Annotated in this window: 204 protein-coding genes, 4 tRNA genes and 2 pseudogenes (1 of these 210 cut by a window edge); 50 read left to right on the top strand and 160 right to left on the bottom strand. The window is 59.0% G+C overall.

From position 1 onward, the window contains the following. The 3 genes in view from aroA to HMPREF3042_RS01830 are tightly spaced (at most 2 nt apart) and all read left to right on the top strand, a layout consistent with a single transcriptional unit that may run on beyond the window. Positions 1-984: the 3' portion of a 3-phosphoshikimate 1-carboxyvinyltransferase gene (gene aroA, locus HMPREF3042_RS01840; RefSeq protein WP_083327397.1), read on the top strand. The gene continues 495 nt to the left of window position 1, outside the view; the window shows 984 of its 1479 coding nt (coding positions 496-1479); the start codon falls outside the window, past its left edge; its stop codon occupies positions 982-984. 2 nt (positions 985-986) lie between these two features. Further along, entirely contained in the window at positions 987-2033 is a 1047-nt protein-coding gene (gene rsgA / locus HMPREF3042_RS01835) for a ribosome small subunit-dependent GTPase A (RefSeq protein WP_049191126.1), read from the top strand. Further along, positions 2020-3405, top strand: coding sequence for a chloride channel protein (locus HMPREF3042_RS01830; RefSeq protein ID WP_049191129.1), 1386 nt, complete (start codon positions 2020-2022; stop codon positions 3403-3405). Before rsgA ends, HMPREF3042_RS01830 begins: the two co-directional genes overlap by 14 nt. Here the strand turns inward: HMPREF3042_RS01830 and HMPREF3042_RS01825 are convergent. From HMPREF3042_RS01825 to HMPREF3042_RS01810, 4 genes are all read right to left on the bottom strand, one after another. Continuing rightward, positions 3402-4742, bottom strand: coding sequence for a fatty acid desaturase family protein (locus tag HMPREF3042_RS01825; RefSeq protein WP_070855899.1), 1341 nt, complete (start codon positions 4740-4742; stop codon positions 3402-3404). The two genes, HMPREF3042_RS01830 and HMPREF3042_RS01825, sit on opposite strands and share 4 nt — an antisense overlap. A gap of 70 nt (positions 4743-4812) precedes the next feature. Beyond that, positions 4813-5877 carry a flavin reductase family protein gene (locus HMPREF3042_RS01820; protein ID WP_070855898.1) on the bottom strand — a complete coding sequence of 355 codons (1065 nt, stop codon included), beginning with the start codon at positions 5875-5877 and terminating at the stop codon, positions 4813-4815. A 327-nt stretch (positions 5878-6204) separates the two neighbouring features. After that, positions 6205-6696: a DUF6912 family protein gene (locus HMPREF3042_RS01815; RefSeq protein ID WP_038627920.1), complete on the bottom strand. Its 492-nt coding sequence runs from the start codon at positions 6694-6696 to the stop codon at positions 6205-6207. Beyond that, the gene (locus tag HMPREF3042_RS01810; RefSeq protein ID WP_038627918.1) at positions 6696-7106 is read right to left on the bottom strand and encodes an HAD-IA family hydrolase; all 411 of its coding nucleotides are present in this window, start codon (positions 7104-7106) and stop codon (positions 6696-6698) included. The genes HMPREF3042_RS01815 and HMPREF3042_RS01810 overlap by 1 nt, the downstream gene beginning before the upstream one ends. 284 nt (positions 7107-7390) lie before the next feature. Between HMPREF3042_RS01810 and HMPREF3042_RS01805 the strand changes: the two genes are divergently transcribed. Further along, on the top strand, positions 7391-8014 hold the full coding sequence (locus tag HMPREF3042_RS01805) for a hypothetical protein (protein ID WP_070855897.1): 624 nt from the start codon (positions 7391-7393) through the stop codon (positions 8012-8014). Positions 8015-8017: 3 nt separating this feature from the next. Here the strand turns inward: HMPREF3042_RS01805 and secA are convergent, their stop codons facing one another. The 8 genes from secA to HMPREF3042_RS01760 all read right to left on the bottom strand — a co-directional run bounded on the left by secA (position 8018) and on the right by HMPREF3042_RS01760 (position 19348). Beyond that, positions 8018-10720 (bottom strand): preprotein translocase subunit SecA, encoded by a 2703-nt coding sequence (secA, locus tag HMPREF3042_RS01800; protein ID WP_048731675.1) that lies wholly within the window; start codon positions 10718-10720, stop codon positions 8018-8020. Positions 10721-10881: 161 nt separating this feature from the next. Beyond that, positions 10882-11541: a ribosome hibernation-promoting factor, HPF/YfiA family gene (gene hpf, locus HMPREF3042_RS01795; RefSeq protein WP_038627911.1), complete on the bottom strand. Its 660-nt coding sequence runs from the start codon at positions 11539-11541 to the stop codon at positions 10882-10884. A gap of 912 nt (positions 11542-12453) precedes the next feature. After that, positions 12454-14295 (bottom strand): LpqB family beta-propeller domain-containing protein, encoded by a 1842-nt coding sequence (locus tag HMPREF3042_RS01785; RefSeq protein WP_070855896.1) that lies wholly within the window; start codon positions 14293-14295, stop codon positions 12454-12456. Continuing rightward, on the bottom strand, positions 14296-15969 hold the full coding sequence (gene mtrB, locus HMPREF3042_RS01780) for an MtrAB system histidine kinase MtrB (protein WP_070855895.1): 1674 nt from the start codon (positions 15967-15969) through the stop codon (positions 14296-14298). Between the two features lie 78 nt (positions 15970-16047). Next, a complete protein-coding gene (gene mtrA, locus HMPREF3042_RS01775; RefSeq protein WP_048731669.1) occupies positions 16048-16722 on the bottom strand; it encodes an MtrAB system response regulator MtrA in 675 nt (224 codons plus the stop codon). A 54-nt stretch (positions 16723-16776) separates the two neighbouring features. Continuing rightward, entirely contained in the window at positions 16777-17406 is a 630-nt protein-coding gene (locus tag HMPREF3042_RS01770; RefSeq protein ID WP_070855894.1) for a dTMP kinase, read from the bottom strand. Positions 17407-17451: 45 nt separating this feature from the next. Then, the gene (gene ahcY, locus HMPREF3042_RS01765; protein WP_070767619.1) at positions 17452-18906 is read right to left on the bottom strand and encodes an adenosylhomocysteinase; all 1455 of its coding nucleotides are present in this window, start codon (positions 18904-18906) and stop codon (positions 17452-17454) included. Positions 18907-18973: 67 nt separating this feature from the next. Then, positions 18974-19348: a DUF4259 domain-containing protein gene (locus tag HMPREF3042_RS01760; RefSeq protein WP_070855893.1), complete on the bottom strand. Its 375-nt coding sequence runs from the start codon at positions 19346-19348 to the stop codon at positions 18974-18976. A 350-nt stretch (positions 19349-19698) separates the two neighbouring features. Here HMPREF3042_RS01760 and HMPREF3042_RS01755 point away from each other — a divergent pair, with 350 nt between their 5' ends. Beyond that, positions 19699-20457 (top strand): hypothetical protein, encoded by a 759-nt coding sequence (locus tag HMPREF3042_RS01755; protein ID WP_070855892.1) that lies wholly within the window; start codon positions 19699-19701, stop codon positions 20455-20457. On the opposite strand, the gene manA is transcribed toward HMPREF3042_RS01755, so the two are convergent. From manA to HMPREF3042_RS01735, 4 genes are all read right to left on the bottom strand, one after another. Beyond that, on the bottom strand, positions 20454-21656 hold the full coding sequence (gene manA, locus HMPREF3042_RS01750; RefSeq protein WP_049172794.1) for a mannose-6-phosphate isomerase, class I: 1203 nt from the start codon (positions 21654-21656) through the stop codon (positions 20454-20456). The two genes, HMPREF3042_RS01755 and manA, sit on opposite strands and share 4 nt — an antisense overlap. 86 nt (positions 21657-21742) lie before the next feature. After that, entirely contained in the window at positions 21743-22759 is a 1017-nt protein-coding gene (locus HMPREF3042_RS01745; protein WP_070855891.1) for a hypothetical protein, read from the bottom strand. Between the two features lie 38 nt (positions 22760-22797). Beyond that, the gene (locus HMPREF3042_RS01740; protein WP_083327394.1) at positions 22798-24177 is read right to left on the bottom strand and encodes a phosphomannomutase/phosphoglucomutase; all 1380 of its coding nucleotides are present in this window, start codon (positions 24175-24177) and stop codon (positions 22798-22800) included. A 116-nt stretch (positions 24178-24293) separates the two neighbouring features. Then, the gene (locus HMPREF3042_RS01735) at positions 24294-24701 is read right to left on the bottom strand and encodes a DUF3499 domain-containing protein (protein WP_005509890.1); all 408 of its coding nucleotides are present in this window, start codon (positions 24699-24701) and stop codon (positions 24294-24296) included. Positions 24702-24874: 173 nt separating this feature from the next. On the opposite strand from HMPREF3042_RS01735, the gene HMPREF3042_RS01730 reads away from it, so the two are divergent. Continuing rightward, complete coding sequence (locus HMPREF3042_RS01730; protein WP_070851144.1) at positions 24875-25357, top strand: metallopeptidase family protein; 483 nt, start codon at positions 24875-24877, stop codon at positions 25355-25357. Between the two features lie 123 nt (positions 25358-25480). Here the strand turns inward: HMPREF3042_RS01730 and HMPREF3042_RS01725 are convergent, their stop codons facing one another. The 4 genes from HMPREF3042_RS01725 to rfbD all read right to left on the bottom strand — a co-directional run bounded on the left by HMPREF3042_RS01725 (position 25481) and on the right by rfbD (position 29278). Then, positions 25481-25849 carry a WhiB family transcriptional regulator gene (locus HMPREF3042_RS01725; RefSeq protein WP_005510060.1) on the bottom strand — a complete coding sequence of 123 codons (369 nt, stop codon included), beginning with the start codon at positions 25847-25849 and terminating at the stop codon, positions 25481-25483. 320 nt (positions 25850-26169) lie between these two features. Continuing rightward, positions 26170-27327: a mannose-1-phosphate guanylyltransferase gene (locus HMPREF3042_RS01720; protein ID WP_048731655.1), complete on the bottom strand. Its 1158-nt coding sequence runs from the start codon at positions 27325-27327 to the stop codon at positions 26170-26172. 41 nt (positions 27328-27368) lie between these two features. Further along, positions 27369-28292 (bottom strand): glycosyltransferase family 2 protein, encoded by a 924-nt coding sequence (locus HMPREF3042_RS01715; protein ID WP_070855890.1) that lies wholly within the window; start codon positions 28290-28292, stop codon positions 27369-27371. An 11-nt stretch (positions 28293-28303) separates the two neighbouring features. Continuing rightward, complete coding sequence (gene rfbD, locus HMPREF3042_RS01710) at positions 28304-29278, bottom strand: dTDP-4-dehydrorhamnose reductase (protein WP_070855889.1); 975 nt, start codon at positions 29276-29278, stop codon at positions 28304-28306. A gap of 168 nt (positions 29279-29446) precedes the next feature. On the opposite strand from rfbD, the gene HMPREF3042_RS01705 reads away from it, so the two are divergent. Further along, positions 29447-31081 carry an LCP family protein gene (locus tag HMPREF3042_RS01705; RefSeq protein WP_370449382.1) on the top strand — a complete coding sequence of 545 codons (1635 nt, stop codon included), beginning with the start codon at positions 29447-29449 and terminating at the stop codon, positions 31079-31081. Here HMPREF3042_RS01705 and HMPREF3042_RS01700 read toward each other — a convergent pair. Together HMPREF3042_RS01700 and HMPREF3042_RS01695 are read right to left on the bottom strand one after the other, a co-directional pair. Then, positions 31078-31338 (bottom strand): HypC/HybG/HupF family hydrogenase formation chaperone, encoded by a 261-nt coding sequence (locus HMPREF3042_RS01700; protein ID WP_070855888.1) that lies wholly within the window; start codon positions 31336-31338, stop codon positions 31078-31080. The genes HMPREF3042_RS01705 and HMPREF3042_RS01700 overlap by 4 nt on opposite strands. A gap of 4 nt (positions 31339-31342) precedes the next feature. Beyond that, positions 31343-32698: a nickel-dependent hydrogenase large subunit gene (locus tag HMPREF3042_RS01695; protein ID WP_070855887.1), complete on the bottom strand. Its 1356-nt coding sequence runs from the start codon at positions 32696-32698 to the stop codon at positions 31343-31345. A gap of 40 nt (positions 32699-32738) precedes the next feature. On the opposite strand from HMPREF3042_RS01695, the gene HMPREF3042_RS01690 reads away from it, so the two are divergent. Further along, on the top strand, positions 32739-33098 hold the full coding sequence (locus tag HMPREF3042_RS01690; protein ID WP_172954599.1) for a hydrogenase maturation nickel metallochaperone HypA/HybF: 360 nt from the start codon (positions 32739-32741) through the stop codon (positions 33096-33098). On the opposite strand, the gene HMPREF3042_RS01685 is transcribed toward HMPREF3042_RS01690, so the two are convergent. From HMPREF3042_RS01685 to HMPREF3042_RS01660, 6 genes are all read right to left on the bottom strand, one after another. Further along, positions 33095-33679 carry a hydrogenase maturation protease gene (locus HMPREF3042_RS01685; protein WP_049191165.1) on the bottom strand — a complete coding sequence of 195 codons (585 nt, stop codon included), beginning with the start codon at positions 33677-33679 and terminating at the stop codon, positions 33095-33097. The two genes, HMPREF3042_RS01690 and HMPREF3042_RS01685, sit on opposite strands and share 4 nt — an antisense overlap. Before the next feature lie 61 nt (positions 33680-33740). Beyond that, the gene (cybH, locus tag HMPREF3042_RS01680) at positions 33741-35009 is read right to left on the bottom strand and encodes a Ni/Fe-hydrogenase, b-type cytochrome subunit (RefSeq protein ID WP_016422187.1); all 1269 of its coding nucleotides are present in this window, start codon (positions 35007-35009) and stop codon (positions 33741-33743) included. Then, positions 35006-36754, bottom strand: a complete 1749-nt coding sequence (locus HMPREF3042_RS01675) for a nickel-dependent hydrogenase large subunit (protein ID WP_016422186.1) — start codon at positions 36752-36754, stop codon at positions 35006-35008. Before HMPREF3042_RS01675 ends, cybH begins: the two co-directional genes overlap by 4 nt. A gap of 13 nt (positions 36755-36767) precedes the next feature. After that, positions 36768-38006 carry a hydrogenase small subunit gene (locus HMPREF3042_RS01670; protein ID WP_016422185.1) on the bottom strand — a complete coding sequence of 413 codons (1239 nt, stop codon included), beginning with the start codon at positions 38004-38006 and terminating at the stop codon, positions 36768-36770. A 338-nt stretch (positions 38007-38344) separates the two neighbouring features. Beyond that, positions 38345-39163, bottom strand: a complete 819-nt coding sequence (gene hypB / locus HMPREF3042_RS01665) for a hydrogenase nickel incorporation protein HypB (protein ID WP_049193294.1) — start codon at positions 39161-39163, stop codon at positions 38345-38347. 16 nt (positions 39164-39179) lie between these two features. After that, positions 39180-39497 carry a hydrogenase maturation nickel metallochaperone HypA gene (locus tag HMPREF3042_RS01660; protein WP_081636710.1) on the bottom strand — a complete coding sequence of 106 codons (318 nt, stop codon included), beginning with the start codon at positions 39495-39497 and terminating at the stop codon, positions 39180-39182. A 76-nt stretch (positions 39498-39573) separates the two neighbouring features. Between HMPREF3042_RS01660 and hypF the strand changes: the two genes are divergently transcribed. Then, complete coding sequence (hypF, locus tag HMPREF3042_RS01655; RefSeq protein ID WP_083327393.1) at positions 39574-41964, top strand: carbamoyltransferase HypF; 2391 nt, start codon at positions 39574-39576, stop codon at positions 41962-41964. Here the strand turns inward: hypF and hypE are convergent. Continuing rightward, on the bottom strand, positions 41961-43103 hold the full coding sequence (gene hypE, locus HMPREF3042_RS01650) for a hydrogenase expression/formation protein HypE (RefSeq protein WP_070855885.1): 1143 nt from the start codon (positions 43101-43103) through the stop codon (positions 41961-41963). The two genes, hypF and hypE, sit on opposite strands and share 4 nt — an antisense overlap. Before the next feature lie 123 nt (positions 43104-43226). On the opposite strand from hypE, the gene HMPREF3042_RS01645 reads away from it, so the two are divergent. Together HMPREF3042_RS01645 and hypD are read left to right on the top strand one after the other, a co-directional pair. Next, positions 43227-43496: a HypC/HybG/HupF family hydrogenase formation chaperone gene (locus HMPREF3042_RS01645; RefSeq protein WP_016422179.1), complete on the top strand. Its 270-nt coding sequence runs from the start codon at positions 43227-43229 to the stop codon at positions 43494-43496. Positions 43497-43512: 16 nt separating this feature from the next. Then, the gene (gene hypD / locus HMPREF3042_RS01640; RefSeq protein ID WP_070855884.1) at positions 43513-44664 is read left to right on the top strand and encodes a hydrogenase formation protein HypD; all 1152 of its coding nucleotides are present in this window, start codon (positions 43513-43515) and stop codon (positions 44662-44664) included. Here hypD and HMPREF3042_RS01635 read toward each other — a convergent pair whose 3' ends face one another. From HMPREF3042_RS01635 to HMPREF3042_RS01570, 14 genes are all read right to left on the bottom strand, one after another. Then, positions 44665-45528: an HpcH/HpaI aldolase/citrate lyase family protein gene (locus HMPREF3042_RS01635; RefSeq protein ID WP_070642930.1), complete on the bottom strand. Its 864-nt coding sequence runs from the start codon at positions 45526-45528 to the stop codon at positions 44665-44667. It abuts the gene before it with no gap. Between the two features lie 129 nt (positions 45529-45657). Beyond that, entirely contained in the window at positions 45658-46866 is a 1209-nt protein-coding gene (locus HMPREF3042_RS01630) for an acetyl-CoA C-acetyltransferase (RefSeq protein ID WP_038627863.1), read from the bottom strand. Between the two features lie 58 nt (positions 46867-46924). Next, positions 46925-47593, bottom strand: a complete 669-nt coding sequence (locus HMPREF3042_RS01625; RefSeq protein WP_070429809.1) for a CoA transferase subunit B — start codon at positions 47591-47593, stop codon at positions 46925-46927. Beyond that, a complete protein-coding gene (locus HMPREF3042_RS01620) occupies positions 47594-48346 on the bottom strand; it encodes a CoA transferase subunit A (protein WP_048731622.1) in 753 nt (250 codons plus the stop codon). 4 nt (positions 48347-48350) lie between these two features. Then, positions 48351-50105: an AMP-binding protein gene (locus tag HMPREF3042_RS01615; protein WP_048731620.1), complete on the bottom strand. Its 1755-nt coding sequence runs from the start codon at positions 50103-50105 to the stop codon at positions 48351-48353. Positions 50106-50208: 103 nt separating this feature from the next. After that, entirely contained in the window at positions 50209-51087 is an 879-nt protein-coding gene (locus HMPREF3042_RS01610) for an HpcH/HpaI aldolase/citrate lyase family protein (RefSeq protein WP_070855883.1), read from the bottom strand. Between the two features lie 7 nt (positions 51088-51094). Further along, positions 51095-51637 carry a MaoC family dehydratase gene (locus tag HMPREF3042_RS01605; protein ID WP_049172760.1) on the bottom strand — a complete coding sequence of 181 codons (543 nt, stop codon included), beginning with the start codon at positions 51635-51637 and terminating at the stop codon, positions 51095-51097. Between the two features lie 2 nt (positions 51638-51639). Next, entirely contained in the window at positions 51640-52809 is a 1170-nt protein-coding gene (locus HMPREF3042_RS01600) for an acyl-CoA dehydrogenase family protein (RefSeq protein ID WP_070855882.1), read from the bottom strand. A gap of 78 nt (positions 52810-52887) precedes the next feature. Beyond that, a complete protein-coding gene (locus tag HMPREF3042_RS01595) occupies positions 52888-54981 on the bottom strand; it encodes an acetyl-CoA carboxylase biotin carboxylase subunit (RefSeq protein ID WP_070855881.1) in 2094 nt (697 codons plus the stop codon). A gap of 54 nt (positions 54982-55035) precedes the next feature. Beyond that, positions 55036-56616, bottom strand: a complete 1581-nt coding sequence (locus HMPREF3042_RS01590; protein ID WP_070855880.1) for a carboxyl transferase domain-containing protein — start codon at positions 56614-56616, stop codon at positions 55036-55038. Positions 56617-56923: 307 nt separating this feature from the next. Then, entirely contained in the window at positions 56924-57517 is a 594-nt protein-coding gene (locus HMPREF3042_RS01585) for a TetR/AcrR family transcriptional regulator (RefSeq protein WP_070566195.1), read from the bottom strand. 199 nt (positions 57518-57716) lie between these two features. Continuing rightward, complete coding sequence (gene purH, locus HMPREF3042_RS01580) at positions 57717-59264, bottom strand: bifunctional phosphoribosylaminoimidazolecarboxamide formyltransferase/IMP cyclohydrolase (protein ID WP_070855879.1); 1548 nt, start codon at positions 59262-59264, stop codon at positions 57717-57719. After that, entirely contained in the window at positions 59261-59914 is a 654-nt protein-coding gene (gene purN, locus HMPREF3042_RS01575) for a phosphoribosylglycinamide formyltransferase (RefSeq protein WP_070855878.1), read from the bottom strand. Before purN ends, purH begins: the two co-directional genes overlap by 4 nt. Before the next feature lie 57 nt (positions 59915-59971). Continuing rightward, positions 59972-61810: a cell division protein PerM gene (locus tag HMPREF3042_RS01570; protein ID WP_070855877.1), complete on the bottom strand. Its 1839-nt coding sequence runs from the start codon at positions 61808-61810 to the stop codon at positions 59972-59974. A 529-nt stretch (positions 61811-62339) separates the two neighbouring features. Between HMPREF3042_RS01570 and HMPREF3042_RS01565 the strand changes: the two genes are divergently transcribed. After that, on the top strand, positions 62340-63047 hold the full coding sequence (locus HMPREF3042_RS01565) for a M23 family metallopeptidase (protein ID WP_070851171.1): 708 nt from the start codon (positions 62340-62342) through the stop codon (positions 63045-63047). Positions 63048-63198: 151 nt separating this feature from the next. Further along, positions 63199-63690: a hotdog fold domain-containing protein gene (locus HMPREF3042_RS01560; protein WP_070855876.1), complete on the top strand. Its 492-nt coding sequence runs from the start codon at positions 63199-63201 to the stop codon at positions 63688-63690. 66 nt (positions 63691-63756) lie between these two features. Here HMPREF3042_RS01560 and HMPREF3042_RS01555 read toward each other — a convergent pair whose 3' ends face one another. Then, positions 63757-66456: a UvrD-helicase domain-containing protein gene (locus tag HMPREF3042_RS01555; protein ID WP_070855875.1), complete on the bottom strand. Its 2700-nt coding sequence runs from the start codon at positions 66454-66456 to the stop codon at positions 63757-63759. Between the two features lie 65 nt (positions 66457-66521). Here HMPREF3042_RS01555 and HMPREF3042_RS01550 point away from each other — a divergent pair, with 65 nt between their 5' ends. Further along, positions 66522-66896 (top strand): chorismate mutase, encoded by a 375-nt coding sequence (locus HMPREF3042_RS01550; protein ID WP_005509925.1) that lies wholly within the window; start codon positions 66522-66524, stop codon positions 66894-66896. 22 nt (positions 66897-66918) lie between these two features. Here the strand turns inward: HMPREF3042_RS01550 and HMPREF3042_RS01545 are convergent, their stop codons facing one another. After that, positions 66919-68400: an NAD-dependent succinate-semialdehyde dehydrogenase gene (locus HMPREF3042_RS01545; protein WP_070855874.1), complete on the bottom strand. Its 1482-nt coding sequence runs from the start codon at positions 68398-68400 to the stop codon at positions 66919-66921. A gap of 224 nt (positions 68401-68624) precedes the next feature. Between HMPREF3042_RS01545 and pgi the strand changes: the two genes are divergently transcribed. Further along, the gene (gene pgi, locus HMPREF3042_RS01540; protein ID WP_070855873.1) at positions 68625-70262 is read left to right on the top strand and encodes a glucose-6-phosphate isomerase; all 1638 of its coding nucleotides are present in this window, start codon (positions 68625-68627) and stop codon (positions 70260-70262) included. 92 nt (positions 70263-70354) lie between these two features. Here the strand turns inward: pgi and HMPREF3042_RS01535 are convergent, their stop codons facing one another. After that, complete coding sequence (locus HMPREF3042_RS01535) at positions 70355-70768, bottom strand: YccF domain-containing protein (RefSeq protein ID WP_070855872.1); 414 nt, start codon at positions 70766-70768, stop codon at positions 70355-70357. Positions 70769-70938: 170 nt separating this feature from the next. Here HMPREF3042_RS01535 and HMPREF3042_RS01530 point away from each other — a divergent pair, with 170 nt between their 5' ends. From HMPREF3042_RS01530 to HMPREF3042_RS01515, 4 genes are all read left to right on the top strand, one after another. Next, positions 70939-71694 (top strand): 3'(2'),5'-bisphosphate nucleotidase CysQ, encoded by a 756-nt coding sequence (locus HMPREF3042_RS01530; protein WP_038627816.1) that lies wholly within the window; start codon positions 70939-70941, stop codon positions 71692-71694. A 16-nt stretch (positions 71695-71710) separates the two neighbouring features. Further along, positions 71711-72547 (top strand): thymidylate synthase, encoded by an 837-nt coding sequence (locus HMPREF3042_RS01525; RefSeq protein ID WP_070855871.1) that lies wholly within the window; start codon positions 71711-71713, stop codon positions 72545-72547. 23 nt (positions 72548-72570) lie between these two features. Continuing rightward, complete coding sequence (locus tag HMPREF3042_RS01520) at positions 72571-73101, top strand: dihydrofolate reductase (protein ID WP_070545717.1); 531 nt, start codon at positions 72571-72573, stop codon at positions 73099-73101. Between the two features lie 139 nt (positions 73102-73240). Further along, complete coding sequence (locus tag HMPREF3042_RS01515) at positions 73241-73519, top strand: mycoredoxin (RefSeq protein WP_038627805.1); 279 nt, start codon at positions 73241-73243, stop codon at positions 73517-73519. Between the two features lie 122 nt (positions 73520-73641). Here HMPREF3042_RS01515 and HMPREF3042_RS01510 read toward each other — a convergent pair whose 3' ends face one another. Together HMPREF3042_RS01510 and HMPREF3042_RS01505 are read right to left on the bottom strand one after the other, a co-directional pair. Beyond that, positions 73642-75051 carry an NAD(P)H-quinone dehydrogenase gene (locus HMPREF3042_RS01510; protein WP_038627803.1) on the bottom strand — a complete coding sequence of 470 codons (1410 nt, stop codon included), beginning with the start codon at positions 75049-75051 and terminating at the stop codon, positions 73642-73644. 75 nt (positions 75052-75126) lie between these two features. After that, positions 75127-76353 (bottom strand): M20 family metallopeptidase, encoded by a 1227-nt coding sequence (locus HMPREF3042_RS01505; protein ID WP_070439059.1) that lies wholly within the window; start codon positions 76351-76353, stop codon positions 75127-75129. 196 nt (positions 76354-76549) lie between these two features. Between HMPREF3042_RS01505 and HMPREF3042_RS10745 the strand changes: the two genes are divergently transcribed. Continuing rightward, positions 76550-77233, top strand: coding sequence for a hypothetical protein (locus HMPREF3042_RS10745; RefSeq protein ID WP_141764773.1), 684 nt, complete (start codon positions 76550-76552; stop codon positions 77231-77233). A gap of 9 nt (positions 77234-77242) precedes the next feature. Here the strand turns inward: HMPREF3042_RS10745 and upp are convergent, their stop codons facing one another. Further along, complete coding sequence (gene upp, locus HMPREF3042_RS01490) at positions 77243-77878, bottom strand: uracil phosphoribosyltransferase (RefSeq protein WP_049171962.1); 636 nt, start codon at positions 77876-77878, stop codon at positions 77243-77245. A 347-nt stretch (positions 77879-78225) separates the two neighbouring features. On the opposite strand from upp, the gene HMPREF3042_RS01485 reads away from it, so the two are divergent. The 3 genes from HMPREF3042_RS01485 to HMPREF3042_RS01475 all read left to right on the top strand — a co-directional run bounded on the left by HMPREF3042_RS01485 (position 78226) and on the right by HMPREF3042_RS01475 (position 80963). Next, a complete protein-coding gene (locus HMPREF3042_RS01485) occupies positions 78226-78546 on the top strand; it encodes a hypothetical protein (RefSeq protein WP_070855869.1) in 321 nt (106 codons plus the stop codon). Continuing rightward, positions 78546-79589, top strand: a complete 1044-nt coding sequence (locus HMPREF3042_RS01480) for a C40 family peptidase (protein WP_070855868.1) — start codon at positions 78546-78548, stop codon at positions 79587-79589. Before HMPREF3042_RS01485 ends, HMPREF3042_RS01480 begins: the two co-directional genes overlap by 1 nt. 132 nt (positions 79590-79721) lie before the next feature. Beyond that, the gene (locus HMPREF3042_RS01475; RefSeq protein ID WP_070855867.1) at positions 79722-80963 is read left to right on the top strand and encodes a hypothetical protein; all 1242 of its coding nucleotides are present in this window, start codon (positions 79722-79724) and stop codon (positions 80961-80963) included. A gap of 30 nt (positions 80964-80993) precedes the next feature. On the opposite strand, the gene HMPREF3042_RS01470 is transcribed toward HMPREF3042_RS01475, so the two are convergent. Continuing rightward, the gene (locus tag HMPREF3042_RS01470; protein ID WP_070855866.1) at positions 80994-82223 is read right to left on the bottom strand and encodes an adenosine deaminase; all 1230 of its coding nucleotides are present in this window, start codon (positions 82221-82223) and stop codon (positions 80994-80996) included. Between the two features lie 155 nt (positions 82224-82378). Here HMPREF3042_RS01470 and HMPREF3042_RS01465 point away from each other — a divergent pair, with 155 nt between their 5' ends. After that, complete coding sequence (locus tag HMPREF3042_RS01465) at positions 82379-83629, top strand: D-alanyl-D-alanine carboxypeptidase family protein (RefSeq protein ID WP_210403422.1); 1251 nt, start codon at positions 82379-82381, stop codon at positions 83627-83629. Here the strand turns inward: HMPREF3042_RS01465 and HMPREF3042_RS01460 are convergent, their stop codons facing one another. From HMPREF3042_RS01460 to HMPREF3042_RS01450, 3 genes are all read right to left on the bottom strand, one after another. Beyond that, positions 83630-84655 carry a YhjD/YihY/BrkB family envelope integrity protein gene (locus HMPREF3042_RS01460; RefSeq protein ID WP_070855864.1) on the bottom strand — a complete coding sequence of 342 codons (1026 nt, stop codon included), beginning with the start codon at positions 84653-84655 and terminating at the stop codon, positions 83630-83632. Between the two features lie 62 nt (positions 84656-84717). Further along, positions 84718-85773: a tryptophan--tRNA ligase gene (trpS, locus tag HMPREF3042_RS01455; protein ID WP_049171954.1), complete on the bottom strand. Its 1056-nt coding sequence runs from the start codon at positions 85771-85773 to the stop codon at positions 84718-84720. A 143-nt stretch (positions 85774-85916) separates the two neighbouring features. Continuing rightward, positions 85917-86348 carry a cytochrome c-type biogenesis protein CcmH gene (locus HMPREF3042_RS01450; RefSeq protein WP_141764772.1) on the bottom strand — a complete coding sequence of 144 codons (432 nt, stop codon included), beginning with the start codon at positions 86346-86348 and terminating at the stop codon, positions 85917-85919. A 190-nt stretch (positions 86349-86538) separates the two neighbouring features. Between HMPREF3042_RS01450 and HMPREF3042_RS01445 the strand changes: the two genes are divergently transcribed. Then, positions 86539-89226 carry a DUF6541 family protein gene (locus tag HMPREF3042_RS01445; protein ID WP_070855863.1) on the top strand — a complete coding sequence of 896 codons (2688 nt, stop codon included), beginning with the start codon at positions 86539-86541 and terminating at the stop codon, positions 89224-89226. Between the two features lie 25 nt (positions 89227-89251). Here the strand turns inward: HMPREF3042_RS01445 and HMPREF3042_RS01440 are convergent, their stop codons facing one another. Both HMPREF3042_RS01440 and HMPREF3042_RS01435 read right to left on the bottom strand, forming a co-directional pair. Beyond that, on the bottom strand, positions 89252-90208 hold the full coding sequence (locus HMPREF3042_RS01440) for an exodeoxyribonuclease III (RefSeq protein WP_070855862.1): 957 nt from the start codon (positions 90206-90208) through the stop codon (positions 89252-89254). A gap of 43 nt (positions 90209-90251) precedes the next feature. Further along, positions 90252-91562, bottom strand: a complete 1311-nt coding sequence (locus HMPREF3042_RS01435; RefSeq protein WP_070855861.1) for an MFS transporter — start codon at positions 91560-91562, stop codon at positions 90252-90254. A gap of 395 nt (positions 91563-91957) precedes the next feature. On the opposite strand from HMPREF3042_RS01435, the gene HMPREF3042_RS01430 reads away from it, so the two are divergent. The 4 genes from HMPREF3042_RS01430 (at position 91958) to HMPREF3042_RS01415 (ending at position 98438) form a co-directional block, all read left to right on the top strand. Next, a complete protein-coding gene (locus HMPREF3042_RS01430; RefSeq protein ID WP_070855860.1) occupies positions 91958-92986 on the top strand; it encodes a molecular chaperone DnaJ in 1029 nt (342 codons plus the stop codon). A gap of 264 nt (positions 92987-93250) precedes the next feature. Continuing rightward, positions 93251-95473 carry an NADP-dependent isocitrate dehydrogenase gene (locus HMPREF3042_RS01425; protein WP_070855859.1) on the top strand — a complete coding sequence of 741 codons (2223 nt, stop codon included), beginning with the start codon at positions 93251-93253 and terminating at the stop codon, positions 95471-95473. 460 nt (positions 95474-95933) lie between these two features. Beyond that, positions 95934-97256 (top strand): O-acetylhomoserine/O-acetylserine sulfhydrylase, encoded by a 1323-nt coding sequence (locus tag HMPREF3042_RS01420; protein ID WP_070855858.1) that lies wholly within the window; start codon positions 95934-95936, stop codon positions 97254-97256. Positions 97257-97301: 45 nt separating this feature from the next. Beyond that, positions 97302-98438: a homoserine O-acetyltransferase MetX gene (locus HMPREF3042_RS01415; RefSeq protein WP_070855857.1), complete on the top strand. Its 1137-nt coding sequence runs from the start codon at positions 97302-97304 to the stop codon at positions 98436-98438. 6 nt (positions 98439-98444) lie between these two features. Here the strand turns inward: HMPREF3042_RS01415 and HMPREF3042_RS01410 are convergent, their stop codons facing one another. The 5 genes from HMPREF3042_RS01410 to HMPREF3042_RS01390 all read right to left on the bottom strand — a co-directional run bounded on the left by HMPREF3042_RS01410 (position 98445) and on the right by HMPREF3042_RS01390 (position 105553). After that, a complete protein-coding gene (locus tag HMPREF3042_RS01410) occupies positions 98445-98813 on the bottom strand; it encodes a DUF3017 domain-containing protein (protein WP_070851183.1) in 369 nt (122 codons plus the stop codon). A 20-nt stretch (positions 98814-98833) separates the two neighbouring features. Beyond that, positions 98834-99691 (bottom strand): bifunctional methylenetetrahydrofolate dehydrogenase/methenyltetrahydrofolate cyclohydrolase, encoded by an 858-nt coding sequence (locus HMPREF3042_RS01405; protein ID WP_070855856.1) that lies wholly within the window; start codon positions 99689-99691, stop codon positions 98834-98836. Positions 99692-99759: 68 nt separating this feature from the next. Next, complete coding sequence (locus tag HMPREF3042_RS01400) at positions 99760-100299, bottom strand: tRNA (cytidine(34)-2'-O)-methyltransferase (RefSeq protein ID WP_038627766.1); 540 nt, start codon at positions 100297-100299, stop codon at positions 99760-99762. A gap of 31 nt (positions 100300-100330) precedes the next feature. Continuing rightward, positions 100331-102295 (bottom strand): alpha/beta hydrolase family protein, encoded by a 1965-nt coding sequence (locus tag HMPREF3042_RS01395; RefSeq protein WP_070855855.1) that lies wholly within the window; start codon positions 102293-102295, stop codon positions 100331-100333. 18 nt (positions 102296-102313) lie between these two features. Beyond that, on the bottom strand, positions 102314-105553 hold the full coding sequence (locus tag HMPREF3042_RS01390) for an error-prone DNA polymerase (protein WP_070855854.1): 3240 nt from the start codon (positions 105551-105553) through the stop codon (positions 102314-102316). Between the two features lie 247 nt (positions 105554-105800). Between HMPREF3042_RS01390 and HMPREF3042_RS01385 the strand changes: the two genes are divergently transcribed. The 3 genes from HMPREF3042_RS01385 (at position 105801) to HMPREF3042_RS01375 (ending at position 108479) form a co-directional block, all read left to right on the top strand. After that, positions 105801-106667 (top strand): MetQ/NlpA family ABC transporter substrate-binding protein, encoded by an 867-nt coding sequence (locus HMPREF3042_RS01385; RefSeq protein WP_070855853.1) that lies wholly within the window; start codon positions 105801-105803, stop codon positions 106665-106667. A 64-nt stretch (positions 106668-106731) separates the two neighbouring features. After that, positions 106732-107781 carry a methionine ABC transporter ATP-binding protein gene (locus HMPREF3042_RS01380; protein WP_070855852.1) on the top strand — a complete coding sequence of 350 codons (1050 nt, stop codon included), beginning with the start codon at positions 106732-106734 and terminating at the stop codon, positions 107779-107781. Positions 107782-107846: 65 nt separating this feature from the next. Continuing rightward, a complete protein-coding gene (locus HMPREF3042_RS01375; protein ID WP_224433327.1) occupies positions 107847-108479 on the top strand; it encodes a methionine ABC transporter permease in 633 nt (210 codons plus the stop codon). A gap of 24 nt (positions 108480-108503) precedes the next feature. Here the strand turns inward: HMPREF3042_RS01375 and HMPREF3042_RS01370 are convergent, their stop codons facing one another. Next, complete coding sequence (locus HMPREF3042_RS01370; protein ID WP_070851187.1) at positions 108504-109415, bottom strand: sucrase ferredoxin; 912 nt, start codon at positions 109413-109415, stop codon at positions 108504-108506. Positions 109416-109578: 163 nt separating this feature from the next. On the opposite strand from HMPREF3042_RS01370, the gene HMPREF3042_RS01365 reads away from it, so the two are divergent. Beyond that, the gene (locus tag HMPREF3042_RS01365) at positions 109579-110259 is read left to right on the top strand and encodes an AMIN-like domain-containing (lipo)protein (RefSeq protein WP_070855851.1); all 681 of its coding nucleotides are present in this window, start codon (positions 109579-109581) and stop codon (positions 110257-110259) included. A 42-nt stretch (positions 110260-110301) separates the two neighbouring features. On the opposite strand, the gene HMPREF3042_RS01360 is transcribed toward HMPREF3042_RS01365, so the two are convergent. From HMPREF3042_RS01360 to HMPREF3042_RS01350, 3 genes are all read right to left on the bottom strand, one after another. After that, positions 110302-111966: a Y-family DNA polymerase gene (locus HMPREF3042_RS01360; protein WP_070855850.1), complete on the bottom strand. Its 1665-nt coding sequence runs from the start codon at positions 111964-111966 to the stop codon at positions 110302-110304. Further along, on the bottom strand, positions 111966-112661 hold the full coding sequence (locus HMPREF3042_RS01355; protein ID WP_070595978.1) for a hypothetical protein: 696 nt from the start codon (positions 112659-112661) through the stop codon (positions 111966-111968). Before HMPREF3042_RS01355 ends, HMPREF3042_RS01360 begins: the two co-directional genes overlap by 1 nt. Before the next feature lie 182 nt (positions 112662-112843). After that, positions 112844-113149 carry an antibiotic biosynthesis monooxygenase family protein gene (locus HMPREF3042_RS01350; RefSeq protein ID WP_038629377.1) on the bottom strand — a complete coding sequence of 102 codons (306 nt, stop codon included), beginning with the start codon at positions 113147-113149 and terminating at the stop codon, positions 112844-112846. A 65-nt stretch (positions 113150-113214) separates the two neighbouring features. Between HMPREF3042_RS01350 and HMPREF3042_RS01345 the strand changes: the two genes are divergently transcribed. Continuing rightward, positions 113215-113976 (top strand): hypothetical protein, encoded by a 762-nt coding sequence (locus tag HMPREF3042_RS01345; protein WP_070855849.1) that lies wholly within the window; start codon positions 113215-113217, stop codon positions 113974-113976. Positions 113977-113980: 4 nt separating this feature from the next. Here HMPREF3042_RS01345 and guaA read toward each other — a convergent pair whose 3' ends face one another. The 4 genes and pseudogenes from guaA to guaB all read right to left on the bottom strand — a co-directional run bounded on the left by guaA (position 113981) and on the right by guaB (position 120166). Further along, the gene (gene guaA / locus HMPREF3042_RS01340; RefSeq protein ID WP_070855848.1) at positions 113981-115555 is read right to left on the bottom strand and encodes a glutamine-hydrolyzing GMP synthase; all 1575 of its coding nucleotides are present in this window, start codon (positions 115553-115555) and stop codon (positions 113981-113983) included. 13 nt (positions 115556-115568) lie between these two features. After that, positions 115569-117318 (bottom strand): annotated as a pseudogene (locus HMPREF3042_RS01335) (FAD-dependent oxidoreductase). Positions 117319-117437: 119 nt separating this feature from the next. Next, on the bottom strand, positions 117438-118586 hold the full coding sequence (locus HMPREF3042_RS01330; protein WP_070855847.1) for a GuaB3 family IMP dehydrogenase-related protein: 1149 nt from the start codon (positions 118584-118586) through the stop codon (positions 117438-117440). Positions 118587-118636: 50 nt separating this feature from the next. After that, complete coding sequence (gene guaB, locus HMPREF3042_RS01325) at positions 118637-120166, bottom strand: IMP dehydrogenase (RefSeq protein WP_070601284.1); 1530 nt, start codon at positions 120164-120166, stop codon at positions 118637-118639. A gap of 263 nt (positions 120167-120429) precedes the next feature. On the opposite strand from guaB, the gene HMPREF3042_RS01320 reads away from it, so the two are divergent. Beyond that, positions 120430-120798 carry a DUF5319 domain-containing protein gene (locus HMPREF3042_RS01320; RefSeq protein ID WP_038629374.1) on the top strand — a complete coding sequence of 123 codons (369 nt, stop codon included), beginning with the start codon at positions 120430-120432 and terminating at the stop codon, positions 120796-120798. Between the two features lie 137 nt (positions 120799-120935). Next, positions 120936-121259, top strand: coding sequence for a WhiB family transcriptional regulator (locus HMPREF3042_RS01315; protein WP_083327403.1), 324 nt, complete (start codon positions 120936-120938; stop codon positions 121257-121259). A 125-nt stretch (positions 121260-121384) separates the two neighbouring features. Here the strand turns inward: HMPREF3042_RS01315 and groL are convergent, their stop codons facing one another. From groL to HMPREF3042_RS01270, 9 genes are all read right to left on the bottom strand, one after another. Further along, positions 121385-122989 (bottom strand): chaperonin GroEL, encoded by a 1605-nt coding sequence (groL, locus tag HMPREF3042_RS01310; RefSeq protein ID WP_049190355.1) that lies wholly within the window; start codon positions 122987-122989, stop codon positions 121385-121387. A 19-nt stretch (positions 122990-123008) separates the two neighbouring features. Continuing rightward, positions 123009-123308 (bottom strand): co-chaperone GroES, encoded by a 300-nt coding sequence (groES, locus tag HMPREF3042_RS01305; RefSeq protein ID WP_005510054.1) that lies wholly within the window; start codon positions 123306-123308, stop codon positions 123009-123011. Positions 123309-123766: 458 nt separating this feature from the next. After that, positions 123767-124846, bottom strand: a complete 1080-nt coding sequence (tsaD, locus tag HMPREF3042_RS01300; RefSeq protein ID WP_070855924.1) for a tRNA (adenosine(37)-N6)-threonylcarbamoyltransferase complex transferase subunit TsaD — start codon at positions 124844-124846, stop codon at positions 123767-123769. Positions 124847-124904: 58 nt separating this feature from the next. Beyond that, a complete protein-coding gene (locus tag HMPREF3042_RS01295) occupies positions 124905-125333 on the bottom strand; it encodes a hypothetical protein (protein WP_038627743.1) in 429 nt (142 codons plus the stop codon). Positions 125334-125388: 55 nt separating this feature from the next. After that, the gene (locus HMPREF3042_RS01290; RefSeq protein WP_070855845.1) at positions 125389-127125 is read right to left on the bottom strand and encodes a pyruvate dehydrogenase; all 1737 of its coding nucleotides are present in this window, start codon (positions 127123-127125) and stop codon (positions 125389-125391) included. A gap of 38 nt (positions 127126-127163) precedes the next feature. Further along, the gene (gene rimI / locus HMPREF3042_RS01285) at positions 127164-127643 is read right to left on the bottom strand and encodes a ribosomal protein S18-alanine N-acetyltransferase (protein ID WP_070855844.1); all 480 of its coding nucleotides are present in this window, start codon (positions 127641-127643) and stop codon (positions 127164-127166) included. Continuing rightward, entirely contained in the window at positions 127640-128290 is a 651-nt protein-coding gene (tsaB, locus tag HMPREF3042_RS01280; RefSeq protein ID WP_070855843.1) for a tRNA (adenosine(37)-N6)-threonylcarbamoyltransferase complex dimerization subunit type 1 TsaB, read from the bottom strand. The genes rimI and tsaB overlap by 4 nt, the downstream gene beginning before the upstream one ends. A gap of 30 nt (positions 128291-128320) precedes the next feature. Next, complete coding sequence (alr, locus tag HMPREF3042_RS01275) at positions 128321-129934, bottom strand: alanine racemase (RefSeq protein ID WP_070855842.1); 1614 nt, start codon at positions 129932-129934, stop codon at positions 128321-128323. Then, the gene (locus HMPREF3042_RS01270; protein WP_070855841.1) at positions 129931-131601 is read right to left on the bottom strand and encodes an NAD(P)H-hydrate dehydratase; all 1671 of its coding nucleotides are present in this window, start codon (positions 131599-131601) and stop codon (positions 129931-129933) included. Before HMPREF3042_RS01270 ends, alr begins: the two co-directional genes overlap by 4 nt. A 24-nt stretch (positions 131602-131625) precedes the next feature. Between HMPREF3042_RS01270 and HMPREF3042_RS01265 the strand changes: the two genes are divergently transcribed. Continuing rightward, on the top strand, positions 131626-132729 hold the full coding sequence (locus HMPREF3042_RS01265) for an esterase/lipase family protein (RefSeq protein WP_070855840.1): 1104 nt from the start codon (positions 131626-131628) through the stop codon (positions 132727-132729). 219 nt (positions 132730-132948) lie between these two features. Further along, positions 132949-134301: an HNH endonuclease signature motif containing protein gene (locus HMPREF3042_RS01260; protein ID WP_070855839.1), complete on the top strand. Its 1353-nt coding sequence runs from the start codon at positions 132949-132951 to the stop codon at positions 134299-134301. Here HMPREF3042_RS01260 and glmS read toward each other — a convergent pair. Then, complete coding sequence (gene glmS, locus HMPREF3042_RS01255; protein WP_005509815.1) at positions 134284-136158, bottom strand: glutamine--fructose-6-phosphate transaminase (isomerizing); 1875 nt, start codon at positions 136156-136158, stop codon at positions 134284-134286. The genes HMPREF3042_RS01260 and glmS overlap by 18 nt on opposite strands. A 111-nt stretch (positions 136159-136269) precedes the next feature. Between glmS and HMPREF3042_RS01250 the strand changes: the two genes are divergently transcribed. Beyond that, a complete protein-coding gene (locus tag HMPREF3042_RS01250) occupies positions 136270-137121 on the top strand; it encodes a dienelactone hydrolase family protein (RefSeq protein ID WP_246821883.1) in 852 nt (283 codons plus the stop codon). 300 nt (positions 137122-137421) lie between these two features. Here the strand turns inward: HMPREF3042_RS01250 and HMPREF3042_RS01245 are convergent, their stop codons facing one another. The 16 genes from HMPREF3042_RS01245 to HMPREF3042_RS01170 all read right to left on the bottom strand — a co-directional run bounded on the left by HMPREF3042_RS01245 (position 137422) and on the right by HMPREF3042_RS01170 (position 153913). Then, complete coding sequence (locus HMPREF3042_RS01245) at positions 137422-138726, bottom strand: hypothetical protein (protein WP_070855838.1); 1305 nt, start codon at positions 138724-138726, stop codon at positions 137422-137424. Further along, entirely contained in the window at positions 138726-139061 is a 336-nt protein-coding gene (locus HMPREF3042_RS01240; protein WP_070827268.1) for a hypothetical protein, read from the bottom strand. The genes HMPREF3042_RS01245 and HMPREF3042_RS01240 overlap by 1 nt, the downstream gene beginning before the upstream one ends. Before the next feature lie 98 nt (positions 139062-139159). Further along, complete coding sequence (locus HMPREF3042_RS01235; RefSeq protein WP_070855837.1) at positions 139160-140350, bottom strand: hydroxymethylglutaryl-CoA synthase; 1191 nt, start codon at positions 140348-140350, stop codon at positions 139160-139162. A gap of 194 nt (positions 140351-140544) precedes the next feature. Beyond that, entirely contained in the window at positions 140545-141600 is a 1056-nt protein-coding gene (locus tag HMPREF3042_RS01230; protein WP_070601251.1) for a hydroxymethylglutaryl-CoA reductase, read from the bottom strand. A gap of 93 nt (positions 141601-141693) precedes the next feature. Continuing rightward, complete coding sequence (locus HMPREF3042_RS01225; RefSeq protein WP_070855836.1) at positions 141694-142791, bottom strand: phosphomevalonate kinase; 1098 nt, start codon at positions 142789-142791, stop codon at positions 141694-141696. A 12-nt stretch (positions 142792-142803) separates the two neighbouring features. Further along, complete coding sequence (mvaD, locus tag HMPREF3042_RS01220; RefSeq protein ID WP_070855835.1) at positions 142804-143781, bottom strand: diphosphomevalonate decarboxylase; 978 nt, start codon at positions 143779-143781, stop codon at positions 142804-142806. After that, positions 143778-144803 (bottom strand): mevalonate kinase, encoded by a 1026-nt coding sequence (mvk, locus tag HMPREF3042_RS01215; protein WP_246822282.1) that lies wholly within the window; start codon positions 144801-144803, stop codon positions 143778-143780. The genes mvaD and mvk overlap by 4 nt, the downstream gene beginning before the upstream one ends. Positions 144804-144807: 4 nt before the next feature. Beyond that, positions 144808-145464 carry an isopentenyl-diphosphate Delta-isomerase gene (gene idi / locus HMPREF3042_RS01210; RefSeq protein ID WP_049182338.1) on the bottom strand — a complete coding sequence of 219 codons (657 nt, stop codon included), beginning with the start codon at positions 145462-145464 and terminating at the stop codon, positions 144808-144810. 16 nt (positions 145465-145480) lie between these two features. Continuing rightward, entirely contained in the window at positions 145481-146824 is a 1344-nt protein-coding gene (gene glmM / locus HMPREF3042_RS01205; protein ID WP_070855833.1) for a phosphoglucosamine mutase, read from the bottom strand. Positions 146825-146925: 101 nt separating this feature from the next. Next, entirely contained in the window at positions 146926-148614 is a 1689-nt protein-coding gene (locus HMPREF3042_RS01200; protein ID WP_070855923.1) for a VanW family protein, read from the bottom strand. 43 nt (positions 148615-148657) lie between these two features. After that, positions 148658-150580, bottom strand: a complete 1923-nt coding sequence (locus tag HMPREF3042_RS01195) for an acyltransferase family protein (RefSeq protein ID WP_070855832.1) — start codon at positions 150578-150580, stop codon at positions 148658-148660. Positions 150581-150801: 221 nt separating this feature from the next. Then, positions 150802-151362 carry a 30S ribosomal protein S9 gene (rpsI, locus tag HMPREF3042_RS01190; protein ID WP_070851210.1) on the bottom strand — a complete coding sequence of 187 codons (561 nt, stop codon included), beginning with the start codon at positions 151360-151362 and terminating at the stop codon, positions 150802-150804. Further along, positions 151359-151802 (bottom strand): 50S ribosomal protein L13, encoded by a 444-nt coding sequence (rplM, locus tag HMPREF3042_RS01185; protein ID WP_005509852.1) that lies wholly within the window; start codon positions 151800-151802, stop codon positions 151359-151361. Before rplM ends, rpsI begins: the two co-directional genes overlap by 4 nt. Before the next feature lie 319 nt (positions 151803-152121). Then, positions 152122-152409: a WXG100 family type VII secretion target gene (locus HMPREF3042_RS01180; RefSeq protein WP_005509924.1), complete on the bottom strand. Its 288-nt coding sequence runs from the start codon at positions 152407-152409 to the stop codon at positions 152122-152124. Between the two features lie 73 nt (positions 152410-152482). After that, the gene (locus HMPREF3042_RS01175; RefSeq protein WP_005510029.1) at positions 152483-152809 is read right to left on the bottom strand and encodes a WXG100 family type VII secretion target; all 327 of its coding nucleotides are present in this window, start codon (positions 152807-152809) and stop codon (positions 152483-152485) included. Between the two features lie 393 nt (positions 152810-153202). Further along, on the bottom strand, positions 153203-153913 hold the full coding sequence (locus HMPREF3042_RS01170) for an ASCH domain-containing protein (protein ID WP_070642864.1): 711 nt from the start codon (positions 153911-153913) through the stop codon (positions 153203-153205). 47 nt (positions 153914-153960) lie between these two features. Here HMPREF3042_RS01170 and HMPREF3042_RS01165 point away from each other — a divergent pair, with 47 nt between their 5' ends. Continuing rightward, the gene (locus HMPREF3042_RS01165; RefSeq protein ID WP_070628670.1) at positions 153961-154554 is read left to right on the top strand and encodes a Type 1 glutamine amidotransferase-like domain-containing protein; all 594 of its coding nucleotides are present in this window, start codon (positions 153961-153963) and stop codon (positions 154552-154554) included. Positions 154555-154572: 18 nt separating this feature from the next. Here HMPREF3042_RS01165 and HMPREF3042_RS01160 read toward each other — a convergent pair whose 3' ends face one another. After that, positions 154573-155961 carry a type VII secretion-associated protein gene (locus tag HMPREF3042_RS01160; protein ID WP_070855831.1) on the bottom strand — a complete coding sequence of 463 codons (1389 nt, stop codon included), beginning with the start codon at positions 155959-155961 and terminating at the stop codon, positions 154573-154575. Further along, entirely contained in the window at positions 155961-158447 is a 2487-nt protein-coding gene (eccCb, locus tag HMPREF3042_RS01155; RefSeq protein ID WP_210403421.1) for a type VII secretion protein EccCb, read from the bottom strand. Before eccCb ends, HMPREF3042_RS01160 begins: the two co-directional genes overlap by 1 nt. Before the next feature lie 1645 nt (positions 158448-160092). On the opposite strand from eccCb, the gene HMPREF3042_RS10930 reads away from it, so the two are divergent. Next, positions 160093-160446: a type IIL restriction-modification enzyme MmeI gene (locus HMPREF3042_RS10930; protein WP_016423158.1), complete on the top strand. Its 354-nt coding sequence runs from the start codon at positions 160093-160095 to the stop codon at positions 160444-160446. A gap of 70 nt (positions 160447-160516) precedes the next feature. Here the strand turns inward: HMPREF3042_RS10930 and erm are convergent, their stop codons facing one another. Next, the gene (erm, locus tag HMPREF3042_RS01145) at positions 160517-161371 is read right to left on the bottom strand and encodes a 23S ribosomal RNA methyltransferase Erm (protein ID WP_016456425.1); all 855 of its coding nucleotides are present in this window, start codon (positions 161369-161371) and stop codon (positions 160517-160519) included. Positions 161372-161472: 101 nt separating this feature from the next. Further along, positions 161473-162957, bottom strand: coding sequence for a hypothetical protein (locus tag HMPREF3042_RS01140; RefSeq protein ID WP_070855829.1), 1485 nt, complete (start codon positions 162955-162957; stop codon positions 161473-161475). A gap of 247 nt (positions 162958-163204) precedes the next feature. On the opposite strand from HMPREF3042_RS01140, the gene eccD reads away from it, so the two are divergent. Together eccD and mycP are read left to right on the top strand one after the other, a co-directional pair. After that, a complete protein-coding gene (eccD, locus tag HMPREF3042_RS01135) occupies positions 163205-164620 on the top strand; it encodes a type VII secretion integral membrane protein EccD (protein ID WP_246822281.1) in 1416 nt (471 codons plus the stop codon). Between the two features lie 14 nt (positions 164621-164634). Further along, on the top strand, positions 164635-165873 hold the full coding sequence (gene mycP, locus HMPREF3042_RS01130) for a type VII secretion-associated serine protease mycosin (RefSeq protein ID WP_246822280.1): 1239 nt from the start codon (positions 164635-164637) through the stop codon (positions 165871-165873). Here mycP and eccB read toward each other — a convergent pair. The 12 genes from eccB to map form a co-directional block, all read right to left on the bottom strand. After that, a complete protein-coding gene (gene eccB, locus HMPREF3042_RS01125) occupies positions 165832-167274 on the bottom strand; it encodes a type VII secretion protein EccB (protein ID WP_070855826.1) in 1443 nt (480 codons plus the stop codon). The two genes, mycP and eccB, sit on opposite strands and share 42 nt — an antisense overlap. Positions 167275-167904: 630 nt before the next feature. Next, positions 167905-168105, bottom strand: coding sequence for a hypothetical protein (locus HMPREF3042_RS10820; protein WP_168168117.1), 201 nt, complete (start codon positions 168103-168105; stop codon positions 167905-167907). A 265-nt stretch (positions 168106-168370) separates the two neighbouring features. After that, positions 168371-169108 (bottom strand): hypothetical protein, encoded by a 738-nt coding sequence (locus HMPREF3042_RS10815; protein WP_070855825.1) that lies wholly within the window; start codon positions 169106-169108, stop codon positions 168371-168373. 24 nt (positions 169109-169132) lie between these two features. Beyond that, positions 169133-171274: a DUF6541 family protein gene (locus HMPREF3042_RS01115; RefSeq protein ID WP_070855824.1), complete on the bottom strand. Its 2142-nt coding sequence runs from the start codon at positions 171272-171274 to the stop codon at positions 169133-169135. Positions 171275-171333: 59 nt separating this feature from the next. Then, complete coding sequence (locus HMPREF3042_RS01110; protein WP_070855922.1) at positions 171334-172203, bottom strand: tRNA pseudouridine synthase A; 870 nt, start codon at positions 172201-172203, stop codon at positions 171334-171336. A 314-nt stretch (positions 172204-172517) separates the two neighbouring features. Beyond that, positions 172518-172973: a 50S ribosomal protein L17 gene (gene rplQ / locus HMPREF3042_RS01105; RefSeq protein ID WP_070855823.1), complete on the bottom strand. Its 456-nt coding sequence runs from the start codon at positions 172971-172973 to the stop codon at positions 172518-172520. 37 nt (positions 172974-173010) lie between these two features. Further along, positions 173011-174036, bottom strand: a complete 1026-nt coding sequence (locus HMPREF3042_RS01100; RefSeq protein ID WP_005509919.1) for a DNA-directed RNA polymerase subunit alpha — start codon at positions 174034-174036, stop codon at positions 173011-173013. Between the two features lie 73 nt (positions 174037-174109). Continuing rightward, positions 174110-174715, bottom strand: coding sequence for a 30S ribosomal protein S4 (gene rpsD / locus HMPREF3042_RS01095; RefSeq protein ID WP_005509964.1), 606 nt, complete (start codon positions 174713-174715; stop codon positions 174110-174112). Positions 174716-174739: 24 nt separating this feature from the next. Then, the gene (gene rpsK / locus HMPREF3042_RS01090) at positions 174740-175144 is read right to left on the bottom strand and encodes a 30S ribosomal protein S11 (protein WP_016422078.1); all 405 of its coding nucleotides are present in this window, start codon (positions 175142-175144) and stop codon (positions 174740-174742) included. A 3-nt stretch (positions 175145-175147) separates the two neighbouring features. Further along, positions 175148-175516 (bottom strand): 30S ribosomal protein S13, encoded by a 369-nt coding sequence (gene rpsM, locus HMPREF3042_RS01085; RefSeq protein WP_005509836.1) that lies wholly within the window; start codon positions 175514-175516, stop codon positions 175148-175150. 296 nt (positions 175517-175812) lie between these two features. Further along, entirely contained in the window at positions 175813-176034 is a 222-nt protein-coding gene (gene infA / locus HMPREF3042_RS01080) for a translation initiation factor IF-1 (RefSeq protein WP_016422077.1), read from the bottom strand. Positions 176035-176319: 285 nt separating this feature from the next. Continuing rightward, entirely contained in the window at positions 176320-177120 is an 801-nt protein-coding gene (gene map / locus HMPREF3042_RS01075) for a type I methionyl aminopeptidase (RefSeq protein WP_016422076.1), read from the bottom strand. 226 nt (positions 177121-177346) lie between these two features. On the opposite strand from map, the gene HMPREF3042_RS01070 reads away from it, so the two are divergent. Further along, a complete protein-coding gene (locus HMPREF3042_RS01070; RefSeq protein ID WP_070855822.1) occupies positions 177347-177928 on the top strand; it encodes a hypothetical protein in 582 nt (193 codons plus the stop codon). Between the two features lie 149 nt (positions 177929-178077). Here HMPREF3042_RS01070 and HMPREF3042_RS01065 read toward each other — a convergent pair whose 3' ends face one another. The 3 genes from HMPREF3042_RS01065 to secY all read right to left on the bottom strand — a co-directional run bounded on the left by HMPREF3042_RS01065 (position 178078) and on the right by secY (position 181845). Next, positions 178078-179502 carry an HNH endonuclease signature motif containing protein gene (locus HMPREF3042_RS01065; RefSeq protein ID WP_246822279.1) on the bottom strand — a complete coding sequence of 475 codons (1425 nt, stop codon included), beginning with the start codon at positions 179500-179502 and terminating at the stop codon, positions 178078-178080. Between the two features lie 454 nt (positions 179503-179956). Continuing rightward, on the bottom strand, positions 179957-180508 hold the full coding sequence (locus HMPREF3042_RS01060) for an adenylate kinase (RefSeq protein ID WP_005509947.1): 552 nt from the start codon (positions 180506-180508) through the stop codon (positions 179957-179959). Continuing rightward, entirely contained in the window at positions 180508-181845 is a 1338-nt protein-coding gene (secY, locus tag HMPREF3042_RS01055) for a preprotein translocase subunit SecY (protein ID WP_040360915.1), read from the bottom strand. Before secY ends, HMPREF3042_RS01060 begins: the two co-directional genes overlap by 1 nt. Positions 181846-182193: 348 nt before the next feature. On the opposite strand from secY, the pseudogene HMPREF3042_RS11090 reads away from it, so the two are divergent. After that, positions 182194-182856, top strand: a pseudogene (locus HMPREF3042_RS11090) (6-carboxyhexanoate--CoA ligase); the annotation flags it as partial. Between the two features lie 9 nt (positions 182857-182865). After that, on the top strand, positions 182866-184053 hold the full coding sequence (locus HMPREF3042_RS11085) for an aminotransferase class I/II-fold pyridoxal phosphate-dependent enzyme (RefSeq protein WP_371440716.1): 1188 nt from the start codon (positions 182866-182868) through the stop codon (positions 184051-184053). A 97-nt stretch (positions 184054-184150) separates the two neighbouring features. On the opposite strand, the gene rplO is transcribed toward HMPREF3042_RS11085, so the two are convergent. The 10 genes from rplO to rplN form a co-directional block, all read right to left on the bottom strand. After that, complete coding sequence (gene rplO / locus HMPREF3042_RS01045) at positions 184151-184597, bottom strand: 50S ribosomal protein L15 (protein WP_005509936.1); 447 nt, start codon at positions 184595-184597, stop codon at positions 184151-184153. A 7-nt stretch (positions 184598-184604) separates the two neighbouring features. After that, a complete protein-coding gene (rpmD, locus tag HMPREF3042_RS01040; protein ID WP_005509843.1) occupies positions 184605-184790 on the bottom strand; it encodes a 50S ribosomal protein L30 in 186 nt (61 codons plus the stop codon). 5 nt (positions 184791-184795) lie between these two features. After that, the gene (gene rpsE / locus HMPREF3042_RS01035) at positions 184796-185413 is read right to left on the bottom strand and encodes a 30S ribosomal protein S5 (RefSeq protein WP_005510059.1); all 618 of its coding nucleotides are present in this window, start codon (positions 185411-185413) and stop codon (positions 184796-184798) included. 34 nt (positions 185414-185447) lie between these two features. After that, positions 185448-185846 carry a 50S ribosomal protein L18 gene (gene rplR / locus HMPREF3042_RS01030; RefSeq protein WP_005510009.1) on the bottom strand — a complete coding sequence of 133 codons (399 nt, stop codon included), beginning with the start codon at positions 185844-185846 and terminating at the stop codon, positions 185448-185450. Beyond that, entirely contained in the window at positions 185846-186382 is a 537-nt protein-coding gene (gene rplF, locus HMPREF3042_RS01025; RefSeq protein ID WP_005509895.1) for a 50S ribosomal protein L6, read from the bottom strand. Before rplF ends, rplR begins: the two co-directional genes overlap by 1 nt. Before the next feature lie 15 nt (positions 186383-186397). Then, positions 186398-186796 carry a 30S ribosomal protein S8 gene (rpsH, locus tag HMPREF3042_RS01020; protein ID WP_005509822.1) on the bottom strand — a complete coding sequence of 133 codons (399 nt, stop codon included), beginning with the start codon at positions 186794-186796 and terminating at the stop codon, positions 186398-186400. Between the two features lie 403 nt (positions 186797-187199). Next, positions 187200-188096: a GDSL-type esterase/lipase family protein gene (locus HMPREF3042_RS01015; protein WP_005510051.1), complete on the bottom strand. Its 897-nt coding sequence runs from the start codon at positions 188094-188096 to the stop codon at positions 187200-187202. 382 nt (positions 188097-188478) lie between these two features. Continuing rightward, positions 188479-189033, bottom strand: coding sequence for a 50S ribosomal protein L5 (gene rplE, locus HMPREF3042_RS01010; protein ID WP_005509901.1), 555 nt, complete (start codon positions 189031-189033; stop codon positions 188479-188481). Between the two features lie 2 nt (positions 189034-189035). Then, a complete protein-coding gene (gene rplX, locus HMPREF3042_RS01005) occupies positions 189036-189350 on the bottom strand; it encodes a 50S ribosomal protein L24 (RefSeq protein WP_005509963.1) in 315 nt (104 codons plus the stop codon). Next, positions 189351-189719 (bottom strand): 50S ribosomal protein L14, encoded by a 369-nt coding sequence (gene rplN, locus HMPREF3042_RS01000; protein WP_038627660.1) that lies wholly within the window; start codon positions 189717-189719, stop codon positions 189351-189353. A gap of 297 nt (positions 189720-190016) precedes the next feature. Between rplN and HMPREF3042_RS00995 the strand changes: the two genes are divergently transcribed. Further along, positions 190017-191258 carry a multidrug effflux MFS transporter gene (locus tag HMPREF3042_RS00995; protein WP_224784309.1) on the top strand — a complete coding sequence of 414 codons (1242 nt, stop codon included), beginning with the start codon at positions 190017-190019 and terminating at the stop codon, positions 191256-191258. Between the two features lie 129 nt (positions 191259-191387). After that, a complete protein-coding gene (locus tag HMPREF3042_RS00990) occupies positions 191388-192104 on the top strand; it encodes a VIT1/CCC1 transporter family protein (protein ID WP_070855820.1) in 717 nt (238 codons plus the stop codon). 44 nt (positions 192105-192148) lie between these two features. On the opposite strand, the gene HMPREF3042_RS00985 is transcribed toward HMPREF3042_RS00990, so the two are convergent. From HMPREF3042_RS00985 to rpsL, 18 genes are all read right to left on the bottom strand, one after another. Continuing rightward, positions 192149-192931, bottom strand: coding sequence for a formate/nitrite transporter family protein (locus tag HMPREF3042_RS00985; protein ID WP_070855819.1), 783 nt, complete (start codon positions 192929-192931; stop codon positions 192149-192151). A 103-nt stretch (positions 192932-193034) separates the two neighbouring features. Beyond that, the gene (locus tag HMPREF3042_RS00980) at positions 193035-193691 is read right to left on the bottom strand and encodes a class I SAM-dependent methyltransferase (protein WP_070653453.1); all 657 of its coding nucleotides are present in this window, start codon (positions 193689-193691) and stop codon (positions 193035-193037) included. Between the two features lie 53 nt (positions 193692-193744). Beyond that, entirely contained in the window at positions 193745-195094 is a 1350-nt protein-coding gene (gene mgtE, locus HMPREF3042_RS00975) for a magnesium transporter (RefSeq protein WP_070855818.1), read from the bottom strand. 200 nt (positions 195095-195294) lie between these two features. After that, on the bottom strand, positions 195295-195573 hold the full coding sequence (gene rpsQ / locus HMPREF3042_RS00970; RefSeq protein ID WP_048760623.1) for a 30S ribosomal protein S17: 279 nt from the start codon (positions 195571-195573) through the stop codon (positions 195295-195297). Further along, entirely contained in the window at positions 195570-195806 is a 237-nt protein-coding gene (gene rpmC / locus HMPREF3042_RS00965) for a 50S ribosomal protein L29 (protein WP_005509851.1), read from the bottom strand. The genes rpsQ and rpmC overlap by 4 nt, the downstream gene beginning before the upstream one ends. Next, complete coding sequence (rplP, locus tag HMPREF3042_RS00960; RefSeq protein WP_049170015.1) at positions 195806-196222, bottom strand: 50S ribosomal protein L16; 417 nt, start codon at positions 196220-196222, stop codon at positions 195806-195808. Before rplP ends, rpmC begins: the two co-directional genes overlap by 1 nt. 3 nt (positions 196223-196225) lie before the next feature. Further along, the gene (gene rpsC / locus HMPREF3042_RS00955; RefSeq protein WP_005509954.1) at positions 196226-196966 is read right to left on the bottom strand and encodes a 30S ribosomal protein S3; all 741 of its coding nucleotides are present in this window, start codon (positions 196964-196966) and stop codon (positions 196226-196228) included. Further along, positions 196966-197328: a 50S ribosomal protein L22 gene (gene rplV / locus HMPREF3042_RS00950; RefSeq protein ID WP_005509775.1), complete on the bottom strand. Its 363-nt coding sequence runs from the start codon at positions 197326-197328 to the stop codon at positions 196966-196968. Before rplV ends, rpsC begins: the two co-directional genes overlap by 1 nt. A 3-nt stretch (positions 197329-197331) precedes the next feature. Next, positions 197332-197610: a 30S ribosomal protein S19 gene (gene rpsS, locus HMPREF3042_RS00945; protein ID WP_005509882.1), complete on the bottom strand. Its 279-nt coding sequence runs from the start codon at positions 197608-197610 to the stop codon at positions 197332-197334. 14 nt (positions 197611-197624) lie between these two features. Further along, positions 197625-198467: a 50S ribosomal protein L2 gene (gene rplB, locus HMPREF3042_RS00940; RefSeq protein WP_005509800.1), complete on the bottom strand. Its 843-nt coding sequence runs from the start codon at positions 198465-198467 to the stop codon at positions 197625-197627. 37 nt (positions 198468-198504) lie between these two features. Next, on the bottom strand, positions 198505-198810 hold the full coding sequence (gene rplW / locus HMPREF3042_RS00935) for a 50S ribosomal protein L23 (RefSeq protein WP_005509869.1): 306 nt from the start codon (positions 198808-198810) through the stop codon (positions 198505-198507). Then, positions 198810-199457 carry a 50S ribosomal protein L4 gene (rplD, locus tag HMPREF3042_RS00930; RefSeq protein WP_038627645.1) on the bottom strand — a complete coding sequence of 216 codons (648 nt, stop codon included), beginning with the start codon at positions 199455-199457 and terminating at the stop codon, positions 198810-198812. The genes rplW and rplD overlap by 1 nt, the downstream gene beginning before the upstream one ends. Continuing rightward, entirely contained in the window at positions 199454-200110 is a 657-nt protein-coding gene (gene rplC, locus HMPREF3042_RS00925) for a 50S ribosomal protein L3 (protein ID WP_070767579.1), read from the bottom strand. Before rplC ends, rplD begins: the two co-directional genes overlap by 4 nt. Positions 200111-200141: 31 nt before the next feature. Continuing rightward, positions 200142-200447 (bottom strand): 30S ribosomal protein S10, encoded by a 306-nt coding sequence (gene rpsJ, locus HMPREF3042_RS00920; RefSeq protein ID WP_003938093.1) that lies wholly within the window; start codon positions 200445-200447, stop codon positions 200142-200144. A gap of 670 nt (positions 200448-201117) precedes the next feature. After that, the gene (gene tuf / locus HMPREF3042_RS00915) at positions 201118-202308 is read right to left on the bottom strand and encodes an elongation factor Tu (RefSeq protein ID WP_005509995.1); all 1191 of its coding nucleotides are present in this window, start codon (positions 202306-202308) and stop codon (positions 201118-201120) included. A gap of 504 nt (positions 202309-202812) precedes the next feature. Next, positions 202813-204945 carry an elongation factor G gene (fusA, locus tag HMPREF3042_RS00910; protein WP_038627639.1) on the bottom strand — a complete coding sequence of 711 codons (2133 nt, stop codon included), beginning with the start codon at positions 204943-204945 and terminating at the stop codon, positions 202813-202815. 299 nt (positions 204946-205244) lie between these two features. Further along, positions 205245-205715, bottom strand: coding sequence for a 30S ribosomal protein S7 (gene rpsG, locus HMPREF3042_RS00905; protein ID WP_016422052.1), 471 nt, complete (start codon positions 205713-205715; stop codon positions 205245-205247). 3 nt (positions 205716-205718) lie between these two features. Beyond that, positions 205719-206090: a 30S ribosomal protein S12 gene (gene rpsL / locus HMPREF3042_RS00900; RefSeq protein WP_005509887.1), complete on the bottom strand. Its 372-nt coding sequence runs from the start codon at positions 206088-206090 to the stop codon at positions 205719-205721. Positions 206091-206631: 541 nt separating this feature from the next. Between rpsL and HMPREF3042_RS00895 the strand changes: the two genes are divergently transcribed. Further along, positions 206632-207279 carry an SDR family oxidoreductase gene (locus HMPREF3042_RS00895; RefSeq protein WP_070855817.1) on the top strand — a complete coding sequence of 216 codons (648 nt, stop codon included), beginning with the start codon at positions 206632-206634 and terminating at the stop codon, positions 207277-207279. A 300-nt stretch (positions 207280-207579) separates the two neighbouring features. Here HMPREF3042_RS00895 and HMPREF3042_RS00890 read toward each other — a convergent pair whose 3' ends face one another. The 15 genes from HMPREF3042_RS00890 to HMPREF3042_RS00820 all read right to left on the bottom strand — a co-directional run bounded on the left by HMPREF3042_RS00890 (position 207580) and on the right by HMPREF3042_RS00820 (position 224663). After that, entirely contained in the window at positions 207580-211551 is a 3972-nt protein-coding gene (locus tag HMPREF3042_RS00890; RefSeq protein WP_005509745.1) for a DNA-directed RNA polymerase subunit beta', read from the bottom strand. A 148-nt stretch (positions 211552-211699) separates the two neighbouring features. After that, positions 211700-215188, bottom strand: a complete 3489-nt coding sequence (locus HMPREF3042_RS00885; RefSeq protein WP_070855816.1) for a DNA-directed RNA polymerase subunit beta — start codon at positions 215186-215188, stop codon at positions 211700-211702. A gap of 435 nt (positions 215189-215623) precedes the next feature. After that, the gene (locus HMPREF3042_RS00880; RefSeq protein WP_049190601.1) at positions 215624-216589 is read right to left on the bottom strand and encodes a cell envelope lipid trafficking protein PgfA; all 966 of its coding nucleotides are present in this window, start codon (positions 216587-216589) and stop codon (positions 215624-215626) included. A 224-nt stretch (positions 216590-216813) separates the two neighbouring features. Beyond that, positions 216814-217197 carry a 50S ribosomal protein L7/L12 gene (gene rplL / locus HMPREF3042_RS00875; RefSeq protein WP_038627619.1) on the bottom strand — a complete coding sequence of 128 codons (384 nt, stop codon included), beginning with the start codon at positions 217195-217197 and terminating at the stop codon, positions 216814-216816. Between the two features lie 124 nt (positions 217198-217321). After that, on the bottom strand, positions 217322-217834 hold the full coding sequence (gene rplJ / locus HMPREF3042_RS00870) for a 50S ribosomal protein L10 (RefSeq protein WP_070855815.1): 513 nt from the start codon (positions 217832-217834) through the stop codon (positions 217322-217324). A 387-nt stretch (positions 217835-218221) separates the two neighbouring features. Beyond that, positions 218222-218854 (bottom strand): hypothetical protein, encoded by a 633-nt coding sequence (locus tag HMPREF3042_RS00865; protein WP_049190599.1) that lies wholly within the window; start codon positions 218852-218854, stop codon positions 218222-218224. Positions 218855-219106: 252 nt separating this feature from the next. Then, on the bottom strand, positions 219107-219811 hold the full coding sequence (gene rplA, locus HMPREF3042_RS00860) for a 50S ribosomal protein L1 (protein ID WP_070855814.1): 705 nt from the start codon (positions 219809-219811) through the stop codon (positions 219107-219109). A gap of 102 nt (positions 219812-219913) precedes the next feature. Continuing rightward, positions 219914-220351, bottom strand: a complete 438-nt coding sequence (gene rplK / locus HMPREF3042_RS00855) for a 50S ribosomal protein L11 (protein WP_016422043.1) — start codon at positions 220349-220351, stop codon at positions 219914-219916. A gap of 333 nt (positions 220352-220684) precedes the next feature. Continuing rightward, positions 220685-221548 carry a transcription termination/antitermination protein NusG gene (gene nusG, locus HMPREF3042_RS00850; protein WP_049190597.1) on the bottom strand — a complete coding sequence of 288 codons (864 nt, stop codon included), beginning with the start codon at positions 221546-221548 and terminating at the stop codon, positions 220685-220687. Between the two features lie 191 nt (positions 221549-221739). Next, a complete protein-coding gene (gene secE, locus HMPREF3042_RS00845) occupies positions 221740-222048 on the bottom strand; it encodes a preprotein translocase subunit SecE (protein WP_016422041.1) in 309 nt (102 codons plus the stop codon). 544 nt (positions 222049-222592) lie between these two features. Beyond that, a tRNA-Trp gene (locus HMPREF3042_RS00840) sits at positions 222593-222665 on the bottom strand. Positions 222666-222768: 103 nt separating this feature from the next. Beyond that, positions 222769-222842 (bottom strand) — tRNA-Met (locus HMPREF3042_RS00835). A 39-nt stretch (positions 222843-222881) separates the two neighbouring features. Beyond that, a tRNA-Thr gene (locus tag HMPREF3042_RS00830) sits at positions 222882-222954 on the bottom strand. Between the two features lie 374 nt (positions 222955-223328). Next, positions 223329-223410 (bottom strand) — tRNA-Tyr (locus HMPREF3042_RS00825). Between the two features lie 197 nt (positions 223411-223607). Continuing rightward, the gene (locus tag HMPREF3042_RS00820) at positions 223608-224663 is read right to left on the bottom strand and encodes a polyprenyl synthetase family protein (RefSeq protein ID WP_070855813.1); all 1056 of its coding nucleotides are present in this window, start codon (positions 224661-224663) and stop codon (positions 223608-223610) included. Between the two features lie 118 nt (positions 224664-224781). Here HMPREF3042_RS00820 and HMPREF3042_RS00815 point away from each other — a divergent pair, with 118 nt between their 5' ends. Then, positions 224782-226134, top strand: a complete 1353-nt coding sequence (locus HMPREF3042_RS00815; protein WP_246822277.1) for a geranylgeranyl reductase family protein — start codon at positions 224782-224784, stop codon at positions 226132-226134. A gap of 51 nt (positions 226135-226185) precedes the next feature. Here HMPREF3042_RS00815 and HMPREF3042_RS00810 read toward each other — a convergent pair whose 3' ends face one another. The 4 genes from HMPREF3042_RS00810 to menD form a co-directional block, all read right to left on the bottom strand. Further along, entirely contained in the window at positions 226186-226878 is a 693-nt protein-coding gene (locus HMPREF3042_RS00810) for a demethylmenaquinone methyltransferase (protein WP_070855812.1), read from the bottom strand. Positions 226879-226888: 10 nt separating this feature from the next. Then, positions 226889-228097 (bottom strand): glycosyltransferase family 4 protein, encoded by a 1209-nt coding sequence (locus HMPREF3042_RS00805; RefSeq protein WP_070855811.1) that lies wholly within the window; start codon positions 228095-228097, stop codon positions 226889-226891. 4 nt (positions 228098-228101) lie between these two features. Further along, entirely contained in the window at positions 228102-228593 is a 492-nt protein-coding gene (locus tag HMPREF3042_RS00800) for a DUF3592 domain-containing protein (protein WP_070855810.1), read from the bottom strand. Between the two features lie 97 nt (positions 228594-228690). Then, positions 228691-230430, bottom strand: coding sequence for a 2-succinyl-5-enolpyruvyl-6-hydroxy-3-cyclohexene-1-carboxylic-acid synthase (gene menD / locus HMPREF3042_RS00795; protein WP_168168118.1), 1740 nt, complete (start codon positions 230428-230430; stop codon positions 228691-228693). Between the last annotated feature and the right edge of the window lie 256 nt (positions 230431-230686).

Here is a 230686-nt window from a genome sequence, read left to right as displayed (position 1 = left end):
GGTCCGAACCAGGGCAACCGCCTCGGTGACTCGGTCCAAGAGCAAGATCTGCCGGACATCGGCGGCGAAGTGGAAATTGACGCTTCGGCCTCAAGCCAGTTCGTCTCCGGCCTGTTGCTGTCAGCGCCGCGCTATGGCCGTGGCCTCGTACTTCGCCCGACGGGCGAGATTCCCTCCCGCCCCCACATTGACATGACCCTGGACATGCTCCGTGAGGCCGGTGTGCAGGTCGACGAGACCACGGCCGACGCACCTGAGGGATCACGCACAACGTTCACCATTCACCCCACCGAAATGATGGGTCGTACTTGGCAGATCGAGCCCGACCTGTCCAACGCTGCCGCCTTCCTGGCCGCTGCAGCTGTCACTGGTGGCAGCGTCACCGTGCCCGACTGGTCAGAGCACACCACGCAGCCGGGCGACCGCATCCGCGAGATCCTCACCGCAATGGGCGCTACCGTGACGTTCAACCGTCACGAGGGTGGCCGCACCAGCCTCACCGTCGTGGGCCCAAAGCCGTCAGAGCTGCGCGGAATCACGATGGACATGTCCGAGATTGGCGAGCTGACCCCAACGGTCGCTGCCATCGCCGCCCTGGCCACCACCCGCACCGAGCTGACGGGTATTGCACACTTGCGCGGTCACGAAACCAACCGTCTTGCCGCGCTCACCACGGAAATCAACCGCCTCGGTGGTCGCGCTACGGAGCTTGACGACGGCATTGCGATTGACCCCGTTCCGCTCCAGGGTGGCCTCTGGCACAGCTACGCCGACCATCGAATGGCCACCGCTGGTGCCATTGTTGGCCTGCGCACGGAGGGCGTGGAAGTCGAAAACATCGGTACCACCGCTAAGACCATGCCTGGATTCGACCTGCGCTGGCTGGAGATGCTCGGACTGGCCTCCCCCAGCCCTAGTTCGTTGGAAAAGTCGGTCGACACTCGACTTGATGGCATGGAGGACGGAACCGAGGCAGGGAAATAACAGTGGCGGCACGCAGGCGTGGACGGCAATGGGACGAGTCCGATGTACGCATCCGCCCCGGTAGAGGGTCTCGGCCACGGACGAAGGATCGCCCTAGCCACGCAGATGCCCACTGGGGCATGGTGGTGACCAAGGATCGTGGTCGTTGGGGTGTAGTCCTCGATAACAACGCTGATGTTGCAGTGACATGCATGCGTGCCCGCGAGCTCGGCCGCACCAATATCGTTGTCGGTGACCGTGTCGGTGTCGTCGGCGATGTCAGCGGCCGTGAGGGCACACTGGCCCGCATCGTCAAGCTGGCAGAGCGCAGCACGGTTTTGCGTCGCACCGCCGATGACAATGACCCGTATGAGCGCATTGTCGTGGCCAATGCCAGCCTGCTACTCATTGTGTGTGCAGTCGCCGATCCTGAACCCCGCACCGGTTTTGTCGAACGCGCGCTGGTCGCGGCCTACGCCGGCGGTGTCCGTCCCGTGCTCTGTCTGACTAAGTCTGATCTGGCTGACCCAGAGGAATTTGCCGGGGAGTTTTCCGCACTCGGAGTGGATGTCGTTGTCTGCGGTATTAACGATGACTTGGCTCCTTTGTCAGAGCTCATCGATGTTCCAGAACGAGTGACAGCTTTGGTTGGGCATTCCGGTGTTGGGAAATCAACCCTCGTCAACCGGATTGTTCCCGAAGCCAACCGTGAGACCGGCGAAGTCAGTGGTGTGGGTAAGGGCCGCCATACCTCCACGCAGTCGGTGGCACTGATGTTGCCGTCGGAAAGCGAAAACAGCGCGCCCTCGTGGATCATTGATACCCCGGGCATTCGTTCCTTTGGCCTGGCTCATGTGACACCGGAGACGCTACTGGCAGCGTTTCCAGATATCCAGGCGGCAACAGATGGATGCCCACGTGGTTGCACCCATTTGGGACCACCCGCGGATCCAGAGTGCGCCCTGGACAAGTTGGAGGGAGTTCAGCACCGTCGAGCGATGGCAGTGCGTCGTCTATTGATCGCTATCAGCGACAACGAGGACTGGGAGCTGGACATTGAAAGAGACTAGCCACACCAATTCTGCGGAGACGCCCTCTGAAGCCTCGGCAAGTGCTGAGTCGAACAAAGAGGACTCCGGTCTCTACCCCGCTCCCGGCAGCTGGATTCGACTGTGCATCTACACGCTTATCGTCGGTCTTGCGACGGGGCTCGGAGCAGCCGGGCTCGCGCTGATTATGCACGGGATCGAGTACGCGGTCTACGGGCAGCACGAGGGTGACGTAGCGGTCGTGACCGATGGCACCACCGGCCTACAGCGCTTTGTCGGGATCGTGTTGGCGGGGCTGATTGCAGGACCAATGTGGGCCGCTTTGCGCACAAAGGCGAAGCCCATTGAAAGCGTTGAGGCGGGCATGCACGGCCGTCTCATGCCTGTGTGGTCGACTCTTGTCAATGTGTTTTTGCAGATGGCGACCGTAGCCGCAGGTGCATCCATGGGACGCGAGAATGCCCCGCGTGAGCTAGGTGCAATGGTGGCCTCACAGATGTCGCATCGACTACGCATCGATCCGCTACACCGCCGTATTCTGGTCGCAGCAGCGGCCGGTGCCGGCCTGGGGGCGATCTATCACATCCCGCTGGCTGGAGCGGTTTTCTCGTTGGAGATTCTGCTGGGCTCACTGAGCATTACCGCGGTGATGGTGGTGCTGGCGTGTTCGGCCATTGCGACGGTGACGTCGGGCATTGTGGTCGGAAGTAGCCCGCTCTACAGCCCAATCAATCTCTCAGACGGATGGGGCAACCTCGGTGCGGCACTGCTCCTCGGTGTTATCTGCGGCGCCATTGGCTACGCATTTCGCATTCTCAGCTCGCGGGTGTTAGACAAGGCACCGACTGGCTGGCATTCTGCCTGGGCCATCCCCCTCGCGTTCACGCTAGTTGGTGTGATTTCACTGTGGGTTCCAGAAGTCTTGGGCAATGGCCGTATCGCTGCGACCACAGTTCTCATGGACCGCCCGCTGCTGGGTTTTGCTGTCATCCTGCTGATTGCGAAAGCTATCGCGGTTCTCGTTACTTTCCGTTCGGGGGCCGTCGGTGGTCTCTTGACTCCCGGCTTTGCCCTTGGCGCGCTCAGCGGTTTCATCGTCGGCTGCTTCGTACAGCCATTGATGCCCTCAGTTCCGCTGAGCGACTTTGCGATTCTCGGCGCGGCGGCCTTCCTGTCGGCGTCCATGGCAGCTCCACTGTTCGCACTGATCGTGACCGTGGAGTTTACCGGCCAGAATTCCTCGGCTTACTTAGCGCTCTTCCTCGCTGGTGCAACTGCGACACTAACTGTGACCATAATTCGCGCCTGGCTACGGCTCCCCCACAAGCAATCAATGCCATGGAACCGCAAACCGGCAGCCGCAGCTGCGATCCGCAAGCGGGTCGAGGGCTAACCGTGCGCAGCAGTGTGCGTTGAGCGACCTGTATAGGCTCGGACAATTTCCCGGACGCCTGGGCGAAGACGGCGGAGCATTCGCAGCCCCGTCGCTAAGCCCTTGCGTTGCGGGGAACTGGACTGGAGCTCCGCTTCAACCTGCGGATACTTCTTGAACGCCGCCTCCGAACGCACCTCTGGGGCGTTGTCCGGGTCAGCGACTAAGAAGCGATTCGGCAGCGACAACTTTAGTAGTGTGCGCTGGACCTGGAAGAGCTGCTTCGGGAACGACCCCGTGTTGTATGGCAGGTCGTATTCCCGGCAAATCTGCTGAACCTGCTTCGAAATCTGCGCAAGCCTGTTGGATGGCATGTCTGGGAAGAGGTGGTGCTCAATCTGGTAATTCAGATTTCCCGAGAGCACCGACAACGCCAGCCCACCGTGGAAGTTCGCCGAGCCCAGCATTTGGCGCAAATACCACTCACTCTTGTCCTCGGTGTTGTACTGCTCCTTGGTGAAAGTCTCGGCATCATCCGGGAAGTGTCCGCAGAAGATGACAGCGTAGGCCCACAGATTACGGGCGAGGTTGGCCATCATGTTCGCAAATGCCACTTCGCGGTAACGCGGACCCGCCATCGCCGGGAAAAGAACGTAGTCCTTGACCACCTGGCGCCCCGACTTGTTGAGAACCTCCATGAGCTGCGGCCGGGCCTCATCCCAGGATTTCTTGCCTGCGAACACACGCCCGAGCTCAACGTCGTAGAAAGCCACTGCCCATTGGAAAAGGCTGGCCAAGACCACGTTTGTCACCGGCTGCAACAGCGTCGATGGCTTCCAACGGCGGTCACGAGTCACCCGGAGAATGCCGTATCCCACATCGTTGTCCATACCTAGCACGTTGGTGTACTTGTGGTGGACAAAGTTGTGGGAGTGCTTCCACCCGCTCGATGGGCAGGAATTGTCCCACTCCCAGGTGGCCGAGTGAATCTCGGGGTCATTCATCCAATCCCACTGACCGTGCATGGTGTTGTGGCCGATTTCGAGGTTTTCCAAAATCTTTGCCAGCCCCAGCGCTGAGATGCCCGCCCATTTGAAACCCCAGTGTGCGGTGTTCTTCCACGACTTCGGCAGCAGCCCCAATTTGTTCAGGGCCATGCCTGCGGTCGGTACCATCAGCAGACCTCGACCAGTCACCTCAAGGGTGCGTTGAATGCGGATGAGCGTGCGGATGTAGCGAGCATCCTTCTGCCCCAGCGAATCGCGGTGTTGCTTTTCGATTTCCGCAAACCGACGCCCAATCTCTGCGACGTCTTCTTCGCTCAAGTGCGCATACGATGCGATATCGGAAATTGCCATGGGAAGGGTCCCAACTCCTTTGAGGTAGTTTCTCCTGGTTAATGCATGTTGAGATAGATGTGGGGCGAACTTACAGTTCGATACGCGCGAGCCCCGCCGGCGCACAGACGCACGTTCGGACTCGCTCCCCCGCCACAAACGTCGCACCGGTGCGGATGTCCCGCGCTGCGCCGTCGGAGAGCTGCTGCACACACGTCGCACAGATTCCCATCCGACAGCCGTACGGCAGGTCAACTCCGACGCTCTCCGCCGCCTCCAGGATGGTGGTTGCACCGTCTACGTCGATATCGCCTCGGCTACCGAAACTCACCGTGCCACCGGCCTCTTCCGCCGCGGAGCGGTCAACGGTGAAACGTTCCGTCCGCAGCCCGGGGAACTCCGGCTCAAGGTTTTTCAGCAGTTCAACCGGACCACAGGCATAGGCGCTTGCCGACGATGCCAGCGCTCCAAAGTCACCAATGATGTCGGTAACCGCAGCAGCGTCAATCCGCGGTTGCGCCTCCGTATTCCGGGCATGCAGGCGATACTTCAACGCACTAATAGCACTGCGCTGTTCCATCTCCCGGAGTTCGTTGACAAACACAGCTTCTGCTTCGCCGCGGTAGGAGTGAATGTGTTCGACGTCCACTGATGCTTTGCGAGCTGAAAGATCACGCAGCATGGAAATCACAGGAGTTACGCCGGAGCCTGCGGTAACAAAAGCAATGCGGGCTGGGAGTGGCTCCGGAAGATGGAAATCCCCAGCCGGGGCAGCCAGGCGGACGACAGTACCCGGTTTTACATTGGCGACGAGATGTTGGGACACGTAGCCGTCGTTGAGTGCACGAATGTTGATAGTCAGCAGCCCGTCATGAGGCCGCGGTGCATTTGTCAGTGAGTAGGAACGCCACAGGTATTTCCCCTTGACCTCTACGCCGAGTCCAATGAACTGACCTGGCTTGAAGTCTGTTGGCATCCCCCAACCCGGACGGATTATCAACTCTGCTGAAGTAGGAGATGTGGGATTAATGGCCTCAATCTGACCGCGCAGCTCGCGACTTGACCACAGCGGATTTAGCAAATGCGTGTAGTCATCGGGCAAAAGTGGCGTGGATAAATGCTTCAATACCCGGGAAACTTTGGTCTTAAGCCCCATTCTTGGCCCTCCTGACTGTCACGGGAGAACAAGTAATAACACTGTTCATCAGCGGGCGTTCCCCGCCCGATCCATTATTACGTGCCCGTAGGTTACTTAGACGTAGACTACGGAGCGGTAAGTTATTGGTCAAGAGAAGCAAATGATTTTGACACAAATAGCGAAATTGTCATTACCCCCGCTTTCCTGCGAAACACCCCCTTTGACATGGAGCTTATCCACACAAAACAATCCCGCCTTTTATACCCCCGCAGAAAAAACTTGTGCCATACAAAAGGGGACTGGGTTCCAAACCCAGTCCCCTTCTTCAACACCAAGCACGCGCTACTACAGGAAGTCGACCACCATGCCGAGCTCAGCTACGTCATACCACGCCAGCGGAATCTCCAGCGCATCGCCGACAGTGAGCTCCGCATCCTCGTCACCGAGATCTGCCTTATCGACGGCTTCAATCGCAGCCTCAACCTTGCTTTCCGCCTCTTCCACATCAATGTGGAGCGCTGCAACGTCGGCAAGCGAAATTGGGCCGCCGACCTTAACCACAGCATCGCCCATATCCGACTGCGGTTCCGCCTCCACATCGACGGAAATGACTACTCGGCGGTGCGGGAACTTCTCTTCTGCAGCATCGAGCAGACGAAGCGACGCACGCGCAGCCTCATCAAAGGCCACATCTGCCAGTTCCTCATCATCGCCCTCAGTAAAGAAATCGCGCAGCGCCTCAGTGACAGCAAAGCCCCAACCACCGCGGGCGTGGAAGAGCTCATCCTCCTTCAGCGCCTCAAGCATAGAGAAAGTCGCTGGGATATAGACACGCATTAGAACTCGCCCTCGAGACCCAGTAGACCGGCAATCTCGACCACTGCGCGGTCGAACTGCTGATAGAAGACTCCCACCATGCCGTTAGAGACGGCAGCATGGATGTTCTCAATCGAATCATCCACCAACACACAGTCCCGGGCCGGCAGTTCAATAGCCGCAGCAGCTGCATTAAAAGCCTCTGCCGAAGGCTTCTCATGGCCAATTTCACCAGAGAGCACAACTGCGTCTACCAGGCCCTCATCTTCGAGCTTGCGAATCGGATCCGCCGATGGGCCACCTGGGTCATTCGACAGGACTGCCAGGCCAACACCATTTGCACGCGCCTCTACCAGCAAATTACGCCAACGTGCCTGGTCTTCATCCGTACCGTCGAGGACACCACAGTAATCGATAATCATTCCGCGCATGGCCTGTAGTTTATCGCATGACCTGCACGTTTGCCTTTTTTCCAGTTCAGCGTGTTAATTGGCTGTTCATTACGCCAATTTATAGACGACCAGAACGGCTTTGACGGAAACCTATAGGGCTATTAACAGCGAGACACTCAGCCCACTTCGCGGCTGTATCTTCTCCCCACCCCCATGCCAGCCGTGAATTCCCCTTCACAAGCTGCACACTTAAAGCACTTGTAGGACAATGGTCTTCAGCAAGGGGGAACTTGCCAATGGAGAGTTTTTAGGGGGATTAATCCATGGCACCTACGTCTCACGTACCAACATCGCAGGCGCCGATGCCTTACGCGCTGTCGCACGCCGCTGAGAACCGATCCAGTGACAGGGAATTCATCGAACCAGCAACGGGCTTTTCGCTTCTCCACACAATTCAACTTGGCCAGTCAGCTAATGTCGCCACTTCTCCAACCGCAAAAGTGGCACCGACCTATAGCGGATGTTCCGTTGCTTCCGGGACCGCTGTCATGACGGCATTACCGCCCGCCGTGGCCACTCCTGCGGCAAAAAAGACGCCGCAAACACCGCACGTCGTCCAGCACTGTGAGCAGAATCTGAGACAGGAGCTTGGCACGATTACTCGCCGCGTCTTCGACATTATCGCGGGTCGCCGGCGAGTCAACGATTTGCGTCGCATCAACATCGACCCGATTATTCACGCTGCGATACTCACGCTGTCGAAAAACACCAGCCTCAAAGGTGTCGCGTTGCAATCCTTCCACGCCAGCGCTTCAGCAGACGGCAAAAAGGTCGAATTCCTGGGTAGTTGCCGTGTCGGTCCGCGCGTTCGCGCGTTCACGGGCACGTTCCGCCGCGGAACAGCAAAAACGCGGCCATGGATCATGACCGCGTTTCGTGTGCTTTAGTGCTTAGCGACGGCGCTTGCGAGCCGCCTTCCGACGCTGCGCCCGGTTGCCCTCAGGCTCTTGATCCATGCGCTGCTGCTCTGCACTGCCGTCCTCGCTGGGGCCGGAGTAGGTCATCTGCTGATTTTTCTCAGCAGCTTCCGTTGGCAGAGCCGGAGCCTGGTTTTCCTGCCCCTCAGTGTTTTCCACTGCGGGCATAACCTGCTTACGGATTAGGAACAGCTGACGAACCGATTCTTCCTTGATGCCGTCCATCATCGCGGTGAACATGTCGTAGCCCTCACGCTGGTACTCCACCAGCGGGTCAGCCTGGGCCATGGCGCGCAAGCCAATGCCCTCCTTGAGGTAGTCCATCTCGTAGAGGTGCTCGCGCCACTTTTGGTCCATGACGTTCAGGATGGTGAAGCGCTCAATGTTGCGCATCTGGTCGTCGCCACCAATTGCGGAGACCGCATCCTCAAGCTGGTCGTAGCTGGCGGAGATATCGTTGTGCAGAGCCTTGGACAGCTCATCGGCCGAGAGGTCACCCGGGGTACCGAAGTCAGAGCCATCGATGAGCTCCTGCGCCGTAAACGTCGGACTGTAGAGCTGCTCAAGGGCATTCCACAGCTCGTCGAGGTCCCAATCCTCCACGTAACCGTCAGCGGTGGCACCATTGACATACGCATCGACGACATCGTCCTGCATGTCGCGAACCTGAGTCTTCAAATCCTCACCTTCGAGGATGCGACGGCGCTCAGCGTAGATGACCTTACGCTGCTGGTTCATAACCTCGTCATACTTCAGAACATTCTTACGGATTTCGAAGTTCTGGCTTTCCACCTGAGCCTGAACGCTCTTAATGGAGTTGGAGACAACCTTGGAGTCAATAGGAACGTCATCCGGGACATTCAGAGTGTTCATCAGCGCTTCCATGCGCTGGCCGTTGAAGCGAACCATGAGGTCATCGCGCATGGACAGGTAGAAGCGGGTAACACCCGGGTCACCCTGACGACCGGTACGACCACGCAACTGGTTGTCAATGCGGCGCGACTCATGGCGCTCAGTGCCCAGGACGTAGAGTCCACCGGCCTCACGTACCTTGTCAGCTTCTTCCTTCGACTGCTGACGAACACGCTCAATCTCAGCGTCCCACGCCTCTTCGTACTCTTCCGGAGTTTCCACCGGGTCCAGACCACGAGAGCGCAGATTCAGGTCAGCGATGATGTCCGGGTTACCGCCCAGCACGATGTCAGTACCACGACCGGCCATATTAGTTGCCACGGTAACGCCTCCGAGACGACCCGCCACCGCAACAATCTCAGCTTCCTTCTCGTGGTGCTTTGCATTCAGCACAGAGTGAGGAATACCTTCGCGCTGTAGGAGCTTGGAAAGATACTCGGATTTCTCGACTGACGTCGTACCAACGAGAACTGGCTGACCCTTTTCATGGCATTCGCGGATGTCCTCGACAACAGCGGCGAACTTTGCCTCCTGCGTCTTGTAAATCAGGTCGGGCAGATCCTCGCGCTGCTTCGGGCGATTCGGCGGGATCGCCATGACGTTCAGCTTGTAAATCTGGTGCAGCTCAGCCGCTTCAGTCTCAGCCGTACCGGTCATACCGGACAGCTTGTCGTAGAGGCGGAAGTAGTTCTGGAGCGTGACGGTTGCCAGCGTCTGGTTCTCGTTTTTAATCTCCACCCCTTCCTTGGCCTCAATTGCCTGGTGCATGCCCTCGTTATAGCGACGGCCTGCCAGCACACGACCGGTGAACTCATCGACAATGAGAATCTCACCATTACGGATAATGTAATCCTTGTCGCGGGTGAACAGCTCCTTGGCCTTCAGGGCATTGTTCAGGTAGCTGACCAGTGAGGAATTTTCCGGAGCATACAGGTTTGAAATACCCAGCTGATCCTCAACGAATTCAACACCTTCTTCACGAATACCGATGGTGCGCTTACGCTCATCGACTTCGTAGTGAATGTCGCGCTTCATACGCGGCACAATCTTGGAGAACGCCAGGTACCAGTGCGGATCGCCATCCGCCGGACCGGAAATAATTAACGGGGTACGGGCCTCGTCAATCAGAATCGAGTCAACCTCATCGACGATGGCGAAGTGGTGCCCACGCTGCACCAAATCGTCGAGCGAATGCGCCATGTTGTCGCGCAGGTAGTCAAAGCCGAACTCATTGTTCGTGCCGTAGGTGATGTCGGCAGCATAGGCCTTGCGGCGCTGGTCCGGGCTGAGCTCAGAGAGAATCACCGAGGTCTCAAGCCCCAGGAAGCGGTGGACTCGTCCCATCCACTCCGCGTCACGCTTAGCCAGGTAGTCATTAACCGTAACGACATGAACGCCCTTGCCTGCCAACGCATTGAGGTATGCAGGCAGCACACAGGTCAGGGTCTTACCTTCACCAGTACCCATTTCGGCAACGTTGCCGAAGTGCAGTGCAGCACCGCCCATAACCTGGACGCGGTAGTGCTTCTGGCCCAGCACGCGCCAGGACGCCTCACGCGCCGTGGCGAAAGCATCCAGCAGCAAATCGTCTACATCGGCACCGTCAGCCAGCTGCTTCTTAAACTCCTCGGTCTTGGCGCGGAGTTCATCGTCTGAAAGAGCTGCGTACTCGTCTTCCTTGGCGATGACCTGATCTGCAATATTGCCAAGCCTCTTGACAGCGCGGCCTTCACCAATGCGGAGCAACTTGCTGAGCGAAAACACTAAATTGGGACCTTTCCGGCCGATTCACGTCGAACTTTAATGTGCAACGGTTGATTATACGACGAACCCGCCTTCCCTTCTAAGAGAAGACGGGCTCATGTGAGCAATTACTTACCAATACACAGCTCTGCGCGGCATTGCGTGCTCTTTTTGATGAAGACTTACTTCTCGTCTTCCTCTGCCAGCTCAATCAGACCGTAGTCGTATGCGTGACGACGGTAGACCACGGACGGACGAGAGGTTGCCTCGTTAACGAAGAGGTAGAAGTCGTGACCGACGAGCTCCATCTCAGACAGAGCATCTTCCACCGTCATCGGAGTTGCGGAGTGCTGCTTGGTACGCACAACCTGGCCCGGACGTACGTCCTCAACCAGATCCTCGTACGGATCAGCCTTTTCCGGAGCCGCTGCCTCAGCCTCTGCAACCAGCGAAGCAGTTGCCTCGCCGACGGACATCGGTGCACGGTGGCCAGAACGGCTAATCTTGCGGCGAGCCTTCACCTTACGCAGGGAGCGCTCCATCTTGCCCAGAGCAGACTCCAGTGCAGCGTAGAAGCTATCTTCCTTCGCTTCCGCACGAGCCAGGTGCCCCTTGCCAGTAGCGGTGATCTGAATACGGTCAGAGCGGTCTGCACGGCGCGGATTCGGCTCGTGCTGGAGCTCCACGTGGAAGAAGGTCAAAGTCGGGTCGAGGCGCTCAATCTTCGCCAGCTTCGCCTTAACACGATCTGCGAAGTGCTCTGGAACCTCAACATTGCGCCCGGTGATGGTCACCTGAGCGTTCGGGCTGAGTACCTCGTTGTTGTCAGCAGGTGTGGACACTTGCTACCTACCTCCCGGTATGGCCACCGCCCTTCCGTGAGCGGGATTACTCACGGCGTCTACGGTGACGAGTCTTTCTGCACCCCCAGGATACAGTTCCGGGGGTAACCAATGCCACGTTCCCCTCGTTTATTTTTCGCTTGCCGACGACACCCCTGCGTCTACGCCCGGGCGAGCACCAACACCATGTCGATGCGAATCCCCAATGACGCTGCCACCAACTCGGTTTCCGCTGCAGTGGCACCAGTGGTGGCCACATCATCAACCAGAATCACTGTCGCCTGGGTACACCGTTGTCGCAGCTTGTCACTAATTCCGTGCTTGAATTGCGTCAGCGGCACAATGTGGCCAGAAAGGTTTCGTCTGCGTTGAGAAGCCCCAAGCTCCGCGGAATCCCGCGTGCGCCCACCAATGCGCACCAGGGGCAATACCGAACTAGAGGGGAGCTGACTGCAGGCAAAGTCGCAGGCAATTGTTACCGGATCCCCACCCCGTTGTCGACGGGATGACAATCTTGTCGGCGCGGGAATCAAAATGACGGGGGTAATTTCCGGGGGCATTATATGGCCGTCTGAGGCCAGTCTTCGTACCGCAGCGGCGAACACGGCCCCCATGATTCGTCTGGCTTCACCACTGCCCCGTTCTTTGGCCGACAAAATGAGATGTCTCCTCGCACCGGAGTACGGACCACAGGTCCACGCTGCTGCGCGTAACGCAGCCCGCGGTGAAAAACGCACTGGAGGTTGCTGGAGATCGTCCTTGCAATCACGACACAGCGTCCCGGAGCAGCCGCACACCGGGCAGGTTTCCGGTATCACGAGGCCAATCGCATCGCGAGTGACGTCGTAAAGCACGCGCAGTACATCCCGCGATGATTTCCCCTGCGCCATTAATCCCCTCCCCGATTTGCGCTTACTCCACAGACACCGGAGCCATTCGACCACGCGCACCCGGAACCTGGCGCCAGAACTGCTGCTGCCCCTCGCTGGAGATCAGCTCCATAACACCGGTGGCATCCAATGCGTAACGCTTCGACGAGGTCGCGGTAACCACAGGAATTGGCGGTGTCAGGTTGAGCTTCGGCAGAACGGAGCTGGTCGCACCGTCCGGGAAGGCACTCCACATCGGGGTGTCTCCGCTGTAACCGCCCACCGTGACCGTTTGATTCGGCGACCACGTCAGCGACACCGGGGAAACGTTTTCAGGGAGCGGCAGAGCGCGCGGATGCGTCAACTTCCACGGTTTGTCGTCATGCCTTTCGATGGTGGCGATATAGACCTCACCAGCGATAATCATCGCTACCTGCGTGCCCGAAGAATCGACGCGGAATTCAGAAATACCGGCGCTTGGGTGCCCCGTGTCTTCGCCGCCGTCAAGAAGGTGACTGAGCTCAGAGGTATCAACCTCCTCCTGCTGAATCCGGGACGACGTCGACTGCCGAACCAGGCGTACGACGGTTGTACCGTCCTTCACTGTCCAGACCGCCTCGGCATCTGGCGACCATGTCGGACGGGTGAGACTCTCGCCAGTCAGCACAGGAATCGGCTGATCTTGTATTCCGCCGAGCATCAATGTGGACTCCCCAAGGTCATACGAACCGGTACGACCATCCGCAGCCGAGCGGAACACGGCGGCAATAAGCTCGCTGCCATTGGGGTTGATGCCCACTGCCGCGGAAAACACCGCAGTGCTGCCGCTGGCGGTCCAGCCACGTCCCACAGGTGTGGCGTGGCCGTCAGCAATCTCGTAGATACCGCTGCGGTCGACCGTCCGCAACGGCGCGTTATCAGCCGGTAGATGATTCGGGTCGTAGAGCTGGATTGCGTCGGTATCCTTCGTCCACGGCTCGTCGTGGCTGGCAATTAGTGGTTCGCCGTCGGCCATGAGGATCCACGGACCACGGAAATCTGCCGAGTCGAGAGTCCAGATAATCTGTGCCGCGAGCATGACACGCAGTTCCTCGGAAACATCACCCAATCCGGTGATTTCGACCCTGCGACCGTCCGAGTTGGACACAGGTCCTGCTTCCACCGCAATTGAGGCATTGGGCTTGAGCACTGTGGTGACGCCCGGTCGCAGTGGTGCTGATGGTCCGTTCTTCAGCTTTGTCAACAGATTGGTCGCGCCATCGGTGACGCCACGATAGAGCCAACGACGATCTGTGACCAAATGATTACCCGCCGGGTCGAGGAAATAGATATTGCGAGGCACATTGTTTTCCAGGAATGCCTGACGCTCCATGACAACACCGTCGGGCAGCGAGGAAATGCGCCACTGCCCATCCGAACCGAGCTTCATCTCCACGGTTTCCTCATAATCACCGGACTGGGGCTCATAAGCACCATCAGTACCAAATTGACCAACGCTGCGACCTCGGGCAACGAAGGACTGTCGAGAACCTCCTTCATCCCGTTGAGCGATGAGGTTGACACCGTCAAGAATGCGGGCGCTATCATGCGGCTTCCAACTGGCCGCAAGTTCCGGGGTCATGAAGGCACGCATAGCTTGAAAATCATCAACCGGATGCGCGGCCGCGGCGAAAAAGTCGCGCAGGACAATGTCTGCATTGACATTCGGTCGTGGCTGAGGAACTTCAATACGAACTTGGGGCGGCTCAAACGGACGCAGCACCTGGGGGCTGGTGTTTCTCGGAATGGTGGTACATCCTGCGGCCGTGCCCAAAATGATCACTGAGCTAAGCGCCACTGTCTTACGCAGGACGCGACGAGCCTTTGACTGTTGCTGCGCCGTCATTTAGATATCCTCCTCTCGTGCCTGTCGGGATTCGCTATCGCTAGTCCGCTGCCCCTTATCCTGATCCTGGCTCTTGACTTGCGGTGCAATCGAATCCGATTCCAACTCCCGTGCACCAATTTCCTGCTGATGCGGAATCTGATCGGGCAGCGGAGGAACTTCCAGGCCGAGCGGATGCTCACCGAAGCTCGCATCAGGCTCCAGTGGCACAGTCAGGCGGAAACAGCTACCGACCGTCGGCACGCCAAATGCCTCCAGTTCCCCACCATGCAATTGTGCGTCCTCACGCGCGATCGCCAAGCCAAGTCCGGTCCCGCCGGTGCGTCGGACACGCGAGGGGTCAGCGCGCCAGAACCGGTTAAACACCAGCTCTTGCTGTTCCGGCTTTAGCCCCACACCGTGGTCAACGACCGTAAACGAGACCGCGGAATTGCTCGCCCGCACTGTGACATCCACCGGATTGCCCTCACTGTGGTCAACAGCGTTGGCCATAAGGTTGCGTAGCACGCGCTCGATACGACGCGAGTCGACTGTTGCCATTACCGGTTCATCGGGCAGGTGGAAGCGGATGGGTGTACCGGTCTCCTTAGCCACGACCGTTACCTGCTGATAGGCAGCATCCACGCAGCGACGGACATCGACCTTTTCTGCGGACAGATCAGCAACGCCGGCATCGTGGCGTGAGATCTCAAGCAGGTCATTGAGAAGCATCTCAAAACGCTCAAGCTCCTCATTCATCAGCTCAGCTGCGCGGCGAGTCGCCGGATCGAGGTCCTCAGCGCCGTCAGCAATAAGGTCGGCGGCCATACGCACCGTGGTCAGAGGCGTCCTCAACTCATGCGAGACATCGGAGGTGAACTGTCGCTGCAGACTGCCGTATTCCTCCAGCTGTCTAATCTGCGTCGACAGCGATTCGGCCATCTTGTTAAAGCTCATGGCCAGTCGCGCCATGTCATCTTCACCCTGCACGACCATGCGTTCGCGCAAGTGGCCGTCGGCAAAGCGCTGGGCAATCTGGGCGGCGGAACGCACTGGTGTCGTCACCTGATTGGAGAAGAACCAAGTAATACCGCCGAGAAGCGCCATGATGACTACTGTCGCACCGGCGAGGAGACCACGAACCAACTTAATAGTCGATTCCTCTGCAGCCATAGAGGTGACCAGATAGAGCTCGAGCCCATCAACCGAGGTAGAAGTAGGGCTACCGATAATTAACGCCGAGTACGTATCGCCGCGGTTATCAGTGACTTGGCGTACCTGATACGCAATTTGCCCTTGTCGGACTACTTCATGCAATCGTTCTGGAACATCGGCCTTAATCGGCGATGAAGCCAACACCGTGCCTCGTGGCACCGGCGCCACGAGCAGCGGTTCATAACTTGTCAGTGGCGCAGCACCGGAACCGGCTGCACGGTTCACAAGGGCATCGCGCCCCACGTTGAGAAGAGCTTGCAGCTCGTTGGACGAAGAGTTCTCAATCGCCTGCTCCACCACCGCGCGAGCACGGTCAATTTCCTCGTCGGCAGCGGTAACCTTTGCGTCGATAAGCCGCTGGGTAACAATAGTCGCCAGCGCGAAACCGAGTACCGCAATCACCATCGCGCTCAGTACCACCACAGAGGTCAGAATGCGCGCTTGGATAGACGTGCGCCAGAGCGTAACCGCCCAGGTCACTCCCCTGTTGGTGAAGTCTCGAAGCTTCGTTATTAATCGACGCAAGAATCGGCTCCCACTAAAGCTGACTGACCTTGATTAGTCACCCGTCTTGTACCCGACACCGCGGACGGTCAGCACAATCTGGGGGTTTTCCGGATCCAATTCAATCTTCGAGCGCAGACGCTGAACGTGAACGTTGACGAGTCGGGTATCCGAGGTGTGCTGATATCCCCAGACCTTTTCCAACAACTCATCACGGGAAAAGACCTGCTTCGGACGGGAAGCAAGAGTGTGCAATAGGTCAAACTCCAACGGGGTCAGAGAAATCTCCTTGCCATCGCGGAACACGGCGTGACCGGGCACGTCGATAGTCAGGTCGCCGACCTCGAGGGTCTCACTCGGGCTGTCCTCTTGACGACGCAGCCGAGCGCGCACACGCGCCACGAGCTCCTTCGGCTTAAAGGGCTTCGTGACATAGTCATCCGCACCGGATTCCAGGCCGAGGACCACATCGACCGTGTCGGTCTTCGCAGTCAACATGATGATCGGCACCGCCGATGTCTCTCGCACAGTGCGACAGACATCGACACCACCCATGCCCGGCAACATGAGATCCAGCAGAATCAAATCTGGATTCTCCCGCTCTGCTGCCTTGACAGCTTCGAGGCCATCGTCGACTACTACTGTGTCGAAGCCCTCGCGCTCCATCACCATCGTGAGCATTTCGGCGATGGCCGGATCATCATCAACAACCAGGATTTTTGAGCTCATGCGTCATATTCTAAACGTAAAGCTATCTAGTTCTGTAGTTTCCGGTTGAGGTGGCTAGCGCAGGCGTGCACTAATCCATTCCACAAGACGGTCCGCCCCATCATCCCCCGTAAGCATCAACCATGGTGACTGCCACGAGCCCCCCGCGAACTTCTGGTACGCTGCCAGCGTGCGCTCCTGCAAACCCGCGTCTTTTTCGTAGGTATCCCTAGTTCGCTGCACATCAGCGGCTTCCCGATTGCGTGCGCGGTCGGCTGCCACTCCCACCGACGTGGCCAGACAGACCTGAACGTCGGGAAGCGGAAGCTGGAAATCTCCGAATTCGGTCTTCTCAATCCACTCGACAATCGCCGGATCCTGCGTGCGAGCCAGGGAGTAGGCCGCGTTGGACGCGACGTAGCGGTCGATGATCAGAACATCGTTCTCGCGCGCTGCATCAACAATCGCTTGACGACGTTCTTTGCGGTCCAGAGCGAACAGGAGTGCCATTGCCCAAGCGGAGTCCGCAGTGTCGCCGAGCTGACCGTGCAAAGCTTGATCGGCGAAATCAGCGAAGATTGTCTGCCGGTACGCCGGAAAGGTCATCGATGAAACGGAGTGCCCTTGACTTCGGAGTTGATTGGTAACGGCTGTGACAAGTGTGTTCTTGCCAGCACCGTCGATTCCTTCGACTGCGATAATCAAATTTTTCTCCTCGCACACATGGCTACGACCTAGCCTTGGCTAGAACTAGTAGCGGTAGTGCTCTGGCTTATACGGACCCTCGACATCAACGCCGATGTATTCGGCCTGTTCCTTGGACAGCCGGGTGAGCTCGCCACCGAGTGCCTCGACGTGAATGCGAGCGACCTTCTCATCCAGGATCTTCGGCAGACGGTGGACAGAGTTGTCGTACTTTTCGCCGTTGCAGTAGAGCTCAACCTGAGCGATCGTCTGGTCGGCGAAGGAGGTCGACATTACGAAGGACGGGTGTCCGGTGGCATTGCCCAGGTTGAGCAAACGCCCCTCGGAAAGCACGATCAGAGAGCGCTCTTCGCCGTCTGCATGCGGGAAGATATACTCGGTGACCTGCGGCTTGATCTCCACACGACGGACATCATCGCGATGGTGCAGGCTGTGCATGTCAATCTCGTTGTCGAAGTGCCCGATGTTGCCCAGCAGCGCGTGGTTCTTCATCTGCTGCATGTGCTCGAAAGTAATGACGTCCTTGTTGCCTGTGGCGGTGATAACAATGTCGACATCTGCGATGACGCTCTCAGTAGCGACAACGTCGAAACCGTCCATCAAAGCCTGCAATGCGTTAATCGGGTCGGCCTCGGTGACCTGAACGCGAGCGCCCTGGCCAGCCAGTGCCTCTGCGCACCCCTTACCCACGTCACCGTAGCCACAGACCAGTACGTTCTTGCCCCCAACCAGCATGTCGGTACCGCGGTTGATGCCGTCCAGAAGGCTGTGACGGGTGCCGTACTTGTTATCGAACTTGGACTTGGTGACCGCATCGTTGACGTTCATGGCCGGGAATGGCAGCACTCCCTGCTCTGCGAAGTGGTAGAGGCGGTGGACACCAGTGGTGGTCTCCTCTGTGACACCCTTGACCGACTCTGCAATTCGGTGCCAACGGCCGGCATCCTTCTCCAGGCTGGCGCGAAGCATGTCCTTGAAGGCAATAAACTCATCCGAATCCGACTCTTCTGCAGGCGGCACCAGGCCAGCATCCTCGAATTCCATGCCCTTAATGACAGCCATGGTGGCGTCGCCGCCATCGTCCAGAATCATGTTGGCATCTTCATCGCCCCAGTCGAAGATGCGGTCGAGGCACCACCAGTACTCTTCCAGTGTCTCGCCCTTCCAAGCGAAAACCGGAACACCCTGCGGGTCCTCCGGAGTGCCGTTTCGCCCAACGACGACTGCCGCAGCGGCCTCATCCTGGGTGGAGAAGATGTTGCACGAGGCCCAGCGGACCTGTGCGCCCAGCGCCGTCAACGTCTCGATGAGCACTGCGGTTTGAACCGTCATGTGAATGGAGCCGGAAATACGGGCACCGGCCAGTGGCTGCTGCTCCGCGTACTCTTCGCGCAGCGCCATTAGACCTGGCATCTCGTGCTCAGCCAGACGAATCTGGTGACGACCGGCCTCAGCCAGGGAGAGGTCTGCAACCTTGAAATCAATGTTCTTCGAGGACATGTAACGCTTTCTCTAGATTCTTTGACGTGAGATTCTTCTTAAAGAATTACTACTGGGGACGCGAGAGTTACTCTACCGCTTCGACGCAGTTTTCCAGCGCCGCCTGGTCAGACTCACTGAGTTCCCCCAGAAGACTATCGAACACCTCGGATGCGATAGCCAACGCATCTTCCTCGCTGCCGTGCGCCTCGGAGATTCCCTCCCGGATGAAGCTGTAGTCCTCCACAATGTCACCGCTGCTAAATGGCGCACCATTCCAAATTGCAATGATCACAGCCGCCGCGAGTGCGCATGCTTTCTCATCGCTATTTTCGGAATCCACCCCAATGCGGCCAGCATCAATCAATGCACCAACACGATCCTGTGAGTCGAGATCCTGAACCTCATCGAAGAGTTCAATGACCGAATCGCTACCAAAAATCTCAGTATCCCAGATGGACATGATAGGTGGCCACGCTCCTTTCGCGCTTCGAACCAATAGCCAGTTTTCGTCTATCGACGAGCGCTTTCCAAAGAGCGCTTTTCGACGAGCCCACGGTAATCTGGCCGCCGACCTAAAAGCTGTCGCCTGCACGTACCGCTAGCCGGAAAACCGCATGTGGCCTTACCGAAGTTCTACCCGACTTTTCGTCACTTTTACAGTTCGAGAGACATATTTAATCCCTTCAACACAATTTTCACCCTAGAGAGAAGATAACGGGCATGTTAAGTTAGTTCCCAGACCTCGTAATGCAACTGTTATCTTTTTCGTTACAGGGCGACCTCACGCATGACACGAAAGGAGTACCTACCATGGTGAAGAAGGCTTTTGGAGCTCTTCTGCTTGCAGCCCTTCCCCTGAGCGCTTCGCTCGTAGGCTGCTCCGATAGCAATGCCGCCAAGGGGGCAAATCCGGAAAACGCCGGCTCTCAGTCGGAAATGGAGACCTCTGCTCCACTGCCTCCAGTTCCTAGTGATGCCGAGCTGCAGCAGACCACTGAACCGAATTCAGATTCCTCGCTGACTGAGACGAACGACAGTCTAGTATCTCGTCCGACCACGTCATCGAGCACCGAGATCGTTGAGGATCCGTACCTGCCACCGCAGGCGTACATCCCCCCGACTTCCACAAGCTCAAGTGCGACAACTCCGACGTCGACGACATCGACACCTCCGACGACCACGGAGACCACAGAGCCCACCTCTGACGACATATCTTCGCCGACGCCCAGCAAGCCGGTGCCACTGCTACCGGAAGATAACTCGGAAAAGCCGAACGACAGCCTTCCGGAAGGCGATGGTGGTGCAGCAGCTGAGCCGAAGCCGCCTTCATCGCAGGCGCAGTCCCAGTCGGGTACGCAAACCACAACTCCGTCCGAGACTCCTCAGAAGGCTCCTTCGAAGGAGCCGACATCCCCGAAGGAGCCGACACCTCCGAAGGACCAGACCCCTTCGACGGAGAAGGACACCACTGGCGGCAATGGGGCTAGCAATAGCAAGATTTCCCCAATCCCGGAAAAGCCGAAGGACTCCGGATTCCTGGGAAATCTCTTCGATAACGACGAGGACTAACCCACCCGCGGGACGGTCGCGACAAAGACGGTTGCCCCGTCTTGGCGCGCAGTCAGCTCAATATCGACTGCGTCGACAGCCGGAACCCAGGCCGCATGGCCGCTGGGAACCTCAACCACGGAGTCGTCGTGACGCAACGCCACCGTGCCCGCTGTAGACAACACAACCGTGGCGGATTCTTCATCGAGCAGAACATGTTCGCCCGGCTCCAGATCCCGCGAACGAAGGCGAAACTCGCGCACCGGCGCGTCATAGTCATTCCAGCCATCATCGGTCAGCCGCGACTGCAGCACCGGATCTGGCAGCGGTCGGAAAGAGAGCACGCGCAGTAGCTCCACGACATCGACGTGCTTAGAGGTCAGCCCTCCGCGCAGCACGTTGTCGGAGTTGGCCATGATTTCCACGCCCATGCCATTGAGGTAAGCATGCAGCTGTCCAGCACCAAGGTAGATGGCTTCGCCCGGCTGTAAGCGAAGGCGATTAAGCAGCATCGACCCCAGGACTCCCGGGTCCCCCGGATACTTTCGAGCCAGTTCGCAAGTGGTCTCGGCTACTCGCGAGAACTCCTCGTCATCGCCACTGTAATCCGCGCACTTGGCAGCCACGGCCTCGACCAGCTCATCGAGGACATCCTGGGGCAACGTCAACCACGTTGTAAACAATGCCCGCAGAGCACTCTCGTCATCGGCGGCATCGAGCAGTCCCATGTAATGGTCGAGCTCCGGTACCGCCAGCGTCGCGAGCAACTCCTTCGTGCGCTCCACCGGGCGGAACCCGGCCAACGCGTCGAAGGTAGTCAGGGCGACAATAAGTTCCGGCTTGTGGTTGTTGTCCCGGTAATTTCGGAAATGTGCAGTGGCCGGAATGCCCTCCGCATTTTCGCGTGCAAATCCCTCCTGAGCTTCTGCCAAGGTGGGGTGTGCCTGCAGCGATAACGGCTCATCGGCTGCGAGCAGCTTCAACAGGAACGGCAGCCTGCCGTTGTCGGTGTCAATTGCATATCCGAGCGCAGCTGCCGGATCCTGCGCAATGAGCTCATCCAGCGGCGTGCCGGCCACCGTGGCCGATGCCAGTGCATGCGCACCAAACCACAGTTCCGCCCAGGGCTTCGATGTGGGAGCGTCCGCACCGGTGATTCTCGCCAAATGTGTACGAGACCCCCAGGGGTACGACTGCAGCACGGGGTCCAACAGCTCCATGCCCGTATCACTCCTCTAATAGTCACTTCTGGCGCGAGCACGCCAATCTCACCGAAGGCCCAAAAGCCTTCGGTGACACCCGGCGATTACGCAGAAAACGCCGCAATCGCACCAACTCTGGCTGCAGCAACACATACTTCAACCAATGGATGATGAGTCTCCGCATCGAGCGCAGGGCACTCCACACGAGCCCATCCAACCTCGCCGTAGTGGTCCCGGTAGTGGCCCACATTGTTCGGCGCAGCTAAAACAATCGCCCCCAACGGTAGCACTGTCGCCCCTTCATCCCCACCATCAATAAACGGGTCATAGAAAATATCGCGGCTTTCCTGGGGTTCTGCAGCGAGCAACGCGCCCACACTAAGAGACAATTCGCTTATCGACGACGCTGCCGAGACCACGCCTGCCTCAAGCATCTGTAACGATGCCAGTTCCGCTACCGGTGCCAGCGCCGAGGTCGTCGACACTGCAAGCATTCTGCGGCCTGCCACCCACTGCGCTACCTGCCGCGCGGGGTTAACTGTTTCATCTCGCTGCGGAGCACAGGCGGCAATATCGGCGTCCACCGCATCAGCGACTTCCTCCACTACCCCGGCCGGAGCCAGGGCGGTGGCACCACATTCGGTGAGCGCGCTGGCGATGGCACCGACATAGGCGGTAAAGGACGCGGACTCCGCCATCGCCGGGCGCGGAACCACAACCGTATCGGGGGTACCGGCGGCACGCAGTGGCCCTTCACCGGGATCCACCACGACCGTGGCAGCACCTCGCCTATCAGCTTCAGCCAGAGCTGCCCCCAGTGGGCTGCCGGGGTTGTCGTCACAGACGATGACCAAGTCGAGGGCACCGACATAACTGGGCAACTGATGCGCAATTACCACCGGACAGCGGATATCGTCGGCAAGCGCGCGCACGGATTCGGCAGCGAGCTGCGCCCGACGATTTCCCACGAGGATGACCGCACTGCGCGGCAGTGAAAGTTGAGCAAACGCACCCCCGCGAGTCGCGGAAGCAGCAGCTCTGAGACCTGCACCGGCAGTGGCCATACGATAGAACAGGGCCTCTTGGCGCGGGTTATGGGAGGAGTCGAATGACGAGGTCATACTCCCAAGCATGCCTGAAAACGGGCGCGTGGGGTTGATTAACCGCGGATGATGTCGAGAACTTCGTCGACAAGAGCGTCGACCTCAGCACGCGTCGGAGCCTCGACGTTCAGACGCAGCAGCGGCTCCGTATTGGAGGCCCGGACGTTGAACCACGCCTTGGAGTCCGCCAGCTCAATGGTCAGGCCATCCATCCAGTCCGAGGACTCCGTGCGATCGGCAAACGCGGCCTCGATTTCCTTCTGCTTGGCCTGCTGCTCCTCTGCGCTGCCCAGGCGGGAGTTAATCTCACCGGAGGCCTCGTAGCGGTTGTACTCGGCCATGAATTCACTCAGCGGCTTATCCTGCTCGGCCAGTGCGGCCAGGACATGCATGGCAGCCAGCATGCCGGAGTCTGCGTTGAAGAATTCCTTGAAGTAGTAGTGCGCTGAATGCTCGCCACCAAAAACAGCACTGTGCTCGGCCATTTGCGCCTTAATAAAGGAGTGCCCAACACGGGTACGAACCGGGGTTCCGCCGTTTTCCACAATCATCTCCGGCACGACGTGCGATGTGATCAGGTTATGGATGATAGCCGCACCCGGGTTCTGCTCCAGGTAGCGGGTGGTCACCAACGCACAGATGGCCGATGGGCTGACCGGGTTGCCCTTCTCGTCGACGACGAAGCAGCGGTCAGCGTCGCCATCGAAGGCAATACCGATGTCTGCGCCCTGCTCCACCGTAAACTTCTGTAGGTCAACGAGGTTGGCGGGCTCCAATGGATTGGCCTCGTGATTCGGGAAGTTGCCGTCGAGCTCAAAGTAGAGATCAGCAACATCCATGTCTTCTCCGAGCACTGCCGGAACTGTCAGTCCCCCCATACCGTTACCGGCATCGACTGCAACCTTCAGGCGACGGCCGGAGCGAATGTCGACCAGCCCATGGAGGAACGCCGCGTAATCCTGCAGAACATCCTCACGATCAATTTCGCCCGGAGTGCCGGTGTACTCCGGAATTCCGTCGACAAGCAGGTCCTTAATCTGAGCAAGCCCTGTCTCCTGCCCGATTGGGCGGGCCAGCGAACGGCACATCTTGATGCCGTTGTATTCAGCTGGGTTGTGGCTGGCAGTGAACATCGCGCCCGGGCATTCCCTTACTCCGGAGGCGAAATACAGCTCGTCCGTAGAGGTCAGGCCGAGCAGGGTGACATTGAGCCCCTGCGCTGCCGCGCCATCGGCGAAACTAGCCGCCAACTCCGGCGAGGACTCACGCATATCGTGGCCAACTACGACACGCATTGCGCCCTCTGAACGCATGATGTGCCCAAAGGCGGCGCCGATGGCTCCGACGAGGTCCGCGTCGATGCCCTCACCGACAACACCGCGCACGTCATAGGCCTTGATGACGGCATCCAAATCGGAACGATTGTAAGTGCCCACGAAAAACCTCTCTGGGTAAGTATCAGTTTTGTGAAAAATGATACTAGCCCCAGAGAGGCTCTCACAAAGAAATGCCGCGGCAAGATGGCATGAGCTGGGGCACGGCGCCCGACCCGTTAGTCGTCCGAATCCTCCGGATCGCGAACTACATGCAGGTGACCGCGCGCGGATTTCCGCGTCGACGGGTGACGGCTGGAATCAATCTTGTAGGTCTGAGGACGGTTGTCGACCTCATCCCGCAGCACCAGGCCAGTCGCGTTGCGGCCAGCTTCACGGACGGCTTCCGCCAATGCGGTCAAATCATCATCGTCCTGGGCGGGCGTTGGCACGTCGTAACGCACGAGCTCCCAACCCAGCGGTGCGGTGATGGAACGCGCGTGCTTCTCACAGAGATCCCAGCTATGCGGTTCGGACGCGGCGGCGAGCGGCCCCACCACAGCCGTCGACTCCGCGTAGGCATACGTCAACGTAGCTACGGCAGGTTTGCCACAGCCGGGCCGGCAACAACGTCTAAAAACACTCACGGCATCAAAGTCTAGACCCTAACTTTAAGTTTCGATAGTTTTTCTCCCACTCCGGGCGTTTTTCGCTTTCAGACGCTCCCCTGGGGCACCCCAGCCTTACCCAGCAAACCCGCGACATGGCCGAAAGTTGACCTCACCCACGTTGACAGGCCGACCGATTATGCTCAACAAATATGAATTCATCGGCTTATACTCCGCGCTCGCTGCGACGCTCACTGCGACGCGGTCGCGGACCTCGGGGACCTCTGTTGCCGCCGGAAGTACCTCGTTGGAAGAGCCGTTCAGAAGCTTTTGACCAGGCGGTTATTGACGCCTATGCCCCATTGGATCAGCGCTGGTCCCGACAACTGTCGCACCTGGACATCGCCATCGATACGATTCCTCGCATGCAGTTGCGCCCGGACATGTACTTCCCGGAAGAGGTTGTCGCTGACGGACCTGTCCCACTGGGACGGCTTATCCCTGCTGGCATTGACCGCGTAGGCAACCCCACCCGCCCCTGCGTAGTAGTGTTCCGCCGCCCCATTGAGCGCCGTGTGTCGGGTCGAGTGGAACTGGACCAGATGCTGCAATATGTACTGACCCGCCTCGTGGCGGTATATCTGGGCATTGATCCGGTTGAGGTGGACCCTAGTTTCGACGAGAACTTCCTGTAGAAAGCTCTCTTCTAAGGAGCTCCCTAGAGAGCGGGAAAAAACTCGTTCAACGAAAAATCCCCCAGGGGTTTACCCCAAGGGAGACTGTGACATTGCGCGCACACGAAAACTAGCCACGCGGTTCTAGCCAATCTGCCGCTTCAAACGGCGACGCTCACGCTCAGAGAGGCCACCCCAAATACCGAAGCGCTCATCATGCTCGAGAGCAAACTCCAGGCATTCATCTCGCACACCACAAGCACGACAAATACGCTTTGCTTCGCGAGTGGATCCACCCTTCTCAGGGAAGAAAGCTTCTGGATCAGTCTGGGCACACAGAGCCTGCTCCTGCCAGTCCTGATCGACGGCTTCAAACAACCCCGAAAGGTCATCTGCCCACTCTGTCAACGGCCGAGGCTGGTTTTCAGAGGAGCTATCGTTCACAGCGATGTCACCCGCATTCGTCTCACTATCCACAGCAGAGCCGCCATCAAACATGCTGGACTTTTCCATGCCGAGGGCCTCCTGATGGTTGTTGCTGCGGGTCTTTAAATTGGGCTTAGTGTGTGAAACACACATTTGTGATTACACACGTGTAACCCACCATCGGTCAAGCCGAATAGAGAATTTGCCCCAATACTTTTCATTGCCCCTGAAGCCCCTCCCCCCGCGTTGGGGATTAAGTTCAGGTTGAAGGATGGCGTCTGAACCCTAAACCTGTCACCTGAACTCAACCACATTCGCCACATGTCTCTCACCAGCAACTTTGGCGACACTTCGGCAATTCTAATCAGATATTGCCGACAAAAGTCTGACACGCCGAAGGCTGCAGACTAGACATCCGTCGAAAAACGTACTCCGTGATCGGGGATCTGGACGCCCGGCCACACACGGATACCGTTGATCAATTCACAGCGCGCACCAACGACGGCACCCTCGCCGATAATGGCATCACTGATGACCGTCCGCGGGCCAATATCGGCGCCATCGGCAATCACAGAGCGCTCAATCACAGCACCGGCACCGATGCGTGCGCCGTCGAAGATCACCGATTGATCAATCCGAGCTCCCGCACCAATCTCCGCCCCACGTCCGACGACAGAACCACCGTAGAGAAGAGCGCCGCCACCGACCGACGCAGATTCGTCGACAAGCGCTTCGCCGTGCTTACCCTCTAGTAGTGGTGACGGCGCGATACCGCGGACCAAATCGGAGGAGCCGCGGACGAAGTCGCCCGGAGTCCCCATGTCACGCCAGTAGGCGTAATCAACGTGACCGTAGACGTTCATACCGCGGTCGAGCAGCGCTGGGAAGATTTCACGCTCAACGCTAATAGGACGACCAGCCGGAATCGATTCGATAATCTCGCGGCGGAACACGTAGATACCGGCATTAATCTGATCGGTTGGCGGATCCTGGGTCTTCTCCAGGAACTCCAGGACGCGCCCATCCTCATCGGTCGGAACACAGCCGAACGCGCGTGGATCCGGCACACGTACGAGGTGCATCGTGACGTCCGCATCCTTCTCCGCGTGAGTACCCAACACCGCGCGCAAGTCAGTACCTCCGAGGACATCGCCGTTGAAAATCATCGCGGTGTCATAGCGCAGCTTGTCTAGGACGTTTCGGATACCGCCACCGGTACCCAGCGGCTCAGCCTCAAAGACATATTCAATTTCGAGACCCAAATCCGAACCGTCGCCGAAGTGTTCTTCAAATACTTCAGCTCGGTAGGAGGTGCCCAATACCACGTGCTTCATACCTGCTGCACGAATGCGACCAAGCAGATGCTCCAGGAATGGATGTCCTGCCGTGGGCAGCATCGGCTTCGGCGTATTCACAGTAAGGGGACGCAAACGCGTACCTTGCCCGCCGACCAGAATGACAGCGTCAGTCTGTTCAGCCAACGTGGCTCCCGCCTGCTGTGCAGCATCCGCTCCCGGCTGGAAAGCGGAGCCATGCCCAGCACTCGGACGAACTTCGGTAGTCATGAAATCGGTAACTTTCTTCGATGGATCATTCCAACAGTTAATTAATTCCTACGCTTTTTGACCGCGATTATGACTTTGCCACGCAGGAACAGCCCCAAACGCAATGCCAGTCGCACAGGTGCCAGCGCCGGCCCCGGCAGGCGATCTGACATAAAACGGTATGCCGACTCGTGATGGGCCTTTACAGTAATTTCTGGGTGCTTACTGGCAGAATGCCCCTGCGCGTGACGAATCTCTGCACGAGGACAGAAAATATTCCTCCAACCAGCCTTGCCCAGTCGGTCGCCCAAATCCACGTCCTCCATGTACATGAAGTAGCGGGTATCAAAGCCATCAATCTGGTCGAACGCATCCCATCGCAGCAGCAGGCATGCGCCCGACAACCAGCCGGCCGGTCGCTCGCGATCCATATCCGCGTCATCCCGATAGCGCCGTGAGAAAGGGTTAGTAGGCCAGATGTCGGCGAGCAGCGCGTGTCCGATACCGCTGACAAGCTCAGGAACCGCGCGTGCCGACGGGTACACGCTGCCATCCGCCTCGCGAATCAGCGGACCAATCGCTCCGGCTTTGGGATTGCGCTGCGCGCATTCCAACAGAACATCGATTGCGCCAGGGGCAAACACCACGTCAGGGTTGACCAGCATGACGTAGTCAGGATTAATCTCACCGGCACGGCGAGCCCGTCCCAGCTCCGCAATGCCACGGTTGGCGGCCGCGCCATAGCCAATGTTGCCGCCGGTGCGCAGAAGCTGAACATCCGCTCCGGTCTCCTTAGCCCGAGCTTCTTCCTTCTCCACGGAACCATCCGTCGAGCCGTTGTCGGCCATGATCAGACGCGTGGAGGCACTGGCGGCGGGGCCCAGCGAATCCACCAGCTTGCTCAGGTGCTCACCGGGCGAAAAGGTCACGGTGACCACACCGAGCGGAAGCTGCGAGGGTTGCGGGGAATTCGAGGTTGCATTCACAAACCTAGACCCTAGGTCAGGACTGCCCGCAAAGTGTCCTGCCACTCCGGAAGTGAATGTAGACCTACCTCACTCCATGCGGAACCATCCAACACGGACCAGGCCGGACGCGGGGCCGGACGAGGGAACTCACTGCTGGTACACGCCACCACACGCTGTGGATCGTGACCGATGAGCCGAAACACTTCGCGAGCCACTTCGAACCATGTTGACTCACCGCTGCCCGTGACATGGAAGGTGCCGGTCGGTGCGCTGCTCGGTTCGGACAACACGCGATCGCACAACTCCCAGATAGCTCCGGCGAGGTCACCAACAAAGGTGGGGTTGCCGTGCTGATCGTCAACGACCTTAATAATTGCCGGATTGCCCTTGTCATCAGTCGCCGTCTCCGCCAGACGCATCATCGTGGAGACGAAGTCCTTGGCCTCTGGCTGTGTGGGGCCCGACCAGACCCACGCCGTACGCAAAATAGCGGAACGCGCGCCCGAATCACGCACATTGTTCTCCCCCACTAACTTGGTACGTCCGTACATAGTCTGAGGTGCGGTGAAATCATCAACTCGCAGCGCTCGGCGCTGCCCCGTCATCTCATCGATTGCTACATCACCGAAGACATAGTCGGTGGAGATGTGAATGAGATACGCGTCTTCCTTTTTCGCCCGAGCCGCCAAGTACTTCGGTCCGAGTGCATTGATTAGGTGCGCCGAGCCGGGATCGGATTCTGCACCATCGACATCGGTCGCCGCTGCCGCGTTAATGATGATGTCGACGTCGTCAAGCAGAGGCGTTGCCTCCACAGCATCCGAATCAGTGATATCCAACTGTGCCCGAGCGAGAGCGCGCACCTCAACATCGGCGGCGAAAGAATCACGCTGAAGCGCAGTACCCAGCTGTCCAGCCGCACCAGTTATGGCGACAATGGGACGCCGCGAATTGCTGTGGGTTGGTCCATGAGTGGCGAAATGCGAGACTGATATTTCAGACATATTCTTCTTTATCACTATCGTAGATACGATTGACACTGTGTTGAGGTGCAACCGGATACGGATTGACACTGTGTTGAGGTGCCACCGCACACGGTTGGACGGTTAAGGTTTATGTAGTTTCCGCAGCTGCTTACTGCTCTCCACGATGTGTGGAATGCCCACGCAGACATGCAGCACAAATTATATTTTCGAAAACGGTTTAAGAGGAGCCCCGGTTTGAGCAGCCACACGCCACGCGCGCGTCACGCACGCGATATTCAAGCGCCACCGTCCTCTGCAGAGAGTACCGCCCAAGCTTGGCCGCCGATGCTGCGCAATGCGCTTGTGCTGCTCTCGGCCATTATCCTGGTTATTTCCGCAGTTGGCTGGTGGACACTCGGTAGGACCACCGACAACTTGGGTTCGGGTGGCGACTTCGGTCTGGGCAGTGAGAAGGACGGTGCAACCGATATTCTGCTCGTCGGCTCCGACTCCCGCACCGATGCCCAGGGCAACCCGCTGACTCCGGAAGAAGTTGAGCTTCTGCGTGCCGGCGACGAAGAAGCCACGAATACAGACACGATTATTGTGATTCGTGTTCCTGCCGATGGTTCTTCAGCGACGGCAATTTCCATTCCGCGCGATACCTATGTCCACACCAATCGCCTAGGCAACACAAAGATCAATGGTGTCTACGGCAATACAAAGCAGATGGTGGAAGAAGAACTCGCAGGAAGCGGGGCCTCGCCGGAAGACATTGAGCGTCGCTCGACCGAGGCCGGACGTAGAGCTCTGATTGAGACCATTAGCGACCTCAGCGGTATCACCGTTGACCACTACGCAGAAGTTGGCCTGCTCGGCTTCGTCCTGCTCACCGACGCCATCGGCGGTGTCGATGTATGTCTGAATGAGGCTGTTTACGACGAGTTCTCTGGTGCGGACTTCCCGGCGGGCTCACAGACGTTGAAGGGTGCCGACGCGCTCTCATTCGTCCGCCAGCGCCACGGCCTGCCCCGCGGTGACCTCGACCGAATTACTCGCCAGCAGGTCTTCATGGCCTCGTTCACCAATAAGCTGCTCGGCGCTGGCACACTGTCCAATCCCGCGAAGCTGTCTGAACTGGGCAACGCTGTCCAGCGCTCAGTGGTGCTCGACGACAACTGGGATGTCACCGGATTTGCTACCCAGATGCAGGGCCTCAGTGGTGGCAACGTGAAGTTTGAAACGATCCCGGTGACCTCGATTGACGGTGTCGGCGACTATGGCGAGTCGGTGGTCACAATCGATAAGGGCCAAGTCCACCAGTACTTCGAGACCCTGCTGGGCACCAAGGAAGAAGAAGCTCCGACGAAGGAAGAAGACGATAAGAAGGCTGACCCCAACGCGGCTGAAACTACGGTCAGCGTTTACAACGCCACAGGCATTGAAGGCTTGGCCAGCGGCGTCTCAGGTTTCTTAACGGAAAAGGGCTACACCCAGGGCGAGGTCGGCAACGCTGAGTTCGCCGGCGTTGCCTCCAGCCAGATCAATGCGGCTGACCCAGAGGATCCGGCAGCGCAGGCCATCTCTGAGGCACTCGGTGGCGTACCGATTGTCCACGATCCATACCTCGACCCGCACCACATCTCAGTGACGATTGCCGGTGACTACGACGGCCCAGGATTGACATCAGAGGGAATGGCCACTGATTCGGGCGACGGTGCCGAACCTGCGCCTGAAGTTGAAGATGGTTCCAATGGCGACATCATCGGCCAAGAGGGCGGCGAAATTCCGCAGGAAGATCGCCCCGCTATTGACGCCGCTGGCGTGACCTGCGTGAACTAGGTCCGCCCCTTCGGGGAGACCTCAGCGACATGTTCGATGAGGTTATATTCCTCAATTGCGGCTAAGGACTCCTTGGCCTCCTGTTCGTCCAGCACGTTCATGATGAACCCGTTCTGGACGAACACCCAATCACCTGCCACCAGCTCAGGCACGTACATTGCCGAGCATTGCCGCTTCTGCCCCGCCATATCCACTGTCGCCATCGGCAGTGGACCATCGGCTTTTGCCAAAACCCGGGCAGGAATTCCAAGACACATCGTGTTACTTCGTCCTCTCCGCTACAGTCGGGGCGTCCGCCGAACCACGGCTATCCGTTGTCATATTGTCCGCAGGTGCACCGGCATGTTCCTGCATCGTGAATGTCATCACTCCCGCAGGTGCCGAACTACACGGTAAGCACGGATCAGCGGCCCAGATGGACTTCTCGACCCCCGCAGTCTCCCCGCCACCGCACAGCTGCTCGGTAAGCATACGCGTCAGCCAGGGTTCATTCTGCGCAGTCGGTGTCATAATCTGACAATCCGTAATGATGCCGTCAGCTCCTGCCGTATAACGATGCACTAACAGCCCACGTGGCCCGTCAATCATCCCGACACCGCTGCGAGGTTCTTCAAAGTCAGCATTCTCAATCGCCGTCGCAGCATTCGGATTGCACACATGGTCGCCGAGCAGCTCCCCGTCGGCAAGCACCCGCTTCGCCCAGGCCACGGTGTCGGCGAGAAGCTGGCGTTGGGCGTCGCGTGGGCTGATTCCACGCTTATCGACGACAACCTGCCTGGAGACCGGCCCCACCCGGTAGAAATCGGCCTGCTCACCTTCACAGCCATCCTTGCCCAGCTCCTTCGAGGCATCAAACACCGGTCTGGGAGCGGCATCGCCCGGACGGGATTCCCGAACACGTGTAGGCCAATCAGCAGCCGGGAAAATCTGCGCTGCGGTATCGGTGTCGTGCCGCGCGACTGCCAGGTGATTTCCCAGCGGAGCAAGTTCACCGTCAGCGTCGACGACTGCGACGTCGAGACCGTCAAAAGTATCCGTCCAAGCATCAGAAGCATCGGGGGCGGCAAGAAGCTCCACTTCCTTGATTACCGCCGTCTCAGCCAGCACCTCCAGAGCACTTTCGGCCTCAGAAACAAGCGCCTTATCCACTGCCGCGCGCACACCGCCGGGGACGGCGACATCTGGGAAATGCGACGGTGCCCCCGCTGCACGCATCAGAGCTTTTCCGGCACGCTTCATTGTCCGCGCCCCCTCGCGGTCGACGGCCACAAACTTGGTCGCTAGATTATCCAAGGTCGACCCGGCCGCCAGCAGCTCTCGAATCAACTGTGCGGTTCGGGGAATGTCGGAAATCCCGTAAAGGTCCTCCACCGCCCGTACACCTGCAAGATGATGCACAACCGGGCACAGGCCACACAGCCGCTTGGTGATATCTGGCACATCCAATGCCTGCTTGCCCACAAGCATCCCGTCGATACGCGGCAGCCCTGAAAGGTCGAAGGACACCTGTGTGATGGCGCCGTTGTCATCGCGATAGACATCCAGTCGTGCCTCGAATGGGTCAACAAGCTCATCGAGCTGGATGTGCTGGGTAGCCGGAACGGATTTGGATGACATGGTCCGCCTGCGCCTCCTTCGCGCTGAGTACTTCGCCATAATGGTATCTGTGCATGAGCTTGGATTGTTGACCAGCGTGGTGGAAAAGATTGCCGAGGTCTGCCCGGGACGTACCGTGACAAAGGTGTCAATGCGTGTGGGCGACCGCTCCGGGGTCGTCTACGATTCCCTCATCGCCGCATGGCCTGTGGCCAGTGCCGCGACGCAGTGCGAGGGCGCCGAGTTAGATGCCGAGCTCATTGTCTCGACGGTCTACTGCCCCACCTGCGAGGCTGAGCATGAAATTGATGAATTCTATGCTCTAACCTGCCCTGTCTGCGGCACCCCAACTGCGGATTTGCGGCACGGCCGCGAGTTTGAAATCTCCAGTATTGAGGTCAGCGCTGAGGGCGAGGGTTAGACGTCACTGTCGCGCTCGTCGGCAAGCCAGCTGTCGATGAGCTCGCGCGCAACCTCAGTCGCCTCCTCAATGCCGCCAAGTGCCGTGTTGCTGAGCCCCACCACCATGTCGGCAGACTCGTAGACCACTCCCACCACACCGACGCGCTCAGGCTCCTGCCCCAGCAGTCGCGCCGCGGTGAGCAAATCCAGCAAGCCGACCTGATGCGCGGACAGCTTTGCCGCCAATAGTCTAGGGATCTGGTCACCGACGAGCTTGACGACGGTACCGGGATCCCCCGGACCAGCGAGAGCGTCGAGCAACAATAGGTTCTTGGCCTCCTGCACGATGGGCAGCAACTCCATACCGCAGGTGCCACCATCGATGTAGGCAACCGCACCCGTCCATTCGTCCCCTCGCCCGGCGAGGTTCGCAGGATCATCGAGGTTGGAGGGCGACCAGACCAGATGCGCAGAATCCCCGGCCTGCGTTGTCTGCCCCATGCCTGCAGATTCCAGTTCTGGGGCAAGGCGCCTCAGCAGCTCGAGACCAATGCCGTCGTCGCCCATGACGGGGTTGCCGATGCCAAGAACCGTCACCAACGGAGTGCCAGCATCAGCACCGGTGACTGCGTCGGACACCTTATCGTTACCCAATGATCTCCTATCCAATGCGTGGAGAGTCAACCGGTTGCGTGCCGCGCGGTAGCCAGACAGAGCCACCAATCATCGAGGACAGACCACCGTGGTTGTGTACCGCATCGGAGCGGATAACCAGGTAGACGTGAATGATGGCGAAGAGCCAAATCAGGTACATGATGATTGTGTGAATCAGGCGGAAGTAGCCGATGCCAATCCAGTGCGTGGGCATAGCCAACAGCTGGAAGAACCAGTTGGACTGGTCCATCATCGCGTATAGCGACAAACCTGTGAGCATCTGGATGAAACACATCGCGTAAATGCCGGTGTACGCCAGCTGCTGCAGCGGATTGTGTGCGAAGTAGAACGGCCCTTCCTTGCGCAGGAAGAGGTAGTACTGCATCGTGTGCCAGAGGTCTTTAACATCCTGCTTGTTATAAATCGGCCATAGCGCACGCCATCGTGTTTGTCGGTCGTGGGTAACAAACAGCAGAATGACACGCCATAGCCCCACCGCGATCCATAGGAATCCGGCTAAGAAGTGCGCGAAACGGACATATCCCATCGCGAATCCCGCGGCCGAGCCGTCATAGGTGCGCTCAGTCAAATAGGGCTGCATGATGTACCAGCCAGTAAAGGTCATCACCAACATCAGCGCCAGGTTCAACCAATGTTGAACGCGCAGCGCCCATCCCCACAGGTGAACCTCGACCCACGAACCGGAGCCCTTCTTGTTCTCCGCAATGGCCTCGTCGAGTTTCCGCAGCCCCATTGCCACGAATCCTTCGAAGATGAACTCTCCGATGATATTTCCGTCTTTGTCAATGGGCGCAAGCGCGACGCCCATGCTGCGGTGCCCGCGACCATGATGCATGTTCGCGTTACGACGAAGTAGAACGCCTTCCTCACGGGACATCGTGGATGCCTCAACGACCGCATTCAATTCACCGCGCATGATGGCGACATCGACCGTTTGATCCGCAATGTTGAGGCCGTGCACCTTGGCAATGGAGTAACGGCGGTCAGGTGTTGCCGGGTCGTAGGAATCCGGGGTCAGTTTCATCAGTGGCGTGCCGTCGAGGTGGAAAAGATCGTCACGACGACGACGCAAGCTGACCTTTAGCGCAAGGTCGACAGGATCGCGGGAGTCGTCCGGGACAATTGCTGCGGCCTGAATGACCTCGGATGGCGACAACCAGTGGCTGGTGTGTGCGTCAATAACCGCAATAACCAGGGGGTTGCCCTTGGAATCTTTTAGTCGCAGTTCCGGATTTTCACTCACTGGGGGTGTCATGCCGTCGTCACCTTAAACATTTCCTGACCAGCCGGATCCAAAATGTGGACTGCGCAGGCCATACATGGATCGAAGGAATGAATCGTGCGAAGTGGTTCAAGCGGCTGCTCGGGATCAACCAGCGGATGTGTGCCATCGCCAGCCAGCGCGTGCTCGTATGGGCCAAGCTGCCCCTTCGGGTCACGGCCACCGGCCAGCCACGTGGTGGGAACCACGGCTTGGTAGTTGGTCACCTTGCCATTTTCAATTTTGACCCAGTGGCTGAGCATGCCACGAGCGACCTCGAGGAAGCCCACGCCCTGGCACTTTTCCGGCCACGTGGTCGGCTCCCAACGGCTGTTGTCGAAGACATCGATGTCGCCGTTCTTCAGGGCCTCAACGAACTCCGGGAAAATGTGATCTGCCAAGTAATTGGCGGTGGTCACAGACTCCACAGCACGTGCGTAGGTGCGTCCCGCAGTGGAGTTCATCTGCTCAATGCGCAGGTCGAGCTTATCCATGACCTCGTCGACCAGGCGCATTGTCTCCGGCTCCTTCTGCAGGTATGCCAACAGCACACGAGCAACCGGGCCAACTTGAACAGCGCGACCGTCGTAACGCGGCGCCTTCGACCAGGTGTACTTTTCATTGTCGGACAGCCACTCGTACGGCGGCTTCGGGCCGGTGTAGTTCACAGTTGTTTCGCCGTCATACGGCTTGAGGCCGACATCATCGCCGGCTTCCTGCGTATACCAGGCGGAGTTGATGAATTCCTCGATCTTTTCCGGCTGGAATGGGTGGAGCTTGGTGTAGTCACCGTCGAGAATGACACCGGGCTTGATGTCTGGATGCACGGTCTGGACACGGGACTTAGCCGGGTCGCCGGAGTAAGTGGCGCCGGCCATGCCTACCGCCAGGAAGCTGTCGGAGGAGCGACCGATGTCGAAGTAGTCCTTGTAAACGCTCATGATGGCGACTGCATCTGGGTAGAAGCAGTCATTGACGAACTCCACGATCTCGTCGATCCAGGACTTGATCTGATCAATGCCGACTTGGTTGACCGTCTCAGAGCGTTCCGGGTCGATGGAGCACGCCATGCCTCCGACCAGGAAGTTCGGGTGTGGATTCTTACCGCCGAAGACGGTGTTAATGCGGATGATAGAGCGCTGGAAAGCCAAGGCGTCGAGGTAGTGCGACACTGCCATCAGGTTGGCCTCAGGTGGCAAGCGGTAGTCCTCATGTCCCCAGTAGCCGCCGGTGAAGATGGACAGCTGGCCGGAGTCCACAATGCCCTGCACGGTCTCCTTGACCCGGGCGAAGGTTTCTTCGTTGTTGCCCTTCCACGTCGAGCCGATCGACTGCGCGAACTCAACGGTCTTCTTCGGATCTGCCTCGAGAGCCTTCGTGACATCAATCCAGTCCAGACCGTGAAGATGGTAGAAGTGCACGACGTGGTCGTGAATCTCCTGCGAGCCAATCACCAGGTCGCGAATACGACGTGCCTGCGGGGGCGGTGTCGAGCCAATGGCATCTTCGACAGCGGCAATGGACGCCACCGAGTGAGTACCCGTGCACACACCACAGATACGACCAACGAATGCCCAGACATCGCGAGGATCGCGGTTTTTCACAATGGTTTCGATACCGCGGAACTGAGTAGTCTCACTCCACGCGGTTTTGATCTGGTCTCCCTCGCGTTCCAGCTCAATGCGAAGGTGTCCCTCGATTCGGGTAATCGGGTCGATTACAACTTTTTCCGTAGCCATGTCCTATGCCCCCTTAGTTGTCCTTCGAATCGGATGCTGTCTCGCTCTGCGTGCCTGGTGCGTTTGAAGGAAGGTCGACCATCGGTGGCTTCCGGCCTTCCACACCACCAAACGCAGCCAACACCTTTTCTTCGCCGTTGGAGCGCCTTATCTTCAGTTCCTTCACCAGTGTGAGTCCGCCATGGACCGCGGCACCTGCGGCAGTGGCAGCCAGCAGTCCAACGCCGACCGTGTTCACGCTGGACTCCACTCCAATACCCGGGATTCCCGGCAGCTTGTCGTAGAACGGAGTGAACTGGTCGAAGAAGTCCTTCTCAGTACAGCCAATACATGGGTGACCAGCACCAATTGGCCAACCGGACTTAAGGTTCCACTGCACGATTGGGCATGGGCTAAACGTGGATGGCCCCTTACAGCCGACCTCGTAAAGGCACCAGCCGTTTCGTGCGCCTTCGTCGTCGAAGGTTTTCACGAACTGACCGGCATCGTAATGCGCGCGACGCGGGCAGGAGTCGTGAATACGCTGGTCATAGGCAAACTTTGGCCGCCCCTCAGCGTCGACCTCCGGTGTCTTGCCATAAGTGAGTACGTACGTCAGGGTGGCCGTAATCACCTCACCAATCGGCGGACAACCAGAGACGTTAATCACCGGCTTGTCCTTGATAATCTCATCGACACCCTTGGCACCGGTCGGATTCGGCTTAGCAGCCTGGACAGAACCCCAGACTGCGCAGGCACCAACGGCCAGGATTGCCGTGGCCTTCTCAGCAGCCTCGAGCAGCACCTGTTCTGCCGACTTACCGCCAATGGTGCAGTACGCACCGTTCTCGCCGGTCGGAATCGAGCCATTGACCACCAGAATGTGATCCTCGGCATTCATGTCGTCCAAAGCCTTTTCAGCCGCATGCCCGGACGGTGCCATGAGCAGCTCGTTGTAGTCCATCGAAACTAAGTTCAGCACCACATCTTCAGCAGTGGTGCCTCCGGAACGCAATACGGATTCCATACATCCGGTACATTCCTGCAACTGCAGCCAAGCCACCTTCGGCTTCTTTACAGCCGAGAGCTTATCTGCGATTTCCTCCGCCGAGGGAGTCAGTGACTGCGCCGCAGCCTCACCGACATTCGGAGTTCCGGCGGCAAAAATTGCCGCCATAGTGCCACAAAACTTCATGAAACTGCGCCGTGAGACACCAGCTCTAGCGAGGTTTTCGCCGAGGGTCCCTTCCTGCCAATTCGCGCCACTAATCATTTTTTCGCTGCGCCTTCTGCTTAGTTATTAGGAATATTGGTTTCGAGGTTTTACAACTACCAAGGCCCATTGCCTATACATGGCCAAGTATAGCGACCTAAGAACAACCTGAATAATGGTGCTGCGCTGCGGTTATAACAAAATAATATGCAAGATAAATGTTGCGTAAATATAGCTCCAGGTACAGGTAGTGAACGTGAAAAACCGCCGCAGATTACAGCGGGATATCACCTATCCCCCACTAAGGCGGAGCGAAGCGAGGGGGGGGTAACGGGGCCGTCGTCAAGCATGCCGTGACGCCCCCCCCCCATTGCTTCACGACGGCCCCCGGCGCGCGCTTAATCAACCAGCGCAGGGTTGACCCAACGGAGCCATTCGTCGATGCCCTCCCCGGTCTTAGCGGAGACCTCAATCACCTTCACGCCTGGATTGACCTTTTCCAGGTTGGCGCGGAAGAGCTCCATGTCGAAGTCAAGGTACGGGGCAAGGTCCATCTTGTTGATAACCACCACCTGTACAGAGCGGAACATCACCGGGTACTTGACCGGCTTATCCTCCCCCTCGGTGATGGAGTAGACCATTGCCTTGCGAGTCTCACCGACCTCAAACTCAGCCGGACAGACAAGGTTTCCCACATTTTCAATCATGACCAGGTCAAGCGTGGACAGATCCAGCCCCTCGAGCGCGCGGGAGACCATCGGGGCGTCCAAGTGGCATTCACCACCGAATCCGTTGCCCGTGTTCAGCAGCGAAATCTGTGCCCCGTAACCCTCCAGGCGGTCGGCATCGAGAGCCGTCTCAATATCGCCCTCGATAATGCCGACGCGCAGCTTTCCCTGCGCAGCCGCCAGTGTCTTCTCCAACAGCGCAGTCTTGCCTGAACCCGGGGAGCTCATCAGGTTGATGGCTTCCACGCCATGCTCAGCAAGCAGCTCGCGATTATGCTCCGCGCGGTGGTCGTTCTCGCTGAAGATGTCCTCGAGGATGGTCACGCGTTCCACGCCGGTTTCATAACCCGAGTGGTCGCCGTGGCTAGTGTCATCGGGATCGGCGAGATGAACGTGGTCATGGCCGTGATGGTGGTCATGGTCGTGGTCATGATGATGGTGGTGATGGTGGTGTGCGTCATCGCCGTCATGCCGGTGGAAACGTCCCATGATAAAACCGTCTTTCCTACTTGTGCGTGTCGACGTCGATGTCGACGATTGTGAACTCTTCCCCCGAGATTACGCGTCCTGGCTTTCCACACGTGGGGCACAGCAGGCCGTCGAGTGGCCCCACCTGTTCGCGATGCCCGTGCGCGCATTCGACAACCGCAGGTACCCAGTCAATATCCAATTTCGCGTCCCCCAAACCGGTATCGCGACTGACGAAATCCCACGCGTATGAAAGGGTTTCTGGCACAACCTGCCGTAGAGCGCCTATCCGCAGGTGCACAGTGCGTACAGTTCGACCTTCGGCTGCTCTCGTGACAACCTTCGCTAACTGCATGCTCAACGCTACTTCGTGCACAATCTCCAAACTAGCAGTGCGAACGGACCCGAGCCGCTTACGTAAAGTTGAATGCATGGAAAAGGCAGGCGCGACCGGGGCGGGGATGGGTACGAGTATTCAACGCATTCGCTGGCGTATCGAAGGTATCGTCCAGGGGGTCGGATTCCGCCCTTTTGTCGCCACCATCGCCCGGCGCGCGGGTCTCGTCGGCTTCTGTGGCAACGATGAGCAGGGCGTATTCATCGAGGTAGAAGGCCCACCGGACGCCCTCGCTGCCTTCCGCAGCCAGCTTTTCACCGAACTGCCGGCGCTTGCCCGCATCATCAATCACTCCGCCGAGCACATCGCGACACTGGGCCATGAGCGCGAGTTCACCATCGTGCCCTCTCGCCACAGCTACTCCGGCCGCGCACTGCTTCCGCCCGACACTGCACTGTGCCCGGACTGCCGCCGTGAGTTTTTCGACCCTACCAACCCGCGCTACCTCTACCCTTTCATCTCCTGCACCAACTGCGGACCGCGCCTGTCCATCATCACTGAACTGCCCTACGACCGCCCGCGCACCACTATGGCGGCCTTTCCGATGTGCACCCCGTGCGAGCGCGAGTACACCGACCCCACCGACCGCCGCTATCACGCTCAGCCAATCAGCTGCTTCGACTGTGGCCCGCGTCTGAGCTGGCACGATGCAGGCGGCACAGCCACCGCCACCTCCCGCGAGGAGGTTCTCGCGCTCTTTCGTCGCGCACACGCACTGCTTGACGACGGCGCCCTGCTCGCCGTCAAAGGTATTGGTGGTTTTCACCTGGTCTGCGATGCCACCAATGACGCTGCCTGCGAGAAACTACGGATGCGCAAACGTCGACCCGACAAACCGTTAGCGGTAATGGCCCCCACTGTTGACACCGCTGCCCAACTGGTTGAGTTAACTGAGCAGGAGAAGCGTTTCCTCGACTCCCCTGAGGCACCGATTGTGATTGCACCGAAGCAGCGGTCGGGGCCGCTTTCCAATCTCATCGCACCGGGCCTCGACAGCTTCGGGATTATGCTTCCGTACTCAGGCATTCACCTGCTGCTTTGCGATCGCCCGCTCGTGGTCACCAGCGGCAACCTCAGTGGCGAGCCCGTCTGTACCGACAATGCCGACGCGCTGAAGAAGCTCGGTCACATCGCCGACGCTTTCATCCTCCACGACCGCGAAATCCACGTACCCGTTGAAGATTCGGTTTTCATCGGCACCGCCCCATCGCGCCGGTCCCGCGGCTTCGCTCCCGTCCCCGTTTCAATCACGCCCACCGATTCTCGTAGCCACACTGGCCCTGGCCCTGGCACCAGCGCCCGGAGCACGTCCCAACCCACCATTTTCGCGACCGGCGGAGAGCTGAAGAACACTTTCGCTATCGCGCATGGGGACCTCGCTCACGTCTCCGCGCACATTGGCGACATGGGTTCGTGGGCCAGCCAGAAGGCCTACCAGAGAGCAGTTGACCAGCTCCTTTCCATGCGCGATGCGACCCCGGACCTTGTCGTCTGCGATCTTCATCCGGGCTACGCCACGACCGCCTTCGCCGAACGCTTCGCCGCCGAGCACGACATCGACCTTTTCTCGGTTCAACACCACTTCGCGCACGCACTCTCCCTACTCGCCGAACACCGCCTCCTTTCCCCGAACGCGGGTCGCGCCGTCGTCGCCACCCTCGACGGCACCGGCTATGGCACCGATGGGTCCATCTGGGGCGGCGAGGTTCTCACGCTCAGTCGCAGTTCCGCAAACTGGGAACGCACCTGGCACTGCCCCACTTTCCCGTTGGTCGGTGGAGATCGCGCCGTCACGCACCCGTGGCGGCTCGCCCTCGGTCTCACTCACGCATGGGAGCTTAACGACGACCACCTTGTGCGCAACCTCTCCAACGAGCGCGAAGTAGCCCTGGTTAAAAGCCAGTTGGCGACGGGAGTTGGCACAGTGCAAACTTCTTCTCTCGGCCGCATTTTCGATGCCGCCGCAGCACTGCTGCTGCCTCGCTGGCGCGGTGGCGGGGCCATCAGCTACGAGGCGCAAGCGGCCATGGAGTTGGAGGCAGCGGCGACTCGCTACGTGAGGTCACATGCGGAAGCGCTTGAAGCGGTCAGTTCAGAGACCAAGCCAGTGCCCTTCCAGGACGCCATTCGGGAGGCGGTAGCATCGCCTGACGTTGAGCAGGCCGCATTTGTATTTCACGGTGGGGTCGCGGGTGTCGTCGGCAAGCGATTGGTGCAGGCTGCGGAGGAAGCCGGCACCGATGTTGTCGGCATCAGCGGGGGTTGCGCGAATAATGCGCTGCTGATAGAGCTGCTGCGGCGTGAAGTTGCAGCTGAGGGCTTTACTCTGTTGCAGCATCAGATTGTGCCGCCGGGCGATGGCGGTTTGAGTCTGGGCCAGGCGGTGGCCGGTCGTCTGCTAGCGGCAACCGGCATGGATGTCTAGCAGATGCGCGGCAGCGGGTCGCCGACCAACATGTCCACCATGCGGGTGCCGCCGAATCCGGTGACCAGCACCACGGAAGCGGCGGGCTCGTCCTCGATGGAGCCGATATCACGAGCCTCGGAAGCCCCGGCTGTGTGGAGCGCACTGAGCGCTGCCTCGGATTGCTCGGCGGGGACAACGGCGACGAAGGTACCTTCATTGGCGACGTAGAGCGGATCGATGCCAAGCATGTCACAGGCGCCACGGGTCATGTCACGGACTGCAATGGATTCGTCGTCAAGCACGACACCAAGACCGGTGCCGCGGGCGAGCTCGTTGGCGACCGTGCCGAGGCCGCCGCGGGTGGCATCGCGCATCCAGCGAGTGCCGGGTGCAGCTTCAAGTAGCGCTTCGACCAGACCGTTGACAGCGCGGGTATCGGACTCAATAGGCGCGGCCAGAGCCAAGTCGCCGCGGGCGAGCATGACGGCCATGCCGTGATCGGCGATTGGACCGGAGACGAGGATGCGGTCTCCGGCCTCGATGTTTGCGTAGACAGATCCTGCCGTAGCGGCACCGGCGTAGTCGCCGCGGACCACGCCCACCCCGGCCGTGGTGATGTAGACCTGGTCACCTGCGCCCTTCGGCACAACCTTGGTGTCGCCGGCGACGATGCTCACCCCTGCGGCATCGGCAGCGACGCGCATACTCGCCACAATGCGGCGCAGCGTCGCAATCTCCAGCCCCTCTTCCAGAATGAACGATGCGGTCAACGCCAGGGGCCTGGCTCCAGCTACCGCCAGATCGTTAATCGTGCCGTTGACGGCCAAATCCCCGATGTCGCCGCCCGGGAACTCGATGGGATTGACCACATAGGAGTCGGTGGACATTGCCAACCGCGCCCCACCATGTGCAGAAGCTGCCGCAGCCTCGACGACGGCATCGGCAGCGAACAGCCCGGAGTCGCCACCCTGCCCTAAAATTTCATTGCCATAGGCATCGAAAAAGACCTGTTCAACCAGAGCGGCGGATGCCTTTCCGCCGGAGCCGTGTTGCAAGGTGACGTAATCGTCGAGAAGCCTGAACGGACGCGCCCGAACGCGACCAATATTGGTGTTTACCTTGGCTTCGCTGGTGTTCAGACGATTCTTCGGCTGCATGCTCACTATCCCTAACTTCACAGCTGGTGGCGGACAAAACTGCTTGCGTCACTCGTCCTTCGAAAACGAGGCTCGCTGCTCCTGATGGTAGTCTCGATAAGTATTGCAAACGAGGAGAAGCGTATGTGTCTTGGTGTCCCCGCCGTCATCACAGAAGTCCACGATGCTGCCCGTGCAACAGTGGAAATTGGTGGCGTCGCACGCATGATTTCCACCGATTTACTTATTGACGAGAGCCTCACCGCAGGTGATTGGGTTCTCGTACATGTCGGTTTCGCCATGAGCAAGATCGACGAGGAAGAGGCCAGACTCTCGCTCCAGCAAATCAAACAGCTAGGTGGCGACGCTTACGAGGATGAGCTGGAATCCTTCTCATCGTCACAGATCAACTAAGGGGCTGGACGGCACCATGAAATACGTTGACGAATTCCGCGATCCCGCCGCTGCGAAGAAGCTGCTCGCACGCATTGAACGCGAGGCCACCAAGCTGGAAAAGCCCATCGCACTGATGGAAGTCTGTGGCGGGCACACGCACACCATTTACCGCTACGGCTTGGAAAACCTCCTACCGGAGAACATCGAGCTGATTCACGGGCCTGGCTGCCCCGTCTGTGTCATCCCCATGGGGCGCGTCGACGATGCCATCTGGCTGGCACAGCAGGAAGACGTCATTTTCACGACCTTCGGCGACATGATGCGCGTGCCGGGGTCCGAAACATCGCTGATGCAGGCACGTGCGCGCGGCGCCGATGTACGCTTTGTCTACTCGCCTCTCGACGCGCTGAAAATTGCCACCGACAACCCCGATAAGCAGGTCGTTTTCTTCGCCGTCGGGTTCGAGACCACCGCCCCGTCGACTGCCGTGACCGTTGAGGCCGCACGCCGGCAGGGCGTGGAAAACTTCTCCGTGTTTTCCAACCACGTACTTATCGAGCCGCCGCTGCGCGCCATCGTCAACGGCGGCGAAACCAAGGTTGATGGGTTTATCGGCCCAGGCCACGTGGCCACCACCACCGGCACGGACGCTTTCGAGTTCCTGCCGCGCGAGTTCAATCTGCCAGTGGCGGTCACCGGTTTTGAGCCATTGGATGTGCTCCAGGCCGTCGTCATGCTGCTAGATCAATTCGTCAGCGGCGACGTTGCTGCCGGTAAGTCGCGGGTGGACAACCAGTACGCGCGCGTTGTGCGCTCCTCCGGCAACACCACCGCGCAGAAACTTATGGACCGCGTCTTTTCCCTCCGCGACACCTTCGAGTGGCGCGGTCTCGGCTGGATTGAAAACTCCGGCCTCGGCATCTCTGAGGAATACGCAGCATTCGACGCCGAGCGCCGTTTCCAGGTGCCGGGGCGCCGGATCCCAGACCCCGTGACCTGCGAATGCGGATCTGTGCTCACCGGCCACATCAAGCCGTGGCAATGCGCGGTCTTCGGCACCGCCTGCACCCCGGCGACCCCCATCGGCACCTGCATGGTCTCTCCCGAAGGCGCTTGTGCGGCGTACTACAACTTCGGTCGCATCGACCGGAAAGTCACCGAGAACCTGGCGAAATCTCGCCACTAGTTACTCCGTAATTCCCGCACGCGCGAGCGCTGCCACCGCTTGCTTTACGACGGGCGCGTCAATCATCTCGCCATCGAGCTGGAAGGCGCCAGTGTGCGTACCTGCGTGATCGACAATCTTCCGGGCGCGGGCGAGCGTTGCTTCCGACGGCTTATATGCCTTGCGCACCGGCGGCACCATCGCCGGGTGGATGCAGGCCGTAGCCAAGAAACCACAGCCCACGGCATCGAGAGCCTCTAGGTACTGGCCGCGCTCATCGCGAAAGTCAGTATGAACGGCATCAATGGCGGCAATACCCGCTGCAGCTGCATGCACCTGAACGAGTGCACGAGCCAATCGCTGCGGATCGCGGTAGTGGCGACGAGGGTTTTCATCCACACTCTGACGCGAGGACGCCCCACCGAGTTCGGCGGTCAGGTCTTCGGCACCCCAGAACAGACCCACAACGTCCGGGTGCGTGGCAATCTGCTGGATATTAATCATGGCCTGCGGGGTTTCAATCATCGCGATGATCTTCAACCCTTCGAGCTCTGCGGGAATGGAGTCTCGAATCTTGGGCACCATGACGATGTCGTAGTCACATGTACGGGCAAAGGCGACATCCTCCGCGAAGGTCGGAGTCCCAGGACCGGTAATCCGAAGAATAGTCACCTCCGGGTCGAGCGGATTGTTGATGATGTTCGCACGTGCCTGCTCGTGATTGTCAACGGCAGCGCCATCCTCCAGGTCAATAATGACCATGTCCGATCGTTCAGCAGCTTTCTGGAAACGTTCCGGACGGTCAGCCGGGGCGAAGAGTAGCGCCGGGCCAGAGGGAAGCCAAGGGAAGGTCTGTTCACCATCGAGGGAGCTAAAGCCTGTCATAGCTCCTAACCTAATTGAAAACTCGAATCACCTTCGCGCAGGCTCTCCCAGGAGACAACAAAACCCGCGTTGTGGGGTCCATAGAGTGGAGACCACAACGCGGGTTTGCTGAGTTTTTAACCTATGCGATTAGTCGCGGTACAGCAGCAGCGCGTCGCCCTGGCCGCCGCCACCACACAGGGACACACCAGCGCGACCCGAACCGCGACGGTTCAGCTCCATTGCAGCGGTCAGAGTCAGGCGGGCACCGGAGCAGCCAATCGGGTGGCCGAGGGCAATCGCGCCACCGTGGATGTTGGTCTTTTCCAGCGGGTAGTCCAGCTCACGCAGGGACTTGACGGCCACCGCGCCAAATGCCTCGTTGATCTCGATGAAGTCAAGCTCCTGCGCGTCCCACTCAGCGCGACGCAGAGCCTCCTTCAAAGAGTCCGCCGGCTGAGCGTGCAGGGAGTTATCCGGACCTGCGGTCTGGCCGGCCTTGCCCACAACTGCGAGGTAGTCCAGGCCGTGCTTCTCTGCGTAGGCACGCGATGCCAGCACAACTGCTGCGGCACCGTCGGAAATCGGCGAGGAGTTACCGGCAGTGATGGTGCCGTTTTCCTTCAGGAAGACCGGACGCAGCTTAGCCAGGGTCTCCACAGTGGTCTCCGGGCGAATGCCCTGGTCGGTGTCAACAACTACCGGGTCACCCTTGCGCTGCGGAATCTCGATTGGAGCGATTTCCTGCGCGAAAATTCCGTCTTCCTGCGCCTTGGCTGCACGCTGGTGAGAAGCGGCCGCAACTTCGTCCTGCTGCTCGCGGCTAATGCCGAGGTCGCTGTTCGGACCGTCGGTAAGCGTACCCATGGACACACCATCGAAGGAGTCGACCAGACCGTCGCGCTCCAAGGTGTCCTCCAGCTTCAGCGCACCGAAGGACTTGCCCTGACGAACACCGCGTGCAACGTGCGGAGCGTGCGTCATGGACTCCTGACCACCTGCAACAACGACGTCTGCGTCACCGAGACGAATCAGGCGAGCGGCGTGAATGACCGCGTTTAGGCCCGAGAGGCAGACTTTGTTAACGATCTCAGCGGTCGTATTCCATGGCAGACCTGCCTTAATGGCGACCTGTCGGGCCGGGTTCTGGCCAGCACCTGCGAGAATCACCTGGCCCAGAACGACGTGCTGAACCTCTTCCGGGGCAACGCCCGAACGCTGGACAGCGTGCTTGACAGCATGTGCGCCGAGTTCGACGGAAGTAAGCGGTGCCAGCTGGCCGAGCAGCTTGCCCTGCGGGGTGCGGGCACCGGCGAGGATAACGACATCATTCGGGCTGGGAGCTGGAAGGTTACTCATGGATGGATTCTCCTAAGTCAAATCTGATGAGTGTGGACTGACCATGATTGCTGCGTATTTAATTCTCGAGGTCAACCACGTATGCGGCTTCGGTGTTGGCCTCGATATCGGCTAGCGTCACCCCAGGTGCCAGCCTGCGTAGCACCAGGTGATCATCAGCGACATCGAAGCTTCCCAGGTTGCTAATAATCCTTTTCACTACTTTTGCACCTGTGAGGGGCAGTTCGCAGGTTTTTACCAATTTTGGTTTGCCATCTTTGGAAACGTGATCGGTCAAAACCACCACTCGAGGGGTACCAGCGACTAAGTCCATCGCGCCGCCCATGCCCTTTACCATCTTTCCCGGAATCATCCAGTTGGCCAGGTCACCGCACTGGCTAACCTCCATTGCACCCAACACGGCCATTTTCACAGCACCGCCGCGAATCATGCCGAAGCTGGTGGCGGAGTCGAAGATTGCCGCGCCCGGCACCAATGTCACGGTCTGCTTACCCGCATTGATAAGGTCGGCGTCCTCTTCACCTTCATATGGGAAGGCGCCCATTCCCAGAATTCCGTTTTCACTCTGCAGCAGAACACGCACACCTTCGGGAATATGGTTTGCCACTAGTGTCGGAATGCCGATACCCAGATTCACATAGTCGCCATCGCGCAGCTCTTCGGCGGCCTGCTGTGCCATCTCGTCACGGCTCCAGCCCTTGTCCATAATTGTCTTCGCAGGTGCCATTTAAATCTCCTCCCCTGCTGCCGCGTCACCGGCATCGTGGCTGGAATCGGTATTGCGTGGCCGAGTTGTGCGCTTTTCAATGAGCTTCTCGCGGCCGTCACCGCGGACGATGTGCTGGATATGCACACCCGGAGTCATCACCAGATCCGGGTCGATCTCACCGCGGCCAAGCAAGTGCTCCACCTCCGCAACGGTCACCCTGCCGGATGCTGCACACAGTGGGTTGAAGTTCTGCGCGGTCCGGCGATAGACAAGGTTGCCGTCGATATCGCCGTGGTAGGCGTGCACCAGGCCAATGTCGGCAACGATGCCACGCTCCTGCACGTAGGTCTGCCCGTCGAAGTCGGCGTGGGGCTTGCCCTCTGCAACGAGCGTGCCGACGCCGGTTGCGGTGTAGAACGCCGGAATACCTGCGCCCCCTGCGCGAAGCCGCTCAGCCAGCGTTCCCTGAGGGGTGAACTCCACCTCGATTTCTCCTTCGAGGTACTGGCGGGCAAACTCCTTGTTCTCGCCGACGTAGGAGGCCACTACCTTTGCCACCTGTTTGTTCTCCAACAGAATGCCGAGCCCAGTACCGTCAATGCCCATGTTGTTGGACACGATGGTGAGGTCTTTTGCCCCGGAGTCGCGCACGCCTTCGATGAGGGTATATGGCACGCCACACAGGCCAAAGCCGCCAACTGCCAGGGTCATTCCATCAGTGACAAGGCCTGCGACAAGCTCTCGGCCGGTCTGATCAGTTGTTTTTGACATTGTTCTACACCCATCCCAGGATTCGCGGCGCCATCTCACGCATCTCGACCTTGCGGACCTTGCCCGACGCGGTCATCGGGAACTCCTCGACGACGTGGACGTAGCGCGGAATCTTGTGACGCGACAGCTTGCCGTGGGCAAAGGCCGCCACATCGTCAGCGGTGAAGTCTTCCACATCGTCGTGCAGAATTACCCATGCCATAATCTCTTCGCCGTACTTGTCATCCGGCACACCGATGACCTGCGCATCGACGACAGCCGGGTGGGTGAACAGGAACTCTTCAATTTCGCGCGGGTAGATGTTCTCACCGCCACGGATGAGCATGTCCTTAATACGTCCAGTGATGGACAGGTAGCCCTCGTCGTCAAGCACACCCAAGTCGCCGGTGTGCATCCAGCCGTCGGCGTCGATGGCCTCGGCGGTCTTTTCCGGGTGCTCCCAGTACTCCTTCATCACGGAGTAACCGCGAACGACAACCTCGCCCTGTTCGCCTCGTGGTAGGGTCTCGCCGGTTTCTTCACAGATGATGCGGGCTTCCAAGTGCGGCATAATCTGGCCGACGGTGTTGACGCGCTTTTCCAGCGGAGAATCTGCGCGGGTCTGGAAGGACACCGGCGAGGTCTCCGTCATGCCGTAACAGATGGCAATCTCGCGCATATTGAGTTTATCCATCACATCACGCATGGTCTTCGACGGGCACGAGGTACCTGCCATCACTCCTGTGCGCAGGAGCGACAGGTCGTAGGGGGATCCGTATTCCTCCTGATCATGAGCTTCTTCAAGCTCATTAATGAACATCGTCGGCACGCCGTAGAGGCTGGTGGCCTTGGCCGAGTGCACAGCCTTGAGTGTTTCACGCGCCTTAAACGACGGGGCCGGGATGACAATAGCGGCACCGTGAGTGAAGGCGGCGAAGGTGCCAATCACCATGCCGAAGGTATGGAAGAACGGCACCGGCACACAGATGCGGTCGGTCTCGGTGTAGCCCAACAGCTCACCGATGAAGTATCCATTGTTCAGCAGGTTGCGGTGCGTTAGCGTAGCGCCCTTGGGAAAGCCTGTCGTGCCCGAGGTGAACTGGATGTTGATCGGGTCATCCGGCTTCAGCTGAGAGGTGTACTCGCTCAGGTCGTCGATTTCGCTGTGCATGTGCTCGTACCATTCGGACGAACCGAAGTAAATGACCTTGTCCAAGCGCACACCGCGCTGCTTGGAGGCCTCAATCAGCATGGTTCGGTAATCGGAGTCCTTGTAGCGGCGAGCGGCAAACACCATACGCACACCTGCCTTTTCCAGCACGTAGTTCAGCTCGTGCTGGCGGTAAGCCGGGTTGATGTTGACCAGCACCAGGCCGATGTGGTGGCAGGCGTACTGCACCACGGTCCACTCCCAGCGGTTGGTGGACCAAATGCCGATGCGGTCTCCTGGACGGTAGCCCTCCCGGATGAAAGCGCTGGCCAGGCGCAGAACTCGGTTGTAGAAACGCTCAAAGGTAAAGGAGACATCCGCGTAGACGTCAACGACGGCGTCGCGGGAAGGAAATTTCTCCACAATCGCACGCAGGTTCTCACCGAGGGTCTCATCGCGAAGTGGAGCGGCACCTTGCTCGACACCGGCGCCGAACACGTGGCTCATCTTGTTGCCATCGGCATCGACAACATCCTTGCCGTATGGTGCCGGCACAGTGGTGAAGCCCTCCGGCAGCTTCGAAGGATCAGCAGTGCGCTGTTCTGCGTGGTTCTTCAATGTCGCGGTCATGGGGAGATCTCCTTGGTTTAAGTGACTCCGCAGAGTGCGGAGTGTGTGAGAGGAAAATGTGTTCTTTAGGGGGATAAATCAGTGGTCGTTACCGGCCGTGGGACTAACCTGTTACAGCAGCTCGCCGAGCAATGGCTTCTGCTTGACGGAAGAGCGGCGCATCCACCATCTGGCCGTCAAAGCTGAAGGCACCGGTGTTCTCTTCCGCTTCCGCCAAGAGCCGACGCGCCCAGTCAATCTCCTCGTCGCTGGGGCGGTAAGCCTGGCGGATTGTCGGGACCTGACCGGGGTGGATACAGACGGTGGCGGCAAATCCCAAGGCAGCGGCATCTGCTGCCTCCGCAGCTAGCCCATTCGCGTCGGAGATATTGACGTAGATGGAATCCAGACTGGCCTTACCGTGCGCCGCTGCCGCCAGGTGAACGTGGCTGCGGGTATGTACCGCCACACTGCGGTAGCTACCCGCATGAATACGGCCCGGCGCGAGTGCAGCCTCTGCTTCGCTAAAGCGTGATGACGTCCCCGCCAATCCCGCCACCAGGTCCTCTGCGCCCCAGAACAGTGCAACGACACCATCGGCCTGCGCCAGCTCTTCGGCGCGCATGACCCCAAGCGGAGTTTCAATAAGGGCAATGACCTGGGTCTGCTCCCCCAGTGCCGCTACCAACTCATCCACTTGCTGAGCCGAGGAAGCCTTGGGCAGCATCACCTGGCGGAAAGCGGTGCCACGCAGCATGTCAATATCCGCTGCGTAGTCCTCAACCTCCGGTGGATTGACACGCACAATCGTGCGGGTCGGGTCGAGGTCACAGGAGGCGATAGCCTCGCGGGCAGCCTCACGGTTTTCTGCGCGACAGCCGTCCTCCAGGTCCAGAATCACCATGTCGGCACGGTCAGCAGCTTTAGCGAATCGTTCCGGCCTGTCGGCCGGCGCAAACAGAATTGCAGGGCCCAGCGGCTGCCAGGAGTTATGCGTAGACATGGGCCACTCACTTCCCCGCTGAAGCTGCGTTCTCGGAGCCGTCGTCAAGCGAAGTCGGTGCGCATTGGACGAGCGTGGACCGGACGGCGCGGCAGACGATCGTGCCGTCCTGATTGCGACCGATGTGCTCGAGCTCGACAATGCCTTGGTTGGGGCGAGACTTGGACCGACGCTTGTTACGGCAGACGGTCTCTGCATACAGGGTGTCGCCGTGGAACATCGGTGCGGGAAACGCCACTTCGGTGAAGCCGAGGTTGGCGACGATGGTGCCGAGCGTCAGCTGCCCGACGGACAGCCCGACAACCGTCGACAGCGTCCACATGGAGTTGACCAGACGCTCGCCGCCGAATCCCGGCTGCTGGCTCGACCAGTGCGCATCCAGATGCAGTGGCTGGGTGTTCATGGTCAGCGTCGTGAAGAGGACGTCATCGGTTTCAGTGACGGTGCGCCCCGGACGGTGCAGGTAACGCGCGCCGACCTCGTACTCTTCGAACCACAGTCCGCGCTGGACGACGTCGTGGGTGACTTCGGTTGCGTTGTTGTCAGCCATTTTTACAGCCCCAATCCGCGCGCGATCAGCATGAGCTGCACTTCGGTGGTGCCCTCGCCGATCTCCAGGATCTTGGAGTCGCGGTAGTGGCGTGCCACGCGGTACTCGTTCATGAACCCGTAGCCGCCGAAAATCTGCGTCGCGTCGCGCGCGTTGTCCATCGCAGCCTCGGAGGCAATCATCTTGGCGATGTACGCTTCACGACGGAAATCTGCGCCCGCAGCCATCTTTGCGGCTGCGTCATACCACGCCATCCGTGCGGCATGCGCACGCGCTTCCATACGGGCAATCTTGAAGGAAACAGCCTGGTACTCGCCGATTGCACGGCCCATGGAGTGACGTTCCTTGGCGTGGCGAACCGACTCATCAACACAACCCTGCGCAGCACCGGTGGCAAGCGCTGCGATTGCGACACGCCCCTCGGCCAAGATGGACAGGAAGTTAGCGAAGCCGCGACCACGGGTGCCCAGCAGGTTCTCCTGCGGGACGCGAACATCGGTGAAGGTCAGTGGGTGGGTGTCGGAGGCATTCCAACCGACCTTGTCGTAAGCCGGTTCCGCGACAAAGCCCTCCGTGCCACTCGGCACGATGATGGTAGAAATCTCCTTCTTGCCATCTTCCTTCTGGCCGGTGACTGCGGTGACAGTAACCAGCGAAGTAATATCCGTGCCGGAGTTGGTGATGAACTGCTTGGCGCCGTTGATGACGAAATCATCGCCGTCTTCACGGGCTGTGGTGCGGGTGGCGCCGGCGTCGGAGCCTGCATCCGGCTCGGTGAGACCAAAGCCAGCGAGCTTCTTACCAGCAGTCAGCTCGGGCAGGTAGGTCTCCTTCTGCTTGTCATTGCCGAAATGGAAGATTGGCATGGCTCCCAAACCAACGCCAGCTTCCAGGGTGATAGCGACCGACTGATCGACTTTAGCTAGCTCCTCCAGGGCGATACCGAAGGACAGGTAGTCACCGCCCATGCCACCGACTTCCTCAGGGAATGGCAGACCGAACAGGCCCATTTCTCCCATCTGCGAGACAATCTCGTACGGGAAGGTGTGGTTGCGGTCATGCTCGGCGGAAACCGGATCGACAACTTCGTTGGCAAATTCGCGAACTACTTTCTGCAGTTCCACGTATTCGTCGTCGAGGATGGCGGTTGCAATCTTGGTGCTTTCGGACATGATGAGTGCTCCTTAAAGATTTTGTAAGTGTGGGACCTGATTGGTGTGGGACCTGATTGGTGCGTTTTGTGTGGGTTTTTATTCCTCGGCTTCGGCCACGGTGATGACGGCCAGCTGCTGGTCACCGGCGACCTGATCGCCCGGCGCGACGGTGAAGCTAACCTCACCTGCAATTTCGGCAGTGAGAGTGTGCTCCATCTTCATGGCCTCCATGACCAACAGAGCCTCACCAGCTTCCACGCGGGCTCCCTCCTCCACCGCCAGCGCGATAATCGCGCCGGGCATCGGAGCTTGGATAACCCCTGAACCACCGGCATCGGCTTCGGCGCCGGTGGTGACTACCTCGGTGCGGGGCAATACCCAGGTGCCGTGGGCACCGGCGACAACGTATTCTTCGTGGTTCGCTGACCCCGCGTTGTCGATGGTTTCGACCAGGAAGTGCTGTGCGACTCCGTCGCGGACGATGCGCAGATGTTCCCCGTCGCGGTAGACCGAAACTTTGTAATTTCGCGGTTCTGGAACGTCGCTCTCTTCGTTCTCCGCTTCCGCCGACAGACCTGCGACTACGTCACCGACAACGACGTCGGCACTCGACGGCGTGCCCACAATCGAGATCAGACGCGAGTCCTCCCCTGCCCCGAAGCGAATGCGCTGCGCGGCAGGCGCACTGGCACGCCAGCCATCCGGGGTCAGCCACGGTGAGTCGGTGGCCTCTTCAAAGCGGGTTGTCAGCCAGTCCATCGCAGCGGCGAGGTAGACATCGTCCGGTGTTTCGGAAGTGGCGAAGCCTTCCGCCACGCGGTCGAGCAGACCGGTATCAAGATCGCCGGCGCGAACCTCGGGGACGTTCAGCAGGTAGCGGCAAAAATCGATATTGACTCCGACACCTGCGACAACGGTGTCTCCCAGCGCTCGGTCTAACCGCTCGAGCGCCTGCTCACGGTTTTCACCGTAGGAGATGATTTTCATCAACATCGGGTCATAGAGGGATGAGACCTCGGAACCGTCGACAATGCCGGAATCCACCCGGATTCCCGCCCCGCTCGGCTCGACGACACGTGTGACCGTGCCACCGGTGGGCAGGAATCCCGCCGCCGGGTCTTCGGCATACACGCGAGCTTCAATCGAGTGACCGGTGAGAGTTACATCTTCCTGAGCAACCGGCAGTGGGCGTCCCGAGGCAATGTCAACCTGCAGCGCCACCAGATCCAGGCCGGTGACCTGCTCAGTCACGGGATGCTCAACCTGCAGGCGCGTATTCATCTCCATGAAGAAGAACGACGACGGGTCCTTCGCCGGCACAATGAACTCCACCGTGCCCGCGCCGACGTAGCCAACCGAGCGTGCCGCGTCACAGGCCGCTTCACCAATTGCGCTCCGCGTTTCCTCATCCAGCAGAGGGCTCGGCGCTTCCTCGATGACCTTCTGATGGCGACGCTGCAGCGAGCACTCACGCTCGCCCAAGTGGATTACATTGCCGTGTTTATCTGCGAGAATCTGCACCTCGATATGCCGCGGGGTGTCGACGAAGTGCTCGATGAACAGGGAGTCATCGCCGAAGGCACCCGCCGCTTCACGACGAGCTGTTGCGAGTGCCGCCGGCAGGTCAGCAGCATTTTCCACGCGGTGCATCCCCTTGCCGCCACCGCCTGCCGACGGCTTAATCAGTACCGGAAAGCCAATCGATGGGGCTGCCTCAATGAGGTCCTCGTCGCTAAGCCCGGGGCGAGAAAGACCCGGCACGGTGGGAACATCACGGGCTTCGACGGCAGCGCGGGCGGAGATTTTGTCACCCATGGTGTTGATGGCGCTGGCCGGTGGGCCAATGAATTCAATACCTGCTTCCTCACAGGCGGTCGCGAAGTCTGCGTTTTCAGACAGAAAGCCGTAACCGGGGTGGATTCCGTCTGCGTCGCAGCGGTGAGCGGCATCGATGATCTTGTCGATAACCAGGTAGGAGTCGCGTGCCGGAGATGGGCCAATGTGGATGGCCATATCCGCCATGCGGACGTGAGGGGCGTCGGCATCGGCATCCGAGTAAACCGCGACGGAGCGAATTCCGTTGTCACGAAGGGTTCGAATAATGCGGCAGGCAATCTCCCCGCGGTTTGCGACCAATACGGTACTCAGGCTGCCGCCAGCTGCGTGGGGCTGCGTGTTGTGCGCTGTCATGTGCCCTGTGTTTCCTTTCCAGAAAATGCGGTGTCGAGAGTTTTTAGCTGGTTATTACATGCGGAAGACGCCGAAGCCCTGTTCATCCAGGGGCGCGCCACTTGCCACATCGAGGGCCATGCCAAGAATTCGGCGGGTATCTGCGGGATCGATGACACCGTCATCCCACAGGCGAGCCGATGAGTAATAGCAGTGCGACTGGCGCTCAAACTGCTCGCGGATCGGAGCTTCAAACTCCTCCTGCTCTTCCTGCGACCAGCTCTCACCTGAGCGTTCAATCTGGTTGCGACGAACCGTCGACAGCGTCATCGCCGCCTGTGGACCGCCCATGACGGAAATGCGAGCATTCGGCCACATCCAGAGGAAGCGCGGCGAATATGCGCGACCGCACATGGAGTAGTTGCCGGCGCCGAAGGCACCACCGATGACTACGGTGAACTTGGGCACGCGGGTGGTAGCCACGGCGTTGACCATCTTGGCGCCGTGCTTTGCGATACCGCCGGCCTCGTATTCGCGACCAACCATGAAGCCCGTGGTGTTCTGCAGGAATACCAGTGGGATGCCGCGCTGATCACACAGCTCGATGAAGTGCGCGCCCTTCTGCGCAGATTCCGCGAAGAGAATGCCGTTGTTGGCGATAATGCCGACGCGGTGGCCGTGGATGCGGGCGAAAGCAGTGACCAGGGTCGTACCAAATTCGGCCTTAAACTCCTGGTATTGACCTCCATCCACAATAATTTCAATAACCTCGTGAACGTCGTAAGGCACTTTGGCATCGACGGGGACGACATCGTAAAGATCGGTCTGGTTGCGAGTCGGCGAGACGGTGGATTCTGTGTCCCACGGAACTTCCGGGTCCTTGGGGAGCGTTGCGACGATATCGCGGACACGACGCAGTGCGTCGGCATCGTTAACCGCGAGGTGGTCAGTAACGCCGGAGGTCTTGGAGTGCAGTTCGCCGCCACCGAGTTCCTCTGGTATGACATCTTCACCAGTTGCAGCCTTAACCAGTGGCGGGCCTGCCAGGAAGATGGTGCCCTGGTTTTTCACAATGACCGCTTCATCGCTCATCGCCGGCACATAGGCGCCACCGGCGGTACAGGATCCCATCACGGCGGCAATCTGCGGAATCCCGCGAGCGGAAAGGTTGGCCTGGTTGTAGAAAATGCGACCGAAATGATCGCGATCAGGGAAAACTTCATCCTGGTTGAGAAGCATGGCCCCGCCGGAGTCGACCAGGTAAATGCACGGCAAGTGGTTAAGGCTGGCAATCTCCTGTGCGCGCAGGTGCTTCTTGACAGTCAACGGGTAGTACGTTCCGCCGGAAACGGTTGCGTCATTGGCTACAACCAGGCAGCGACGACCTTCGATGATGCCAATGCCGGCGATGACGCCAGCAGCCGGAACCTTGCCGCCATACATTTCGTGGGCCGCTAGCGGTGCGACCTCAAGGAAAGGGCTGCCGGGGTCAAGCAGTTGGTTGATGCGCTGACGTGGCAGCAGCTTACCGCGGGAAATATGGCGAGCACGGGCACGTTCGGAACCACCGCGTGCTGTTGTGCTAAGCAGCTCTTTGAGCTCTGCGACGAGCTCTTCGTGGCGCTGTCGGTTGGTCAATGCTGGAGCGTGAGTCATGGGCGAAATACTTTCCGTTAATGACTATTAACTTTCTTGACGAAAAGATTAATGTGACCCCAGTCACCTCACAACAAATTTTGTTTCTTAGACCACACTTTCACCCCCGGAAGTCTTTTATGCAGCTTGAAATACACACCTCTCCCCGAGGTCACAACATGTTTCCAATAGAGATTTATGTTTCTCCTAGAAATTTATTTCGGGGGGTAAATCCACTCTGATAAGACCGACCGCGCCACACAACAAAGCCGCCTGACCCCACACTGCTGCGAGCAGTGAGGCCAGACGGCAGAAAAATGAATGCAGATTATTGGTTGTTAATCCCCAGAGCAGCGAGGGCCATCTCAAAGGTATTTTCCCTTGTCGCCTCAGGCCCTGCCCACTTGAGCACGTGTCGGGAAGAGTTGATTAACCCAGCGGTGAGCTGAACTCTAAGCTGCGCATCATCGGAGGTGAGTTCAGGCTGCAGTTCACGCAGAGCGTCCACCCATAAGACCATGTACAGACGCTGCAAGGAACGCACTTTTGCGCTCTGCTCTGGCGCCAAATTTCCGCCTTCGCGTTCTTGGACACGAATGCGATCAGGCTCTGTTACAGCAAAATGCACGTGATGCGCGAGAAGCCCCCGAAGCGTCTCCTCCGCAGTCCAATCATTGCCCTTCGCCTGATCAAGGACTGCACGCGCACCATCGACGAGTCGGATAGAAATATCAATCAGGATCTGAGCCAACAGCTCCTCCTTGCCGCTGAAGTAGCGGTAAAGAGCTGGGCCGGAAATGCCAACAGCAGAGCCGACATCCTCCAACCGAGTCTGATGAAACCCTCGGTCGGCAATAATCGCGGCAGCAGCGGAGAGAATTTCTGCTTCTCGACGCCGTCGTGCTTCGGCTCTACGTGACATAAACTCTTATGTTAAACGTGTTTGAGCGGTTGCGTATGCATAATTCTCACCAGTGCCTGCCCCCAGCATGTGTCCGCATAATCCACCGCTCAGCAACAGATACGCATCCTCGCCCACAGGTCCCCACACGTCCAGGTAGAGAAAAACCGCCGAGGTGACAGTTAGCACCTCGGCGGTTAGCCCTTAGCCTGTGAAGGAATTAGTGGAAGAAGTGGCGAGTACCTGTCATGTACATGGTGACGCCAGCTTCCTTGGCAGCAGCGATGACCTCTTCGTCACGGATGGAGCCACCTGGCTGGACAACTGCCTTCACACCGGCATCAATCAGGACCTGCAGGCCGTCAGCGAACGGGAAGAAGGCATCGGACGCAGCGTAGGCCCCCTGAGTACGGTTTTCTCCGTCGGCAAGCGTATTTGCGCGCTCAACGGCGAGCTTTGCGGAGTCCACGCGGTTGACCTGGCCCATGCCGACGCCGACGGTGGCGTTGTTCTTGGACAGCAGGATGGCGTTGGACTTCACAGCGCGGACGGAGCGCCATGCAAACTCGAGCTCAGCCAGCTCTTCAGCATTCAATGCCTCGCCGGTGGCCAGCTCCCAGTTCTCCGGCTTATCACCCTCTGCCTGGTAAGTATCCGGATCCTGGGTGAGCAGACCACCCGAGATGAACTTGTTCTCGGTGGTCGGTGCTTCGTACTCGGCGACGAGAATACGCAGATTCTTCTTGGCCTTCAGCACCTCAACGGCACCGTCTTCGTAGGACGGAGCGACGATGACCTCGGTGAAGATGCCCTTGACCTGTTCGGCCATCTCAACGGAGACCTCGCGGTTGACGGCAATGACACCGCCGAATGCGGACATCGGGTCACATGCGTGAGCTGCGCGGTGAGCTGCGGCGATGGACTCATCCGAGACTGCGATGCCGCACGGGTTAGCGTGCTTGATGATTGCCACACACGGGCGCTCGTGATCCCAGGCGGCACGCCATGCGGCGTCGGCATCCTGGTAGTTGTTGTACGACATCTCCTTGCCGTTCAGCTGCTTGGCGTTTGCCAGCCCCTTGGTACCAATGCGGGTCAGAGTTGCCGACTGGTGAGAGTTCTCGCCGTAGCGCAGCGGAGTCGGAGTGGATCCCTCAGCGCCACCGAGCTGCTCAACAAACCAATTAGACACAGCTGCGTCGTAATCAGCGGTGTGCAGGAATGCGTCGCGAGCGAACTCACGGCGCTGCTCGAGGGTGAAGCCGCCTTCCTTCACGGCGGCAGCGACATCGCCGTAACGAGCCGGGTCGACGACGATGGCAACCGACGGGTGGTTCTTCGCCGCAGCGCGAACCATCGACGGGCCTCCAATGTCGATCTGCTCCACGCATTCGTCGTAGGAAGCGCCCGAGGCAACGGTCTCCCGGAACGGGTACAGGTTAACGACAACGAGCTGGAAAGCCTCCACACCGAGCTCCTTCAGCTGAGCCAGGTGGTCTTCCTTGCGGGTATCAGCCAGAATGCCGGCGTGAACACGCGGGTGCAGCGTCTTCACGCGGCCCTCGAGGCACTCCGGGAAACCAGTGAGATCCTCAACCGGGGTCACAGGCACGCCAGCTGCAGCAATCTTGCCAGCCGTGGAACCGGTGGAAACGATTTCCACGCCAGCCTCGTGCAGGTCGCGAGCCAGCTCCTCGAGCCCAGTCTTGTCGTAGACGCTAATCAGAGCGCGCTTGATCGGTTTACGCTGCGTGTTGTCGTTGGTCATTTCAGATAAGCCTTTCGTCCGTCACGCTCAATTCCGTGATCGGCAATCGAGTGCAATACATCAACCAGGAGTCGGCGTTCGACAACCTTGATTCGTTCGTGCAGGGTCTCCACCGTGTCGTCGTCCTCGACGGCCACTGGCTGCTGCGCCAGAATCGGCCCGGTGTCCACTCCATTATCAACAATATGCACGGTCGTGCCGGTGACCTTCACCCCATAGTCAAGTGCATCCGGTACCGCACGCGCCCCTGGGAAGGACGGCAGCAGCGCTGGGTGCGTATTAATGATGCGATTGCTGTAGACCTCCACAAATGATGGCCCCAGAATGCGCATGAAACCCGCCGAGACAACGATATCCGGCGAAAAAATGTTCACGGCCTCTAAAACACGAATATCCCAACCTTCTCGGTCCTTCTTTGCCTCAGCATCGAAAGGCACCCGAAAAGTTGGGATATTGAGGTTTTGAGCCCTCTCCAGCGCCGGACAATCCTTGTCCGAACCAACCGCGACAATCTGAACCTTTTCAGCGTCCAACAGTTCCAGCATCGACTGCAAAAGGGAGCCCAGGCCAGAGGCCAGGACTACGATGCGGAGCTGCTTGCTGGAGGAATTATTGTGCGAAATTTCTGCGACGGGCTGTGCTTCAGTCACGGCGTTTAGCTTACCCAGCCCGGCAGAGACCCCAAATTCCGCTCCCCCTAAGTTGGCTTAGCTCTTTTCGCTTGACGACGGTTCCCCATCGCCACCCTCCTCTGAGTCGTCGGTGTCCTCATCGGATTCACCCTCATCGGTCGCATCTACTTCGCCCGATGCTTCTCCGCCTGCGGCGCTTTCTGAATCCTCTTCAGAGTCGTCCGATTCCTCAGCGTCTTCTGAAGTGTCTTCAGACTCAGCACCGGACTCTGATTCCTCCTCTGTGTCGGACTCGGCTTCGTCTTCGGAGGTCGCTTCATCTTCGGAGGTCGCTACGACTTCCCCGTCGACAATCTCCTCCGACTCCTCCGAACCGCTCCCGTCATTGTCGGACTTATCGGCGTCGCCGGCATCCTCAGCCTCAGCATGACCGTTTCCATCTCCCGCAGGCTTCGGCGGGAACTTTTCTGCGGCCACTTCCGAGACTCCCTTGTCCCTACCAAGTGACGGCACACCGGTCATCGCAACAACCACGATGGCCCCCGGAACAACCAGCCACATCGAGCCGAGCAGTCCAGTCAGCCACCAGGAGGCACCGGCCCACCCAAAGATGCCAACCTCACCGCCGAGCAGCCAAGCCAGCCCCATGAGGAAGATGATCGACCACACGGCAGCGAGAACGACGACCAGGTAGGGCTGCTTCGGTGCAGATTTCTTCAGGAATGCCACGACGCGCCAAGCCGCAACGGCTGGCGGTAGCACAATCAGCACTCCGAAAGCCCAGTGCACCAGCGACTGAGGCATGGCAGCCAAAATCGGCAGCGGTGGCAGCTGAGCCGGGTGCACTGCGAACAGCCCAGCCTCCGCTGGCCCAAACGTCGATTTTCCGCCCACCAGCACACCGACAGCACCGAAGGCCACATTTGGCAGGTACAGCAGCGAGAGGCCGCTGACCGCAACACTTTCACCGACGGTATCCGTGATTGCAAATGTCTCTGCCAGCAACTCTCGATGCCAAATCAGCGAAACGAGTGTCACCACAACACCGGCCAGCCACAGCCATGCCACGTAGCTGCCCGCCAGACGGGCCGACCCGAGCAACCACTCCGGCAGCTTCCGGCGCAGCAGTAGTGCACGCAGCAACCGCTGCCCCATTCCCAGCACCAAGGCCACGAGATTTACAAGCAGCGCGGCTGCAATCGCAAGGCCGAAACTGGGGGTCTGAACGCGGGGAAACACCTTCGACGCGTCGTAAAGCATGAGCCACGCGATGATGGTGAGAACAATGGGCGTGCCCAGATACGCGCCGACCAACGCGCGGACATCCTTGATGCTGATGCGGTCAGCGACTTCGCGGCGTACACGCCAGGCGATGAACAACACCATCAGCACCGCGGGCAGTGCTGGTGTGAGCCCCAGCGTCGTGCCGTTAAAACGGAACGGCGCGAGGTTAAAGATCATCCACATCGACGCGATACTCGCTGGAAGCGGAGACATTCCAGCGCCACTGACGATGACGCCAATCAGAGCTACCGAGATGATGAACAGCAATACGACGCCGTAAGAACCGGCAACAGACAGCCCAAACCGGCGTGTACGAGGCGAGTTAATGAAACGACGGAACCCCGAGGGGCGCCCCTTGCGTGACGACGTTCCGGAGCCCCCCGCTTTCATTGTCGTCGTGGCTCCTCGATTGCTGTCGGCACCGACGCTGCGCGCACCGCCAGTCCGACCGGCCTGCGTGTTCTGCCATGCGCGGGCAGTGCGCTCACTGTGCTCACTGCGGACGCTACGGGAACCACCGCCGCTGCCACCGGCACCGGTGCGGCTTCGCCGATTTCGATCGCTACCGGAGGAACCTCTCCGCGAATCCGCGCCTTTCACAGTGACATCGTCCTTCCCGCGTCTAATCATTGACAGCTGATTGCCCACCTATATAGATAGGGTGCCACGCAAGGGTGCGTCACAGCCATGGCCATATAGTGCCATACATACAACGCCTCTTTGTTTAGGCATTGCAGAGTCTAATTTGAAGGTACGGATCCCAGGACGGACGGTATCCGTTGAGTCCGATCTCCTCCGCTGTCCCCCCAAAGTGGCTTCGCCGTTGGTTTCCATTTGTCAACGTCGATGGGTTACCTTTTGTCACCCCCGCTACCACACCCTTAGTTCACCCGGAAACTACTTGCCGACCTCCCTACCCGCCCCCTCGATTAAGGGGCATCCGCCATAAATCCCCTGGCAACACACCGGTTGCGCTTCACCGGATCCGCGATACAAGACAACAGCCCCACGGTCACAGCACGGCTCTATTGAACTGAAACTGACAAATTAGTGAACAAGTTCTCTAAATATGAGTTGCTTGCCCTATATCGAACCGTTATTATCGCAGAAGTTAGATAACAGTTGGGTTACAAAGAGTTTCGTTGGCAGGGAGATTGAAGTGACGTTTTTCAATGCTCGTCGCGGAGGCGGAAAGCACCGCAAGGTAGAGGTTTCCGCAACTTCTCGCGCAGCACTGGTCGCGCTGTCCGCATCGACGATCGCTTCTTCCAACGCGGTCGCCCACGCAGCTGAGACCGAGAATAAGGCTCCGGAGAACTCAGCTTCGACTCAGACCCGCGCTGCTCAGCCGAAGAACAATGCTCCGATGGTGCTGGCCTCCAGCTCCTTCAATCCGAGCACTAACCTCAGCGACCACCTCGCTACGGCGTTGCAGTACAACCAGGAGCGCGTTGCTCGCGACCAGGCTGCCCGCGCTCCGAAGCTCTCCATCCCGACTGTGGGACTGCTGACCTCACCGTTCGGTCCACGCTGGGGAACCTTCCACTACGGTGTCGACCTGGCTAACGTCACCAACACCCCAATCATGTCCGTCATGGACGGCACTGTTATCGATGCAGGCCCGGCTCAGGGCTACGGCCAGTGGATTCGCGTTCGCCATGACGACGGCTCTGTTTCCGTCTACGGCCACATTGAGTCCATCTACGTCGCTGTCGGCGAAGCTGTCCGAGCTGGCCAGGTCATCGCCGGTATGGGTAACCGCGGCTTCTCCACCGGTACGCACCTCCACTTCGAGATTCACCCGGATGGCACCACCCCGGTCGACCCGGTGACCTGGTTCATCCAGCGTGGTCTGAACCTGAACTAATCAGGTATCGGCACAGGCACGAGCAGGCCTGGCCGCTCTGCGAAGGCCCTACTTGTGCACCGGCCCCTGTTTGACCGTGACTGAAAGCCTCGTCTGATCAATTTTTCAGAAACCGGCATCGCCGCCGGTACTGGGGCTTTACCCTTGACACATGGCAGAGACTCAAACATTCCGCATGTGGAAGAAGTTGGCTCCGACTCCGGTCGTCGGCAAGCGTCTATTTTCCTTAACCGCCGCATTGACGGCGCCATATTTCCGCACAATCTGCCCCAAGCTAGAGACGATGCAGCCTGGACTGGCGGTAGCGCGCATGCCCGCTTGGTGGGGCGTGCGTAATCACATTAAGTCCGTGCATGCGATTGCTGCGTGTAACCTCGCTGAATTCGCGATGGGCATGCTCTGTGAGGCCAGCGTACCGACAACGCATCGCTGGGTGCCAAAGGGCATGACGACGAACTACAAGCGCATCTCCGTTGGTGGCCTGACGGCTGTGGCCAAGGCTGAGTTGCCGGACTTCTCCACCATCACACCGGAGACTGGTGGGGTAGATTTTCCCGTCCACATTGTGCTGACCGATGCCAACGGCACCGAAGTGCAAGATGCCACCATCAACTGCTGGGTGACGGCGAAGAAGCCTAAGTAGCCTCCACGCGATAGTGGCACGTGCACGGCCGCGGGTAGGGACGGCCAGTCGGGCGGTGGTGGATTTTTACAACTTCTCCATGGGCACGCCGCCGATAAGCATCATGCGGACCTTACCTGCGGATCCAAAGTCAATCATCGCAGTTGCCCGGGGCGCGGCCCCTTGGACCTCAAGCACAGTGCCTAAGCCGTACTTGTCGTGAACAACCTTGTCACCGGGCTCTAGGTGCAAGACCTGATTCTTCTTTCGGGATGGCGCACCAGAGTTAGAGGATCCACCAGAGCCGAAGCCCGAGCTGGAACCGAAGCCCGACGAGGCACCATGGCCACGACCAAACGCGCTGCCCGCGCCGTAGCCACCAGAACCAAAACCACCAGAACCGGCGCCCCAGCTGCGAGCCGGAGCCTCGCGCAGCCAATCGATCAGGTCGCTTGGGACTTCCCCCAGGAAACGTGAAGGCGGATTATTCTGCGGCGAACCCCACGAGGACCGAGTCACAGCGCGCGTGAGATACAGCTGCTTGCGAGCTCGGGTAATACCCACATAGGCCAGACGTCGCTCTTCAGCCAGCTCCTTCGGATCGCCCAGGGCGCGCAGGTGCGGGAACAGTCCGTCTTCCCAGCCAATGAGAAATACCACCGGAAACTCCAGGCCCTTAGCCGTATGTAGCGTCATCAACGTCACTACACCGGTGTCATCATCCGGAATCTGATCCGCATCGGCCACCAGAGAAACTCGCTCGAGGAATGCCTGCAGACTTCCCGGTTCCGCTTCCCCATCGTTGTCGAAGTCGGCCGCGAAATCACGCGCGAGGTCATTCGCGATTCCAGATTCCACCTCGGACTCGCCACTAGTATCAGCACCGCTTTCAGCATCAGCTGCAGCGCCAGAGCCTTCATTTACATCAGCGCTAATATCCACCGACGACATCATCCGCGCCTCTGCAGAGAACTCCCGCGCAACGCTGACGAGCTCATTGAGGTTGTCCAGGCGCGTGGCATCTTGCGGATCATTGGAGCGCTCGAGCTCCGACTTGTACCCACTGCGATCAATAATCGCGTTGACCAAATCACCGATATCGGCCAGTTCACCGGATGCCATATCCGCCGCCAAGCCATCAATCATCTCGACGAACGCCGCCATCGCGTTTCGACTCCGCGCCGCCACCGCCGGAACCTTACCCTCCGCTACGGCACGTAGCGCCGTGCCGAACGAGCACCTCTCGTCCTCGGCATAGAGCGACACATGAGCCACCGCACGGTCACCGATTCCGCGGCGCGGCGTATTGATAATGCGACGCAGCGAAACATCATCGTCGAAGTTCTCAATAACGCGCAGGTAGGCGACAATATCGCGTACTTCCTTACGCTCATAGAACCTGGTGCCACCAACGACCGTGTACGGCACGCCCATACGAATGAAGACATCCTCTAGCGCACGGGAGGAATTATTGGTGCGGTAGAAAATCGCCACATCTGAATACGAGTACGGCCCGTAGTCAACCAATTGCTCAATCTCGTTAGCGATAAACCGAGCCTCATCGTGCTCATTGTCCGCCACGTAGCCCTTGATCTTGCCGCCCTCACCGAGATCGGTCCACAGCTTCTTCTCCCGGCGGTTCTCATTGCGCGCAATCAACGCATTGGCCGCCGACAGAATCGTCTGCGTCGAGCGATAGTTTTGCTCCAGCAGAATCGACGTGACCTCCGGATAGTCCTTCTCAAACTCCTCAATATTGCGAATAGTCGCACCACGGAAGGCATAAATGGACTGGTCCGAATCGCCCACCACACACAGCTCACTCGGAGGCACATCTCCACCGGGCTTGCCGACGAGCGTCGAGACCAAAACATACTGCGCATGGTTGGTGTCCTGGTACTCGTCCACCAACACATGCCGGAAACGGCGACGGTAATACTCTGCAACCTGCGGGTGATTGGTGAAAATCCGAACGACCTCACCGATTAGATCGTCAAAGTCCACGGCATTAGCCGCCCGTAGCCTGGTCTGGTACTCCAGGTAAACCCGTGCAACGACATCATCAAAAGGATTGCGCGTCGTCGACGCGTCCGCGAGGGCCTTCTCTGGGTCAATCAACTCATTCTTGAGATTGGAGATACGCGACGAGAGCACGCGGCCGGTGAACTTCTTGGCATCCAGGTCCATGTCCTTAGCGATCATGGACAGCAAACGCCGGGAGTCGTCCGAATCATAAATAGAGAAATTGGAATTAAGCCCCGGTACTAGCGCATGCTGCATGCGCAGTATGCGCACACACATGGAGTGGAACGTGGACACCCACATACGCCGCGCCTGGTCACCGACCAGTCCCGCCACACGCTCGCGCATCTCGGCTGCGGCCTTATTGGTAAAGGTAATAGCCAAAATTTGGCTTGGCAGGACCCCACGCGCACCGATCAGGTATGCAATCCTGCGCGTCAGCACAGATGTCTTTCCTGAACCCGCTCCAGCCACAATCAACAGTGGTGAACCAATGTGCTCCACTGCTTGGCGCTGCTGCGGATTAAGCCCCTCTAGCAGCGACTCTGAATCAAAACTGGGCTCGAAGCCACCGCCAAAACCGCCGCCAAAGCTGGCAGCGTCACTCGGTGCGCTATTGCTACCAGCGCTGGCGAAGTGGCCGAACCCACCACGGCCAGGCGTAGCACCGCCCGCCTCGCCGTGGTTCGAACCAGCATGGCTATCGCCACTACGTCCATCGTCAGCATTGAAGGACCCGAACAGCATTCCAGTTTCATTTCCCATGATGGCTACTACAGTAGCCGAGCCCCCGGATTGGACTGTTCGATTCCTTTGGCACAATAAGAACTATGAGCGAAAACCCTGCGGACACTCCCGCCGCACACACCGACAACACCGACGGCGCCGAGCACAGCCAGCAGGCGGCGGCAGTGTCCCCTTTTGAAGTCCGCACCCCCACCGGTACCGATGACCCGTTGAGCTCCGCGGAGATCGAACAGTACCGCAAGGAAATCAACCGCCTTGACGGGCTGATTATCGATGCCATTCAACGCCGCACCGCAATCAGTAAGGCCGTCGGCAAAACCCGCCTGGGATCTGGCGGCACGCGTCTCGTGCACGGCCGAGAGGTGCAGATCATCAACGAGTTCCGCGACGCACTTGGCCCAGAGGGCCCGGCAATCGCGTCGGCTCTGCTGCGCATGGGACGCGGTCGCCTGGGCTAACCCTCGCCAGCTACCTGTCCGGCTAGCCTTCCAGGGAAATCAGCTTTTCCTCTAGGAACTCATCGATACCGGTGAAACCACCCTCACGTCCAAGGCCGGACTGCTTGACACCACCGAACGGCGCCGACGGGTCCGACAGCGAGCCCTTATTGACCGCAACCATGCCGGACTCCAACGTCTCTGCCGCACCAAGTGCCTTGGTCAGGTTCTCACTGAACACATACGCCGCCAGACCAAAGATGGTGTCATTTGCCTGCTCAATCGCGTGCTCATCGTCCGTGAAGGTCGTCACCGCAACCACCGGACCGAAAATCTCTTCTCGGACAATATCCGCATCCTCGGGCACATCAGTCAGAACTGTGGGCTCGAAGAAGTAGCCGTCGGAAAGCGCGCCGCCGAGATCTGGGATCTTGCCGCCACACTCTACTTTCGCACCGCGCTTGACCGCATCGTCAACCAGATCACGAACCTTTTCCTGTTGATCACGCAGCGCGAGTGGCCCAAGGTCCGTCGCCGGATCGGTACCCTCGCCCAACTTCAGCTCCGCAAAACGCTTGACGACGCCCTCGACGAACGCATCCTTCTTGGATTCATGAACAATAAAGCGGTTCGGCGCGATACACACCTGGCCGCCATTGCGGAGCTTGGCGTCACTGACTGCCTGCACAGCCTTATCAACATCACCATCAGAGAGAATGACAAACGGAGCATTCCCGCCGAGCTCAAGGGAAACTTTCATCGAAGTTTCCGCGGCCTTCGCAGCGAGCATCTGGCCAACTTCGGTGGAACCGGTGAAGGTGAACTTGCGCAGGCGGTCATCGGAAAGCAGGGCAGAAACGTTGGCTGAGTGCCCTGTTGGCAGGACGGAAATCACGCCTGCGGGAACACCGGCCTCGATTAGTAGTTTGCCCAGGTAGAGCATGGTCAGCGGAGTTTTGGACGCGGGCTTAATAATGACCGGGCAGCCGGCGGCGAGTGCCGGGGCGATCTTGCGGGTACCCATAGCCAGCGGGAAATTCCACGGCGTAATAGCCAAAACCGGACCGACCGGCTGCTTAATCACCGCGACGCGCGAGGTTCCGCTCGGAGAAATTCGGTAATCGCCGGAGATACGTACGGCCTCCTCAGCGAACCAACGAAAAAACTCGCCACCGTAGCCGACCTCAGCCTTGGAATCCGGCAACGCACGGCCCATCTCCAGAGACTGCAGCTGGGCCAACTTGTCTGCATCCCGACGGATGAGTTCAAAAGCGCGGTAAAGAATCTCGCTGCGCTTGCGGGGCGGGGTTACCTTCCACTCCTTCTGAGCTGCGACGGCGTCGTCAAGCGCCTGCCTGGCGTCCTCCTCTGTGGCGTAAGCGACCTGGACCAGCGGCTTATCTGTCGCGGGGTTAACGACATCGAAGGTCTCACCATTCGACGCGGGACGGAACTCACCGCCGAGGAGAAGGCCTGTGGGGACATCTTTGAGGATGTTGTCGTAATCAGGAGTGAAATCAGTCATATTTTCCAGGGTAGGTGCCTTTGCTGAAGCGGGCTAGGGACTCGTAGGTGGCGGATAGTCGACGGATGGTCGGCGCATAGGCGAAGCAAAGGCACCGCGGAATCGAGCTGCCAGCAGATTGTGGTCACGCCTGGTCACATCCTGCTGCCCGGCGAGAGCGCCAAAACGTAACTAGTCTGGGGAGGTATAAAGTGCATTTCGTCAAAAATCACCTGGGAGCAGGAATGACCGTAGATATCACCGCAACCGAACAGTGGGCTCAGCTGGCTAAGCGCGTGGACAATGTTCGCGCCACCTCGCTGCGTGAACTTTTCGCCAATGAAGATGGCCGCACTGAGAAGCTGACTTTCGATGCGGGCACTCTCCACGTTGACCTTTCCAAGAACTTGATGTGCCTCGACGGTTTTGCCGAGCTGGTTGAGCTCGCTCGCGCCGCTGGCATCGAAGAAGCACGCGAGAAGATGTTCCGCGGTGACAAGATCAACACCACTGAAAACCGCTCCGTGCTGCACACAGCGCTGCGCCTGCCAGCAGAGGAAAATCTGACCGTCGGCGACCAGGATGTTGCTGCCGACGTGCATGAGGTGCTCGGCCGCATGCGCGACTTTGCTCGCAGCCTCCGCAGTGGAGACTGGCTGGGATACACGGGTCACACTATTAAGACTGTGGTCAACATCGGTATCGGTGGCTCCGACTTGGGCCCGGCAATGGTGACCAAGGCGCTGCGCACCTATGCCACTGCCGGCATTGATGCCCGCTTTGTCTCTAACGTTGACCCGTCTGATTTGCAGGCGGTTCTGGATGAGGTCGATCCGGAGTCCACGCTGTTTATCGTCGCTTCCAAGACCTTCACCACGCAGGAGACGCTCTCCAACGCTCACGCAGCTCGCCGCTGGCTTATTCAGCAGCTGGGTAGCGAAGAAGCCGTCGCCAAGCACTTCGTTGCCGTTTCCACGAATGCCGAAAAGGTCGCCGAATTCGGCATCGACACTGAGAACATGTTTGGCTTCTGGGACTGGGTCGGCGGCCGCTACTCCGTCGACTCCGCCATCGGCCTGTCCATCATGGCCGTCGTTGGTCCGATGGACTTCATGCGCTTCCTGCAGGGCTTCCGCGCAATGGATGAGCACTTCCTCAACGCTCCGCTGGAGCAGAACGTGCCAGTGCTGATGGGCATGCTGAACGTCTGGTACTCAAACTTCCTCGACGCTCAGTCGCATGCCGTGCTGCCCTACTCTGAAGACCTCTCCCGGTTCCCGGCGTACCTTCAACAGCTCACCATGGAATCGAACGGTAAATCCGTGCGTACCGACGGCAAGAGGGTGGACTACAACACCGGAGAAATCTTCTGGGGTGAGCCGGGAACGAACGGCCAGCACGCTTTCTTCCAGCTCCTTCACCAGGGAACTCGCCTGGTTCCGGCTGACTTCATCGGCTTTGCCCGTCCACGCCAGGATCTGCCGACGGCATCCGGCGAAGGTTCTATGCACGACCTGCTGATGAGTAACTTCTTCGCACAGACCAAGGTGCTGGCCTTCGGTAAGACCGCGGATGAAATCCGCGCAGAGGGCATTGCCGAGGAGCTCGTGGAGCACAAGGTCATGCCGGGCAACCGCCCGACCACGACCATCATGGCCGAGGAACTGACCCCGGACGCAGTAGGTGCACTGATTGCACTCTACGAGCACATCACTTTCGTCGAGGGCATTGTCTGGGGTCTGAACTCCTTCGACCAGTGGGGCGTGGAGCTGGGCAAGCAGCAGGCTGGCGACCTACTGCCTGCTGTCACCGGTGAAGTTGCACCGGATTCAGGCGATGCTTCCACCGATGCGCTGCTGACCTGGTACCGCGACAAGCGCTAACGGCTCTTAGACAGCTTGCCTAAATAGCTAAAAGTCCGCCCTCGGCTTGAACTGATTCTCGCTGCGGGCGGACTTTTGTTATTCGTATCCCTCTAAATCTTCACCACGTAACCGTCAGCGCGGTAGCCCTTAACAATCTCCTTGCCAAATGGGAAGCAGGTCACCGGAATCATCTTGACATTGGCCACCGCCAGTGGAATTCCAACAATGGTGACTGCCTGCGCCGCCGCAGTCATGATGTGACCGATGGCCAGCCACAGACCAGCGATGAGGAACCAGATTACATTCATCACACCGGCGCTAACGGCACCGACCGCGCCCCGACCGGAACGCTCCACCACGGAGCGTCCAAACGGCCACAGTGCATAAGAAGCCATGCGGAACGAGGCCACACCAGCGGGAATTGTGACAATCAAAATACAGGCAAGAACGCCGAAGAAAATGTAGCCCAAAGCAAGCCACAGGCCACCGAACAACAGCCAAATGATATTCAGCAAGGTCTTCATGCCACTTAAGTGTAGTCAGGATGCGTAGTGGGCACCTGGAGCTAGCAAGGCTCGACTATCACCTACACGAAGTCATGCAAAAACCCACGAGGCCACCCGGCTGCCACGAGAATATGCCGCGGCATCCCGTCGTAAAGCGGGGTTGGGAAAAAGCTAATAGTATCTAAGTCATGTCTGCCTACATTGAAGATGATGTTCTTGCCTATCGACTTGCCGTGGGCGCCAGTGAAATTCTCAAGGGTGTCCGCAACGTAGGCCTGCTGCGTGGCCGCATTCTGGGAGATGCCGGCGACGCACTGGCACAGGAGTGGATTGCCCGCGTACTGGAGCAGCACCGTCCGGACGACGGACTGCTGTCGGAGGAAGCCGCGGATAACCGTGAGCGCCTGGACTCAAAGCGGGTGTGGATTATTGACCCACTCGATGGCACGCGTGAGTTCGCTTCGGGCCGCCAGGACTGGGCAGTTCATGTCGCTCTGGTAGAGGACGGTCAGCCGACCCACGCTGCTGTTGGTCTGCCGGATCACGGCCAGGTTTTCCACACGGGTGAGGCCAAGGCTGTCCAGGGGCCGCGTGCGGGCAAGATTGTCGTATCGCGTACTCGCCCACCGGCTGTGGCGAAGTACGTCGCTGACAAGCTGGGCATGGAGCTGGTAGAGATGGGCTCCGCTGGTGCGAAGGCAATGCACGTACTGCTCGGTGACTACGACGCCTACATCCACGACGGTGGTCAGTACGAGTGGGATTCGGCAGCGCCGGTTGGTGTCGCTAAGTCCGCCGGTTTGCATGTCAGCCGCCTAGACGGCTCCGCGCCGACCTACAATAATGTCGATACTTTCCTGCCGGATATGCTGTTCTGCCGACCGGACCTGTCGGAGGAGATTCTGGCAGCGGTGAAGGAATTCAAGAATCAAGAGCAGAAGTAGGTAAGCTAGGGCGGCTATGACCGACTCCACTGACATCACAACACAGGCTCATCAGGGCATTCAGACTCCGTACGAGGATTTGCTGCGCGAAATTCTCGCTGACGGAGCAGCGAAATCAGACCGCACTGGTACGGGCACTCGCTCAGTGTTCGGCCGCCAGCTGCGCTTTGATCTGAGCGAGGGCTTCCCGCTGATCACCACTAAAAAGGTGCACCTGAAGTCCATCGTGTACGAGCTGCTGTGGTTCCTCCGCGGCGATTCAAACGTCCGGTGGCTCCAGGACCGCGGAGTGACTATTTGGGATGAGTGGGCAGACAACAACGGCGACCTCGGCCCGGTCTATGGCGTGCAGTGGCGCTCCTGGCCCACTCCGGATGGGCACCACATCGACCAGATTGCACAGGCGCTGGAGACTTTGAAGTCCAACCCGGATAGCCGCCGCAACATCGTCAGCGCATGGAATGTCTCCGAGATTTCCAATATGGCGCTGCCGCCATGCCATCTGCTGTTCCAGTTCTACGTCGCAGATGGCAAGCTCAGCTGCCAGCTCTACCAGCGCAGCGCGGACATGTTCCTGGGCGTGCCATTTAACATCGCTTCCTATGCACTGTTGACGCACATGATGGCGCAGCAGGCGGGCTTGGACGTTGGTGAGTTCATCTGGACCGGTGGTGATTGCCACATCTACGACAACCACATTGAACAGTGCGAACTGCAGGTCTCCCGTGAGCCACGCCCCTACCCCACGCTGAAGCTTCGGAAGGCCGACAGCATTTTCGACTACGCTTACGAGGACATCGAGGTCATCGGCTACGACCCGCATCCTCTGATTCGCGGTCAGGTGGCTGTCTAAGTCAGCGAAAGGTGAGTGTCGACATGAACGAGTCCACCGCTTCCACCAGCGCAAAGCCCCCGTTTGTAGGGATGATTTGGGCGCAGTCTCGGGCCGGCATTATCGGCGACGGCGCGACTATGCCCTGGCATCTGCCTGAAGATCTTCAGCATTTCAAAACAACGACGATGGGCGCACCAGTCATCATGGGGCGTCGCACGTGGGACTCGCTGAATCCCAAGTTCCGTCCACTCCCGGGTCGTCGAAACATCGTCCTTTCGCGCTCCGTGTCCGATTTCCCCGGCGCTGAATCCGCAGCCAGCCTCGAAGCGGCACTCGCAGCCGTCGCCGACGAGCCCGCAGCATGGATTATCGGGGGCGGACGTGTCTATCGCGATGCACTTTCGCTTGCCGACGAATGCGTGGTCACCGACATTGATACTGATGTCAATGTCCCGGTACCGGTCATGGCTCCCGACCTCTACGACTGGGTTCGTGTCGAGGATGGCCCGTGGCAGACGTCAACGACCGGCCTACGCTACCGCTTCTGCACGTGGCGGCGTCTAGAGGATTAGCTTCCTTTAAAAGCCTCGGAAGGAAAGCCTCCGAAGAGCATCTGGGAAGGGTGCCGAGCAAGGCTCTGAGGTGGGGCTACTGCCCGGCGGACGTATTGCGCAATGGAATATCGGCCTTGGTCCGCGCGTTGGACTAAGTATGACTGATGTGAAGACTCCACAGACCACCGAACACGTGACCATTTACGCTGCGGCCTGGTGCCCTTTCTGCCAGAACCTCATTGCTGGCCTGAAGGAAAACGGCACTCCGTTTGAGGCTTGGGACGTCGAAAAGCACGACGACCTTTCGAAGTGGGTTGAGTCCGTCAATGACGGCAACCGCGTTGTGCCGACTGTGCTGTACTCCGATGGCGAGCACGCCACGAATCCGTCTGTGGAGGAAGTCACCGCTAAGTACGCTGAACTCTCCAGCAAGTAAGCGCAGCATAAGCGCATCGGTACGTTCTTATTGCACAGCCAAAAAGCCGAGCCCCACTTTCGGGGCTCGGCTTGTTTTAATTACGAGTGCGGCCGGTCATGTTGCCAGTCGCGATACCAGCATTAGTCCAGATCGTCGTGTGCCATCAGCTGACGAGCAGCCTCAGTAATCGAGCCAGACAGCGACGGGTAGACAGAGAAGGAGCTTGCCAGGTCATCGACGGTGAGCTGGTTGGAGACACACACAGCAATTGGCAGAATCAGCTCCGAGGCGGTCGGAGCGACCACCACACCACCGATAATCATGCCGGAATTCTTACGGCAGAACAGCTTGACGAAGCCGTGGCGCAGCGAGCGCATCTTCGCACGCGGGTTACCTGCCAGCGGGAAAACCTCAACACGAGCGGAGACCTCACCGGACTCAATCTGAGCCTGGGAGACACCAACAGTCGCAATCTCCGGGCGGGTGAACACTGCCGAGGAAACGGTGCGCAGGCGAATTGGCGAAACACCTTCACCGAGGGCGTGGTACATCGCAATACGACCCTGCATAGCTGCAACGGAAGCCAGCGGGAACAAGTCGGTGCAGTCACCGGCAGCGTAGATACCCGGCACGTTGGTGCGGGAAACACGGTCAACGTGAATGTGGCCAGACGGGGTCATTTTCACACCACTTGCGTCCAGACCCATATCCGCAGTGTTCGGAATCGATCCGACGGTCATCAACGCGTGGGAGCCGAAGACCTCACGGCCGTCGGAAGTGACGACGCGAACGCCGCCGTCCTCAGTGCGTTCGACAAGATCACAGCGGGCGTTCTTCACAACGTCCACACCGCGCTCCAGCAGGACCTCCTCCAGGGCATCTGCAGCGTCAGCATCCTCGTGCGGCAGGATGCGGTCACGCGAAGCGACCATGGTGACCTTCACACCCAACTCGGTAAACGAGGATACGAACTCAGCACCGGTAACACCAGAACCGACCACAATGAGGTGCTCCGGCAGCTCCTCCAGTTCGTAAACCTGACGCCAGGTCAAAATACGGTCACCATCAGGAATCGCACCCGGCAGAATACGTGGGGACGCACCGGTGCAGACCAGCACCAGGTCGGCTTCAAGAGTGACCTCGCCGCCCTCGAGCAAGTCGACGGTGACGTAGTGAGTTACACGGCCCGGGTCGTGGTCATCGAGACGACCGCGGCCCTGCAGCATCTTGATGCCCTCGCGCTCCATCTGTGCGCGAACATCGTCAGACTGCTGCTGCGCCAGGCGCTTAACGCGCTCGTTGACCGCAGTGAAGTCGATTTTACGCTGGGAGAAGTCCGGGCGAAGACCCATCTCGTCCGCACGGCGCATATCAGTACGAACGCCCGTCGCCGCGATGAAGGCCTTAGAGGGAACGCAATCCCACAGGACGGAAGAACCGCCCATCCCGGCATCCTCAACCACAGTGACTTCAGCACCGTACTTGGCGCCAACCAGCGCTGCTTCGTAGCCGGCTGGGCCGCCGCCAATGATTACGATCCTCTGTGCCACAAATCCTCCAAAGTTGCCGTGGATATCACAATGTAACTACCGCGGGAGGCATTTTCCCCGCTTTGCCCCAATAGTCTAACGGACAGTCATGGTTGACGGCGCGCCATCCTCATAGCGCGCGACAATGCCAGCGAAGAGTTTCACACCAACGCCCAGGCAACGCTCGTCCACGATTAGATCATCTCGGTGCAAATCGTGCTTGTCTCCACGACCGGACCAGCAGCCCAGACGAGCCATCGCACCCGGGACGTGCTCGAGGTACCAACCGAAGTCCTCGCCGCCGGACGACTGTGGGGCCTGAATGACAGCATTCTCGTCCACTCGTCGCACCGCTTCCGCAATCAGGGCGGTGCAGTATTCGTCGTTAAGCACAGGCGGCACGCCACGCTCGTAGTTGATGGTGCAATCGGCGCCGGTCGGAGCGAGGACCTGTTCAATCAGTTCACGCACCAGTGGATCGATGTCGCGCCAGGTCTTGATGTCCGCAGTGCGCAGGGTGCCACTGACGCTGCCTTCCGACGGAATCGCGTTGTGCGCGTACCCGGAGTGAACGGAGCCGAACGTCAGCACGGTGCCCGTACGAGGATCGACGCGTCGCGACAGCAAGCCCGGCAAATCTACAATCAATTTACCCAGCGCATAGACAACATCGGCCGTCATCTGCGGACGGGAGGTATGCCCGCCCGGACCATGCACCTGAATCTCCAGGGTGTCGGCTGCAGAGGTGATGGCACCTGTTCGAACGCCAACGTGACCGACACGTAACTTCGGCTCACAGTGGACGGCAAAAATACGCTCAACGCCATCGAGCGCACCGGCGGCAATAACTTCGGGCGCACCGCCAACCATGACTTCCTCTGCTGGTTGGAAAATGAAACGCAGCGGAGTAGGCAACGTGTGCTTCTCGTGGTACTCGGCCATAGCCAGTGCCGTCGCGAGTGTAATCGTGGTGTGAAAATCATGCCCGCAGGCGTGCATGACGCCATCGTTGGTGCTGGCAAACTCCAGCCCCGTGGTCTCTGTAATTGGAAGCGCGTCTATATCACCGCGGAAAGCGAGACGCCCCGGCAATTCACCTCCGGCTTCGCTACCGGCGAGTTCATCTTCACCAATGTCGACCATCAGGCCGGTGTTGGGAAATAGCACTGGTTTCAGCCCTGCAGCACGCAGCTTCTCCTCCACAAAAGCCGTGGTGGCGTGCTCCATGTGAGATAGCTCTGGGTGCGCATGAAGATGCCGCCGCCACTCAAGAATCTCGTTCGCGTGCTCGGCCCACCAGTGCTTAATAAACTCCTCAATCACAACTCTCCAGTGTAAGCGCTCCACCGGCAGGACGTAACAAGAGGCCTACCGACGACTGCGCCAGCGACAGCAGTGGCCGGCAAGCGTTTGAATATCAGCGCCAGACGTACACATGACCAGGAGCCACTTCTTTAACTTTAGCCTCTTCGATTATCAGATGTTTCACATTTTGAGGAAGTCTGCGATGATAATAGGCATGTCCGGCAATGGCACACCTAAGTCTCTCAGCATCCCCATCATCATCGTGGCCACAGCACTCGTGGTCGTCATCGGCATCGCCATCGGCCTGTCGCTGAACAATAGTGATGAGCCCCAGCGTCCGGAGGTCCCCTCCTCCTCGCAGCCGACGTCGCCCAGTTCGACACCGCCGTCCTCGACGAGTTCGACTTCTACGAGCAAGACGACCACCACGACGACAACTACATCGAAGTCCTCCGAGACGTCGTCAAGCACGCCGAGCACTTCGACATCTTCCTCGTCGTCGACGCCGAGCACCACTTCTTCATCATCCACGACGACGAGCTCCGAGCCGACATCAGCTCCGGAGGGACAGGACTTCGGCACTGGGCGCTCCGACTTGGACGGCCTGGGCTTCGTGGGCAGCTCCGCACGCTGCGACAGCGGCGACCGCGCCTTTGCTGTTGTCGCCGCTGAACAGGGAATTAAGGCTGCTGCTTGTGAGACACGCTCCGGCGAGAAGTACTACCGCTCGGATACACCACAGGGTTCCGGATCGATGGACATCATCGTCGATGAGGGCGACCGCGTTGTTGCACAAAACGGCTCGTACAAGTACCAGATGTCCCCCTCCGGAGTTCTTGTGACCAAGGACAACGAGGTCGTCAAAAAGTACGCCGCAGAAGCCTGGGGCACCGCCTAAAAGATCAGCTTAAAGATCAATGTTGCGGGGACCGTAGAGGCGGTCGCCCGCATCTCCCAGCCCCGGCACGATGTAGGCATCCTCGTTAAGATCCGGGTCCACCACAGTGGTGACAAGACGCACCGGGAAACCGGATTCCTTCAAGGCGTCGACACCCTGCTGTGCGGAAATGATGCACACGGCCGTGATGTTGTCCGCTCCGCGATCCGCCAACAGCTTCAGGGCATGCAGCAGTGAACCGCCGGTTGCCAGCATTGGGTCGACCAGGAAGACAGTGCGCCCGGACAGATCCTCCGGCAGCGCCTCGAGGTATGGCACCGGCTCATGGGTTTCCTCATTACGAGCCAGGCCAATAAAGCCCACCTGCGCATCCGGAATCATCGACAACGACGGATCAATCATGCCAAGCCCCGCACGAATGACGGGAACAATAATCGGCGGATCCTGCAGACGGTAACCCGGCGCGGTGGTGATTGGCGTCTGAACATCGAAGTTATCGACGGGCAGCTCCCGGCTTGCCTCGTAAATCAGCATTGCGCCCAGATCGGCGAGCGCCGCACGGAAGCCCGCGTTATCAGTGCGCGCGTCGCGCAGAATGGTCAAACGTGACTGTGCCAAGGGATGGTTGACAACGGTAATCTCCATGCCTTCCAAAATACATTGCTTTGCTTTTGCCGCTCTGGTGCCGGCATCGCAAGTTTCTGAAACCGCGTTCCCCAAAAAAGATGGAACCGAATCGGCCTTTTTCGCGCCTAACAATACGAGGGCTTTTTACTACGCCCCATTTGTGTAAGCCCGCTTACTACCAAATCCACTTACCACTCAGCCGCCGTCCGAACCCCGCTAGCCGTTCTGCCACAGCACTGAGTGTTTAACCACACGCGAATTTCCTAGAGAGGCCGTAAATCTTGTCCCGTCCATCACCGCACAGTCCCCACAGCCAATCATTTCTCTCTCCGGCCACTAGCGGGAATGACTCAGTCTTTACGCTGGTGCCAGAGCTTATTTCTGCCAATGCCGCGCGCCTTGACGCATTGTCGCAGCAGGACGGCGGCACTGCCTTGGACATCAGCGCACTGCACTCGCTTGGCGACGTCCCGTTTGCCGGCCCCTTCTGTCACGCTGCAGCCACTGCTCTACAGCACCAGCATGAGCATGTGGCTGAGCTGAATGAGTACGGCACCAGCGCTGCTCGTGCACTGAACGCTCTTGTCTCTGCGGTGTCCACTGCTGAAGATGCAGGCGCACATGCGTTGCAGTCCATCTCACCGAAAATGGGAGCCGTTGCAGCTCGCGGGATTGGCGGTGCGTGATGCTTCCCACCAATCTGCTTACGGAGGTCCCCAGCGCGATTGCACAACAGCTAAGTCCTGCCATCGCACCCGCACTGGCGGGACTTGCTGGGGCCGCAATCCCCGCCGCGAGTACTGCCTGGCGCTCAGTGGCAGATTCCGTTGACCGCAACTGGGGCGATGGTGCTGGTTCCGGGGCAGGAGCCGCGGGAACAAGCCTCAAACGGGCTGCAAATGCAGCAGCCGACTTGGAAGCTCGCGCCGGAACCATTGACAGTGACATTGCCAAGGGCCTAGCCGCAGTAATGTCAGCGGCCACTGATTTGGCCCGGATTGCCATGGATTTTGTTACTTCCGCCATGGGCTCGCTGACTGCGACGGCTGCGGGGCCCGCAGGTCTCGCCGCAACCGGTGCCAGCCTAGTCTCAGCGGCCAGTTCCGCGATCTCACAGGCCATTGCACGGCTCATGAAACTAGAACAAGAACTGCGACCTCTGGTGCAGTCGCTGATACAGCAGGCAAGCACCGCGGTGGACACCCCTGCCCCACCCCGTCCGACGCAGTTGGAGGCCCCAGCAACCACTCAAGCCGCCCTCGCTTCTACGTCTACGAACACCCCAGGATTGGCCAGCGCTACCGACGCTGCAGATGGTTCGGAGGCGTCGTCCGATTCGGGCGGCGCGCCGGTGCCTGCGGATGCGGGGGCTAGCGCGCCGACACCAGAAGCCCAAGCCGCGGTGAAGGCTGCACTCAGTGCCGTCGGAACGCCCTATGGTTGGGGCGGAAATACTCCGGGGCAGGCGCTCGATTGCTCAGGCTTGACGCACTGGGCCTACGGGCAAGCTGGTGTTGATATTCCCCGCACGGCAGAAGCACAGGCCGTCGGCCGACAGGTGAGCCAGGATGAACTGCTGCCTGGCGATCTTGCAGTGTGGGACGGCCATGTCGCCATGGTTATCGGCGACGGAAAGATGGTCGAAGCGGGCGATCCGGTACAGGTAAACCCCGTGCGTACAACCAACATCGGCATGCCGTTTAAGGGGTTCTACCGCCCGACCGGATAGTGCGGTGGGTATCTGCGTCGTAAAACTTCTAAGATAGGACTACGCAAACTTGCCACCCGTGGGGGCGCTGCAGGTATGACAATTTTTGAGTTCTAATAATCACCGACAAGCAGAAGGGCTGCGACGAAAACTATGGCCAGGAAAGGCATCGTTCCTATCGAACTCGAGCTGACCTCGGGCACCTTTTACACGTTGTGGGCTCCAAGCTGGCGTGAAGGTGGCTCCGAGTGGCAGGCTCTGCTCGGCCGCGGCGATGACATCTATTTGTTCTCATCTGCGGCAAAGCTCCTGGCTTTCCTTCAGTCGGATGCTCCTCACGACTTCACGCAGCACCCCAGCTGGCGCAACTTCAACCAGCAGCTACCGGGAGCGGCCATCGCGGCGCCACGCCACCGCTATGACCTGATTGGGCTGCCAGAAATTTTGGCCGGCCGGGCCGACTACGACCATGTTTCGCGCGCAGACCGCATTCTTGCCATCACTCGCTCGATTGGTGCGATTGCGGATCTCAATCCGATCAACCAGATGTTCGCCTCTCACTCTGTCCTGGCTGCCACGCAAAATGGTGCTGATCACTTCCAGGGCAATGGCGCCGCTCAGTGGTCGGCTATCGGCAATGTCATCTTGACCAACTGGGACAATTGCATTGACGCTATCGACGCCATCGGCGCAAATACTCCGAACATCGATGAAGAGTCTGAAACCACTGCTGCAGCCGCACTAAAGGAAGCAGAGGCCGCGGAGCGTGAGCGCCGTGAAGCCGCGGAGAAGAAGCGCGAAGAGGAAAAGAAGTCCGCAGAGGAGACCGTCGGCGATCCGTACGATCAGACGGTGTGGGCCAACGCTGGCATCGACCCGATCAAGATCTCCATCGCTGGCCGCACGCTCTACACCTTGCGTTGTTACATGGGGCGTCGCCCGCTATTCCTGGGCAGCGCCGGTGAGATTCACACGTTCTCGCAGCCACGCACGATGGTGCGTTGGCTGCTGGAGAACAAGCATCACGACATGTCGGCGCTGATGACGTGGGATGAAATCATCACTGCAGCCAACGCAGGTGAGCTAGAGGCCGTGGTGCACGAGGACAATGAGTACTCGTTTACCGGTCTGGCCGAGGATATTGAAAAGGGCCCGAACGCCGTGGACACCGCCCAGCTCGCCCGCGCGTACGAGCTACTCGCAGACGCCGCTGACTGGGCTGGTGATGATGCCGTGAACGAGGTACTGGCGGGCAATCAGCAGCTGCAGTGGCTGCTGAACTTCCTGCTGGACACCGGAGAGCTGTCCGAGCCAGTTCCGCCTTACGACGATGAGGCCAAGGGCTGGAGGCAGTTGGAGAAGGACTTGGCCGCTCGGTTTACGACCAAGATTTAGCTCCCACCCAGCAAAGCTGGCCGGCGCTGGCTAGTCCAGCGTCAGGTTCAGCTCATCTTCGGCACCGAAACCCGCACCGTTGACATCAGTTTCGATGTCCTCGTCGCTGTTGTCGATCAGCTGCAGGTAAGCGGGGTAAATAATGGTGTCCATGATGTGTTCGCGGGTCGGCAGATCCACGAATGCATTGTTTAGCGCATTCGAGGTCAGTTCGAACAGCTCGCTGTAGCCGTAGCCGAAGTTCTCCACCAGCTCCATGCACTCCCTGGTCATGGAAGTCGCACCAATCAGGCGGTTATCCGTGTTGACGGTGCAGGCGAAACTCATATCGTCGAGAAGCGAGAACGGGTGATCCGCAACGCTGTCACAGACACCCGTCTGAACGTTGGAGGTCGGGCAGATTTCCAGCGGAATCTGGCGGTCACGAATAGCGGAGGCAACCTCCTGACATTCGATGCCCTCGAGGGAAGCACCGAAGTCCTCGTAGATGCGCACACCGTGACCCAGGCGGCGAGCACCTTGCACGACAGCGTCCTGCAACGAATCCACACCGGCGTCTTCACCTGCGTGAATGGTGACCGGAATGAGGTTCTCCCGCAGCATAGTGAATGCTTCGGCGTGGTTAGCCGGCGGGAAGCCGTTTTCCGGTCCAGCGATGTCAAAACCGACAACGTACCCGTCGGAGTTCTTCCCGTAGTTGTCGATGACCAGCTGTGCGACTTCCTTGGAATTGTTATTCTGGCGCATCGCACAGACCAACAGACGTGCGGTGATGTGCTTTCCCTCAGCGGCAGCATGGGCTTCACCCTGCGCCAAGCCTTCGACCAGAGCGTCGATAACAGCCTGCATATCCAGGCCCTTTTCCAGATGGTTTTCCGGAGCGAGGCGCAGCTCAGCGTAGACAACGTTGTCGGCAGCCAAATCCTCAACGGCCTCACGCGCCACGCGCGTCAGCGACTCAGAGGTCTGCATGACGGCGCAGGTGTGCGCGAAGGCAGTCAGGTAGCTCGGCAACGAGCCAGAGTTGCCGGTGTCAATGAACCACTTCTCCAGTTCATCCGCGTCGGTGGTGGGCAGCTGATCGGTGTAACCGCAGTCCGCGGCCAGGTCGATAACGGTCTGCGGGCGCAGGCCGCCATCGAGGTGATCGTGAAGCAGTACCTTGGGCAGGCTGGCGACAACCTTGCGCATCTCATCGAGATTCGATGCCGAAGACTGTGTGTCCAGAGACTGAGCATCACTGTGCAAAGAATTAGTCATAATGGCTAGACTATCGGTACTGCGCCCTCCGCTTCTACTTCACTGCCGCGGAATCGTATTTCTGCTTTGCACAAAGGCTTTCTCTCCCCCGTTTCCCCCATCCACACACGAGAAATACGTCATTCCGAGTGGCGTTTTACTACCCTTATTTCATCATGTTTCCCTCTCGCCGCTACTCGTCTGTCGTTACGCTGCTAGCCACCAGCGCTTTGCTTCTGCCGAGCACTGCCCCCGCAGCCATGGCGCAGAGCACCTCGCTTACCGACGACACTCCGATTGTCGGCCCCGCACCTGACATCCGTGACACGGAGGGCTGCCCCTACAAGACCCTCCCACCAGCACCAGTGGACTCCTCGGAGGTTCCGGCTCCCGGCGAAACATCTCCCCCTCCACTTCCGGTTCCCCAAAAACCGACTGGAGGTAGCAAAATGTCCGCCTGCGGCATTGTCAGCGGTGAGGGGTTTGACGTCCCGAAAGACCTCTCCGCCTCTGCATGGACGGTGTTCGATTTGAAATCCGGCGATGTCCTTGCGGCGAAGGACCCGCACGGCCGCTACCGTCCGGCATCGATTATTAAGGTGTTGCTGGCGATGGAGGCGCTCGAGGATTTGAAACTCGACACCTCGGTTAAAGCGACATTCGAGGACGCGAACATGGAGGGCTCTCGTGTCGGCATCGTCGAGGACGTGAACTACTCGGTAGAAACGCTCCTGACTGGCCTGTTGCTCAACTCAGGCAACGACACCGGCCACGCGTTGGCCCGCGAACTTGGTGGCATGGATAAGACCACCGAAAAGGTCAACGCCCTGGCAAAGAAATTGGGGGCGACGGATACGCGAGTGGTCAACCCGACTGGTCTCGATGCCCCGGGCCAGATGACGTCGGCATACGACATGTCACTGTTCTTCCAGCACGCATTCAACAATGAGACCTATCGCAAGCTCTCGGCCACCCGCCTGGCCACCATCCCCGGAGACAAAGCTCTCGAGGTCGATGACTTCGAAATCGCCAACGACAATCAGCTGATTGCCCAGGACTATCCCGGCGCGCTTGGAGGCAAAACCGGTTTTACCGACGATGCCCGTCACACCTTCGCTGGGGTGGCTGAGCGCGACGGCCGTCGTCTCGGCGTCATCATCCTCGACGTCACTGTGGAGGATTCACCGCGCCCCTGGGAGCAGGCAGCATCGCTTCTCGACGCCGGCTTCGCGGCCCCGCAGGACAGCTCTGTCGGTGTCCTCGAAGCGGAAGCGACTGAGAATACGTTGGTAGAAAAATTGCCCGATATCCTGGACGACGAGTCAACAGGAACCGGGCTGAAAATTACTGTCAGCGCTGCCATCGTAGGTGTCATCGCATTGATTGCGATGGTCACCTACCGCTTCGGCAGACGCGATCGCGGCTAATTATTTCGAACCGAGCAGGCGGTTCAATCCGGACGGGTTGGCCGCTTCCGCACGGACGTTAATGACAGCAGGAGCAGGCGCATCCAGCTCCTCGTCGGCAAGCGCTTCTTCGGTCGTCGCGGTCCAGGCAGTGGCGTACATAGTGATGCGCCAGATGAGGTAGAAGACGACCATCAAACCGATGACCGGACCGAAAACTGCACCGGCCGGGTTCGACAGGGCGTTGGAGAAGAAAACGCTACCGAGCTGCTTGACAACCTCAAGGCCAATCGCACCGATAACCGCGCCCTTTGCCGCAGAGCGGAACGGGGCGCCCCCGCGTGGCAGGAAAGCGAGCATCCAGAAGAACAGCAGCCAGTTGGCGACGAGACCAATGGCGATGGCAATCAATCCTGCGATTATTGTGATTCCCGGGACATGGGCCAGACCAATCTTGTCCAGCAGGGACTGTGTCAGTCCGGAAGAGCCGGCCGCGGTGACAGCGAAGGTCAGCAGGATCATAACCAGCATGCCCAGCAGACGCAGCAGGTCGCGAACCTTTCCCATCACGAAGTTGCTAGCGCCCAGCGGGCGCTTCCACAGCTGTGTCACTGCGTTGGAGAGGTTGCTCATCCAACTAAGACCCGACCACAGGGTGGCAATGAAACCGACGGTGAAAACGCCACCGGCCTGATCGATCGCGCCTTCAATAATTGCGTTGATGGTGTCGCCCATTGACCCATCGATGGAGTCGGTGATAGCGGACTGGATTTGCTCAAGCAGCTGCTCATTGCCACGCAACACAAGCGCGAGGATGGCAAATGCCGTCATGATAAGGGGGAAAATCGACAGCACGGAGAAGTACGTGACAGCGGCGGCAAAAAAGTTGCCACCCTGCTCGGAGTAGCGCTCCTGCATCCGCATAACGTGATCGAACCACGCCCACTTTTCGCGGAGGCGGTCGATTGCGCCCGGTTCATCGGCGTGTACACGCTCGATGCCATAGCGGTCCGTTCTCTTCGGATCTTTTTGAGTAGAGGTTGCCATGTCCTCTACCTTAACGTGCCAGCTTTCGGTACGGAGACTGAAGCGCAGAGTCTACAGCTGAATTAACGGTTGGCAGCCTTCAGGAACCCGACGCGCTCGTACACATCTGCAAGTGTCTTGGCGGCAACTTCACGGGCGCGGTCAGCGCCTTCGGCCAGGATTCGTTCCAACTCACCGCGATCAGCCATGAGCTCCTCATAGCGAGCACGCAGTGGCGTGGTGAATGCCTCCAGCGCATCTGCGGTATCAGCCTTCAGCTGGCCGTAGCCTGCGCCTTCGTAGCCGGCAACGAGCTCGTCGACAGGCTTGTCGGTCAACGCCGACTGAATGACCAGCAGGTTGGATACGCCCGGCTTGTTCTCACGGTCGAAACGAATTTCGCCATCGTTGTCGGTAACGGCCGAGCGAATGCGCTTGGCAGAGACCTTTGGGTCGTCCAACAGATTAATAATGCCCTTCGGGTTTGCACCCGACTTGCTCATCTTTGAGGTCGGATCCTGCAAGTCATAAATCTTGGCGGAGCCTTCCATGATGTGCGGATCCGGCACCACGAAGGTTTTCTTGTAGCGGGAGTTGAAGCGCTGCGCCAGGTTACGCGTCAGCTCAAGGTGCTGGCGTTGGTCCTCGCCCACCGGCACCAGCTGTGGGCGGTAGAGCAGAATGTCGGCGGCCATCAGCATCGGGTACGCAAACAAGCCAGCGGAGGTGTGTTCCGCGCCCTGACGAGAGGACTTGTCCTTAAACTGCGTCATACGGCTGGCTTCACCAAAACCAGTCAAGCAGGTCAGCACCCATCCGAGCTCCGCGTGCTCGGGCACATGCGACTGCACGAACAGCACCGACTTCTCCGGATCAATACCAAGTGCAATCAGCTGTGCGGCACCTGCGATAGTGCGCTGACGCAGCTCCTTCGGATTCTGCTCGACAGTGATGGCGTGCAGGTCTGGAATGAAGTAGTAAGCGTCGAAGTCATCCTGCAGATTAATCCAGTTCTTCAATGCTCCCAGGTAGTTGCCCAGGTGGTAGGAATCTGCGGTCGGCTGAATGCCGGACAGAACGCGCTGCTTACGAGCACTCGGTGCAGGATTAGTTGCTTCAGGCCCCTTGCTTTCACTCATAGCCAATAAGTCTAGCGCGAGCTTCATAGTGGAGAGTCGGCGACGTACCCATTTCGACGACATCGCAGGCGTTACAGGAACGACAATCCTTAACATCCGGTCTTTAAATCGACGTCGACTACCGGGAAAGCGACTACCAAAAACTAGTCCTGACGGCCCTTGTACCCTTGCTCCACAACCATTCGATCGGATAGCAATTTAACGGTGCGCGCTGCAGCGGCTGGCGATTCCTCGGGGTACAGTGCGCGCACCAGCGTGACAGCCGGGCGGATGCCGTGTTCAGAGAGAACACGTCGAACGCGCTCGCGCTCCCCCTGGGTCAACTCCAGCGGCGCTACGGGAGGCCTGCGGGTGTAGGACACGACCATCACGACTCCCAGCAGAACAATGAGTCCGAGGGAAATCCACAGTGGCCACGCGTAGGCAAAAGACAGCACGATAAACGCAACGATGACACCGGAAGTCACAACCACCGGGACATTGACAGCAGTACCAGGATCGTTCTGCAGGCTCCGTGCGATGGCTTCCAAATCGGCCATCTGGTGCCGCTTGTTATCTCTCTCGCCGTTTTTCACTGTGAATGTCCTCTCCTTTCCGGGTCCGCACCGAGCTCGCTTCAAGTCTCGCGCAAATTCGCGCTTGGGCTTTACAGCAGCTGAAGTCCCATCAGTCCTTCTTCAAATCTTAGGCGCTCACGTCCCAAGTGCCGAACTAACCCACAGGTATTATTGGACTAATTCAATGCTCTTATCCGTCAGGAGTCCCATGCTCGCTGCCATTGCGGTTGCTGTCTTCATCTTGCTGGTCCCAGGCGCAGTTCTCGGTTGGGTCAGTGGGCTACGCCCCACGCTCGCGTTGGCATCTGCCGGTCCATTAATGCTGGGCGTGGCTGGTTTTTCCGCATGGTTGTCCCACGCGCTCGGGCTGGATTACACCTGGCTATTCGTGGTCGGCATGTGGGCATGGTTCTGTGCCATTGGCTATCTGGTGCGCAGATTCATCCCCCGCGCAACGCCAGAAGACGGCTTCGATTCCGGTGCTGTCACCGCGATGATTGTCGCCGGGGTCACGGTAGTCGGCTCGATGCGCGCCATGCTCGTGCTTAACGACGTCCCCGGCGGCTCCGGCGCTATCCGCGAAGCTTGGGACATGCTCTGGCATACCAACTTCCTCCGGTTCATTGACGAACACGCAATAGCCTCGCCCACCGCGGCCGGTGACCTGATGAATCAGGAGACCGGAGCCGAAATGTTTTACCCCACCGGCTGGCATGCTGTGGCGGGGCTGCTGCCCGGCTCGGTCTTCCTCGATTCCAACGTGTTTGCGTTCTTGGCGCCGGCGCTGCTTCTGCCCGCAGCAACTGCGGTGCTAGCCCGCACCGCAGTTGGTCCTAAGTGGGCGGCCTATGCCGGTCCCGCAGCTGCCGTCGCGACGCTGATGCTTCCGGAGATTTGGGTGGCTCTTTGGCGCACATCCTCCATGCCGTATCTGCTCGCGGTAGCCGCTTTGCCGATTGCTGCGGCTTTGACCATGCGGGGCTATATCGTCCCCGCTACGCTTGCCCTGGTCGGCACGTTTATCACCCACCCGGCCGGCGCAATTGCTGCCGTGCTCTTTGTTGGCTTGTGGTTGATCACCCAGCCGAGTGTCAGCGGCTTAGTGCGCACACTCATCATCGGGGCGCTCACGCTGGTGATGACTCTCCCGGCGGCATTGTCCGCGAGGGGGCAAGGCGAATCCGTTGCGGGCTTTACCGGCCAAATTGAGATTTCCCGCTCCGAATCGCTGTGGCGGACGCTTATCGGATTCTCCCGATATGCTGACGAGCCCATCTTTTCCCGGACCGTTCTGGTTCTTGTGCTCATCGGCCTGGTGGTGGCGCTTGTCTCTCGCCTGCCAGACAGCCCTTGGGCGCCGTGGCCGGCACTGGTTTTCGGGCTGCTCTTTGTGGTGTCCGATAGTGCGCAGTCCCGTTGGGCTGAGCCGTTCGGCACCTATCTGAAGTTTATTGGCACTTTCTTCTACGACATGCCGTATCGCATGCAGGCGGTTATGGGAATTCTGCGCGCAGTGCTGGTCGGCTACGCAGTCGCGGCTGTCGCTGTCGCGATTGCGGCTGCGGCGCAGTGGATCGTCGCAAAGCGAAATCAGCCGGTCAAGTCGTGGAATCCTGCGCTGGCGATGGGGCTCGTGGCGGCACTGGCGATTGTGCCTACAACCTGGGTGAGTGGGCCTGCTCAGCGCGATGCAATTCGTGCAAGTTTCGGAAGCACGTTTGTGACCGCTGCGGACATGGAAGCTATTGATTGGCTGTCCGAGCAGCCACATGCATTTGAGGGGCATATCCTCAATGACCGTCGTGACGGTTCTGCGTGGATGTACGCTATCGCTGGGCTGCCGACACTGTTCCGCCATTTCTCCTTCTCCGACAAAACTGCCGAGGCAAGCAAGAAGCTGCCGACAAACGTTGACTTGCTGGGCTCACATCCGGAATTCGATGCCATGGCGAAAAAACTGGGCGTGCATTACATCATTAGTTCCCCGCCGGGTGTGAACACGGATGGCACGGAGGCGCTGTCGATGCGTTCCTGGGCATGGCACGCGCCGGGGCTCACGCCTGTGTATCACGACAGTTCGGTGATGATTTTCGCGGTCAACAAGATGTTTTCACCTGAAGAGTTGCACGCTGTTGTCAACAGTTCCCCACACCGCCCGGCGCGCCCCAATCCGCTGTGGATGCCTCCGCGCCAGCCGATTATCCCCTCCCCCGACGAGGCTGTCGATCCGCTCGCCGGCGCGCACATCACTGTCGATTCCAGTCGCGCGGCCATCGGCGCTATCAACGCTGACCTGCCTCGCGCACTGCGTTTGAGTGAGGACGCCTCCGCTCACATCGACAGCATCGTGCAACGCGCCAGCGACAAGCTCCGTCAGCGCGGCGCAATCGTTGGCGCGCATTCGCTTGCCGACGACACGGAGAGCGCAGCCACCGTAATCGTCGGTCGCTCATCAGAGGGCCAGACCCTTTCTGGGGATAACATCGGCGATCGTGGTTTTTCGGTATCCGCTGTGGTGGAGTCCCTCGAGCCAAAGGACGATGACCCTGCTGACTGGCAGCTGGCGGCAGGTGTGCGTGACGGAATGGTGTTCCGAGGTTTCAATCCGCACAGCAGTTACAGCACAAACGGGGTTCCGACAGAGTTCCGGACCGGCCTGGCGCCGGCAGTGGCGGTGAACCAGAGTTCGCGGCCGCATGCCCCGACAGTGGCGCTATCGCTGGGAGCGGTGGGCGCTGAAAAACTCACCCGCGATTTGGCCGACCCCGCTATGCAGGACAAATGGGCCGACGCCATTGTTTACGGCATTGCCTCCATGTTGCGGCAGAACCGACATCTCGTAACCGCTCCTGAGCCGGAGTTGATCCAAGAGTTCGCTGGAGTCGGAGCATACTAGTCCGCGGCCTAGGTGCGTGCCGAGTTTAGGCGTACTCCACGATCACCGGCGCGTGGTCCGTCCAGCGAAGATCGTAGGCGGCAGGCTTATCCACCACCGAGCTGACGGCACGCTTGAGCATTGGTTCGGTTGCCGCCTGGTAGTCGATGCGCCAGCCGGCATCTGTATCGAACGCCTTACCGCGGTAGGTCCACCAGGACCAAGGGCCGTCGGCCTCTGGGTGAAGACGGCGAGTGACATCAAACCACACCGGATCTGCATTGGGCGCCGGGGCCTCCCACACGGAACCATCGGAGAAGGCACCGGATTCCAGCTCCTTGTCGCTGGCCTGAACCTGCGAATCCTGGGGAACCTCATCGGGCCAGCAGCCGAAGATCGAGTCCATCCAGGCGCGCTCCTGTGGCAGGAAGCCGCTCTTACGGCGGTTGGTCTTCCAGTTCTTCAAATCCTGTTCGCGGTGGCAGATGTTCCAGTCGCCGCCGATAACTGCGTGGTGACCGTCGCGCCCCTTGGCACCCAGTTCCGCCAGGTAATCAGAGAAGGCATCGAGGAAGCGGTACTTCTCATCCTGCTTCTCACTAAGCGCGGCACCGGACGGCAGGTAGAGGCTGGCAATCTGGACATCCGCATCCAGGCCGGTATCCGCTGCCGGGGCAACCCCACTGATAAACCGCCCGGATTCTTCGAACTCCTCCGAGCCGATGCCCACCTGGACGTCGTTAAGCGGAAAGCGCGAGAGAATGCCCACCCCGGCGCGCCCCTTGGCCCCCAGGTTTTCAGCGCCGACCCAATGCCATCCGGCATCGAAAGCGGGCGCGAGGGCCTTGCGTGCCTGGTCGTCGGTGGCGCGGACTTCCTGCAGCAAAACGACATCGGAACTGGTGTGCTTCAGCCACTCCAACAGTCCCAGGTTGGTTTCGCTGCGCTCCTTGACGGCGGCGCGAATGCCGTTGACATTGATTGTCGCGATTGTAAGGCTCATGCCCTCATACGTTACCTATGCGTGCGCTACGCCTTGTAGACCCCTAGCGCAGTTCGATGCGCTCGGACTTCTTCGCCTGTGAGCGGCGGTACAGAACAATGGTCGGCAGAGCGATGAAGATAGCCAGCATCGCCAACGTTGCGCCGCCCAAAGCCGGTGCGCGGTAGCCATAACCGGAAGCGATGACCCAACCACCGAGCGCGGCTCCGAATGCGTTGGCCATGTTCAATGCGGCCTGGTTGAGAGCTGCTGCCAGCGTCTGTGCGCGACCTGCGACATCCATCAGACGGGTCTGCAGATTCGGTACCAATACCGATCCCAGCAGACCGATAAGGAGGAAGTTGATCGTGCCCAGCACAGCATTCTGCGAGGTGAAGTAGAAGGCGCTGAGCATGATTACCATCAGCACCAGCGCAACCATGATGCCCCACTCCCCGATGCGGTCGGAGAGCCATCCGCCAATGTAGGTACCGACTACCATGCCGATGCCGTAGGCCATCAGCACAATCCAGATGTGGTTTTCGCTCATGCCCGCTTCGCGAGTCATGGTCCAAGTGATATAGGTGTAGACCGCGAACATTCCGCCGAAACCAACGGTGCCAATTGCGACGGTCAGCAGCACCTGCGGTGTCACCAGGGCGGAGAGCTCATCCATCGGACGCGTCTTCGGCATACGGTTCATATGCGGCACAGCGAACCACAGCGAAACAAGTGCAATCAGGCCGATGACCGCTACAAACGCGAAGGCGCTGCGCCAACCGTACATCTGCCCCAGCACCTGCGCGGCCGGCACACCAATCACAGTCGCCACCGACAGCCCCACGCCAGACAGGGCCACCATCTTTCCACGCTGCCCTGGCTTAGCCAGGGAGGCCGCCACCAGAGCAGCCACCGAGAAATACGCACCGTGCGGCAAACCGGCAATGAAGCGGGAGACCATGACAGCTTCGAAAGACCCCAGTGTGCCTGCCCATACCGTGGCACCATTGCCGATGGTAAATGCCGCCATCAGCAGCAGTAGCATGCGCCTGCGCGGAATCGAGCCGGTCAGCACGGTAATCAGCGGTGCGCCCACGACAACACCGAGGGCGTACATCGAAATCATGCGCCCCGCGGCGTCCTCATCGCGTCCGAACGCGTCAGCGATGTACGGCAGCAGGCCCATGGCCACAAATTCGGTAACTCCGATGCCGAATGCACCGACCGACAGAGCCACAATCACCAAGATTCGGCGTAGATCAGAGATGTCGTCCTGCACCGGAACAGGACGGCGATGCGAGCTAAACGCTCCCGCACGACGTGCACGCGGTTTGTGGTCGTCGCTGTGGGTTGTTACTTCGCTTGACGACGTCATTGCGACCGTCTCCTTTTCTCTTCTTACGCCAGTTGGTGGGCTCTCAGTTCCCCTCGATTTTCAACCCAAGGCGGGCTCGCAGAACCGCGAGGGGAGCCGAGAGGGAAAAATGAGACTCTACTCCGCAACACAAAAATTTCGCTATTCAATCGGTCTGTTCCCCGGGTATTTGTGCGCGGAATAACATCTACAGCCATTGGTGGTAGTCACTCACTCAAGTTCTTCTAATACATTTTGCAATCGGCATTGTTTGCCGAGGACTACCAATTCCCTCCGAGCGCCACGGACTTCCTACCATCGAGCGCTCCGGGTCTTCGATGCTGCCGTACTAGCTACCGAGTAAATTGTTGTAAAAGATATTTCGAACTGCAATACCGATAGGATCTTGAGCCGCTATGGGCGACCGCTATAACCTCTACGAGTCTCTGAAGCTGGATAGCGCAGCCAGCACCGAAGAGCTCCATGCAAACCTTTCTAGTCAGCTCTCTGAACTGCGGGATGCTGGCGTCTCGGAGTACTCCGGCGAGTTCCAGGAGAAGCTCACTGCGCTGCAAGTGCTTGGCGATGAGGGACGTCGTCGCGAATACGACGCTTTGCTGGCCGATGAGAACGCCACCATCACCATTGCGACGCTGCGCGGGCTGGCACATCGCCCGGTACCCACTGCGCAGGAATCCTCGTTCCAGACACAAGCCCAGCAAGCCCAGTCGCAGCCATCATCGGCACAGCAGAATCAACAAGCACAGTGGTCCGCCCCAACTCAAAACGGACCTGCGACGGTAACCACCACGGTGACCACGGATGTACCGCCACTGCCGGCAAACGCCACACTGCAGAACATGTGGCAGCGCATGCCGCTCATTCCCCGAATCACTACCGGCCTGGTCGGTTTTTCAACCTTGATTGGCATCATCACAGTTCTGTACGCAATCAAGCTCAGCATCCAGGGCGCCAGCAATCTCGGCAGCCTAGAGTCATCGTTGGGCGATTCTTGGGAGGGCATTGGTTACATGATGGGCGCTGCAGCCGCCCTCGTTCTCGTTCCAATCCTTTTACTGCTGGGAATGATGCTTGTCACGTTGACCGCATACTGGATTCATTCCTTCCTCCGCGGCGAAGACTCAACGGCACCAATCTTTTTCTGCGTCACCGTGGCACCGCTGGCGTTGGCTATGACCATCATCCCCCTCCTGTTCTTGAGCTCCTGGGTGGATGTAGTCCTCTTCCTCGCAGGTGCCATGCTGATCGCCGCTTGCGTTCTTATGTTCCTCAAGGACATGCGCGCATGGTTCCGCGGCCAGAAACTGGTCAGGACTACCCAGTCAGCCCCAGGGCAGGGATATGCTCCGCAGCACCTCCAGTCTCAGAACATTCAGGGCTACCAGTTCGGCCAGAACAATCCTCCGAACAATACGCAGAACTAACTAAGCTGCCCTGAACAACCGCGCCGGTGTGCACGACACCCAGCGCGGTTTTTTGTATTTGAGGTGCCTGGGCGCAGGGACCGTCGTAAAGCGAAAAATGGAATGGAAAGCGGCGAATAAGCGACAAATAATTGAAGTTTTCGTGACTTACCTCACATAATTGCGTTATTCATATCACTATCACTGTTTTTGCGCTATGCCCCGACACAACCCAAGATTCAAAACTGGGTTATCGTGGAACAAAACAGATAGGAGACATGAATTATGGCGACAATTATTTGGACCCGTACTGACGAAGCCCCTCTGCTGGCGAGCTACTCGCTGAAGCCCATCGTGGAGGCATTTGCAAGCCAGGCTGGTGTCAATGTTGAAACCCGCGACATCTCCCTCGCAGGCCGCATTCTGGCTCAGTTCCCGGAGCGCCTTTCGGACGAGCAGAAGGTAGAAGATGCGCTGGCAGCCCTGGGCAAGCTGGTCAAGGAGCCGGACGCCAACATCATCAAGCTGCCGAATATCTCTGCATCCGTCCCACAGATTAAGCGCGCTGTCGCAGAGCTGCAGGAAAAGGGCTACGACATTCCGAAGTACAAGTCGCAGCCGGAAGGCGAGGAAGAGACCGCCGACCGCGCAAAGTTCGACAAAGTCAAGGGCTCTGCCGTTAACCCGGTACTGCGTGAGGGCAACTCCGACCGCCGCGCTCCGGAGCCGGTGAAGAACTACGCCCGCAAGCACCCGCACCGCATGGGCGCTTGGTCCGCAGACTCCAAGACCAACGTCGCCACCATGGCCTCCAACGACTTCCGCCACAATGAGAAGTCCATTGTCATGCCGGAAGACGACAAGCTGACTTACCAGCTCGAGTCCAACGACGGCCAGATCATCACCCTGAAGAAGGACATGCCGGTCCTCAAGGGCGAGATTATTGACGGCACGGGCATGAACGTCCACATCCTGGACAACTTCCTCCGCGCTCAGATCCGTCGCGCAAAGCGCGAGAACATCCTGTTCTCCGTCCACCTGAAGGCCACCATGATGAAGGTCTCCGACCCGCTGATTTTCGGCGAGGTTGTCAAGGCCTTCCTGCCATCTGTTTTCCCAAAGTTCGAGTCCAAGCTGGCTGCTGCCAACCTGACTCCGGACTATGGCCTCGCCGCTATCCTCGACGGCCTGCACAAGCTTGACGACGCAACCGCTGCAGCCGTCAAGTCCGCGATTGAAAAGGACCTGAAGGAGGGCCCGGCCCTCTACATGGTGAACTCCGACAAGGGCATCACCAACCTCCACGTTCCGTCCGACGTCATCGTTGACGCCTCCATGCCTGCACTAATCCGCAACGGCGGCAAGGGCTGGGGCCCGAGCGGCGAAGAGAGCGACACTCTCGCTGTTATCCCGGACTCTTCCTACGCCGGCGTCTACCAGGCGGTTATCGACGATTGCCGCGCCAATGGCGCTTTCGACCCGGCAACCATGGGATCTGTCCCGAACGTCGGCCTGATGGCTCAGAAGGCTGAGGAATACGGCTCCCACGACAAGACTTTCCAGGTTCCGGTTGACGGTGTCCTGCAGGTCATCAACTCCGCTGGCGAGGTTCTGATTGAGCACCACGTCGCCGAGGGTGACATCTGGCGCTCCTGCCAGACCAAGGACGCCCCAATCCGCGACTGGGTGAAGCTAGCCGTTAACCGCGCTCGTATCACTGGTGACCCTGCAGTGTTCTGGCTGGACCCGCAGCGTGCGCACGACAACAACCTGATCAGCAAGGTCAACGAGTACCTGGCAGATCACGACACCGAGGGCCTGGATATCCGCATCATGGATCCGGTGTCCGCCACCAAGTTCTCCCTCGAGCGCATCCGCCGCGGCGAGAACACCATTTCCGTAACCGGTAACGTTCTGCGTGACTACCTCACCGACCTGTTCCCAATTATGGAGCTGGGTACCTCCGCTAAGATGCTGTCGGTCGTGCCGCTGATGGCCGGCGGCGGTCTGTTCGAGACCGGTGCAGGCGGTTCCGCCCCGAAGCACGTCCAGCAGGTTCAGGAAGAAAACCACCTGCGCTGGGATTCCCTGGGTGAGTTCCTGGCACTGGCCGAGTCTCTGCGCTACGCCGCTGAGGATGACGACGACCCACGTCCGCGCGTCCTGGCCGAGGCTCTGGACAAGGCAACCGCTACCCTGCTCGACGAGGGCAAGTCGCCGTCCCGCAAGGCTGGCGAGATCGACAACCGCGGCTCCCACTTCTACCTGGCTCTCTACTGGGCACAGGAGCTGGCCAAGCAGGACGAGAACTCCGAGCTGAAGGAAGCTTTCGCACCGGTCGCTAAGGCCCTCACGGAGAAGGAAGAGTCCATCACGAAGACCCTGATTGATGCTCAGGGTTCCGCAGCTGATCTCGGTGGCTACTTCCTGCTGGACGATGAGAAGACCTCCGCAGTTATGCGTCCGTCCGCTGAGTTCAACGAGATCATCGACGGTCTGAAGAAGTAGGACTAACTGCTTGCCCCTGGGTGGTCTGGCTGGTCTGGTTGGTCCAGGCTGGCCTTGGCCGACCTAGACTGCCCGCCGATTTCAGGCGATAGCCCCTCGCTCATGTTGCATTTGATGCACATGATGCGTGGGGCTTTTTCTGTGCCCTAACCTCCATAACGGCCTTGACAACTTCGAGCGCCCTTCGGCGGTCTCCGGTACTTTTCGCCCATCCCCAGCCCTCAGCTTGGCTCAACCCGACACTCGACACCGCAGCGCCCAATGCCCCGCCCCCCACAACTAATCACACCCCACGACTAATCAAACCAATCCGTACTAAGCGGGCTATAGCACTCTCGACACAGATACACACACCCTCTTACCTTGGGTTTTTCTAAAACTTTGCAATAGACAGCTTGGTTCACTATTGTTTGTAAGCAACGTTTTGAACAACCTCAAAAACCGCAAGGAAGTATCTGAAATGACCACCAAGTACGACAACAGCAACGCCGCCGACTGGGGCCTGTCCACTCGCGCTATTCACGCCGGCTTCGCTCCGGACGCACAGACCTCCGCGCGTAACCTGCCGATTTACAACACCTCCTCCTACGTCTTCGATTCCGCTGAGCACGCTGCCAACCGCTTCAACCTCTCGGATGCAGGCCCGATTTACTCCCGCCTGACCAACCCGACTGTGGATGCCGTCGAGCAGCGCATCGCCAGCCTTGAGGGTGGCGTCGCAGCCGTACTGTTCGCCTCCGGCCAGGCAGCTGAGACCGCTGCTGTTCTCACCCTGGCTCGTGCGGGCGACCACTTCGTCGTTTCGCCGCGCCTCTACGGTGGTACTGAGACCCTGTTCAAGGTCACCCTGCCGCGCCTTGGCATCGACTGCACTTTCGTCGAGAACCCGGATGACCCGGAGTCCTGGCAGGCAGCAGTTCAGGACAACACCGTCGGTTTCTACGGTGAATCCATCGCCAACCCGCAGATCGACATCCTGGACATTCCGGTTATCGCAGAGGTTGCACACCGCAACAACGTTCCGCTGATTGTCGACAACACGGTTCCGACCCCTGCCCTGCTGCGCCCGCTCGAGCACGGTGCTGACATCGTGGTTTCTTCCACCACCAAGTTCCTGACCGGTAACGGTTCCTCCCTCGGCGGTGTCATCGTCGATGGTGGCAAGTTCGACTGGACTCAGACCCGCAACGGCCGCTCTATCTTCCCGCACTTCACCGAGGCCGACGAGGCTTACCACGGCCTGAAGTTCGCCGACCTGGGCGCCCCGGCCTTCGCACTGCGCGCCCGCGCTGGCATTCTCCGCGACACTGGTGCTACTCCGGCTCCGTTCAACGCGTGGGTTCTGGCGCAGGGCCTCGACACCTTGTCTCTGCGCATCGAGCGCCACAATGAAAACGCCAAGGCTGTCGCCGAGTTCCTCGAGAACCACCCGCTGGTCGCCAAGGTCAACTACGCTGGCCTGCCGAGCTCCCCGTGGCACGAAACCCTGACCAAGCTGGGTCTCTCCGGCGCCAGCGGCGTGCTCTCCTTCGACTTGAAGGATGCCGACACCGCCAAGGCTTGGAAGTTCATTGACGCTCTGAAGCTGCACTCCAACGTCGCCAACATCGGTGATGTCCGCTCGCTGGTTGTCCACCCGGCCACCACCACTCACTCCCAGTCCGATGAGGAGGGTCTGACTCGCGCCGGCATTTCCCAGGCCACCGTGCGTCTCTCCGTCGGTATCGAGAACATCGATGACATCATCGCTGACCTCGAGGGCGGCTTCGCAGCACTCGCGTAGACCGTTTGTACACAGACATATGACGGACTAAGTAGTCTATAAGGCATGAGCTTTTCCCCATCTACCCCGGCCGCCCTCCCACCCGAGGGCGAGCCGGGGCGTGTCTTTATCGGCGATGTCACCACCGAAGCTGGCGCGGTCATCCCCGACGTCACCGTCGAGTTCGAACGCTGGGGCCGGCTTAACGACGACTGCTCGAATGTCATCCTCCTCGAGCACGCTCTAACCGGCGACGCCCACGCTTCCGGCCCCTCGGATGAGTACCACCCGACTGCGGGTTGGTGGAACGGGATGATTGGCTCTGCCCGCGCACTGGATACCGACGAGTACTGCATCATCTGCACCAACGTCATCGGCGGCTGTCGCGGTACAACTGGCCCCTCCAGTCCGCATCCGGACGACGGCAAGCCCTGGGGCTCTCGCTTCCCCGCCATCTCCGTGCGCGACACGGTGACAGTGGAGCACCTTGCGCTGCAAGAACTGGGAATTTCCCGCCTCCAAGCTGTCATTGGTGGCTCCTTGGGTGGGGCCCGCGCGCTTGAGTGGTCACTGATGCACCCGGATTTCGTCGGCAAGGCATTGGTGATGTGTGTCGGCGCACGTGCGTCTGCTTGGCAGATTGGTATTCAGTCTGCACAGATTCAATTCATTGAGTCCGATCCCGATTGGCATGGCGGCGACTACTACGACTGCGGTGTGACCCCGACCCGAGGTCTGGGGTTTGCACGCAGGGTCGCGCATTTGACATACCGTGGCGAGCTGGAGATGGATGACCGCTTTGGTGCGGCAGCGCAGCCCGGTGAGAATCCGCTGGGCGCGATGCGCACGGAAGACCGATTCCAGGTAGAAAGCTACTTGGATCATCAGGCGAAGAAGCTGGCTCAGCGTTTCGATGCCGGATCGTATGTCGTGCTCACCGATACCTTGAATCGGCACAATATTGGCCGTGATCGCGGTGGCCTCAATGAGGCGCTGCACTCGTCAACCGTGCCGACCATGGTTGCCGGTGTGGACACGGACATTCTCTACCCCTTCCACCAGCAGGAGCACCTCGCCCGCAATCTGGGCAACTGCATGGGGCTAGAAAAGATTGAATCCGCCGTGGGGCACGACGGATTCTTGACGGAGTTCGAGCGGGTGGATTCGATTGTGCGTATTTTCCTCGCTCGCGATGTCAGCTAATGCCAGCTAGCTTCCCAGCGCATCCACGCTGACTGCGAGGAATACAATCCCCATCCCGATTATGGAGCAAAACCATAGGTCAAAGGCCCGGGATCGTACAGAGAACACGCCTAGAATGCTGTCCGGCAGGTACTGCCTAGCCACGCCGAGCAGCATCATTGTGATTCCCAGCATGAATGTGGCGCGTCGCCAACGCTCCAACCCCAGGAACACGACGAAGGCAGACATGCCGAAAAAGAGCGCGCCATAAATCGTGTACTGCACCCACATTGGCCACGATGCCCCCGGCGGCGGGGTCTTCGGGCTATGCGGGTTCAGCATTGGATCCGGCAGATCTTCCCGCCGGGCACGCTGCGCAATTTCCCTTTTCGACATGACTTCTTCCTCCTGGCTGACTAGGCCAGGCCAGCGAGCTTTTCAGCGCGCTCGACGACATTGCGTACGAGGAAAGCGCGAGTAAGTGGGCCGACACCACCTGGGTTCGGGGATACGTAACCGGCAATGTCCCAGACGTCATCAGCAACGTCACCGGCCAGCTTGCCGTCGACACGCGAAACTCCCACGTCGAGTACAGCAGCGCCAGGCTTGACCATGTCTGCAGTAAGCATATGGGCGACACCAGCGGCTGCGATGATGACATCAGCCTGACGGGTTTCAGCGGCCAAGTCCTTGGTGCCGGTGTGACACAGCGTCACAGTGGAGTTCTCGCTGCGGCGAGTGAGCATCAGTCCGATCGGGCGACCGACGGTGACACCGCGGCCGATAACAACAACCTTGGCTCCATTGAGCTCGACGCCAAAGCGTCGCAGCAGGTGGATACAGCCGTTTGGGGTACACGGCAGTGGTGCTGGCTCGTTGAGGACCAGCTTGCCCAGGTTTACCGGGTGGAGGCCATCGGCGTCCTTCTCCGGATCGATGAGGCCCAGAATACGGTTTTCATCCAGGTGCTTCGGCAGTGGCAACTGAACAATGTAGCCTGTGCACTCCGGGCTTTCGTTCAGCTCGGTGATTACTGCCTCGAGTTCTTCCTGCGTGGTGTCAGCTGGGAGATCGCGGCGGATAGAGGCGATACCAATCTGCTCACAGTCGCGATGCTTCATCTTGACGTAAGAGTGGCTGCCTGGATCATCACCAACCAACACAGTGGCCAGGCCCGGAGTGTGGCCGGCTTCCTTCAAACGCTCAACGCGCTTTTCCAAGTCTTCAAAGATTTCGTCTCGGTAGAGTTTGCCATCAAGCTTTGTCGCTGCCATGGCATTTATCTTAAGCACAGGAGCGAATAATGCCCAGAAACGCCCTGTAACCGCCCTCGCCTTTGACCCTATTTACCGCCCATAAAGCCCTGCTGACGCCAGACTTCATAAGCAGCCACTGCAGCGGCGTTGGAAAGATTCATGCTGCGACGAGCGGGCAACATGGGAATTCGGATTAATTGCGTAATTCGCGAATCATCGAGCACTGACTGTTCCAACCCGGTTGGCTCCGGGCCAAAGAGCAGTACATCGGTGTTCGTGTACTCAATGTCTGTGTGCCAAGTGTCAGCGTGTGCGGTAAAGGCAAAGATGCGGCACCCTTGGCTGGCAAAGGTCTCCAACGCTTGATCGATGGAATCGTGAATACGCACATCGGCCAGGTCATGGTAATCCAGCCCGGCGCGACGCAGATTCTTGTCATCGAAGTTGAACCCCAGTGGCTTGGCCAGATGCAACATAGCTCCAGAGCCCGCACACATGCGGATAGCGTTTCCGGTGTTCGGCGGGATGACAGGCCGGTCAAAAAGCACGTGGCAGGTGTGGCTCTTAATCCAGTCTGTGGAGTTGGTTGGCTCGGCGTTCGTCGGCTCGGTCGTGGCGCTATTCATTTCTTCTGTCAGTTCTTTTCCGCTGCTTCTATTACTGATCGTTGTTAGTTTCTACTGCCGTTGACGCGCTGGGCGCCGCATCACACACGCCGTGCTCGGCGAAAAACGCGATGATGGTCTCACCGATGAGCGCTCGGCTCCTCGGCTTCGAGAACTTATGGCCCTCTCCCTCAACCACCAGAAAATCAGTGGGCACACCATAGGCGTCCATGGCGTTGCGCATCTGACCGGACTCTCGCGGAGGCACGTTGGTATCCCACTCGCCGTGGATGAATAGGGTTGGAGCCTTCATTTCCTCCGCACGGTGCAGTGGCGAGATATCGCGCAGAAGCTCAGCATCCTGGTACGGGTAGCCGTATCGAGGGAACGCGGCCTGCGCCAACCAGGGTTCTGTGGATTGGTAGTAGGTTTCAAAACTTGTCATTCCGCAGGCATCCACGATGGCAGCAAACTGATCCGGGTACCACGCCGAGGCCAACAGCGACATGAAGCCACCGTAGGATCGCCCACCCAGGGCAATGCGTTCTGGGTCCGCCAACCCGGCATCAACGAGGAAGGCACGCGCCGCTGCGATATCCGCAATAGCGGCAAAGCGTCCATAGCGGTCGCCCGCGTGCTCGAATGACCTACCGGACCCCGAGGAACCGCGCACATTAGGTGTGAACACCACGAATCCCGCCTCCACAATGCTGGCTAGAACATCGTGGTGAATGGGTTTTGCCTGCAGTTCTGGGCCGCCGTGGATGTGGATGAAAGCCGGCGGTAGTGCGTTTCCGGAAACGTCATTAGAACTATTGCGCACCGACTCTGGAAGGTAGAGCCAGCCAGAGAGTTCCAGCCCATCGCGGGAGACAAAGTAGACCAGTTCTGGGGCCGGCATGGTCTCCAGATTCTTCTCTTCCAGAGCCAAAATCCGTTCGGTGCGTTCCATATCCAATGGCTCAATGACACCACCGATATTGCGCAGAATCTCCACCGTTGGCGCAAGGCCTGGCCCTTCTACTGTCAGGGAGATCAGCTCACCGTCCCCGGAGATTGACAGCTCGCGCGCAACCATGCCCGGCAATTCCACATTGCGGCGCACCATCACCCGCATGTCGTCAGTCTGCGGGTGAAGGCCAAGGGTTAGCACCTCGAGCGTGCTGACCCCACCGCTATTCCACAGCACAGCCGCAGTGGAGGAATCCTCACTAATGACGAATTCTTCGACGTCTTGATCCGGATTGCCAATGAACTCCTCGACATCAACTTCGATGCCGATCTTCATATCCAAAATCTCCGCTGCGGTCGATTCCGCTGTACGCGGCTCAGTGGTGCTGATACCGCTGTCGGGAGTAATACCCAGGCGCAGGATGCGACGCTGTTCCGCGCCATGATCTGAGAGCACGAATGCGGTCAGTTTCTCCTGCCCCGGATGCGCCAATAAGACACCGGCATCCGTGGTGGAGCCAGGATCGGATGGCAACAGCGGCTGCCACTGCTGCCCCGGCCCGACTAGCAGTAGTTCACGGTGACCTCGCGGACCCACCCGCACGAGGCCAAACCCACTTTCAGCCGCTACCAGTTGGCTGTCAGTGCGTTTATCAATGACCTCATACTTTGAGTTCGTCGGGTTGACCAAACGTGCATAGTTAATGCCCTGGGCATCGACCGCGTTCATCGCTAGGAGATCGTTATCCCATTCCACCAGTGTTGCGCGCATATCCGCATCCATGCGCAGGGGTCGGGCACCGTCGACCTCCGGATCGGTGGATACCAGCCAGGTCTGCAGTCGCTCCGTGCCGTATGGAGAGACCTCGCAGGCAATCCACTTTCCATCCGGGGAGTGCAGCACCCTGGTGACCGGGCCTTCCACCGGCAGTTTCACGGGGCGTTCCTGCCCTAGCCCCTCCGGAGTAATCTCCTGCTGTACTGCATGCGGGTAGCCGCTATCGCGGACAATGAAGGCAATCGCACTCCCATCCGGCGCTAACGAGGATTCATAGGTCTGGCGCATGACAATCCATTCTAATAGTCAGCGAAAATCTCTACTTCGACCTGCTACCACCGGCCGCCCCAGAGCCTCGGACATATCCACCAGACGATCGGCCACGATTGTCACCGCACCAGAGGCTGTCTGCGCGATACCGCGCACCACCATCGCCCGCGAATTCACCGCTACCGGCCGAAATCGATTCCACAGCCCCGGCGTGCACAGCACATTCACCAGCCCAGTTTCGTCCTCCATGCCCAAAAATGTCACTCCGCCAGCGGTCCCCGGACGTTGTCTATGCGTCACGACTCCCGCCACCTCCACCCGTGTTCCGTCGGGCACTGCTTTCAGTTCCGCCGCAGGCACCACTCCACGTTCCTGCAGGTCTGCCCGCAACGCGGCCACCGGGTACTGCCCTGGGGTCACGCCCGTTGCCATCAAATCAGCGGCTGCCAGCTCAAACTCCGTCATGCCGGGCAACGCCGGTGCGTCGGCAAGCGTGAGCCCCGGCAGCATGCCCTCACTTTCCGTTGCCGCCACGCCCGCCGCCCACAGTGCTTGACGACGGTCAATCCCCAGCGACCCAAGTGCCCCTGCGCGCGCCAGTGCTTCCATGTGCCCAACACCCAGCCGAGCTCTGCGGGCGACATCTGCTGCGTCGACAAATGGGCGCGCTGCGACAATGCGCTCCGCCACGTCATTGCCCACACCGGAGATGGCACCGAGCCCTAAGCGAATGCGCCCATCGATGACGCTGGCTTCCACGCCTGAAACTGCGATATCCGGACCATCGCAGCCGATACCGTGCCGGCGGGCATCGGCAATCAACGACTGCGGAGAGTAAAACCCCATGGGCTGAGCACGGAGCAACGCTACACAGAACTCCGCCGGATAGTGGTACTTAAACCAGGCCGAGAAATACACCAAGGAGGCAAACGACTGCGCGTGTGATTCAGGGAAACCGTAGGCGGCAAAGGCCACTATCTTGTTCCACAGTTGTTCCCCAATATCCGCATCAATGCCACTGGTGCGCTCCAGCCCAGCCAGAAAACGGGCATGGAGCGCTTCCATTTTGGCCACTGAGCGCTTCGACCCCATAGCGCGGCGCAGCGAGTCCGCTTCCGCCCCGCTGAAATCCGCCGCATCGACGGCCATTTGCATCAGCTGCTCTTGAAATAGCGGAATGCCCAGTGTCTTCCCGAGAGACTTCTCCAACACCGGATGCTCATAGGTCACCGGTTCGAGTCCATTTCGGCGGCGAATGTAGGGGTGCACGCTACCGCCTTGAATGGGGCCTGGGCGAATGAGTGCCACCTCCACCACCAGATCAAAGAACTCCCTCGGCTTCAGTCGGGGCAAGGTGGCCAGCTGCGCGCGCGATTCCACCTGAAACACGCCCACCGCGTCCGCGCGTGCCAACATCTCGTAAACCTCCGGTTCAGCGACATCTATTTCCCACAGGTTCACTCGGCGCCCATGCTGTTCATAGACCAAGTCAATGCAATGGTGGATGGCCTCCAGCATTCCGAGGCCAAGCAGGTCGAACTTCACCAGTCCCGCTGCCGCACAGTCATCCTTATCCCACTGCACTACTGAGCGCCCCTCCATGCGTGCCCATTCCACTGGCACGACATCCGCAATCGGCCGATCACAAATCACCATTCCGCCAGAGTGAATGCCTAAATGACGAGGCTGCCCACGAAGCTGCTCCGCCAGTTTCCGCACCGGCTCCGGCGGACACGCTTCCCGGTCTCTGACCCACGCATCGATAACGCCCGGCGAGTATCCCAACACCCGCGCCGCATCGCGCAATGCGCCGCGCCGCCGGTAGGTAATGACATTGGCTACCTGCGCAGCATTGTCACGACCATACTTTTCATAGACGTATTGGATAACCTCTTCCCTACGACCAGACTCGATGTCTACATCAATATCCGGCGGACCATCCCGTTCTGGCGACAAAAACCTCTCGAACAACAGCCCGGCGCTAATGGGGTCAACATTGGTGATCCCCAGCGCAAAACACACCACCGAGTTAGCGGCCGAACCGCGCCCCTGCGCCAGAATTCCCGCCCGGCGACAGAACTCACAGATGTCGTGCACGATGAGGAAGTAGCCCGGAAAGCCCAGCTCTCGAATCACAGTCAGCTCATGTTCTAACTGCGCCCACGCCCGCGCTTGCACGGAGCCGTCCCCAGCTCCATCGACCGGACCATACCGCCGCCGTGCCCCCGCACGGGCAATTTCCCGCAGCCAGGAGTCCTCATCGTGGCCCTCTGGCACTTCCCAGCGAGGCAACTCAGGCGCAATGAGGTCAAGCGTAAAAGCACACTCACCTGCAATGTCCTGTGTTGACTGCAGCACCTGCACCCCCAGATACCGTGTTGCCGCCGCTAGCTCCTCCCACGAACGCAACCAAGCTCCGCCTGCCGGCTCCAGTCGTGACTCGAACCCGTCTAAGTCCTCTCTCACAGCAAGAGCCTGTTTAGCCCCAGCCAACCGGCTTGTCGCAGGCGAAGCTGACGTCGCAGCAGAGGAAACCACCTCCCGCAGGCCATACTTCACAGCTGCGGCTGAAATAGCTTCCGCGTCATCGGCCGCCTGCGCGGTGGGGCTCACGCGGTGTTCGAGTGCCACATTCTCCGCACCGAAGGCCGCAATAAGTTCTTCCAGGTCGCCGAGCCAGTTAACGTCGGCAAGCACCTGCCAGAAACCACCTGCAGCCTCCCCCAACTTTGGCAGTGGAGGATAGCGGACGACGGACTTCTCCCCTGCCGACATATGCGCATCACACAGCGCGTGGCTCAGGCGCCGATAGCCCTCGGGCCCCCGCCCCAGCACCGTGAGGGGCCGCTGCGGAAGCCCCAGCTCCGCGCCGATGATTGTGGCAATACCAGCCTCCGCTGCAGCCTCGGCAAAACGAGCGATTCCATAGAAACCATCGCGATCTGTCAGCCCCAACACGTTTAACCCCAAACGCACAGCCTCGGACACCAATTCTTCCGGATCCGATGCGCCATGCAGGAACGAATAACTCGAACGACAGTGCAATTCCGCCTTAATATCCGCAGGCGTAAATGACATGCCACCTCTGCCACCAGCGCCGCTTTCCGGAGCTTCAAAAGCCCCAACGATGGAATCTGACAGCTGTCCCCGCCAGCCGTTGAAGCTACCATTAGGCTGTAGTTTTCCTGAAAATTTACCCGATAGAATACGCTCAATCCGCGACCAGCTCAGTGGCCGACCGGACTGCTCCGACTGTCCGTCCGAGATGTTTTCCATGCCACGAACATTAACTCAACCCACGGACTGTATTCAAAAGCATTTTCGATTAAAATCTGCATTAAGCGCCACCCCCGGGACGCATCCGTAAGTCACACCTCAGCAACACTCGACTGTTTAGGCTGAAGTTAAATTTTCAGCACTACCTGGGCAAGTGCTAGCCTTAACCCCAGAATTAAAGACAGCTTGGTCTAGTTCTGCCTTAAAACTTCAGCTAACAAATCCCATTAAATAAGGAGACCCCTCGATGAACCTCAAGCGTTTTTCCGCCGGTGTACTCACTGTCGCATTCGCCGCAACCGGCCTTACTGCCTGTGGCAGCTCGGATGACGCCATTCGCATCGGCACCACGGATGCCAGCAAGAAGGCCTGGACCGTTTTCGAGCAGAAGGCTTCTGAACAGGGCATTGATCTGGATGTTCAGAACTTCTCCGACTACCAGACTCCGAACCGCGCACTCGATGAGGGCCAGCTCGACGTCAATCTCTTCCAGCACATCAAGTTCCTGGCTGAGTACAACGTCGGCGCTAAGTCGGACCTGACTCCGATTGGCTCGAGCGAGATTGTCCCGCTGGCTCTGTTCTGGAAGGACCACAAGTCGGTTGATGAGCTGAAGAAGGGCACCGAGGTCGTTATCCCGAACGACCCTTCCAACCAGGGACGCGCTATTAACGTGCTGGCTCAGGCTGGCCTGCTAAAGCTGAAGCAGGATGACCTGCTGACTCCGTCCCCGGCCGACATCGATAAGGAAGCTTCCACAGTCACGGTTCTGCCGGTGGATGCCGCTCAGACTCCGGCTGCCTACGGCGAGGGTAAGCCTGCCATTATTAATAACTCCTTCCTGGACCGCGCCGGTATCGACCCGAACACCGCCATCTTCCAGGATGACCCGAACTCCACGGAGGCAGAGCCGTACATCAACGTCTTTGTCACCAAGGCTGAAAATGCTGACGACCCGAAGTACGCGGAGCTCTCCAAGATCTGGCACTCCAAGGAGGTCCAGGACGCAGTCGCAGAGGACTCCAAGGGCACCTCGGTTCCGGTTGACCGTTCAGCTAAGGAGCTGCAGGACATTCTGGACCGCGTCGAAGAGCAGCAGCGCGAGCAGAACTAAGGCCACTGCCGCTTAAGCACCGCCCAACACCAGGGAACACAGACCAAGGGGCACTGATTCATTCGTGACCAACAAGGGAACGAAGCTCGAATTCCGCGAGCTGAACAAGCAATTCGGCGACGTCACCGCGCTCGCCGACATCAACCTGACCGTTGAACCCGGCGAAATCCTCGGCGTCATCGGTTATTCCGGCGCCGGTAAATCAACGCTCATCCGTATGATTAACGGCCTGGAAAAGCCAACATCAGGGCAGGTTTTGCTGGATGACACCGACATCGTCGGCATCTCCGAGCGCCGGCTACGGGGCCTGCGCCGCAATATCGGCATGATTTTCCAGCACTTCAACCTCTTCCATTCGCGCAACGCGATTCGCAACGTTGAATACCCGCTGGAACTGGCCGGTATGCCGAAGGCCAAGCGCCGCGCTCGCGCCCAGGAGCTGTTGGAGTTCGTCGGTCTCGGCGACAAGGCGGAGTCCTTCCCAGAGCAGCTCTCGGGTGGACAGAAGCAGCGTGTCGGCATCGCCCGTGCGCTCGCCACCGAACCGACGCTCCTGCTTGCCGACGAAGCCACCTCGGCACTCGACCCGGAAACTACTTCCGGTGTCCTGGATCTGCTGCGTCGCATCAATCGCGAAATGGGTGTCACTATCGTGCTGATTACCCATGACATGTCGGTTGTGCGCGGTATCGCTGACCGCATGGCCATCATGGAAAATGGGCACATCGTCGAAACTGGTACGGTTCACGAGGTCTTCGCCAATCCCAAGACTGAGGTTGGCCGCCGCTTCGCCACCACCGCACTGCGCGATGTTCCAATTGGCCGTGAACGCGATTCGGTGAATCAGTCTGCCGAGAGCGCAGCGGCTCGCCTGATCACCATCACTATCAATGACGGTGTTGACCTCGGTGCTCTAGCACAGGCCACTAGTGCCCACGGTGTCGCCGCCTCGGTGGCACACGGTGCAGTCGCCAATGTGCAGGCGAAGTCCTACGGTCGCCTTACTTTGCGGTTGACTCCGCTGACAGGTGATTCCGTCTCGGATTCCTCTGATTTCGATGCCGCCATTGCTGCCATTTCCGAACTGACACAGGTAGAGGAGCTTGCATCATGATCGGTCTCTTAAACTCTCTGCCATCGGTGAGTGGCAAGGACACCAACTGGGAGAGCCTCGGCCCAATGCTGGGCGAGGCATTCGGCCAGACGCTCTACATGGTCTGTGTCGCCATGTTGATTGGTGGTGTCGCAGGTCTGGCAATCGGCGTGCTGCTCTACACCACCCGCGACGGTGGCGTGTTGCGCAACAAGTTTGTCTACCAGGTCCTCAATGTCCTGATTAACTTTGTTCGCCCAATCCCGTTCATCATCTTGGTTACGGCCATCGGCCCACTGACAAAGAACGTGGTCGGCACCACGATCGGCACCGAAGCCGCGGTGTTCGTCATGTCGATTGCCGCCACATTCGCCATCGCGCGACTGGTGGAGCAGAACTTGATGTCCATCGACCCCGGCGTGATTGAGGCCGCCCGTGCGATGGGCGCAAGTCCGTGGCGCATCATCCGTACGGTCGTCGTGCCGGAGGCACTGGGCCCACTGGTACTTGGCTACACCTTCGCATTCATCGCCGTGGTCGACATGTCGGCTATGGCCGGCTACATCGGCGGCGGCGGACTGGGCAACTTCGCAATCACCTACGGCTACCAGGCATTCGACTGGAACGTCACTCTGGTGACAACCCTGGTCATCATCTTCATCGTCCAGTTGGCGCAGATCTTCGGCAACTGGCTCTCCAAGAAGATTATGCGCAGGTAGCCGCACACATTAGCTAGCCATTAGCTAGCGGCGGGTTACTTCGACCGCAGCCCAGCCCTTCTTTGGCCCTGGAGCATCACCGCAGGAAGACACAACACCTTCTGTGGTGATTTTCTCCAGGGCCACTTCGTATTCCACGACCTTGTCGCGGTCGCTGGGGCCGTCGTAAAGCACGACGACCGCAGTCGTACCGTCGACGTCAACGCGTGCGACGTCGTCTACGCCCCACGCATCTGCTTGACGACGCACAGCCAACTCGGCTGCCTGCCCCTGCGGGGTGTAGATACCACGGCCGCGGCAGCCCTCTGCATGCACGATGCCCCGCTGAGCGTCTTCGATAACCCCCTTGGCGTCCACCGCACTCAGACGTCCAAAGCTGTAATTCCATGGCAGCAGTACGCTAGCCGGCGCAAAGCGGTGCCCCTTAGAGTGGGAAGTTTCCCACACGACCTCTGGGTAGAGGTTGTGCATCGCCGCAGCGAGCGGGCGACCTTTAATCGCACAGCAACGATCGCGCTTACCGTGCGTACAGATGAGAAACAGTGGATGGTCTAGACGAGTGGCCCCCTCGGTGGGCTGTCCAAGCCGGATATCCAGAGTCATCAGGTCTTTAACATCGGCAACCATGCGATGTTCGAGGAAAACCTCAGAGCCATCCGCTGACTCGCAATGCGCGATATAGACGTTAACGCCATCACACGGCTGCTGGCCGATTCGGCCTGGTTTGCGAATTAGCTGCAACGCGCCACCGCGCTCAGATAACCAGGCTTCTACCTGACCGGTGATCTCTGCTCCCCATACCCCGCCGTCAAAAATATCGTGCGACCAACCGAGTTGGTGCTCCAACGCAATAAAGAGCTTTCCGGCTTTTGCGGTACCGGGAAGCGGCTCAGCCATCTGAGCGGAACAGGTGGTATCAAATTTGGCCTGGCTCATACGCCTAAGCGTAATTGAGTGCCTCTGCGATTGGGTCTTAGGTCGCAGCGTTCACCCCTGTTTTATTACTATTGCGCAACACTTTGACAACAAATACTTTTGAGCTCGGCTTTTGCAGTTCAGTTTGTTGAAATTCCGCAACTGCGCACATACCGTCGGACGTATGAATACGAAATCGCTGGATGCTTCGCGCACTCGTACCCGTATCGCGGCATCCCTGTGCCTCGCATTGGGTCTAGCTCTCGGTGCCTGCTCCTCTGACTCCTCCTCAGACTCGGCTGCTGCACTGTCTATGAAAACTGACTCAACCGCTGGCACCTCCGATTTGTCGAGCAGCTCTAGCAGCTCCACTAGCTCGTCTGCGGCGGCGCAGACCACCATGGATGACGATGCTGCTCCGGAGGGCGATTTCACTAGCTCCTCCGCAGAAGCTGCTCCTTCCGATGGCGCTTACTTGGGTATTCAAGATGTCCGCGTCGGTTCCCACGACGGTTATGACCGTATTGTCTTTGAACTCACCGGCGAGGGCACACCGGGATACTTCGTCCGTTACGAGGATGTCCCAACCCAGCAGGGCTCCGGCAAGCCGATTTCTGTCGACGGCACAGCCAAGCTGGTAATCGACTTGCGGGGCATGGGCTACCCCTTTGATTTCCAGATGGAGGACTTCCCCTCTGACTCGGTCAAGCCGACATCGACTTCCGTTATTAAGGAAGTCGTCGGTGCCGGAACCTTCGAGGGGCAGACTCAGTATGTCGTCGGGCTCAAGGGAGATAAGACCCCGTTCAAGGTTTTCTCGTTGAGCAATCCGAACCGCCTGGTTATTGACTTCCAATCGAAGTAATCGGTTTGCCCACCGACGCACTCCTCCTCCTCCACTGCGTCTCTACGCGTAAGCACCCTCGATTCTCCATGCGCCGGCATGCACTATGAGCAACCAGGCGGCGATGGTACCGTCATTCGCTACCGCACGGATTTGTATTCTTGCCGCTCGGCGAGCCTCATCGGGTACCCACCAGCGCTCATCAATCGGCCAGGGCCCAGCCCACGATGACACGCGATATGTTGTTACTCCATGTCGCACCAGGGACGGTTCCGCCGTCATGGTCGCTCGCCCAGTTACGCCCACGGTGTGCCCATCGGCGTCGAGCACTTCCACCTCTGCATTTGCAGTCGCGGGAATAATTGCCGGATTGGGGGCAAGAACAGCTCCCGGCCATGGCTGATTAATTTCCGCGGTTTTTGTGTTTTTGGGGTTTTCTCCGAAAGCGACAAATCCCACTCTTTCGCCTGGGCCACGCCCGCCTTGCATGACTGGTTGCTGTACTGCCTCTGGCCCCAGTAACCCCTGCACACGCTCTGCAGCCCGGCGCGCTTTAGCTCGCGCATCATCACTACCGTGCCACAAATCCTGCTTTACAGTCCCGGCGGCGACCACATCCAGTGGCTCTAACTGCAGCTCTACGATTCCGCGGCTATCATCTCCGTCATTTTCCTCAGCGCAGCCAACAACTCCAGCACCAGTGTCGCTGTTCCCTCGTGGCTGCTGCCGATTCCTGTTATTCAGCCAGCCATCGAGCTGCCACCGAACTCTGTCAGCCGTAGTCTGTTCTGCCAGTGGCTCAGTGCAGCGCCATACTCTGCGCACCTCTGAGCCGTCACTAAACTGCGCCACCACCGCTAAGCGGTAACACGAATACCCATGGCTAAAAAGCTGTTCATGCAGTTGCCCAGCTAGAAAGCGCGCGACGAATGAGGCCTCATCCACTCTCCGGAGTGGACTCTCCCAAGACTGGTAGCTCACCGCCAATCCTGGCGGCAAAGATCGCGGCGCCACCAACCGAACTTCCCCACGGCAGGCCAAATCGTGCCATCTAGCCCCCTGCGCCCCAAACCTGTTGGCTATATCCCGCTTCGGCAACGCAGCGACATCTCCCAATGTGCGCAGACCGAGTTCCTGCCACGACTTCGCAAGCTCTGCGGGCATCTCCAGTGCACTTTCCGCCCTAAGCTCCACCAGAGAGATTCCCTGCCGAAATCTTTTGCCTTCATCCTCCCCGGGAGCTACCAGCACTCCCCGGCGCGCTGCCAAAATAGCTGTCACAATATCGTCCGCGAGCCCCAAGCTGCAGTCCACGCCCGGTACTGCAGCGGCATCAAGCAGCTTTTCCAAGGCCACATCCTGTCCGCCGTAATAACGCATTACCCCTCGCGCTGCCACAACCGCCAAGCCTGGCCGTAGAGCTTCGACACCAGCTGCCACCGCCTCCAACCGTTGCAGCACGGATTCGAATTCCGCAGCGTCGCGCACCGCACTTTCCTCGACAACCTCCAGTTCCGGGCACAACGCTTCCGCATGGCGACGACTTTGCCCGCGCCGTACCCCTGCACGGCGCGCACTTGGAGAACAAGCAGCGACTCCGCTATCACCCACAATTGCAACTGGACTGAGCGGATTAGCCTGCGACGTCACAGATGCTAGATGCGCTGCCTGCACTGGCCAATCAGGAAGCCATAGCGCCACCACACGGCTCGATTCCGCCGCTGCCATTAGGACCTCCTCTGTGCGGGAAAGGCGACCACATTGTTCTGTTCCACCTGTTCCCCCACCCGCCAACGGCACTGCCTCCGCGGAAACCGCGTCCCCGACACACTGACGTGGTAATCCACTGCCCGAATCCGGCCATAACCAGTACCAATCCCGGAAACACCAGCAACAGAGCTGGAAATTTCCGACTCAGCGCCCGGCCACTGCTGCCCGACAAAAACCAGAGCACAACCACTCGTGCGCAGTCGTGCCTGCAGCGGACGTGCCTGCGACGGCGGCGGAGTGCGTGCCAACGAAGCCACCACCAAGTCAACGCCGTCCGCCAACAGCCCAATTACTTCAAGTGGCTGCATTCCAGGATCTGGCACACAGACAATGTTCGATAGCTTCCCGCCCAACTCCACCACGGAGAGCAACCCCTGCTCGGAGAGCCCAACTAGCGCAACATGACCTGTCTTCGTAACTTCCGCGATTAGGCCTGCCAATACCGCACCGGGCTGTTCAATGACACTGACAGCCCCTTTTCGCACTGCTCCCGCCAACGTATTTTCCAACGCCACCGGCACCGGCAGCGCCTCACCGAGCCCAAAGGTTGCACCAGTTGCAGTCCCACCAGACTGGGCTGCCATCGCCTGCCGCAATGCCGCAATAGTCTGCTCCCTAGACTGCCCCGCAGCAATATTGACCGCCGTTGTCACTTCTTGTTCCACCTCATCTCACTGCCATGCCCACCACGAACCCTGCTCGAATATTCTTTCCCAACAAGCGGATTAAACACTACCTTAAATAGCACGTACGTTCGATATTAATGTGCGAAGAAAAGCGCCGCACACCACCGCGCGACGCTCTAACCTCAGCCGAACACTACATTGCGTAATGCTTACGCCTTCACATCCAGGACTACATCGAATTCGAGCAAATCAGCCGACGACGACACCGGCTTGCGCTTTTCGCCCTCATGCGATGCCTTGAACGCACGGCCCTCACGCCACCCCTGGTAGGCCTCCTCGCTCTCCCACTCAGTGAAGACGAAGTAGCGGCTCTCCCCTGCGGTTGGACGCAGCAGCTGGAAACCAATAAAACCCGGGACATCGGTCATTTTCGAAGAGTTAGCGGAAAAGCGACGTTCGAGCTCTTCTCCCGCACCCTCAGGAACGGTAATAGCGTTAATTTTTACAATGCTCATGGTCATAACACTAGCCACACGACTCTCAACAATCTATAGTTCCACCGCTACTAAACTTAAGAAGTATGACTGAATGCAGCCGCCACCAACACTCTTCAGGGTCTTACCAAGACGCAACTCAACGCACGACAAAATTTATCAATAATCCCGTGCGGCTGGGGACGGCGATTGGCGTCATCACCGCAGTGATTACGCTGCTCGCGCTGCTTAACGCCCATATCATCGGCTCCATTGGCTGGTGGATCATGATAGCGCTTTTACTGGCCCTCATCGGCGCCACTCTTTTCGTGCGCCAGGCAAAAACACCCACCAAAGAAACTCGGCCATCCTATTTCGCCGAGCCGATGCGTGAGTCACCAAACGACATCTCTTGGACCTCCAGCGTAAGCGTGCTGCTGATTTTCCCCGGCGCATGGATTATTGCTGCTGTCGCCGAACGAATCTCCTCTACACCGATCGCCTGCATAGTGACCCTAGTTCTGTCCGCCATCACCGCTACCTGCGCAATCCTGCCGCGGCAATTCGGCTTCCTCCCGATGGCCACACAACTTCCCGACGACTTCGCCCAACGCTGCCCTTATCCCGCCGACTCACCAGAGGCCCGCATCCTCGCGGTCCTCTTCACCGCACGTCTGCGCGACAACTACGTCTTCTTCACCGACCAGCTGTCTTACTTCGCCATGCTTGACGACGATGCCGTGAGCGCAGCCCTCCACACACTCGTGGCCGATAAGCGCATCACCATCACCAGGAACAATTCGGCCCTGACGGAAAAGGGCCGCGCCCGCGAGTTTGCACAACTCACAGACACGGCCCTTGCCAACTAGTGGCTTACTCCCACTCAATGGTTCCCGGCGGCTTGGAAGTCACATCCAGGACCACTCGGTTGACCTCTGGCACCTCGTTGGTAATACGCGTGGAGATCTTCTCCAAAGTGTCGTACGGAACGCGAGTCCAGTCAGCGGTCATCGCATCCTCGGAGGAAACCGGGCGCAGCACAATTGGGTGGCCATAAGTACGACCATCGCCCTGAACACCGACCGAGCGAACGTCGGCAAGCAGGACGACCGGACACTGCCAGACAACCTCATCCATACCTGCGGCCGTCATTTCCTCGCGCGCAATGGCGTCGGCACGGCGGAGGGTATCCAGGCGCTCCTCATCGACAGCGCCGATGATGCGGATACCAAGCCCCGGACCCGGGAACGGCTGACGAGCAACGATTTCTTCCGGCAGCCCCAGCTCACGGCCGACCGCACGGACCTCGTCCTTGAACAGCAGGCGCAGCGGCTCAACGAGGGTGAACTCAACGTCATCCGGCAGACCACCGACGTTGTGGTGGCTCTTGATGTTGGCGGTACCAGACCCACCACCGGACTCCACCACATCCGGGTACAGGGTGCCCTGAACCAGGAAGTCCACGGTCTCGCCCTCCGGAGCCCCCTCCAGCGCCTGAGCGACAGCGCGCTCGAAGGATCGGATGAACTCACGGCCGATAGTCTTACGCTTGGTCTCCGGATCGGTGATACCAGCCAAAGCATCCAGGAAGATTTTGGAGTCGTCGACGGTAATCAGCTTCGCACCAGTTGCGGCAACGAAATCTTTCTCAACCTGCTCGCGCTCGCCCTGACGCAGCAGCCCATGGTCGACGAAGACACAGGTCAGACGGTCACCAATAGCGCGCTGCACCAGCGCGGCGGCAACTGCGGAGTCAACGCCGCCAGACAGACCGCAAATTGCGCGACCGGTCTCACCGACCTGATTACGGACCTGCTCAATCAGCTCTTCCGCGATATTAGCGGCAGTCCAGTCCGGCTCCAGGCCAGCAATCTCGTACAGGAACTTCTCCAGAACCTGCTGACCATACGGCGAGTGGTTGACCTCCGGGTGGTACTGCACACCGGCCATGCGCTTTTCCAAGCACTCGAAAGCGGCTACCGGAGCACCCTTGGTGGACGCCGTAACGGTGAAGCCCTCCGGTGCCTCAGACACCGCGTCACCGTGGCTCATCCACACCTCGTGCGTCTCCGGCACACCAGCGTGAGCGACACCGCCACCGTCGACGACGTTTAGCTGCGTGCGGCCGTACTCACGGTCACCGGTAGCAGCGATCGTGCCGCCGAGCACCTCAGTCATCGCCTGGAAACCGTAGCAAATACCAAACACCGGAATGCCCAGCTCAAGCCACTCTGGGTTGAGCTTCGGGGCACCTTCGGCGTAGGCACTGGACGGGCCGCCGGACAGCACCAGCGCGGCCGGGTTCTTGGCCTTGATTTCTTCGGTCGTCGCATCATGCGAGACCACTTCGGAATAAATTTTTGCCTCGCGCACACGTCGCGCGATGAGCTGCGCATACTGCGCACCGAAGTCCACGACGAGGACGGGCTTAGTCACCTGTTCAGACACGCCCTAAAGCTTATCAAGACTTACGGACTGCAGGCATACCCAGGTTCAGTGCAGCCGGAGCATCTTCCGGCACAGCCGGGTTCACCGGAGCAATCGGTTCCAGTCGCACGTAGGACTCACCCTGAGCCGGACGCTGATCTTCCTCACCCTTGTTCGGCCACAGCGACGTTGCACGCTCCGCATTCGCGGAAATCGACAGTGACGGGTTCACCCCCGGGTTGGCTGCCATCGCCGAGCCGTCGTGAATCGAGAGCGTCGGGTAGCCCCACACGCGCAGGTACGGGTCGACTACGCCGTTTTCGGGCGAATCCGAAATCGTCGCACCACCAATGAAGTGAGCTGTCAAAGGAATGTTTGCCAACTCACCGATAGTGCCACCAGCCAGCACACGACCATTCCGACCACGTGCATTGAGCTTATCCGACGCACGTTGCGTAGCTTCATTACCCGACGGAATCCACGTCGGATTCGGCTCCCCCTCGCCCTGCTTACTCATCAGGAAACGCACCGGCCCGATCTTTTGCAGGTACGTCGTAATCGAGTTGTCGCGATTCTGCATCACCAAAGAAATCACTGTGCGCTGCGACCACTTACGCAGGTTTACGAGCTGTGTCACGTAGTTAGGGTGCTTTACGACGGTTCCCACAGCCTGGAGCCAACGCGGAGTTGCACGGCCCCCTTCAGTCATAATCATCTGCAGCATTGCGATGGCATTAGAGCCCTTGCCGTAGCGCACTGGCTCGATATGGGTGTCCTCGTCCGGGAAGAATGACGAAGTGATGGCTACACCGTTAGAGAAGTCATTTTCCGGGTCCACCTTCGTACCCATCGCGCCCAAAATAGCCTCGGAGTTGGTGCGGGTCAGCTTGCCCAAAGACTTCGGCAGCAGCGGCAAGTACCCATCGGCCTGCTGCCGGTGCAGCAAATTCTGGGTTCCCCAGGCACCGGCGGCGAGAATGACGCGCTTAGCGCTAAACTGCTGCTTGCCCTTAGCTACCCAACGGCCAGTGCGCTCAGTGTCAATAACCCAGGAACCATCAGCCTGAGGATGCAGACCGGTAACGGTAGTGCGGTCAAAGACCTGCGCACCGAACTTCTCCGCCAAGTAGAGGTAGTTCTTAACCAGGGTGTTCTTGGCATTATGACGGCAACCAGTCATGCACTCACCACATTCCGTACAAGCAGTCCGGTCCGGTCCAACGCCACCAAAGTAGGGATCGGAAACTGTTTGCCCTGGCACACCCTGACCTCCAGTCTTGGCACCGAAGAACACGCCCACCGGGGTTGAGCGGAAAGTATGGCCCACACCCATATCTTCGGCTACCTCACGCATGACGACGTCGGCAGGCGTGTCGGATGGGTTGGTGACCACCCCGAGCATACGAGATGCATTGTCATAGTGCGGAGTGAGTTCTGACTCCCAGTCGGTAATGTGCCCCCACTGACGGTGCTGGAAGTACTCGGTACCCGGCTTATACAGAGTGTTTGCGTAGTTAAGGGAACCACCGCCGACTCCAGCACCAGCGAGAATCATGACGTCTTTCAACATGTGCACACGCTGGACACCAAAGAGACCCAGCTTCGGCGCCCACAGGTACTTGTGAAGCCGCCAGCTGTTTTTGGCAAAGTCTTTATCTTCGAATCGTCGACCGGGCTTCGAGAACTGCCACTCGGTAGCCTTTTTCAGTCAACCGCAAGGCAGAAACGGAACCACCGAAACCGGAACCGACGATTACAACATCGAAATCGGGTTGTTTACTCATGGGAAAAGCCACCTTCGTTAAGGGCGTAACGCTAATGCGCGGAACATATGTTCCTAACCCTAAGCGGAGGTGGCTTTTCAGTAAGGTAGTTTCACGAAAAAACTATCCGATTACTTTAACTAAAAACCCTTTGGACGTACCGATAGCTCAACGCGGTGGAAGGACTTCAGGTTGGTAAAGCCGCACTTGGCCATTGCGCGACGCAGGCCACCGGCGAGATTGCGGTCACCGAACGGCGAGGCGGACGGGCCAAACAGAGCCTCTTCCAGGCTGACCAATTCCTTCTCATCGTCGACAACCGGCCACACCGCACCGCGCGGGTACTTCGGGTGTGCCGCAACAGACGGCCAGACATAGCCCTGCCCCGGAGCTTCGTTGACGGTTGCCAGCACACTGGACAGCGCCACAGCATCCGCACCGCAGGCGATTGCCTTGGCAATATCACCGACGGTATCAATGCCGCCGTCGGCAATGATGTGGACGTAGCGGCCCTCGGTCTCATCGAGGTAGTCCTTACGAGCAGCTGCAGCATCCGCAATAGCGGTAGCCATTGGCACATCGATGCCGAGCGCATCCGGGGACGTCGTAAAGCCTGTACCGACGATTACACCAGCGGCGCCTGAGCGCATCAGATGCAGCGCAGTCTGGTAGTCGACAACGCCACCGGCAATAACCGGAACGTCCAGGCTGCCGATGAAGTCCTTGAGGTTCAGCGGCGCACCCTGAGCAGTGACATGCTCTGCGGAAATCAGCGTGCCCTGGATAACCAACAAGTCAATGCCAGCTTTAATAGCCAGCGGCGCCAACTCACGGGCGTGCTGCGGGGAGACACGAACTGCAGTAATCGCGCCGGTTGCGCGGATTTCCTTGATGCGCTCAACCAACAGCTCCGTATCAATCGGAGCAGAGTGCAGTTCCTGCAGCTTGCGGTTCACTGCTTCGGATTCGCGCTTGGTGGCGGCGTTCTTTGCCAGCTCCACCAACTCGGCGATCTTGTCCTGCGCATCGGCATGACGGGCCCAGATACCCTCGGCGTTGAGAACCGCCAAACCACCCAGACGAGCAAATTCAGCGACGGATTCCGGGCTGGCGATGGCATCTGTCGGATGCATCATCATCGGGAGTTCGAAATCGTAGGCGTCAATTCGCCAGGAGGTATCGACGTCCTTGGACGACCGAGTACGACGAGTGGGAACGAGTGCAATATCGTCCAACTCGTAGGTCCGGCGTGCCTCGCGGCCAATACCGATTTCAACGATGTCGCGCATGAGCTTTCCTCACATGCCCTTTCCGTGGAATTTAACTCGACTAAGCCAGTTTAGCGCTGGTAGTAGTTCGGCGCTTCGACAGTCATCTGGATATCGTGCGGGTGCGACTCGCGCAGGCCTGCAGCGGTGATCTGGACAAACTGTGCGTCGTGCAGCTGCTCGACGGTAGCGGAACCGGTGTAGCCCATAGCTGCGCGCAGACCACCAACCAGCTGGTGAACGATGGAGTCGATGCTGCCGCGGAACGGAACACGGCCCTCGATACCTTCCGGAACCAGCTTCTCTTCGCTCTTGACGTCAGCCTGGAAGTAGCGATCCTTGGAGTAGGAGCGCTTCTCACCGGTCAGGCCGCGGCCCTGCATGGCGCCCAGCGAGCCCATGCCGCGGTACATCTTGTACTGCTTGCCGTTGACGAAGGTGACCTCACCCGGAGCCTCAGCGGTACCGGCCAGCATCGAACCGAGCATGACGGAGGATGCACCGGCCGCCAGAGCCTTGGCGATGTCGCCGGAGAACTGCATACCGCCATCGGCGATAATCGGAACGCCAGCCTTCTTAGCTGCGACAGAGGCTTCCATGATGGCGGTAATCTGCGGGGCACCTACACCTGCGACAACGCGAGTGGTGCAAATCGAGCCCGGGCCGATACCGACCTTGATGGCATCTGCACCCGCGTCAATCATGGCCTGTGCAGCGCCACGGGTAGCCAGGTTGCCGCCGATAATCTGGATGTTCTCGCCGAATTCCTTCTTAACGCGGGAGACCATCCCAAGTACACCTGAGTTGTGGGCGTGAGCGGTATCAACAACGAGCACGTCTACGCCTGCGTCAGCCAATGCGTGTGCGCGCTTCCAGGAGTCCTCGCCGGTACCGATGCCAGCACCGACCAGCAGACGGCCGGAACCATCCTTGGAAGCATTCGGGTACTGATCCTTCTTGACGAAGTCCTTGACGGTAATCAGACCAGTCAGACGGCCTTCGCCATCGACGATCGGCAGCTTCTCCACCTTGTGAGCGCGCAGCAGGTTCAGCGCCGCATCGCCAGACACACCCTGCTCAGCCACGACGAGCGGCATCGGTGTCATGATTTCGGAAACCTTGCGGTTCAGGTCTGCCTCAAAACGCATGTCGCGGTTGGTGCAGATACCGACCAGCTTGCCGTCCTTGTCGACGACCGGCAGGCCTGAGATGCGATAACGAGCGCACTTGGCATCTACTTCGGCGATGGTGTCATCCGGGGAACAGGTCACCGGGTCGGACACCATGCCGGCCTCAGAGCGCTTCACAATCTCAACCTGCTGCGCCTGCTCCTCGATGGACAGGTTGCGGTGCAGGATGCCCATACCGCCCTGGCGGGCCATGGCAACAGCCATGCGAGCCTCGGTGACGGTGTCCATAGCAGCGGACACAATCGGAACGTTCAGACGCAGCTCACGAGTGAGCTGCGTCGAAGTATCAACGCCGGAGGGGATAACGTCCGAAGCGTCCGGCAGAAGCAGGACATCATCGAATGTAAGGCCGACTAGTGGAATCTTGTTGGGATTGTCTCCGCCGAGGCTAATTCCCGTGGGGTTGGTCATGGACTCCTCCTGCTCCACCCTTGCCGACATCCGGCCAGGGGCGCTATCGCTTCGTGGTTGCCAAACGTTATATACAGGGTAGTCCTTAAGTGATGAAACGCGACAATTAGGCGGAGCGACAGGTGCCCGACAAGGGTTAGCCAAAAGCTAGCTGAGGGTTATACCAAGGTGAACTAAACCCCAACTAAGTGCATTGCCAATCGTCGGGATTGCCGTACAGAGCTGTTACGGTAGTGATTGTGAACCACAACTTTTTCTCATCCATGCCGCGGGATCCGTTCGAAGGAGATCCCAATGACCCGGCAAGCTTTCTCGAGCCGGATGAGCCGTTTGCTCCGCTGACAGACCAGGAGCGTCGAGAGGTTCTTGAAGATCTGGCCGCAGTTCGTCTATTCCGCACCGCTTTGAGCCCAGAGGGATTACTGGGCGTCTGCATGTTGTGTGAGGACTGCGGTGACGAGCACTTTTACAACTGGGAAGTTTTGGAAAACCACTACCTGATGCTCCTGTCTGGACAGGCGTCCCCGGTTCACGAGCCACAATTCGATCCAGACCCCTCCCGTTACGCCCCATGGGACTACTGCGCAGGCTTTGTCGACGGTCTGCGTTCTCGCCGACCTGGCCGTTTCTAAAAATTTGATAAGAGTTTGACGGAATTGTTTGCGTAGTATCCCGGCTGGTCTCCTTAGGTTTACCAACCGTTCATTGTTGGCCTCCACACTTGAGCTCACTGCTTCAAGAAAGCTCAATGAAGGAGACATCAATTCCGATGACGTACATCGACCACTTGCCCGGGCCCAATGCGGATTTGTGGGATTGGCAGCTGCACGGCTCTTGCCGCGGGCAGGACTCCGCGACCTTCTTCCACCCGGAAGGCGAGCGCGGACGCGCACGCAGCCTACGCGAAGCTCATGCGAAGGCTATCTGCCGTTCTTGCCCCGTTCTTATGCAGTGCCGTAGTCACGCACTCAAGGTTGGTGAGCCATACGGTGTCTGGGGCGGTCTCAGCGAATCTGAACGAAATGAAATCCTTCGAGTTAAGCCGGCCGCACGTGAACGCGAACTTGAACGCGTTCTAGTCACTGCCATGTAGTCCCTCCCCTTCTCTCGGACTCCAGCCAGTTCCAGTTCACATAAAACCAAAATGCTCCCCACCCTCAGATTGAAAGGTGGGGAGCATTTCACGTACTAGCAGCTAGCGCACTAGCTCACGGGAAATTAGTGAGCGTGATCGTGCTCCGGCTCCTCTTCCGGCTTGTCCACAACGGAAGCCTCAGTGGTCAGCAGCATGCGTGCCACGGAGGTTGCGTTGACGACTGCGGAGTGAGTGACCTTGACCGGGTCAATGACGCCGGACTCAATCAGGTTCTCGTAAGTGTCAGTAGCAGCGTTGTAGCCGTTGCCGTTCTCCAGCTCTCCGATGTGGTAAACGACAACTGCGCCATCCTTACCAGCATTCTCAGCAATCCAGAAAGCCGGACGGGTCAGAGCCTTGGCAACTGCACGGACACCGACTGCCTCGTCACCCTCGAACTCGTCAGCAAATGCCTCGAGTTCACGGGAAATCTGCACCAGTACGGAACCGCCACCGGCGATGACGCCTTCTTGAGCTGCTGCACGAGCAGCGTTAATGGCATCCTCAACGCGCAGCTTGCGCTCATTGACCTCGGTCTCGGTTGCAGCGCCGACCTTAATAACAGCCACACCGCCAGAGAGCTTCGCCAGACGCTCTTCCAGCTTCTCGCGATCCCAGTCAGAGTCAGTGCGCTCAATCTCGGCACGGATCTGGTTCCGACGCTCTTCCACGGCCTCAGCGGTGCCAGCACCGTCAACCAGGACGGTCTCGTCCTTGGTAATGGTGATGCGGCGTGCGTTACCCAGCACCTCAAGTCCAACGTCCTTCAGCTGCATGCCAGTGTCAGCCGTAACGACGGTTGCACCGGTGACAACTGCCAGGTCATCCATGAACGCCTTACGACGGTCACCGAAGTACGGTGCCTTCACTGCGGCGACCTTCAAGGTCTTGCGCATAGCGTTGATGACCAGTGCGGACAGAGCCTCGCCCTCGATATCCTCAGCCATGATCAGAGTCGGCTTGCCGGACTCGGCAATCTTCTCCAGAATCGGCAGGAACTCCGGCAGAGAGGAAATCTTCTCGCGGACCAGCAGCACCTGTGCACCGTCGAGAATTGCCTGCTGAGCCTCAACGTCGGTAATGAAGTACGGCGAGAGGAAGCCCTTGTTGAAGGACACGCCCTCGGTCACGGACAGCTCGGTAGCAATCGACTGCGACTCCTCCACAGAGACGACGCCGTCCTTGCCAACCTTATCCATGGCACCTGCAACCAGGTCACCGATTTCAGTGTCGCGCGAGGAAACGGTTGCCACCTGCGCGATGGCAGCAGAGCTGCTGACCGGGGTGGCACGCTGCTTCAGCAGCTCAACCGCCTTGTCGGATGCAGCGTGAATACCGCGATTCAGAGAAATCGGGTTTGCGCCGGCTGCAACGTTGCGCAGCCCCTCGTGGACTAGCGCCTGTGCCAGCAGCGTTGCGGTAGTAGTGCCGTCACCGGCAACGTCATTGGTCTTGACCGCAACGGACTTAACCAACTGCGCGCCGAGGTTCTCAAACGGATCCTCAACGTCGATGTCGCGGGCGATGGTCACACCGTCATTGGTGACCAGCGGACCGCCGAAGGCCTTGTCCAGGACTACGTTGCGACCCTTCGGGCCAAGCGTGACCTTGACTGCGTCGGCAAGCGTGTCCACACCGCGCTTGAGGCCTTCGCGAGCCTCTTCGTTAAAAGCAATAAGCTTCGCCATGTGTGGGTACGTCCTCCCTTTAGTTCTCGATAACAGCCAGGATGTCGCGCTGCGACAGCAGCAGGTACTCCTCGCCCTGGTACTTCAGCTCAGTGCCGCCGTACTTGGAGAAGATGACGATGTCGCCCTCCTTGACGTCCATAGGAATGCGGTCATCGTCATCGGCCCAACGACCCGGACCAACCGCGATAACGGTAGCCTCCTGTGGCTTCTCCTTAGCGGAGTCCGGGATAACCAGGCCAGAAGCCGTGGTGGTCTCTGCTTCGTTGATCTGAACGAGGACGCGGTCCTCCAGCGGCTTGATGTTGACGTTCGCCACGATGAATTCCTCCATACATGCGGTGATGTGATGTTCTTGTGCCGGTTGGTCTGCCGTGCACAGCCGTCGTCGCGGGTGAACAACTGTGTGTCAAACAACCTTCGTTAGCACTCTACCTCTGCAAGTGCTAACACTCAACAACAGTGAGCGCTAATGCTAATTGGTCAGCTTGTCGGGGTTGCAAGCCATACGACCGAACACAGTAACCGTCATCCCGTGTTCCTTGATGTACTCATCCGTAAAGCAGGGGCCACCAGAACCGGTCGTGTAACGACTGTCTGGCTCCCTCCTTTGCCAGGCACCTTCGTCCCATTGGTACACCGCCAGTCCCCCCACTGTTTGCGCGTCCACCTATCGCCCACCATCCGCCACAGGCGACAATCGTAAAGTTTTCCTCCGTGGTTGGGAACTCCGACGCCTCACAGTCTCCGCTAAACGGAGCCGAGTGGTAATCAGTCTCATTGCATTACGGGTTCTTCCACTGGCATGGATGGGTCGGTCGGACAGGCGTAGCCAGAGGGATTGACCCCTGCGGCAATTAGGTAGGCGGCAGCTGCGCCAATCATGACACCGTTGTCGGTACACAGCTTAATCGGCGGCACGTGCAGCGTAATTCCCGCCGAGGTAGCTCGCGCCGCTGCGAGTTCACGCAACCTCGAGTTCGCAGCTACACCACCACTGAGCAGCAGCGTAGTAGCCCCCACATCCTGAGCCGCACGGACAGCCTTCTTGGTCAACACATCGCAGACCGCCTCCTGGAAGGAAGCACAGACGTCCTCTACGGAGTATTCATGACCTTCTTTCTCCGCTGCCTCGACATAGCGGGCCACGGCTGTCTTCAAGCCGGAGAAGGAGAAGTCGTGGCGCGCATCCTGCTGGCGCATCATGGCCCGAGGAAACGCGATGGCCTTGCGATTTCCCTGCTTAGCCAACTTATCGATAATCGGGCCGCCCGGGTAACCCAACCCAAGCAACCTAGAAACCTTGTCGTATGCCTCTCCGGCCGCGTCGTCAAGCGTCGATCCGAGCTCCTCCATCGGACGACCAACCCCCTGCACACGCAACAGCTGCGTGTGCCCGCCGGAAACTAGCAGCGCCACTGCATTGGACAGATCCGCGCCGTCGAGAGCTCCGACAGCAACATGGCCACCAAGGTGGTTAATACCGTAGAAAGGCACGCCCCAGGCGGCGGCATAGGCCTTCGCGCCTGCCGAACCAACCAGCAGCGCACCGGCGAGACCAGGCCCTACGGTAGCGGCGACGGCATCTGGGATAAAAGTATCGATACCGAGCTTGGCAGCTGCTTGCGCACGAGCCTCGGAAACTACTGGCTGCAAGGCCTCCAAGTGAGCGCGGGAGGCAATCTCGGGAACCACACCGCCGAAGCGGGCGTGCTGTTCCATGGAGGATGCGACGACGTCGGCAAGCACTTCCACCTCTGGAATGGCTGGGGTGCTGGTGTCCGTGTCGTCGTAGCGCACACGCATCACTGCAGCGCCAGTCTCATCGCAGGAACTCTCGATTGCCAGCAGGGTCAACTCGGTCATAGCAGTCATGGTACTAGCGCACCACCGGGTCGCTTACCAGCGACCGAGTTTAAATTTCGAGGCGGCCGAGGTTCCTCACAGCGGCACGCCAGAGAGCGTATTCCTCTGGGTAGTCATCGCGGTAGTGGCGAACGGCGCGCATACCGTGCTTAATACGCTCAATTTCCTCGTCGCCGATATCCTCGCCCTCGGCGTCGACGAATACGACCGTTCCGCAAATTGCTGTGGTGGGGTCGGTGAAGAAAGCCGAGTTGCCCGTAGCAGCCTCATTGCGACCGAGGGACGCGACCGGGTTCGGTTCAGCGCCCTCAGCCTTGGCCGTCGGGTTGTAGAGAGCGGCGTAATCGACGCCATCTTCCTGAAACGCCACCGAAACACGGTCGGAGGAAACTCCGCCGAGGAATGTAGCAGCGGCCTCCAACTCAAATTCGACGATGCGATGCGTCAGGTCAGGGTTCACCAGAAAACCTTTAATCATGGAAACAGAGGTACCGCACCGCATCCGCTCCCGCATCTCGAGAGCGCTACCCCCACTATGGCCGCGGGATGTTGCGGAGGTTCGACCGTGCCATGTTGATCATCTGGCCCACGCCGCCGCCAAAGACGGTGCGAGTAGCGGCCTTGGAGAATCCCATCAGCATGTCCCAGGTGATATTCGCCGGGATGGACAGGGCATTCGGGTCGGTGATCATGTCCACCAGTACCGGGCCGTCGTATGCCAGCGCCTCTTGAATCAGGCGAGGTGCATCGGCCGGATCTTCAATGCGGATAGCCTTGATGCCCAGCGACTCCGCGACTCCGGCGTAGTCGACTGCCCCGTGGTCGGTCTGGTGCTCTGGCAGACCCTGGACCAGCATTTCCAACTTGACCATGCCGAGCGAGGAGTTGTTGAACACAAACATCTTGATCGGCAGCTGCTGCTGCTGCACGGTGATGAGCTCACCGAGCAGCATTGACAGGCCACCGTCACCGTTGAAGGTAATGACCTGACGGTCCCGGTCAGCAGCCTGCACACCAATGGCCTGCGACAGTGCATTGGCCATAGTGCCGTGACGGAAAGAACCAATCTGCTCTCGCCTGCCATTCGGCGTGACGTAGCGTGCAGCCCAGACATTGCCCATGCCGGTGTCAACGGTGAAGACGGCATCGTCATCGGCGTACTTATCAATCAGGTCGGCCACATACTCCGGGTGAATCGGGCGCATGTTCTCAACGTCATGGGTGTATGCCTCGATGACGTGGCTGAGCAGGCGCTCGTGGTTCCGCAGCTGCTTGTCCAGGAAGGAGCGGTCGGTCTTTTCATCCAGGTACGGCAGGATGGTTTCGATCGTTGCGGCCACATCGCCGACGACTGGGTACTTCACCGTGGTACGACGACCGATGGCGCGACCATCGATATCGACCTGGGCGACGTTCTTAGTCGGCAGGAAGTCGTTGTACGGGAAGTCAGTACCGAGCAGAATCAACAAATCAGCATCGTTAGAGGCATCGTGGCAGGCGCCGTAGCCCAGCAGTCCGGACATTCCGACGTCATAGGGGTTGTCGTACTGGATGTACATCTTGCCACCCAGCGCATGCCCCACCGGCGACTTAATCTTCTCCGCAAGCTTGAGCACCTGTTCGCGGGCATCCTTCACACCTGCGCCACAGAAAAGCGTGACGGTTTTAGCCTCATTGATTGCGTCGGCAAGCGCGGCGGCCTGGCCGGCATCAGGGAATACGACTGGGCGACCGCTGCTGATAGTGGAGGTGACGAACTCATCATTTTCCACTTCATGCGTTGTAATGTCGCCCGGCAGAACCAGCACGGAAACTCCGTGGCCAGTCATGGTCGACTGGATAGCATGATGCAAAACGACGCCACCCTGCTCAGCGGAGTTCACCATCTCGCAGTAACCGGAGCACTCGTTGAAGATAAACTCCGGATGGGTCTCCTGGAAGAAATTCGAGCCAATCTGGCGAGAAGGAATGTGCGATGCCAGCGCCAGCACCTTTGCGCCGTTGCGGTGGGAGTCATAGAGGCCCTGAATGAGGTGGGTGTTACCCGGACCGCAAGAGGCCGCACACACTGCTAATTCGCCGGTGACCAGGGACTCGGCACCGGCAGCGAAGGCCGCAGCCTCCTCGTTGCGAACGTGCACCCACTCAATGGAGGACTCACGCACCGCGTCGACAATCGGGTTCAAACTATCTCCGACGAGTCCGAAGATTCGCTTGACACCCTGCTTCTCTAGGGTTTCTACGAGCTGCTTTGCAAAGGTTTTAGCCATGTGACCGGTCTAACGCAGAATAGTCGCTACGTCAACATTTAGCCGGCGGGCACAGGCCGGCGCATTGTGTAAGCGTCCGCCCCAGAGCCCGGGTAGTAGTTTTTTCGTAGCCCCATATTTTCGAAGCCGTAGCGTCGATACATGGCGATAGCGGGTTCATTATCCGTGCGCACTTCTAAAAACACTGGGCCCGAATCCTCCGCCACCGCTGCCATCAGCGCGTCCATGAGCTGCGCCCCAAAACCTCGACGCTGCCACTTCTGCCCCACGCCGATGGTGTGAATCTCGTACTCGGCGGCACCCGCAGGCCCCAGCTTGGTAATTCCCGCATAGCCGCACAGTTCTTCGTCCCCGTCTGCCTCTGCGATCAGCCCGACGTAGAAATTGTTCGGCGCGGCCAGCTCTGCCATAAAGGCCGATTCCGGCCAGGGATCATCGCCGGCAAATAGCTCCGCCTCAATCGCCGCACACGCCTTGGCTGCAGGAGGCCCGAGACGTACTAGCTTGACGACGCTCATCTCATAGCCTTCGGGACAACGGCATCCGGGCGGCGCAAGTACAGCGGCACCAGTGGGCCCGGCGCGGAGTCAAAGTGGGCCGTTTCAACCATGGCTTTCGGAGTGGGAAAGACTTGTTCGGCAGCAACCTCAAGCCCGGCAATTTGCTCGATGTGGCTGAGGCTGCCGCGGGCGTGGCTCGGCGTGAAGTCGGCGACTTCTGCTGCGAGCTCTTCCTTGAGCAGCTCCATGACGTCGGCTGGCTTGGCCACTGCCGGACCGAAAACTCGCTGGCCATCGCGGTAGGCCGCGAAGTACACCTCGCGGCGGCGAGCATCGGTGACGACCAGTTCATCGCCAACACCACCCGCGAGCGCATCCAGACTGCAGATGCCGTAGCAGGGAATTCCCAGAGCGTCGGCAAAGGAGGCTGCGGTGGCCATACCAACGCGCAAGCCCGTAAACGGTCCCGGACCACAGCCGACAACCACGGCATCTAGCTCGGTTGCCGCCACCCCACTGTCAGTGAGGCACTGCTGAATCAGCGGCACCAGCACTTCGTTGTGCGCGCGGGCATCCAGGTGCAGCGTTTCGGCCACGGTTTCACCATCGCGGACAATTCCCGCGGTGACCTGTGGGGTCGATGTGTCAACGGCCAAAATGTTCATACTCAGTAACCTACTTGAACCGACTTGAAGCTACTTGCTCCACTTCCAGGTGACGACGCGGGTATCGTCGTCACGCGAACGATCGATGCTCACCTGCAGATAGCGCTCGGAGAGCACCTCGGCGAGCCCCATTCCCCACTCGGCGACCACGACGCTGTCCTCGAGGTCGGTGTCCAGATCGAGTGAATCCAGCGCATCGAAGGCCTCGCCATCGGAGCCGGGCCCCTCTTCGCCGAAGAGTCGATAGGCGTCGACGTGGATGAGGGTGACGCCATCTTTTGCGAGCGGACGGTGCTCGCGGACGATGGTGAACGTCGGCGACGTCACGCGACCGCGCACATTCATGCCGCGGGCGATGCCCTGCGTGAGAGTGGTCTTACCCGCGCCGAGTGGGCCATCGAGAATCACCAGATCCCCGGCGGCTAGCTCCCGGCCAATCTCCTCGCCGAGGTCACGCATGTCCTCTGCGGTTGGCGCGATGCGGCTGCGCACCCACTTTCGCTCGCTGCGTCCCTTCGGTGCGGTGAGGATTTCGTAGTTAATGGTGCCGGATGCCTCCGCGAGGTCATCGAGACCGGGCTCCCCCAGTGTGGGATCACCGACGATGACCGCCGTGTCGCCGGCCTCGACATCACTGTCTGGACCAAGGTCGACAACGAACTGATCCATGCACACGCGTCCTACCTGCGGATAGCGTGTGCCATTGATGTTGACTTCGAAACGCCCGGATGCCGAGCGCATCATGCCGTCGGCATAGCCGCAGGGCACGATGCCGATGGTGGTGTCGCGGTCAGCTGTCCACGTCTGTCCGTAGGACACCGACTGCCCTGCCGGCAGCTTCTTGACCAAGATGACCGACGCTTCCCACCGCATCGCTGGACGCAATCCATGGGTGGCCCCCACAATTGGCTCGCCACCATAAATAGCCAGGCCTGGGCGCACCATGTCGAAGGCCAGGTCAGAACGCGACAACGATGCCGGCGAATTCGCCGCATGGTTAATCATCTCGTCCAGCCCCGCCTCGCGCAGGACAGAAATGGCGGTTCGGAAATTCTGCGCCTGCTTATCGACGCTCTCGTTGCCCGGCTCATCCGCGCATGCAAAGTGCGTGAAAGCACCGGTGATGTTCAGCGCGCCGGTCTTGTGCAGCTCGACCAGCTGATCAACCGCATTCTCAAAGTCCCCATTGGCCATAGAGAATCCCGAGCGCCCCAAGCCCGTATCGACCATCACCGTCACACGTGGTGTCACCGACAGCGCCCTCCCGGCATTGGCCACGGCCAGCGCATGAGCCATCGACGGCAGGCCGAGGTCAATACCTGCAGCTACAGCACGCTGCAGCAACGAGGTGGCTGCCGCGTCCCAGATCCAGGCGAGGATGGGGATGGTGTGGCCGTCGTCAAGCGTGGTGCGGAGTTCCTCGCGGAGGGAGAGCGCCTCGTCGATTGTTGCGACGCCGAGCTGTGTTGCGCCGCCGGCCAGTGCGGCACGCGCGGTCTGCAGCGCACCCTGCGAGTAGCCGTCCGCCTTGACGACGGCCATGAATTCCGACACCCCTGCGATGGCCTTGACGGTCTTCACATTGTGGGTGATTGCGTCGAGATTAACGGTATGGGTCAGGATGGCTGGTGCCGAGGAAGTCATAGCCGTATTTTGCCACTGCTGCCTTCATTGGTGAACCATGCGGTGGCATCTCGGATGGATTCAGCGATGTCCTGGGCGCTGCAGGGTGCTGGTCCGAACTCTGTCTGCGCGGCCAAGAATGCGGCGCGAGCGTGAATAATTACTGGTACGTAGAGGGATTCGCCACGCGCTACCCAGGCACCAAGGAGTCCGGACAGTACATCGCCGGAGCCCGGAGTGGCCGCCCAGGAGCTACCCGCGTCAATCACAACTGTGCGCTGCGTTGTCGGATTGGCAATCACGGTGCGGCGTCCCTTGAGCAACACTTCGCAGAAGAACTGCTCGGCAAGTTCACGGGCATCTGCGATGGGGTTAGTGACCTCGTGCCCGGTAAGGCGCTCAAATTCGCCGGCGTGCGGCGTGAGAACAGTGCGCAGGTTGCGCTCCTGGCCGCGCTCGCGGACGAGCTGTCGGATATCCTCATGCTTCGACAGCAGCGTCAGTGCGTCAGCGTCAATGACTACTGGTTTGTCGGTGGCCAGAATGTCGCGCAGTTCCTCGGCCGCGCGCTCATCAGTGCCCCGACCAGGGCCGGCAACCCAGGCATCGACGCGTACCTCTTTACGATCCATCGAGTCCGACTGCGCAATGACCGTCGGCAAGGCCGCGGTGATGCGGTTGCGGGCGGCCGCGTCGCCGACATAGATAACCGCGGGACTGGTCGCGTGCACGGCAGCGGAGGCACACAGCTGACCAGCGCCCGGATACGCCTCGCTACCGGTGGCGATACCTGTAACTCCGGTGGAGTACTTGTGGTCATTAGCACCGGGTTCGAGCTGAGTCTTCGCGCCAAAAGGTGCCGGAAAGCTCCCGCCTAGGGCTTCGTAAAACTCTACGGTCAGAGTCTGGTGGTGGACGGCATTGTAGTGACCGTTCTCATAGAGCGTCTGCCCCAGTCCTGGAAGTTCGAGGGAGAAGGCATCGAGCGCAATTTCGTGTAATTCGACCTCACCACAGGCTTCCGACAGCGCATGCGCGTAGCGCAGTCCGCCGAAGGTCACCGTTGTCGTGGCCTCGACGTGGGATGGCAGGTACGGATCCTGGCCCTCTTCCAGGTCGAGGTCGGGATTGATGGTCTGGGAGGGCGGATCAAAAGTGCGTCCGGTATCGGCTTCCACACCACTCGGCACGTCGACCGAGAGAATAGGCACCTCGCCTATGTTTGCCTCGCGCACCAGCCACGCAGCCTCTTCGCGCAGCGCACCATGACCACCGAGCCCCACAATTCCGTCGATAATCAGTGCGTATTCTTCACTTATCGACCACAGAATCTTCGATAAATCCGTCTCCCGGTCACACCCCAACGGCAGCACCCGCCCGCCTGCGAGCTCAAACGCTTTCAGCGCCCGTTCATGTGGCTTGGTGCCCAGCAAAACTGCATCCACGCCATGTCCGCCCGACGACAAGTCCCGGCCGGCATAGAGCGCATCGCCACCATTGCCTCCCGACCCAACCAACAGCAGCACACGACCGCGACCAGGCTCCGGCGACGCCTTAGCGAGAATCCGCTCCGCCACCTCCGACACAGCGGCGGCTGCGTGGCGCATGAGTTCGTCGTCACGCGTTTGTGCGTCCAGATAGGGCTGTTCCGCGGCGCGAATTTCGGCAGCTGTGTAGCAGTACGTCATAAACCCAGCCTACGATTAGCCCCTATGGATGACTACTCCCCGAGCACGCGAGTTTTCGGCCCTCTACTGCGCGCCTTTCCGCAGGCATACCTGCGCTCGTTGCGTCATCCCGAATGGATCCCCCACGGCGTGCAGGACGTTCGCGAAATCCTCGACGGCAAAGTCACTCCCGACCTGGATGGATACAACGGCCGCACACCAATTGTCCTGGTTCACGGCACCTGGATGAACTCGTTCAACTCCTTCGCCATGTTGGGGCCGTTCCTCGCCCGGAATCGCCCTGTATTCTCACTCGATTACGGCTCCGACCCCGCCGCGCTGGTCAGCCGCCTCCGCAGCGTCAAAGCCACCACCGATTTGAACGATGCGCTCGCCGAAGTCACCGACCTTCTCGACCGCTTCCGAGCCCAACTCTCCCTACCCCGCATCGACCTCATCGGTCATTCCCAGGGCGGTCTGCACTGTCGCAGTTACGCCAACGCGAGCATCGATTCGCTTTACGACGACGCCCTCAACCATGGCCTCAACGAAGAAGACGCCGAGCAGTTCGCCTCCGACAACAGCCCCGTGCGGGCAGTCATCTCGCTTGCGGGAAACCATCGCGGCACTACTGCGTGGGGCATGCGCCGAAGGCTCAGTGCCCTTGAGCGATGCGGCCTACCAATGCACAAACTCGTCGACCGCCTTGTCGGCCGTGCCTGTATTCAACAGCTGCTGGACTCCGACTATATTGCGACTCTGAACCGCGCAGCGCGTGGCATTACCCGACGCGGCCCGCACTACCTGAATATCGGCACCCCTTTCGACACCGTAGTTCGCCCGTGGACCGGCGCCTTTTTGCCCGAACAAGAGGGTCACCACATTACGAACGTCAACAACGCCACCGGCGGTGGCGACTGGTCTGACCACCTCGCGCTGCTCTACTCCCCCAATACGTTAGAACTCATCCACGAGTTCTTAGACGAGCTGGATCGCGCCGAGGAGGGTGGTGCCGAGGAGGGTGGCACCGAGGACTCTTCGACCAACAAGCAAACGCCGCGCCATGTACGGCAGCGAGTCCTGCCTATGTACGGCGCACTGCCGACGAGGCTCGGGCGGCGGAGGCTCGGACGGCGCGGCCAGATCTAATCCAGCATGGAGTTTTAGAACATATTTCTAAAACTCTATTGACACTTCTTCAAACAGGTGTACGATTTGGGTTGTAGGGAAAATATGTAAGCAAAAGTTCTTTGTCCGATGCACAGAGGTTGGCGGGGCTGGTTGAACGAGCCTCTCCACGCTCCTCTCCACCACAGAACTCAATCTTCAATTCTCCGGCGGACACGTAGTAATCAGGGGGGATAACCAATGTCATCGCCGCCCATAGAACTTCCAGCACCAGGTCAAAAGCCCTCCTGGGCCAACCAGCAATCCGACGACCCCATTAGCATCGCGGCCCGTGCCACCAACGCCGCAGACCTTCAACTCATCGATATCTGCGCTCCCGGTGACGCGGTAGACGTCAATCACCATCTCGCCCGCATAAGCATCCGAACCGGCCTTAGCCGCGGCAAGTGCTCTATGCTGTGCGAGATTGCGCTGATGTTCGAGCGCCTACCAAAAGTCCGGGCTCTCATCGAATCCACCTTCTGTTTCTCTCTAGCCCATCTCCGCGCCATCGCCAATGGCGTTGCCGGGCTGTCACCAGACCAGTTCGACACGGTAGAGCCCCATCTTTTGGAAATGCTCACTCCGACGCGACCTCGACAAGCAATGATTGGTGTCTACACGCTGTCTCGCCTAATCGGCGACTTGGTTTCTGAGTACAACGACTGCGCCCGCAACGACGGCACCCAACGGGTTCCAGAAGGCGAAGCGGTCACACTCGCCGACACGGGCGATGGCAAGCACAAAAAGGTCACAGCAATCCTTGAAAACGACCGCGCGACCGAACTCATGGCCAGGATCCAGGGGATTCGCAACACCGCAATCAATCGTGATGAACAGTGCACGCAGGCGGAAGCGCTACTACAGCTGGCACAGAATTCGACCAATGCCGAGATTGTCATCAATGTCTACCGCGAGGTCGGCGGTGGGCCAGCATGGATTGATGGCGTCGGCTGGCTGAGCGAGGTAGCCACCGAAGAATGGATTGCTCGCGCAACTCACATCCGCATCTCCGCCGACAGCAAGGTGGATGGTTACCGCCCCACCGAGAGCCAAGTGGCTCGCGTCCGTGGTCGCGACGGTACCTGCCGCTTCCCCGGCTGTGACGTCCCGGCATCCAAGTGCGACCTGGACCATATTCAGCCGTACAACCACGACAATCCCGAGCAGGGCGGGCCAACTGACACAGAGAATCTGCACTGTCTCTGCCGCCGACACCACAACCTAAAAACTCACGAGGGCTGGGACATCGACAGGTACCCCGATGGAACGGAAGTGTGGACTTCCCGCGATGGAGACACCGCGACTAGCGTTCCGGTTGGGCCGCTAAAGAACGTCGGCAAGCAAACTTTTCATCAGCGCGTGACACGAAAGATGAAGACGATTCAGAAACGCAACCTCGATTGGATGTTGTCATTTTGCGACATACCTGACGAGGTCTGGGAGCTAACAGAGGAGGAAGAAAAACGCATCGAGTCCCTCACGGATGAAGAACTCGATGCGGAGATTGAGCAGTACCGACGAAAGCAGGACGAACTACTCGACGGTGACTGACTTAGCCAGGTTGCGCGGCTTATCGATGTCCTCGTTACCGCACTGGCGAGCGATCTCAGCTGCCAGGAACTGCATCGGAATCGTAGACAACAGCGGCTGGAGCAGCGTGGACGTCTCCGGGATCTCAATCAGGTAGTTCGCAAACGGAACCACCGACTGATCCCCTTCTTCGGCAATCACAATGGTCTTGGCGCCACGGGCACGAATCTCCTGGATGTTGGAGACAATCTTGGAGTGCAGCACGGCGCGTCCCTTCGGCGATGGCACTACAACGACGACCGGAAGATCATCCTCGATGAGTGCAATTGGGCCATGCTTGAGCTCGCCTGCCGGGAACCCCTCTGCGTGAATGTAGGCAAGCTCCTTGAGCTTCAGCGCACCCTCAAGTGCGACTGGGAAGCCAACGTGACGGCCAAGGAAGAGCATCGTCGGAATAGCACCGATTTCCTTGGCCATGTCGATGAACTCATCGCCCTTAGCAACGACCTTGTCAATCAGTGCCGGGATGGTCTCCAGCTCTTCAAACTCGCGAGTGACCTCATCCGGGTACTTAGTGCCGCGTGCCTGGGCAAGAGCCAATCCGACCAGGTAATTTGCGGCTACCTGCGCCAGGAACGACTTGGTTGCAGCAACACCAATCTCCGGGCCGGCGTGCGTGTAGAGCACGGCGTCAGACTCACGCGGAATCTGTGCACCGTTGGTGTTACAGACTGCCAGCACGCGGGCGCCCTGGCTCTTTGCGTGCCGCACGGCCTCGAGGGTGTCCGCAGTCTCACCCGACTGCGAAATAGCGACCACCAGCGTTTGGCGGTCCAGCACCGGATCGCGGTAGCGGAACTCGGACGCGACCTCAATCTCGACCGGGATACGAACCCAGTGCTCAATGGCGTACTTGGCCAACAAACCGGAGTGGTATGCGGTACCACAGGCGACGACGAAGACCTTCTCGATGTCACGCAGATCTTGGTCGCTTAGGCGGGACTCGTCGAGAACGATGCGGCCATCAACGAGGTGACCGGCCAACGTATCGCGGACGGCGGCAGCCTGCTCGTGGATTTCCTTCATCATGAAGGAGTCATAGCCACCCTTTTCGGCTGCGGCGAGATCCCAGTCGATGGTGAATGGTCGACCCTGCTGCTCGTTGCCGGCGAAATCCAGGATGCGGTAATCATCTGCGGTGATGATGACGACGTTGTCCTGCCCCAGCTCCACGGCCTCGCGGGTGTGCGCGATGAAAGCCGCAACGTCAGAGCCGAGGAACATTTCGTTTTCGCCCACTCCGACAATCAGCGGAGTGGAGCGACGAGCAGCGATGATGCGATCCGGGTGGTCTGCATGAGTAAACAACAGCGTGAAAGCACCCTCGAGGCGGTTGAGCACGGACAGCGCAGAGGCCTCGAAATCACCAGCGGTAGATCCGCCGTCGGAACCGTCCAGGGCACGTGCGAGCATGTGCGCGGCGACCTCGGAGTCGGTTTCGGACTTCAGCTCAATGCCGGCATCCTCCAGCTCCTGACGTAGCGGAGCAAAGTTCTCGATAATGCCGTTGTGGACGATAGCCACCTTGCCGTCATAGGACTGGTGTGGGTGGGCATTCTCATCAATTGGGCGACCGTGGGTAGCCCAACGGGTGTGCCCAATTCCAGTGGTTCCAGTGATTTTGTCGCGCCCATCCGCGTCAAGGGCAGCCTCGAGGTTGGCGAGTTTACCGGCCTTCTTCTCTACAGTGATATGCCCCTGATTGTCGACAATGGCAACACCCGCGGAGTCATAGCCACGGTATTCCATGCGTCGTAGCGCATCGACAGCAATATCCAGGGCGGGCTGATGGCCCACATATCCAACGATTCCACACATGCCCTACAGAATAACCCGCGAAGCGGAAAATCGTCATAACGAAATAGACATTCTCGCTCATCCTGGCACTTTTTCAGCAAAGGTATGCACCTTATAGTTAAGCTATTCACTGTGGCTGACAACTTGAAGACTCTGACATCTAATCTTTCCAAGCGTGGACCGCACCGCGTCATGGTCGGTGACCTAGCTTTTACTGGCCTGCCGGGAAAGGTCTACACGCCTGCCGAGGGCAATGGCATCCCCGGTATCGCCTTCGCACACGATTGGCGCACACCGATTGAGGAGTACCACGCCACGCTGCGTCACCTAGCTTCGTGGGGCATCGCGGTCGCTGCTCCGGACACCGAAAATGGCATTGTGGCAGACCACCGAGGTCTCGCCAACGATTTGGAGACAGCGCTCCAGATTCTCGCTGGTGTCCGCCTCGGTGAGGGCAAGGTCGTCGTCCACCCGAAGAAACTCGGTGTCGCCGGCCACGGCATGGGCGCTGGCGTAGCCGTCCTCGCCGCCGCTGGTCACGACATCATCTCCGGCGTTGGCTGCGTCTACCCCGCGACTACCGCGCCTTCCTCCACCGCCGCTGCCACCAATGTCTCGGCTCCGGGCCTCGTCCTGGCCCCTGGCGAGGATCAGTGGCTCGATCGTGGCAACCCGGCTCGCCTGGCTGTTCAGTGGAAGGGCGATGTCGTTTACCGCGAAGTAGACAACGCTGACCAGAGCAGCTTCTCGGAGACAACTCTTCTCCGTCGCCTAGCGGGCTTCTCTTCTTCCAAGGTGAAGTACCAGGAGGTTGCGCGCGCCGCGCTCACAGGCTTCCTGCTGGCCACGGTCGGTGACGACAAGAAGTACTCGGATTTCGCGGACCCGACCGCCACTATCAAGGGCACAACTAACCGCGACATGGAGTGGCTCATCAAGGAGCTGCCGGAAAACCCGGAGCACTCGCTGATTCCCGGCAAGTAATCACTAGGCCACGCTTCAGGACACGCCCCGAATCGACTTCACCGTCGGCGTCCCTTTCCCCGCCCGCCCGAACAATCGCGTAACGGTTCCCTTCGGTCGGGCGGTTTTTTGCTGCTTCTCGACGCCCTTCGCCACCTCTCTCTCTCTCCTTAATTTCGCGTGCTTTACGACGCTCTTCCAAACCCTGCAATTCTTTCTGTGCCCTCTGTATCGCCGTTTCGAACTCCTGCCTGGTCATTGCAGCAGCGTCGTAATAGGCCTGCCCAATCCGGTCATATTTCGCGGCATGCTTACTCCCCATTACCACTCACCTGCCGTTGGCGAATTAACCGCGCCCACAAGCTCCTGGGCGTTGGGCTGCTCAGGGGGCTCGGGCACAGCTGAAGCAGATTCCTGCACTGATGCTGCCGAGTCCTGAGCTGGTTCTGGCTGTGTTTCTGCTTGTTGTTCTGGCTGCGGCTCCTGTGGCAGCTCGATTCCCAGGTGCTTTAGTTTCTCAGCTGGAGGAGGCGGTTCAGGCGCGTCTTCTGGTTCAGGTTCAGGTTCAGGCTCAGGCTCAGGCTCAGGCTCAGGTTCCGGGGCTGGTTCGCAATCCTCAGGTTCCGGTTCGGGTTCGGGCTCGGGTTCCGGCTCACAGTCCTCCGGCGCGGGAGCTGGTGCTGGTGCTGGTGCTGGTGCTGGTGCCTGTTCACACACTGGTTCTTCCATTTCTATGCACATGTCTAAGTTGAGCAGTGAGGACGCGACACTGCCTGCAACCCCGACAGCCCCCACAATTCCGGCGATGCTGGCCGCACCTACAGCACCAATGGCACCTCCAGCGGATATCCCAGCAGCAACGCCTGCCTCAATCCCAATATCAACGTTGGCGGCAACCCCAATTCCACCAGCGATAGCGCCGTTGCCACCGGTTACAGTAGCTCCTTCGCCACTCACAGGCTCAGCCAGCTCTGCACAGGCCGCCGAGGTAGCACCCGAACTGGCAGGAACAGTAGGAGGCTGCGGCGGGGTGGCGACCACTGCGGCCTCAGTGTCACACGCTGCCTGTTCAAGACACTGCTCGATGCAGGTATTGCGCGCATCGTAGAGCTGACCAGTGGAGTCGACGAGACTGTTACACACCTGCTGGGCCACTTGTGCGGCTTCGGCGCCGACCTCCGGATCGTCGACAAGCGCTTCGCACTGAGAGAGGACACCGTCGGTTTGCTCAGCCATATCTTCTGCCTGCTTTTCGCAATCCTCGAGGACCTCGTCGACTTTCTTGCCACACTCGCCGACACTCTGCGCGCCATCGGCGGACTGCTCATCCTGATTCGCACAGTCCTGCGCGGCTTTATCACAGCGCTCTTTGGCAGCGTCGGCAGCATCGCCTTTCAAACCGCCCCAATCGAAAGCCATAACAATAGTTATCGCGGAGGCTATCAACCCCACGGAGTTGGAGAACTTGGATAGGGCGCTGCCTTTCCAGCCGTCAGCGCGTCGCACCTTATCCAAGACTTTGGGCAGATTCTTGCCGATGCCGCCGACCCCGCGCTTGGCTCCAATACGGCTTCCACGGCCAATAACACGCACCAATATCGGAAGAATTCGAGCAACCCACGGCATCAGTCCACTACCTCAATTCCACCGAGGTCGGCACTCCCGTCGCTGTCACAGCTTGCAAAGACACGCCACTGTTCCCGCACTGCCGGAGCATGGTTGCCAAGTCCCGCGTACATCGATTGCCCGTGCTCACGCAGCCGCACTGCCGCCTGCTGCAGACGACGCCCCTGGGCGGCAAAACCCTGGCCACAGTCTGCTGCGGAAATATCGGGAGCGCTTCCCCACCGCTCATGGCCGTCACGGCCGCGCTGCTCAATCTCTCGGGCAGCCGAGGTCACTGCATCTTCCGAAAAGTGCAGCAAGCCTCCGCCACGGCCTCCAGTAAAACTTGCGGACACGAAAAATCCCCTTCCCCGCGAAAAACAGTTCTTATTACTGTTAGGCGCGAAAAAAGGGGATTCGGTTCCGTTGAAGTACTAGTGCGGGTGCCCCCGGGCTAACGAGCGCGGTAGATACGCTTACAACCCTCAACACCGGTGAAGCTGAAAGGACCGGTGCCAATCAGTGCGTCGTCTCCCAGGTTTGAGTACTCACCCGGATCTTCATGCGTCACCTGAGCGTGGCGGTAGTAGGTCGGATCATCGAGCTTTACGCGCTCTTCCAGTTCACGAGCATTATCTGCGGCGCGCAGCTGGGACTCGTAGCCCTCGACCACATTGCCGGTGAGGAACTCAGCAACTGAGCCTGAACCATAGGAGACAACAGCGATCTTCTTACCAGTCAGGTCCTTCTCGGTGTCCAGCAGCGAGAGCAGGCCGAAGTAGGCCGATGCTGTGTAGGAGTTACCGATGATGCGGTTGTACTCAGTGGTTGGGCCGAGCTGGCGGGCCTCGTCCTCTGCGGTGAGCTCCACACCGTTATTGGCCGACAGCTGCCGGTGCGCCTTGTAGGCCATCTTGGTAAACGGCTGGTGGTAGCTGAAGTAGTCAATTTCACTGAAGTCCACACCGCCGCGGGCACGGTAGTCCTCGTAAGCACCCTGAACAGCGTCGATGTAAGCGCTAATAGAGAGCTTGCCCTCCACCAACGCCTGACTGCGGTGGTTCGGACGCCAGAAGTCCATAACTTCGCGGGTGAAGACGCCCGAAGCCGCATCGATGGCCAGGATGCGCGGATTAGCGGTCACCAGCATGGCTACAGCACCTGCGCCCTGGGTAGGCTCCGCAGCGGAGTCCAGGTCATAGCGGGCAATGTCGGAGGCGACAACGATGACCTTTTCCTCCGGATTGCGGGCCACCAGAGCGCACGCAAACTGCAGCGCCGCGGTACCCGAGTAGCAAGCCTGCTTCAGCTCAACAGAGCGCGCGTGCGGGTCAAGACCAACCAACTCGTGGACATAGACTGCAGCGGCCTTCGACTGGTCGATACCGGTCTCAGTGGCGAACATGATGGTGCGCACGCCGTCGATACCGTGGCGATCCACAATCTTCTTCACCGCAGTCGCGGCCATCGTCACCGGATCTTCATCAGAGGCAACCACGCTGGAGCGTTCCTGCCCCAGGCCCTTGTGATATTTTGCCGGTTCCGCTCCGAGTCGGGGCGCAATATCGGCGAGGTCAATGCAGTACGAACCCGTCGCAAAAGCGATGTCATCAATACCGACCGGGGTCACATTGCTTGTTGTCATCAAAACCGTGCCTTCACTACCTCTACAGATTTTAAGAAATAACGGGCAACGAAACATCCCATGTCATCAGAACGACCATCAGAGCAGTCATCAGACCACGGGATATTTTGCCCACAAAATGTTAATTGCCTACTACAGAAATCTAGCGCGTTTACCTGAGATTTGTCTTAGGTTTTGCGAATTGTTGCGACGCGCTACTTCGCACGCTCGATAGAAACGTGCGCCTCCATCAGCTCACCCGGGTTCGTCTGTGCCGCGAGCAGGGAAAGCTCACCACACCAGACGATTGCCGCGCAGCACGCTGCTAGACGACGGGCATTCTCACCCGGCTCACGGTCCTCCTTGCAGCCCAGCGCCGTGAGATTCTTCTCCACGAAGTCCAAGCCCTTGCCGTTGCCCACGGAACCGACGATCAAATGTGGCAGGGTGCAGCTAAAGCGCACGGAGCCGTCGTCAAGCGCCTCTACCTGCGTCAGCCCCTGCGAACCTTCGACGATATTCGCAGCGTCCTGACCGGTAGCGAGGTAAAAGCCCAGCAGCATATTGGCGTAGTGCGCATTACCGCTGCGCAGCGAACCGGCCATGATGGAGCCGACGAGGTTCTTGCGCTCGTTGAGCTCGGCCAGACGCTTGGCAGTTGTGCGCAGACGTTCGCGGACAACTGGCTCCGGAATGACGGCTTCGGCAATCATGTACTTACCGCGACCCAAAATGCCGTTGACGGCGGAGGTCTTCTTATCGGTGCAGTAGTTTCCCGAGATAGAGCCATAGCCCAACTCTGGCATCTGCTCCATTAGGTAGGACATCAAACGCTCTGACGCCAGCGTGGCCATGTTGTGGCCCGAGGCGTCACCGGAGAAGAAGTCAAAGCGGACAAAGAGCAGACGCGATGCGATCTGAAAGTGAATATCCACCAGCCTGGCAAAACGCGAGGAGGACTCCACGACCTTCTTCAGCTCGTCATAACGAGACAGGATGTTGTCGCGCGCAACGACGGCATCAGCTGCCGAGTCGAGTGTGAATACCACCGAGCGAGTCATCTTCTCGCCGACGAAAGTGCAGGTAATGCCACCTTCAATCATGCGGGAGACCTTCGCACCGCGACCGCAGGACGGCCACAGCGGGGTCTCGTAAGTCGCCAGCGGAATCTTCACCTCGTCATTCATGACGTTGCCACTAATGCGCACCGGGCCAATCCAGCTCAGTGGTACGTGTGCATATTCCAGGTCGTGCGAGCTCTTTTCAGCCATTGTCCTAAGCGACCCTTTCTAGCTGCATGCAGCTTCGGTTCCCAGCTTCTGTAAATTCCAGCTGTCTTAAATTCTACGGTCTAAAAATTGTGGTCAAAGTTGAGCGGCCAGCTTCAGCGGCAACGGCCGAATGCCAGCAGCCCGCCAGCGCGCGGTGATGTCCGCGGCAGTCTCTCGGGTCGAGCTCTCAGCATCGACACCACTTGAGACTCCGACCAGCGCGATTCCACAGTCACCACCACCGGAGCCACTGCTCTTGCCCGCGGCCCCCGCGCCATCGGCGATGTCGGCGAGCGCTTTCAGTTTCTCCGTCTCGATGCACACAGCACGCTCGCGCTCATAGTCCTGCAGCAGCGTCCGATTCTCGCGCAGGCAGGCAAACGCCGCTGTGTGGTCGCCGTCGGCAAGCGCCTGCCAGAGTTTTTCGCTTATCGACGAGACCCCGCGTACAAAATCACGGTCTGCGCCACCGGCCTTCTTCAACTGAGAGTCCGTCTTCACCGGACTGCCCGTCCAGCCGACCAACAGTTGTAACCCGCCGAGGTCGGAACGGGCGTCAATGCGAAGATTCGGCCACGGTGCCGCCACGGCAGCGACAGGATCAGCCGCCACGAGTTCTGCGAGCGCCGTCGGATTCGGCCGGCGATAGAGCACCACCCCGCCGTGCGCGGAGCACGCGATATCGCCGCCGGAACCAGCCGCACCAGCCAGAAGCGTGGCCACCATCGCAATCTTGTACACGTCCAGCGAATTGAGCTCCAGGCCTAGGTGCGCTCCCAGCGCACGAGTCACTGCCACAGCGACAGCCCCGGAGGATCCCAGGCCATACTTCGCACCGCTGTCGGCGTCATCGAGGTCCGATTCAATGACGATATTGATGGGGCTCTCTGGGGTGTTTTCCAGCTCGCCCGCAGCAATGCGATAGACCAGGGAAATCGTATGGGTAGCGATGTCACCTGGCGCATCAATATCAATGACTCGCCCCTGCGGTCCGTAATAGCTGGAGTACACGCGAGAGACCGGCTGCGATGGGTCGGCATCGTGGCACCGAACCGTCACATAGCGGTTGACTCCTGCGATGACGGCCAGCCCCTCAACATCCATCACTGCATATTCGCCGGTGAGATACAGTTTGCCACAGCCGCGGCCAATCGATTCGCCTTCGAAAGGTTCGCCCTTAGCGCTACTCAACTACTCCCCCAGCTACACCAGGTATGCGCCGGGGCCGGAGCCGGAAACCAGCACGTCAATATCCTCGAACTCTGCGCGGAAACGATCCGCGATGGTCTCAGCATCGCCGCTGCGGCACAGCACCTTCACGTTCGGACCGGCATCCATGGTGGCGTAGCACTCGGTGCCCTCGTCGCGCAGCGTAGCGACGAGATCGAGAGCCGCCACCGAATCCGGATTCCAGTAACGCACCGGAGGAAGAGCCCCCAGCATAGTGGCGTGCATGCGCATGGCATTGGCCTCGGCAAGCTCGCCGACCGCAGTGAAGTCCGCAGCGGCAATGGCGGCCTTCATGTTCTCGATATCGCGGGGCACCTGCTCCACCCACGCCGGGAAGAACGGTGAGGTCTCGACCGTGCGACGCATGGCGGCACGGCTGTCGATCTTCTTGCGGCCTGGGGCCAAAACCGCCACGACCAGGGAGAGGTCCAGGCCGGAATCTGGCAGAGCCACTGCGTGACTGGAAGCATCGTCATCGCCGGGCAGCCACTCGACGAGGCCGCCGAAAATAGAGCGACAGGCCGAGCCCGAACCGCGACGGGCCAGAGCAGAGAGCTGTTCCGGGGTGTAGTCCAGGCCGTAGGCCTTCGCCGCGGCCAGCGCGAGAGCACCGAAACCTGACGCGGACGAAGCCAGTCCAGCGCCCGTCGGAATCTCGTTGGTGCTGGTCACCTCTGCGAAGCTAGTGCTGCCCGCACGCTCGCGGACCAAATCCAAGAACTTCTGGACGCGGGACAGATCCTTGCCCACCATCTCCTGGCCGTTCAGTGTGCCCAAGTCGGCGGTGACGCTGGGATCGTCGATAAGCGACACCGTGGTGGTCGTCGGAGCGATGCCCAGAGTAAGGGACAGCGAACCTGTGGCCGGCAGCTGCACGGCCTCATCGCGCTTGCCCCAGTATTTAATCAGGGCGATGTTGGGATGAGCGACGGCGGTAGCGGTCGTGGTCACGAGGGATTTACCTCCACAGTCCAAGTAGCAACGGCATTGGCGCCCATCATGGCATGGCTAATCAGTTCCGCGTGATCGGCGGACTCTGCCAGCGCCATCACACAGCCGCCGCAACCGGCACCAGTGAGCTTTGCACCGTGGGCACCTGCCAGACGTGCGGCAGTGACGAGATCAGTGATGGACTCATGCCCAACACCTAGTTCCTCTAGCGCTTCCTGCGCCGAGTCCATGCGATGTCCCAGACGGGCAAAATCACCCTTGGCCAGGTTGTGCACCGCGCCATCGGCCAGCTGCCCCAAGTGATCCAACAATTCCTGGCCGTGGACTCGGTGCGAATCGACGAAACCACGCACGCGGGCAACGGCCAGCGACGTCGAGCCACGCACACCGGTATCCCCCAGCACCAGCCACATCTTCTTGGCTACCTGCAGCGGACGGAACTCCCCCTGCTTGAAATAGACCGGACGAGACGCACGGGCAACCGTGGCATCCAGGCCAGAGGGGTTACCGTGCGCCAGACGCTCAGCTTCCTGCACCAGGTCAAAGCGCTGACGTTCGGTCAAAGTGCCATCGGCGAGGTCACGCACTGCGTCGATAAGCGCATGTGCCACAGCGGCAGAACCACCCAGCCCTGCGGCGGGCGGGATACCGGAGCGGAGACGAATCAGCAGGTCACGTTCGGGAATACCGAAGGTGCGCAGGCCAGCGCGGAGTGCAGCGGCGATGGAGGCAAAGCGCTCCGGCAGCTCGTCGATGTCAATGACCTCGCCGTCCATGGAAAACAGGACGGGAGAATCCTCCACACGGTCAATCCACGCCATCGTGCGCAGCGATGTCACCGGCAGCGCGATAGCTGGCTTGCCATAGACGACAGAGTGCTCGCCCAACAGAATCGACTTGGCATGCCCTTCACCGAATGCGGCACCCTGTTCATTGGCCAGGGCATAGAACTCCCCGGTCTCCAATTCCTCGGACTTGTCGAGGCCGAAGTCGTCGACGCTGGCGTTTTCTACGCTGGTCACGAAGCTACACATCCCTTTCCGAAACCGACTGTGCGGCAGCCTGCGCCTCCGCGGGGCCATGAATACCCGGCACACCCGCAATGTCGAAACCGTACTTGGAGAATTTCTCCGCGCCAACACCCCAGACGTGGTTAAACCACTCCGTCATCGGTTCGTTCGCGCGGCGTTCGGCGAGCTCCTGCGGGGTCACGTACACCACTTCATCGACCTCATCGGGGTTGATATCCACCGACTTCGGATCGACGATGCCGGCGTAGACATGGTTGTACTCGTGCTCCGCCAGTCCCGAACGATCATCGATGACCTGGTAGATAACGATGCCGATTTCCTCCAACTGGGAGACATCCGCACCGAGCTCTTCCTTCGCACGACGCTCAACGGCATCGGCCACCGGCTCCCCCGGCAGTGGGTGCGAGCAGGTCGCATTCGTCAGCAGCAGTGGTGAGTGATACTTCGACTCCGCACGGCGCTGCAGCAGCATGCGTCCCTGCTCATCGAAGAGGAAAAGGGAAAAGGCGCGGTGCAAAATTCCCGGCGGAACGTGTGCTTCAAGCTTGCCGACGGTACCGAGAACTCGACCGTCACGATCGACTACCTCTACCTGGATGTCGGCTTCACCCGGGGCAAAACGGGCTTTAATGTCCTCTGGCGCATCATTCATTTCCACACTCCTGACTCTAGACTGCGGCCACAACCGCAGCTAACTCCCCGGCAATCTTGCGGGCCGATTCCGCATCGGCGGCCTCCACCATGACGCGGAAGAGCTCCTCGGTGCCGGACGGGCGCAACAGCACGCGACCGGTGGAGCCCAGCTTCTCCTCGGCAGCATCGATGGCGGCCTTGACCTCTTCAGACTCCAGAATTGCGGCCTTGTTCGACACCGGTACGTTGATCAGAGTCTGCGGCAGCACCTTCATTACGGAGGCCAGCTCAGCCAGAGACCTACCAGTGCGTGCCATCCGCGCCATGAGGTACAGACCGGTGAGGGTGCCGTCACCAGTGGTGGCGTGATCCGGAATGACCACGTGCCCCGACTGCTCACCGCCGAGCGAGTAACCGCCAGCGTTCAAATCAGCCAGCACATAGCGGTCGCCGACCTTGGTGGTGCGCAGGGCGATATCGTTTTCCTCCATCGCCAGCTTGAGGCCGAGGTTGCTCATCACAGTGGCCACCAGCGTGTTGTGGTGCAACAGCCCCTCTTCCTTCATGGCGACGGCCAGAATGGCCATGATTTGATCACCGTCGACGATGTTGCCCTGCGAATCCACAGCCAGGCAGCGGTCGGCATCGCCATCGTGAGCCAGTCCCAGATCCGCGCCGTGCTCCAGCACTGCCGCGCGCAAAACCTCAATGTGGGTGGAACCGCAGTTGTCGTTGATGTTGTAAGAGTTCGGCTTGTCGTGAATAGCGACGACGTCGGCACCGGCGGCCGCGTACGCCATGGGGGCTGCCTGCGAAGCAGCACCATTTGCACAATCCACCACGACGCGAATGCCGTCGAGCTTGGTACTGACCGCACGGGAGAGGTGGAACAGGTAGCGGTCGAGCCCGTCTGGGGCCTCCTCGATGACACGACCCACTCCGGTGCCCGTGGGACCGGTCTCCGGCAGGTTGTGGAGAGCGTGTTCGATTTCCTTCTCCACCGCGTCGTCAAGCTTGGTGCCGCCCGCGGCGAAGAACTTGATGCCGTTGTCCGGCATGGGGTTGTGAGAAGCCGAAATCATCACACCCATGTCGGCACCGTAGTCGTCGGTGAGGAAAGCGACAGCCGGAGTGGGCAGCACACCGACACGCAAGACGTCGACGCCCTGGGAAGCCATGCCGGCAGACAGCGCTGCGGCGAGCATCTCACCGGAGACACGCGGATCGCGGCCAACAATGGCCAGGGGACGACGCCCCGATGGATTCGTGCCGCTAGTCAGCACAGTGGCCGCAGCAGCACCCAGCCGCATTGCCAGCGGTGCGGTCAGAGTCTTATTCGCCAAACCGCGGACGCCATCAGTTCCGAAAAGACGTGCCATTGTTGCTAGACCACTCCTTGGGGGTTTATGAGTTTTGGTATCGCGGACTGTTGCATTGTCAATGCTGTATTACTTTAGCCGGTCGCGCAGGCGAATCCAGACTAGCCACAGGACACAATTGGCTGCGGGTCATAAACCGTAGTCTGAGTTTCACGCGAGATTTCCGCGCCAGAGAGGTCCCGAATGACGCGTGTGTCGGAAGTGGTAAAGCCCTGCGCACCCGACGACGGCTGGCAAGAGCTGCCATTGACCTGCATACGCTGTGGTTGCGTGTATGCCCAACGGCCACCATTGATGGACTCGACGTTGACCTTCTTCACACCCTTGATGCGCACAGTGACGTCGGAGCCAGTAGTAACGGCCTCGATGAGAATCGGAGTGTCGGAACTGTTCTTAAACGCTAGGTCGATTGCGCCCTCGTACACCGTCGCCTCACGGCCGGCCGGGTAACGCGAAATGTAGTAACTGTGCGGAGTGTGCGCGACATCCTCCATGCCCGCAAAGTACGAAGCATTGTACAAAGTAGTGGCGAACTGGCTAATGCCACCGCCGACAGCCTTATCCGCATGGCCGTTGAGGATGATGCCCGACTCGACAAAGCCCTGCGCAGTACCGCGCGGACCCGTGTAGCCATTCAGGCTGAATGTATCGCCCGGCGCCACGAATGCGCCGTTGACCATCTGAGACACCAGGGCAATGTTTGTTCCCGATGCCGAGCTGAAGCCACCGGTGGTGAACTCACCAATGACATCATCGAAGGTGGCACTTTCCGCTTGTTCGGTGGTGTAGGTGGCGGGCTGGTCCTCGTAGACCGCATCGAACTCGCGCTTATCCGTCGAAGTCACACGCTCGGCGAAGTCCTTCATAGTTTCATCCCACTTCACGGCTACGCCATCAACTGAGGGGACCACTTCACGCGAACCACCGCTGAAGCGTATCGACGCATTGCGCTTATCAACCTCGGAAGCAGCCAGCCCCTCCTCGAGGATCTCGCGTGCGCGGTCGACATTGATATCGGCGGCCAATCCGCCGTCGCGCGACACAAAGCTGATGATCTCAGCCATGCGCTCCGGAGGAATTACACCATCTTTGCCATCGCGGCCCTTGGCAACAATGGGACCCGACACGGCAGCGGCGGCCTCTCCCTCAGCTGCCTCACGAACCTGATCTTCACCGATAGCCGGGTCGTGCGCGGTGGTCTCCACATCGATGCCCTCCGGCGACAACCACTTGGCGGCCAAATCCCCGCTGACCGCATTGCGGTCGACATCTTGGCCGATGACCGGTGGAGTTGTTTCCACGCGGCCGTCAACAAGCTTGACCTCACCATCGACGGGAGCAATAGTCAGTTCGCCGACGAGACGGTCGACCTGCGGTTCGAACTTAGAGCTATCGATATCGCTGACCAAATCCAGCTCACGGGTAGTAAAGAAACTGCGCACCCAGGTAACTGGGTTCGCCGTCTGCTTGCCCGCCTGAGCGACCGTCTTCTCCCAGTCGATGCTCAGCCCCGCCTCCTCGGGCAGAACCTCCGCCGCGCGCTCGCCGGCACGCAACGCCACTGGATGAGTGGAAAGATCACCGAGCTGTTCTTCGAGCTTCGCCTCAGCGTGATTCGCGCTCAGCGTGCTGATGTCAATCCCCGCAACGGTAGACCCGCGCGGGACATGGTCCTTATTCAGCACGTAATCGACAGCGTAAAACACACCGAAGAGCGCGAAGATACCGAGGACGATGCCGAGGAAAATCTTTAATCCGCGGTGACTGGAGGAAGACTTTTGTTTGGCCACAGCCACTTACTTTACCGTGGAAACACTACTAACTAGATTTTTATTAGATTCCGCAGGTGCCCGGAATGCGTTTCTTGTTCTTCGCATACTGCTGGAAAGCATCGACCACGGCATTGGCATAGACCTCGGCGCCATCCGGGGTCGGATGGATAAGGTCCGCGCGCAGCTTGGACAAATCGTCACGCACACCATGGCACCAGTCAGCCACATAGACATTGTCGCGCTTCTTTGCCGCGTCGAGGACTTCCTTCTCCGACTGAGGCATCCACACGCGATCACCGTACGGGTTGATTAGGACAATGATGCGGTCGTCACCCAGCGAATCGAGAATCTCATCCAACAGGTGTTCGTCCGATGCCGCAGCCGACTGGTTGATACCAAGACCCAGCACAACGAATGGATCGAGCGTACCCGCCGCCTTCATACTGGCGATAATCTCCGGCGCGGCCGGATAACCACGGGAAACTGCCGCATCGATGTAGATGCCGGGCAGCTTCTCCTCCAACGCGGACGCCGAGGCGAGCATCACAGAGTCGCCGATAGCAGTGATCTGGTCGCCACGCGGCATAACGTGCTTGGCCAACTCGGCCTCCTCCGCCTTTTGCGCCTGCGCACGGCGCTCTGCCGCCTCCTGTAGCTGCGCCTCCAAACGCGTCATCTTCGGCGCCGTGGCCATCCCTGCCACTGCACCGACCACGACGACCAACGCCAGCACTGCTGCAACGCGCGGCTTCCAGGAACCGGCAAACTGCGTGCCCGAAAACTGCGACATCCAACGGCGGTAACCCATCCGGCGAATTGGGGATTCCACATTCTTGTACGACCAGTTCGCCAAAAGCAGCGCCAGCACAATACCTGCAAAGGCAGCGAGTTTCTCATACTGCATCGCCTCATTGCGCTCCAGCAGTTCACGGATGAGCACGATGACCGGCCAGTGCCACAGGTACAGCGAGAAAGAAATCTTTCCCAGCCAGCACAGTGGCTTGAACTCAAAAATCTGACGCACGGGTGAAACACCGCGAACGACGAGATAGAGAATCGCCGCCGACAGCAACGACGCGAACACCAACCCACCACGGTAAGTCGCCGACGCGGTATCTGACATCATCAGCAAAACCAACGAAAGGAAGATCAGCGGCAGCGAGGCCACTACGAAAGCCTGGGCAGAACTGCCAAAGAAATCCCGCAGGAGGGGTTCCGTGCGTGGCCAGGAGTCCGCCTCCGCGCGTGACGACGTCGACGTCAACCACAATGCGAGGGCCGCACCAAACAGGAGACCAAAGGCGTGAGTATCGGTGCCGTAGTAGACCCTCGTGGGGTCGACCTTCGGATCGTAAAGCGAGACCATCCACACGAAAGAAGCAACCGCCCCAATGCCCGCCACTGCTGCCAGCTTGCGAGATGCCAGCTTCAGCGCGAGAAGAGCCACAAAGATTAGTGGCCAGAGCAAGTAGAACTGCTCCTCTACCGACAGTGACCAGTAGTGGGCTAGCAGCTGCACACCAGAATCCGCGAAATAGGACTGAGAGCCCGCAATCTGCGTCCAGTTATTGACGAAAAAGACCGTGCCGAGAAACTGCGTCGACAAGCCAACAGCGGAATCACCGCCAACCAGACCTGCGACGGCGATGGAAATAAATAACACAAACATCGCAGCCGGGGCGATGCGGCGCAGTCGACGGAGCCAGAAGTCCTTTAGGTCGATGCGCCCAGTGACCGCGCGTTCGCGCACCAGAAGCGAGGTGATAAGAAATCCGGAGAGCACGAAGAAGATATCCACGCCGATGTAGCCACCGGGCAGCACATTATCGAAGTAGTGGTAGATCACCACTGTGGCAACGGCCAGACCGCGCAGCCCATCAATGCCTGGTACGCGTCGAATGCGGAAGGGATGCTTCGCCACCGACGACGAGCTAGAGGAGCTCTTCACGTCGGAGGTCTTGGTGGCTGTGGTGCTCACCGCCATACGGTTTCCTTCTTCCCATCGCACTACAATCGCACTTCCATCGCACCGCAATCGCACCGCGAAAAAACGATTCTCGTGGCAGTTTTTAACGGATAAAAGTCTAACGTACGGGGCTTGTCCCGAAAATGCAGCCATGCCTGGTCACGGCGGACTTTAACCCAAAAAAGCACCCCGGCTTGCGCGTAATACGCAAACTGAGGTGCTTTTCGAAACAGTAAAGCCTAACGCTTGGAGTACTGCGGTGCGCGACGGGCCTTGTGCAGACCAGCCTTCTTGCGCTCGACAGCACGAGCGTCGCGGGTGAGGAAGCCAGCCTTCTTGAGAACGCTGCGCTCCTCCGGGTTGAACTCGTTCAGGGCACGAGCGATAGCCAGGCGCAGAGCACCGGCCTGACCGGACGGGCCACCACCGTTGATGTTGGCCTTGATGTCGAACTGGCTGTCACGCTCAACCAGGACCAGCGGATCCTTGATTTCCTGCTGGTGCAGCTTGTTCGGGAAGTAATCCTCGAGCTCGCGACCGTTGCAGACAATCTTGCCGGAGCCGGCAGTCAGAACGACGCGGGCAACGGCGCGCTTACGACGACCGACGGTCTGAATCGGACGATCCAGGGTCAGCGGTGCAGCCGGAGCAGCCTCAGCCTCGGTCTCAGTAGCAACTGCATCGCCGATGGAAGAGGTGAACTCTTCGGTGGCAGCAGCAGCGGCAGCCTGAACATCATCGTAGGAAGCCTCGGTGGCCTCTACGTTCTGGTTCTCGTTGACGTCCTGTGGGTTGGTCACTGTGCCACCGCCTTGATCTCGTAGTTTTCAGGCTTCTGACCGGCGAACGGGTGCTCGGAGCCGGCGAAGACGTGCAGCTTCTTGATGGACGCACGCGAAAGCTTGTTGTGCGGCATCATGCCCTCAATAGCCTCAGCGATAACGCGCTCCGGGTGAACCTCGAGGGAACGACCCAGGGTCATCGACTTCAGGCCGCCCGGGAAGCCCGAGTGGCGGTAGCGCATCTCACGTTCCCGCTTGTTAGAGGAGACGTGCACCTTATCGGCGTTGATGATGATGACGTGGTCACCGCAGTCGACGTTAGGGGCGAAGTAAGCCTTGCCCTTACCGCGCAGCAAGTCTGCGGCGTGAGTAGCCAGACGGCCGAGAACAACGTCGGTAGCGTCGATGACGTACCACTTGCGCTCGATGTCACCGTCCTTCGGATGGAAAGTAGACAACATGACTCCTTTTAGGGTCCGTGTAGATTTGCCAGCCACCGTGCACACTGTTGTTATTCCCCGGCGGCCGGTGGAGACCCGAGGCAACATTCACGTGTGCGCACACAGTTTGGCTACTTTACCTTGAGATGGCGCTAGAACAAAAATGCCAAAGCCAGTCTCAGCTGCAAACTACTGAGACTGGCCTTTCCCCCCGGAGTGCTGCTAGCAAGAATACGTCAAAGGCAGATACCTAATTGAGGATCTCAATTGAGCAAATGTCCTCCCCCCCTCCCCCGGTTACATAGCTCAATCAAAAGTGCCTCAACCAGGATCCAAGCTATCCCCAGCTAGCTGCCGCACGGCGGTTAATATCCGCCATTCGCTGACTACCTGCGCTGACAGTATCCGCAATAGTCGTGAGAATCATATTGAGCTCCTCCGCTGCTGTGTCCCATTCACGCTGAGCCTCCTGGTAAGAATCCGAAGACTCACCCTCCCACGTAGAGACCATCGGCGCGATGCGCTTCTTCAAATCTCCGAGCAGCCCGTTGATAGTGCCAGAAGTGGAACGAATGTCATCCGCAGCACCGTCGATGCCGCCGAAGCTGTACCTAATTGGTTGCATTAAGAACCCTTTCCCCAAAAGGTGATGTGTGTTGTGTGATTCAGTGTTGTAATTGTGCGATCCGACAAAACGTTTAGAGGTTCAGCAACGACGCACCCGCTGCTGCCACCTGCTTGAACGACGACGCCCCCTCGTCCTCGCCCGCATCGAAGCTGCTGGAATTTGCGCGAATGTTATCCGCGATATCCGTCAGCGCATTGGATAGACGCATAGCTGCGTCATCCCAACGAAGCATCAGATCATCGAAGCTGTCTTTAGCCTGGCCCTTCCATTCCCCCGCCAGACCGTCCACGACGCCTCGAATGCGCCCCAGCTCGCCCTGTACTTCCGAGTTGACACCATCGACGTCCCCTGCGGTAGTGGTCATTTGATCTGATTCGGCTGCAAATAGGTTTGCCACTGTTTCCCCCTTTTTCGTGTTGAGTGACTGATTAACGACGGCATTTTTACCTCCCCGCGCGAGCCAGCCAGCTTCCCGCGTTAAAAAACCCGTCATATTGTTTGGCGCGAAAAACCCCGATTCGGTTCCATTTTGGTTTTCCGACCTTTACCCCTACCTACCCCCGCCACCTCCCGAGTCATCTTCTCTACGCCCATTACGTTGTTAGCAGTTCCACCACAGGGCGCCGAAGATTCATAGCCTGTCCACCCGATTGGGCTGGTTATGTTTAATTTCGTTCCCTCCGTCTGAAAGGACAGTGGAACTAGTCGCTGGCTTCGGTATGGCTTATTCCCGCCCCTGTCTGAAGATGATCCGGGGGTGATGCCCCCGAAGGCAGTTAATTTGTTTGAACTACTGGAGTTTAAACTCTACGATGTCGACTTCATCATCTGCAGCTAATCCGGGATAGTGAGTATCTAGCGCTTCCTGAAGCTCAGTGAGGGAACCAAAACCGTCATTTTTGGCTTGCTCCTCCGACAATTCGCTTCGCCGGGTGGAGACAACTGACGTGACCTGTGCAGGAATAGTGACGACCTCTCCAGATTCTTTCTCGAAGACAATTTGAGCGCTTCCTTCACGAAAAGGATCATCTACCCGAATGGTTTGTTGCTTTTCTCCGCTACGAATTAATTCCTCGTAGCCTTCCCACATGTAAATGCGCTGTTCCTTTTCCAAGTCCCGCCAGTCAAATGCGAACGGCAAAAGCTCTCCCACGGTAGGTGCTTCAAGTCCATTACTTCCGCGCACGATGCACCGAATAGACGGGTTAACATCAAAAAGCACCTGGCGGCATTTACCGCAAGGAGGAACAACTTGACCAGTAGGTCCGTATACGGCGACTACTGCTTGGATGGGGTCCTCTGGATAACTAGCAGCATGGTTGGCCAAAGCTGAGACTTCGCCGCAAGGACCACCAAGGAAATGAAATGCGTTCAAACCTAGGACGTGTTTGCCCGACTCGGTAAGGAGGGCTGCGGCTACTGTGTGGTCTCCTCCGTCTTGGTAGCGCTGTACATGAGTAGTTGCTTCAGCTAGCAAATTTCGAAGTTTGTTAGAAATCATCCATTTAAAGGTAGTAGCTGCAAACGCTAGACGATAACTTGAGTTCTATGAAGTTACTTCTTTTCTCTTACCTGCATCCTGATCTCGCCATGTATTTGACTGGAAGAATTCTCTATATAGATGACGCGGCAGTCGAAATGCGACAGGCTCCATTTGCTCAGGAAGAGTTAAAAGCGGTTAGCGATGTGGCGGAAACGCTGGTGACTCTTACTTTGTCAGAGACACCACTGAGTGTTTTTCGCCATGAGCTTGAGCAAGCTGATTGCGTTTATGTGGCGAGTGGTGAAACATTCCGTTTGCTCCAGGCGCTGAAATCTACCGGAGCGGACCAGCTTCTTACTGACGCCGTGCGTAATGGAAAGTTGTATGCAGGAAGCTCTGCTGGGGCTATTGTTGCCGGACCCTCAACTGAGCCAGCAACGGTGATGGATGATCCTTCAGCAGCTCCGGAGCTTGCGAACTACACCGGACTTAATCTCACTAAATATGTGGTAGTTCCTCACGCCCAAGGAACGACCGGTCCGTATTCTATAGACATCATTAGTCGGACTGTGCAAGAGTACGGGCGAAAGTGGAATCTTCTTTTGCTGAGAGACGGTCAAGCGCTAGTAGTTGATGAGCGGGGTTCAGTGCTTATCTAGGTTGCCCCCACTTGCGTATTACGGCACCGGCCGAGCGCTTACTACTGCCTGGTCGCATACGGGCCGTACCGGCGTAATAGTCCTTCCTCTGAACTGGCACCCCACACTGACTTGAGTTCCGTCCATCACTTTGTGATGCCAGAGCACTATCGAATTACCTGACGGCAGCCGCTCCTCTACGACTACGACATCGGTGCCCAGTACTTGCCTGCGTTCCGGCGCGGACTTTGTCTCATCCCCGGCAACGGAGCTACTCAAAGCTGCTGCTAGATGTTCAAGCGCCATGTCCTGCGAAAGCGGATTAGCGAGCACCAATACGCGCATATCTCCGCCATCCACCGCAATCAGACGGTCGAACGGACTTGCCGAATCAAGCTCCCACCCGCCGGGAAACCGAGCTTCCACGCCTGCATTGGCCAGCGTGACTACTGGAGCAGAATCGGGAACCGGTTTCGATGTGGGTGGAGGCGTAGTTACAGGCGGCGTAGTTACAGGAGGAGCCTGTGCGTGCGATGTCTCACGCTGCTTCTGCCTCCCCTCGTTCTCCCTGCCTATGCCGCCACTAATGAGCCATGCAGCAATCCCAACAATCAGCACTACCACCGTCAACAAACCAACGGCAGCTACTGACACAACCGTGCTTTGATTCGACACTGCGCTGGCTTCTACCCTGGCTGCAGGACGCCTCCCCGCGAGATCCTCCAATTGCTCCACTTCACCGGCTTCAGCGTCGCCGATGCTTTTCAACCAGGCCGGATTTACGCCCTCCCCGAGCCGCGAGGCTGGACAGTCGAAGACCAAAAACCCACGGTCGCGCAGACGATCGACTAGTAGAGCTCGCCGCGGGTTCGCTAGCCCAGGTGGAACTTCGCCGACGATGAACTCAATATCCTCCTGCCAGCGGGGCGGATACTCGGTAATACCGCGCCCACCGCTAACTTCCACATCATCAGGTATCCCCTGGGGTACATCCGGATACATGGTCAGCTGATAAGCCAGCGCAATAACTGTTTCCACCAGCGGTGCGCTGTCGTTCGCTCCGACCAAATGTGTCATCCGACTGGCAATGTGCCCACCGCTCAGACGAGTGACACAGACACGCGTTTCCTCTACTTCCACCAACACGCTATGAGACACAGTTGCCTCATCGAGTTCCACAACGGCGTCGGCAAGCGTCAGAATGTACGGATTGAGTTCGGCAGCCAATAGCGCGGAGGCCAGCCGGCACTGTCGCACAGCACCCCAATAGCTGGGCACAATGACTGTTTGCATGCTCTCGAGAAGCGGTCTAGGGCCATGCACCGCCAGTTCTGTGGTGTCTGCAGGTGCCGCGAGTCCCCACAGATGCCAGGTACCGTGGCGCAGCGTCGGGGTCTGAGTGGTGTCAGGAGAATCGACCCGAATCATCAACTGTCCTCCTGGTCACCAGCAGTATCCAACAAACCCAACTGCACAACCTGCGGACTCTGGCCGTGCGCCACCCAATAGCCACGACCCGGAGGCTGTTCGCAGGGCTTTACGCCGAGGATGGGGCCGTCGTCGCGTGTGCCATCCATGACAAAGACGCTGGCGCCCTGATCCTTAACCGCCCCCATGACCGGGTCGTGGAGGGAACGCAACGCCCCGCTGATTCGACGGGCGAAAAAGATATTGAGCCCAATGTCGGCGGCGTGAGCGATGACTTCTGCCAGCGGCTGCAAGGGGTTACCCCGTGAGCCAGCCACGAGGTCATAGTCATCCACGATGACATTGATGGTTGGACCACTCCACCAATTTCGGGCCTTCAACTGCGCTGGGGTGATATCCGGTTGCGGGAGACGAGCCTTCAGTACCTCTGCCAGCTCTGCCAGCATGGGCGTCGCCACCGCAGCCGAGCCCGCATAGCCGGCCAGCCGCTCTTGGGGCACGGCCTCCATTAGCCCACGGCGGTAGTCAATCACGACGAATTTCGAGTCCGACTGCGAGTACCGCAGCTGGTGAACGATGCCCCTCAGCGCGGCGGTTCTGCCACTGCCCGCCGAACCGAATATCAGTAGGTGGCGATCCTTTTCGGGGTGGAATATCACCGCGCCCAGACCGGCTTCTTCGAGACCCACTGCAATCGCACCTCTCGTCGCGGCCGCTGGTCGCGGCAAACGCGCAATATCAATCCGCCGCGGCAACAACTGGAGCTTGGGCGCCTGCTCACCGTGTGGCACCGTCTCTACAATCCGCTTGGTGTCCGCAGCACCGGTGAGAGCTACCAACATCGCAAAGCCGCCCGGCGCGACCCCACGTCCTGGGCTCTCCGGCACCAGCTCCGCTGCCTTACGATCAATCATTGAATCCATCGACTCCGCCTGACGCAGCTCAATCCGAGTACCAATCAGGTCGCGAACGGCAGGTCTCATGTCCGTCCACCGATGGGCTGTGAGCAGGACATGAATTCCCACCGCCAATCCATCTGCAACCAGCGCCTGCACATCGTCGCTCAGCGCCGGAAACTCCGTTTTGAACGCACCCCAGCCGTCAATGACCAACACCGAATCTGGCTGCCCTGCCGCCCGTGCTGCTTCCGACGAGAGCCATCCATTAGTGCGAAAGAGCTGTTCCCGACGACTTACCTCACGACGCAAAAAACCAAGCGTACGGCGAATAAGCTCCTCGTCTCCGCGGTGTGCAACCGACGCGACATGCGGCAACTCAGCCAGGTCGCTCAAGCCGCCCGCACCACAATCAACGATATAAAAATGCAGGTCACGGGCGCTGATGCCGTCGGCAAGCGCGAGGACCGCTGTGCGTGCAGCAGTGGTCTTTCCTGACCGCGGTGCTCCGACGATCGCCACGTGCCCGCCGGTCGTGCGCAGGTCAATACGCAGTGGGTCTTGACGCTGAAACAGCGGCTTGTCCACCAGCCCAATCACACCGGTCAACCGCTGTCGCGGCAGCTGCTCGTCAGACTGAAGCTCGATGGCCTCCGGTAATGGTGGCAGCCACACGCGATGCGCACGTGTCGGTACGTGCGACACCGCTGCCACCACGGCACCGAGCACCGTCTGCTCCGATGTTTGTGCAGGCGGATCCACCATTCCACCATCGCTTGACGACGCGCCGAAAGCCTCCCGCGTCCAATTTTCAGCGGTAAACTCAGCGACAGCTGCGACCTGGCCCTGCAGCCCCTGCTCTGCCCCAGCCGTCGCACCGTCAACAGGCTGCGGACGGACCACCGGGCCGGAAACATACGCCGACCGAAAACGCACCGGCTCGGCGGCAGCAGATTTGATATACCCAATGCCCGGGATGGCCGGCAGATGATAGGCATCCGGTACCCCCAGCACGCTGCGGGACTCCGCGACGGAAAAGGTCTTCAACCCAATGCGATAGGAAAGATGGCTTTCCAGTCCGCGCAAGCGGCCTTCCTCCAGACGCTGACTGGCCAGCAGCAAATGCATGTGCAAACTGCGCCCCAACCGACCAATCGCAACGAAGAGCTCAGCAAACTCCGGGCGTGCGGAGAGCAGCTCCGAAAACTCATCCACCACAATCAGCAACGCGGGCATAGGTGGCGCATCTATCTGCCCAGCGCGCCGGGCCTGTTCATAGTCGCTGACACCGGCGAAATTCCCCGCAGCGCGTAGCTGCTCTTGGCGCCGCGTCATCTCACCGCGCAGTGCGTCTTCCATGCGGTTGACCAGGATAAGCTCCTGCTCCAAGTTGGTAATCACCGCCGAGACATGAGGCAATTGATCCAGTCCCAGAAACGTCGCACCACCTTTGAAGTCCACCAGCACAAAGTTCAACTGATCCGGACTGTGCGTGGCTGCGAGCCCTACCACGGTCGTTCGGAGGAATTCCGACTTAGTAGAACACGGGTTGTGGGTACGAAGCGCGATACACGGAATGGGAACGGACACTACCGCTGCGCGACCCCCACACGGCAGTAGAGATCTCGGCAATGCACGGACACACAACAAAAGCGCCGCAGTTGTATTTATGTTTAAGTTGCGCTGCAAGCGCTGACATTCCGGGCGGAAGGGTGGCCGCAGCTCTACAGCAAGCACACGGCAGGGTGTCTACCTCGGGCGACGTGAAATTACGCAGAAAAATACGAAATGCATCATTGCAGGTCACGGCAGGTATTTAAGGGGCGTTTCGTAATCCCATAAACGAAAAGAACAAAACTACGAAACACAAAAATATACGTTGAGCAGCGTAAATGCTTTTCGTTTCGTAATTTTTCCACTTTTTGAAGAAAATCTAAATAAGAAGAGACACCTTGATTGCGATTGTGTCCCGTGTCACATAGCTACAACCTCTGCAGCGTGCCCTCAATGAGGACGCTCTATGTCGTAGACGTGTGCCCGTAATGTGTGTCTGTGTCTCTCTCTTAAAAGGTTTGGGTCGAAATGCCGCAAAATTACGAAACATCCCCGAAATGTGACGTGTCTGTGCAGGTCACAGCGTTATCGCGTGTTTCGTAATTTTGTTTTTCGATTTTCGTAGTTCTACGAAACCGCAGGTAGAGCGTTTCGTAATTTTTTCGTATTTTGATCGGCAAATTACGAAACGAGGTCAAAACTACGAAACGAGCACACTATAGACGTGTCACAGGTCACAAAAAGGCGCGCCCCTTGCGTGTCACCATGCCGCCACACAACAGCTGCCCCACCACAACACCCCAGCCGTGCCACGTGGCGTGTAGAAACGTGCTCGGTTCGATTCGTAAAGATTAGGTCGCAGGCTATTGTGCGCGACGCATAAGTTCCGTACGATGGCCCCCAGACCGTATGTGGCGTTTTAATTCGTTTTTGGTTTAGCCAGCCGCATACGGGGGATAACCCCGAGGATAATTCATAAAGAGACAGCCTCTCGACCGTGATAGGCGCGGTTCCTCCGACGAGATAGACCGGTCGGCAACGGCATTGCCAACCACAAAAGCGGTCAGGTAGGGAGTAAGCGCTCCCGTAAAGCAATGGGACGGCAGACCACCGTTCTAGCGAGTTGAGCACGGCACTCCAAGCCGCCTGAATAGCAAGCCGGTAAAGCACCCCGCTCCGGGACAGATCAATCTGCCCAGGAGCGTTTTTCTATGTCCGAAAAGGACACGACTACCGCCGTCGCGCCACGCTTTTACACGCTGCAGGAACTCGCCGATCTCGGCGTCGGCTCCGAGTCCACGTTGCGAAAAGCTATTAAAGAGGGCCGTCTTTCATTCCACGGAGTGTCGTCGATAAATAACTATTCGATGCGCAAAGTACAACGAAATACCGCTAGAAACAGACAACATATGGGGGTGCACAGAAACACATATAGGTTCTGCGGAAAACCTATAGGGTGCGTCGCTAAAAACCGCTGTGCGCGAAAAACATAAAGGGTTTACGGACCCGGTCCCAGACCCCTCAATACTCTGAGCCGGAAGAATGGAAAGTGGAAGGTTGATGTATCCCCACTATTTATTTTTTCCGTTTTTCGGAGTACATCGGGAGCTACAACTGCGGACCAGCTCTGTGTGAACTAGATGAGAAGGCGCAGCAGCGAATCATCGACGCTGGACAGTTGGTGCTGCGGGCACGCGAGCGGCACCCCCAGCGGTCACTCGCGGAGCACTACAACCCGTTATCGATGGACCCAATTCTGCTCAAGGCCCACAACAACTTGGACCGGGAAGTCGATAAGGCTTTCGATGTGGCACGCAAACTCACCAACGAGCGCCAGCGCCAGGAGCTACTGTTCGCCAGCTACGGGGAGTTGGCGAGGGGCTATGTCTCCTCGCTTTCATCAAAATCGAAACCACCAGCAGGGTCGTTCCCCGTGCGGGTGATTTTGATCGGTCCCGCTGCTGGGTGTAGAACCCTGTCGCTGGCAACGCCGGGAACTATGACTGTGCCCGACGAGAACACGTCACTGCCATAACGCGGCTCACGGTAGACGAACATGGGTCGTTCACTACTACTGGTGGATTTCGGTTTTGGTGGTGGGGGGATTACCGCCGCCGGCCTCGATTTTTCCGTTGAGGAGGGCGTTGACTACTTCCCGATTGTGAAATGGGCCGATGGCGCGGTGAAGAGGAACCAGTCACCTGGAAGAGATCGATCCAGTCGCTGGTGTGCAATCTGGGAGGTAGGGTTGCGGGGTCGATTCCTCGCGAGCGCAACCATGATTGTGTCTCTGAACGTGATGAAAACAACCCTGCCCTTCGGAGAATTTCCCCTATCCCGCGTCCCCGGGCGGTGAAAACGGTGTGCACCATCGCCTGAAAGGCTTTGCGTTGCTCTATCGGGATCTTCGGGTCACCCACCCGGCGGATCACTAAGATCCCCCCGTCAACGTTTGGCTGTGGCCGGAAAGCAGACCTTGGTACTCGGGAACCAAGGTGAAACGTGAACCATGGGGACCACTGAGCTGTCATCATCGTGCTTGCACCTACCCCGGCCCGGCGGCGAGCGACTTCCCACTGCATGAGGAGTACAGCGGCAGTCCATGCCGGCGCATGCAACAACTTTCGAAGAATGGCAGTGGTGAGGTGAAAGGGAATGTTTCCCACAATGACGCAGGGAGTGGCGGGTAACGGGAAGTTGAGGAAATCATCATGGACCACTTCGACCGACGCCGAGGCGGTCTTTTTTGTGAGTTTGGCAGCTAGTTTTGCGTCTACCTCAACTGCCGTTATTGCCCTCCCCAAGTGGGATATCGGGTGAGTGAGGGCACCGCTTCCTGGCCCGATCTCAATGATGGGGCCGGAGGTTTGTTTTACAAGATCGACGATGGAGTTGATGATCTTGTGGTCTGTGAGAAAATTTTGGCCATGTTCGTGACGGCCGTATCCGTATGTAGACATCAGGTGTGCTCCGTGGAGTTGAAACGGAGCCGGGCATGGCAAATGGCCGCCCGGCTAAAGGACCGGAGCGGTTTCTAACCTGCGGGAGGGAGAAAACCGCCTTAGCGGCTGGTGAGCGGCCGCATGAAAACGGAACCTGAAATCAACATGGGCCTATCGTATCCAATTAATTTCGCAGGGTCCAATACGGTGAGAAAGAAGACAACCGCACCGCAACAGTGCAAGACCTCTCTGGATTGGAATTTACCCGATCCTGTGGCACCAACGCACAGACCGTGTGGGCCCATGCCGCCCTCGGCGCTCTCCTTAAAATCCAGATAGACCGGCGCGCCGCCGTCATCAGCCCCAACGGGAATACGCAGACGAGCACTGCCAGAGCGCGGTCGGTAGCGCAGAGTTGTCGGAGGCGGATACAACCCGAGCTCCTCCATCACCGGATCTTCCGAGGTCTTAACAGAATCATCTGCGCTTGTTGGCACTTCAAATCGCGCCAAGCTCCGCCCAAGAACCTCCGCTTCTGCTGGACTCAGCTGATCAGGTACACCAATCTCCTCCCTTCCGGACGCGGTTTCCGCATGCACAGCAGTAGTGGAAACGACCAGCGCGATGCCATGGTTAACCGCGGCCTCCCACAACGTTGACTGCGCTTCCACGACGGTCAGCAGCACTACCGAGGTCTCCGACCCCGCCGCGTCAAAAATCGGTGTCAGTTCAGTGACATCGAGCTGTCCGCTCGAATCCGCCAGCACAATCAGCACTGCAGCTGGCAGTGTGTCGATAGTCGTGAGCAGCTCCGTCAGCTGCGCACACGTCGCTGCCCGCAACCGCGCTGAGCCACAGGCATCAGTAACTGCGGGGTGTCCGTGGTGTGGTGTCCATTTCAGCCATTCCCACCCATCTCCCACAACCGCAATCAGGCAATCCTCCGGATGATGCAGCGCAGCGGCTTGGGCGACCATCGCTCGAGCCAGCCCCTGCGCCGCGGTATCTCCAGTGAGGGCGATAATCTCAAAGGCCGACACATCTATGGCAAAGGGCACTCCCTCAACCTGACGAGCCGATCGAATAACTTCCCGCAGTGCTACGGCGGAAACCGGATCCAGTTTCTCGGGCGCCGGAATTGCCGGCGGTGTCACAGGCGTTGCGGGCTGCTGCGTTGCCACCCCGATGCGCAGCTGCAAGAAATCCGGGTCCCCCTTTCGGCGTTCGCACGCCCGCCCCATCGCCCCCAGCTGCCACAGAGTTCCAGGCCGAGGGTGGATAAACTGCGCCGATTCACGCTGCATCCTCGCTGCTTTCGTCACCGCCCGGCGAATACTGGACAAATGCCTCTGATAGTCCTTCCGCGCCGGTGCCATGTCCTTATTTCCCGCCCCTCCCGACACCATCATGCCCACAGTGGAAAACACCATCATCAGCGGAAACATAAACGACATCGGGTTACGTCCCATCCCAGAGACAAACATCAACACCACCATGCCAACCACCGCCACGACCATGATCAACGGCATGAGTGCACGCATCAGCGGCACCGGCTGTGGCTCCGGCGCTTCCGGTGGCGCATCCGGCGCGATTGTGCCCGTCATAGGCTGCGGCCCCGCTTTTCGGGTAGCCGAAATCCCCGCCCGTGCACTAGTCACAAAAATCCCCCCGCTATGTGTCGCCCCTTGTGTTCACTCGACGGCCTATCCCCCGACCAATCGGTGTACGCATAGCTTAAAACACACTCCGGATTCTCGCAGCGCATGACCGAGACTGATAGCGGGGGCACGCGCAGTTACTACCCCGAGTAGCGCTCTAACGAGTTGTACGCCACTCTAGAGGGACTAAAGCATGCAGAATTCATGGGGGAAATACATGCTGGGGGAACTCATTCGCGTGCGCATTGATGCCGCACATATGCCCGAAGACGCCAACCGAGCACACGCAGACCTTGCGTTACCGACCAACGTCGCAATCGCCGCACTCGTACCGGATATCCTGCAAATTTTCGATATCGACATTGCGGACTTCCCGCTGGCACAGTGGCAGCTACGGACCGCCGCTGGCACGATACTGCTTGCCGACGACACCCTGAACGATGCCGGTATTGCGCCAGGCGAACGCCTGGTTGTTATCAACGACCCAGGGCCCGTACCCAAACCTCGGCTCTTCGATGCCGCCGATGCTATTACCGACACCACCTATACCGACGGTATCGGTACGGCTGATTTGGTTGTTGGCTGTACCGCCGCCCTCGTGGCCACAGCTTCAATTGCAGCTGCCTCACTGAGCTTGAGCAGTACCGATTCCACACTGGCCGCGGCAATCAGCTTCATCGCGCTGCTGGCAGTAGCCGGTGGACTGCGCCTGGCTCTGTTGCGTAGCGCAAAACCGGCGATTGTCATGTCCCTGGAGCTGCAAGTGCTCATTCTGGGCACCGCTTCGGGGCTCTGCTTCGTTGGCCTCGACCTACACCGCATACTCACCGACTGGCCGCCGACTGCTGCGATTAGCGTCGCGCTTGCCGTCACCGGTTTGGTTTTTCTCATTTCCAATACCGACGACGGCGACAACCGCATCACTGTTACCCTGGGCGCCGCGGGTCTCAGCGCTGCAGTTACCTTCGGTATTTACGCTGCGGCTGTCGCACTTTTCCAGAACTCGGTTCAATCAGGAGCACTCACCGCTGCTAGTGCAGTCATCCTGATACTGCTGGCACCTTCCCTGGCTATCAAAGCTGCCGGTATTCGCGTACCCAAAGTCCCTGCCGCCGGAGAGAGCTTCGATGACAGCGAAACTCCCGAAATATCCCACACCGCACCTAAGCGAGCGGGTTGGATTCTCGACGGCATCCTCTGCAGTGGCACCGGAAGTCTCAGCATTTTCACCCTGGTGGTACTTTTCTCCGGAGCCTATACGAACAGGTGGTGGCCTCTGGGCATGGCTGCTGCTGTCATAGTCTTTTGTGCAATTCACTCCCGTGGCCAAGCCCGGAAAGTAGCTTCCACCTGCACTGCTTTAGCTGGTCTTGCCGTCATTGTGGCTGTCGCCTTTCAACAGTGGTTCGAAGGCAATTGGCCAGTTTCCGCTGGCCTTGTCGTCCCAATGCTTGCAGCCACCGCCTTAGCCGCATTTCCAGCGTCACGCATCTCACCTACAACGCGCCGCATAGCTGAGCTAACCGAGGCCTGCAGCATCGCCGTCATTCTGCCCATTGCGGCCATCATTGCCGAACTCCCTGAGTTCGTAAGTGGGTTCTTCCAGTGAAAAACCCACTTTTCATGAATGCCATAAAACCCCGTCTCACCGCCACGACCGCACTTTCCACAGTGCTTATCTCCACGTTGACGGCGGCCACCGCAGTAGCACCGTCGGGCATCGTACCAATAGCGGCTGCCCAGAACAGCCAGGACTGCGTGTCCACGATGCTGTCGTCGGAAAGCGCACTGCGTGAACCGACAGTGATCGAAAAAACTCTTCGGTTTCGCCAAGCATGGCAACTGACGACGGGTGCGGGGATTACGGTGGCGGTGATCGATACCGGGGTCTCACCCAATGAGCGCCTGGGCGAGGTTCTCGACGGTGGCGGTTTTGTCGACGGCAACAGCGGGTTCGTAGACTGCGACGGTCACGGAACTCTAGTAGCCGGCATTATTGCAGGCCGGCCCGGTGCCGATGGTTTCGCAGGACTGGCGCCCGACGCGCACGTGTTGTCGATAAGACAAACGGCCGATGGTGAAGGCAATCTGGAGTCGCTGGCACAAGCTATCGACAGGGCCGTCGCGGAGGGCGCGAGGGTTATCAATATCTCGCTCACATCGTGTGCCCCGGCAGGTGTAATGCCCCAAGGCGCAACGGATGTTGCCGAGAGCGTCGCACGTGCGGAAGCCTCAGGCGCCGTAGTGGTCGCAGCGGCAGGAAATAAGGGCGATAGTTGTCAGGCCGGATCCGTAGCGTGGCCCGCAGTCCTGCCGGAGGTAATCGCAGTATCAGCAGTACAGTTCGACGATGCTGGCCAAGCACAACCCGCGGAGTATGCAATCACGGGACAATGGGTCAATGTCTCCGCTCCCGGCGGCCCCGTACTCGGCCCCGATCCGCGCACCCCTACCGGTCTCATAGACCGCCACGTGTTCGGGTCCGGGGATAACACCCGAGCTCAGCAAATCGCCGGCACCAGTTTTGCCACGCCAGCCGTGTCGGGAACGGCTGCCCTGCTGCTGGCACGAAACCCAGAGCTTTCCCCAGCACAGGTTCGCGACATTATCCTTAATTCTGCGAGCCCAATTAGTTCCGACCTCGGCCTTGGTCGCGGCATCATTGCACCGTATGACGCTCTGATTTGGACCACTGTGGACACTGCCGCGCAGCACGACGCCAATCCCGCTACCGCACCGGCTCCGCCGGATCTGCTTTCTTCGCAGGAGCGCAATGCACCGCTCCGGGCGACTGGATTGCTCCTGATATGCGCGCTGGGCCTAGGTGCCTGGCTGCTCTCGCGTCCCGGACAGCGGCCCTAGCGCCGCCTGCTTACTCAGCTCAGGGCCTCCGCGCAACGCGGCCAGCACTTCCCAGTCCACTGGTCGCGTGCCACCGCTATCGGCATTGGTTGATGCATTAAACCCGAGGGCAGCCAACGTCGTGCGATCGTGCACAGCAAAGCGCATCCCCTCTGGCGAAATGACGTGTACAGCCCCATTTACGCTTACTGCGATCGAGCTGCGCTCACGGCTGCGACCATCCACGAAACCGTCGACGGCCACACCCGAACCGTCGGCATGCGGGTAATCCACATGCCGCCCCTCCGGAGCATGCTGCGACCACTGCACGAGAGCTTGCGGCCGTCCTGCTATCCGGCCGGTACACAACCAGCCATCAGCATCGGTAAACGTCAGCGGCTTTTCAGGTAGTCCCGGGACTACTGGCGCATTCGCTACGGGAACTGCCGCCAGCTGCCCTTCACTGGCCTGCAGAACTGGACTATGCGCAGCTAATAGCTCTCCTAGCACCGGGGAGAGAATCGCGGCACCGTCGTCAAGCACGATAACGCGCCGCTGCCCGACCTCGACCACATTGCCGACTGTGTCGAATGGGGCGGCGAAGTGTGTGGGTGCGCCGCGGTTTGGAATTGCTGGCGCGGCCAGAATCGGAACTTCCGGAATCGTTCTGAGCAATGCAGGGCTGACAGGCCGGACTGCGGAGCGCTCCAACCCCAGCGCTCGAGAAACAGCGGCGTGCTCCGGGTGGTTGATATCCAACCGCGAGCGGTAGCCCTGCGTAATCAACCAGAGGTTTTGGCCATCGGCAACAACGGCACTGTCCGAGTGAGTCCGGGTAAGCTGCTGCGGTTCCCCACGTACTTCTTCAAGACGCGCAAGTGACTCTGCAACAATCCACGGTTGCCCGAGGTCTTGCACCGTCCGCTCGCATAAAGACAGTGCCAGCTCCGGCGCACCTGCGCTGCCCTTCTTGGCAGCTCCCGAGGCCCCAGAGCCTGCCGGCGCGGCCGGAACTGCTGGTGCACCCTCAATCCCGACAGCAAAACTGATGTCCTCTTTGTCCAACTCGCTACTGCGCACCCGTTTCGGCTCAGCAGGATTGCCCAAAATTAACCGCGCCGATGCGAGATTCGCGACTGGATGCAATCGACCATTGACACGTACATGTAGGCCCTCCGACCCCGACACGACAATCAGCTGCTCATTGGAGCTAGAACCTCCCTGCGGTCGCACCAACGACAGCACCGCAGTACCGGCGGCCAGTAAAACCACCAGCGCACAGCCGATAAACAGTGCTCGGGTTCGCGTGCGCAGAGGGTCGTGCAGCATTCGCGAATCCGCACGCACAAGTGCATGCTCAATCCGACGAATCAAGAATCGATGACCGCTGACCTGGCTAGGCGTGGTCGGTGTACGTGGCATGAGTTTCCCCCAAAACTATTCCCCCAAATAATCTCTACCCTGCAGAGTAAGCCAGGCCGCGCTACTGTGCGACCAGGGGAATTTTAGTGGGGAACATATTGGGGGGATTTTCACATGCCATTGTCATTGTGGCTGCTCATTACAGCAATAATCATCACTGCAGGCGCGCATGTCCCTGTGCGCGGACGCAGCCTTCGCGACCGTCTGCGACGCACCGAACCAGGACAGTTCATCGGACTACGTCTCACACCAGGTATGCGTAGCCAACTAAGCGCTGCGGATATCGTCTCGCTTGCCGACGACAGCCCAGTGACCCTGGATGCGCTGTGTTTTTATCACATTGCGCCGGAAATCCGCGGAGAGCATGCGCACCGCTACTTCCGAGCGGCCGAACGCTCCGGCACACCCCCTGAGCCCTGGACACATCTGGTGGCAACTCTTCCGGTGGAAGCCTCCACTGACAAAGCCCTACGCTTCCTCATCCACAGGCTGGGGATCCTTGGCATTCGCGCACGGCGATTAACGGCACAGGAGTGTGCTCTGACTGAGAGCTCTGCGGAGGTAGTACAGCTGCGCCGCACTGGACGCTCTCATCATGTGGCGGCGTTGGGGCGCAAACCGCACCTGTGGTTAAGCCGACAACGTGACATCGCTATCACTAATGGTCCAGCGCAGGTCATAGGGGTCGGGAGCAGTGGACAAACCATCACAATGTGTCCCGCGAACCTCCCCCGATTGGAGGTCGACTGCGGAAATCAGGACATTTGCGAGTTGCTCATCGGAATGCTCTCGCTCGGCTATCGAGTAGGAATTCGCACGTCCCGTCCACATTTCTTTACTGTGGCTCTTGATCTGGGCGCAGTACTTCTCGCGCGAGCTGGAGATGACACCGTCGATGTGGTTGTCGTCGAAGAGTATGAGCCCGACCTGCGTACGGGAATCGCGAGAATCATCGCGGTCAGTCGTGCAGGTTCGCCCACGGCAGCAGCATCGGAAATGCCAGCTTCATGCCCTCGACTGGTGATGGGCGAATTCACCTGGACGCTATCTACCTCCCGCACTACCGATGAACTGCAGCCACTAGCTATGCGGGCAGCTAGCGGTTCAGTCCCGGAATCAACGCGCCCAAATCTGGCAGACCGCCCGGTGCCGGGGAGCCGTCAGGCTCACCCTGCTGCGCTGGGTCATTCGGAGCGCCATTTTCTTGGCTACCCGGCTGACCGCCTGCTGCAGGAGGCACATCCTCCTTCGGCATCTGTGCACCGGTGACATTGCCATTGTCGATAGTGGCAGCGCCCGCTGGTCCCGAGCACTCCAGAGTCGACGGGCCATAGGCCGCGCAGCTGTATCCGAATGCGCTCAACTGAGAATTCGTTGGTAGCGTCTTCATCTCACCCGCCGGCGGGAAAGTAAGGACCTCGTAAGTAACTCCTCCCGGATTCCAGGACACAGCATTGGCGGGAACCTCGTTCCCCGTGCCGTCATCGACCATCGGAGGATTGGCAAGATTCACCTGACAGGCCAAGTAGGCGTCACCGCTCAAATCGTTGAGGAAACAACGTGTCGTGCCATCCTCCAACTGAAAGAGTCGAGTATTTGGGCCGTCCGCCGGAGTGTAATCCGCATCATTGACCTGGGTGATTGCAGGAGTTTCCGTCGGCGTCTCTGATTCTGTCGATTTCGTCGACTCCTCAGTCGGTTTCGGCGGAGTCGAGGATTTAGTCTTTGCGGAAGAACTGACGGAGCGATTCGAGACTTCCGGCTTAGCCGGCTCGTCGTCTCCACATCCGGCCAGCGCGAAAGTCATCATCACACCGGCTGCGATCGTTGCCATAAATTTATTCATCCGCATGGTGTCCTAACCTACCCGACCATCGCTCCATCCCCTAGTAGCCGAGGGAGGAATTACTTCCGGAGAACCAGCTCGCATCTCGTCGATGCGTTCTGGCGTAATCACATCATTGAAGGCGAAGATAGTTACTTCCCTATCTCGATAAACAGGGGTTACCCCTGGAGCTACCCAGAGCCCTTCACCAGGAAACTCTAAATCCTCCTTGGAATCCCAAATACCCGGGGGTGACAAATAGATGAATCCCACGTTCAGCTTTCGGGCTGAGCGATCGACATCGTTCACCCCATCCGGCCGATCGGGGTCTGGAAAACCGAGGTAATCAGCGTGCCAATACAGCATTGAAGTGGCAGTCCACTTATTCGCCACTGGCCAGTCATAGTGCGGGAACACTACCGGCAGATCATTGCGAGCGTACATCCAGCTGGACCCCTCCGGCGGATTCGTAAACGTGCGGTACTTATGTGCCTCCGGCTGCTCGGCCAACCAATCAAATGCCTTCAAGTCAGCATTGGAAATGATTTGCCATTCTCGAGGGCTCTTGTAGGCGAAATCCGCAGCGCTAGCATTAGACGCCACTCCATAGACCACAAGTACAGCAGAGCTCACCGTCGCTAAGCTCAACCCCAGAACCCGCCCCGTCGATGGCACCTTTGACTCACTAATTCGAGCCGCCCACGCGCAGCCCCACGCCACGGCGATACCCGCAAACGCGGAATACAGGTACGCGGTGGCCATCACCAACCGGTGAGGCGTGGAATAGTGAAGCTCCGTGTACAGCGCGAGAATATCGCCCGGCACGCCACCAAAATGATTGAGCGCGTGGGTCGTCATCAACACCGAAACAAACCAGGCCGGTACTACCCACACCCGTCGGCGCGAAGTACCTGCGAAAACCAAAACCGCTATCCCGATAAAACCGAGGATGATGATTGGCCAGAATGGCCGGAATTCCTCAGTGTGGCGAGTCAGCATTGTGGCGCCTCGATACCACGCATCGAAACGATCGAGGTCGTCTACTTCAGCGCTAACCGCGCGCACATCCTCGGTCTGAGAAGTTCCCGTAAGCCACTGCGGTAGTAGAACTGCCACTGCTGGCACAAAGGCGGCTGCAATCACCGCGACGTCGTAAAGCTTGGCGCGAACCGCACCCAGTTCAGGATGCGCGGGACGCGGCAGGCGGTAGCACAACCACCAGATTGCACCGAGCATAACAGCTGCAGGCACCGATGCCGGATGGAGCTCTCCGATACCGATTATCGCAAGCGCGGCGCTCAAGATGCGCTGAGGTGCGTGCGGGAGGGACGTAACAAAACCGAAGACGGTAATCGCTAGCGCAATCGAGACCTGGTACGGCCAGGCCCCCACGAAGACCCCGACGGGCATCAATACCGGAAGCGCTGCGGAAACAAGCGCCGCAACTCCCGCGGCAACGGCGGTGGACAGCCTTTGGCGATCAATAATTCGCCAGGTCAGCGCCGCAGCAGCCGTGGGTATGGTCACGGCCGGAATGATAATGCCGAGGTAATTGACCGCCTCGGTGATTGGTAAACGGACAATCAGTACCCAAAGCGCACCGAACGCATGCCATGCGGCGGGATAGTAGGACACCGCCTGAGTTTCCACATTCTGGATCTCGCCCATCCTAGTGGCCGAGGCCATGCCGTCTTCCGTAATCGAACGGAGCACACTTGCATGCCAGAGTGTGTCCCAGCCTTGCTGAATGGTCGCCATCCCCTCGGACATTGAAGCGATGCGGCCGATAGCGGTCCACGTGAGAACCGCTGCTGCGATGATGACCCCGATGCTTGCGATTAGCCCATAGCCCAACTTGCGCCATCGACTTGCGGCGAACGGCTGCGTCTCGGCCGACACCGAGCGATCAACGCTACCGCGCCGCCGCCGAATCAAAGCGCTGCCGCCACTCCAGCAAAGCGCGAGAAGTAGTGTCACGGCCCAGCAGATGGACGCACTGACCAAGGTGAAGCGCACATCGATAGCGCCGAGCGCCCACCCTGCGGTGCCTGCGATACCAAACGTCACCGCAGGACCGAGGGCCAGCGCCCACGGGGTACGAACGCCGCTGGCTCGCACTACAACAGCGCCGGGGATTACGAGCAGCGCAACCAAGCTAACAATTGCCCACACCACTACCGAACACTCCTCCTACGGTCACTTTCTTCAGGGAATATTACCGAGAGCTTGTACATTTAAGCCTCGTCCACATCTGTCCGGACATCACGACGTTCGCGAGTCTGCTCCGCCCTGGCCGCCAGATCCGCATCTCCGGGGTAGTCAACACCTACCAGGCTGAGCCCACGTGCCTCTGCCACCGGGACCAACGGGGAACGCTTCTCTTCACTCAACAACTGTTCAGTGAATCCAACCTCACGCCGCCCTTCACCGACGCTAAGGCAGGCCCCAACCAGTGAGCGCACCATAGACCAGCAGAACGCGTCGGCAGTCACATGAGCCTCGTACAGCTCTGGTTCTTGCCTCGTAGATACGTCGAACCACTGGAACCGCTGTAAATCTCTAGTGGTTGTCGCATGTGGCTTGTGTCGACAAAAAGCGGCGAAGTCATTGAGCCCCAGTAGAGCATCAGCTGCCGCCTGCATGCGGTCGATATCCACTGAGCGCCGCCAGTGGGCCGTATCGCGAGCACGGGTAGGAAGCGGGCCACTGACGCAACTAGTGACACGATAGACATAATGCCGACGTAGCGCGGAAAAGCGGGCATCGAAACCCGGGGCCGCAAACGAGGCGCCCCGAAGCGTCACGTCCGCGGGCAATAGTCGCGCTACACGACGAACCAAATTACCCGGGTCCCCTGCGATAGAACGTGTGTCTAAACAGGAGACAGGAACATCTGCGTGAGCCACCTGACCGGAGGCATGAACGCCGGCATCTGTACGACCGGCCACAGTCAGTTGCACTGGAGTGCGCAACACCTTCTCCAGAGTGGATTCCAACGTCGCCTGCACAGTCCGCACCGGTTCTCCCGTAGGCTTATCGCGCTGAGCGGCCCAACCGTGGAAATCTGTCCCATCATAGGCAATGTCAAAACGCAACCGAACCAGGTCGGAGGCGGTACTCCCCGTAGTGGCACGATCGGGAGAATCGCACGGGGTATCCGGAGTCGTTGGCGTAAGTGATGTCACGGTTAACAGATTGTAGCCGGGACCCCGGATTAGAAAATCAGTAGTTTCCACCGAAGGGCCTCCGTACAGCTCTCAATGTTGGTACGTAATCGGTCGGTGTAGCTGGAGGCAGAACAGGGGTCGAGCGCTGTGCACCGTCGTTAAGCACAAAGAACCCCCGGGAGAGCGTTCAGATATGAACTGCTCACCGGGGGTTCAAAGCTGTGACGGCCAAAAGCCGTCAGCGAGGGGAATTACTCCTCCTCTGCAGCCTCAGCCTCTTCGGCCTTTGCCTCTTCAGCCTGCTTGGAAGCAGCAGCGCGAGTTGCGCGAGTTGCCTCAGCAGTTGCGGTCTCTTCCTCAACCAGAGCGATCAAAGAGATCGGGGCGTTGTCGCCCTTGCGGTTACCCAGCTTGATGATGCGGGTGTAGCCGCCGTCGCGATCAGCGAACTGCGGACCGATCTCGTCGAACAGCTTCTTAACTGCGTAGTTGTCGTTGAGCAGCTTTGCAACGTTGCGGCGATCTGCGAGAGTGCCGCGCTTTGCCTTGGTAATCAGCTTCTCAACGTACGGACGCAGCAGCTTGGCCTTGGTGTCGGTGGTCTTAATCTTGCCGTGCTCGATGAGCTGCTTCGCGAGGTTGGCCAGAATCTTCTTCTGGTGCGAAGCGGAGCCGCCGAGACGGGAACCCTGCTTAGGGGTAGGCATAGGTATCTCCTCGTTTTAATGAAGTCGCGTCGGTGAACTACTCGTCGTAGCCAGCGCTTGCGCCATCAGTCCAGTCAGCGTCATCGCCCGAGGCAGCGTCCAAATCAGCGACAGCAGCCGGGTCGAAGTTGTTCGGGGAATCCTTCAGAGCCAGGCCAAGCTCAGCGAGCTTTTCCTTGACCTCATTGATGGACTTGTCACCGAAGTTGCGGATATCCAGCAGATCCGACTCGGTACGAGCAGCGAGCTCACCGACAGTGTGGATCTCCTCACGCTTGAGGCAGTTGTAGGAGCGCATAGAGAAGTCCAGATCCTCAATCGGAGTCTGGTACGCAGCGACATCCTCAGCCTCGCGCGGGCTCGGGCCAATCTCGATGCCCTCAGCAGCCTCGTTCAGCTCACGTGCCAGACCGAACAACTCAACCAGAGTCTTGCCTGCCGACGCCATTGCGTCGCGGGCGGTGATCGAGTTCTTGGTCTCGACATCGATGATCAGCTTGTCGAAGTCGGTGCGTTGCTCAACACGAGTAGCCTCCACCTTGTAGCTGACCTTCAGAACTGGCGAGTAAATCTGGTCCATCGGAATGCGGCCGATTTCGCCACCGGAGTTCGGGGTCGCCGGCACGTAGCCACGACCACGTTCAACGATCATCTCAATTTCCAGGCGACCGGATTCGTTGAGAGTAGCGATGTGGTGATCCGGGTTATGAATCTCCACACCTGCTGGGCACTCAATGTCTGCAGCGGTCACCGCGCCTGCACCTTCGCGACGCAGGTAAACGGTAGCCGGCTCGTCGAACTCACTCGAGAGCACCAGACCCTTGATGTTCAGGATGATGTCGGAGACATCTTCCTTCACGCCCGGGATAGTGGTGAACTCGTGCAGCACACCGTCGATGCGGATGCTGGTGACTGCAGCGCCCGGAATGGACGACAGCAACGTACGACGAAGAGAGTTACCGAGGGTGTAACCGAAACCCGGCTCCAGCGGTTCGATAACGAACCGGGAGCGAGAGGAATCAATGTAGTCCTCAGTCAGCGTTGGGCGCTGGGAAATGAGCATTTTCGAAAATCCTCCAGGTGGCGACCGCTATATGACGCCATAGGGAATGAATGGATGCAAGCGAAGTTAGTTATTACTTCGAGTAGAACTCGACGATCAGCTGTTCCTGAAGCGGAATGTCGATCTGTGCGCGTTCCGGGGTCTGGTGCACGAGGATGCGCAGGGACTCAGGAACAACCTGAAGCCATGCCGGGACGACAGCGTCGACCAGGTTCTCCTGTGCCTCTTCGAACCAAATCATCTTCTGCGACTTCGGGCGCACGTCGATGATGTCGTACTGGCTTACCTGGAAGGACGGCACGTTGATCTTCTTACCGTTAACGGTGAAGTGGCCGTGGGAAACCAGCTGACGAGCCTGGCGGCGGGTACGAGCCAGACCAGCGCGGTAGACAACGTTGTCGAGACGCGACTCCAGCAGGACGACGAGGTTATCGCCAGTCTTGCCCGGACGACGGTGAGCCTCGGCGTAGTAGCGACGGAACTGCTTCTCCATCACGCCGTAGGTGAAACGTGCCTTCTGCTTCTCCTGGAGCTGGAGCAGGTACTCCGACTCCTTGATACGAGCGCGGCCAGCCTGCCCCGGAGGGTAGGGACGACGCTCAAAGTTCATGTCGCCACCGACGAGGTCGACGCGGAGACGACGGGACTTACGGGTTGCGGGACCGGTATAACGGGCCATTTCTGTTCTCTCCTTACCCTATTCCTAGACGCGACGACGCTTCGGCGGACGGCAGCCGTTGTGCGGCTGAGGGGTCACATCCGAGATCGAGGACACCTCAAGGCCAGCGGCCTGGAGGGAACGGATGGCGGTTTCGCGGCCCGAACCCGGACCCTTAACGAAAACGTCAACCTTCTTCATACCGTGCTCCATGGCCTTACGAGCAGCGTTCTCGGCGGCCATCTGAGCAGCGAACGGAGTGGACTTACGAGAGCCCTTGAAACCGACGTGACCAGAGGAGGCCCACGAGATAACAGCGCCCTTCGGGTCCGTGATGGACACGATGGTGTTGTTGAAGGTGGACTTGATGTATGCGTGGCCCTGAGCCACGTTCTTCTTTACAACGCGACGGCCGGTACGACGGCCGCGTGCGGACTTCGGAGCTGCCATGTTTTACTTCTTCTTTCCGGCGATCGTCTTCTTCGGACCCTTACGCGTACGAGCATTGGTCTTGGTGCGCTGACCACGGACCGGCAGGCCACGACGGTGGCGCAGACCCTGGTAGGAACCAATCTCAATCTTGCGGCGGATATCAGCCTGAACCTGGCGGCGGAGGTCACCCTCGACCTTCCAGGTAGCTTCAATCACGTCACGCAGCGCAGCAACCTGCTCATCGGTGAGAGCGTCGGTGCGCAGATCCGGAGAGATGCCGGTCTTCTCCAGCAGCTCATTAGCACGGGCGGGGCCGATGCCATAGATGTAGGTAAGAGCGACCTCCATACGCTTGTTGCGTGGCAGGTCAACTCCAGCAAGGCGTGCCATACGGCAATTTCCTTCCGGTTGATGCGGTGGTTTACTCCACTGCCATCCTTCCCAGACCAGGCCTACTCGGTCGGACGCCGAGTCGCGCAGGTGTTATAGAAAGGCTCCAGCCACCGTTGCCGGAGGTATTCTCGCTTACTTCTGTGGAAAAGATTTCATAAAGAACCACCGCGCCGAACTGTTGAGACACCAGGTCTCAACATCACGCGGCCGTCACCAGAAGCAGCTAGGACGGTGGAGTTTCTGTCTAGTTAGTAAATAAGCCCATAACCACTACCAACAGTGGTCCGGTCAATTTACTTGTAGCGGTAGACGATTCGCCCACGCTCGAGATCGTACGGAGAAAGCTCCACTACGACTCGGTCTTCCGGGAGAATACGGATGTAGTGCTGGCGCATCTTGCCACTGATATGGGCGAGCACCTTGTGCCCGTTGTCCAGCTCCACTCGGAACATCGCGTTCGGCAAGGGCTCGACGACGCGACCCTCAACCTCAATTGCGCCTTCCTTTTTAGCCATGTCCTCCACGTCTCTCTGGTGGATACCCGGGACAACCCCGGCACCAGTTGGGAAATCTCTACTCTGCCTGGTGTTTTAGCAGTTGCGCGCAGAGATAATCATCACTGCAGCGACACTGCGCCCACACCATCGCCCAACTTTACACGCGACCTGCGTTTTTTACCAAATACGACCACTCTGGGGCCGCCTGCAAGCGACGGCAGGCGGATTCACCCCACGGGGACAGAGGCCATCGCGTCTCAAGTGGCAATATTCTGACCTTTCGCGTGGCCTCTCACGCACTAGTTATTCATATCGAGGAGTCAAAATACGGGGGCCGTCCGCCGTGGCGGCAACTGTGTGTTCCCAATGGGACGCCGGCATTCGATCAGCGCTGACGACCGTCCAGCCGTCGTCAAGCTCATCGCTACCCCACTCGCCGCCGAGAATGAGCATCGGTTCGATGGCCAACACGGAGCCTTCGACGATGCGGGGGCCCTTGCCTGCTTTGCCTTCGTTGGGGAGGAAGGGATCCATGTGCATCTCGCGCCCGATGCCGTGCCCGCCGTAGCCATCGACGATGCCGAGTTCAATATCGTGGCGCAGTTCAGCCTCACGGGTGGCCGTTTCAAGCGCATATGAAATATCGGTGAGGCGAGCACCCGGCACCATGGCCTTAATACCTTCGGCGAGGACCTCCGACGTCGCGATGTTTAGTTTTTCGACATCCTCACTCAGCTTTCCGACACCGAAAGTCAGTGCCGAATCGCCGTGCCAACCGTCCAAAATTGCGCCACAGTCAATCGAGACCAGATCACCTTCGGATAGAACTGTGGCCGAGGACGGAATGCCATGGACGATAACTTCATTCACGGATGCACAGATAGATGCCGGGAAACCTTCATAACCAAGGAAAGATGGCGTTGCACCCGCATCGGTAATGACCTGATGCGCAATCTCATTGAGATCCGCCGTGGTCACCCCTGGCTTAGCGGCATCTCGGCAGGCTAGCAATGCACGACCGACGATCTCGCCGGCCGCTTGCATCGCATCCAACTCTCCCTCAGTGCGGGCGGGAACTACTTTGCGGCGGCGTCGAAAACTCATCACGTTGGTTGAGTCTACTCTGACTCAGAAGGGAACCACCGGCTAGCCGCATCCCACCGCCTACGAAGGCACCGCTACCCCAGCCAGCACTCTGCTTCATGTATTTCTGCATGACGTTGCATGGGAACTTTTATGGAAGTTCATTGGTGACAGTTGATCCGCAATCGACTTGCTTCAATTTTCGCGCAGTTTACTCCCAAAGATGAGCTGCCTTACGATAACTGGCATGCATTCACTGTTGAAGTCCACGCAGATTGCTGGCGTTGTTATTGCTGCCAGCTCGCTTTTCCTGATTGGCGCATGCTCAAGCAACCCCGAACCGGCGCCAGCGCCGACTGTCCCTTCCACTTCCCCTGCTGCGGAATCGCCGGAGACCCCTGGAAGCACCGCGGGTTTCATGGGCACCTCTGCACTGCCTGAGTCAATCCAGAATTTCACTCCTGATGCTGTTAAGGAAGCGGTTGGCAGCTGCGTCGAGTCGGATGACTCTAAACCCGTCATTTTTGGCAGCGAGAGCGTACATGGCTTCACCTGCGTAATGGCTGTTGGCGACGGCGGCACTGCGATGCTCAGTACGGCCGAGGACCCGGCCACTGTCAGCCGGATTAATGAAAAGGCTGAGTCCGTCGAGAACTACGTGCCATACGAGCTACCCGGCAAGCACGCATTTAGCGGCGTCAACAAGGGCTCCCCTTTCGTTATGGTCATCGACGAGGATAACCGCATCTACCAAGAGTTCGTTTTCGCGAATATTGGTGCCGAGGCCGCACAGCCGCTTATCGACGAGATCATTCAGGACTTCCAGTAGCCCTAACCTGCAGTTCAATCCAGGGAACTCACCCAGCATCAACTCTCCGCTGCCGTAACGCTCTGATTTCGCTACGACGGCCGGAGCACTTCTGCTGTACTCGCCCCAAAAGAGTCTTCACCTCCCGCCAGCGTTACCCCTGCGCCTCGTTACCGCCCGCCCCCTTCGTCATCCACGTCCGCACCGCACCCGCCTGCGCCGCCGGGGTCAGCGTCATCCTTATCGCCTTGGTTACGCTTCGCCCCTTTTTGCCGAAGTATTCGCCGCAACCAACGTCCTGGGTTATCAAAAGCGTTTGAATCTTGATTCGAGTTCCTGTTTTTCTCTTCCGATGAATCATTCGTCTTTCGGTCTTTTCCTGGCTCAATCCACACCACCCGTTCCGTTTCGACAGGCTCCCCTTCACACTCATCCGGCCGCAACGTCCACCAGGATTTGTCATTCGACCGATTGTCATCAATCTTTCGATGCGTACCGGGGTCAACAAATGTCAGATTTGAAATGTCCGTTCCCCCGCCCCTCGCCCAGGATTCAATATGATGCATATCGCACATAGCCGGAGGCGTAGCTTTGCCCGGTGCGGAAGATCCGCCCTCCTCGCCGCACAGCGCAAGGTACTGGGCCATCGTCCCTAGTCTCTGCGATCGGCCAAGAAACAGACTCTGCCCCTTGTCTCCCAAAACCTGCAAGAACGAATTTCCGGCCGCAACCTTCTCTATCGCCTCAGCGATTGACATTCGCACACCACCATCGCTGATTGCTTTCCCCGCCCCCGGCAGCTTCCAACCATCCGTGCCTTGCAGCTTTACGCCCGCTATTTTCGCGATATCCGAAATATGGGCGACAGTGACAACCGACGTGGTGCCCCGCACCGGCTTTAAGGTCGCACCTATCCCAAAACCGGCATCGACCGCAGCCTCAAGTGCATCATGAAACCGCTGCTCTGGAGCGCGCTCATCCTTAGCGCCTTCCTCCAAGAGTCCACCCGGCCGCCCGTAGTCAGCCTGCAACCTCTTCAGCATCGCCGCGAAGTGCGGCGTAATCAGCCCCGTCAACCGACTCATACCGTCGGCTCGTTGTGGCCCGACCTTCACTCCCCGCAGCCGCTGTCTGTCCTCATCCGTATATGGGTCATCCAATCCCAACATCGCCCGCAGTCGATGTGACAGCGCACCCAAGTCGTCGACACGCACCTGTGTCACAACCTCACTGGCATGCTCATCCAAGGCCTGCGCCACCCGCGCATGTTCTGACTTCGGGAGATCTTTGACAGCTTTATCAATCTTTTGAACCGCATCCGCCCCTACGACCCCTTCGGATACCTTGTCCCGCAGAGCAGGCATTCTTTCATCATCGCTTTTCGACGAAAAAGGCTCCGCTTCCTTCCGGAGCCGCCCTAAACAACTAATTCGCTGACGAGCCTCCGCACGGGAAATATGAGACTCTTCCGCCAGCCAGACAACTTTCCGGTGATTCGATGAAGGTATCTCCGGCGCAAGCGCCGCCAAGTACTCCGCGTCAACTATGGCTAGGCGCTTCCGAGCCCTCTCAACCAATGCATAGGCGTCTCGCATATGAACTGGTGATAAATCACCGAAGCTCTCCACAACTAACCGAGACAGAGCTTCGAATTGAGTTATCAAGTCTAGTATCTGCGACACCGACAGTGCTTGATTCAGCCCCTTTGACGGCTCCTGACCTTGCGGTTGATTAGGTCGCATCATTCCCCTCCCCTCGGATCCCCTAGAAATCACTTTCGCTTTTACTTCCCTAACTATCCCCTACTACATACAAATATCGCACACCCATTCGGGTACGTCAATACTCTTTTTCGTATTTCTTTTCCCTTTTAGCTCCACACCATTCAAGCCAACTAGGCCCCTTCCCGAGCCCACTCAACACAAAAACCGCCCTTCCAAACCTCAACGGTTCGAAAGGGCGGCTTCAATAACCATCTACTACGGGTCAAACCCATCGGCCCGCCCAACGCAAAGTTGCCAGAGCACCAATTACCGGCACGCCAGGAGCTTAGTTCAGCTTCTCCAGCTCGGCCATCGTGCGCTCGTTAATCTCCTCAACGGATCCCTCAGCGGCAATCTTGATGATCTTTTCCGAGTAGTAATCCAGCAAAGGAGCGGTCTCATTGGTGTACACATGCATGCGGTTGCGGATGACCTCTTCAGTGTCGTCTGCGCGACCACGGGCCAGCATACGCTCGACTACGACATCCTCAGAAACGTCGAACTGTACGACCGCATCCAGCTCAGTACCGAGGTTGGACAGCAGACGCTTCAGCTCTTCTGCCTGACCAACAGTGCGCGGGAAGCCATCCAACAGGAACCCCTTGGCAGCGTCGTCCTCGTTCAGACGGGACTCGACCATACGCACAGTCACGTCGTCCGGAACAAGGTTGCCGGCGTCGATGTAGGACTTCGCCTCAATGCCGAGCGGAGTGCCTTCACCGATGTTTGCGCGAAACAGGTCACCGGTGGAGATGTGTGGGACACCGAGCTTTTCCGACAGGATAGCTGCCTGAGTGCCCTTGCCTGCACCGGGAGGACCTACAAGTACGAGTCGCATTACTTCAAGAACCCTTCGTAGTTACGTTGCATCATTTGGCTTTCAACCTGCTTGACCGTCGTCAGCGCAACACTGACCAGAATCAGCAGGGCTGTACCTCCAAACATACCGCCTGTACCGGCGTTCGCGTCGCCAAGCCCCATATCAAGAGCGACATTTGGCAGAACAGCAATCAGCGCCAGGTACAGCGAGCCGACAGTCAGCAGGCGAATCAGGACGTAGGACAGGTATTCAGCAGTCGGACGCCCCGGACGGAAGCCCGGAATGAATCCGCCGTACTTCTTCATGTTCTCCGCCTGCTCGTGCGGGTCGTACTGCACGGAGGTGTAGAAGAAGGAGAAGAAGATGATCATCAGGAAGAACAGCAGAATGTACTGCCAACTGGACGGCGCCAGCAGGTACTGAATGACATTGCGCTGCCACCAGTTGTCCATGTTCGGATTCGACTGACCGGACTGAACAATCTGGGTGATCAGAACCGGCACGTAAATCAGCGAGGACGCGAAGATGACCGGGATAACACCGGCCTGGTTCACCTTCAGCGGCAGGTAGGTGGAAGATCCGCCGTACTGGCGACGACCAACCATGCGCTTCGCGTACTGCACCGGAATACGGCGCTGCCCCTGCTCGATGAAAATAACGCCAATGATGAGAATCAGCACCGCAACAATCACGGTGGCGAACACGACACCGGTAGTGGAGCGCAAAATGTTCGCTCCCTGCGCCGGCATACCAGCGGCGATACCAGCGAAAATCAGCAGCGACATACCGTTGCCGACCCCTCGGTCAGTGATGAGCTCACCCATCCACATGACCAGCACGGCACCGGCGGTCATCACAACGACCATCACCACGAGGTCAAAGACCCCCGCATCCTTAACCAGCAGCGACTGCGAGCCGCCCAGCAGGGCGCCACGGTCTGCCATGGCCACAATGCCCGCAGACTGCAGCAACGCCAACGCCACTGTGAGGTAGCGGGTGTACTGGGTCATCTTTGTCTGACCCGACTGCCCTTCCTTCTTCAACTGCTCGAAATGTGGAATCACCACCGTGAGCAACTGGACGATAATCGAGGCCGTAATGTACGGCATAATGCCGATGCCGAAAATCGCCATCTGCAGCAGAGCGCCACCTGAGAACAGGTTGATCAGCGAGTAAACGCTGGACTGATCTTTCGAAATCTGCTCGAGCTGCGCGTTGACCAACTGGTAGTCGATACCAGGGGTTGGAATCTGCGAGCCGATTCGGTACAGAATGATCATCGTCAGAGTGAAGAAGATCTTCTTACGCAAATCGGGATCGCGCAACGCCGCAATGAGACCGGAAGCCACGTGCATCCTCCCGAGGTCAAGAAATCCGCTTCTCCCACGCTTTTCCCGAAAGACCTACCCGCTTATCCGCCAGTAGTCTTCCGTTTTAGTTAAGCAACGCGGATGACGTATTCCTCAAACCTTTAATTGACAGTATTTGACGTAGTGAGTCTACCAGCGTTTCTCCATATCGTCGCAATACGCCTCTATATCACCGTTAGTACAGCGCCCCGCCAATCACCTCTTTTCGCTTGACGACGATTCCAGCGCTCATCCCCTCTGAGCCCCCCGCCCCTTCATGTGCTCCACCCAACCTTCTCAAACAAAACTTGAACAGTGTTAAAGTTTTGCTCTGTGAGTACCTACAGCATTCGCATGCGCTCCAGCGCCGATGGCTGCCATATCTCTGGCGCTGAGCGTCTTGCACCGGCCACCGAACTACCTCAGCTGGCTTCTGCTATGACTAGCCGTGCACTTCACCACGACAAGGGTCGCCCAGACACAATTCACATCACTGTGGACAAGATCGAAGAGTCGACCATCAGCACCGTGCCGGCGTTAGTCCCCTTTCTAGAGTCGAACTCCAGCTCTGGTGACGCCCGCAAGCTCATTGCTCAACGCCTACACGCTGCAGGTATACAGGCCGCCGATATCGCCGTCGAGATGGCCTATTCACTCACGGGTCTTCGCGGTGCCGCTCTTATCGATAGCTCCTCCGGTGAGCGGCTCGACCCAAACCCAGCCCGCGGTGTACGGGTTTCCACTTTTGATGCCATCTCACACCCCAGCAAGGACTGCGCCAAGGACCATTTTCACGAGGCGCTCATCCTCGCATCCAAGGTTCACAGCGCCCCGGGCATCGTCGCAGAAATCTGCCTCTCCGACGATCCTTATTACACGCGTGGCTATCTCGCACTGGACGGAATCTTCCACCGTATCCCCAATATCAAGGACCACGGCAGCACTCTTGGTACTCGCATTTTCATCGTTGAACCCGGCACCGATATCCCCGAGCTAATCGATTACCTGGAGAACACGCCGGTCTATATCGAGCTCCCAGCTGATGCCAGTTCCTCGACGGACACTACCGGCCTCAGCAGCGACCTCTCAGCAATCGCCGCCCAAAGAAACACGGCCTGGGCCGGTGCAGGACTTGCCCGCACACTGCGCACTTTCGAAACCGCACAACTACCGCACAGCCGAATTGACGGAGCCGACTATCTATTGTTCTCTTCTTCGGACTACCTCGGCCTGTCCACGCACCCTGAACTCGTCTCAGCTGCCACCGAGGCAATTGGACATTTCGGCACCGGGTCCGGCGGCTCTCGCCTGACCACCGGCACTAGCATCCACAGCGCACTTGAAAGTGAACTCGCGCAGTTCTTCGGTTTCGACGATGCCGTTCTCTTTGCGACTGGCTACCAAGCAAACCATTCGACCATCGCTGCCATCGCCACCGCCGACGTTGAAATCTTCTCCGACGCCGCCAACCACGCCTCGATCATCGACGGATGCCGCAATGCCCGGGCTAAAGTCACGGTCTTTCCGCACGCTGACTATCAGACGCTCGACCGTCTCCTCGCAACATCGAGCGCCCGCCACAAACTTGTCATCTCCGACTCCGTGTTCTCTATGTCAGGCGAGGTCATCGACGGCCCGGCACTCGAGCGCACCTGTCGCCGTCGCAACGCATGGCTGATGCTTGACGACGCCCACGGCATCGGCGTTATCGGAGAACAAGGTCGTGGCACTGCAGCGCACCTGGGCATTCGCCCGGACATTGTGGTCGGCACCGCGAGCAAGGCTCTCGGTGTCGAAGGAGGATACGTTCTCTGCTCGGCACCAGTTGGCGAACTGCTACGCAATCAAGCCCGTAGCTTCGTGTACTCAACGTCCATGAACCCTGGTTCTGTCGCAGCTATCCGCGCGGCGTTGAAACAGTTGGAGGTTGGGGACGTCGTCAAGCGATTGCAACGTAATATTGCGCGCGTCCGCTCCCTGGTTGGCGCGCAGTCAGACCCCGCATCTGCAATCATCCCGCTGCCCGTCGGGGACGAGACCGAAGCGATGGACACCTCAGCCCGGTTAGCGGAGCTAGGCGTGTTCATACCTGCAATTCGCTATCCGACGGTCCCCCGTGGTGAGGCAATGTTGCGATTGACCATTACCGCGCTCCATACGGACGCTGACATCGACCAACTGGAGCTGGCTCTGCGCAATACCGGCCTGCTGTAAGCCAGCGGTTCGCGCTGCCCTCTCCCCTTCCCCTCTTAATACAAAAAGAGCTCCTAACCACATGGGTTAAGAGCTCTCTTGTTAAAGCTTGAATGCTTTAGGCCTCAGTGACAGAGCCGCCTGCAGCCTCGATCTTGGACTTGGCGGAGCCCGAGAACTTGGTTGCGGTGACGTTGACGGAGACATTGATGTCGCCGTCGCCGAGGACCTTCACCGGCTGGTTAGCGCGGACAGCGCCCTTTGCAACCAGGTCGGCGATGGTGATGTCGCCACCGTTCGGGAACAGACGCTCCAGATCCGAAACGTTGACCACCTGGAAGGTGACCTTCGCCGGGTTCTTGAAGCCCTTCAACTTCGGCAGACGCATGTGAAGTGGCATCTGGCCACCCTCGAATGCTGCCGAAACCTGCTTGCGGGCCTTGGTGCCCTTGGTGCCGCGACCAGCGGTCTTACCCTTGGAAGCCTCACCACGGCCGACGCGAGTCTTCTTCTTCTTAGCTCCCGGAGCCGGGGCCAAGTCGTGGAGCTTAATTGGTTCGCTCATGGTTTACCTACTCCCCCGCTACTTCTTCAACCTCGACCAGGTGACGCACAACGTTCACGAGACCGCGCACAGCCGGAGTATCCGGGCGAACGGCGGAATCGTTGATGCGCTTCAGGCCGAGGGTGCGCAGCGAATCCTTCTGGTTCTGCTTGGTACCAGCGGTACCACGGACCTGGGTAATCTTCAGTGCCATGGAAATCACGCTCCCTGACCTGCGCGTGCGCGCAGCATACGTGCTGGGGTGACCTCTTCGAGGGACTTGCCACGACGTGCGGCGACCTCTTCAGGGCGAACCAGCTGCTTGAGAGCATCAACGGTTGCGTGAACAACGTTGATGGAGTTGTTGGTACCCAGCGACTTGGACAGAACATCCTGAACACCGGCGCACTCGAGAACCGGGCGGACAGCGCCGCCGGCAATCAGACCGGTACCCGGAGCAGCCGGGCGCAGCAGCACGATGCCAGCAGCGGTCTCACCCTGAACCGGGTGGGTGATGGTGCCAGCAATCATCGGGACGCGGAAGAAGTTCTTACGAGCCTCTTCAGCACCCTTCTGGATAGCTGCCGGTACTTCCTTGGCCTTGCCGTAGCCGACGCCGACCATGCCCTCGCCGTCACCGACGATGACCAGAGCGGTGAAGCTGAAGCGACGACCACCCTTGACGACCTTGGAAACTCGGTTGATAGTTACTACGCGCTCGATGTACTGCGAACGCTCGTCCTGCTGGCGACGGTCGTTACCGCGGCCACCACGACGGTTGTTGTTCTTGTTGTCAGCGGAGTTACGTCCGCCTTCGCGCTTATCGCGTTCCGACATCACGCATTCCTTCCGTTGGACTTGTAAGTGCGCATTAGAACTTCAGACCACCTTCACGGGCAGCCTCGGCCAGAGCAGCAACACGGCCGTGGTACTGGTAGCCACCGCGGTCGAAAACGACCTTCTCGATGCCAGCATCCTTAGCGCGAGCAGCAATCAACTCGCCGACCTTGGCGCTCTTGGCCTTCTTGTCGCCCTCGAAGCCACGGAGATCTGCGTCCAGAGTGGAAGCAGCTGCCAGGGTACGACCGATGGAGTCGTCGATAACCTGAGCGGTGATGTGGCGGGAAGAGCGGTGCACGACGAGGCGCGGTGCCTCGGAGGTGCCGCGGACGTTCTTGCGCAAGCGTGCGTGACGGCGGGCGCGGGCGACACGACGACGAGTCGAGATGTCCTTGCCTACCGGGAGGCGCTTTTCGTTGGTGTTGCTCATTACTTACCCGTCTTTCCGATCTTGCGACGGATCTGCTCGCCATCGTAACGAATGCCCTTGCCCTTGTAAGGATCATCCTTACGCAGACGACGGATGTTAGCTGCGAGCTGTCCGACCTGCTGCTTATCAATACCTGTGATCGACAGCTTGGTGGTGCCGTCGACATCGAAGGTGATACCTTCCGGTGCTTCGATCAGGACTGGGTGCGAGTAGCCCAGGGAGAACTCGAGGTCCTTGCCCTTCTTGGCGACACGGTAACCGACACCGAAGATTTCCATCTTGATGGTGTAGCCCTCGGTCACACCGACAACCATATTGTTAATCAGCGAACGGGACAGGCCGTGCAGGGAGCGGCTCTTGCGGTGGTCATCCGGGCGGTTGACCACAATCTCATTGTCCTTCAGCTCAACGGTAATTGGAGCCGGGATAGAGACAGACAGCTCGCCCTTCGGGCCCTTGACGGAAACGTCCTGGCCGTTGACCTGGGCAGTAACGTTTGCCGGGACAACGACAGGGTTCTTACCAATACGAGACATTGTGTAGTTCCCCCTTTACCAGACGTAAGCGAGGACTTCCCCGCCAACCTTCTTCTCGTAAGCCTGGCGGTCAGTCAGCAGGCCCTGAGACGTGGAGATGATAGCCACGCCCAGGCCACCGAGGACCTTCGGCAGGTTAGTGGACTTTGCGTAAACACGCAGACCCGGCTTGGAGACGCGACGCACGCCAGCGATCGAACGCTCGCGGGACGGGCCGTACTTCAGGTTCAGGGTCAGGGTCTTGCCGACCTTGGCATCCTCGACTGCGTAGTCCGCAATGTAACCCTCAGACTTGAGGATCTCGGCGATGTTAGCCTTCAGCTTGGACGACGGCATCGAGACAGAGTCGTGGTACGCGTTGTTAGCGTTGCGCACGCGCGACAGCATGTCGGCGATTGGGTCAGTCATGGTCATGGTTAGTGACCGCTTCCTTTCTCGCTGCGGTTCCTTCCCACCTCGTGGCTAACTCCAATGAACGCGCAAACAGCAACTGTCACACGGCAAAAGCTTAAGATGGAGCGATTACCAATATCGTGATTCCGGCGATTTAAGGGCTACTGTTCGCCAACTCGGTTCAATAGCCGAGTCAGCTCGCCACCCAGGTGACGCCAGAGACGATGCGAGGCGAGGGGCCTACAGCAAAGTTCTTACATTTTTACTGCCGCACCTCTTATAGAGGGCAGACCTGGTGATACTAACAAATACCGGCCGAAATGCAAAAACGCCACGGACGGACGTTAGTCCGCTCGCGGCGTGAAGCCCCACCAATTAGCAGTGGAACTCAATTCCTAGCCGACATGGTGCCGGCTGGAGAAAATTAGTAGAGCTGGTCGGCGATGATGTTACCCATAGCCTTTTCGCCAGCCACCGTCGGGTGATTGGTCATCGGGCCCATCACCGGATCTGCGAAACCGGCGACGAAGCGCTCATCCGGGTTTGGGTTGCAGGTACCGTGGCCGAGGGTTGCCTCGTAGACGTCGATGAAGCCGGCACCTACGTGCTGAGACGCGGAGCGAATGCTGTCGCGGAATGCCCCCTGAATCTCGCTGGCACCCGGTGCCGGGATCGGGAAGGTCTGGTTCGGGGCGTTCACCAGGCACAGCTGGTCATTGGTAGCGTACTCAGGGTACGAAGCCAGGACGACCTGAGCACCCGGAGCAACCTGGTGGACGCGGTCAGTGAACTGACGCAGCGTCTGCTTGAACGCAGAAGGAGCCTTGGGGTCCGGCTTTGCGACCAGCTCGCCTGCCACGTCAACCCACTGGACCCAGTCCATGCCGCCGTACATCAGGACAACCTTCTCAGTGCCCTCTCCGATGTCGCCGTACTGGATGGAAGCTTCCAGGTATGCGAGGAGCTGACCCGGGAAGCCACCAAGACCGTTACAGGACCAGTCACCCAGGGACTTGTTCAGCTTCGACGCTGCAATCTTCGGCCAGTTTTCCATGTCGGTGGCACAGTTAGCGACCAGCACGTTCTGCCCCGGCGCCAGGCCACGCGGGCCACCCTTACCGGCATTAGCGGTGAAGGAGTCACCGAAGGTGACGATCTGCTTGACGCCCTTCGGGCCGGTGTCGCCGATACCCGGAATCGGAATGTTCGGCATTTCCGGCAGTGCCGGCTGTGCGTTGGCAGCACCTGCGCCCAAGCTCAGGCCCAGAGCCGCAACAGTTGCAATAGCAGCCGAGCGGACGGCCACGGAGAAGTTCTTCATGTAGTTAATCCCTTTGCGTTTTAACTTAAGGACCGCTCTGCGTAGAACCACTGGCTCAACCACACAGAAGCTGAAGCCACTTAAGTCTTGCCCAAATTGATAACGACCACAATGCATTTTGGCGGCCGTCACTATGACGAATGGCAGTTTACAACGAAATCATCACGAACGCCTAACTTTCAACTGAGAAAGTTTGTGGATTTACTAATTTTCAACCCCCAAAAAGGGTCAACTTTCACACCGGCAACACTGGTAACTTTTACGCAGGCCCCGCACGGTGACCTCACTCCCCCACGAACATAAGCAGTTAACAGAGCAGCAAAAAGCCCCGGAGGCCAAGCGGCATCCGGGGCTTCAGACAGAAGCTACCGAAGAGGCAAAACTACTTCTTGAACGGGAAGCCCAGCTCGCGCAGCAGCGCGCGGCCTTCCTCATTGTTGGTAGCGGTGGTCACGACGGTGATGTCCATACCGCGCGGGCGGTCGATCTTGTCAACGTCGATCTCGTAGAACATGGTCTGCTCAGACAGGCCGAAGGTGTAGTTACCGTGACCATCGAACTGCTGATCAGACAGACCGCGGAAGTCGCGGATTCGCGGCAGAGCCACGGTCAGCAGACGATCCAGGAACTCCCACATACGGTCGCCACGCAGGGTGACGCGAGCGCCGATGGCGTCGCCTTCACGAAGCTTGAAGTTAGCAATCGACTTGCGAGCACGACGGGTCTCCGGCTTCTGGCCGGTAATCAGAGTCAGGTCGTTGATTGCACCGTTGATCTGCTTCTTGTCCTGAGCAGCAGCGCCGACGCCCATGTTGACGACGACCTTGGTAACGCCCGGAATCTGCATGACGTTCTCGTAGGAGAACTCTTCCTGCATCTTGCCGCGAATCTCATCGCGGTAACGGGCCTTCAGACGAGGGGTGTAATTTTCGCTCATGCTTAGATGTCCTTCCCGGTACGGCGGGAGATGCGAACCTTCTTGCCGTCCTCATCGAAGCGGTAACCAACGCGAGTCGGGGTACCATCTTCGTCGACCAGCATGACGTTCGACACGTGAATCGGAGCTTCCTGAGTGACAATGCCACCCGAGGATGCACCGCGCTCCGCAGCGGAGTTTGCAACGTGCTTCTTGATACGGTTAACGCCCTCGACCAGGACCTTGTCGCGCTTCGGGTAGGCCTCGATGACCTTGCCCTGAGCACCCTTGTCCGGACCAGAGATAACCAGCACGGTATCGCCCTTACGGATCTTCACTTAAATCACCTCCGGTGCGAGCGAGACAATCTTCATGAACTTCTTGTCACGCAGCTCACGCGCGACCGGGCCGAAAATACGGGTGCCCTTTGGCTCACCGTCGGCCTTGATGATGACAGCTGCATTCTCGTCGAACGAGATGTAGGAGCCGTCCGGACGACGGGTCTCCTTCTTCGCACGGACGATGACTGCCTTAACAATTTCGCCTGCCTTGACGTTGCCGCCCGGAGTAGCTTCCTTGACAGTTGCGACAATGGTGTCGCCAATGCCAGCGAAGCGTCGGGTCGAGCCGCCGAGAACGCGGATGCACTGGATTTCACGTGCACCAGTGTTGTCGGCAACGCGCAGACGGGATTCCTGCTGAATCACTGCGTTTCTCCTGACCTGGTTGCATTGTGCGTCAGATTTCCGTCCTAAACGCACGCGGTCTTTATGTCTTGTGTTTACGCTTTACGACGAAAGTACCTGCTAGAGGCAGCTTCCATATCGATTTGACCTCGTGCTAACTACGGCCATAGACCGTTGAGAGCAGCACGCAGCCACTTCGCGCAACCTGTGTATTATGGCACGTTCGTGCGGGACAACAAAATCCCTTCGTTTCATGCCCCCAACATGGTTTATACCCTCCGCAGCAACCCTATTCCGGGGCAACCCTATACTGGGACAGTGACAAATCAACATTCCGAGAGCGCTCAGGCACAGCCAGCACAGACGCTGCCGCTATCGCTTATTGCCGGCTTGGCCTTATTATCCGCCGCCGCCCCGTTCGGTGCCGATACTTACCTGGCCTCCTTCGTGGAGATAGCCAAGGAGTTCTCCACGACCGAGTCAATGGTTCAGCTCACGCTGACAACCTTCATGATTGGCATGGCTGCAGGGCAGCTCGTCATTGGCGCTCTCTCCGATAGTTTGGGCCGCAGGAAGTTGCTTCTCATTGCGACTTTGGTGTTCTTGGGCTCGTCAATCCTCTGTGCAATAGCACCGAATGTTGGCACGCTTATTGCAATGCGCCTGTTCCAGGGGTTAGCTGGTGGCTCCACAGTTGTTCTGGCTCGTGCTGTAGTCCCAGACCTCTTGACGGGCAAGGCATCAGCGAGAGCTTTCTCCACGCTGATGGGCATTTCCTCCATCGCCCCGGCAATCGCTCCCCTTGTGGGTGGCTTTCTGGGCCCCGCATTCGGCTGGCGCAGCGTGTTCTGGTTTCTCGCAGCCATCAACGTCGCGATGGTCGCGATTGTGTTTCTGATGGTTCCGGAAACTCTGCCGCCAGAGCGACGCTCCACAGGCTCTCTGCGCAATCTCCTGCCCAATATCGGCAGGCTGCTACAGCGGCCCGTATTTGTCGGCTACTTGTTAGCTTTCGCTGGTGGCTTCTCGGTGATGTTCTCCTATATCGCTGCGTCACCTTTTATCTTCCAGGCGCTGCTGGGGCTCACCCCTACTCAGTTTTCTCTCGTGTTCGCATCCAATGCAGCGATGTTGACATTTGTGTCAATCCTCAACGGCAAGATGATCAACCGGCTTCATCCCCGTAAGGGCATTTTAGTTGCCCTTACGGTCATGCTCGTGACGTCGATAGGCCTGATTGTTAATGCCATCGTCGGGATTACCTTCTTCACTACTTGGCTGTTGCTGTTCATTACGGTACCGATGATGCCGCTGATCTTCGCCAATGCCACGGCACTCGGAATTGAGGAGGTTCGAGATATCGGAATTGGCTCAGGTTCCGGTCTCATGGGCTTCACACAGTTCCTCGCGGCCGCCACGGTTTCCCCGTTGGTGGGGCTTGGTTCCAATCTGCCTTTATCAATGGCTATATCAATGTTGACCTGCGCGCTGATTGCGCTGATCGCGGTATTGACATTGACGCGCGACGGCCTCCGCAAACACCCACATAAGCTGGCATAAAACTACATACGACAGGACTGCCCTCGTTTCACTTCACTGGTTGAGAATGTGCCCGAATCGGCATTAAATCGATGGTGAGGCCTCGTACCACCCGTAGGCGTGAGGCTGACATTGGAGAAAGGTCCTGCCATGACCACGTACGCGCATCCTCATGAACCCCATAAGTCTTCTGAGACGTCGAAGCTCAACTGGCTTCGCGCCGGAGTCCTCGGAGCCAACGACGGCATCGTCTCCACTGCTCTAATCTTGCTCAGCGTGATTGCAGCAGGTTCCTCTCGCGAAGCCATTCTGACTGCTGGTGCCGCCGCCGTTATCGCTGGTGCTATCTCGATGGCTCTGGGTGAATACGTCTCGGTTTCAACCCAGCGCGATACTGAGCGAGCGCTGATTGCCAAAGAAAAGGCCGAGCTTACAGACTTTCCAGATGAAGAGCATAAAGAGCTCGTGGGGATTCTTTCTGGCTACGGCATCCCAGTACATATCGCCGAAGATGCTGCCCACGGCATCGCACAAAATGATCCGCTGGCAGCTCACCTGAAGCTGGAATTGGGCATTGACGGCGAGGAACTTACCAACCCCTGGGCGGCTGCTGGTTCTTCGGCACTGTCGTTCCTACTCGGCGCCATCCTGCCGATGATTGCGGCACTGATCTTCACCGGCCCCACCTCTGGCGCAATCGCAGTCACCGTGGTCACCATCGTGACTCTGGCTCTGACCGGCTACATCAGCGCTAAGCTCAGCTCCACGCACTCCGGCAAGGCTGCGCTACGCCTGGTGATTGGTGGTGCACTCGGTTTGATCGTGTCCTACTTCGTCGGTCTGCTCTTCGGGCAGGCTGTCGGTTAGACCGCCAGATAGGTGCCCGGTTAACGCACAGCGAAGCTCAAAACCTAGTCAACATAGCTGGTCTTCGTCTGGTTCAACCAGGCGTAGACCGCGCCAATCCCCAGGCCACCACCTACGAAGTTGCCCAGCCACACGGCCACCCAGTTAACAGTTATGTGCAGACCATCGAAGCCTGCAGGATGCGGATTAGCGAAAAAGGCCAGGGAAAACAGAGAGAAGTTCGCAATCACGTGCTCAAGCCCGAGCCCAACGAACACCGCAATGATCGGCAGAATCACAACGAACTTCGAAATGATTTCCTTGGCTTGTAGTGCACCTAAGACAGCCATATTGACCACGAAATTCGCACCCATCGCCTCCACGAAGGCACCGAAGAACGACTTGGCCAGCTTCCCCTCAGTCAAGGTGGAAATCAAATGTGTGTCATCAATCCCACCGAGCTTGGCGCTCTGGCTGAGCACCAGCGCCACAATCGCCGCACCGATGAAGTTGTAGAACGTAGCGACGGCCACCATCCGAAGGGCCACTCCCCACGACATGCGACCGCGTGCAGCGGACCAGGACACAAACATCATGCTACCGGTCGCCAGCTCTGCACCGAGCACCACAATGGCGAACAGTCCAAGCCCGAACAGACACGCAAAGACCAGTCCCCCAGTGCCCGGAGCAATACCTTCGGCCACTTGGCCAGCTACCGCTGCAAAGGCCGTTCCCAACGTCAGATACATGCCCGCCAGGACCGCTCGAACCGCAAAACGTCCGTAGTCCTGCGTCATCAGTTCCTGTTTTTTGTCACCAGCCGTATCCAGCGTTTCGTATAGCGTCACCGCCGAAGCCTTTCCCTGCGTACCGTTAATTGCAGTTATTCGCATAAAAGAATAACGACAGTCCGGCACGGAATCGCAACCGCTTTACGACGATCACAGCTCCCTACCCCCGTTCAAGCACTGCAACCAGGAACTGAGACTCATCCTCAAACGGACGAAGATCCCACGTCGAATAACGCTGAATCACGGTGAGCCCCGCCTCCTGCGCAATGGTTTCAAAATCCGCAAAGTCCCATCCACGGCCGGCACCGAAGCCGATGATGGCACGACCGCCCTCCGGATTCAGTGCCGCTGCGAAGACCTGCAGTACCTTCGTGCGGTCTTCTGGCGCTACGAAGGTCAGGACATTGCCGGGGCAAATGATGACATCGAAGGCGGATGCCGTGTCACCGTGGGGTGTGTTCTCTAGGCCGTCGTCAAGCACGTGGGGCAATTGCGCCAAGTCCCCTACCAACCACGTCGCGTCCGGGAACTGGCGCTTTGCCTCATCGATGAGATAGGGGTCGACGTCGACACCAACGACCTGGTGTCCAGCCTTCGCCAAGTAACCGCCCACGCGTCCTTGACCACAACCGGCATCTAGAATTCGAGCGTGGCGTGGCGCCATCGCATCCACCAGCCGCGCCTCACCATCGATATCGCGGCCCTCGCGAACGAACCCCCGCCACCGGTTGGCGTAGCGCCGGGAATGCTGCGGATCGGCAGCGATAATTTCTTTCCAAGTGCGGTGATTGTGGGTGCCATTGCTCATGGCCACCATTATGGCGCAGCTGGACACTTTTTATGTATCGGTGCAGCTGCGCACCGTGGGGTCTAAATCCCCAGTACCGACTTAGCAATCAGGAAGTAGATGATCAGACCGGAGGCGTCGACAAGCGTCGTAATGAACGGGTTAGCGAAGACTGCTGGGTCAATGCCAAACTTCTTACCAATCAGCGGCATAATGCCACCGACGGTTGCCGCGAGAGTACAAATACCCAGCAGCGTAAGGCCAATCACTAGGCCGATGTCCCAACCGTAAACCAAGCCAGCTAGCAGCAGGCCGAGAGTGCCAAGCAATAGACCGAGGAACGCGCCGACCCTCACCTCTCGGAGAATGACTTTGAATATATCGCGGGGTTGGACATCCCCCAGCGCCAACGCACGCGTAATCGTAGTTGCAGCCTGGTTACCGGTATTGCCACCTGTACCAATCAGCAGCGGCACGAACACCGAAAGAACCACCATCTGAGACAGCGTCTCTTCGAAGGTTTCCAGGACTTGCACAGTCAATGTCGCACCGATTGCCAGCACGAGCAACCAGACCACACGAGAGCGAACAATCTCAAAGATTGGCGTAGCAAGGTACGGCAAGCGCAGAGGCTCAGAACCGGAAATACGAGCTTGGTCCTCGGAGTCTGCCTCCTCCAGAATCCGGAGTGCGTCGTCCACCGTGAGCAGACCGATAACACGCTGCTCGCTGTCGACAATCGGCAGAGCTAGGCGCTTACGATCAGCGCACATGCGAGCCACCTTCTCTTCAGACTCGGTGGCCTCTGCGTAGTCTGCCTTCCGCAAAATCGCCGCAACATGGATATCACTGCTGGCGCGCATCAAATCACGAAGGCTGACCACGCCCACCAGGCGGCGATTCCGGTTCGACACCGGCAGGGTGTAGATGGATTCGGCATCATCCAGATGCTTGTAGACGGTCTCCAGAGCCTCCCCCACCGTCATATCGTCGTGAAGCGACACCAGCTCCGGGCTCATTCGACGTCCAATGGAACCATCGGGGTAACCGAGGACGATGTTGGTCAGCTCTCGCTCATCATCCGGTAGATCGGCCAGCAGTTTTGCAGCGACAGACGCAGGCAGCTCGTCGAGCAGTTCTGCTCGATCGTCCGGTTCCATCTCTGCGAAAACTGCGGTGACTTCAGGATCACGGAGGCTCTCAATCAGGTGCGCCTGTAGAGCCGAGTCCAGCTCATCGAAGGTTTCAACCGCCGTGTCTTTCGGCAGTGTGCGGTAGAACAGCGCACGTTCCTCATGGCTGAGGCGGCGCATCTTTCGAGCGGCAGCCTTGGGCTCAATATCAGCTAAAAGCCGCGACAATGTCGCCACGTCGTGTGAGCGAAGTGCGGACTCCAGGTCTCGATCATCAATCCTGGTCACGTCAGTAGTCACCGAACTTCTCCCCTCACACAGCATAAATCCTCGCCAATGCTATCAGAGATACAAACCCAGCAAACTTGCACTGAGGGGAATAGAAACACGAAGAAACATGGCTTGCCAAAAACAAAACCCCCGCCACAGAAAACACTTGCGTGTTTCCCGCGGCGGGGTTCTCGTCGTAAAGCCCTAGCTGATTGCTCAGCTATCGGGTCTTACTTAGCCTTCTCGACGATCTCGAGCAGGCGGTAGTGCTTGTCCTTGGAGAGCGGACGGCACTCTTCGATGCGGACGCGGTCGCCCACGCCAGCCTCTTCGTTCTCGTCGTGCGCCTTGACCTTGGAGTTCGTGCGCATGATCTTGCCGTACAGGGCGTGCTGCTTGCGGTCCTCGAGCTCGACAACGATGGTCTTCTGCATCTTGTCGGACACGACGTAACCGGTGCGCACCTTACGTGCGCCAGCCTCGGTGGTGTTCATGTTTTCCTCACTCATGCTGCATCACCATCGGTTGGTGCAGCAGACAGGCCGAGCTCGCGCTCACGCATAACGGTGTAAATGCGAGCAATATCCTTGCGGACAGTGCGGAGACGGCGGTTGTTGGTCAGCTGACCGGTAGCGCTCTGGAAACGGAGGTTGAACAGCTCCTCCTTAGACTCCTTGAGCTTGGCAACCAGGTCATCGTTATCCAGCGAGCGAAGCTCGTGGGCGGGAATGCCGTTCGACATCAGTACTGATCCTCCTTCCGAACGATTCGGGTCTTAATCGGCAGCTTAGCGCCTGCGCGCTTCAGTGCCTCGACGGCAACTGCCTCGTCCGGGTAGGACATCTCGAACATGATGCGACCCGGCTTGACGTTTGCAATCCACTTCTCGACTGGGCCCTTACCGGAACCCATACGAACACCCAGCGGCTTCTGGGTCAGCGGACGGTCCGGGAAAATCTGAATCCAGACCTTACCACCACGCTTGACGTGGCGGTTGATGGCAATACGCGCTGCCTCAATCTGACGGTTGGTGATGTAGGCCGGCTCGAGAGCCTGGAGACCGTATTCACCGAAAGTCACCTTGTTGCCGCCCTTGGACATACCAGAACGGGTCGGGCGGTGCTGGCGACGGAACTTAACGCGCTTCGGGATGAGCATGAATTAGCCCTCCTTCTTCTCAGATGCACGCTGACGACGCTTGCCACCGCGACGCGGGCGGTCGTTGCCGCGACGCTGGCGGGCGTTGCCGGCGTTGATCTCGGACTCGCGACGGCCACCGATCACGTCACCCTTGTAGATCCACACCTTGACGCCAATGCGGCCGAAGGTGGTGTGAGCCTCGTGGGTGCCGTAGTCGATCTCCGCACGCAGGGTGTGCAGCGGAACGCGACCCTCGTGGTAGCGCTCGGTGCGGCCCATCTCGGCACCACCGAGACGACCGGAGCAGACAACCTTGATGCCCTTGACGTGCGGCTGACGCATTGCAGACTGGATAGCCTTGCGCATTGCACGACGGAAAGCGACACGGTTGGCGAGCTGCTCAGCGATGGACTGAGCAACCAGCTTCGCATCCGCGTCAATGTTCTTGACCTCGAGGATGTTCAGCTGAACCTGCTTGCCGGTGAGCTTCTCGAGCTGGCCGCGGATGCGATCAGCCTCGGAGCCACGACGACCGATAACGATGCCCGGGCGTGCGGTGTGGATGTCCACACGCACGCGGTCACGGGTGCGCTCGATAACGACATCGGAGATGCCGGCGCGCTCAAGACCGGTGGACAGCAGATCGCGGATCTTGATGTCCTCGGCCAGGTAGTCAGCGTACTGCTTGTCGGCGTACCAGCGGGACTTCCAGTCGCTGGAAATACCGAGGCGAAGACCGTGTGGATGGATCTTCTGTCCCACTATCGGTCACCTTCCTTCTGGCTCTCGACGACCACGGTGATGTGGCTGGTGCGCTTGCGGACGTGGAAAGCACGGCCCTGCGCACGCGGGCGGAAGCGCTTCATGGTCGGTCCCTCGTTGGCGTAAGCCTCGGAGATGACCAGAGTACGACGGTCCAGGCCGAAGTTGTTCTCAGCGTTTGCAGCTGCAGACGCAACAACCTTGGCAACTGGATCGGCAGCACCCTGCGGGGCGTACTCCAGGATGTTAAGTGCCTCGTCGACGGACTTACCGCGAACGGTGTCCAGGACGCGACGTGCCTTCATCGGAGTAACGCGGACGAAGCGCGCAGTTGCGCGTGCAGAAGTAATGTCGTTGCTCATGGCTTATCGACGTCCCTTCTTGTCATCCTTGACGTGACCCTTGAAGGTCTTGGTCGGGGCGAATTCGCCCAACTTGTGGCCGACCATAGAGTCATCCACGAACACCGGCACGTGCTTGCGACCGTCGTGAACGGCGAAGGTGTGGCCGATGAAATCGGGGAGAATCGTGGAGCGGCGAGACCAGGTCTTGATGACCTGCTTGGTGCCCTTCTCGTTCTGTGCATCGACCTTCGCGAGGAGGTGCTCATCGACGAACGGGCCCTTCTTAAGGCTGCGTGGCATTCTCAGTTCCCTCCTTAGCGCTTCTTATTCTTGTTGGTACGACGGCGACGAACGATCAGCTGGTCGCTCGGGCGGTTCGGCTTACGGGTGCGGCCTTCCTTCTGGCCCCACGGGGAAACCGGGTGGCGACCACCAGAGGTCTTACCCTCACCACCACCGTGCGGGTGGTCAACCGGGTTCATGACAACACCGCGGACAGTCGGGCGCCAGCCCTTCCAGCGCATACGGCCGGCCTTGCCCCAACGAATGTTGATCTGATCCTGGTTTCCGACCTCACCGACGGTTGCACGGCAACGAGCGTCGACGCGACGGATCTCAGAGGACGGCATACGCAGAACTGCGTACTTGCCTTCCTTACCGAGAAGCTGAATAGAAGCACCAGCAGAACGTGCCAGCTGTGCACCGGCACCCGGCTTGAGCTCCACGCAGTGAATGGTGGAACCGGTCGGGATGTTACGCAGCGGCAGGTTGTTACCAACCTTGATGTCGGCGTTAGCGCCGGACTCAACGATGGCACCCTGCTTCAGGTTCTTCGGAGCGATGATGTAGCGCTTCTCACCGTCTGCGTAGTGCAGCAGTGCGATGTTGGCGGTACGGTTCGGGTCGTACTCGATGTGAGCGACCTTTGCCGGAATGCCGTCCTTGTCATTACGACGGAAGTCGATGACACGGTACTGGCGCTTGTGTCCGCCACCCTTGTGGCGAGTGGTGATGTGACCGTGTACGTTACGGCCACCAGTCTTCGACAGCGGGCGCAGCAGAGACTTCTCAGGAGTCGAGCGAGTAACCTCGCTGAACTCGGAGACGGAGCTCTGGCGGCGACCCGGCGTAGTCGGCTTGTACTTACGAATAGCCATACTTTTGCTCTTCCTTAACTTCCTCGTCGGCTAGCGGCTAGGCTGCCGAACCGCCGAAGATGTCGATGGGATCGCTGCCGGCCGCGAGAGTCACGTAGGCGCGCTTGGTGTTCTTGCGCTTGCCGTAGCCGGTGCGGGAACGCTTGCGCTTGCCCTCACGGTTGAGGGTGTTGACGGAAGCGACCTTGGCACCGAAAATCTCCTGGACCGCGATCTTGATCTGGGTCTTGTTAGCGTCGGTGTGAACCAGGAACGTGTAAACGCCCTGCTCCATAAGTCCGTAGGACTTCTCAGACACTACCGGTGCAACAATGATGTCGCGGGGATCTGCGATGGTAGCCATTACTTCTCCTCCTTACCGGCGGTGCGAGTGATGAAGTCATTGAGTGCCTGAACGGCGAAGATGACGTCATCGGCCTTCAGAACGTCGTAGGTGTTCAGCTGATCCTCAGACAGGATGTGGACACCTGGCAGGTTACGAACCGACTTCCACGAGTTGACGTCCTCGCGTGGCAGAACGACGAGCACGTTGTTGCGCTCAGTCAGACGCTCGACGAAAGTACGAGCTGCCTTGGTGGACGGGGTCTGGCCTGGGACCAGTTCCTCGACAACGTGGATGCGGTCGTGGCGAGCACGGTCAGAGAGTGCGCCGCGCAGAGCAGCTGCAATCATCTTCTTCGGGGTACGCTGGCTGTAGTCGCGCGGCACCGGGCCGTGGACAATGCCACCGCCGGTCCAGTGCGGAGCACGAATCGAACCCTGACGAGCGCGACCGGTACCCTTCTGGCGCCACGGCTTGCGGCCACCGCCGCGAACCTCACCGCGGGTCTTGACCTTGTGGGTGCCCTGGCGAGCTGCTGCACGCTGTGCGACAACAACCTGGTGCATCAGGGCGATGGACACCTCCGCGTCGAACACGGAAGCAGGAAGCTCAACCGAACCGTTCACGCCGCCTTCAGCGGTGTGTACGTCTAGCTTGAGGTTGGTCATGCGTGAGCACCACCCTTCGTGGCAGTCTTAACAACCAGCAGGCCGCCGCGTGCACCCGGAACTGCGCCCTTGATGAGCAGCAGGTTCGCGTCAGCGTCAACCTTCTGGATCTTCAGGTTCTGGGTTGTGACCCGGTCGTTACCCATGCGGCCTGCCATGCGCTTGCCCTTGAAGACGCGTCCTGGCGTGGCGCAGGCGCCAATGCCACCAACACGACGGTGAGCAGCCTGGTTACCGTGAGCTGCACCCTGGCCAGCAAAGCCGTGGCGCTTCATACCACCGGCGAAGCCGTGGCCCTTGGAGGTACCAGTGACGTCGACGTACTCAATTTCGCCGAAGATGTCGACACCAACGGACTGGCCGACCTCGTAAGAGGAAGCGTCCGGGGTGCGAATCTCGACGCTGTGGCGACGCGGGGTCACACCGGCCTTCTTGAAGTGGCCGGATTCCGGCTTGTTGACCTTACGCGGGTCAATTTCGCCGTATGCAATCTGGACGGCGTCGTAGCCGTCGGTTTCCTTAGTGCGCACCTGAGTCACTACGCACGGCCCAGCCTCAACGACGGTAACCGGAACAACGCGGTTTTCCTCGTCGAAGATCTGAGTCATACCGAGCTTCGTGCCCAGGATGCCCTTGATCTCGTTTTCACTCATTTATCTTGTCTCCGCTACCAAAAGTCCAGGATCACTGAATGTTCACATCGACACTTGCCGGAAGGTCAATGCGCATAAGTGCATCGACGGTCTTCGGCGTTGGATCGAGAATGTCGATCAGACGCTTGTGAGTGCGCATCTCGAAGTGCTCGCGCGAGTCCTTGTACTTGTGCGGCGAACGGATAACGCAGTAAACGTTCTTTTCGGTTGGCAACGGCACCGGGCCAACGACGCGTGCACCCGTACGGGTAACGGTCTCCACGATCTTTCGCGCAGAAGCGTCGATAGCCTCGTGGTCGTAGGCCTTGAGCCTGATGCGGATCTTCTGTCCGGCCACGCTTGTCCTCTCCTCGGTCGGCGCGCCCCAATTAAAGGGGCGTCGACCCTGTCAATGTTTCTCGACGCCGTCAGCAACTATGGCCAGCGCCAGAAATTAAAACTGGGTTGTGCATTACTTCAAAGCGATTTCGTCTTCGATCGTCATGGCAAATTAACTTTTGGCCATGACCCGAGCGGACGAATAACGCCTTGCACTCAAATCCCAGTGGAAAACAAGTCCCCCTCGTGGGGCTCTTCATTTTGCCTACTGCCGCTGTTAATTTGCCATGCCACCTCCGACCCCCGCGGTCGGGCGTGTCGCCCGTTTTCTCCGTGAGGCACGATTGGGAAGAAACTTCCCTACGTGGTCATGCTCGCCTTACCATAGGCGCTAAGTCCAATTTCGTACTGGTTCCCAGCTGGGCCTGATACGACAATTGGCGCGAACGCCTTTGTTAAAGCAACCCCCGTATTAAAGCACGTCCGCACTGCAAATGTAAAATCGCGATTCCAAAGTGCAACGTACATCACACTCATTACGGAACAGTCTGCTTAACGACGGCTATTGCGCCGGCCCCATCCCGTCTAATGTCGGCTATGTACAGATACAAAGAATCCCGACTTCCGCTTACGCGGAGTCGGGATTCTTCTAAGACCTAGTTAAAGCATTTCCCAATTGGGGAGAAGACTTACTTAATGATCTTGGTAACGCGGCCAGCGCCGACGGTGCGGCCACCCTCGCGGATAGCGAAGCGCAGGCCCTCGTCCATTGCGACCGGCTGGATCAGCTTGACAGACATGTCAACGTTGTCGCCCGGCATGACCATCTCGACACCTTCCGGCAGGGAAACGACGCCGGTGACGTCGGTGGTGCGGAAGTAGAACTGCGGACGGTAGTTGTTGAAGAACGGGGTGTGACGGCCGCCCTCATCCTTGGACAGGATGTAGACGGAACCCTCGAACTCGGTGTGCGGGGTGTAAGCGCCCGGCTTAGCAACGATTTGACCGCGCTCGATGTCCTCACGCTTGGTACCGCGGAGCAGCAGACCACAGTTGTCGCCAGCCTCAGCGGAATCCAGCAGCTTGCGGAACATCTCGATACCGGTAACGGTGGTCTTCTGGGACTTCTCCTTGATGCCCAGAATCTCCACCTCGTCGTTGACGTTCAGAACGCCGCGCTCAACACGACCGGTAGCAACGGTGCCGCGACCGGTAATGGTGAAGATGTCCTCAATCGGCATCAGGAACGGCTTGTCGGTCTCGCGAACCGGATCCGGGATGTTCTCGTCGCAGGCTTCCATCAGCTCGAGGATGGAGTTGACCCACTTCTCTTCGCCCTCAAGAGCCTTCAGAGCGGAGATGTGAACGATCGGAGCTTCCTCGTCGTAGTCCTGCTCAGCCAGCAGCTCGCGGACCTCCATCTCGACGAGCTCGATAATCTCTTCGTCGTCGACCATGTCGCACTTGTTCAGTGCAACGAGGATGTACGGAACGCCAACCTGGCGAGCCAGCAGAACGTGCTCGCGGGTCTGCGGCATCGGGCCGTCAGTAGCAGCAACAACCAGGATTGCGCCGTCCATCTGAGCAGCACCGGTGATCATGTTCTTGATGTAGTCGGCGTGGCCCGGGGCATCGACGTGAGCGTAGTGGCGCTTCTCCGTCTGGTACTCAACGTGGGAAACGTTGATGGTAATGCCACGTTCCTTCTCTTCCGGTGCCTTATCGATGGCATCGTAAGCGAACGACTCGTTCAGGTCCGGGAACTTGTCAGCCAGAACCTTGGTGATAGCGGCGGTAGTGGTGGTCTTACCGTGGTCAACGTGACCAATGGTACCGATGTTGACGTGCGGCTTCGTACGCTCGAACTTCGCCTTTGCCACTTTTAGTCCTCCTGGAGGTCTAGGTGGCCACGACTCTCGCAGCCACAATTTTGTGGTCACTCTATCCGCCTTCACAACATCAGAAGCCTTCAAACTGTTCGCTTACGACTTCGGAACGTGCGCGCGCAAAAGAGCACTATTCTTTCACTGTGCCAGTTACTCGATACTAGGGCAGGATACTGGAGTTTTCCAAACCAGACCAACCCCCTAGTTAAGGGTGGGTAACGGCCAGCAACTCACATCGTTATTTACCAGCATAAATGCTAGATATTTGAGCAGCGATTTAACATCGACCAACGATATGAATTGCGAGCAGCTACCCCCTAGAGCTTGTCTGTGCTAACACGAGCCAAGAGTCTGGCGACATCTCAGCACAGTCAAATCTTAAGGGAATCTACTAAAAAGCTGCAGACCCTCGCACTGCACCGTCTAAAAAGAGTGACAGCGCAGTGCGCACAGAGATGGGGTCAGCCCTGATAGAGCGCCCCACCCTGCCGATGCAATTTAAGCGCCGGTGCGCGCTGCAATGATCTCCTCGGCCACGGAGGAAGGAACCTCAGCGTAGGAGTCGAAGATCATGGTGTAGTTAGCGCGACCCTGGGTCTTGGAACGCAGGTCACCAACGTAGCCAAACATCTCGGACAGCGGAACCAGAGCCTTAACAGCCTTGACGCCCGTACGGTCCTCCATGGAGTTAACCTGACCACGACGGGAGTTGATGTCACCGATGACCTCACCCATGTACTCTTCCGGAGTAATGACCTCAACGGCCATCATCGGCTCGAGCAGGACCGGCTTAGCCTTCTGGACAGCTTCCTTCAGAGCCTGCTGACCAGCAATCTTGAAGGCCATTTCAGAGGAGTCAACCTCGTGGTAAGCACCGTCGAGCAGGGTTGCCTGGATGTTCACCAGCGGGTAGCCAGCCAGGGTACCGTACTGCATTGCGTCCTGAATACCAGCGTCGACAGACGGAATGTATTCCTTCGGAACACGACCACCGGTCACCTCGTTGACGAACTTGTAAGTGGTGGACTCACCCTCTTCAACCTCGTCAGTAGACGGAGCGTAAGGCTCCAGAGCAATGATGACGCGGGCGAACTGACCCGAACCACCGGTCTGCTTCTTGTGGGTGTACTCGAACTTCTCGACCGGCTTGCGGATGGTCTCGCGGTAAGCAACCTGCGGGTTACCGATGTTTGCTTCGACCTTGAACTCGCGCTTCATGCGGTCAACCAGGACGTCAAGGTGGAGCTCGCCCATACCGCCGATAACGGTCTGGCCGGTTTCCTCATCCAGGCGAACGGTGAAGGTCGGGTCCTCTTCAGCAAGACGCTGAATAGCGGTACTCAGCTTCTCCTGGTCAGCCTTGGACTTCGGCTCAATAGCAACGGAGATAACCGGATCCGGGAAGGACATGGACTCCAGAACGATTGGAGCATCCTGTGCACACAGGGTGTCACCAGTGGTGGTGTCCTTCAGACCAATGAAGGCGTAGATGTTACCTGCCACTGCCTCGTCAACAGGGTTCTCCTTGTTGGCGTGCATCTGGAACAGCTTACCGACGCGCTCCTTCTTGTCCTTGGTGGAGTTCAGGACCTGCTGGCCCGGCTCCACGCGACCGGAGTAAACGCGGACGAAGGTCAGCTTACCGAAGAACGGGTGAGCAGCGATCTTGAATGCAAGAGCAGAGAACGGCTCATCCTTAGACGGCTTACGAACCATATCGACGTCCTCGTCGCCCATCTGGTGGCCGTGCACCTCACCGATGTCCAGCGGATTCGGCAGGAAGTCAATGACAGCGTCGAGCAGCGGCTCAACACCCTTGTTCTTGTAAGCGGTACCACAGTAGACCGGGTAGACCTCAGAGTTCAGAACCATCTTGCGGATGGCGCCCTTAATCTCGTCCATGGTCAGCTCTTCGCCACCGAAGTACTTTTCCATGAGCTCCTCGTCGGACTCAGCGACGGTCTCAATGAGCTTCTCACGGTACTCGTTAGCCTTGTCGACCAGGTCAGCCGGAATCTCCTCGACCTGCGCAGGAGTGCCAATCTCGACCTTGCCCGGCCACATGAGGGCCTTCATCTCCAGCAGGTCAACAACGCCGTCGAAGTCATCCTCAGCGCCAATCGGCAGCTGCATAACCAACGGCTTAGCGCCCAGGCGGTCAACGATGGTGCCAACGGTGTAGTAGAAGTCAGCGCCCAGCTTGTCCATCTTGTTGACGAAGCAAATACGTGGGACATCGTACTTCTGAGCCTGACGCCAAACCTGCTCAGACTGCGGCTCGACACCTTCCTTACCGTCGAAGACTGCGACGGCACCGTCGAGCACACGCAAGGAACGCTCGACCTCAACGGTGAAGTCGACGTGACCCGGGGTATCGATGATGTTGATCTGGTTGTCGTTCCAGAAACAGGTCACAGCAGCGGAGGTAATGGTAATACCGCGCTCCTTCTCCTGCTCCATCCAGTCGGTTGTGGACGCACCATCGTGAGTCTCGCCGACCTTGCGGTTAATACCCGTGTAGTACAGGATGCGCTCGGTCGTAGTCGTCTTACCAGCATCGATGTGCGCCATGATGCCGATGTTGCGGACCTTGTGGAGGTCCTTCTTAACGGGAAGTGCACCTTCAGCCACTTGATTCCCCACTCGTTTCAAATCGGTTTGGCGGTGAGGCTCAATTACGGGATTGCAATTGGCCGTCAAATCCGCCGTCGGTCGGGTTTGCTTTATCTATAATGCCACCGTCTTGGCGCGAAGTCGCGCCGTGACGTACACCTTTTGCGTAAATTCTACGCAAGACATCGGGTGTAAGCGCCGGGCTGGCCCTATTTGAGTGACCCTTAAAGATCCGTGGACCGCGACCGACGCGCGCCGTTGACATACCGGCAGCTGCTTTACGACGGTGACCATTCGCGGCCTCCGTCGATAAGCGATTACCAGCGGTAGTGAGCGAATGCGCGGTTTGCTTCCGCCATCTTGTGAGTGTCCTCACGACGCTTGACGGATGCACCCAGGCCGTTGGATGCATCGAGGATCTCGTTAGCGAGACGCTCGGTCATGGTGTTCTCACGGCGCTGACGGGAGAACATCAGCAGCCAGCGCAGTGCCAGCGTGGTGCCACGGCCCGGACGAACCTCGACCGGAACCTGGTAGGTGGCGCCACCAACACGGCGGGAACGAACCTCAAGAGCCGGCTTGACGTTCTCGATTGCGCGCTTCAGAGTCAGCACCGGGTCAGTACCGGTCTTCTCTTCGCACAGCTCAAGTGCACCGTAGACGATGCGCTCTGCAGTCGACTTCTTACCGTCGATCAGAACCTTGTTGACCAGCTGCGACACCAGAGGGGAGCCGTAGACCGGGTCGTTGACGACAGGACGCTTCTGTACTGGGCCCTTACGTGGCATGGCTTACTTCTCCTTCTTTGCGCCGTAGCGGGAACGAGCCTGCTTGCGGTCCTTGACACCCTGGGTGTCGAGGGAACCACGGACGATCTTGTAGCGGACACCCGGGAGGTCCTTAACACGGCCACCGCGAACGAGCACCATGGAGTGCTCCTGCAGGTTGTGGCCCTCACCCGGAATGTAAGCCGAAACCTCGATACCGGAGGTCAGGCGAACACGAGCGACCTTACGAAGAGCCGAGTTCGGCTTCTTCGGCGTGGTGGTGTAAACACGGGTGCAAACGCCGCGGCGCTGAGGGGAACCCTTCAGAGCTGCGGTTGCAACCTTAGCCTTCTTGTCATGGCGGCCCTTGCGGACCAGCTGCTGAATAGTGGGCATGAAGCCTCTTTCTGTTTTCAATCCTCGCTGGACATTCTCACGCCCGATGCCAACCGCAGCGGAGTAACCACCTTCCGTGTGAATGCATCACAAGAAAAGTTATTACTCATCCAGTGGTGAGCCCATCGGTTGAACGCAAGAAATGGAGGGATTTTGAACGTGCGAAACCCAGTCAGCCGCTCTCGCTGGCCTACTGGGTAATGTCTCAAGTTCCCAATTCTTTTCTGGGATCGTTGTATAACAGTACGCGAGCTGCGGATTTAGTCCAAACACCCTGGTAATGGCCTATAAATTTCAAGTACTTTGAGCGCTTGTGGGGTTGGTGATCAAATTTTTGAGTGTTAAGCACGGCGCGCCTCGCCCCAAAAGACGCTGACGATACTATGCCGGTTTGAAGCGATAACCCGGTCAATTCTGCCGCTCGCTCGGTTTGCTCACTTTAGTGTCTTGCGCCAGTACTGGAGAAACTAAGTCGTCATGTTCACTGCGGGCGGATGCTGATTCATTGCCTACACCCCAGTGTCGGCGTATAGGTGGGGACATGTCTAAGAAGGTCATTGTCATTGGCGGTCACGGCAAGGTGGCCCAAATCGCTACTCCCCTACTTATCGACGATGGCTGCGAGGTCACCTCTGTTATTCGCAACCCCGACCAGGTCCCGGATATCGAGGCTCTCGGGGCCACACCAGCCGTTTACGACATCACCAGTCTCTCGACAGAGCAGTTTGCGGACCTTCTCAGCGGGCATGATGCCGTGATTTGGTCCGCCGGCGCTGGTGGAGGTTCACCAGAACGGACTTACGCGATCGACCGCGACGCAGCTATTACTTCGATTGCCGCGGCCGAGCAGGCTGGCGTTAAGCGCTACGTCATGGTCTCCTACTTTGGTGCGGGGCACGACCATGGCGTTCCAGAGGATCACAGCTTCTTTGCCTATGCCGAGTCCAAGGCTGCAGCCGACGAAGCGCTGCGCGCTTCAAACCTTGAGTGGACCATTCTCGGCCCGAGTGCGCTGACGCTCGACAAGGGCCAGGATTCCATCGACACCACGGCGGACAAGGCAGGCGAGGTCGCTCGTGCGACCGTTGCCAATGTCATATCGCAGACCGTGTTCAACGAGGCTACCGTTGGTCGCATGATTAACTTCAACGAGGGCAACACCCCGATTGCAGAGGCCCTCAAGGAGTAGAGGGAGGAAGCCGGGGACAGACCCCCTAGCCCCTCCCTCCCCTGCCCCTGCCCCTGTTCCTATCGCTTTTCTTCAATCTCCAGCTGAGTTTTCCAGTTGAGTTGCCTCGACAAAGAAAAATCCTCCGGCACGACCGTGACGAACTAGCAAGCTGCTAGTAAGCCACAACTGTGCCGGAGGATTTTTCCGGTTGCCACCTAACAGTTAGCGCACAGCCCCAACTGCCAAGCGAGGTGCTTTGTCCGACAGCGGCCGGGGAATTCTCCCGCTCCCCAGCCGCGGCCGCAAAGCTATTGATTTTTACTCGAAGGTTCCGATGTCATCCAGCGGAACTGCGGAACCGACCTGGTCAATGCCGTAGGTGTCCTCGGCACCGTAGAAGCCCTCACCGAAGGAGGCAAATGGTGCGGCTGCCTGGCGGGCAGCTTCCTCAGTCGGCTCAACAGTGATGTTGCGGTAGCGCGAAATACCCGTACCAGCCGGGATTAGCTTACCGATGATCACGTTCTCCTTCAGGCCGATGAGCTTATCCGAGCGCTTGTTGATAGCGGCGTCGGTAAGCACGCGCGTCGTCTCCTGGAAGGAGGCCGCGGACAGCCAGGACTCGGTGGCCAGCGATGCCTTGGTAATACCCATCAGCACGCGACGGCCCTCGATGACGCTGCCGCCGGAGGCAACAATCTCACGGTTCTTAGCCATGACCGTGGAGCGCTCGACCAATGCGCCTGGCAGCAGGTCGGAGTCACCCGGCTTGGACACAATCACGCGGCGCAGCATCTGGCTGACAATAACCTCGATGTGCTTGTCGTGAATGGCCACACCCTGGTCACGGTAGACCGACTGGACTTCCTCAATGAGGTGACGCTGGACACCGCGGCGACCTAGGACCTCGAGGACCTCGTGCGGATCGGCAGCGCCCTTGAGCAGCTGCTGCCCCTTAACCACATGGTCACCATCGCGGATGGCGCGACGACGGCCATCGACGGTGATTTCAGCCAGACCCTGACGCTTGGACAGCTTGTCGTAGACGACCTCGTCCTCGCTGTTGGCATCCGGGATGAGGGTGAGCGTGTAGAAGTGCTCGTCCTCCTCCAGGCGCACGCGACCGTTTTCGCGAACCAGTGGAGCCTTGTTCTTCGGCACTCGGGCCTCGAACAGCTCCTGGACACGCGGCAGACCACCGGTAATGTCGCCACCGACACCACCCTGGTGGAACGTACGCATGGTCAGCTGGGTACCCGGCTCACCAATGGACTGCGCAGCGACAATACCGACAGCCTCTCCGATGTCGACCAGCTTGCCGGTTGCCATCGAACGACCGTAGCACTTGGCACAGACACCGGTTGCGGTGGAACAGGTCAGAACCGAGCGGACCTTGACTTCCTTGACACCGTGGCTGAGAGCCAGGGTGATGTGGTCGTCGTTCAGGTCGGTGTCAGCCTCGATAAGGACATTGCCCTCAGCGTCGGTGACATCGGCTGCCAGCACACGAGCGATTGCAGCGGTTTCGACGTACTTCGCACGACGAATCTCACCGGTCGGATTGCCGGTTGCGTCCAGAACATCCTCGCCAATCTCGACAACGACACCGTCGTGGGTGCCACAGTCCTCTTCGCGAACGATGACGTCCTGCGCAACGTCGACCAGACGACGGGTCAGGTAACCCGAGTCAGCGGTACGAAGCGCGGTATCGGCCAGACCCTTACGGGAACCGTGCGAGTTGTTGAAGTACTCGAGAACCGACAGGCCTTCGCGGAAGGAGGTCTTAATCGGGCGGGTGATGTATTCACCACGCGGGTTCGTAACCATGCCCTTCATGCCGGCCAGCGAGTGAATCTGGCCCATGTTACCGGCAGCACCCGACTTCACGATCATCGGAATCGGGTTGTCATCCGGGTACAGAGCCTCGACCTTTTCACCGACCTCAGCCGTCGCGGCCTTCCACAGGTTAACCAGCGACTCGTGACGCTCAGCAGCCGAGAGCTTACCGCGGCGGAACTTCTTCTCCACCGTGGCGGCCTTCTCTTCGTAGCCGTTCAGGATCTCACGCTTGTTCGGGAGAACCAGCACGTCAGACATAGCAATGGTGACACCAGAACGGGTAGCCCAGTAGAAACCAGCATCCTTGAGCTTGTCGACGGTCTGAGCGACCGTAATCATCGGGTACTTGGCAGCCAAGTCGTTGATGATCGCAGCCTGCGGCTTCTTAGCCATAACGCCTTCGACGTATGGGTAGTTCCACGGCAGCAGGTCGTTGAACATAACGCGGCCCAGCGTGGTGGAAGCCAGCCAGGTATCGCCCTTGTTCCAACCATCTGGAAACTGCTCGGACTCAATCTCGGCCGGCGGACGCAGGTGGCTGATGCGAACCTTAATTGGGCTCTGCAGGCCAATTGCACCGCGGTCGTAAGCCATGATGGCCTCGGCCGGGCTGGTGTAAATACCCTGCTCCGGTGCGTCCTCGGTGGCATCCTGGTGGCCACCCGGCAGCTCCGGCTTCTCCAGTGTCAGGAAGTACAGGCCAGTGACCATATCCAGACGCGGCATAGCCAGCGGCTTACCGGAAGCCGGCGACAGAATGTTGTTCGAGGACAGCATCAGGACGCGAGCCTCGGCCTGTGCTTCAGCGGACAGCGGCAGGTGAACTGCCATCTGGTCACCGTCGAAGTCGGCGTTGAAAGCCTCACATGCCAGTGGGTGCAGCTGAATTGCCTTACCCTCAACCAGGACCGGCTCGAACGCCTGAATACCCAGGCGGTGCAGCGTAGGTGCACGGTTCAGCAGGACCGGGTGTCCGGTAATGACATCTTCGAGGACGTCCCACACCTCTGGGCGCTGACGCTCAACCATGCGCTTCGCGCTCTTGATGTTCTGCGCGTAGCTCTTGGCCACGAGCTCCTTCATAACGAACGGCTTGAACAGCTCAAGAGCCATCAGCTTCGGCAGACCACACTGGTGCAGCTTCAGCTGCGGGCCGACGATAATAACCGAACGGCCGGAGTAGTCAACACGCTTACCCAGTAGGTTCTGACGGAAACGACCCTGCTTACCCTTGAGCAGGTCGCTCAGGGACTTCAGCGGGCGGTTACCCGGACCAGTGACCGGGCGGCCACGACGTCCGTTGTCGAACAGTGCGTCAACGGATTCCTGAAGCATGCGCTTTTCGTTGTTGACGATGATCTCCGGAGCGCCGAGGTCAATCATGCGCTTCAGGCGGTTGTTGCGGTTGATGACACGACGGTAGAGGTCGTTCAAGTCCGAGGTCGCAAAGCGGCCACCGTCGAGCTGCACCATCGGGCGCAGCTCCGGCGGAATCACCGGGATGCAGTCGAGCACCATAGCGGCCGGGTCGTTGCCGGACTGCAGGAATGCAGTGACAACCTTCAGACGCTTGAGGGCGCGCATCTTCTTCTGTCCCTTGCCGTCGCGAATGATCTCGCGCAGCTCCTCGGCCTCCTTGGCCAGGTCGAAGTTGCGGATCAGGGTCTGAATAGCCTCAGCACCCATACCACCGGTGAAGTAATCCTCGTAGCGGTCGACGAGCTCGGTGTAAATGCCCTCGTCGATAATCATCTGCTTCGGCTCGAGCTTGATGAAGGTGTTCCAAATCTCGTCGAGACGATCCAGCTCGCGCTGGGCGCGCTCACGGATGTGGCGCATCTCGCGCTCGGCTGCAGACTGAACCTTCTTACGGGCATCAGCCTTGGCACCCGCTGCCTCGAGTTCAGCCAGATCCTCTTCCAGGGTCTGGGCGCGCTCGGCCAGCTCCTGGTCGCGATCGTCCTCAACCAGCTTCTTGTCCACGAGCATGTCTGCTTCGAGGGTTTCCTGGTCGTTGTGGCGAGCCTCTTCATCCACGGAGGTGATGATGTTGGCAGCGAAGTAGATGATCTTTTCCAGATCCTTCGGAGCCAGGTCGAGCAGGTAGCCGAGGCGGGACGGCACACCCTTGAAGTACCAGATGTGAGTGACCGGAGCGGCCAGCTCAATGTGGCCCATGCGCTCACGGCGAACCTTCGACTTGGTCACCTCAACGCCACAGCGTTCACAGATGATGCCCTTGAAGCGAACGCGCTTGTACTTACCACAAGCACACTCCCAGTCACGGGTCGGGCCGAAGATACGCTCACAGAAAAGACCATCCTTTTCCGGCTTCAGCGTACGGTAGTTAATCGTCTCGGGCTTCTTGACCTCACCGCGAGACCAGCGGCGGATGTCGTCGGCGGTAGCGAGCCCAATCCGGAGCTCGTCAAAGTTGTTGACGTCGAGCACCTGTTTTCCCTTTCCCTCCGCATCGAAGTAATGCGGAAACCAAATTCTCTGCGGAGGTTTTTGTACGTTGTCGTCTGTGTTGGGTTATTCGCGAGTTAGGGCTTCCCGACCCTGATACTCACGCAATGTTTCGTCGTGAAGCGAGAAACTATGCGGAGTCAGCGTCGGAACGCTCATCGCGGGACAGGTTAATGCCGAGGGAAGCGGTCGCGTGGTCGAGTTCCTCATCGTCGGAGGAGCCCAACTCAACCGGAACGCCGTCGGCCGAAAGGACCTCAACGTTCAGGCAGAGCGACTGCAGTTCCTTCAGAAGCACCTTGAACGACTCCGGAATACCCGGATCCGGAATGTTGTCGCCCTTCACGATTGCCTCGTAGACCTTGACGCGGCCAACCACGTCATCGGACTTGATGGTGAGCAGCTCCTGCAGGGTGTAGGCAGCGCCGTATGCCTGCATTGCCCACACCTCCATCTCACCGAAGCGCTGACCACCGAACTGAGCCTTACCACCCAGTGGCTGCTGGGTAATCATGGAGTACGGACCGGTGGAGCGAGCGTGAATCTTCTCGTCGACCAGGTGGTGCAGCTTCAGCATGTACATGTAGCCCACCGAAACCGGGAACGGGAACTTCTCGCCAGAGCGGCCGTCGAACAGCGTGGCCTTACCGTCAGCGTTGACCAGCACCTCGCCGTCACGGTTCGGGCGGGACGACGCGAGCAGACCAGCGAGCTCCTCGTTCTCAGCACCGTCGAACACTGGGGTTGCGACCAGAGAGTCGGACGGAACGTCGTGCAGGTCGGCCGGAAGACGCTTAGCCCAATCCGGGTCGCCCTCAATGCTCCAGCCGGCCTTCGCCAGCCAGCCGAGGTGAACCTCGAGAACCTGGCCGATGTTCATACGACGCGGAACACCGTGGGTGTTCAGAATGATGTCGACTGGGGTGCCGTCCGGCAGGAACGGCATGTCCTCCTGCGGCAGGATTTTGCCGATAACGCCCTTGTTACCGTGGCGACCTGCCATCTTGTCGCCGTCCTGGATCTTGCGCTTCTGCGCAACGTACACGCGGACCATCTCGTTGACACCCGGTGCCAGGTCGTCATCGTCTTCACGGGAGAAGACGCGGACGCCGATGACCTTGCCGGACTCACCGTGCGGAACACGCATGGAAGTGTCACGGACCTCGCGGGACTTCTCGCCGAAGATAGCGCGCAGCAGGCGCTCCTCCGGAGTCAGCTCAGTCTCGCCCTTCGGCGTGGTCTTAGCGACCAGGATGTCACCGTCGCGAACGTCGGCACCGATGCGGACGATGCCGCGTTCATCCAGATCCTTCAGCATCTCCTCGGACGCGTTCGGGATGTCACGGGTGATTTCCTCCGGCCCCAGCTTGGTGTCGCGGGCGTCGATCTCGTGCTCCTCGATGTGAATCGAGGTCAGGATGTCCTCCTCAACCATGCGCTGGTTCAGGATGATGGCGTCCTCGTAGTTGTGACCTTCCCACGGCATGAATGCCACGAGCAGGTTCTTACCAAGTGCCATCTCACCGTTGTCGGTACCCGGACCGTCAGCGATGACCTGGCCGGCCTCAACGCGCTGGCCCTCGTCAACCAGTGGCTTCTGGTTGTAGCAGGTGCCCTGGTTGGTGCGCTCGAACTTGCGCAGCAGGTAGGTGTGGCGCTGGCCCTCATCGTCCATGATGGTGATGAAGCCTGCCGACACGGTCTCGACCACACCTGTGGCCGAAGCGACAATGACATCGCCGGCGTCGTAAGCAGCACGCTGCTCCATACCGGTACCGACGAACGGAGCCTCCGAACGCAGCAGCGGCACAGCCTGACGCTGCATGTTCGCACCCATCAGGGCACGGTTAGCGTCGTCGTGCTCGAGGAACGGAATCATGGCAGTAGCCACGGAGACCATCTGACGCGGGGAAACATCGAGGTAGTCGACCTCATCGGCGCGGACGGACTCGACGTCACCACCCTTCTTACGAACAGACAGGGTCTCCTGAACGAAGCGGCCGTTCTCATCAATCGGGGTGTTAGCCTGCGCGACAACGTAGCGGTCTTCCTCATCAGCGGTGAGGTAGTCGACCTCGTCGGTGATGACACCATCGCGGACGCGGCGGTACGGAGTCTCAATGAAACCGAACGGGTTCACGCGTGCGTAGCAGGACAGCGAACCAATCAGGCCAATGTTCGGACCCTCTGGGGTCTCAATTGGACACATGCGGCCGTAGTGGGACGGGTGAACGTCTCGAACCTCGAGACCAGCACGGTCACGGGTCAGACCACCCGGACCCAGTGCGGACAGACGACGCTTGTGGGTCAGACCCGACAGCGAGTTGTTCTGGTCCATGAACTGGGACAGCTGGGAAGTACCGAAGAACTCACGGATAGCCGCGGAGACCGGGCGCACGTTAATCAGAGTGGTCGGCTGGATCGACTCCACGTCCTGAGTGGTCATGCGCTCACGAACCACGCGTTCCATGCGGGACAGACCCACGCGAACCTGGTTCTGAATCAGCTCGCCTACGGTACGCAGACGACGGTTACCGAAGTGGTCGATATCGTCGGTCTCAACCGGAATCTCGACCCCTTCCGGCGAGGTCATAACATTCTCGCCGTCGTGCAGGCGCACGAGGTATTCAATGGTGGTAGCGATATCCTGTTCGGTCAGGACCATCTCGCCAGAGACCTCAGTGCCCAGGCCCAGCTTGCGGTTGACCTTGTAGCGACCGACCTTGGCCAGGTCGTAACGCTTCGGCTTGAAGAAGTTGTTCTCCAGCAGAGCCAGCGCGGACTCGCGCGTCGGCGGCTCACCCGGGCGCTGCTTGCGGTAAATCTCCAGCAGAGCCTCGTCGGTGTTTGCAACACCGTCCTTCTCCAGGGTGGCCATCATAATCTCAGAGAAGCCGAAGCGCTCCTTGATTTCCTCAGTGGTCCAGCCGAAAGCCTTCAGCAGAACCGTGACCGGCTGGCGACGCTTACGGTCAATACGAACGCCGACGGTGTCCCGCTTGTCGACGTCGAACTCCAGCCACGCACCGCGCGACGGAATAATCTTCACCGAGTGCAGCGGGCGCTCGGTGGACTTGTCGATGGTCTCATCGAAGTAGACGCCCGGAGAGCGCACCAGCTGAGAAACAACGACACGCTCAGTTCCGTTGACGATGAACGTACCCTTATCCGTCATCATCGGGAAGTCGCCGATGAAGACAGTCTGGCTCTTAATCTCACCGGTCTCGCGGTTGGTGAACTCCGCGGTGACGTAGAGGGGAGCCGAGTAGTTGATGTCCTTATCCTTGGACTCATCCACGGTGTTCTTGACGGAGTCGAACCATGGGTCCGACAGCGTCAGAGACATCTTCTGGGAGTAGTCCTCGATCGGAGAGAGCTCTTCTAGAATATCTTCGAGACCGCTGGTAACCCGAGCGTCTTCTCCGAGCTCCTCCTGGCGACGAGCGCGCCACTCAGGCGTGCCAATGAGCCATGCGAAAGACTCACGCTGCAGGTCGAGCAGACCAGGAACCGCAATCGGCTCCTGAATCTTTGCAAACGAGTACCTCTTCGAAGCTCCGGGAATACCGGTTACTGCCTTGGTCTGGCGGGAGACTGCCAAGATGCGTCCTTCCAGCACCTCACGCGGTGAAGCACACCGGCAACCGGTGGTGCGCTCCGCCCGCTTGGTTTATACGCGATTCAAGTTGCAGGAATTATTTCTGTTGCGCACCGGGATACTTTGCGTCTAACCTTTGGTCACACACGAAAGTGATTCCCCCGCCACTTGGCCTCCAAGACCAGCCTTTAAAAGGCGAGCCCCCGAGCCCTAACGACGGCGCCGCGGCAACTCCTTTAACAGCTAGATGCACGAAAAACGGTGCTACATAATAGCCCCGAGCCCCGAGCGCAAACTATAAAAGAGCTGGCGACAGATACACTAATTCCAGCGCAACGATTTAGCCTATATCAAAAACTGGTAGTTGTCTAGTACAACTTGACAAATCGGGCGTGTCGCATTCACCCGTCACCGATATAAAGGGTGAGGCCTGGGCGCTATGGCCGTCGTAAAGCGTTACTCTGCTTTACGACGGGTCGAAGGACGCACGATGCCCACGATTGCGATGAATACCAGAATCGAACCGGACGTAATGAGACCGATTGACCACGGCTCTAGAGCTGGGCGCTGGAAATTCTGTATTGCGCCAAAGAGAAGCTGATTGGAAAGGCCTTCGTCCATCTTTCCGTTGAAGCGCAGGTAGTCCATGATCGGCTCGCCGTCGCGAGTCTCCCACCAAAGGTGGATGTCCTCGGCCATATCGATGACCGAGCCAGACTTCGGCTCAACCCACAAATCACGGGTGCCCTGGTACTGGAGGAACCCGGATTTGTCATCCTGAGTTAGCTGAGAGACGTAAGAACGGTACTTCTGGGCGAGATTCGTCTTCTCAATATCCTGACGGAAATGCAGAATGCGGTTGCCACCGCGCTCCTCTTCCCCGACAAACTTTGCCGGCAGGGAATCGTGGAGGAAATCATCAAAGATCAGGTATTCTTTTTCCTCAGTGTCGGCCGGGAGCTTCACCCAGTTCCCCTCGAAAGCCACAGACCGCGGAACGCCCGCCATGCGGTCGACAAGCGTCGCAGGAGCCAGCGCCTCGCCGGTGAGTCGGTCGATGGTCACTGTCCAGATATTGGCCTCGATAAGCTCGGTCAGCGGGTCGGTGCCCATGACCTCCGGGGGAAGCTCACGCATTTCAGTCACACCGACACGGAGCGAAACCTTGTCCGCATCGGCGGGTTCGATGAGCACGCCGTGGAGCTGTCGCTGCAGCGGCGAGTGCACTTCTTCCCGCTTGCCTTCTTCGTTAATCCTGGTGGACACGCCGTCTTCCGCCCGCAGGGTGTACGACACCGGCGGCAGGTCAAGCGGCATTTTGGGATCAACATTGAGCACTTTGGGCAGCAAGATGCCAGCAGCAAGCAGTGCGGTGCCTAGACCCAACAGAAGGATAGACAGAATTCTCGGCCGTGAGAGCATGTTAGATACTTTACAGGCCAATAGGGGCAATCAAGACAATGAGTGGTCTGGTTTTTGCCCCCAACTCCCTGTGACGGGTGAGATTAGTGAGGTTTTGCCGGGGTCGGGTGGGTTAGCAAAGGCCCCAGAAACAAAAGAACCGCCAACCCCGGGTAAAAATCCCAGAATTGGCGGTCAGAATCGGTAGCTTTAGGCCACTACCGGAGCCGAAGCAAGTAACTGAATTACTTGAGGGAGACCTTTGCGCCAGCCTCTTCCAGCTTAGCCTTAGCAGCCTCAGCGTCGTCCTTGGAAGCACCCTCCAGGATAGCCTTCGGAGCGGACTCAACCATCTCCTTAGCCTCCTTCAGGCCCAGGCCGGAGACGATCTCGCGGACAGCCTTAATAACGCCAATCTTCTTAGCGCCAGCGTCCTCGAGGACGACGTCGAACTCGTCCTTCTCCTCAGCAGCAGCCTCGCCGCCAGCAGCGCCTGCAGCAGCAACTGCAACCGGAGCAGCAGCGGTGACGTCGAACTCCTCCTCGAAAGCCTTCTTGAACTCGGTGAGCTCAACGAGGGTCATTTCCTTGAAAGCCTCGAGCAGTTCCTCAGTGGTGTACTTAGCCATGGATATTCTCCTATGAGTGTGGTGCGGCCGCTCCCCTCAGAGATCCCTGGGGTCGAAGCCGTCAAAGTGATATTTAAAAGTTTTTCGCGTGATTTAGTTCGCGTAGTTCGCGAGCCGCTCGGGATTACTTCTTTTCCTCGAGTGCCGCAGCAAGGCGGGCAACCGAGGAGGTCGGAGCATCGAGCAGGCCAGCGACGTTCGCCAGAACGCCGTTGAAGGCACCAGCCAGCTTTGCCAGCGTGGTCTCACGGTTATCCATATCCGCAAGAGCCTCGAACTGTGCTGCATCCATTGCAGCACCGTCCATGTAGCCGCCCTTGACCACGAGGTTCTTGTTGTCACCGGCGAACTTCTTAATCGCCTTAGCCGCATCCACAGCCTCGCCCTTGATGAAGGCGACTGCAGTCGGGCCGTTCAGGTGCTCATCAAGACCCTCAATCCCTGCCTCGTCGGCAGCGATCTTGATCATGGTGTTCTTGGCGACGGAGTACTTAACATCAGCACCGAGGGCGCGACGCAGTTCCGTGATTTCCGCAACGGACAGGCCGCGGTACTCAGTCAGCACGATAGCGTTGGACTCTTCGACGTCCTGCTTCAGCGCTGCAACAGCTGCAATCTTCTCAGCATTTGCTGCCATGTGTACTCTCGCCTCCTTCCTGGTCTTTGCAATTTTCCGCTCGGCCAAGTGAAGGAGTCTTTTGCGCAAATACAACAAACGCCCCAATCCTCGCACAAGGATGGGGCGCACAATTCTTTTGGCATGTTCCACTTCAACTCCGCCAACTCCAAGGTCAGCAGGTGAAGTCAAACTGCGCAAGCGCTTCCAAGTCCTCCTGCGTGGGCCGCTCACTGTATTCCTACAATGAAACCTTCAATCCGCTTCTTTCGAAGCGAATGACCGACGGTCTTCGGTGAAACTTGAGTACCAACCTCCATCGTCCCAACTCGATGTTGGTACCGATTGGAAGCCGGTCAAACTTCGTGAAGAAACTCTATACCAGACCCAGGCAATTAACCAAATCGTCTATCCAAACCGCGCTGCACCAGGCTCTCCAAAGCGGCCGAACTCCAGGTCCTTCTCACGTTGCTGCACAATCATCTCAAGCTCGGCAAAGTACGCATTCAGGTCGTCGTCGGCAAGCCAGAGCACTTGGTCGGCGTAGTCGAGTACCACGCGCACCATGTCGTCGGGATGTGCGTCCAATCTGGCGGCGTCGAGGATATCCACGGTGAGTGTCAGTGCCACGCGCACGACCGGCGGGATCTGCGATGCCAGGCACTGTTGCGCCACGACATTGCGCAGCTCCACGGCTTCCATCCGCGCAATGATGCGCAACAACCGCACTACGACGACTTGCGCCGCCCGAACTTGCAGAGCTTCCTCCTCACTCATCCCCGGAAGCACCACAGAATCCTGGATATTGCGGCGAAGGACCTCAGCTACGCGCTCGTCCTCCCCTAGCCCCGTCAGTACCTCGCCCAGCAGAGTCTGCCCCGCGATGCGCAGGCAGGGCATGTCATAGGCGTCGTCGCCCAACGAGTCGAGATACGAGATGAGCTGCGGTTCAATAATTCCGGAACCGTCGTCGAGCTGCGCCAGGCGATTAATCTCGCCGAGCGCCTCCAGCCCTTCTTCGGGTTCCAAAATCAACGTCATAGTCGCGATTTTAAGCAACAAACTTTGGCCGTGAGTCCATTTCGCCTGGATTAGTTGATTGGATTAGCAATTCGCTTTACGACGTCTACCGCGCCCAAACCCCCACCGCGCTATCGATACCCCTTACGAGAATGCGAAACCGCCGCCTCACACACTTGGGAAAGTGCGCGCGGCGGCGGTTTTCAAGAGCTTGGCTCTGAGTCACCCTCGAGCGACTTGTGAAGAGCAACTCGCCTATCGGCTGATGCTGATTTAGGCGGTGTAGTCCTTGATCACGCTGGTGTCAACCGGGATGCCCGGGCCGTTGGTGGCGGAGACGGTGATCTTCTTCAGGTACTTACCCTTAGCAGCGGACGGCTTGAGACGCATCAGCTCGTCGATAAGCGCGCCGTAGTTCTCGGCCAGCTTCTCGGCGTCGAAGGAAGCCTTACCGATAACAGCCTGCAGGTTTGCAGCCTTGTCAACGCGGAAGGAAATCTTACCGCCCTTGATCTCGGTGACAGCCTTAGCGACATCCGGGGTAACGGTGCCGGTCTTCGGGTTCGGCATCAGACCACGCGGGCCGAGGATACGAGCCACGCGACCAACCTTGGCCATCTGGTCCGGGGTTGCGATAGCAGCGTCGAAGTCGGTCCAGCCGCCCTGAATCTTCTCGATCAGCTCGTCGGAGCCAACGAAGTCAGCGCCGGCCTCTTCAGCCTTGGTGGCGTTCTCGCCAGCAGCGAAAACAACAACGCGGACCGTCTTACCGGTGCCGTTCGGCAGGGAGACAGTGCCGCGAACCAGCTGGTCAGCCTTGCGCGGGTCAACGCCCAGGCGGATAGCGACGTCGATGGTGGCGTCGTAGTTCTTGGAGGAAGTCTCCTTGACCAGGTTAGCGGCCTCGAGCGGAGAGTAGATGCGGCCGGCGTCGATCTTCTCGGCGGCGGCGCGGTATGCCTTGGAGTTCTTGCTCATGAAAAGTCCAATCTCAATTAAGTGAAATGGTTGGATTGTGGTGTTTAGCGGGCCGAAGCTGGCCCTACCACTTTGATGAAGGTGCAGCTAAACGCTGACGGTTTACTTAGCGCCCTCGACGGTGATGCCCATGGAGCGAGCGGTACCGGCGATGATGCGTGCACCCATCTCGATGTCGTTGGCGTTCAGGTCCGGCTTCTTCAGCTCGGCGATTTCCTTGCACTGCTCCCAGGTCACGGAACCGACCTTGTTGGTGTGCGGAACGCCCGAACCCTTCTGAATGCCAGCGGCCTTCAGCAGCAGCTTAGCTGCCGGCGGGGTCTTCAGAACGAAGGTGAAGGAGCGGTCTTCGTAGACGGAGATTTCAACCGGGACAACGTTGCCACGCTGGTTCTCAGTTGCTGCGTTGTAAGCCTTGCAGAACTCCATGATGTTGACACCATGGGCACCCAGTGCCGGACCAACCGGCGGAGCCGGGTTAGCCTGACCAGCCTGAATCTGCAGCTTAATAATCGCAGAAAGCTTCTTCTTCGGAGCCATCGGATTAACCTACTTCCTAGTTACCGGGGCACGCCGCCCCGATGAAAAGGCGACTCACCCCGTCCGGATGCCGACGCTTTACGACGACCCTTGCGCCCACGACCATCATGGCCGCTGGCGCTGGTCATCGAGTTGGTGCCAGCCACCGGGGATACGAATTACTTGGCGCATCTGTGCTCAAGGCACAAAAATGCACGCCTGGCTACGTTACCGCAGCGTATGGCGTGCATCAAAATCCGTTACCGGATTGGTTGTTCGAGAGAGCTAGCTGGTGCCTTTGCTCGGCGCTTGGCTTGCTGCCCGGCTTAGTGCGAGGCCCGCTTAGTGCGAGGCCTAGTTCAGCTTCTCGACCTCATCGATGCCCAGCTCGACCGGGGTCTCTCGACCGAAGATGGAAACCAGGGCCTTCATGCGGCCGGTGTCCGGGTCGATCTCGGAGATGGTCGCAGCCACAGATGCGAACGGGCCGGACAGGATGGTGACGGACTCGCCGACCTCGTAGTCGATGGCTACGGCCTTCTTCTCCGCCTGCGGCGCCGCTGCGACAGCCAGCTCACCGTCGGCATTTGCAGCTTCCTCAGCGGCGTCCGCGGTGATGGTCTCCTTCGGCATGAGGAACTTAGCGACCTCGCGAATCTTGACCTTGGACGGCTGACCCTCGCTACCGACGAAGGAAGTAACACCCGGGGTGTCGCGGACGACGGACCAGGACGGGTCATCCAGGCTCATGCGGACCAGAACGTAGCCCGGCAGCAGCTTGCGCTTAACGATCTTCTTCTTGCCGTCGTCCTTGCGCTCTTCGACTTCCTCAACCGGAACGATGACCTCGTGGATCTGCTCATCGACACCCATGGTCTGGGCGCGCATTTCCAGGTTGGTCTTCACCTTGTTCTCGTAGCCGGAGTAGCACTGGATGATGTACCAGTCGCCCGGACGACGCTTGAGCTCACGCTGGAACTCGCGCAGGCGCTTACGGTACTCGGCGTCTGCGTCAGCAGCTGCTTGCGCCTCAGCGTCAGCGGCGGTCTCCTCTGCCGGCGCTGCTTCTGCTGCAGCAGTGTCAGCTGCGGCTGCGTCGGCTGCGGCTGCACCCTCGGCCGGAGCTTCTACCTGAGCCGGTGCGCCCTGCGCATCCTGCTCAGTTGCGGCAGCATCCGCGGACTGGGCGTCGGAGAAAATATTCTGACCATCATTCATGTCGTGCTAACCCCTCTTGTATCTACATCAACGGTTCGCGACATTGGCATCTTCGCTCAAAGAGCCTTAAGAGCCAATATGCCATCCGCAATCACTTCGCACAGCAAGACACCAGCTGCGCTAACGAATAATCCCGCCGTCCGGAACTCGGAGGCGGGATGAAAAGCATCACTGCGAAACAGTATAACCGATTACTTGCCCAACACCGATCGGACACCCAGACCGGCCAGCGTGTCCACACCCCACACGAGAGCGATCATGGCAATCAGGAACAGGATCACGATGATGCTGTAGGTGACCATCTGGCGGCCGGTCGGCCAAATCACCTTGCGCAGCTCGTCAACAACCTGCTTGATGAAAACCAAAGGGTTACGAGTCGAAAGCTCGTTGGTCTCCTTCTCACGCGCAGGCTTCTTCGCCACGGTGGTCTGCGCGCCCGTCGCCTGGCGCTTACCGGACGGGCGAGCCGCCGCCTGGAAAGTCTGGTTTTCCTCAGACACGATGCTCCTTCGCTACTTCGTGCATATGAGACCTAAAGATACTGCACAGTGAAACTCAAACGTGAATTCTCCAAGGGCAAACTCCAGGGATGTTCTCCGGAGCCGAGCCCCCCACTGTGCAGAGCAAGTCTGGTTCAGTGCGTAAATTCTAGCCGATTCTCCACACTATCGAAGAAATGCCCTTCGTGGGAACCGCGGGCTTCGAGATTCGATTCCGCTGCTGGCCTTGCAGCGATACTCACTGACGGCCACGTCACTGCTGCTTCGCCCTAGCTCGGGCTGCAAGCTTGGGCTGCTCGCTCGTGCGGCAAGCTTGGGCTGCTGGCTCGGGCTGCAAAAACGACGACCCACCAGACTACGGGCTGCAAATGTGAAACTGTGCGAGTTTGTGGCACTTTCAAGCCATTTTTACTTTCAAGCCATTTTTCGAGCCATTTTTGCCATAACCGCAGTCAGTAACTCGCATTGACCCACCGCCGCCGAATATAAACGAAAAACCCGCCACCCAGACGCTTTTTCATACGCCCTGGATGACGGGTACTTGCAGGGGCGACAGGACTCGAACCTGCAACCTGCGGTTTTGGAGACCGCTGCTCTACCAATTGAGCCACGCCCCTTCACCACCAGCAAAAGAACTTTCCAGCCCTTAGCTGACAATGTCCCACCTTACTGCATTGAAGCATTATCAAGGCGGGGTTCGACGAACATCACTGTCCGTAGTAGCGATGGGGGGGATCGAACCCCCGACCTCACGATTATGAGTCGTGCGCTCTCACCATCTGAGCTACATCGCCCCTATTCTCTACCGGACATAAGTCCGTATAAAAGAACAGAGCCCCCTGACAGAATCGAACTGTCGACCTTTTCCTTACCATGGAAACGCTCTGCCGACTGAGCTAAGGGGGCATCAGCATCCATTGAACTCAGCACGTAACTCCGGGCCAATTGTTGACCGCTTCGTTTCGCTCTGTGCTCTCCGTGAAGCCTTGCAAAGATTAACCCGAAATCACCGCTGAGCACAAATCAGCAGGTAGGCAGCGGTATTTCTTGTCACGTTTGCTGACATTTTTGCGCGCACTTATGGATAATCTATTCACTTATCGATGAGCCCCAGCGGAACCATAAGTGAATAGCTCATCGATGGGTGGCCGCCCCTAACCCGAAACCCCTAACCCAACCCCCTAGCCCGAACCCCTAACCCAAACCCTGCCCCGTATCCCCACCAACAGCCCCTACAAACAAAAAATCACCGCGAGAAAATTCTCGCGGTGATTTCACTGTGCCAGATGATGGATTCGAACCAACGAAGGCAATGCCGACGGATTTACAATCCGCTCCCTTTGGCCGCTCGGGCAATCTGGCGTGCACTCTTAAACGGTGCGAATGGAATGCTACCCACTACTCTGTCATTTACACAAATCGCCAGGTAAAGAGGATATTTTCCTACTTGGATTCACCCCTCAGCAGAGCTCACCCCCCAGCAGAGCTCAACTCTCAGCAGAAATCACCCCAGAGCAGAGCTCGCCCCTAGGTTCATCTCGACAGTGGAGCTCAATCCACTACCCCACGCGCTCCACGGTGTAGCGAGCAACGTGGCGCAGAGCGTCCTTGGCCGCACAGTCGGGAAGGTCAGCGATGACGCGGTCGGACTCATCCAGCAGTTCATTGACCTTCTCCATCGCGCGAGCCACACCGTTGGTCTGAGCCAGGAGCTCGAGGGCCTCGTCGACAAGCGCATTTTCGGAGACTGGGCCGACGAGAATCTCGCGGAGGCGGTCAGCTGCTGGAGTGTCCTCCTGTAGCGCGTAGAGAACCGGTAGCGTGAAGACGCCCTCGCGCAAGTCAGTGCCCGGAGTCTTGCCGGACTGGTCTGTGTTGGAGGAGATGTCGATGATGTCGTCGACGATCTGGAAAACGATGCCGATTAGTTCGCCATAGCGGCGCAGCGCATTGGAAATATCGGCGGACGCACGGGCGTGATAGGCACCGAGATAACCAGCCGATGCGATGAGCACACCGGTCTTTTCGGCAATGACCTTCAGGTAGCGCTCGATGCGCTCTTCAATCGGCAGGTCCAAGTCGTTGAGGCACTCACGCATCTGACCTGTGACAAGGACACCGAAGGTCTCGGCGAAGTGGGCTACGCTCTCGGAACCGAGCTCCGCCAGCAGGCGGGATGCAGCAGCGAAGAGGTAGTCACCGGCCAGAATGGCGACGGTGTTGTCCCAGCGCGAGTTTGCGGAGGGCACACCGCGGCGCTTATCCGCTTCATCCATGACATCGTCGTGGTAGAGCGTCGCCAGGTGCGTCAGCTCCAGCACCGTCGCGGCGGTGATGACCTTATCGCTCTCCGGGTTCTCACCGAACTGCGCGGCAAGCATGGTAAACATTGGGCGGAAGCGCTTACCACCAGCCTGAGCTAGGTGGGAAACCCGCTCGGCTAGGAAGTCCTCGCCGCGCCCCAGCTCAGTAATCAGGAGGTCCTCGCTCTTGCGCATTCCCTCGGTGATTGTTGCTTCCAACGCCTCATCAACGAAGTGAGAACTAGTGGCGGTGTGCTCACCAGTGCCCTGAGCACTTCCGGAACTAAGCCCGGAGTAGTCTCCAGTACGCATTCGAGACCTGCCTAACTGACGATAAAAGATAAGAAACTGCTAAATAAACTACCCTACGAGCATAGTGGCTAGCAGACCAGTTCCCATATTTGTTTCAACGTCGTTATACGCTGGGGCAATGACCTCAAGCCCGATTTCGCGAGTTTCCCCCACGTTCGACGGCGCCGTCGCTCTACCCAGCAGCACTGACGTGCTCATTGTTGGCGCTGGCCCCACCGGATCCGCAGCCGCAATTCACGCCGCCCGCGCCGGTTTTTCGGTCACTGTGGTCGACTCGCAGCGCTTCCCGCGCGACAAGACTTGTGGCGACGGACTCACTCCTCGCGCTATCGCTGAGCTACGTCGCCTAGGGCTTGACGACGAGCTCCTGTGCCGCAACCGCAACCGCGGACTCAAGCTGCACGGCTTCGGCGGCTCCATCACCGCACCTTGGCCAGATGATGCCTCCGGCACTTTTCCCGCTGTCGGATCCGCGATGCCGCGTGTTGAGCTCGACACTTTCTTACTCAATGCCGCCGCTGATGCCGGTGCACAAGTCTTTGATGGGGTCGCTGCGCGGAAGGTGGTTCTCGGAGCGTTGAGCAGTGGTGGCACGCGGGGCCACGGCGTGCGCGAGGTGGAACTTTCCGACCGCGAAGGCAAGCCACACACCATCTCGGCCCGCTGGCTGCTCGTGGCCGATGGGGTCCGAAGTACCGTCGGCAAGCAGCTGGGGCGTGCGTGGCATCGCGACAGCGTCTTTGGCGTGGCCGCGCGGTCATATGTCAGCTTCGACAGCGCGGACGTAGCGGATGACTGGATTCACTCGCACCTGGAACTGCGCGACTCCGAGGGGCATACGCACCCGGGCTATGGCTGGATCTTCCCGCTGGGAGCAGGCCAGGCGAATGTGGGGTGTGGGGCGCTGGCGACGTCGGCACGCCCGGCGCGCACGAACGTGAAAAAGTTGCTACACGAGTACCACGGGCAGGTGCGTGAGCAGTGGCAGATGAGCGAACCGGAGCACGTGACGTCGGCGCTGTTGCCGATGGGTGGTGCTGTATCGAATGTGGCGGGGCCGAACTGGGCGTTGCTCGGTGATGCTGCGTGCCTGGTCAACCCGCTCAACGGTGAGGGCATTGACTACGGCATGGAGTCGGCGCGGCTGGCGGTGGAGCTGATTAGTTCGATTGGTGCGAGCCACGATGGGCTGACTCACTCCTGGCCCGCCCTGCTTCGCGAGCACTACGGGACCGGCTTCTCGCTGGCTCGCAAGTTGGCGCTGACGTTGACGTACCCGAGCTTCCTTCCCACGGTCGGCCCGCTGACTATCGGCGCCCCGTGGGGCAGCCAGCTCATGGGCGTTGCCGCACGACTGATGGGAAACCTGGTCACGGAACACGACCGCGATGTGGTGGCGCGACTGTGGCGCGCTTCGGGGCAGGCGGCGCTGGCCTCCGATAAGTGGTTCGGGCGCCAGCCCTGGCAGTAAAAACTGCTTTACGACGGGCCCAGCGCCCGAGCCCGGTCGCGAGCTATCGACCTACTGCGCGGGCTTGGTTGCCGAGTGCAGCGCCGCGATGCCAAAGGTGAGGTTCTGCCACCCGGCATCCTCCCAGCCAGAGGCATTGATGTCGCGGGCAAGCTGCGGCTGGTTCGGCCAGGCGCGAATCGACTCCGCCAAGTACACGTAGGCCTCCGGGTTCGAGGAGACGACCTTGGCGATCTGCGGCAGTGCCCGCATCAGGTACTCCTTGTAGAAGGTGCTGAACACTGGCACCACAGGGGTGGAGAACTCACAGACTGTCAGCTGGCCTCCGGGCTTGGTCACGCGGGCTAGTTCGGCGAGGCCCGCCTTGTAGTCCACGATGTTGCGAAGACCGAAGCTGATGGTCACCGCGTCGAAGGTGTTGTCCGGGAATGGCAGCTTCATGCCGTCACCGCAGACCTTGGGAACATCGCGATGTGCACCGGCCTTGAGCATGCCTCGGGAGAAGTCACAGGCAACGACGTATGCGCCAGACTTTGCCAACTCCACTGAGGAAACAGCCGTACCAGCGGCCAGGTCGAGGACCTTCTGGCCAGGCTGCAGGTTCAGGCGCTTTGCCGTGTGCACGCGCCAGTAGTGGTCAATACCACCAGTGAGCACGGTATTAGTGATGTCGTAATTCTTCCCCACGCCGTCGAACATCGAGGCGACTTCGCTGGGATTTTTCGTTAAATCAGCCCTAGACACGATGTCCAGATTACGCGACCGACTTCTGACGCGTAGCAGCACCTGTACGGGAAGCGTCAATCGTATCTGCTGCGACCTTGCTTGACGTCTCGGCCGCGGAGACCCCAGAAACCTCCTCGTAGTGGCGAACAAGGTCTGCACACAGTGCTTCCCAGGTACGTTCGGTCACGGTGTCGCGGCAGCGGTTGCGCAGCTGCTTGCGTGCCAGCTCATCGTCGACGAGCAGCAGCTTGTCGACCGCCTCAGACAGATCGCGGGTGAAAGTCTTGGGCTCCAGCAGATAGCCGTTGACATCGTTAGTAATCAGGTCGCGCGGGCCGCCTGCGTTCGGAGCGATGGCCGGAACACCGGAAGCGTGGGCTTCCTGTACGGCCTGGCAGAAGGTTTCAAAGTCACCGGTGTGAACGAACACGTCCAGGCTGGCGAATGCCGCTGCCAACTTATCGCCGGTGAGCTGCCCAGTGAAGACGGCATTCGGCATCTGCTTCTGCAGCTTCGGCAGCTCCGGGCCATTACCGACAATGACCACCTGGATATCGTCGCGGCCATTCAGCGCCGCCAGCCGCTCTACGGACTTCTCCGCCGCCAGCCTGCCGACATAACCAACAATTGGCTTGCCCTCCGGGCTCCACTGCTTCCTGAGCTCCTCGCTGCGCTTCGTCGGAGTAAAGCGCACTGCATCAACACCACGACCCCAGCGGTAGACGTCACGAATCTTGTGGTTCTGCAGGTCCTCAATAGTCGGCGACGACGGCGCCAGCGTTCGGGCGCAGGAGTTGTGAATCACGCGCGTCCACAACCACGCGGCCGTGGAGAGCCCCGCCAACTTGTAGTTCTTGGCAAAACCCGCAACGTCCGTCTGATAGATAGCCACAGCCGGGATGCCCAGCGCCTTAGCAGTCAAAGCACCGGCACCACCGAGCACAAATGGCGAAGCCAAGTGGACAACATCCGGCTTAAACTGCGTCAGCGCCGACGCTACCCTGCGGTTCGGCACACCAATCGGTAGTGAATCAATCAACGGCACCATCACGGTGGGCACACGCTCAATGCGGTAGTCGCAGTAGAACTCTGCTTCTTCCTGCCAGTCCCGAGCACCCGGCGCAATCACCAGCGCCTCGTGTCCCCCACGGCGTAAGTGTTCCAACACCCGCAGCACGGAGTTTGTCACTCCATTGATGTTGGGCAAGAAGCTTTCAGCAATGATGGCAACGCGCATGGTGCTAGTTTTCCATCTCGTCGGAAAGCGAAAGTGACCCTCTGTTTACCTTTTGGGGATCTCTTTGTAAACGACGGGTTGCGCGCAACGACAACCACCACAACGGCGTGACGACGATAAACGCAACCACAGCGATGCTGGCAGCCGGGAGAAACGACAGCGTCCAAGTGCGTCCGGCGACGCGGGCGACATTGGGGTCCGTGCGGTCGTATTCGACGCGGACGCGCTGCCCCTCTTCCAGACCAACGGGATAGAGCAAGCCGGTTGGTGGCGACTGAAAATCACCATTCTCGTCGACGAAATCGACCGTGGTGCGAAGAAGCTCGACCGAGCGCACATTGGCTACGGACTGCCCCATGTTCGACTCGATATTGCGGTCATTAATGAAGCAGCCAACCACCATGGCCAGGCACGAAAGTAACAGGCAAATAATTACAAAGAGCAGCACCTGACGAAGGAGGCGCGGCCAATTGGCCAGGGCAGTTTTCCACTGCATGGCGGTCGCGACCTCCTTATTCTTCTGTCCTTGATTGTTTCCAGCTCTAATCTGATGCTGCCGGCCAGCTAGTCCTTATCCAGCAAGCCTTGTTCAGCTAGTGCTTGTCCAGCACCCCAATCTCCGCATTGTATGCCAGCTTGTGGTGCAACTGTCTCCGCGTCGCACGCGTGGTCGCCACCTCGATGACGCGGATGCCATCGACGTCGGTATCCGGGTGCAGCTGCGCGAGCAGATCTGGGAGGCGGTCAACATGCACGTGCTCGACCCCGTAGGCCTGACAGATGCCCTCAAAGTCCACGTCCTGCGGTGTGCCGAAGATGCGCTCGAAGCTTCCCCGCAGAGCCGGGCTGCCCGCCTCCAGCGTCTCGAAAATACCGCCACCGGCATCGTTGGCCACCACGATGGTGAGGTTTTCCGGCCTCGGCTCCAGCGGCCCGATCGCCAGCGCTGCGGAGTCGTGCTGGAACGTTAGGTCCCCCATGAGCGCAATCGTCCGCGGCGGGCGGATCTCGTCGGCATGCTCGCGGTCGGACGCCAGCGCAATACCAATCGCCGTCGCCACCGTGCCGTCGATGCCCGCGGCACCTCGTCCCGCATACGTGTTCACCCCCGGGAAAGGCAGGCCCGTGTACGACGCATCGCGCACCGGGTTCGACGCGCCTAACACCACATTGTCACCCGTGCGCAGGCTATCCGTGAGAGCCGCCGCCACATGAAATCCGGTCAGCGGTTCCTCCGCTTCAATCGACTCGGTAATCGTCTCCCGCACGGACTTCACCGCCAATTCACTGGCAGCCTCACAGATTTTCGTCCACTGCGGGTCCTGGTCCCCCATAGTCTGCACATGCTTTACGACGGCCCTTGCGTTCGCCGTTACATCCGGAAACTCCGCCCCAAAGCCGTGGTTTTCCGCATCCGAGACAACCGTCAACTCGATATCAGGATTGGCCAGCAGCTTAGAGATCCCTCGGTGCAGCGTCGGTCTGCCGACCAACACAATCTGCTCCGGCGGAATCTGCGCAAAAGTACCCGCCGCAAGCGGGTGAACCGGGTGCGCCGGCGCATATGCATTCGGCTCAGCGATGGTTGGCAAATCCTCCAACTCTGGCAGATGCGGGGCATTCGAGCCCGCAATCACGAGTGTGCGGCGGCTGATGTCAATTGTGGCTGTGCTAGCCGCGTTGGCCGGGCTGGTAGGGGCCGAGTTGGCCGCGATGGCGGCTGCGCCGACGTTGTTGCTGTTGGTAGGCGCAATCGTGGTCCAGGGGCCGCCGTCTGCGCGACCCTCGGGGATGTCGGCAACGGAGTCGTCGCCAGGCACGAGCGGTTCGACAAAACGGACGTTGAGGTGGCCGGCCCCGGATGTCATGGCGGCAACAACGCGATCAATGCGGGCGCGAATCTGCGCGGCAGTGGCATTCGTGACCGGGGCGGTGCCGTCCAGATCGAACTCAACGACGGAGGCATCGGCGAACAGGCGGTCCTGGACGATGGTCTGGTTCGCGCCGGTGCCGCGATAATGCGCGGGGCGATCGGCGGTCAGTGCCAGCAGCGGAATACCCGCCGCGGTGGCTTCGACCATGGCGGGCACGAGGTTTGCGACGGCTGTGCCGGACGTTGTAATTACCGGGGTCACCTTGCGGGTGCGCGAGGCCAGGCCGAGGGCGAGGAAGGCGGCGGAGCGTTCATCGATGCGCACATGGAGGCGAACCTTCGCCGCATCGGCGGCCTGGACCAGAGCGCGGGCCAGCGGGGCGGACCGGGAACCCGGGCACACCACGGCATCGACCATGCCGAGACGCAGCAGCTCATCGACGATGAGGCCCGCTACCACTGCGGATGGGGCCGCGGGGGCTGTATGGGCTGCGGAGGTGTGGGGCGTGGCGTCGGTTGCCGAGGCTGGGGTGCCAGCATCGGTGCCGGCGGCATTGGTGATGTTGGTGCCCTGAGCGTGCGAAGTCTGGGAGGTGTCCTGGTTGTCGTTCACACTCAATAGGCTACTTGTCAGGTCGGATATCGGGCTCGTTGGGAGTTACTGACCCCGTTTATGACAGTTTGGAGCCGGTAGGTTCAGGCGGTGAATGCATCAC

Source organism: Corynebacterium sp. HMSC074C05 (genome assembly GCF_001838325.1).
GTDB classification, from domain to species: Bacteria; Actinomycetota; Actinomycetes; order Mycobacteriales; family Mycobacteriaceae; genus Corynebacterium; species Corynebacterium amycolatum.
The sequence above is the reverse complement of the archived record's forward strand: the minus strand, read 5'-3'. Positions and strand labels throughout refer to the sequence as shown.

What these genes read in the sequence shown, in the direction of transcription:
- HMPREF3042_RS01755 (WP_070855892.1), top strand. Translation starts at nt 19,699, where the DNA reads ATGGTGAAGAAGGCTTTTGGAGCTCTTCTGCTTGCAGCCCTTCCCCTG.
- rimI (WP_070855844.1), bottom strand. Translation starts at nt 127,643, where the DNA reads ATGAGCGTCGTCAAGCTAGTACGTCTCGGGCCTCCTGCAGCCAAGGCG.
- HMPREF3042_RS01070 (WP_070855822.1), top strand. Translation starts at nt 177,347, where the DNA reads ATGCATTCACTGTTGAAGTCCACGCAGATTGCTGGCGTTGTTATTGCT.
- rplW (WP_005509869.1), bottom strand. Translation starts at nt 198,810, where the DNA reads ATGGCTACCATCGCAGATCCCCGCGACATCATTGTTGCACCGGTAGTG.
- mycP (WP_246822280.1), top strand. Translation starts at nt 164,635, where the DNA reads ATGAATGCCATAAAACCCCGTCTCACCGCCACGACCGCACTTTCCACA.
- HMPREF3042_RS01460 (WP_070855864.1), bottom strand. Translation starts at nt 84,655, where the DNA reads ATGGCAACCTCTACTCAAAAAGATCCGAAGAGAACGGACCGCTATGGC.
- ahcY (WP_070767619.1), bottom strand. Translation starts at nt 18,906, where the DNA reads ATGTCCTCGAAGAACATTGATTTCAAGGTTGCAGACCTCTCCCTGGCT.
- HMPREF3042_RS01595 (WP_070855881.1), bottom strand. Translation starts at nt 54,981, where the DNA reads ATGACAGCGCACAACACGCAGCCCCACGCAGCTGGCGGCAGCCTGAGT.
- secY (WP_040360915.1), bottom strand. Translation starts at nt 181,845, where the DNA reads ATGCACGTGGCTTCCGGTCTCATTGCGGCGTTGCGCGATCCCGATTTG.
- HMPREF3042_RS01330 (WP_070855847.1), bottom strand. Translation starts at nt 118,586, where the DNA reads ATGCGCGACATCGTTGAAATCGGTATTGGCCGCGAGGCACGCCGGACC.
- HMPREF3042_RS01395 (WP_070855855.1), bottom strand. Translation starts at nt 102,295, where the DNA reads ATGCGCCAGACCTATGAATCCTCGTTAGCGCCGGATGGGAGTGCGATT.
- HMPREF3042_RS00880 (WP_049190601.1), bottom strand. Translation starts at nt 216,589, where the DNA reads ATGCTCTCACGGCCGAGAATTCTGTCTATCCTTCTGTTGGGTCTAGGC.
- HMPREF3042_RS01825 (WP_070855899.1), bottom strand. Translation starts at nt 4,742, where the DNA reads ATGGCAATTTCCGATATCGCATCGTATGCGCACTTGAGCGAAGAAGAC.
- HMPREF3042_RS00815 (WP_246822277.1), top strand. Translation starts at nt 224,782, where the DNA reads ATGACCTCAAGCCCGATTTCGCGAGTTTCCCCCACGTTCGACGGCGCC.
- trpS (WP_049171954.1), bottom strand. Translation starts at nt 85,773, where the DNA reads ATGAGTGAAAGCAAGGGGCCTGAAGCAACTAATCCTGCACCGAGTGCT.
- cybH (WP_016422187.1), bottom strand. Translation starts at nt 35,009, where the DNA reads ATGACACCCCCAGTGAGTGAAAATCCGGAACTGCGACTAAAAGATTCC.
- HMPREF3042_RS01180 (WP_005509924.1), bottom strand. Translation starts at nt 152,409, where the DNA reads ATGCAACCAATTAGGTACAGCTTCGGCGGCATCGACGGTGCTGCGGAT.
- HMPREF3042_RS01545 (WP_070855874.1), bottom strand. Translation starts at nt 68,400, where the DNA reads ATGACTGATTTCACTCCTGATTACGACAACATCCTCAAAGATGTCCCC.
- rplO (WP_005509936.1), bottom strand. Translation starts at nt 184,597, where the DNA reads ATGAGCGAACCAATTAAGCTCCACGACTTGGCCCCGGCTCCGGGAGCT.
- rpsM (WP_005509836.1), bottom strand. Translation starts at nt 175,516, where the DNA reads ATGGCACGCCTTGCTGGAGTTGACCTGCCACGCAACAAGCGTATGGAG.
- HMPREF3042_RS01535 (WP_070855872.1), bottom strand. Translation starts at nt 70,768, where the DNA reads ATGAAGACCTTGCTGAATATCATTTGGCTGTTGTTCGGTGGCCTGTGG.
- HMPREF3042_RS01360 (WP_070855850.1), bottom strand. Translation starts at nt 111,966, where the DNA reads ATGGCAGCGGCGGAATCGAGCCGTGTGGTGGCGCTATGGCTTCCTGAT.
- HMPREF3042_RS01615 (WP_048731620.1), bottom strand. Translation starts at nt 50,105, where the DNA reads ATGACCGCGACATTGAAGAACCACGCAGAACAGCGCACTGCTGATCCT.
- groL (WP_049190355.1), bottom strand. Translation starts at nt 122,989, where the DNA reads ATGGCGAAGCTTATTGCTTTTAACGAAGAGGCTCGCGAAGGCCTCAAG.
- erm (WP_016456425.1), bottom strand. Translation starts at nt 161,371, where the DNA reads ATGTCTACATACGGATACGGCCGTCACGAACATGGCCAAAATTTTCTC.
- rpsK (WP_016422078.1), bottom strand. Translation starts at nt 175,144, where the DNA reads ATGGCAGCTCCGAAGTCCGCACGCGGCCGTCGTACCGGCCGTCGCGTT.
- HMPREF3042_RS01560 (WP_070855876.1), top strand. Translation starts at nt 63,199, where the DNA reads ATGGCAGAGACTCAAACATTCCGCATGTGGAAGAAGTTGGCTCCGACT.
- HMPREF3042_RS01590 (WP_070855880.1), bottom strand. Translation starts at nt 56,616, where the DNA reads ATGACTCACGCTCCAGCATTGACCAACCGACAGCGCCACGAAGAGCTC.
- manA (WP_049172794.1), bottom strand. Translation starts at nt 21,656, where the DNA reads ATGGAGCTGTTGGACCCCGTGCTGCAGTCGTACCCCTGGGGGTCTCGT.
- HMPREF3042_RS01745 (WP_070855891.1), bottom strand. Translation starts at nt 22,759, where the DNA reads ATGACCTCGTCATTCGACTCCTCCCATAACCCGCGCCAAGAGGCCCTG.
- glmS (WP_005509815.1), bottom strand. Translation starts at nt 136,158, where the DNA reads ATGTGTGGAATCGTTGGATATGTGGGCCATCAGCCCGCCCTGGATATT.
- HMPREF3042_RS01695 (WP_070855887.1), bottom strand. Translation starts at nt 32,698, where the DNA reads ATGTCATCCAAATCCGTTCCGGCTACCCAGCACATCCAGCTCGATGAG.
- pgi (WP_070855873.1), top strand. Translation starts at nt 68,625, where the DNA reads ATGACCGTAGATATCACCGCAACCGAACAGTGGGCTCAGCTGGCTAAG.
- rpmD (WP_005509843.1), bottom strand. Translation starts at nt 184,790, where the DNA reads ATGGCACTGAAGATTACCCAGGTCCGTGGTACCGCTGGTACCAAGCAG.
- rpsH (WP_005509822.1), bottom strand. Translation starts at nt 186,796, where the DNA reads ATGACCATGACTGACCCAATCGCCGACATGCTGTCGCGCGTGCGCAAC.
- HMPREF3042_RS01375 (WP_224433327.1), top strand. Translation starts at nt 107,847, where the DNA reads ATGCTGGGCGAGGCATTCGGCCAGACGCTCTACATGGTCTGTGTCGCC.
- alr (WP_070855842.1), bottom strand. Translation starts at nt 129,934, where the DNA reads ATGACTTCCTCGGCACCAGCCATCCTGACCCATACCGTTAATCTCGAC.
- eccD (WP_246822281.1), top strand. Translation starts at nt 163,205, where the DNA reads ATGCAGAATTCATGGGGGAAATACATGCTGGGGGAACTCATTCGCGTG.
- HMPREF3042_RS10815 (WP_070855825.1), bottom strand. Translation starts at nt 169,108, where the DNA reads ATGGCAACGATCGCAGCCGGTGTGATGATGACTTTCGCGCTGGCCGGA.
- rpsS (WP_005509882.1), bottom strand. Translation starts at nt 197,610, where the DNA reads ATGCCACGCAGCCTTAAGAAGGGCCCGTTCGTCGATGAGCACCTCCTC.
- nusG (WP_049190597.1), bottom strand. Translation starts at nt 221,548, where the DNA reads ATGAATGATGGTCAGAATATTTTCTCCGACGCCCAGTCCGCGGATGCT.
- rplV (WP_005509775.1), bottom strand. Translation starts at nt 197,328, where the DNA reads ATGAGCAACGACATTACTTCTGCACGCGCAACTGCGCGCTTCGTCCGC.
- rplC (WP_070767579.1), bottom strand. Translation starts at nt 200,110, where the DNA reads ATGAGTGAAAACGAGATCAAGGGCATCCTGGGCACGAAGCTCGGTATG.
- rplP (WP_049170015.1), bottom strand. Translation starts at nt 196,222, where the DNA reads ATGCTCATCCCGAAGCGCGTTAAGTTCCGTCGCCAGCACCGCCCGACC.
- HMPREF3042_RS01060 (WP_005509947.1), bottom strand. Translation starts at nt 180,508, where the DNA reads ATGCGACTCGTACTTGTAGGTCCTCCCGGTGCAGGCAAGGGCACTCAG.
- rfbD (WP_070855889.1), bottom strand. Translation starts at nt 29,278, where the DNA reads ATGTCTGAAATATCAGTCTCGCATTTCGCCACTCATGGACCAACCCAC.
- rplF (WP_005509895.1), bottom strand. Translation starts at nt 186,382, where the DNA reads ATGTCTCGTATTGGTAAGAACCCTGTCGTTGTCCCGGCAAACGTTACT.
- HMPREF3042_RS01420 (WP_070855858.1), top strand. Translation starts at nt 95,934, where the DNA reads ATGACCACCAAGTACGACAACAGCAACGCCGCCGACTGGGGCCTGTCC.
- HMPREF3042_RS01065 (WP_246822279.1), bottom strand. Translation starts at nt 179,502, where the DNA reads ATGCGAGACGCCTATGCATTGGTTGAGAGGGCTCGGAAGCGCCTAGCC.
- rplE (WP_005509901.1), bottom strand. Translation starts at nt 189,033, where the DNA reads ATGAGCGAAAATTACACCCCTCGTCTGAAGGCCCGTTACCGCGATGAG.
- HMPREF3042_RS01100 (WP_005509919.1), bottom strand. Translation starts at nt 174,036, where the DNA reads ATGCTCATTTCCCAGCGCCCAACGCTGACTGAGGACTACATTGATTCC.
- hypB (WP_049193294.1), bottom strand. Translation starts at nt 39,163, where the DNA reads ATGGGACGTTTCCACCGGCATGACGGCGATGACGCACACCACCATCAC.
- HMPREF3042_RS01370 (WP_070851187.1), bottom strand. Translation starts at nt 109,415, where the DNA reads ATGAGCCAGGCCAAATTTGATACCACCTGTTCCGCTCAGATGGCTGAG.
- HMPREF3042_RS00895 (WP_070855817.1), top strand. Translation starts at nt 206,632, where the DNA reads ATGTCTAAGAAGGTCATTGTCATTGGCGGTCACGGCAAGGTGGCCCAA.
- rplR (WP_005510009.1), bottom strand. Translation starts at nt 185,846, where the DNA reads ATGAGCAACACCAACGAAAAGCGCCTCCCGGTAGGCAAGGACATCTCG.
- HMPREF3042_RS01365 (WP_070855851.1), top strand. Translation starts at nt 109,579, where the DNA reads ATGAATACGAAATCGCTGGATGCTTCGCGCACTCGTACCCGTATCGCG.
- HMPREF3042_RS01320 (WP_038629374.1), top strand. Translation starts at nt 120,430, where the DNA reads ATGCCGCGGGATCCGTTCGAAGGAGATCCCAATGACCCGGCAAGCTTT.
- infA (WP_016422077.1), bottom strand. Translation starts at nt 176,034, where the DNA reads ATGGCTAAAAAGGAAGGCGCAATTGAGGTTGAGGGTCGCGTCGTCGAG.
- rplK (WP_016422043.1), bottom strand. Translation starts at nt 220,351, where the DNA reads ATGGCTCCGAAGAAGAAGCTTTCTGCGATTATTAAGCTGCAGATTCAG.
- HMPREF3042_RS01430 (WP_070855860.1), top strand. Translation starts at nt 91,958, where the DNA reads ATGGGCGACCGCTATAACCTCTACGAGTCTCTGAAGCTGGATAGCGCA.
- HMPREF3042_RS01815 (WP_038627920.1), bottom strand. Translation starts at nt 6,696, where the DNA reads ATGCGTGTCTATATCCCAGCGACTTTCTCTATGCTTGAGGCGCTGAAG.
- HMPREF3042_RS01645 (WP_016422179.1), top strand. Translation starts at nt 43,227, where the DNA reads ATGTGTCTTGGTGTCCCCGCCGTCATCACAGAAGTCCACGATGCTGCC.
- rplA (WP_070855814.1), bottom strand. Translation starts at nt 219,811, where the DNA reads ATGAGCAAGAACTCCAAGGCATACCGCGCCGCCGCCGAGAAGATCGAC.
- HMPREF3042_RS01400 (WP_038627766.1), bottom strand. Translation starts at nt 100,299, where the DNA reads ATGAATAGCGCCACGACCGAGCCGACGAACGCCGAGCCAACCAACTCC.
- HMPREF3042_RS01260 (WP_070855839.1), top strand. Translation starts at nt 132,949, where the DNA reads ATGTCATCGCCGCCCATAGAACTTCCAGCACCAGGTCAAAAGCCCTCC.
- idi (WP_049182338.1), bottom strand. Translation starts at nt 145,464, where the DNA reads ATGAATGATGCGCCAGAGGACATTAAAGCCCGTTTTGCCCCGGGTGAA.
- HMPREF3042_RS01230 (WP_070601251.1), bottom strand. Translation starts at nt 141,600, where the DNA reads ATGGCTGAAAAGAGCTCGCACGACCTGGAATATGCACACGTACCACTG.
- HMPREF3042_RS01570 (WP_070855877.1), bottom strand. Translation starts at nt 61,810, where the DNA reads ATGATTAGACGCGGGAAGGACGATGTCACTGTGAAAGGCGCGGATTCG.
- HMPREF3042_RS01675 (WP_016422186.1), bottom strand. Translation starts at nt 36,754, where the DNA reads ATGGCTACGGAAAAAGTTGTAATCGACCCGATTACCCGAATCGAGGGA.
- rpsQ (WP_048760623.1), bottom strand. Translation starts at nt 195,573, where the DNA reads ATGAGTGAGGAAAACATGAACACCACCGAGGCTGGCGCACGTAAGGTG.
- upp (WP_049171962.1), bottom strand. Translation starts at nt 77,878, where the DNA reads ATGGAGATTACCGTTGTCAACCATCCCTTGGCACAGTCACGTTTGACC.
- HMPREF3042_RS01435 (WP_070855861.1), bottom strand. Translation starts at nt 91,562, where the DNA reads ATGACGTCGTCAAGCGAAGTAACAACCCACAGCGACGACCACAAACCG.
- HMPREF3042_RS00800 (WP_070855810.1), bottom strand. Translation starts at nt 228,593, where the DNA reads ATGCAGTGGAAAACTGCCCTGGCCAATTGGCCGCGCCTCCTTCGTCAG.
- HMPREF3042_RS01445 (WP_070855863.1), top strand. Translation starts at nt 86,539, where the DNA reads ATGCTCGCTGCCATTGCGGTTGCTGTCTTCATCTTGCTGGTCCCAGGC.
- HMPREF3042_RS01350 (WP_038629377.1), bottom strand. Translation starts at nt 113,149, where the DNA reads ATGAGCATTGTAAAAATTAACGCTATTACCGTTCCTGAGGGTGCGGGA.
- HMPREF3042_RS01670 (WP_016422185.1), bottom strand. Translation starts at nt 38,006, where the DNA reads ATGATTAGTGGCGCGAATTGGCAGGAAGGGACCCTCGGCGAAAACCTC.
- glmM (WP_070855833.1), bottom strand. Translation starts at nt 146,824, where the DNA reads ATGGCACGTCTTTTCGGAACTGATGGCGTCCGCGGTTTGGCGAATAAG.
- rplL (WP_038627619.1), bottom strand. Translation starts at nt 217,197, where the DNA reads ATGGCTAAGTACACCACTGAGGAACTGCTCGAGGCTTTCAAGGAAATG.
- HMPREF3042_RS01705 (WP_370449382.1), top strand. Translation starts at nt 29,447, where the DNA reads ATGCAGCACAAATTATATTTTCGAAAACGGTTTAAGAGGAGCCCCGGT.
- HMPREF3042_RS01345 (WP_070855849.1), top strand. Translation starts at nt 113,215, where the DNA reads ATGACTGAATGCAGCCGCCACCAACACTCTTCAGGGTCTTACCAAGAC.
- HMPREF3042_RS10745 (WP_141764773.1), top strand. Translation starts at nt 76,550, where the DNA reads ATGTCCGGCAATGGCACACCTAAGTCTCTCAGCATCCCCATCATCATC.
- HMPREF3042_RS01165 (WP_070628670.1), top strand. Translation starts at nt 153,961, where the DNA reads ATGAAGTTACTTCTTTTCTCTTACCTGCATCCTGATCTCGCCATGTAT.
- HMPREF3042_RS01295 (WP_038627743.1), bottom strand. Translation starts at nt 125,333, where the DNA reads ATGATTAAAGGTTTTCTGGTGAACCCTGACCTGACGCATCGCATCGTC.
- HMPREF3042_RS01390 (WP_070855854.1), bottom strand. Translation starts at nt 105,553, where the DNA reads ATGGAAAACATCTCGGACGGACAGTCGGAGCAGTCCGGTCGGCCACTG.
- HMPREF3042_RS01195 (WP_070855832.1), bottom strand. Translation starts at nt 150,580, where the DNA reads ATGGCGGTGAGCACCACAGCCACCAAGACCTCCGACGTGAAGAGCTCC.
- HMPREF3042_RS01525 (WP_070855871.1), top strand. Translation starts at nt 71,711, where the DNA reads ATGACCGACTCCACTGACATCACAACACAGGCTCATCAGGGCATTCAG.
- HMPREF3042_RS01700 (WP_070855888.1), bottom strand. Translation starts at nt 31,338, where the DNA reads ATGTGTCTTGGAATTCCTGCCCGGGTTTTGGCAAAAGCCGATGGTCCA.
- HMPREF3042_RS01550 (WP_005509925.1), top strand. Translation starts at nt 66,522, where the DNA reads ATGAGCGAAAACCCTGCGGACACTCCCGCCGCACACACCGACAACACC.
- HMPREF3042_RS01690 (WP_172954599.1), top strand. Translation starts at nt 32,739, where the DNA reads ATGGTATCTGTGCATGAGCTTGGATTGTTGACCAGCGTGGTGGAAAAG.
- HMPREF3042_RS00990 (WP_070855820.1), top strand. Translation starts at nt 191,388, where the DNA reads ATGACCACGTACGCGCATCCTCATGAACCCCATAAGTCTTCTGAGACG.
- HMPREF3042_RS01235 (WP_070855837.1), bottom strand. Translation starts at nt 140,350, where the DNA reads ATGACAACAAGCAATGTGACCCCGGTCGGTATTGATGACATCGCTTTT.
- HMPREF3042_RS01385 (WP_070855853.1), top strand. Translation starts at nt 105,801, where the DNA reads ATGAACCTCAAGCGTTTTTCCGCCGGTGTACTCACTGTCGCATTCGCC.
- hypE (WP_070855885.1), bottom strand. Translation starts at nt 43,103, where the DNA reads ATGCAGCCGAAGAATCGTCTGAACACCAGCGAAGCCAAGGTAAACACC.
- rplJ (WP_070855815.1), bottom strand. Translation starts at nt 217,834, where the DNA reads ATGGCAGCAAATGCTGAGAAGATTGCAGCTGTTGCAGCGCTGAAGCAG.
- HMPREF3042_RS01270 (WP_070855841.1), bottom strand. Translation starts at nt 131,601, where the DNA reads ATGACGTACTGCTACACAGCTGCCGAAATTCGCGCCGCGGAACAGCCC.
- HMPREF3042_RS00820 (WP_070855813.1), bottom strand. Translation starts at nt 224,663, where the DNA reads ATGCGTACTGGAGACTACTCCGGGCTTAGTTCCGGAAGTGCTCAGGGC.
- rpsE (WP_005510059.1), bottom strand. Translation starts at nt 185,413, where the DNA reads ATGTCGGAACGCGATAAGCGCGAAGGCGGACGTAACTCCGCTGACAAC.
- HMPREF3042_RS00865 (WP_049190599.1), bottom strand. Translation starts at nt 218,854, where the DNA reads ATGACGTTGATTTTGGAACCCGAAGAAGGGCTGGAGGCGCTCGGCGAG.
- rpsG (WP_016422052.1), bottom strand. Translation starts at nt 205,715, where the DNA reads ATGCCACGTAAGGGCCCAGTACAGAAGCGTCCTGTCGTCAACGACCCG.
- rplD (WP_038627645.1), bottom strand. Translation starts at nt 199,457, where the DNA reads ATGACCAACCTCAAGCTAGACGTACACACCGCTGAAGGCGGCGTGAAC.
- HMPREF3042_RS01630 (WP_038627863.1), bottom strand. Translation starts at nt 46,866, where the DNA reads ATGAGTAACCTTCCAGCTCCCAGCCCGAATGATGTCGTTATCCTCGCC.
- HMPREF3042_RS01785 (WP_070855896.1), bottom strand. Translation starts at nt 14,295, where the DNA reads ATGACGGCGCAGCAACAGTCAAAGGCTCGTCGCGTCCTGCGTAAGACA.
- HMPREF3042_RS01555 (WP_070855875.1), bottom strand. Translation starts at nt 66,456, where the DNA reads ATGGGAAATGAAACTGGAATGCTGTTCGGGTCCTTCAATGCTGACGAT.
- HMPREF3042_RS01760 (WP_070855893.1), bottom strand. Translation starts at nt 19,348, where the DNA reads ATGTCCATCTGGGATACTGAGATTTTTGGTAGCGATTCGGTCATTGAA.
- HMPREF3042_RS01160 (WP_070855831.1), bottom strand. Translation starts at nt 155,961, where the DNA reads ATGATTCGGGTCGATTCTCCTGACACCACTCAGACCCCGACGCTGCGC.
- HMPREF3042_RS01820 (WP_070855898.1), bottom strand. Translation starts at nt 5,877, where the DNA reads ATGGGGCTTAAGACCAAAGTTTCCCGGGTATTGAAGCATTTATCCACG.
- purH (WP_070855879.1), bottom strand. Translation starts at nt 59,264, where the DNA reads ATGACCAACGACAACACGCAGCGTAAACCGATCAAGCGCGCTCTGATT.
- HMPREF3042_RS01015 (WP_005510051.1), bottom strand. Translation starts at nt 188,096, where the DNA reads ATGAAGAACTTCTCCGTGGCCGTCCGCTCGGCTGCTATTGCAACTGTT.
- HMPREF3042_RS01530 (WP_038627816.1), top strand. Translation starts at nt 70,939, where the DNA reads ATGTCTGCCTACATTGAAGATGATGTTCTTGCCTATCGACTTGCCGTG.
- HMPREF3042_RS01720 (WP_048731655.1), bottom strand. Translation starts at nt 27,327, where the DNA reads ATGACTACCGAAGTTCGTCCGAGTGCTGGGCATGGCTCCGCTTTCCAG.
- HMPREF3042_RS01805 (WP_070855897.1), top strand. Translation starts at nt 7,391, where the DNA reads ATGGCACCTACGTCTCACGTACCAACATCGCAGGCGCCGATGCCTTAC.
- HMPREF3042_RS01480 (WP_070855868.1), top strand. Translation starts at nt 78,546, where the DNA reads ATGCTTCCCACCAATCTGCTTACGGAGGTCCCCAGCGCGATTGCACAA.
- HMPREF3042_RS01245 (WP_070855838.1), bottom strand. Translation starts at nt 138,726, where the DNA reads ATGCCGTGGGTTGCTCGAATTCTTCCGATATTGGTGCGTGTTATTGGC.
- HMPREF3042_RS00980 (WP_070653453.1), bottom strand. Translation starts at nt 193,691, where the DNA reads ATGGTGGCCATGAGCAATGGCACCCACAATCACCGCACTTGGAAAGAA.
- HMPREF3042_RS01625 (WP_070429809.1), bottom strand. Translation starts at nt 47,593, where the DNA reads ATGGCACCTGCGAAGACAATTATGGACAAGGGCTGGAGCCGTGACGAG.
- HMPREF3042_RS01475 (WP_070855867.1), top strand. Translation starts at nt 79,722, where the DNA reads ATGGCCAGGAAAGGCATCGTTCCTATCGAACTCGAGCTGACCTCGGGC.
- mtrA (WP_048731669.1), bottom strand. Translation starts at nt 16,722, where the DNA reads ATGAGCTCAAAAATCCTGGTTGTTGATGATGATCCGGCCATCGCCGAA.
- HMPREF3042_RS01730 (WP_070851144.1), top strand. Translation starts at nt 24,875, where the DNA reads ATGAATTCATCGGCTTATACTCCGCGCTCGCTGCGACGCTCACTGCGA.
- HMPREF3042_RS01410 (WP_070851183.1), bottom strand. Translation starts at nt 98,813, where the DNA reads ATGTCGAAAAGGGAAATTGCGCAGCGTGCCCGGCGGGAAGATCTGCCG.
- eccB (WP_070855826.1), bottom strand. Translation starts at nt 167,274, where the DNA reads ATGCCACGTACACCGACCACGCCTAGCCAGGTCAGCGGTCATCGATTC.
- rpsD (WP_005509964.1), bottom strand. Translation starts at nt 174,715, where the DNA reads ATGGCCCGTTATACCGGTCCCGCAACCCGTAAGTCCCGTCGTCTCCGC.
- HMPREF3042_RS01515 (WP_038627805.1), top strand. Translation starts at nt 73,241, where the DNA reads ATGACTGATGTGAAGACTCCACAGACCACCGAACACGTGACCATTTAC.
- rplQ (WP_070855823.1), bottom strand. Translation starts at nt 172,973, where the DNA reads ATGCCTACCCCTAAGCAGGGTTCCCGTCTCGGCGGCTCCGCTTCGCAC.
- hypF (WP_083327393.1), top strand. Translation starts at nt 39,574, where the DNA reads ATGGAAAAGGCAGGCGCGACCGGGGCGGGGATGGGTACGAGTATTCAA.
- HMPREF3042_RS01465 (WP_210403422.1), top strand. Translation starts at nt 82,379, where the DNA reads ATGTTTCCCTCTCGCCGCTACTCGTCTGTCGTTACGCTGCTAGCCACC.
- HMPREF3042_RS01315 (WP_083327403.1), top strand. Translation starts at nt 120,936, where the DNA reads ATGACGTACATCGACCACTTGCCCGGGCCCAATGCGGATTTGTGGGAT.
- HMPREF3042_RS01660 (WP_081636710.1), bottom strand. Translation starts at nt 39,497, where the DNA reads ATGCAGTTAGCGAAGGTTGTCACGAGAGCAGCCGAAGGTCGAACTGTA.
- HMPREF3042_RS01605 (WP_049172760.1), bottom strand. Translation starts at nt 51,637, where the DNA reads ATGGCTGACAACAACGCAACCGAAGTCACCCACGACGTCGTCCAGCGC.
- rpsL (WP_005509887.1), bottom strand. Translation starts at nt 206,090, where the DNA reads ATGCCCACTATTCAGCAGCTGGTCCGCAAGGGCCGCCATGACAAGAAG.
- HMPREF3042_RS01290 (WP_070855845.1), bottom strand. Translation starts at nt 127,125, where the DNA reads ATGGCTAAAACCTTTGCAAAGCAGCTCGTAGAAACCCTAGAGAAGCAG.
- HMPREF3042_RS01170 (WP_070642864.1), bottom strand. Translation starts at nt 153,913, where the DNA reads ATGATTTCTAACAAACTTCGAAATTTGCTAGCTGAAGCAACTACTCAT.
- HMPREF3042_RS01470 (WP_070855866.1), bottom strand. Translation starts at nt 82,223, where the DNA reads ATGACTAATTCTTTGCACAGTGATGCTCAGTCTCTGGACACACAGTCT.
- HMPREF3042_RS01140 (WP_070855829.1), bottom strand. Translation starts at nt 162,957, where the DNA reads ATGACGGGCACAATCGCGCCGGATGCGCCACCGGAAGCGCCGGAGCCA.
- HMPREF3042_RS10820 (WP_168168117.1), bottom strand. Translation starts at nt 168,105, where the DNA reads ATGTGGACGGGACGTGCGAATTCCTACTCGATAGCCGAGCGAGAGCAT.
- rplB (WP_005509800.1), bottom strand. Translation starts at nt 198,467, where the DNA reads ATGGCTATTCGTAAGTACAAGCCGACTACGCCGGGTCGCCGCCAGAGC.
- HMPREF3042_RS01810 (WP_038627918.1), bottom strand. Translation starts at nt 7,106, where the DNA reads ATGCGCGGAATGATTATCGATTACTGTGGTGTCCTCGACGGTACGGAT.
- HMPREF3042_RS01520 (WP_070545717.1), top strand. Translation starts at nt 72,571, where the DNA reads ATGAACGAGTCCACCGCTTCCACCAGCGCAAAGCCCCCGTTTGTAGGG.
- HMPREF3042_RS01405 (WP_070855856.1), bottom strand. Translation starts at nt 99,691, where the DNA reads ATGGCAGCGACAAAGCTTGATGGCAAACTCTACCGAGACGAAATCTTT.
- HMPREF3042_RS01600 (WP_070855882.1), bottom strand. Translation starts at nt 52,809, where the DNA reads ATGTCCGAAAGCACCAAGATTGCAACCGCCATCCTCGACGACGAATAC.
- tsaB (WP_070855843.1), bottom strand. Translation starts at nt 128,290, where the DNA reads ATGAACATTTTGGCCGTTGACACATCGACCCCACAGGTCACCGCGGGA.
- HMPREF3042_RS01415 (WP_070855857.1), top strand. Translation starts at nt 97,302, where the DNA reads ATGAGCTTTTCCCCATCTACCCCGGCCGCCCTCCCACCCGAGGGCGAG.
- HMPREF3042_RS01440 (WP_070855862.1), bottom strand. Translation starts at nt 90,208, where the DNA reads ATGAGCCTTACAATCGCGACAATCAATGTCAACGGCATTCGCGCCGCC.
- HMPREF3042_RS01585 (WP_070566195.1), bottom strand. Translation starts at nt 57,517, where the DNA reads ATGTCACGTAGAGCCGAAGCACGACGGCGTCGAGAAGCAGAAATTCTC.
- HMPREF3042_RS01620 (WP_048731622.1), bottom strand. Translation starts at nt 48,346, where the DNA reads ATGTCAAAAACAACTGATCAGACCGGCCGAGAGCTTGTCGCAGGCCTT.
- rpmC (WP_005509851.1), bottom strand. Translation starts at nt 195,806, where the DNA reads ATGTCGAACGGCATTCCCGCCCACGAGCTTCGCTCGCTGGATAACGAT.
- HMPREF3042_RS01425 (WP_070855859.1), top strand. Translation starts at nt 93,251, where the DNA reads ATGGCGACAATTATTTGGACCCGTACTGACGAAGCCCCTCTGCTGGCG.
- HMPREF3042_RS01610 (WP_070855883.1), bottom strand. Translation starts at nt 51,087, where the DNA reads ATGTCTACGCATAACTCCTGGCAGCCGCTGGGCCCTGCAATTCTGTTT.
- map (WP_016422076.1), bottom strand. Translation starts at nt 177,120, where the DNA reads ATGAGTTTTCGACGCCGCCGCAAAGTAGTTCCCGCCCGCACTGAGGGA.
- guaB (WP_070601284.1), bottom strand. Translation starts at nt 120,166, where the DNA reads ATGACCAACCCCACGGGAATTAGCCTCGGCGGAGACAATCCCAACAAG.
- HMPREF3042_RS00805 (WP_070855811.1), bottom strand. Translation starts at nt 228,097, where the DNA reads ATGCGCGTTGCCATCATTGCTGAAAGCTTCTTGCCCAACATCAATGGA.
- HMPREF3042_RS01635 (WP_070642930.1), bottom strand. Translation starts at nt 45,528, where the DNA reads ATGACAGGCTTTAGCTCCCTCGATGGTGAACAGACCTTCCCTTGGCTT.
- hypD (WP_070855884.1), top strand. Translation starts at nt 43,513, where the DNA reads ATGAAATACGTTGACGAATTCCGCGATCCCGCCGCTGCGAAGAAGCTG.
- HMPREF3042_RS01265 (WP_070855840.1), top strand. Translation starts at nt 131,626, where the DNA reads ATGGATGACTACTCCCCGAGCACGCGAGTTTTCGGCCCTCTACTGCGC.
- HMPREF3042_RS01725 (WP_005510060.1), bottom strand. Translation starts at nt 25,849, where the DNA reads ATGGAAAAGTCCAGCATGTTTGATGGCGGCTCTGCTGTGGATAGTGAG.